Here is a 173,365-nt window from a genome sequence, read left to right as displayed (position 1 = left end):
CCGCCACCCGGCAATACCGTCATGTGGCGCGGGCTGTCACGCCTCACCGACATAGCGCTAGGTGTCATGGTCGGAGGAGAATTTGTGGGTAATTGAAAGTCGGCGGATGCGCCGAGGTCGACACGGTGAAGGCGTCGGCCTCCCAATGGCCGGTGATGACGAGGACGGCCCTCGGCCTTTCCGGCAACACTTGCGGTAATCGGCCGAACTCCGCGGCGGTCTTCGCATATTGCACCCGTCTGTCCTCCATGAACGGCCAGGGGCCGCCACCATGCGACAGGAACAGGGTCGGAAATCGCGTCATCAGGTCGTCTCGCTGGCAACAGGCGCGTGCGAGCTGCCCGCGCAGTTCGCGGCGAGCATAGGCAAACCGGGATGGTTAGCAAGCCGTTAACGATTTGCCTTCCAAAATCCCGCCGTGGCCGAAGCAGTCGGCCTGAAGACAAGTGAGACGTGAGATGAGGAAGTTTGCGCTGGGGGACGTCGTCAACAGTGACAAGGGCCGCCGCGGCGTCGTTCGCGCCGCCTACAAGTCGCGGGACGGCCAGCAGTTCTATGCCGTCGAGAAGGACGGCGCGATGGACTATCTGGAGGAAGACCGACTGAGCCCGGCGCCGCGCGTCGAGCTCGCGGCATAAATCCCACTCATTTCCTGCCCTCACCTGCGAGCCGATCGAGACGCTCCGCGAAGGGATCGTCTCCGCTCGCGATGCGATCGTCCGCGATCAGCAGCAGGCGATCACGGTCGGCGGCCGCGTCCCAATGGGGCAAACCGGGCCCATTGGGATCGCCGCTTTTCGCAAAATTGATCCAATAGCCGCGGATGCGGCTCGCGACCTCGCGGTCTGCGCGCGAGAAGATTCCTGCACCGGGCACGCCTTCGACACCGAAGATGACCTGCAACTCGCGTCCGTGCCCATGATCAGGATTTGCGCGCTGCGCTTCAGGCACATAGCTAAAACGATAGCGGAAGGTCGGCGCGCCGCTTGCGGCATGCAGGCGCGCAAGCAGCCTCACGGGCTCGGAGAAGGCCTTGTCGGTGAAGAATCTTGCCGCGCGATCCGATGACCTCGCAAGATCCGGATAAAGACTGCGCAGGTCATCGCTTGTGACGCCTGCTGACGCCAGCTCCTCCTCAATACTGAGCGCGCTGTCGAAACCCGTCTCGTCGTCGTTCGAGCCGATGATCAGGGGAATGCGGCTTTGATGTCCCGCTGCAAAGCCCGCGGCGACGTCCTCAGTCACCAGGCTTCCATCCAGCATCGGCGCAAAGCTGCGCGGTGATTTGTCCAGCAGCTGTTTTCCGGCGCCAAGCAGGCGGCTCGGCGCAACGTCGCGCAAGTCCGTCCGCTCTCCTAGCGCCGCGACGAGCTGACGACCGACAGCCTCCGCCTCTTGCGCCAAGCGAAGGCGCGCACGACCGGGTAGCGATTGCAGAATGGCTTTGTGGAATAACCCGCGCGTCTGCCGGCACAGCATCAGCAGCGCGATCGACGTCGCGCCTGCGCCGTTGCCGAACAGGGTGACGTTGTTTGGATCGCCGCCGAACGCCGCGATATTGTCGTGAACCCAATGCAGCGCCGCGATCTGGTCCATCAGACCGTAATTGCCGGTGCCGCTTTCCGACAGCGCGGGATGCGTAAGCCAGCCGAGCACACCGAGGCGATAATTCACGGTGACGACGATGAGGCCGGCCTGCGCCAGCCTGGCGCCGTCGAACAGCGGATCGTTCGCGGTCCCCGTGACGAAGGCGCCGCCATGGATGAACATCATCACGGGCAACGGACCATCGACTCCGAAGGGACGAAACACGTTCAGCGTGAGGCAATCCTCGCTCGCGGCAGGCAGCGACGGTTGAAGACAAGGCGCGCCGTAGTCGTAGGCGGTGCGCATCTCTGAGCTCTCGGCCGTCGGCTGCGGCGGGCGCCAGCGCAGCGGACCGACCGGCGGCGCCGCGTAGGCAAGCCCCTTGAAGGAGGCTACCTCACCTTCGACGGCGCCAAGCATCTGTCCTTCGCGCGTCAGCGCGAACGGAAACTGTCCGACCGGCTGGGCCAAGGCCAGGCCGGCGCAGCCCAGAACTGCGGAAGCCGCAACAAGCGCGAGCAAGGACCGCATCTTCTAGATATCTCGATGCGAGAAAGGGTTCCCGGCAGGTTATGTCCCTGGCCGTCAGCGAGGCAAGTCTCTCGCCGCGCCTAATTCCCCTTGGCCAGGAGCTCCGCCAGCGCGCGGCGGGCGACGATGCCGAGCTCGCCAAGCGTGGAATGTCCCGACTGCGCCGCCTCGATCAGGCGCTCGGCGATGAACCTGCGGCTGTCGTGATCGCCGCCATGCGGCAGTTGGCGGCACGTCTCCTCCAGGACGACGTCCATGTTCGCTTTGGTTCGCTCACTCAACTCTGTCATGACGCCCTGGGTACGCGTCGTGGCTAGTAAGCGCAAGCATACACAGAAGGATGTAGTCTGATTAGCCCGGACAATCCCGGCGATTGTGCATCGCGATGCGTGTATCGCAACAAGCTTCGCGCGGCCACGATGACGCCGCAAACGACTACCGAAGATTGCACTTGTCCTGATGACAAGCCGAACCTGCAGCGATAGTCTGCCGGCAAAACAAAATACACGGGAGGAATGCCATGCCTGACGCAAGGGTGGCCGCACGTGAATCCAGGGCGGCGAGTGGAGCAGCCCAACAGGTCGATGTCGCCGTGGTCGGCGCCGGGTTTGCCGGCCTCTATCTCCTTCATCGCCTGCGCAAGGCCGGCTTCAAGGCGATCGCCATTGATGAGGCCGGCGACGTCGGCGGCACCTGGTACTGGAACCGCTACCCGGGCGCCCGCTGCGACATCCAAACCATCGATTACAGCTACACCTTCGATCCGGAGCTCGAGACGGCCTGGACCTGGTCCGAGAAATACGCGACCCAGCCCGAGATCCTGCGCTATCTCGGCTTCGTCGCCGACCGCTATGACCTTAGGCGCGACATCCGCTTCAACACCAAGGTCAGCGCAGCCACATGGGACGAAGCGACGGGGCGCTGGCAGCTCACCACCGATAACGGCGCGCCGGTCTCCTGCCGCCACTACATCATGGCCACCGGCTGCCTTTCGGCGCCAAAGCCACCCGAGATCGACGGCGTCAAGGATTTTGAGGGCAAGGTCTATTTCACCGGACGCTGGCCGCATGACGGGGTCGATCTCGCCGGCAAGCGCGTTGCCGTGATCGGCACGGGGTCGTCGGCCATCCAATCGATCCCGCTGATCGCCGAACAGGCCGCGCATCTGACCGTGTTCCAGCGCACGCCAAATTTCGCGCTGCCCGCGCATAACGGCCCGGCGCCCTCGGACCGCATGAGCCTGCTGCAAAGCGACCGCGCGGCCTATCGCGAGCAGGCACGCCAATCGATGGCCGGTGTGCCTTATCCTCAGCAGACCGCGGTGAGCTGGCAGCTCAGCGACGCCGAGCGTCGCGCGCGCTTTGAAGAGGCATGGGGCAAGGGCGACCTCGTCTATATCCTGACCCAGCTCTGGGCCGACCAGGCCGTCGATGTCGACGGCAACAAGATCGTCCAGGACCTGATCCGTGAAAAGATCAGCGCCGCGGTCAAGGACCCCGAGACCGCGGCGGCCCTGATGCCGCACGATCATCCGTTCGGCGCCAAGCGTCCCTGCCTCGATACCAATTACTACGCGACCTTCAACCGGCCGAACGTCACGCTGATCAATCTGCGCCAGGAGCCGATCAAGGCGATCACCGCAACCGGCATCACGACTGCCAAGCGCAGCGTCGACCTCGACGTCATCGTGTTCGCGACCGGTTTCGACGCCATGACCGGCGCGATCCGTGCCGTGCATCCGATCACGGGACGGGGCGGCCGATCGCTCTCGGACGTCTGGGCGCAGGGCCCGCAGACCTATCTCGGCCTCACGGTCGAGGGCTTCCCGAACTTCTTCATGATCACCGGCCCCGGCAGCCCGTCGGTGCTGTCGAACATGGCGGTGTCGATCGAGCAGCATGTCGACTGGGTCGTCGATCGCCTTGCGGAGCTGCGCGATGCCGGCTTCACCACGATCGAGCCGACCGAAACGGCGCAGGCCGCCTGGGGCCGGCACATGGCCGATTGTTCGATGCTGACGCTGCATCGCCTCGCCAACACCTGGTACACGGGCGCCAACGTGCCCGGCAAGGTCCAGGCCCTGATGCCTTATACCGGCGGCGTCGGCCCCTATCGCAGCATCTGCGACGAGGTGGTCAGCCGCGGCATGCTCGGCTTCAGGCTGACCGGCCCCAACGTCGCGACGCAGTGCAATGACGGCGAGGTGGTGCGCCTGCAGCCGGACGTGCGGCTGGTGCTGAACCTGCTGACGTCGCTGAACCTGCCGCCGATCGAGTCGATGGGCGCGTTTGGCGCCCGCGCCTTCGTCAACGAGTTCAACAAGGGCCGGCCTGCGGGGCGGCCGATCGGCGACATCGTCGACGGCACCCTCCCAGTTACCGACGGCGCGCTGGCTTACCGTGTCTACAAGCCGGCAACCCCGGGTCCGCATCCGGTCGTGGTCTACTTCCACGGCGGCGGCTGGGTGCTCGGCGACGAGCAGTCGGACGAGCCGTTCTGCCGCGACATGGTGCGGCGGACCGGCATGATCTTCGTCAGCGTCGGCTATCGCCATGCGCCGGAGCACCGCTTCCCCACCGCGGCCGAGGACGGCTATGCGGCGACGCGCTGGATCGCCGAGCATGCCGCCGAGTTCGGCGGCATGCCGGGGCCGGTGCTGGTTGCAGGCTGGAGCGCCGGCGGCAACATCGCCGCCGTCACCTGCCAGCTCGCACGCGACCGTGGCGGACCCGAGATCGCCGGCCAGCTCCTGGTCTGCCCGGTCACCGACTGCACCTTCGATCGGCCCTCTTACAACGACAATGCGACCGGCTACTTCCTGACGCGCTCGCTGATGTACTGGTTCTGGGACCTCTATTGCTCGCCGGCCGACCGCACCGACCCGCGCGTCTCGCCGCTCCGCGGCAAGCTCGAGGGATTACCGCCGGCCTTCGTCGTCACCTGCGAGTTCGACCCGTTGCGCGACGAGGGCGTCGCCTATGCCGAGGCGATGGCCGCCGCGGGCGTCCCGGTCGAGCAGCTTCGGGCGCGCGGCCATTTCCACTCGTCGTTCGCGATGGTCGATGTGGTGATCACCGGCGTGCCCGGCCGGGTGCAAATGGCCGGAGCCTTGCGGCGCTTCGCGGGACTTCCGCCGGAGGTCAGCCGCGGCGACGAGAGCAGCCGGGGCCAGGACAGCCCGGGGCACAAAATCGCGGCCGCCGCGAGCTGAATAGGGACAGGCCGCCGGGAACCTTTTCCCGGTTGCCGCGTTGGTTGTTCGTGGCATTGAGATGCAGCGACAAGTGTGTAGGCCCCGGCACGCGACCCCGTGTGCTGGGGTCGTCTTTTGCGTGAGGCAGGACGATGGGGGACGTGGTCGGGGATTCAAAGGTCGATTTCGGCGCGCTTGCGGTGCTGTATAAATGGCCGTCGCTTGCAAACCAGCGAAGGCTGGACAGAGAATCCTACCAGGTGAGTGAAGGCACGCTCGACGAGTGCATCTCGGCCTTCATGCAGAAGCCGGCGACGACTCGGCACCTCTATGAGATTCGCACCGTGGCGCAACCACCGCTCGTCACTGAAATCCTTTCGCCCGAGCACGTCATCGAGCTCTCGCGCTTAAGGGAATTTCTCTGAGGCCTTCCCAAGCACGCGAGCAGGAACCTTCTTCCGGTTTTTCCCGTTGTTAGGGATCGGAAGCAAAGACATGAGCGCCTCAAGATGCTTGACGCCGGCGTGTCATCTCTCGTCGTGCCCTACGGCGCAGACCAGACCCTGTTCGTGGTGATCGATCGCCGCGACGAGGCGACTGAAATCCGCATCGAGCGCAGCGATCTCGAAGCCACCATCGGCGAGCTTGTCGCCGGATGCTTCAACGACCCGATCAAGGTGATTTCATTCAACACGCTCGAGCATTGGATGAAGGACATTTCGACCGATGTCGCCGGCGAGATCCGCGCGCGCTGCGACATCGACGGTGTAGAGCTGCCCGATTATCTCAGCGACTTCGTCGAAAGCCATTCCTGAGCCCGCTTCTCCGATTGCGCGGCCAAAAAAAGCGCCGCTTGCGCGGCGCTTTTCGTGTGACACGCTTATCGGCGTGACACGCTTAGTGGTGCCAGAACAATGCCAGCAGCAGAACGATCGGCAGCGGTACGCCAAGCAACCAAAGCAAAGCACCTCGTCCAAAACCCATGATCTCCTCCTCCTCTTGCATCACCGAGATGACGTCGGGAAAAAGCAGAAGTTCCGCGCCTCGCAGCGACGGCGGATGCAATCAGAGCATGGAACGGGGGATGCTAAACGCGCCGGTGCTTGCCGCCGATCACCTCGATCTCGCGGCGGCGCTCGCCCGCGAAGGTCAGGAGTTTTTCGATCGTCAGCGCATCCGTGATCCGTTTGGCCAGCCGCTCAGCGCGCGCGGCCTGATCTTCGAGATACTGGATCGTGTTCAAGCGCCGCCTCCCCCAAAGCCCCGGATTGCTGGACAGGTATGGTGCGACAGAGCAACTAACAGCCGGTTAAGCACTGCGAGCGGCTTGAGGCTCATTGCACGACGTCGAGGCGGACATTGGTGATGCCTTTGTCGACCATGCCGAGCGCCTCGGCCGCGGAAGGGGAGATATCGACCACGCGTCCGCGAACATAGGGCCCGCGATCGTTGACCCTGACGGTCACGAAGCGGCCGGAGGAGGTGTCGGTCACCCGCAGCTTGGTGCCGAACGGCAGGCTCGGATGCGCCGCGGTCAATTCGTTCTTGTCGAACTTCTCGCCGCTCGCGGTCTCCGTATCCGAATAGAAGCTGGCAACGCCATGCGAGGCGGTCTGCTTTGCGTCACCGTCGGAGCCGCGCGCCCTTATGATCGGCCTTGGATGCAGCGCCGCCACCCTGTGCGGGCGCTCCACCGCGGCCTGCCGGCTGGTGCCGGCGAGATCGGCCTTCTGGCGGCTGACCGGCGATTGCGCGCAAGCGGCGAGCGAGGCGGCGCCGCCGATCGCGAGCAGCAGCCGGCACGAGGTTGCGAAGGAAATCCGGGCAGTTTCGGCACGTGCAATGCGAGACATGGTACGCCCTCCGAACGGCCTCGATTTTCGGTGGGCAATGAGGGCAGAACCTTGTCGGAACAAAAGCAGGCCTGCGGCCGCCGCCGTTTCGCGCCAGCTGTGACGATTCCACCACACTGGCCTTGTCCTGAATCGAACAGGCGCGGGTTAGCGGCACGCCGGTGCGTAAACCTCCGGCGCTACGCTAAATGTGGCAGGCACCCAGTGTTTTGGGTCCGCGCGCGGATATGCCGCCGACCTTAGTAACGCGGCTCGTACATCTGCGACTGGACCAGGGCCTTCACGTCGTTGGGCGCAGGTCCGTCGGCGAGGCCGCGCTGATAGGCGACATCTGCGACGGCGGCGGCGATGCGGACCGAAACCTCGCGGATGCGCGGCAGCGCCGGATAAAGGCTGCCGTGCGCGAGGTCGTCCTTGCCGACGCAATCGGCGAGCGTGTGGGCGGCCGCCATGAACATTTCGTCGGTGACGAGGCGCGAGCGGCTGGCGACGACACCGAGGCCGACGCCGGGGAAGATGTAGGAATTGTTGCCCTGGCGCGGCACGAAGGTGCGGCCGTTGAGCGTCACCGGATCGTACGGGCTGCCGCAGGCGAACAGCGCGCGGCCCCCGGTGTAGCGGTAGGCATCCTCCGCCGCGCACTCGGCCTTCGAGGTGGGATTGGAGAGCGCAAACACGATCGGCTGCTCGTTGAGTTCGGCCATCGCCTTGAGCACCTCGGGCGTGAAGGCGCCGCCGACAGCGGCGACACCGATGATCGCCGTCGGCTTCAGCGTCTTGATCGCAGTCAGGAAATCGGCGATCGGCGCCTGGCCGGCATGGGCATAGCGCAGCTTGTGGCCGGACAGGCCATCGCGGCCGCTGACGACGAGGCCGCGGGAATCCACCAGCCAGTTGCGCCGGAGCGCTTCGGCCTCCGCCAGCCCTTCCGCCATCATGGCGGAAACCACGAGATCGGCGATGCCGGTCGCCGCCTCGCCAGCGCCGAGGAACAGGATGCGCTGATCCCTGAGCTTGCCGGCGGAGACGCGGAGAGCCGAGAACAGGCCGGCGAGCGCCACCGCCGCGGTGCCCTGGATGTCGTCGTTGAAGACGCAGGCCTCATCCCGGTATTTGTGCAGCAGCTTGAACGCCGAATGGTTGGCGAAATCCTCGAACTGGATCAGCACGCCCGGGAATGTCTTGCGCGCGGCCTGCATGAATTCGTCGACGAAGCTGTCATAGGCCTCGCCCGTCAGCCGCCGCTCGCGCAGGCCGAGATAATAGGGATCGTTCAAGAGCTCTTCGTTGTTGGTGCCGACGTCGAGCAAGATCGGCAGGCACAGCTCGGGATGCACGCCGGCGCAGGCCGAATAGAGCGAGAGCTTGCCGACCGGAATCCCCATGCCGTTGGCGCCGAGATCGCCGAGGCCCAGGATGCGCTCGCCGTCGGTGACGACGATCAGCCTGGCCGGATAAGGCCAGTTCTTCAGGATCTCGGCGATCTGGCCGCGATCGCGCGAGGAGATGAACATGCCGCGCGGCCGCTGGAAGATCAGGCCGTATTTCTGGCAGGCGAGCCCGACGGTCGGGGTGTAGATGATCGGCTGGATCTCGTCGATGTTGTCGACGACGACGCGGAAGAACAGCGCCTCGTTGCGGTCATGCAGCGCGTTCAGAGCGACGTATTTCTCCAGATCGGTCGGCAGCGTGCGCAGATTGGTCAGCACGCGCTGAGCTTGCGTCTCCATTGTCAGCACGCAAGGCGGCAGCAGGCCGCGCAGGCCCAGCGCGTCGCGCTCGGATTCGGTGAAGGCGGTGCCCTTGTTGAGCAGGGGATCGCGCAGCAGCGTCATGCCGTGTGATTGATCGGACGATGTCGGTTGGGCAGCGACCCGGCCAGGTCTATTCACGAATTCCCCCAAGGAGTTTCTTATTGAACTGCGGACATTGTCGGCCAGCGCTCCCCCGAGATCAAGGACGTTGGGACTGAGGCATCTATTGTGATCTCGCACCGCAGCGAGATTGTCGCGCGAGATCGCAGGTCGCGCGCGACGCAAAGGTTAACACCGCAAGCTCTTGCTCCTCATGATGAGGATTGAGAGCCTGCTCTCTCCCCTCGTCATTCCCGGGCGCGCGTCGGCGCGAACCCGGAATCCATTCCGCGGCCGTCTCTGCGGCCCAATGGATTCCGGGCTCGCGACTTCGTCGCGCCCCGGAATGACGAGAATACCTCACGATCTGTCAAGATGAGGAAGTGTTATGAGGCGGCAGCACTACTCAACCCTGATGTCGGCGGACTTTACGATCGGCCACCATTTCTCGGTCTCGGCCTTCTGGACGGCCGCGAGCGCCGCGGGCATCCACCCTTTTGTCGCCCGCTTGTCGTCAGCGGGCTGATGCCGGAGTGAACGCTGCCGGGCGAGCGGAGGCAAGCCGGAAGATGATAGAGCCGCTATCCGGCCGCCCGTCTCGGCGTCAGATTGGCGGCGCTGTCGGCCGGCGGCGCGATCTGCATCAAGATGGTCTGGGTCGCCGAGGCGACCTCGATGCCGCTCTGCTGGAAGCGCAGCTTCATGCGGCGGTTGAATTCGCGCTGGACCGGCCAGCGGCCGGCCTCGGTGCAGCGGATCTGGCCGACGATCGACACCATTGCTCCATCGACCTTGTCGATGCCCCAGAGCTCGAGATCGCCGCGGATCAGCGCACGGAACTCCGGCTCGCGCCGCATCTCCTCAACGATGTCCTTGAGAATCTGACCGGCGCGGTCGGTGTCTTCCTTGTAGGCGACGTTGACGCTGACGGAAGCGTTGCCGGCGCCACGGCTGGCATTGGTGATGGTCGTGACCGCGCTGAACGGCACGATGTGCACGGCGCCATCGCCGGCGCGCAGGCGGATGGTGCGGATCGAGACGTTCTCCACCACGCCTGACAGCCCGGACACGCTGACATTGTCGCCGACCTGCACCGTGTTCTCCAGGAGCAGGAACAGGCCCGTGATGAGGTCCTGCACCAGCTTCTGCGAACCGAAGCCGATGGCAATGCCGACGATGCCGGCGCCCGCGAGCAGTGGGGCGACGTTGACGCCGATTTCGCTCAGCGCGGTGAGGCCGACGACGGCGGCGATCAGGCAGAGCAGCGCCGTCCGCAGCATCGGCTGGAAGGTACGTAGACGCGCGGCGCGGGCATAATGTCCGTCCCGGGACAGCGTATTGATCTGCCGGTCGAGCAGCGCGTTGCTGGCTTCCCAGATCGCGGCCGCGATGAACACTGCGACGCCGATCGTCATCACGGCCGAGATCAGCCGGCTGCCGATCTGGCCGCCGTAGAACCAGACGATCGCGTCCACGCCCCAGACTTCGAGCACCGCCACGAAGCCGATGAAGGCGATCACGCCAGATACGATCTTGCGCAGCAGCGGTAGATAGCGGTTGGCACGGATCTCGAGGCCGGGAAAGCGCTGAAGGATTTCCGGCCTGATCCGGAAGCCGCGGTCGATCAGGCTCAGCGTCAGCATGATGGCGACGCGAGTCATCAGCGCCACCACGACCGTCCCGACGAAATACTGCAAGAGCAGCGAATAGCCGTTGCGGATGTTGAGCGCCCACACGGCCCACAGCGCAAGATCGAGCCCGATGGCAAGATAGTGCCAGCCGCCGGCGATGCGATTGCGCAGACGGGCCGCGATCCCCTGCCGGTCGGCCGGCGCACGGATCGCTTCGGCGACCTGGCGGCGGCATTGCAGGATGATGACGACGATGAAGAGGTGCACGACCAGCATCACCATGCGCAGCAGCGCGGCATAGCCGGCTCGATGCAGGCCGAGCAGCAGGGCCACATTGGCAAAGGCGATGCCGGATACGCCGACGCCGACGATGCGGCGCGCCCAGATCTCGATGTAGGCTGCGGTCTCGGCCCGAACCGGGAACAGGCCGAACGGTCCCGCCAGCGCCCGGATCGCGCAGATGAGGCCGCGGGAGAACGCATAGGCGTTGACGACCGCGAGGATCACGAGGCGAACAGTCGTGGGCTCGCCGATCTCGGTCCCGAGCAGCGCGGTGGCGATGCCCACGAAGACGACCACCGGCAGCAGTTCGAGCACGAGGCGTCCCAGCACGAAGGGCAGCCGCAGCAGGATCTGCCAGACCCGCGCCAGACTGTGGCGGCGCCTGTGCAGTTCGGGCGCGGGGGTGACATCGGCCACCGATGACGGCGGATCGGCAATCGGCAGCGCCTGTGCTGGCAGGCGCGCGGACTGCGGCACGCGTCCTTCCAGGAACGCAACCGGACGCCGGATCAGGCGGAACATCACCCATTCGGCCGAAAGGGCGCAGCCGAGCACCAGCGCCAGCTTCCAGGCGGTCTCGATCAAAAGATTGTAGGCGGCGGGATCGTTCGCGGTCCGCATGATCCAGTAATAGAACGCCGGAAAATGCGTGAGCGTCCGCGCCATGCTGGCGATCTCGCTCGATATCGAACCGATCTCCTCCGACACGGTGAGCAGGAGCTGTGCACCGAGGCCATCAGCCGAGAGCGGGATCGGCGATTTCTGCTCAGGCGCGGCCGGTGCCGGCTGCAGACCAGATGCATTCGCGATCGCGCGCAGCGTGTCGATCATGTGCGCACGCTTCTTGTCGTCCTGCAGTGTCTCCAGCGCGCGCTTGGCTTCCTCAGGCGACAGCGCGGCCGTACTGCTCGCAGCCGGCGTCTCGGCGCGGGCGCCGCAGAGAGATGAGATCGCGAGGAAGAGAGCAGCGAGGAGCGCCGGGGCGAACTTATGCGACACGAAGATTCCTTGGATAAAACAGATGCGCCGGCGGAGTCGGAATCGTCACCACCGAAGCACATGCGTCATGTCGGATGACCGTTATTCGCCCCGGACCTGTGTCGGAAGTTGGCCTTCGAGGCGACATTCTCTTGGCATTTGCCGCAATGCAGGATCGAAGATGGCGCGGGCTCAGCGCAGCTGAGACGTCATGAGAACACTGCGCGCGCAAGAGCTCTCCCGCTGTTCCGCAAGGCTATCGCATCTGGGAAGCGGAATCCCTGCGGCCGATCCTTCGAGACGCCCGCTTTGGCGGGGACTCGAGGCCAATTAGCCTCATCCTGAGGAGACCGCGGAGCGGTCGTCTCGAAGGACGAGGCGCTTGCTCAGGCCGGTCCAAGAGATCGCATGCGACTGTCCTGCGCCATTCCGGGAATTGGCCCGGAATGACGACAGGGAGGGAGGAGGGACAAGGCAGGACTTCAATACGTACGCCGCGGCGGCCTCGGCGCGGCCAGCCAATGATCGACGTGATGCAAAATACAGCGCCGGGAAGGTAGGGGCTTTGCCTCACTGATGCAGCCCGCTAAACCTTGACCCGGCGTGCCGTTCGCGGTTTCGCCGCTATGCGATAGTCCGAACGAGCTCCATCGCACTTAGCGGCTGGATCTGCGGAGGTGGTGTCATAGACCTCCCCTTGCTCATGAGGTGGACGTTGCGCGTCGCTTGTTTGCGACCACTGCGATGCTCCTCCCGAGACACAAAACTGTCAAGCGGGATCGATGATCTGAAGGATCACATTTGAAGGCGCGAGTTCCCTGAACGGGGCATGGTGACATCATGCTCCTGTTTTGCCCGACGTGTCAAACCGACTTCGTAAAATCCGCAAGCGCGCGACGTGACCGGCAAGCCATTGATTCCACTATCCCCGGCTACTGTGCATGGGGTTGTTTTCGCAGTTTTTGTCCATGGCCGGCTTGCCTAGAGAAACATATCTGCCAGATCGACCGACGAGGACTTCCCGACCCGGTCGAAGTTTTGCGCCAGCCAGCTTTGCGCCGCCGCGCGGCCCTCGTCGCGCAGGCGGCACAACAGGCTCCATTCCGGGTGGAATTGCGTGGCCGTGCCGAGCTGCGACATCAGCTGGTCGTTGCCGATCCAGTGCATGTACATGCGGCTATGCCTGTCGCTGTCGAGCTCGCCGTCGTCGATAAGCCGCGTGGCGAAGGCGATCGCGCGCATTTCTCGCATCAACGACGAATTGAAGCTGATCTCGTTGATGCGGTGGAGGACGTCAGCCGCACTGGTCGGCAGCGCGTCGCGCCGGATCGCCGTGACCTGCACGATGATGACGTCGTGGCTGCCCTTGCGGTAGATGAGCGGGTAGATCGCGGGATTGCCGAGATAGCCGCCATCCCAATAATGCTCGCCCTCGATCTCGACGGCCTGAAAATAGGGCGGCAGGCAGGCCGAGGCGAGCACGGTTTCTGCGGTGAGAAACGGGCTCTGGAATACCTTGATCTTGCCGGTGCGGACGTTGGTGGCGTTGAGAAAAAGCTGCGGCGCCTCGGGCGAGGAATTGAGCCTGTCGAAATCGACCACGCGCTGCAGCAGCGAGCGGAGCGGATTGAAGTGGAACGGATTGAGCAGGTTCGGCGGCAGCGTGTGCGTCAGCGTGTGGATGACGGCGTGGACCGGATGATATTCCGGCGGCAGCTTCAGGGCCTGGATCCACTGGTTGAGCGGCGAGAGCAAATCGTACGCCCTGTCCATGCGCGAGACTTCGTACCAGAATGCGTGCAGGCTCTGCCGCGCCGCCTCCGCGCCCCCGTTTGCCATGCCGGAGGCCAGCGCCACCGCATTCATCGCGCCGGCGCTGGTGGCGCTGATCGCTTCGATCGCGAGCCTGCCGTCCTCGAGCACCTGGTCGAGCACGCCCCAGACGAAGGCGCCGTGCGCGCCGCCGCCCTGGAGCGCGAAGTTGACGTTCTTGCGATCCGCGGTGCCGGTGGCTGTCACTTTGCCCGCTTCTTGCCTCCCTTTCGTTCTTTCTCCAGCTCCTTGCGTATCTCGTCGAACTCCTGCAGCGAGGCCTTGTCGACACGAGGAAATTTCAGGTCCAATCTTTCGAGCGCAGCATTGATCACGGAGCCGATCACGACGCGGGCGAACCATTTGTGGTCGGCGGGCACCACGTACCACGGCGCATGAGGTGTCGAGGTGTGCCGCACAATGTCCTGATAGACGGCCTGGTAGCGCGGCCACAGCGCGCGCTCCTTGATATCGTCCATTGAGAACTTCCACTGCTTGGCCGGCTCTTCCAGCCGGTCGAGGAAGCGCTCGCGCTGCTCCTCCTTGGAGACATTGAGGAAGAACTTCAGCACCACGGTGCCGTTGCGGCAGAGATAGCGCTCGAAGGCGGAGATGTCCTCGAACCGCTCCTTCCAGATGTTCTTGGTGACGAGCTTTGCCGGCAGCTTCTCCTTGGCGAGGATCTCCGGATGCACCCGCGTCACCAGGCATTCCTCGTAATGGGAGCGGTTGAAGATGCCGATACGGCCGCGCTCCGGCAGCGCGACCACGTGGCGCCACAGGAAGTCGTGATCGAGCTCCTTGCTGCTCGGCGCCTTGAAAGAATGGACCTCGCAGCCCTGCGGATTGATGCCGTCGAAGATCGCCTTGATCGCACTGTCCTTGCCGCCGGCGTCCATGGCCTGGAATACGATCAGGAGCGACCAGCGGTCCTGGGCGTAGAGCGTCTCCTGAAACGCGATCAGCCGCGTCTTGTTGGCCTCCAGGATCTCCTGCGCCTTCTCCTTGTCGAGATCGCCCTTCTCGTCGGTCTTGTGGTCCTTGAGGCGAAACTTGCCGGATCCATCATAACGGAACGGCGTAATGTAACGGTCGAGCTCCTGGGCGATCGATCTGGACGGCTTCTTGTTCATGAGTTCGGGGACACCTTGCGTTGCGGCTTCAGTCGGTCGAGCACGCTACCAAGAATGCCCTTGGGAAGGAATATGATGAAAAGCACGAGCAGCACGCCATAGACGAGATTGTCCCAGCCGACCGCCTTTGTGCCGAAGCCGATGCGCAAGGTCTCCGCAAGCAGGATGGTGATGATGGCGCCGACAGTCGGGCCGAGCGAGACGAACAAGCCGCCGACGATGGCCGCGAACACCATCTGGAGCGACACGGCGATGCCGCTGACGGTATCGGGCGTGATGAACATCTGGTACTGGCAGTAGATCGCGCCGGCGAGCGCCGTCATCAGCGCGCTGAGCAGCGTGATCTTCAATTTCTCCGCGGTGACGTCGACGCCGGCCGCGGCGGCGGCATCCTCGTCCTCTGAGATCGCCTCCAGCGCATGGCGAGCCATGCTGCGGTCGACCCAGTGCCAGACCACGATGCCAGAAAGCCAGATCGCGAGCGCGATCAGGTACCAGGTGGTCTTGTCGTCGAATTGCAGTGCCAGCAGCCTGTTGCCCGACGCCCGGTTCGGCGTGTAGCCGAGCGAGCCGCCAGTATAATCGCGCGTCGCGGTGATCACCTGGAGCACGATGCCTGATAGCGCCAGCGTCACCAGCACGAAATAATGCCCGGTGATGCGGAAGCGGAAGCAGGGATAGCCGACGATCAGCGCCAGCGCACCGGCCGCGGCCATGCTGACGGGAATGCCGATCCATGGCGAAAGGCCGAGGTGATTCCACAACAGCGCGGTGACATAGGCGCCGATCCCCATGAAGCCGCCGTGCCCGAGCGAAACGAGGCCGAACCGCCCCATCATCGACCAGGACGTGTAGGCGAACGACCAAATCAGGATCAGCACCAAGATGTGCAGGTGATAGGGATCGCGATAGACGAAAGGGAGCGCGACCAGCGCCGCCAGACCGATCCCCCAGGCTGCAAGTCGCCCCTGCCCCATCATCGGCGCCTCGCCAGGAGGCCTGCGGGCCGGATGAACATCATGACGATGAAGAAGGCGAAGGCGAGCACGTAGCCCCATTCGAGATCGGAGAACAGGCCGCCGAGCGAGATGATCTCGGCGAACACGAAGGACGCGATGAAGCCGCCGATGAAATTGCCTAAGCCGCCGAGCACGCAGATCAGGAACGTGATCGGCCCGAAGGAGAGGCCGACGAAGGGATGCACGTCATATTGCAGCACCAGAAGGCAGGCAGCGAGCCCGGCCAGCGCACCTCCAAGAGCCGAGGTGATGAGATAGATCCGCTTGGTGTCGACCCCCATCAGCGCCATGATCTGCCGGTCCTGCGAGATGGCGCGGATCGCGGTGCCGGTGAAGGTGCGCGTCATGAACAGGTAGACCGCAACCATGCCGACCAGTGCCGCCACGAAGGACAGCAGCCGTGCGTAGCTGAAATTCATGTCGCCGAAGGCGAGCACCGGCAGGCGGATGCCGAGATTGCGGAAGTCGATGCCGAAGGCGACGGTTGCAAAGCTCTGGAGCACGAACAGCACGCCGCCGGTCGCGAGCAGTTGATTGATCGGCGGCGCCGTGAGCAGCGGCGCGATCACGAGGTAGTGGAGCGCCGCGCCGAGGAGCGCAACCAGCAGGATAGTGAAGGGCGCAGCGATGAAATAGCTGACGCCGTAATACTGCACCATGAAATACATGGCGTACATGCCTATCATCACGAGCTCGGCATAGCAGATCCAGGTCACGTCGATGACGCCGAAGATCAGGTTGAGGCCGAGCGCGAGCAGCGCCAGCACGCCGCCGAGCAGGATGCCGTTGATCACGGCCTCCAGCAGATAAATGTCGAAGACGTCCAGAAATGCCTGCATGCCCCCTCACACCCCGAGATACGCTTCCTTGACCGTGTCGCTCGCCAGCATCTCGGCCGAGGTGCCGGAGGCGCGGATCGTGCCCGCCTCGATCAGATAGGCGCGATCGACCACTTTCAGCACCTGCTGCACGTTCTGCTCGACGATCAGCACGGTCAGGCCGCCGGCACGGATCCGCTTCACCAGCTCGAACACCTGCTGCACTACGACTGGCGCGAGGCCCGCCGACGGCTCGTCGAGCAGCAGAAGCTTCGGATTGGACATCATCGCGCGGCCGATCGCGCACATCTGCTGCTCGCCGCCGGACATGGTGCCGGCCAGTTGGTGGCGGCGCTCCTTCAGGCGCGGAAACAGCTCGAACACGACGTCGAGCCGCTGGGCATAGTGCGCGCGCGCCTCCCTCATGAACGCGCCCATCTTGAGATTGTCGTCCACCGTGAGCTGCGGAAATAGCCGCCGGTTCTCCGGCACATGCGCAATGCCGAGGCTGACGATCTTGTGCGACGGCGTCGCCACGACATCAACACCTTCCATCTTGATCGAGCCGCGCGAGGGCCGGATCAAGCCGGAGATGACGCGCATCAAGGTGGTCTTGCCGGCGCCGTTGGGGCCGATGACGCCGACGGCTTCGCCGGCCTTGACGTCGAGATTGACATCGAACAGCGCCTGGAACGTGCCATAGCCGGCATTGACGCCGCGGAGCTCCAGCATCATTGCCCTCCCGCGCGACGGCGCGCTTCGGCGGCCGCGGCCTGCGTGGTCTCGGCATCAGTCCCGAGATAGACCTCGATCACCCGCGGGTCGCTCGCAACCGCGCTCGGCAAGCCTTCCGAGATCTTCTCGCCGTGATCGAGTACCATGACGCGATCGACCACGCGCATCAAGACGCCCATGATGTGCTCGACCCAGATGATGGTGATGCCGAGCTCGTCGCGGATGTTGCGCAGCATGTCGGCGGCCTGGTCCATCTCGGTCTCGTCGAGGCCGCCGAGGCTTTCGTCCGCCAGCAACAGCTTTGGCGCGGTGGCGAGCGCCTTCGCAAGCTCGAGCTTCTTCAGGCCGGCTGCGCCAAGTCCATCGACACTGGCATGGCGATCAATCGGCAGGCCGACCATCGCCAGCGACCGCTCGGCCGCTTCCTCGGCCTTGACTCGACTTTGGCGGCCCTGGCCGTAGAAGCCGGCGAGCGCGACATTCTCGAAGATGGTCAGTCGACGGAAGGGCCGCGGAATCTGGAAGGTGCGGCCGATGCCGCGGTTGATAATCCGGTGCGGCGCAAGGCCTGCGATCTCATTCCCGGCGAACAAGATCGAACCGGAGGTCGGCGCCAGCGTGCCCGAGAGCATGTTGAAGATCGTGCTCTTGCCCGAGCCGTTGGGTCCGATCAGGCCGAGGATCTCGCCCTGTTCGACCCTGAACGAGACGTTGTTGACGGCTGTGAAGCCGCCAAACCGCTTCACCAGCCCGCTGACTTCCAACACCGAAGCACTCCGCCGCTACTGGTTGCTGTACGTGGTGCCTTTCGGCAGCGGCAGCACCGCCTCGCGCTGCGCCTGGCTCTTGGGCCACACCACGGAGGACTTGTCGTCGATGTACTGGATCACCACGGGAAACGAGCGTTCGTTCTGCCCGGCCATCGGCGTGCCCTCACCGTAGAACTTCACGCCGAAGCCGAGCATGGTGCCGCCCTCGGGAATGTCGGTGTCGAGCGCCGCCTTGCGCAGCGCGTCGGGATCGACACCGCCATACTTCTTGATCGCTCGCGGCAGCACGTCGCTCATGAATACATACGTGTTGGACGCGCCGATGCCGACATGGGCCGAGCGGATGGCGACGCCCGGCCTGATCTTGTCGAATTCGTCGCCGACCATCTTGATCACGGGCGGGAGCTTCGGATCCATGGTCTTCTGGTTGGCGAGCCATATCGATATCGGGTCGGTGTTGAAGATGTAAGCGGCGTCCGCGCCCATGCCTTCCTTCAGCTTCTCGTAGACGCCATAACCGGCGCCATGCCCCATCAACGCGCCGAACTTCAGGCCCTGCTCGCGGGCCTGGCGCAGCAGCAGCGTAATGTCGGGATTGTAGCCCGTGTGGAAGATCACGTCGGGCTTGGCGCGCTTGAGCTTGGTCACCAGCGCGGAGAGGTCCGGCGCGGTCGCCGAATAGCCCTCCTTCAGCACGACGTTGAAGCCGGCCTTCTTCGCACCGGCCTCGTTGCCCTTGGAGACATCGACCCCATAGGCCCCGTCCTCGTGAATGATGGCGACGCGCAGGTCCTTCGGCTCCTTGCCGAACTTCTCCTTGGCGTTCTGCGCGATGAAATCCATCGTCATCATGCCGAACTGGTCGCCGCTCGCCTGCGGACGGAACACGTATTTGTAACGCTTGTCGTTGAACACGGCCGACGAGATGCAGGTCGTGATCCACATGAACTTCTTGAGCTGCTCGACGCGGGCGGCGACCGGTACGCATTGCGCCGAGGAGAAGAAGCCGAGCACCATGTCGACCTTCTCCTGCTCGAGCAGGCGGACAGATTCGTTGATGGCGATGTCAGGCTTGCTTTGCGCGTCGGCGTAGACCGCCTCGACCTTGTAACCTTCGACCCCGGTCTTGGCGAAATGGTCGAGGATGATCTTTGCGCCGATATAGCCGAGCTCGGAGCCGCCGCCGGCGAGAGGTCCAGTCAAATCGAAGACGACGCCGATCTTGATCTTCTTCTCCTGAGCCTGGGCGGACACCGCCAAGCCCGCCGCGGCAATCGCGACCAACAGCCCACGTACCAAACGGGTAGCCATGCGCAGGCGCATCAGAACCTCCCTGGACGATTGTGCATCGCATTCTTGTTGCTCTTGCTTTTTCGCCCATCACATGGGCTGAGCGAAGCGATGTCAAGCCTCGCGCGTCAGCGAGAGGCGAGCCGCTGCGCTATAAAGGCCGTGACAAATCGCGGCATGGACGGCGTGAGATCGCTCATCTCGCGCACGAGATGAATGGCCGACAGCTCGGGCTCGGCCTCGCGCGCGAGATTGGCTTCGATCCGGGCGCGGGCCACCTCGCCCGGCATGTCCAGGTTGAGGACTTGAATCATCGCAATCACACGGCCGGAGACCACGCAGTGCCAGTCCGCCTCCGCCGCGTAGTCGTCGGCGGTCAGCCCCGTCTCCTCCGCGACCTCGCGGACGACGCTGCCGGGAATGTCGAGAGCCCCGTCCTTGATGTCGTCGAGGTCGGGCGTGCCCGAAGGGAAATAGATGCGGCCCGAATTGGCGGTGTGCTGCGCCATCTCACCCAGTACGAAGGCGCCGTCGGAGGTGCGCAGCGCGCCCATGCCAAAACCGTTGAACACGGCCGGATCAGGAAAGCCCCAGTCGCGCCAGGCGAGGAAGCTGGCGAAATCGGTCTCGAAATAGGTCGCGGCGAAATGGCCGTCCGTGAAAACGGCGTCGCGCCCGAGCAGCACGCGACCGTTCCAGATCTTCGGCCGCTCGCGCTGCTTCTCGGCAAAATGCGCCGCGATCTCGGCGCGACGCTCCTCGGCGAACGGCCACACGACCGGCCGCACCGCAAGATCAAGCGCCGTGACGCGATGAATGACCGGTGACGTCATGACGCCTGACCACTACGCCTTCGCGTCACTTATTTGGCATTCCCCGTCGTCTTCTTGGCCTGATCGACGAATTTGTTGGTGAAGGTCTTGCTGACGTCGATCTTGGCGTTCGCCACCTCGGGCGAACCGACGCTGAACACCGCAAGCACGGCCTCCGCGCCCTTCGGGTCCATCTTGCCGGTTTCGGAAAACATCGGGATCGTGTTCTTCAGCGCAGCAAGATAAAGATCCTTGTTCTTGCCGACCGTCTCCTCCGGCATCTTCGCCATGATCTCCTCGGGCGAATGCGAATGGATCCAGGCTAGCGTTGCCAGGATCGCATTGGTAAGCGCCTGTGTCTCCTTCTCATGACCGTTGACCCAGGCTGCCGTCGAGTACAACGCGCCGCCCGGATATTCGCCGCCGAACGTCTCGAGCGTGTCCTTCTGGGTGCGGGTGTCCGAAAGAATGCGTAAATCCTTGTGGTTGCCCTGAAGCACGGTGACGGAAGGATCGAGCATCACGGCCGCGTCGATCTGGCCCTGCTCCATTGCTGCGACCGCGGTGGCGCCAAGACCGACGCCGATCACGGCGGTGCCGGCGGGATCGAGGCCGTTCTTTTTGAGCATGTATTTCAGGAAGAAGTCGGTGGAGGAGCCAGGGGCGCTCACGCCGACCTTCTTGCCGGCGAGATCCTTGACCGATTTGATGTCGTTGGTCCGAGAGGGCGCGACCACCAGCACGAGGCCGGGATAGCGGTCATAGACCACGAAGGCCTGAAGCTCCTGCTTCTTGGCGGCGAGATTGACGCAATGGTCGAAGTAACCGGAGACGACGTCGGCGCTGCCGCCGAGCACGGCTTTGAGTGCGTCCGACCCGCCCTTGAGATCGACCAGTTCGACACTGACGCCGGCCTTCTCGTATTCGCCGAGCTGCTTGGCCAGCACGGTGGGCAGGTAGCACAGGCAAGAGCCGCCGCCGACCGCGATGGTCACCTTGCTTTGCGCCGCGGCAAGACCGATGGTGAGCGTCAGCGCGAGCAGCGCGCCGGCGAGCCTGGCAATCGTCTTCTTCATTGGTTTCCTCCGTTCGGCCGGCGGCACCATAGAGCAGCGGGGCCGGCTTGAGAAGCACCGCCTAAGTGGGCTGGCCATCGGCCTTTCGGGCGCAATAGCATGTCCAAACAAGAACAATTCTTGATGGGGAGGATCATCCATGAATCGCCTTGCTGCCGGCCTGTCGATCGCCGCCGCCTTTGCCGCCGGATGCGGCGCCACCCACCTGCTCCGGCCGGCGCTCGCCGCCGAAAACATCACCGCGCAGATCATCCATACCGGCGAGATGGAGGGCGATGCGCTCGGGCCCGCAAACGCTGCCGGCTACCGCTCCAAGATGTTCGCGAGCGCGGACGGTGCCACCGTCTCGATCCAGGTCGGCAACGTGCCCAAGCACATGCATCCCAACACCAACGAGATCCAGTACATCCTGGACGGCACCGGGACGATCTGGCTCGGCGACAAGGAGGTGACGGTGAAGCCCGGCGATCTCGTGATCATCCCGAAGGGCACGCCGCATGGCGGCACCAAGCCGATCAGCGGCCAAGTCAAGGCGATCGCGATCAAGACGCCGCCGCAGGCACCCGACGACACCAAGCTGCTGGATTGAACGTTCGCGATCGGGGCTCGCGCCGACGTTCGGCCCCTCGCGCCCTAGCCGCGACCGTCCGACGCCGTCGGCCGCCAAACCAGTAGCCGCCGCTCCACCAGCGTGACGCCAAAGTCGATCAGGATCACGAAGGCCGACAGCACGAACATGCCGGCGAACACGCCGGCGACGTCAAAGATGCCTTCGGCCTGCTGAATGAGATAGCCGAGCCCGGCCGCCGATCCGAGATATTCGCCGACGACCGCGCCGACCACGGCGAAGCCGACCGACGTATGCAGCGAGGAGAACATCCAGGACAGCGCCGACGGCCAATAGACGTGCTGCATCAATTGGCGCTCGCTCATGCCGAGCATGCGGCCATTGTCCAGTACGGTGCGGCTGACTTCCTTCACGCCCTGATAGACGTTGAAGAAGACGATGAAGAAGACCAGCGTCACACCGAGCGCGACCTTGGACCAGATGCCGAGGCCGAGCCACAGCGCGAAGATCGGCGCCAGCACGACGCGCGGCAGCGCGTTGACCATCTTGACGTAAGGGTCGAACACGGCTGCGACCAGTGGCTGGCGCGCAAACCAGAAGCCGACCAGCACGCCCCCGGTCGAGCCGATCACGAAAGCCAGGATCGATTCCGCAAGCGTGATTCCGAGATGTTTCCAGATCACGCCGGACGCGAACCACTTCACGATCTGGCTGAATACGTCGAACGGATTGGAGAAGAAGAACGGCGGCAGCAGGATCTTGCCGAAGACGGGGACGGTCGATAGCACTTGCCACAGCACAATGCAGACGACCGCGACCAGGACTTGCAGCGCAAGCAGCATCGGGCGCGACATCAGACCGCCTCCGCCGCCTGCGTGGATTGCATATAACCCTTCATCACCTCGTCCTTGAGCACGCCCCAGATCTCGCGATGCAGTGAATGAAACTCCTTATCGAGCCGTACCTCAAAAATGTCGCGCGGGCGCGGCAAGCGCACGCGCCAGTCACCGATGATGCGCGAGGACGGCCCCGCCGACATGATCACGACGCGATCGGCGAGTGCGATCGCCTCTTCGAGATCGTGGGTGACGAACAGCACAGCCTTGCGGTCGGCGTTCCAGAGATCGAGCAGCAGATTGCCCATGACCTGGCGCGTCTGCGCATCGAGCGGCCCGAACGGCTCGTCCATCAGCAGGATTTTTGGATCGCGGATCAGCACCTGCGCCAGCGCCACGCGCTTGCGCTGGCCGCCCGAGAGCATGTGTGGATAGCGGCCTGCGAACGCACCGAGGCCGACGGAGGTCAGCCATTGCTGCGCCCGCGGCAACGCTTCGGAGCGCGGCGTGCCCTTGATCTCGAGCCCGATCGCGACATTGTCGAGCGCGGTCTTCCACGGGAACAGTGCATCGGATTGGAACAGGTAGCCGGCATCCCGGTTCAGCCCCGCGAGCGGCTGGTCGAATATCCTGACGCTGCCGGCTGCCGGCTTGAGCAGCCCGGCGGCGACGTTGAGCAGCGTGGATTTCCCGCAGCCGGTCGGGCCGACAATGGCGACGAACTCGCCCTGCGCCACCGTGAGATGGGCTTTCTCCACCGCCGTATAGACCCGTCCGTCCCGGAGGTGGAACGCGACCTTGGCATCTTCCAGCGCCACTGCCGTGGGCGTCGTCATGTGCTTCCTCCAAACCTGGACCGATGCCTTAGCCGCTCGCGCGACCAAGTTCAATCAAGGCGCCAAGCGTGCTACGCATGCAGCTCTTTATCCCCTTCACCCTCCCCTGCAGGGGAAGGTAAGAACGAGCTTACCCGCGATGCCCTCCAAGCTGGCGATCAGCTATGCACGTGTCACCAAGAGCTTCGGGCTGCTCAAAGCCGTCGACGACGTGTCGCTCGATATCGCCGAGGGCGAGTTTCTGGCCATCGTGGGTGGCTCGGGCTCCGGCAAGACCACCCTGCTGCGGCTCGCCAACCGGTTGATCGAGGCGGACAGCGGCACGATCACGGTGGAGAACGAGGACGTGCAGAATGTCGATCCGGTCGCGCTGCGGCGGCGGATCGGCTACGTGTTCCAGGCCGGTGGGCTGTTTCCGCATTTGAGCGTTGCCGACAATATCGGTGTCACGCCAAAGCTGCTGGGCGTCTCGGCTGCCGATATTGCCGCGCGCGTCGACGAGCTGCTGGAGCTCGTGCAGCTCGACCGCGCCGCGCATCGCGACCGGCTGCCGGAGGCGCTCTCCGGCGGCCAGCGCCAGCGCGTCGGCGTGGCGCGGGCGCTCGCGGCAAAACCTCGGATCGTGCTGATGGACGAGCCGTTCGGCGCGCTCGATCCCCTCACCCGCGATGCGCTCGGCGAGGATTTTCGCGACCTGCACCGCAAGCTCGGCCTGACCTCTGTCATGATTACGCATGACATGACGGAGGCCATTCTGCTCGCCGACCGCATTGCGGTGATGCGCGCTGGAAAGCTGCTCGCACAGGGCACGCCGGCAGAGCTGTCGAAAAGCGGCGACGCCTACGTGCTGGAATTGTTGCGCACGCCGCGGCGCCAGGTCGAGCGATTGAATGCGCGGCTGCCAACGAGCGGTGCGGCATGAGCCTCTTCACCGATCCGCGCTGGGGCGAGGCGCTGTCGCATTTGCCCGACTATCTCGGCAACCATGTGCGGGTGAGTCTCGCCGCGCTTGCGCTGGGCCTGATTGCGAGCCTGCCGTTGGCACTCCTCACACGCAACCACCCGGCGCCCCGGGGCATCCTGCTTGCGCTTGCCAGCATCGTGCAGACAGTCCCTGGACTTGCGCTTCTTGCGCTGTTCTATCCGCTCCTGCTGCTGCTGGCCTCCGTTACGCTCGCCTGGTTCGGCTTTTCCTTTTCCGCTTTCGGCTTCCTGCCGGCCGTGCTGGCGCTCGCGCTCTATTCGATGCTGCCGGTGCTGCGCAACGGCATCACCGGCCTCAACGGCATCGATCCCGCGTTGATCGAAGCCGCCAAAGGTGTCGGCATGACCGCGCGACAATCGCTGGTGATGGTCGAGCTGCCGCTGGCGCTGCCGGTGATGATGGCGGGGATCCGCACCGCCGCGGTGTGGGTGATCGGCACCGCGACGCTATCGACACCGATCGGCCAGACCAGCCTCGGTAACTACATCTTCGCAGGGCTTCAGACCCAGAACTGGGTGTTCGTGCTGTTCGGCTGCCTGGCCTCGGCCCTGCTCGCGCTTGCCGTCGACCAACTGCTCGGCCTGCTCGAGACCGGCCTGCGCCAGCGCAGCCGCATGCGCACCGGGCTCGGCGCGATCGGGATCGCGGCACTGGTCGCCGCAACGCTGGTGCCGACGATGGGGCGTTCGTCCCAGAGCTACGTCGTCGGCGCCAAGACTTTCACCGAGCAATATGTGTTGTCGGCCCTGCTCAGGGACCGCCTCCAGGCGGCTGACCTGTCGGCGACGGCGCGATCCGGCCTCGGCTCCAGCGTGATCTTCGAGGCACTGAAGGCCGGCGACATTGATCTCTATGTCGATTATTCCGGTACACTCTGGGCCAATCAGTTGCATCGCACCGACATTAAGCCGCGCGCGGAATTGCTCGCAGAGCTGAAGACAGCCCTCGCGAAAGAGAACATCACCTTGCTCGGCGAGCTCGGCTTCGAGAATGCGTATGCGCTGGTGATGCCGCGCAAGCGCGCCGAGGCGCTTGGCATCCGCAGCATCGCCGATCTCGCCGCGCACGCATCGACCATGTCGATCGCCGGCGACTACGAGTTCTTCTCGCGCCCCGAATGGGCCGCGCTGCAAAAGGCCTATGGGCTTTCGTTCCGCACCCAACGCCAGATGCAGCCGGACTTCATGTACGCGGCGGTCGCGAGCGGCGAGGTCGACGTGATCGCCGGCTACACCAGCGACGGCCTGATCGCGAAATACGATCTCGTCGCGCTCGATGATCCCAGGCACGCCATCCCGCCTTACGATGCGATCCTGCTGCTCGCGCCCATGCGAGCCGGTGACGAGCGGTTGCAGGCTGCGCTGAGGCCGCTGCTCGGCAGGATCGACATCGCGACCATGCGCGAAGCCAATCTGCGCGCGAGCGGCAACGATGCGAATTCATCGCCCGACGCAGTGGCGAAGTGGCTGTGGGAGAAGGTGAGCAATAGGTAGGCTGGCGCGACTGGTTCAGCGTCGTCATGGCTTTCGCCCATGGGCCTTCGCCAGGACGACGTTGGAGGGGCATGTGTGCTCCACCGGCGCTCTCCTCGCAAAGAGCTGAGAGACACTACAGCCCCCGGATCATCCCCGCGTTGATCAGCAGCCGGTTCAGCCGCCGCGCCTCGGCGCCATCCCTGCAGCCATAGAAGATGCCCTTGCAGCGGAGCATGATCTCCTTCTGCTCGGCGAAGGACGGATCGAGCGGGATGCCGGCGGCTTCCTGGATCACTAGCGGCAGATAGGGACCGTCGATCGTGTCCATCACGGCATCGCTCTTCACCGGCTCGAAATTGACGGCGTCGATCGCATAATAGGTTGCGTAGAGACGCGGATCGTAAGCGTCGAGCTTCTTGCCGAGGGCGCCCTCGTCGAGGCCGGGCTCAAGCAGGTTCGGCGCGAATTCCGGCTGGTGATCGCCGTAGCGCACGATCAGGAAAGGCTCGCCGGGAAAGTTCTTCTTCAGACCGGCGACGAAAGCTTTGTACTGCTCGGCGCTCATCACCTGGCGGCGCAGATATTCGTCGATGGACGGCAAGTTGCCCGGCGCGCGCCAGTTCGGCAGCAGATCAGGACGGAAGCGCGTCTCCCAGGGGAAATGATTGGCGCCGAGATAGATGAAGGTGAACAGCGGCTTGTTCGGCGGTTGTTGCCCCATCAGCTGAAGCGCCTTGTCGTAGAAGAAGGAGTCCGGCTCGACGTCCTTGGCGCCCAGATCCTCCGAATCGAGGAAACGTTCGATGCCGGTCGTCATCTGGAAGCTGCGCGCGCCCATGAAGCCGCCATGGGCGGGGTAAAGCGACAGGGTGTCGTAGCCGCAACGGCGCAGTGCCAATGGCAGGCCGCGTTCGACGCGGTTCGAGGCGATGCGCGTCACGAAATAGGCGAAGCGGCCGAACGAACGCGACGAGAGCCCCGCAAGCACGTTGTATTCGGTGAACCAGCTCGGCCCGCCATTGCTCTCGGCCAGGAACGTGCGCTGCTTGCCGTCCCAAGACGTGAAATGGTCGCCGTAACGCAGCGGCACTTTGATGCCCTGCGCGGCGCGGATGTCGAAGCTCGATTCATCATGGATCATGATGATGTTAGGGCGGCGGCCCGCAGGATGGCAGGCGTCCACCAGCGGCACGTTGAGCCGCTCGTTGGTTGAGGCTGCGGATTCCATGAAACCGTACTGCACGAAGTCGGCGACCGCGGTGACGCCGGAGCGGAAGAATTTCGAGAGATAGCCGTCGTCGTAATAGCCGCGCCAGGCCTGGTCAGGATGATAAAGCGAATAGCCGACCAGTGCGGCAACGCACGCGAGCTTGCAGGCGAGCGCCGGCAGCCGGCGGATCCGGAACGGATCAAGCCACCACAGCGCATACATCAGCGGCAACGTGACGAGGCCGGCCAGGATCACCGACCAGCGCAGATTCGGGAAGATCGTGAACAGGAACGCGACGCTGTCGCGGTCGATCATCATCAGATCGATGAAGTTGACCGTCATCTGCACGACTTCGTGCTTGAGCCGGGACAGCAGCACCAGCACGACGACCATGGTCAGGGACAGCGCGCCCGACAGCGCCGGGCGCCGCAGCAGCGTGATCCAGAAGAAGTTGAGGATGCCCCAGGCCAGGGCGAAGGAGAGGCGCGAGCCGAAATCGGTCTCGGTCTCGTACATCAGCGCCAGCGCTGCGAAATGTGGCGCCGTGACCGCGAGCAGCCGCCAGATGCCGAGCGCGGCGACGCTCGCAAGCACGGCGGTGGTGGCAGAAGGACCTGGATTGGGCGCGGACGCCATCGACGACACGCAACTTTGGTCCGGCGCGGTGATGCCAAGCCGCTTGGCCGGCATCGAGACAGCTGGCGGCGCCCGGCGCAGCCGGAAGCCTGCGCCGTGTCATAAAACTGTAACGGAACGGTCAACGTCAGGCAACGCGTCCGGCGATCCGACATCGCTTATTGTTGGCGAAAGACGGGTTGGGCCGCAGCCGGCAGGCAGCTGCTCAACGTCAGGGTTGGGCGATCCCCGCGATGAACAGGTCGATCACCCCCTCCGCCATCCGCTCGATCTCGCCGTCCTCGATGCCCCAGCGCGGAAAGTGGCCATCGAGATTCATGCGGGCAAAACCGTAGACCAACGCGCGACTGGCGATCTGGATGCGCTTCAGATCCGCCGACCTCAGCAGGCCCTGCTCGGCCGCATCAGTCAGCATCCGTTCCGACAGCGCGATCAGCTCGGCATTGTCGCGGGTCAGCTCCGCCGAACTGCCATGGGCGAAGTAGCGCCCGGTGGAGATGATCTCGAAATGGGCCGGATTGCGCATGGCCCAGCGCAGGTAAGCGAGGCCAAAGGCGCGAAAACGCTCCAGTGGACCCTTGGGCGCTTCCTCGCCCAGCGCCGCTTCGATCTCGGCGCGGAAGCGCCGCTGCGCCTCCTCGGCCACCGCCGCCATCAAGGCATCGCGGTTCGGAAAGTGCCGGAATGGCGCGCCCGGCGACACCGCGGCCCGGCGCGCCGCCTCGCGGACGGAGACCTCCGCACCTTCGGCCGCCAATTGCAGCGCAGCGTCAATCAGCACGCGGCGAAGGTCGCCGTGGTGATACGGCCGGGCTTCGGGTGTTCGGCGGGCACGCGGCTTGGACGTCTGACGGACGGGCATGGCGTCTTCTAGCATCACCCGAACGTGAATGTAAGCAGCGATTACACTATTGACGATTTTGTTGCTCTATATGTAAGCATTGATTACATCCTTGAGGAGATCGTCATGTCACAACGTCAAATCTGGCTCGAAGGCTGGCGGCTGCTTGCCGTCCTAACGCTCAGTCTGATCGCCCTGAGCCTGTGGATCGCCTCGATGCGGCTGTTCGAGGTTGAGGGCGTTCGTATGGTGATCCGCTTCACGGCGCGAAGTTCGCTGCTGCTGTTCTGCCTCGCCTTCAGTGCCGCGGCGCTGGCGCGGCTCTCGCCCAATGCCTGGACGCGCTGGCAGCACCGTAACCGCCGCTATCTCGGCTTGAGCTTCGCGGCCTCCCACGCAATCCACGCGGCGGCGATCGTCGCGTTCGCCAGGATGGATCCGGCCGGCTTTGCCCAGGCGACCTCCGCCGCCTCCTACATCTTCGGCGGCATCGGCTATGGCTTCATCATCGCGATGAGTGCGACCTCGTTCGACCGCACCGCCGCGCTGCTCGGATTGCGCACCTGGCGCATACTGCACGTTGCGGGCGGCTACTATCTCTGGTTCCAGTTCATGGTGTCGTTCGGCAAGCGCGTGCCGGCAATGCCGCTCTACGCCGCATTCCTCGTTCCGCTGCTGATCGTGCTGACGTTGCGCATGATAGCGATGGCCCGCCACCCGCGCAGGCAAACCGTCGCCGCGGGCTGAAAACGCCCAAACTCACTGCGGCAGCAATCCGAGCCGCTTGGCGATGATGCGGTCGAGCGTCCGTTTCGGTAGCACGGCCGCAATCAGGTGGCGGAGCGGGTCCGGCGTGATCTGGTAGCGCACCTTCGGGCTTGGCGCCGTCAGCGCCTCGAACACGATCTCGGCGATCTGCTCGGCGGGCAGGCCCTTGGCGCCGATGTCCATCATGAACGCCATCACCTTGTTCAGCGCCGGCAGATAGGGCGAGTTCTGGTAGACGGAAAGGTCGATCTCTTCGGCCTTGCTCCAGATCGGCGTCTTCACCGCGCCGGGGGCGACGATGATGACGTCGATGCCAAACAGCATCAGCTCGCGGCGCAGGCTCTCCGACAGGCCCTCGATGGCGTGCTTGGAGGTGCTGTAAGGCGCCGACAGCGGATTGCCGCTCTTGCCAGCGACCGAGCTGATCATCACGATCCGGCCCTTCGGCCCCTTCAGCAAGGGGTCTGCGCCGAGCAGCGGCCCGAACGCCTGCGTCGCGATGACAGGGCCAATGACGTTGACGTCCATCTGGCGGCGGAAATCATCGGCCGACAATTCGAGCACGGGACCGGCAACCGCGATGGCGGCATTGTTGACGAGACCGGCCAGCGTCTCGCCGCCCAACGCTCCGCGAACTTTTCGCCCGGCGGCGAGGACTGCTGCCTCGTCGGTGACGTCGAACAGCAGCGGGGTAAAGTTCGCACCGAACTCGCCTTGCAGCCGGTCGGCGTCGGCCTGCTTGCGGACACTGCCGAACACGCGATAGCCGCGCCCGATCAGGAATTTCGCAACGGCCCAGCCGATGCCCGTAGACGCCCCGGTAACGACGACAGATCGCATGGTCTTTCCACCTCGGGTTGCCGTGATCATGCAGGAGGAAGGTGCCTGTGTGCAAATGGCGCCCAGCGCGCAAGTCCGCGCAGCAGGTGTCGGTTGTTAAGATGAAGCGGCGCGCGAACGTTGCGACATGAGGTCGAAGGCACCTTGAAAAGGCGGATGAAGAGCCGAATCTTTCACTCTGACGACGCAGCCCTTTTCACGATCAGGGAGTTCTAGAAATTTTTGAAAAGGGACGCGAGATCAAGAATGTGGTTTAAGCGTCAGTTCTTGGCGTTCAAGCAGCGCATCAACTCGCGAAGAATTTGAATGAAGCAACTATGCTTCGCGCGAGAAGGAAGAGAAAGATCGCGTTTGCGATCTCGCTCGAACATAGTCGCGAAGGCTTAAAGATTTGTTTGGCGAGCGAAGCTTTCGCTCGCGTGTCCCGGACAAGGCGCAGCGCATAAGCAATGCGTCGCGGAGCCGGGATCCAGAGGCCGCTTGGCCCCGGATCAGCAGGGCATCACCAAGGTGCTGCGCTGCGTCGGGGGCACAACGGCTTAGTTCTTGCTCTTGTCGACCAGCGCACCCTTCTTGATCCAGGGCATCATGTCGCGCAGTTTCGCGCCGACCTCTTCGATCGGGTGTGCGGCGAGCTTGGCGCGGGTCGCCTTGAAGGAGGTCTGGTTGACCTTGTTCTCGAGCATCCAGTCGCGCGCGAACTTGCCGCCCTGGATGTCGGCGAGAACCTTCCGCATCTCCTTCTTGGTCTCGTCGGTAATGATGCGCGGACCGGTGACATACTCCCCGTACTCGGCGGTGTTGGAGATCGAGTAGTTCATGTTGGCGATGCCGCCTTCATAGATCAGGTCGACGATCAGCTTCACTTCGTGCAGGCACTCGAAATAGGCCATCTCCGGGGCGTAGCCGGCTTCGACCAGGGTCTCGTAGCCGCCCTTGATCAACTCGACCAGGCCGCCGCAGAGCACCACCTGCTCGCCGAACAGGTCGGTCTCGCACTCTTCCTTGAAGGTGGTCTCGATGATGCCGGCGCGGCCGCCGCCGATCGCGGAGGCATAGGACAGGCCGAGATCATGGGCGTTGCCCGAGACGTCCTTGGCGATCGCAATCAGGCAGGGCACGCCGCCGCCGCGCTGGTACTCCGAGCGCACGGTGTGGCCGGGGCCCTTCGGCGCGATCATCAGCACGTCGAGGTCGGCGCGCGGATCGAGCAAATTGAAGTGGACGTTGAGGCCGTGCGCGAACACGAGGGCGGCGCCCTTCTTCATGTTGTCGTGCAGGTGCTCGCGATAGATGTCGCCCTGAAGCTCGTCCGGGGTCAGCATCATGACGAGGTCGGCCCATTTGGCGGCTTCGGCGACTTCCATCACCTTGAAGCCGGCGTTCTCCGCCTTCTTGGCCGAGGCCGACCCTTTGCGCAGCGCAATCGCCACCTCCTTGACGCCGGAGTCCTTCAGGTTCAGCGCATGGGCGTGGCCCTGGCTGCCATAGCCGACGATGGCGACCTTCTTGCCCTTGATCAGGTTCAGGTCGGCGTCGCGATCGTAATAAACACGCATAGTTCGTTTCCTCGTTCGGGGCCGGAAATCGGCCGATGGTCAGATCTTTCGAAGGTGAATTGACGGATTTCGGGGGCTGTCTAGAGCATTTTAGGGCCGCTGGGAAACCCGTTTCTGCATGGAAATCTGCGGCATCATGCATCCATGAAGACGGGGTAGAGGGAAGCGAGCAGCAGGACCGCCATCAGCACATTGAAGGCACGGACCAGCCGCTCTGAGGTCAGGACCGGCCGCAATGCGGAGCCGAACAGAGCCCAGACCACGGTCGAGACCGTGCCTACGAGCAGGCTGATCAGGGTCTGGATTGCGATGTTGAGCGGGAATTGGGCGATCGCCGCGTAGGCGGTAATGGTGCCGATCACGATCACCCAGCCTTTAGCGTTGATCCATTGGAACATCGCCGCGCCCCAGAAGGTCATCGGGCCGCGGGCGCTCCCCTCGCCCGGCTTGGTCGGGCCGGACATGGCGATCGCGGCGGCGAGATAGATCAGGTAGGCGGCACCGGCATATTTCAAGATGGTCTGAAGGACCGGATAGGCCAGGAACACGGAGCCGAGCCCGAGGCCGACCGCGGCGACCATGAAGGCGAAGCCGATGACGATGCCGATGATGTGGGGGATGGTGCGCCGGAAGCCGTAGGTCAGGCCCGAGGACAGCAGCATGATGTTGTTCGGCCCAGGCGTGAAGTACATCACGACCATGAAGGTGAGGAAGGCATAGAACAGCGACTGGGACATGTTCGCCTCAAGCGACTTTCGGCAGCGGCTCTTTGGGCGATGCCTTGGGCCGCTGCGCCAGCACCATCACCGCGATACCGCCGATCACGGTCAGCATGCCGGCGAGGCGCAGGGGTCCGAACCGCTCGCCGAACACGATGCTGGAGGCGGCCGATCCCACGAACGGCACCAGCAGCGCGAACGGCACCACCTGCGCCGCCGGATAATCACGCAGCAATCGTCCCCACAGCCAGTAGGCGATGCTGGTGGAGACGGCGCCGATCACCAGCAGGCAGATCAGGCCTGTGAGAGACATGTGGATCAGCGACTGCCAGGTCGGCGTTGGCCCGTTGACGACCAGCGCAAGCGCGAACAACGGCACCGCGGCAGTAAGGCACAGCCAGGCGAACAGGTCGAACATCGGCGCACCACGCGCGCCCCGCAGCAGGAGATTGCCGACGGCAAAGCAGACCGGCGCGATCATCAGCACCGCGAAAGCGCCGACGCTGAAATCATAGCCGACGGTCCCGCAGATCATCAAAAGGCCGGCTGCTGCGATGACGATGCCGAGCGTCTGCATCGGCGTCGGGCGTTCGCCGAATGCGACAGCGGCGAAGCCGATCGTGAACAGCGCCTGGCTCTGCACGACGACGCTGGCCAGGCCGACCGGCACGCCGTGGGCGATGCCATAGGCCTGGCTTAGGAACTGGCCGAGGAACAGCGTGACGCTGATCGCGATCAGGAGCGGCCAGACGACCTTCGGCCTGGGAATGAAAAGACACGGTACTGCAGCAATGGTGAAGCGCATTGCCGTCATCAGCTCCGGCGAGAACTCGTCGAGCGCGATCCGGCTCGCCACGAAGGCAAGCCCCCAGATGATCGCCACCAGGACGGCGATGAGGATGTCGGCCGGCTTCATTGTTGTTCCCGGTCCTGCCCCGTCGTGCAGTTCCTGTTATTGTTCTGATCTAGCCTTGCTCGCCGGCTTTCGGTTTCCGCAGCAGATAGGTGCCGTGCATCGGGGCGTGATAGTCGGCCGAGACCAGCCTGAAGCCGACGTCGGTCAGCATCCGTTCCATCACCCAGCCGAAGGTGGAATATTCGTCGCGCATGTGCGCGACGACACCTTCACGCGAAAAGTCGTGGTTCTTGATCTGGAAGTCGGCCCATTGCTCGACGTCGCGCTCAATGGCGTCCGGCATTGAAGTGTAGACGATGTCGCGCAGGTAGAAGCTCGCGCCCGGCTTCAGCGCGCGATAGATCCGCGACATCGCCACCGCCTTCCAGAAGTCCGGCAGATGGTGCAGCGTGAACTCGCTGACGATCAAATCGTAGGATTCCGGACGGTAGGAGAAGCTCAGCAGGCCGGCCGATTGGGTGCGGACCGGCGCCTTGCGGTCACGTGCATAGATTTCGGCGAGCGCCAGCATCGCGGGCGAGATGTCGATAGCATCGACCTCGGCGCCCATTAGCGCCGCTTCGGTGGCCAGCACGCCGTTACCGCAGCCGATATCGGCGATGCGCCAGCCGCGCTGGACCCCGAGCATTTTCAGCGCGGCGCGCGCCCGCAGGTCGGCATCGTCATGGCTGTCATAGATCGACGCCACTGCGGGCTCGATCCCCATCCGGTTCCGCTCATTATAGTACCAGTCGCGCGCCAGCATGGTTCACATCCCTTCAGGCCCGCGACCAATCGCGGCAACGCCGGTGCGCGACACCTCGACGAGGCCGAGCGGGCGCATCAGGTCGATATACTGATTGATCTTGTCCGTATTGCCTGTGATCTCGAACACGAAGCTCTCGGTGGTGGCGTCGATCACGCGGGCGCGGAACGCATCCGCAAGCCTCAGCGCCTCGACCCGGTGCTCGCCCTGCCCGCGCACCTTCACCATCGCGAGCTCCCGCTCGATCGAGCGCTTGGTCTGCGTCATGTCGACGACGCGATAGACCGGAATCATGCGATCGAGCTGGTGCTTGATCTGCTCGATCACCATTGGCGTGCCCGTGGTGACGATGGTGATGCGCGAGAGGTGCTTCTGGCTCTCGGTCTCCGAGACCGTGAGGCTCTCGATGTTGTAGCCGCGGCCCGAGAACAGACCGATGACGCGCGCAAGCACGCCGGGCTCGTTCTGCACGAGCACGGCGAGCGTGTGCGTCTCGTTGGGATCGTGACGGTCCTCGATGAAGTAGGCGGATGCCGGCTGGTTCATTGTCGTCCCCTCAAATCCTTTTCGTCATATCCGCGAAGGCGGGCCGCCAGTAATTGCCACGGCCTGAGATCCCTACACAGGGAGCGGCGTACTGGATCGCCCGGTCGAGCCGGGCGATGGCAGCGGAGCTTGTGACCATTGCGCTCACACCAGCGCCTTGCCGCCGGCGAATGCCTTTGCGGTGGCCGCGTCGTTGGCCTGCTCCGGCAACAGCATTTCGTTGTGCGCCTTGCCGGAGGGGATCATCGGGAAGCAGTTTTCGAGCGCAGCGACGCGGCAGTCGAACAGCACCGGGCGCTTGACCGCGATCATCTCCTTGATGGCGCCCTCGAGATCGCCAGGCTTGTGCACCTGGAGGCCAATGCCGCCATAGGCTTCGGCGAGCTTGACGAAATCCGGCAGCGCCTCCGAGTAGGAATGCGACAGGCGGTTGCCATGCAGCAGCTGCTGCCACTGCCGCACCATGCCCATGTACTGGTTGTTCAGGATGAAGATCTTGATCGGCAGCTCGTACTGCACGGCCGTCGACATCTCCTGCATCGTCATCTGCACCGAGGCATCGCCCGCGATGTCGATGACGAGGCTGTCCGGGTGGGCAACCTGCACGCCGATCGCGGCCGGCAGGCCGTAGCCCATGGTGCCGAGGCCGCCCGACGTCATCCAGCGATGCGGCTCCTCGAAGCCGTAGAACTGGGCCGCCCACATCTGGTGCTGGCCGACCTCGGTCGTGATGTAGGTATCCTTGCCGCGCGTCGCTTCGAACAGGCTCTGGATCGCATGCTGCGGCAGGATGACGTCGTTGCTCTTCTTGTAATACAGCGAATTACGGGCACGCCACTGCGCGATCTGCTGCCACCACGACTTGATGTCGGGCTTCTTCGCCTCTGCCTTGAACACCTGGAGGATGTCGCCGAGGATGTTGCCGCAATCGCCGATGATCGGCACGTCAACCCGGATGTTCTTGTTGATCGAGGATGGGTCGATGTCGATATGGATCTTCTTCGAGCCCGGCGAGAACGCATCGACGCGACCGGTGATGCGGTCGTCGAAGCGCGCGCCGACGCACAGCATGACGTCGCAATCATGCATCGTCATGTTAGCTTCATAAGTGCCGTGCATGCCGAGCATGCCGAGCCAGTTCTTGCCCGAAGCCGGATAGGCGCCGAGGCCCATCAGCGTGGAGGTGATCGGGAAACCAGTGACCTCGACCAGCTCGCGCAAGAGCTTGGTCGCCTCGGGACCGGAATTGATGACGCCACCGCCGCTGTAGATCACCGGACGCTTGGCGTTGGCGAGCAGCGCCACCGCCTTGCGGATCTGCGTGGCATCGCCCTTCACGCGCGGCGCATAGGAGCGGTGCACGTCGGACTTGCGCGGCGGATGATAGGTACCGGTCGCGAACTGCACGTCTTTGGGAACGTCGACCAGCACCGGACCCGGACGGCCGGAGGTCGCGACGTAGAAAGCCTCGTGCAGCACCTTGGCGAGATCGTTGACGTCGCGCACCAGCCAGTTGTGCTTGGTGCAGGGGCGCGTGATGCCGACGGTGTCGCATTCCTGGAAGGCGTCGTTGCCAATCAGATGCGTCGGCACCTGGCCGGAGATGCACACCAGCGGGATCGAATCCATCAGCGCGTCGGTCAGCGGCGTCACCATGTTCGTGGCGCCGGGACCGGAGGTCACCAGCGCGACGCCCGGCTTGCCGGTCGAGCGCGCATAGCCCTCGGCGGCATGGCCGGCGCCCTGCTCGTGGCGGACCAGGATGTGCTGGACCTCGCTCTGCTGGAAGATCTCGTCATAGATGGGAAGCACCGCGCCGCCGGGATAGCCAAAAATGTCGGTCACGCCATGATCGATGAGCGCGCGGACGATCATCGCGGCGCCGGTCATCTGGTTCGGATCGTGGCTCTTCTCGCTCATTGGCTTGCTCCGGATGCGCTGTTGTCAGCGGCTTCGTTCGTGTCGGGTTCGGGAAATAAAAAAGGCCCCGAAGAGGGCCCACGCACACCGCCTGTCTTGTGGATGGCAGCTAGCCACCCCCGGCGGTGTGCCTGGGTACGACGGCGATAAGGAGTTTGGTAATAATGTTACGCATGGCAGGCGCTCGGCTTCCCAAAGGTTGCGCGAAACATAGCGGCCAAAGCCCGGATGTCAAGGCAATGTGACCGTTCCCGCGCGATTTTGGCAGTGTAGCGGTGTTCCCCGGGTTCGGCGAGCGGTAAATTCGGGAACCGGGTACAAAAGCTCGTCAGTTCGCATCCCATGTCGCGTCCACGATCGCGGCGAGCCATCCCCTCGCCTCCTCCGGCTTCACCCATTCGAATTCAGGCAATTGATGCCGGAACCAGGTGAACTGGCGTTTGGCGTAGTGGCGGGTGTCGGCGCGGCCGATTGTGGCAGCTTCTTCCAGGCTGAGCTCGCCGCGCAGATGCCGGATCAGCGCCGGCACGCCGTGGGCCTTCATGGCCGGCAACAGCGGATCGAGGTGTCTGGCGGCAAGCCGCTCGACCTCCCTGAGCGCGCCGGCGCTCAACATGGCATCGAAGCGCGCATCGATGCGGGCATAGAGTTCGTCGCGCGCTGGGGCGAGAAACACCGCGCGAAAATTGTCCTTCGGCAGCAACGGCGGCTGGCCCTCGCCGTGCCAATCGAGCAGCGAACGGCCGGTCGCTTCGACCACTTCCAGCGCGCGCGCGATCCGGGTGCGGTCGCGCAGATTCAATCGTTCGGCCGCACGCGGATCGCGGTGCGCGAGTTCCGCGTGTAGCGCTTCGACGCCGTTCTGCTGCAGCCGCGCGCGCACATCCTCGCGCACCTCGGCAGGAATTGGCGGCACTACGGAGAGGCCCGCCGTCAGTGCCTTGAAATAGAGCCCGGTGCCGCCGACGAAGATCGGCAGGCGGCGTTCGGCCATCGCCGCTTCGAGCGCCTTCGCCGCGTCGCTCACCCAGGCACCGGCCGAGAAATTCACGGCCGCATCGACATGGCCATAGAGACGATGCGGCACGAGCGCCTCATCAGCCCCTGTCGGCCGTGCCGTGATGATGCGCAGATCGCGGTAAACCTGCATGGAATCGGCGTTGATGATGATGCCGCCGGTGGCGAGCGCAAGCTCGAGCGCCAGCGCCGACTTGCCGCTGGCGGTCGGGCCTGCGATAAGCACGGCCTTGCCAACACGCCTTCCGCTGACTTGCCCCTCGCTCACGAAAACCTCAAATGTCCCTCGTCGCCACGCTGATCTGCAATCCCGACAATCCTGCGCTCGACTCGACCATCGTCGACGGCGCCCGCGCGGTGCTGCCACAAGCAGCTCCCGCGCACTGGTTGTTCGAAGGGGTTGCGGTCGACATTCCCTTCGGCGCCGAAAGTAACCTCGAAGGCGACCGCCACGCCATCGAACAGCGGCTCCGCGAGCTTCGCGGCGACCTGCCCATCGACATCGTCGTGCAGCCAGTCGGCTTCCGGCGCAAGAAGCTTTTTCTCGCCGACATGGATTCCACCATGATCGGCCAGGAATGCATCGACGAACTCGCCGACTTGGTCGGGGTGAAGGCGCATGTGGCCGCCATCACCGAACGCGCGATGCGCGGCGAGATCGAGTTCGAGCCGGCGCTGCGCGAGCGCGTTGCGCTGCTCAAGGATCTGCCCGCCAGCGCGGTCGACGAAGTACTGGCCAAACGCATCACGCTGACCCCCGGCGGCCGTGAGCTGGTCGCGACCATGCGCGCGCACGGCGCCTACACCTGCCTCGTCTCGGGCGGCTTCACGCTGTTCACGAACGCGGTCGCCGCCAAGATCGGCTTCCAGGAAAACCGCGCCAACGAACTCGTCGTGCGCGACGGCAAGTTCACCGGCGAGGTGAAGGAACCGATCCTGGGCCGCGCCGCGAAACTCGCGACACTGTTGGATCTGATGGAATCGTTTGATCTCGACGACCTCGACTCGGTCGTGGTCGGTGACGGCGCCAATGACCTTGGGATGATCCAGGCGGCGGGGCTCGGTGTGGCGTATCACGCCAAGCCGGCGGTCGCCGCGGCCGCGGCAGCGCGGATTGATCACGGCGATCTCACCGCGCTGCTGTATGCGCAAGGGTATCGGCGCGAGGAGTTCGTGGAGGGGTAACGTTCTCTGCGTCATTCCGGGTGATGCGAAGCATCGAACCCGGAATGACAATGAATGGTAGGACGACCAGCCCTTCCTATTGCACGCTCAACGCCACGAAGCGCAGCTCGCCGTCGGCATTGGAGACGAGCAGCAGCACCGACTTCTTGCCGTCCTTCTTGAGCTGATCGACCCGCTTCTGGATGTCGGCGCCGCTCGACACCGCCTCCTGCGCCACCTCGACGATGACATCACCGGCGGAGAGCCGTTTCTCGGCGGCGTCGGAATTGGCATCGACATTGGTGACGACCACGCCCTTGACGGTGTCCTTGATCTTGTAGCGCGTGCGTAGATCCTTGCTCAGCGTTGCCAGATCGAGACCCAGCGCCTTCTGCGTCACCGGCTTCTCGGGTGCGGGCTCGTCGGTTTTCACCGCGGCCTGCACCTTCTCGGGATCCTGGAGCCGGCCGAGCGTGACCTTCTTGGCCTGCTCCTGGCCTTTGCGGATGATGATCACGTCGACCTCCTTGCCAACCGCCGTGTCGGCGACGACGCGGGACAGGTCCTTCGGATCCTTGACGTCCTTGCCATCGAATTTGACGACGACGTCACCAGGCTCGATGCCGGCGGGCTTCGCCGGACCCTTGTCGTCCACGCCGGCGACCAGCGCGCCGCGCGCCGGCTTGATGTTGAGGCTCTCGGCAATCTCGTCGGTGACGCTCTGGATGCGCACCCCTAACCAGCCGCGGCGCAGCTCGCCGAACTGCCGGAGCTGGTCGACGACGCCAACGACCGTCTTCGACGGCACGGCGAAGCCGATACCGATGGAGCCGCCGGAGGGCGAGATGATCAGCGTGTTGACGCCGATCACGTCGCCGTCGAGGTTGAACAGCGGCCCGCCGGAATTGCCGCGGTTGATGGAGGCGTCGGTCTGGATATAGCTGTCATATGGCCCTGAGGAGATGTCGCGGTTCTTGGCCGAGACGATACCGGCCGTGACCGTGCCACCGAGACTGAAGGGGTTGCCGATCGCAACCACCCAGTCGCCGAGCCGGAGCTTGTCGGAGTCGCCGAACTTCACCGCGACCAGCGGCTTCGGAGGCTTGATCTTGAGCACGGCGAGGTCGGTCTTCTTGTCGACGCCGACCAGCTCGGCCTTGATCTTGGTGCCGTCGTTGAGGATGACATGGATCTCGTCGGCATCGGCAATGACATGGTTGTTGGTAACGACCACGCCTGCTGTGTCGATGATGAAGCCGGAGCCGAGCGAATTGGTCTTGCGCGGCGGGTTGTTGTCGCCGCCCTTGCTGCCACCGCCGGGACCCCTGCGGTTCTTGAAGAAGTCGTCGAAGAACTCCTCGAACGGCGAACCTGGCGGCAGTTGCGGCATGGTATTGCTGCCGCCGCCCTTGGCCTCGACGGTCTGCGACGTAGAGATGTTGACGACCGCGTCGATCACCTTCTCGGCGACGTCGGCGATGCCGTCCGGTCCACGCGCATGAGCCGGCGTGCCGAACGCGGCAAAAGCACCGATGGCGAGCGCGGCCAGCCCAGTTCGCACCCAATGGCGCAAGCGGGACGGGGCAATGGTGGCAGCGGTCATTGTGATCTCCAGAGAATAGCGTTCGGCGCCAGCCTGCGCTCGAACGGGGGGACGGCGCAAGCGCAGAGCTTAACGGGTCTCAACACCCCGACAATACGGCGAAAACCAGTCGATTGCCTTCACTTTGGCGTTGGCATGATGCCTAAACCGGGCGCCGCATCACCCAGATCAGGATCAGGCCGGCCACGGCCGAACCGATCCCGATAGCCCGCAGGATGTTGTCCGGCGTGGCGATAGCACTCTTCATGGCCTTGCGCATCCAGTTGGGACTGGCCGCGAACATCAAGCCTTCCAGCACGAACAGGATGCCTAGGCCGATGAGGAAGTCGGCAAACGCAATGGACCTCATCGGAATGGAACCTCCCGTTATGCTGTTCTTGTCTGGGCAAGGGCGGCCAAGCCGGCCGCCCTTGTCTAGCTTAGGGCTTCGCCGGCGTCTCGGTTGCCATCTTGCCGGACGGGTTACTGAAGTACCGGAAGAAATCCGTGTCCGGCCGCAGCAGGAAACGGGTATCGTTCGAACGCAGCCCATTCTCATAGGCCGTCATCGATCGGTAGAAGGCGAAGAAATCCGCGTCCTTGCTGTAGGCTTCCGCAAATAGGCGGTTGCGCTCGGCATCGCCTGCACCGCGGGTCTGCTCAGCCTGCGAATTGGCCTCCGCGACGATGATGGTCGCCTCGCGATCGGCCTTGGACTTGATCTCCTGAGCCTTCTGGCCACCCTGTGCACGGAACTCAGCGGCCTCTCGCTCGCGCTCGGTCTTCATGCGCTGGTAGACCGCCTGGCTGTTCTGCTCCGGCAGGTCGGCACGGCGGATCCGGACGTCGACGACCTGAATGCCGTAGCCATCGGCCTCGCGGTCGAGCTGGTCGCGGATGCGCTGCATCAGCTTCTCGCGATCGTCGCGAACCACGTTGATGAAGGTGACCTCGCCGAGCACGCGGCGCAGCGCCGCGTTGAGGAGCGTGGTCAGCTGAATGTTGGCGGCCTGGATCGAGCCGACGCTCTGATAGAAGCGCAACGCATCCTTGATGCGGTAACGCGCGAAGGCGTCGACCACCAGCCGCTTCTGGTCGGAGGCGATCGCTTCCTGAGACGGGTTCTCCAGGTCGAGAATCCGCTTGTCGATGTTGATCACCGAATTCCACGGCGCTTTGAAATGCAGGCCGGGTGCGGTGACGACGTCGACGGGCTTGCCGAACTGGAGCACGATGGTTTGCTCGGTCTGCTGCACCGTGAACAGCGACATGTAGCCGACGATCACGACCAGCAGGAGTCCGAGCAGCGAGACGAAACCTGTAACCGGAGACCTCATCGGTTGCCCCCGCTCGACTGCGGACCGGTCGTAGGCTGCCGCTTGGGCGTCAACTCGGGAAGCGGCAGATAGGGCACGACACCCTGACCCGCAGGGCCGCCGTCATAGACCAGCTTCTCGGCGCCGCCGAGCACGCGCTCCATCGTCTCCAGATAAATCCGCTCACGCGTCACGTCGGGCGCCTTCTTGTATTCGTCGTACACTTTCAGGAAGCGCGCGCTCTGGCCCTTGGCCTCGGCGACCGCCTGCTCCTTGTAGCCTTCGGCGGCCTGCAGGATCTGCGCTGCACGTCCGCGCGCCTGCGGCACCACCTGGTTGGCGTAGGTCTGCGCTTCGTTTTGCAGCTGCTCCAGATTGGCGCGCGCCGCCTGCACGTCACGGAAGGCGTCGATCACCTGCGCTGGCGGATCGACCTTCTGCATCTGCACCTGGGTGATGAGAATGCCCGCGCCATAGCTGTCGAGGGTCTTCTGGATCAGCTCCTGCACACCCTGCTCGATCGTATTGCGGGCACCGGTCAGGATCGGCTGGATCTGCGAACGGCCAATCATCTCACGCATCGCGCTCTCGGCGACCGCTTTCACGGTGCCTTCGGGGTTCTGGATGTTGAACAGAAAATCGCCCACGCCGCCGGCGTCGGGCTTGATGCGCCAGAGCACGGTGAAGTCGACGTCGACGATGTTCTCGTCACCGGTCAGCATCAGGCTCTCTTCCGGCACGTCGCGAATGGAGCGGCCGCGCCGCGCCGGATCCTCGATCACCGTCATGCCGATGGAAGTCGTGGAGACGCGCAGCGCCTTCGGCAGCAGCACGGTCTCGATCGGATAGGGCAGGTGGTAATTCAGGCCCGGATCGACGGTGCGGACATGCTTGCCGAAGCGCAGCACGACGCCGCGCTCTTCGGACTGCACGCGGAAGAAGCCCGACAGCAGCCAGAACGCGACGATGAGCAGGATGATCAGCGTGATGCCGACGCCGGAAAAATAGCCGCCCGGCATGATCTGCTGGAGGCGGTCCTGGCCGCGCCGCAGGAGGTCTTCCAGATCCGGCGGCCTCGGCCCGACCGGTTGCGGGCCGGAGCCCCATGGTCCCTTTGGACCCGAGCCCCATGGGCCACCGCCCTGATTCTTCCACGGCATTCGACGCTCTCCTCGGCAGGGTGGCATTGCCCCCGCCCGCTTTGTCCGGTCCGGCTTTATAGGGGACAGGCAGGTCCCTTACAACGCAGCCCTGACCGTCCTCCGAGCTATGCTCGGGCGCGAAAAAGTCAATGTAAACATTGGCGAATGCGGTTAATGGCCCGCCCGCCGACGATATGTCACATAGGAGAAGTCGGCGCTGTCGTGGGGGCCGGCAGGATGACGGATGCGCGCCACCTCGTCCCACTCGGCCTTGTCGATGTCGAAATACGTGTCGCCTTGGGGCCGCGCATGCACTTCGGTGATTTCGAGCCGATCGGCGCGATCGATCCATTGCCGAAAGATCTCGGCGCCGCCGATCACCGCGATCTCAGTGACCGAACGCCGCAGGGCGTCGCCCCGCGCAACCGCGTCCGCATCAGCCGCCGATGTCGTGACGATGGCTCCGATGGCGCGATAACCCGCATCGCGCGTGATCACGATGTTGGTGCGGTTCGGCAGCGGCCGGGGCAGGGATTCGAAGGTCTTGCGGCCCATGATCACGGGCTTGCCGATCGTGAGCGCCTTAAAGCGCGCCATGTCGGATTTCAGTCGCCACGGCATGGTGTTGCCCGCGCCGATGATTCCGTTCTCGGCGATCGCGACGACGAAGACGATCTCCATCAGGTCGCGCTCCCGGCAAGCCGTGTCAACGCTGGCCCGGTGACGCGACACAGCGTCCAGTCGTCCATCATGACGGCACCGAGCGATTTGTAGAACGCGATCGACGGCGCATTCCAGTCGAGCACCGCCCATTGCAGGCGCGACCAGCCGTTGTCGACGCATTCCTTCGCGAGATAGACCAGCAGCGCCTTGCCGAGGCCCCTGCCCCGATGCGACGGCCGCACATAGAGGTCTTCGAGATAGATGCCGTGGCGGCCGCTGAAAGTGGAGAAATTCGCAAACCACACCGCAAAACCGGCCGCCTCGCCGTTCCATTCGGCGATCGCGCAATGGAGCTGCGGCCGCTCGCCGAACAGCGCGTCCGCAATCATCGCCTCTGTTGCCTCGACCTCGTGCGAGAGCTTTTCGTATTCGGCGAGTTCGCGGATGAAAGCAAGAACGAGCCCGGCTTCGCCCGGGCGCACGCGGCGGATGTTGAGCGACATAGGCGCTAAACCGCGACTTCCGCCTTGATGTGCGGATGCGGATCGTAGCCGACGAGCTCGAAATCCTCGAAGCGGAACGAGAAGATGTCCTTCACGTCGGGGTTGATCCGCATCACCGGCAGCGCGCGGGGCGCGCGGGTGAGCTGGAGCTTCGCTTGCTCCAGATGGTTGGAATAGAGATGGGTATCGCCGAACGAATGCACGAAGTCGCCGGGCTTGAGGCCGGTGACCTGCGCGACCATCATCGTCAGCAGCGAATAGGAGGCAATGTTGAAGGGCACGCCGAGGAACACGTCGGCAGAGCGCTGATAGAGCTGGCAAGACAATTTGCCGTTGGCGACGTAGAACTGGAACAGGCAGTGGCACGGCGGCAGCGCCATCTTGTCGACCTCGGCCGGATTCCAGGCCGAGACGATCAGGCGGCGCGAGTCCGGATTGCGCTTGATCATGTCGACCACGTTCGCGATCTGGTCGATGCTGCGGCCATCAGGCGCGGGCCAGGAGCGCCACTGATGCCCGTAAACCGGGCCGAGATCGCCATTGGCATCGGCCCATTCGTCCCAGATGGTGACGCCGTTGTCGCGCAGATATTTGATGTTGGTATCGCCCTTCAGGAACCAGAGCAGCTCATGCACAATCGCCTTCAGCGGCAGCCGCTTGGTGGTCAGCATCGGGAAACCGGCGGACAGATTGAAGCGCATCTGGTGGCCGAACACCGACAGCGTACCGGTACCGGTCCGGTCGGTCTTCTCGGCGCCGTCTGAAAGAATCCGCTCGAGCAGGTCCTGATACTGGTGCATGTGTCGTGCGCCTTTGGGGAGGCTGGAAACTTAGCGGCCGCCTCCGCGCTGCGACAGCGGCGATTCGCTGTTAGCGCCGATTATACCCGGAAAAGTGAGCGTTCCCGGCGCAAGCGACAAGGGGCGGAACCCAGCGTCCCGCCCCTCATCTATCAGCCTGATCCCGCTGGCTAAGTTGCCGGCTTGAGCACCGGGCTCCATTTCGCGATCTCGTTCTTGACGAGGGTCGCCAGCGCCTCCGGCGTACGGTCCTTGGGGCCGGGAATGACGCTGCCGAGCTCGAGCAGGCGCTTCCGGACGGTCTCGTCGTCGAGCGCCTTGATGGCCGCGGCGTTCAGGCTCGCAACGATTGCCGGCGAGGTTCCCTTCGGTGCGAACATCGCATTCCAGGCCTGGGCCTGGAATGCGGGTAGGCCGGCTTCCGCCGTCGTCGGCACGTTCGGCAGCGACGGATTGCGCTCCGCCGTCGCGATCGCATAGGCCTTGATGGTGCCGGCATTGATCTGCGGCACGGCGTTGACGATCTGGTCACACATGTAGTCGACCTGGCCGGCCACCAGCGCGTTCATCGCGGGGCCCGTGCCATTGAAGGGCACACCGACCGGCTTGATGTCGAGGATGGAGTGCAGAAGCTCGCACGAGACGTGCGAGACCGAGCCGACGCCGGCATGCGCGGCATTCACCTTCTCGGCGTTGGCCTTCACGTAGGCGACGAACTCCTTGAGGTCCTTCGGCGGAAGATCCTTGCGCGCCAAGATCAGGATCGGCGTGCCCGCGAGCAGCGCGACCGGCTCGAAGTCCTTTTCGGGATGATAGGCAAGCTTTGGATAAAGCGGCACGGAGGCGGCATGCGTGCCCATATGCCCGGTGATGAGCGTATAGCCGTCGTTGGCCGCACGCGCGGCGCGCGTTGTGGCGGTGGTGCCGCCGGCGCCCACTACATTCTCGATGATGATGCTTTGCCCCAGCGTCTGCGCCATGTGCGCGGTGACGATGCGCGCGACGACGTCGGTCGGTCCGCCGGCCGCGAACGGCACGATCATGGTGATGCTGCGCGTCGGATAGGTCTGTGCCTCAGCGGGTGCGGCAAGGACGCACAATGATGCGAACGCCGCGGCACATGCGCCCGCAAGCGCGCGAATGACAGTCATCTCGATCTCCCCGGAGACAAACAAAAATGCCGGCCACAAGGGCCGGCATTTTCATTCCACGAAGCCGTCATACAAGTCGATTCGACTTCCGAATGCGGCGCGCCGACGCAGGGCGCGGCGCCGTCGCAGAGCGCAACCCCTCAGTTCTCAGACTCGGTGAACACCTCGTCGCGCTTGGCACGCAACACCGGCAGCACCGTAAGAACGAGGAGGCCCGCCGCGACCGCCAGCAGCACCGCCGACAACGGACGCGTCAGGAACACGCTCCAGTCGCCGCGCGAGATCAGCAGCGCACGGCGCAGGTTCTCTTCCATCAGCGGCCCCAGCACCATGCCGAGCAGCAACGGCGCGGGCTCGAAATCGTGCTTGATCAGCCAGTAACCGACGAGGCCGAACACGCCTGCGAGGATGACGTCGACCGGTGCGTTGTTCACCGAATAGATGCCGATCGCACAGAAGATCACGATCGAGGGGAACATCAGCCGGTACGGCACGCGCAGCAGCCGCACCCAGATTCCGACCAGCGGCAGGTTGATGATGATCAGCATCAGATTGCCGATCCACATCGAGGCGATCATGCCCCAGACGAGATCCGGCTGCTTCTGCATCACTTGCGGGCCCGGCACGATGCCGTGGATGGTCATCGCGCCCACCATCAGCGCCATCACCGCGTTGGGGGGGATGCCGAGCGTCAGCAGCGGGATGAAGGAGGTCTGCGCGGCGGCATTGTTGGCGCTCTCCGGCCCCGCCACGCCCTCGATCGCACCGCGGCCAAAGCGCGACGGATTCTTGGCAAGCTTCTTCTCGAGCGTATAGGCGCCAAACGATGCGATCGTCGCACCGCCGCCGGGCAGGATACCGAGGATCGAGCCGAGCACGGTGCCGCGCAGGATGGCAGGCGTCGAGTCGATCAGATCCTTTCTGGTCGGCATCAGGCCGGTGATCTTCTGCTGCACGAGATCGCGGCTCATCTCGGCGCCGGCGTCGAGATTGCGGATGATCTCGGCAAAGCCGAATACGCCCATCGCCACCGTCGCAAAGCCGAGACCGTCGGCGAGCTCCGGAATGTTGAAGGCCATGCGCGAGGCGCCGGTCTCGATGTCCGAGCCGACCATCGAGAGCAACAGGCCGAACACGATCATTGCGATCGCCTTCAGCACCGAGCCCTTGGCCAGGACCACCGCGAAGATCAGGCCAAGCACCATCAGCGAGAAATATTCGGCCGGGCCGAACGCCAGCGCGAGCTTCGTAAGCGGCGCGCCGAGGACGGCAATCAAGACGGTCGCGACGCAGCCGGCGAAGAACGAGCCGATCGCGGCGATCGCCAACGCGGGGCCAGCGCGGCCCTGCTTAGCCATCTGATGGCCATCGATGGCGGTAACGACCGATGTCGCCTCACCGGGTATGTTGACCAAGATCGAGGTGGTCGAGCCGCCGTACTGGGCGCCGTAATAGATGCCGGCGAGCATGATCAGCGCGCCGACCGGCGGCAGTCCGAAGGTGATCGGCAGCAGCATCGCGACGGTCGCGATGGTGCCGATGCCCGGGAGCACGCCCACCAGCGTCCCGACCAGAGCGCCGATCAGGCACATCAGAAGGTTGATCGGAGAGAGCGCGACGGCGAAGCCGTGAGCGAGGTTGGCAAAGATATCCATCACGCCCTCACTGGATCAGGAAACGCGGAAACATCGGCATCGGCAGCCCGAGCACGTACGGAAACAGGATTGCGCAACCGAACGTCAGGCAGGCGCCGACGATCGCAGCTTCCAGCCAGCGCGTCTCGTGCGAGCCCGTCGCCGCAATCATGAAGCTGACGAAGGCTGTGACAACGAGGCCGAGAGGCCGGATCGCCAGTGCGAAAAAGACGATCGCCGCCACCACGAACAGCGGCCCGCGCCAGGCGTAATGGGCGAGCGGGGCTCCCTCCGTCAGGAGCCCGGTCAGGGCGATACCGGCGGACAAGGCGACCAGCAGGCCGCCGAACATGCGCGGCGCGGTGCCTGCGCCGAAGGAGAAGCCCCGCATGCCCTGCAAATCACTCGATGCCCACAACGCGAACAGGGCCAGCGCCATCAGGACGACGCCGCCGACATAGTCCTGCGCCGATCGGATCGTCATGAACAGCGTGAGAATCGCCACCACGAACAGCGGATAGGAATAGATGAGCGCCAGCAGCACCTCGGATGACGCCTTCTTGGCACCGCCACCGAACGATCCGAGGATGGCGCTGGGCGCGCCGGCGAGCAGCGCCGTCGCGTGGTTGGTGACGACCGTCGCCGGGCCGCGCCCGGCGCCCCAGCCGAAGATCGTCCCGATCGACCAGATCAATTCGAAAATCTGCGGCGCAAGCGCCAGCAGGCAAAAACCGAGCGCCACCTTTGTGTTTCGGGTGGCGGTCGCTGAGTGGCCCATCGTGTCGGCCATGGCTGTCTCCTCCGCGACCCGTAAGTCACGAGCACTGTTGTTCTAAATCGGCTGGAACTGGATCCCCCGCCCGGATCACTGCCTAGCGATTTTCATCACACAATGCCAGCAAAACCCAACAGGCTCCGGCGAGCACGAGCCAGAGTGGATTGATGCGCGAACGAAGGTGATCACCGCAACCATCGCGCTCTTGAAGCGGCAGCGGGATACGTCAACGCCGATGAAACGTGCCAAGATTGCCGACGATCACCCGGAACCCGCGGACGGAAACCGCTGGATCGCTGCTTGAAACCCCTGTTTTTCGAAACGTTTGCCCCCTATATTGGGGATGCCGGTTCGCCGGCTATGGAAATAAACGGTCGTCGCAATAAACCATTCGGACCCGGGGGCGGTACCCGGCGCCTCCACCAAAGCCCACCAACGGGCTGGCCCACGAAGCGGGCTTTGGCGGGGGCGAAATAGGATCGACGAGGGCGTAAAGGGCGTACTTTTTCCCGGTATTGTTCCGCCGTTATCGGGCTACTGCAATAGTTGCCAACGACAACTTTGCTCCGGTTGCTCAGGCTGCGTAACGCAGTTTGAAAGACCACTCTAAAGTCCTAGCGGGTTAAGCTCCGCTAGGCGGGGTTCGGAGGCACCTGGCAACAGAAGCCTCCACTTTACTCTTTGATTTCTTCCCCGGCAGGGACTCCTGCTGACCCGTCAGGCGCGGTACTATTGCGGCTTGGCGAGTCGGGCCGGCAGGGCCCGGCTTCGGGGATGCAACAGGACCACCATGGCGACCGATCATATCCGATACGATGTGCTGGCCCGCGACGCGCTGCGCGGCGTGCTGCGCAAGGTGCTGACCGATGCGGCGACCCATGGATTGCCGGGCGAGCACCATTTCTTCATCACCTTCGTATCGAAGGCCGAGGGCGTGAAGCTGTCGCCGCGGTTGCTCGCGCAATATCCGGAAGAGATGACGATCATCCTCCAGCACCAGTTCTGGGACCTGACCGTGCTTGAGGACCGTTTCGAGGTTGGCCTGTCCTTCGGCGGCATTCCGGAGCGGCTGGTGGTGCCGTTCAGCGCCATCAAGAGCTTCCTCGATCCGTCCGTAAAATTCGGCCTCCAGTTCGACACCTCCGACATCGCCGAGGTGGTGCCCGAGAGTTTGCCGGCAGCACCCGCACCGTCGGCCGTCGCGGTACCCGCGCCCGCCGCTGAGCCGGGGGAAAGCACGGAAGCGCCGGCGGCCCCGAACCAGGGCGGTGCCGAAGTCGTACGGCTCGATCGTTTCCGCAAGAAATGATCTAGGCTGGGCCCGCCCCCGTCGCGCGCGGCCGGACTCCCTATATATCCGACTCCCTATATAGAAGAGCATACCAAGGGGCCGCGCGGCATTCCGCACGGCGAAATGGATATGCTCATGGCCAAAACTGCCCGCTCAGAGACTGCCCACTCAGAGACTGCCCGCTCGAAGACCGACCGCCCCGCGACCCGCACCGAGACCGATAGTTTTGGCCCCATCGAGGTCGCCGCCGACCGCTATTGGGGGGCGCAGACCGAACGCTCGCGCCAGAATTTTCGCATCGGCACGGATCGCATGCCGATCTCGCTGGTGCATGCGCTCGGCATCGTCAAGCTCGCCGCGGCACAGTCCAACCGCGAACTCGGCCTGCTCGACCAGCGCCGCGCCAACGCCATCATCCGCGCCGCGCGCGAGGTGATCGAGGGCAAGCTCGACGATCATTTCCCGCTGGTGGTGTGGCAGACCGGCTCCGGCACGCAGACCAACATGAACCTCAACGAGGTCATCGCCAACCGTGCCAACGAGCTGCTCGGCGGCGAGCTCGGCGCCAAGAAGCCGGTGCATCCCAACGACCACGTCAACATGAGCCAGTCATCGAACGACTCTTTTCCCACCGCGATGCACATCGCCGCCGCGAGCCGCATCAATGCCGATCTCATCCCTGCGCTCGATGAGCTGCTCCGCGCGCTGCGCAAGAAGGAGAAGGAGTTTTCCAAGATCGTGAAGATCGGCCGAACCCACACCCAGGATGCGACGCCGCTGACGCTCGGCCAGGAGTTTTCGGGCTATGCCGCGCAGGTCGAGAGCGGCATCGCCCGGCTCAAGGTCGCGGTGAAGGAGCTCTATCCGCTGGCGCAGGGCGGCACCGCCGTCGGCACCGGCCTCAACTCCAAGCCGCGCTTTGCAAAGCTGTTCGCAAAGCACGTTGCCGGGATCACGAAGCTGCCCTTCACCAGCGCCGCCAACAAATTCGAGGCGCTGGCCTCGAACGATGCCTATGTGCTGGCGCACGGCGCCATCAATTCGGTGGCGACGGGCCTGTTCAAGATCGCCAACGACATCCGCCTGCTCGGATCCGGCCCGCGCTCGGGCCTCGGTGAGCTGATCCTGCCGGAGAACGAGCCGGGCTCCTCGATCATGCCGGGCAAGGTCAATCCGACGCAGTGCGAGGCGATGACCATGGTGTGCTGCCAGGTGTTCGGCAATCACACCGCGATCACGGTCGCCGGCAGCCAGGGCCATTTCGAGCTCAACGTCTACAAGCCGGTGCTGGCCTACAACATGCTGCACTCGATCCGCTTGCTGGCGGACGCCGCGCGCTCCTTCACCGAACATTGCGTCAGCGGCATCCGCGCGGACGAGACGCGCATCAAGGAGCTGATGCAGCGCTCGCTGATGCTGGTGACGGCGCTCGCGCCGAAAATCGGCTACGACAATGCGGCCAAGGTGGCCAAGACCGCGCATGCCAACGGCACCACGCTGAAGGAAGAGGCGCTGCGGCTCGGCTTCGTTTCGGCCGATGAATTCGACCGCCTGGTCCGCCCTGAGAAGATGACCAGCCCGGGATAAATTCCGAATTCCGATAGCCATCCGTAGTGATACGGACGCCAGACCCGCAGAAATATGCGGCTTTGGGGACGGGATTTGATTACCGTCAATGGCGCTGCGGGGCGGCGTGCTGCGCAGCCCTTCTGCCCTCGACGGGGCGAAATTCATCGTTTGATGGCCGAGTGGCCGATTGACGAGGACGAGCGAATGGCAATCAAGTCTTTGGGGGCGCAATGCAGCGCCCGGTTTCTGAACGTTTCAACCTGCCTGAAGAGGATCGGGTGATGGAGACGCGGCATGGGGAACGTCATCAACCTGAATCGTTTCAGGAAGCGCGCCGAGCGGGAAGCCTCGGCGAAGCAGGCGGACGCCAACCGGGCGAAGTTCGGTCGCACGAAAGCGGAGCGGTCGGCGGAGGAGAAGCGGGCGGACCGGGCGAAGGAGCATCTGGATCAGCACCAGATCGATCGCGAGGAGCAGCCATGAAGTCGCCCGTCGTGAAACGGTCGATCGTCGTCGCCGGCCACAAGACCAGCGTCAGCCTGGAAGAGGCGTTCTGGAACGGCATGAAGGAGATCTCGGGCCTGCGCAACATGACGCTGTCCGAGCTGGTCGGCGAGATCGACAGTAACCGCCAGCAGGGTAATCTGTCGTCGGCGATCCGCCTGTTCGTCCTGGACTACTTCAAGAGCCGCGCCATGGCCGTCCAGCCGGAAAAGGTCTCCGCCCAGTAGCCGCGGGGACTTTCCCGGTCGACCTGCTCTGCACTTTAAAATCACTCTAAGGTGCAGCTTCGGCGAGCAAGCGCGCTTGACCTCAATGCCCTGGGTTGAAAATACAGGGCATGACCGACACCAACGATACGCGTTCGCAGATGCCGCTGGGCCTGGCGCAGCGCGGCTATACCGGCGTCATCCAGCATCTGTCTGCCCGCGAGGCGGGCTCGGCGCTGTCGGACATCGAGCTCGAGAGCCGGCTGATCGAACTCGGCTTCGTCGAGGGCGCCCGGGTCGAGGTGCTGCATGAGGGGCTGGTCGGACGCGACCCGATCGCCGTGCGGGTCGACAGTATCACCATCGCGGTCCGTCGTCGCGAAGCCATGGCCATCATCGTCGCTTAGATAGCGGCCGGATATTTGCTCCCATGGAATTACCCCTGCTGCATCTCGCCCTGGTCGGCACACCAAACAGCGGCAAGACCTCGCTGTTCAATGCCCTGACCGGCAGCCGGCAGAAGGTGGCGAACTATCCGGGCGTCACGGTCGAGCGCAAGGAAGGCTTTTTCGTCACGCCGCTCGGCCGCCAGGTCTCCGTGGTCGACCTGCCCGGCACCTATTCGCTGCGCGGCCGCAGCCCGGACGAGGAGATCACCCGCGACTTCGTGCTCGGCAAGGCCTCCGGCGAGACGATGCCCGATCTCGTGCTGTGCGTAGCCGACGCGACCAATCTGCGCCTGACGATCCGCCTGCTGCTCGAGCTCAAGCGCACGGGACGGCCGATGATCCTCGTGCTCAACATGTTCGACATCGCCACGCGCCGCGGCATCAATGTCGACGTGGAACGGCTCGCCAAGGAGCTCGACGTGCCCGTGGTCACCTCAATCGCGGTGCGCAAGGGCGGCACGGCCGATCTGTTGCAGCTGACCGACGAGATCTCGGCCAAGCTCGCCGCCGAGCTGCGCGAGAACAGCTGGCGCGCGCTCAGCGTCTCCGAGCTGCGCGCAACCCAGCGCGAGGCCGACCGCATCATCGCCGATTGCGTCAGCCTGCCTGCTAGACCCGACACCTTGACCGCCCGGATCGACGCGATCGTGCTGCATCCCGTCGGCGGCCTCATCGTGCTCGCGCTGATCCTGTTCGTGATGTTCCAGGCGGTGTTCGCCTGGGCGCAGCCGCTGATGGAGCTGCTCAACTCCGGCTTCGATGCGCTGGGCGAGCTCGTCCACAACACCCTCCCCGCCGGCCTGCTCCAGAGCTTCCTTCAGAACGGTGTGATCTCGGGCGTCGGCAGCGTCATCGTGTTCCTGCCGCAGATCATCATCATTTTCTTGTTCATCCTGCTCCTGGAAGATTTCGGCTACATGGCGCGCGCTGCGTTCCTGATGGACCGCATCATGGGCGGCGCCGGCTTGCACGGCCGCGCCTTCATTCCGCTGTTGTCGAGCTTTGCCTGCGCCATTCCAGGCATCATGGCAACGCGCGTCATCGACAACAAGCGCGACCGGCTGACCACGATCCTGATCGCGCCGCTGATGACCTGCTCGGCGCGCATTCCGGTCTACACGCTGATCATCTCCGCCTTCATTCCGGCCAGGGACGTCTGGGGCTTCATCAACTTGCAAGGCCTCGTGATGTTCGGCCTCTATGCCACCGGCATCGCCAGCGCGCTGCTGGTCTCGTTCGTGATCAAGTTCTTCATGCTGCGCGACTATGCCCCGGCGCCGTTCATGCTGGAGCTGCCGGACTACAAAGTGCCGCAGCTGAAATCGATCGCGATCGGCATCTACACCCGAGCGAAGATGTTTTTGCAGCGCGCCGGCACCACGATCTTCTCGATGATGGTGCTGATCTGGTTCCTGGCTTCTTTCCCGCAGCCGCCTGCGGGCGCCACGGAGCCGGCGATCGATTTCAGCCTGGCTGCGATCATCGGCAAGGCGCTCGAGCCGCTGCTCGCGCCGGTCGGCTTCAACTGGCAGATCGCGGTCGCCCTGATCCCCGGCATGGCGGCGCGCGAGGTCGCGGTCGCAGCCCTCGGCACCGTCTATGCGATCGAGGGCGGCAAGGAGGCGGCCGAGCAGATCGGTCAGGTGCTGGCGACGAAATGGTCGCTCGCGACCGCCCTGTCGATGCTGGCCTGGTACATCTTCGCCCCGCAATGCGCCTCCACGCTGGCGGTGATCCGGCGCGAGACCGGAAGCTGGGCCTGGATGGCCGTGACCTTCACCTACATGCTGCTGCTGGCCTATGCGGCGAGCCTCGTCACCTACAATGTCGCGGTCGCGCTAGGGGCGGGCTAAAGCCCCTCCCAAGACAAAAGCTGCGAAAACAACCCCATGCACAGTAGACAGGGGTCATGAAATCAATGGCTTACGCGTGTGCGAAAGTCATCCGACCATAGACGGGATAACCGGCCGAAATTCGGAAAATCAGTTGACCCGTCGGGCAAAACACCGGCATGATGGCATCGTCACCTTCAACGCCATCAAGATCGCGGCCAGTCCGAAATCGCCATCGGCTTCATGGATCACTTCAGCACCGACAGACTGACCGCCGAGAGGTTGCACGAAAACCACCTCGCCGACCTCGTCGCACTCCATCTCGATCCCGATGTCTCGCGCTATATCGGCGGCGTACGCTCGGCCGAAACGACGACGAAATATCTCGCCACCAACATGGCGCATTGGGACGAGCATGGCTTCGGGCTGTGGACGCTGCGATCGAAAGACGGGACGTTCGCCGGGCGGGCGGGAATCCGGCACATCCTCGTCGACGACGTCACGGAGATCGAGATTGCCTACGCGTTCAAGCGCGATCTCTGGGGCCAGGGACTTGCGAGCGAGATCGCGAGCGCGCTGACGGATATTGGGCTGTCGCAGCTCGCGCTGCCATCCCTCATCGGCATCGTCTATGTCGCGAATGGCGCATCGCGCCGCGTGCTGGAGAAGTCGCACTATCTGCTCGAGCGGCGCACGAACCGTCACGGCGAGGACGTCGCGATCTACCGCAAACGGCGGTGAGAGACTGATCCGGGACGTCTCGCCATCTGCCGGTAGACTAGTCGGCTCGCGCAGCTGCGGAACGTATCGGGCTACCTCAGCATTCTCCCGCCATGCCCAGGTACTTCTTCCACGTCCACGACGTCGAACCGAGCTCCGATCAGCACGGCGAGGACCTGCCAGATGACGAAGCCGCCTGGCGCGAAGCCACGAGCTTTGCGGGGCAGCTCTTCAAGGACATCGACGGCAGGTTTCGGCCCGGCCAAGCATGGAGCCTGGAAGTCACCGATGAAGCCGGCAAGCCAATTTATAGGATCCAAATAACCTCAAAGGGCCAGATAAGCTCATAGGGGAACGGCGGCCTCAGGCCGACAGGCGGCGGGCCCCCCGATCACCTTCCGCTAAGAGCGCGGGCCGTCCGGCCCGGTGGAACCCGGCGGCGCCGCGAGAGTTCCTTACCGATCTTACAGTGCAAATGCGGCTGCTCGCCTCGGGGCCCTTGGGGCAAGCAGCTGCGCTCCAGTAAACAAGTGCAACGGGGGTTCAATGACCGGTACGTCGAGGCCTGTGTCGGACAGTCATCTCAAAGATCTGCCGAGAGTTTCGACGGGCAGCGACGGCTTGGATGACATCCTGGGCGGCGGCTTGGACGCCAACCGGATGTATCTTTATGAGGGACGGCCCGGCACCGGCAAGACCACCATCGCCCTCCAATTCCTTCTCAGGGGCGTGCGCGATGGCGAACGCGTGCTTTATATTTCGCTATCTGAAACGAGGCGGGAGCTGGAGCTTGTCGCGCATCGGCACGGCTGGTCTTTGCAAGGCGTGGACATCTTTGAACTGGTCCCGCCGGAGACAACGCTCGATCCCGAACGCGAGCTCACGGTGTTCCATCCCGCAGAGATGGAGCTGAGCGAAACCACCAATTTGATTTTCAAGGAGGTCGAACGCGTTGATCCCACTCGCGTGGTGCTCGACAGCCTGTCCGAACTGCGCCTGCTGGCTCAAAACCCGCTGCGATACAGACGCCAGGTTTTGGCTCTGAAGCATTATTTCACCAATCGAAATTGCACGGTGGTCCTCCTCGACGATCTCTCATCGTCCCAGGACGACCTGCAGCTTCATTCCATCGCACACGGCGTCGTCATGCTCGAACAGCTGGCAATCGAGTACGGGGCCGAGCGGCGACGGCTTCGCGTGATCAAGATGCGCGGCATAAAGTTTCGCGGCGGCTACCACGATTTCACGATCTCGGAGGGCGGCTTGCGGATATTCCCCAGGCTGGTCGCGGCCGAACATCACAAGCCCTTTTCCGGCGAGTTCACGCCCAGCGGCAGCGCCGAGCTCGACCAATTGCTGGGAGGCGGCCTCGAGCGCGGCACCAACGCACTTCTCATTGGCGCTGCCGGGGTCGGCAAATCGTCGCTAGCGCTGACCTATGCGATAGCGGCGGCGGAACGTGGCGAGCACGCCGTGTTCTTCGCCTTCGATGAAGGCCGGGGCACCGTGGAGGCGCGAGCCCGCACGCTCGGCCTGCCTCTCCAGGAGCACATTGACTCGGGGCGAATTCGGTTTCAGCAGATAGATCCCGCCGAATTGTCGCCCGGCGAGTTCACGGCGAGCCTGCGCCGGAGCGTCGAGGTCGACAATGCGCGCGTGGTGATCATCGACAGTCTGAACGGTTACTTGAATGCGATGCCGGATGAGCGGTTTCTCATCCTGCAGATGCATGAACTCCTGAGCTACCTGGCACAGCAGGGCGTGCTGACCATCCTTATCCTCGCTCAGCATGGACTGGTCGGCCCGATGGATACGCCGCTCGACATCAGCTACTTGAGCGATTCGGTCTTGATGCTGCGCTATTTCGAATTCGGCGGACGAGTGCGGCGCGCCTTGTCTGTCGTCAAGAAGCGCAGCGGCAATCACGAGCATAGTATCCGCGAGTTTCGGCTCGGCAGCACCGGGATCAAACTGGGCCCACCCCTCAACGAATTCAGCGGCATCTTTTCCGGCAATCCGCGTTATACCGGCTCGGAACTCCCGGAAGGACTGGCCGAATGAGCGCCCGCCGGGACAACCGTGTTCTCGTATATGCGCCGATCGGCCGGGACGGACCGGCATCGGCTGAGCTTTTCCGCGGCGCGGATCTGGACGCGGTCAACTGCCGAAGCCTGCTCCAACTCGTCAGCGAGATGGCCGCTGGCGTGGGCACCGTGTTTCTGGCCGAAGAGGGATTGTTCGGGAAAGACACGGCGCCGCTGGCACAATGGATCGCGAACCAACCGCCATGGTCCGACCTCCCATTTGTCGTTCTCACCAGCCATCGAGAGCAGCCGGCGGTCGTCGCCTGGCGCCGCAGCATCGTCGAGCTTTTGCGTAACGTTTCGCTGCTCGAGCGGCCGGTGCAGCCGATTACGCTGACCAGCGCGGTGCAATCCGCGATGCGGGCACGGCGGCGTCAATACGAGATCCGGGCTCTGCTTGAGGCGCGCGAGCAGACGGCGCAGGAGCTCGAGAAGCTGGTGATCGAGCGGACGCGAGAGCTGAAGGAGGCCAACGAGCAGCTTCGCCTCGAAATGAACGAGCGCGCTCGCGTGGAGGAAACGTTACGCCAGGCCCAGAAAATCGAAGCCATCGGCCAGCTCACCGGCGGCGTGGCTCACGACTTCAACAATCTGCTGATGGTGATTTCCGGCGGGCTCGACATGCTCGACCGCCAGACAGATCCAAACCGGCGCCGGCGTCTGATGGACGGGATGATCCAGGCGGCGCAGCGCGGCGCCAGCCTGACGAAGCAGCTTCTGGCGTTTTCCCGCCGGCAGACGCTTCGGCCGGAGCCCGTCGACGTCGCCGCGCAGATCGGCGGCATGCGCGAACTGCTCGATCGCAGCCTGAGGGGCGATGTTCATGTCGAGTTCGATTTTCCGGATTCGCTGTGGCCGGTAGAGGTCGATCCCGGTGAGCTCGAGCTGGTCATTCTCAATCTGGCCGTCAACGCACGCGACGCCATGCCCAACGGCGGCACGATCGTCGTGCGCGGGGAAAATCTACCTGACCTGAAGGACCAAGAGATCTCCGGCGATTATGTGCGTCTCTCGGTTATCGACACCGGTATTGGGATGGCTCCGGGCGTCTTGTCCCGCGTCTTCGAGCCGTTCTTCACGACCAAGGACGTCGGAAAGGGCTCGGGCCTTGGGCTGGCGCAGGTTCATGGATTTGCGACGCAGTCGCGGGGCACGGTGCGCATCCAATCGGAGGTCGGCCGCGGCACCAGCATCGAGCTGTACCTGCCGAGATCGTTGGACGTTCCTTCCAGGGAGCGACACCTCATCGACCTCACCAGGGTGCGGCCGAAGAAGAAGAACCACGGTCGGATCCTGCTGGTCGAAGACGATGACGAGGTGGCTGCATTGGTCAGCGAGATGCTCGGCCAACTCGGCTATGACGTCACGCACGCCTCCAGCGCTGCGGCGGCGCTTGGCGCCTTGGCTGACGGGCGCTCCATCGATCTAATCTTTTCCGACATCATGATGCCGGGCGGTATGAACGGGGTCGAGCTCGCGCGAGAGATCAAGAAAAGACGCAGTGACGTACCCGTCTTGCTGACCAGTGGATACGCCGAAGCGGCCGTCCATGAAGCCGAAGCCGAGGACGTTCAGATCCTGGCAAAGCCCTATCATATCGACGAACTGGCCGCCGCCCTTCACGCGGTCAAGTCAAAGCTTCGGCTCGACACGGACTCAAGGCGCTCGAATTGCCGCTGAGCTGGGCGGAGGCACGCGAAAGCGAAATCAGACCGATGGGCGCTGATGCAGGTAGATCTTTTCGAACTGCCCTACCTCCTCCACCTTGGCCTTGTCGAGCAAGTGGAAGGTTCTGCGCTCGGTTGCGACGAGACCATCGTGACGAAGCTGCTGCAGGATCCGGTTGACGTGAACGACCGATAATCCAAGGCAGTCCGCCAGTTCGATTTGAGTAATTGGGAGCTCAAAGGACCCCTTTGTCGTGCGCCCGATCAGTTCAAGCCGCTCGTAAAGCTCTACCAACAAGTGCGCCATTCGAACACGCGCCGGCCTGCGTCCGACATTGACGATCCATTCCCTGAAGATTGCGGAGTCGATCAGCGTTTCGCGCCAGAGCGCAGCCGCTACGTTAGGTCGCCTTTGATTTAGCTCACGCAAGGTGTCGTGCTTGATGAAACCGAGGGTACATTCTGTGAGCGTCGTCAGGTCATGATCCATGACGTGCAAGTGCAGGCTCTGGAGGTCCGGGATTTCTCCCGGCATATGGAGCGAGAGAATTTGCCTCTGTCCATCCGACGTAAGCTTGGAGCGGAATGCAAACCCATCAACGATCAGGCAGGATTCCGAGGGGCGGTCACCGTCACGCACGAAACGGTGCTGGGCCGCGACGCGCTTGCTATGGATAGAAAGTTGTTCAAGTGCCAGGACATCGTCTTGGTCGAGCCGATTGGCCTTACTGAGCTTTTGAACGAGCGCAGCCGTTAACGTTCCGGGCATCGCACACCTCTCCGCGCTTGAGGACGTTTGAGCCGGAGAGGAACTCGCCGCTCCGGCCTATAAGGCGGGAGCACAAAACTCTCAGCCACCAGCGCCCAAGAGTCGCGGCCGGTGATCGGGGACAATCACAGGTTAAGGGGAAGGTTCCAACCGAGGGCCTAAGTTAGTTTCTGGGCTGATACCCGCTCGATCTCGAAGCGCAACGAAACCAGCAAAACCGGGCCGAAATCATCGCGAACTTCGATTGCCAGCGCCCGAAACGCCGAACCGGGCAGCACGTCCTTGGCGAAATCGGCCATCGCAGCCGAGACCATAGTCCTCACCTCCTCCAAGGAGGCGATATCGACGCCGATCTCGTCGGCGATGAAGGTCTCATTGTCCCGGGTGTCGAAGTAATAGCGTGGCATGCACGCAAACCGACTGCCAACGCGTCCGTTCCTCGGTCCCAGCCGTTTGTGCGCTTACCGGAAATACCCCAGCACCAGATCGATGTCCGAGCTGCCGGCCAGCGTGCCGTTCAGCTCGGCGTCGATGACGCGGCGGCAGGCTTCGATCGCGGCGTGGTCACCGAGGTCGTTGGCGGCTTCCAGCACGAGCCAGGCGGCGTCAACCGACGCCTTGTCCGGCGCACCGCCGCCGAGATCGGCGGCCGGTGCCTTGTTGATCTTCTTGCGAACTGCGGTGCCGAATTGAGGCAACATTGCTGATACTCCTCAGTGTATCTGGAGCTCGGGCTGACGGCCCGCGTCGGCACCCGCGCTGTTCTTGCGCGACTGGTAGAACTTCAGGATGCTGCGCGAGGTCTCGATCTTGAGCCGGCCGTACTCGTGCTCATTGTCGTGGAGTTCGCGCGCCGTGATCAGATGATCCTTGGCGCCGAGGAACAGCAGCGACATGGTCGTGTCCCAGGAGAAGTCGAGTGCCTTGCACAGCACCAGGATCATCTCCCGATTGCGGTCCATCAGCGCACGCTCGATCACGTCGACCGGCAGCGCCGACAGCAGCGACAAGCCGATCTGCACTTCGTCGAAGCGGTGCTGGCGCGCATAGTTCGAGATCGAGTCCTGGTTGAGATTGCCCTGGCGGTACTGCGTCGTTACCACGCGCTTGGCGACGAAATAGCTGCGCGAGGACGGACCGAACTTGGACTGAAGATCGCCGGTGACCTCGGTCACCGAGCTCTGGATCTGCGTCATCATTTCGGGTCGTTCAGTCTCGAGCCGGCGGCGGACGTCTTCCGAGGCCTTGGAGATCAGCTGCTGGAAGATGTGGCGCGGCACGTCCTTGCGCAGGCCAAGCTGTTCGGCAAGGATCGAATCTCCCTCGGCGCGGCGCACCATGTGCAGCAGGCCTGAGCCGGAGAAGCGTGCGCCCTCGTTCTTCGCAACGGACGTCACCACCTCCTGGTTGCCGCGCTTGACCAGCACGTCGGTCACGGCCTCGCCGATCGACTTGCGCTGGGCGATCGCCAGCAGATGCGACTGGCTCTTGGTCATGGCGCTCTCGACCAGCATCGTCTCGTCGATACGATTGGACTCGCGCAGCACGGGACCTGCGACGTCGATCTCGTCGTCGAGCGCGAGCTTCTCGATGACATTGAAGGGAGCATGGTCGCACGCCGACATCACCTCCGAGAGCTGCACCCGCGCCGCGACCTCGATCTCGTCGGCAAGCCGCCCGATGACCTCGCCGAACATGCTGATCTCGTCGTCGCTGTAGCGGCCGGTGATCAGGATGTCGGTCGCATGCCACAACGCCTTCGCACGGCTTTCGTCGGTGCCGCGCGCGATCGCGTCGTCCAGATCCTGTAGAAGCGTTTTCGCCCCGTTCATCTCGATAACCCCCAGTTCTTGGCGAGCAGTTCTTGCCGAGCAGTTCTTGACGAGCAGCTTGGCGAGCCGTCCCGGCGCTCGTGGCAGGACACCGGATTCCTCAGGAACCGACGCTAGAGATCAAACGCGAGAATTCAGTAAAACCGGCAAATCAGTTTTGCCGACCAAAATTCATTCAAATGCGCAGGAATGGGTTTACCGGCGCGGAAGGTCTCGCTTCACCTCTCCGGAAGGGAAGGTGAAGACCGGACCTGCGGCGAGCACCGCCTCACGGATTCTGTGGCGTCAGCACCAGCGGCGGCTTCGGCTTGGGCTTGGCGGGCGGCGGGCCCGGAGCGGGCTTCACGTCGATCGGCGGCGGCAAAGGGGCAAGTTGCTGGCTTGCCAGCGGTGGGCTCGGCATAGCGGGGGCCGCGTGCGGAGCTTTCGGCGTCGGCGCAACCTTCGCCTTTACCGGTGCGCGCCGCGGATCCTGGCCAGGCAGGGGCACATTCGCAGGCGCCTGCTCCGGCGCGCCATCGGGAGAGACCAGGGTCGGCAGAGCGGCCGTGGCGGGCGGCGGCTCGCCGCGCTCGATCGCATCGAGCCGGCGCGTCTCGCGGTCGATGGTGCGCACCGCGAGCCAGGAAGACAGCGGCGCGAGATCGACGGTGCGATTGAGCTTGTCCGGAGGGCCTGCCGCGAACAGCAGGATCTCCGGCGGCGCGCCGGAGAGCCCGGTCATGATCGGCGTCAGGCTGGCGCGGATGTCGGCCTGGTCGGCGGGAATGTCGTAGCCGCCGGAGACGATGGCGCGGGCGTTCTTCGCTTCCAGCGGCGTCGCGCCGACGCGCAGGCGCCCATCGCGGATCGTGAACGGGATCTGCGCCGAAGCGACCGCGATCGGGCCTGCCGACAGCGCGGGCTCGACCAGCTGCCGCAGCCGGTTGTCGTCGCTGACCTGGCCGCCGTCACTGGCACGGATTGCGATCTCGAAGGCGCGCGGATTGAGGCCGGCAATCTCGGCGGAATCGAGCGTCACCGTGCCGTTGCCGGCGAGCGCGCCGGTGAGGGCCGCGACGCTGCGGCCCTGGCTGGTCAGCGCCATCTGCACCGAGGCGCGTCCCTTGGGCAGCGCGAGATTGCGGTAGCGCAGCGCCGCCGCATCGACATTGCCGAGTTCGATACGCGCGTTCAGGGCCAAGCCATTTGCGCTATTGCGCGCGTCGAGACTTGCCGACATCTCGCCGCCGCCGATGCCGCCCTTGAGCGCATCGAGCGCGAGCGACTGGCCGTCGCCGCGGACCGTGCCGGCGAAGGGGCGCAGCTCGATGCCACCGGGCAATGTGCCGCGCAATGCCTGGAAGGCGATGCGGCCGCGCCAGCCACCGATGAGCCCCGCACTCAACGGTTCGCCGGACTCATGTCCGGCGGCGCCGATTGCCATCGCGAGCGCCGGCGCAAGATCGAGCGTATCGAGGCCCACCTCGCCATCGACACTCTTGTCCTGATCGAGCGTCACCGTCAGATGGCCGCGCAGATGCGAGCCGGCTGCGGTGCTGTCGAGATCATCGAAGGTCAGGCGATTGCCGGACAGGCTGACGCGCGAGGACAGGCTGACTTTCTGCGCTGGCTTGTCGGTCGCGCTGGTCCCGAACAGCGGCGCCAGATTGGCGTTGCGCACGCGCAGGCTCGCGCTGCCCTTGGATGCCGGCCAGTCAAAATTGCCTTGCGCATCCGCATCCAGCCCGCCCGAGAGCTTTGCGTTCACTTGCAGCGGCCGGCCCCAGGCGCCGGTCACCTTGCCCTCGAACTGCGAAGCGCCCTCGCCTGCGGCCACGACGCGATCGAGGCCGAGCAGCGCCAGCAGCGCCCCGGCCTGCGGCGCCGATAGTTTCGTATCGAGTGTGAAGTCGCTGTTGCGCAGGCGGTCGATGTCGAAGCCGCTGACGGCGGCCACCGGCGTCTGCGCGGCCAGCGTCGCGGTCGCCTTGAGCTGCGGCGCGTCGAGATCGAACACGGCGCGGGCGTTGCTGCGATCGGCATGCTCGGGATTCTTGTCGAGGCTGAGATCGAGCTTCAGGCGCGTCGCGCCGGGCAATGCCGGCATGGCATCGAAGCGCGCCCGCACCGCGGGCGCAAACGGCTCGATCAGCGCCGTGAGCTCGTGCAACGAATTGCCGGAGGATTTCAGCGCGAGCCTGCCGGTGAGCTGGGTGCGATCGAAGCTGCCGCTCGCTTCGGTAGTCACGCCGCCAGCCTGTCCGAACCGCAATTGCTCCAGCGATAGCGCCGCCGGGCCGTAGCCGAGCTTTGCCGCAAAGGGCCGCAGCTCCTGTCCTGCGGAGATGGCGCGGCCGATATCGAGCGAGAGCTTTGCCTCCTCCGGCCATTCGCCCTGCGGCCCGGCAAGCGCGCGCACAAAACTTGCCGCGGCATCGAGGTCGAGACGATCGGCCTTGAGCTCGGCATCAATCCGGGAGCCCTTGCTGGCGCCGGTCTGGACGAAGGCGATGCGGCCCTCCACCGCACCGCCCTCGATCTCGGCCTTCAGCCTGTCGATGGCGAGATGGTTGGCGGCAATCGTCACGTCGCCGGCAAGGCGCAGCGGCCGCGTGCTGCGCCGGTTGATCTCACTGCGGCCCTGCAGCCAAGCCAGCAGCGTATCGGGATCGGACGACTCGACGCTGAGGCGGCCGCTGAAGCTGTCGGCGCCGGGAGTCGCGCCATTGAGCGAGAGCTGCGTCATGCCGGGAGCGCGCAGCTCGAGCCGCTGGAAGGTCCAGGATCGTCCGTCGGTCTGAAGCTCGGCCGTGATGTTCTGGAGCGGACGGGCCCCGAGCATGATCTGGTCGGAGTTGAATTCGATCTGCGCCGGGATCGGCGCCTGCGGGATCGCGGCCAGCCCTGCGCGCAGCGCCGGCAGGACGCGCTGCGGATCGGCATCGTCCTTGGCAGCATCCTTGGCCGCCAGCTTGTCGGCATCGACCTGCCGCGCCGAGAGCACCGCGCGCAGCAGCGGCGAGGCGCCGAACTTGAGGTCGCCGACGCCGCCGAGCTTCAGTGCGGCGTCCTCAGTACCGAAGCTGACGTCGATGTGGTCGAACTTTGCGCCGGCCGGATCGGCCTTCAGCTTCGTCGTGAGCTTCCAGGGCGTCGGCCCTACCTCGCCCGCCTTCTTCGTCGCGGGCACGGCGAGCGTCAGTGCGCCGTCGAATTTCGGCAGGCGGTTGTCGAAGGCGAGCACGCCTTCGAGATCGGCGAGGATGGCGCGCTCGCCCGGATCGATGTTGAGGTGGAGGCGGGTGGCGTTGCCGTCGGCGCTTGGGCCGGAGGAGATGCGAAACGGATAGCGCACGCCGTTGGCGGAGAAACGGCCGTCGCCGCGCAGGGAGCCGGCGAGCGAGCGCACGTCACCGAAAAAGGCGATGTCGCTCAGCTCCAGCGTCGAGCGGCTGGCGGCATCGTGCAGGGCGATGCGGCCGGTGAGATTGAGCCGCTCGATAGCGAGCGACGCGAGATTGAAGGCACCGCTCGCAGTAGACGGCAAATCGACCCGCCCGCGCGCGTCCAGGCCGAGGTCGACCGCCATGCCGCCGACCGAAAGCTCGGTGGCGCGCCATTCGCCGCGCATGAGGGAGCCAAGACTGAACTCGACGTCGAGCTTGTCGGCGCGCAGGCGGCCGAGATCGTTGTTGCCGCCGAAGGTGACCGCGCGCAGCCGCAGCGTCGGCGCCGGCAACAGCCGCGCGTCGAGCTCGCCCGCCACCCGCACCGGCACGCCGATGATTCGGCTCGCCTCCGCCTCGAACTGGGGCCGAAACTGGTTCCAGTCGACGAAGTGAGGCCCGATCAGCGCGGCCAGCAGCGCAATGATGAAGGCAATCGCCAATCCGAGCAGCGTCGTCTGCACGGGTCTCCCCTCGGCCAAAACGGCGCCCGGACCAGACCTTGCCCTCGGAAGGCTTCAGGCGGGCCGGAACAGCCCCTTATATAGGGGGAAGTATGGCGAAGTCACAGCGACCGTTGCGCGCGGAGGTTAACGCCGGCGAGAGGCCCTCATGGCGAGGAGGCGCAAAGCGCCGTCCCGCACCATAGAGGCCCCGCTTCCGCCGGCGGCCATCCTTCGAGACGCCCGCTTCGCGGGCTCCTCGGGATGAGGACCTGCGCTCGCAAAACCAGGGCTGACGCCTTTACCAGCTTGCCGGCAACCGCTTCAGGCCGCGCAGCACGAAGGTGGGCCGCCATTCCGGGGTTTCGACATCGTCGATGCGCAAATCGGGCAGCCGCCGTAGCAGCGTCGCGATGGCGATCTCGGCCTCGATGCGCGCCAATTGGGCCCCCAGGCAGAAATGGATGCCGCCGCCGAATGACAGCGGCTTCACGTTCTGGCGGGTGACGTCCAACCGGTCGGGCCGGTCGGGATAGACCGCCGGATCGCGGTTGGCCGAGCCGAGCAGGCAGAGCACGGTCTCGCCCTTGGGGATCTTCACCCCGCCGAGATCGTCGATGTCCTCCAGCGCGACGCGCCCGGTCATCTGCACCGAGGAATCGTAGCGCAGGAATTCCTCGATCGCGCCCACCATCAGCTCGGGACGTGCCTTCAAAAGCGCGAGCTGGTCCGGATTGCGGTGGAGCGCCAGCAGGCCGTTGCCGATCAGATTGACGGTGGTCTCGTGACCGGCGCCGAACAAAAGGATGATGTTGGCGGTCAATTCCTCGTTGGTGAGCTTGTTGCCGTCCTCCTCGGCCTGCACGAGCTGGGTGATGAGATCGTCGCTGGGACTGCGGCGGCGCAGCTCGAACAGCTGCTGGAAGTACATCTGGGCCATCAGGTTGCCGGCGTTGCCCTGCTTGATCTCTTCCGGCGACAGCGGCACCGGGTCGAGCAGCCGCCCGCCGTCGCGCGAGCTCTTGTAGAAGACCTCGCGGTGCTCCTCGGGGATGCCGAGCATGTCGCAGATGATGGTGACAGGCAGGCGGAAGGCGAAATCCTCGATCAGGTCCATGTGGCCGCCGTCGATCACCGCATCGATGGTCTGGTCGACGATCTCCTGGATGCGCGGGCGCATGTCCTCGACGCGGCGGGCGGTGAAGGCCTTCACGACCAGGCCGCGCAGGCGGGTATGGTCGGGCGGATCGGCTTGCAGCATCCAGTGGCTCATGCTGCGGAACACCGGCTCGTCCATGATCTTTTCGCTATAGCGGCGCTTGGTGCGCTCGACGAAATCCTTGCCGAAGCGCTTGTCGCGCAGCACCAGGCTGACATCGGCGTGTCGGCTGGTGACGAATTGGCCGAACGGCGTCACATGGATCGGATCGATCGTGCGCAGCCGATCATAATGCGGATAGGGATCGCGGATGAAGTCCGGCGACAGCGGGTTGAACAGCGGATCGCTGTTCGGGCCTTGATTCGCGCCTTGCACTTGCTCGTTCATGGTGACCTCAGATCGGTTGCCGCATGACACGAATACGCAAGGCTGTCCCAAAGCCCGGCGTAACCATCCCTTCGAATTATCAACTCGATACATTGTTGTATCGAGTTGCATTCTGCCCTAAGCTGCCGGGATGTCAAGGGTGAGAACCAGGCCGACCAGGGACGATACGCGCGACAGATTGTTCGAGGCGGCCGCGCGCGTGTTCGAGCAAGACGGCATTGGCGGCGCCAGCATCGAGGCGATCGCGGCCGCGGCGGGTTTTACCCGCGGCGCGTTCTATTCCAACTTCAAGAGCAAGGACGAGCTGATCATCGCCATGCTCGAGGACCATGTCGAGCAGTCGATCCGGCGCAACATGGACATCCTCGCGCAGCACGACAATCTCGACGATTTCATCGCGGCGCTGAAGACGATGGACCGCAGCAAGCAGGATCCACTCGGCCGCTCGCCGCTGCTGCACATGGAGATGATCCTGTTCGTCGCGCGCGCCGAGAAGCGCCGCCCGGAACTTGCAAAACGCCTGCGCGCGCGGCGCAAGCTGGTCGCCGACATCGTCGAGGCGACGTTGAAGAGCAACGGGCGGAATGACAGCCTGAACCCGCCCTGGATGGCCTCCGTCGTGCTCGCACTGGAAGACGGCTTCCGCCTGCACCGGTTGATCGACCCCGAGACGACGCCGGCCGACAGCTTTTTGCGCGCGATCACGGATCTGCGGCGGAGGACCGGGTTGGCGTCGGAATAGGATGTGGCTTCGCAGGATCGTCGCGTTTCCACGTCCCGCCGAGACGCGGCGCTTAATGTGCCGCCAGGGCGAGAGCGACAATGCGGTGCATGCGGAACCTATTGTGCAGCTTCGCTCTGCAGCGCGTGCAGCCGGCCGGCCACCACCCGCACCTTGCGCGGCGCGGCCCGCCAGATCGACAGCGCCGACAATGCGCTCACGATCACGGCAATGCCGAAGGCGAGCGTGTAATCGCCGGCGCGATCATAGAGAAAGCCGGTCACCCAGGGACCGGCGGCACCGCCCGCCAGCGCGGCCAGCATGATCGTGCCAAAAATGCTGCCCTGGTGCCGGCCCTGGAAGATCTCGAACACCACGGCGCCCATGATCGAGGTGAGGCCGTAGCCGAGCGCGCCTTGCGTGAACACCATGAGATAGACCAGCCACAATGATGGCTGGAACTTCAGCGCCATCAGCGCCGCGAAGCAGATGGCAAAACCCGCGCAGCTGATCGCCCACACCCATTCCCTCCCGATCCGGTCGGAGACATGGCCGAGCAGGATCTGGCCGGGAATGCCGAGCAGGCTGACGATGCCGAGCGCCCACACCGCGACGCCAGGGCTGAAGCCGATATCGAGCAGGAATTTGGTCTGGTGCACCTGCACCGCGTACCAGATGTACAGGCCGCAGAAATAACCGAGCGCGATCCACCAGAATCGTGCAGTTGCAACGGCACGCTTCAGAGTCCATTCGGTGCCGGCCCAGACCGGATCGACGACATTGGAGACGGGCTTTGCCGCTCCCGCGAGCGGGGTGGCATCGCCGTCCGGCTCAAGGCCGATGTCCTCGGGGCGCTTGCGCAGCAGCAGATTGATCGGCGCCAGAACGATCAGGACCAGCAGCCCCATCGAGGTGCAGGCGGTGCGCCAGCCGGTCTGTTCGATCATGTGCTGCACCCATGGCAGCAGCGTCACGGAGCCGATGCCGACGCCGGCGAACGCAATGCCGATGGCGAATCCGCGCTTGCGGATGAACCAGTTCGGCAGGAACAGCGACTGGCCGGAATAGCCGAGACAGACCGAGCCGGCACCGACCATCACGCCGATGGTGACGTAGAGGTGCCAGGGCGCGCCGGTGAGCGGCGCGAGCAGCAGGCCGCCGCCCATCAGCACGACGCCGAGCTCCATCACGGCGCGCGGGCCGGCGCGGTCCATGAGGCGGCCGATCAGCGGGCTGACCACGCCCGACACCACGAAGCCGAAGGAGAACGCCCCCGCGGTGACGCCACGCTCCCAGCCGAACTCGGAGATGATGGGAGGAAAGAACAATGAAAAGGCGGTGCGCGCGTTGACGCCAATGGCCATGGTGACGAAGGTCACGGCGACTACGACCCAGCCGTAGAAGAACGGAAACCGCATGTTTGTGTTTCATCCCTGGACGATCCTTCCGACCATCCGGAGATGCCCGGGTCAAGCGCTTTTCGTGCATGCCTCTTGAGCGGCAGCGCAATTTGCGCGCACCGCCGAGATCATCTCGAACGCCCAAGGAGGGACGCTCAAAGCGGTGGATCGTCTTTAAGGCCGCCGCGTCCAGTGGTCGGCATTGACGGCGCCTTGCGGGATCTCTCCCTTCACGATCGCTTCGACCTGACGCACCGTTTCCAGCGACTGATATTCGATTGCCTGCGGGGTCAGGCCACCGACATGCGGCGTGGCGATCACGTTCGGCAGTTTCGCCAGCTCGGGCGTCGGCATCTGGTCGGGCGCGCGGCCGACATCCATGGCCGCGCCGGCGATGCGATCCTCGATCAATGCCCGCGCCAGCGCCGCCTCGTCGACGAGATTGCCGCGCGACAGATTGATGAAGACGGCATGCTTCTGCATGCGCGCCAGTGCCGCTTCCCCAATCAGGTTCTCGGTCTGCTCGTTGGCCACCGCGAGGCAGACGACGTAGTCCGACACGGCGAGCAGCTCATCAAGACCGACCTGCCGGATCGCAGCATCGCTGACGCTCGCGAAGGGATCGGCGACCAGCACCTCCATGCGCAGCACTTTTGCCACCTCGGCGAGATAGCGCCCGATGCTGCCATAGCCGATGATGCCGATCCGGCTGCCCGCGAGCTGGCGGCCCATCCGTGCTTCCGCCTTGCGGCCGGCCTGGTAGTCGGCGGTGGTTCGCGAGACGCCGCGGGAGAGATCGACCATGAAGCCGAGGGCGAGCTCGGCCACCGCCTGCACGAACCCCGGGCCGGCACGGGTCACGAGCACGCCCGCCCTTGATGCCGCGTCGACATTGACGTTGCGGATGTCGACGGCGCAGCGGACGAATGCACACAGGCGCGGCAGCTGCGCAAAGATCTCGCCGCGCCCCTCCGTCATGCGATCGGCAACGATGACGTCAACGTCCTTGGCCACACGCACGAGCCCGGCAGCGTCGAGCGGCTCGTCGCCATCATGCAGCATCACCTCGGCGGTCGCGCGCAGGCCGTTCAGGCTGCGATCGCCGTAGTAGTTCCGCCGCATCTCCGGCGTGTGGGCGAGCAGGACTTTCACGACAAGACTCCTTCAATAGCCGAACGCGCGCGGCAGCGCCGTCGAGAGCCACGGCACGAAGGCGATGACGAGCAGGCAGAGGAACAAGAGGCCGAGATAGCCCATGATCGGCTTCACCGTCTGCTCGATCGGCACGTTACCGATCAGGCAGGCGCCATAGAGCCCGAGCCCGAGCGGCGGCGCGAACAGGCCGATCCCCATCGCGATGACAAGCACGACCCCGAAATGCAGGGGATCTATTCCGAGCTGCACGGCGACCGGCAGCAGCAGCGGTCCGAAGATGATGAGGGCGGCGGCGCCTTCCAGCACCGAGCCCATCACGATCAGCACGGCAATCGCCAAGAGGATGAACAACCAGACGCCTGAGGTCTTGGACAGTCCGAGCATGAAGTCGCCGACCACATGCGGCACCTGCTGCAAGGTCAGCGTAAAGGCCAGCGATTGCGCGGCGGCGACGATGAACAGCACGAGACCCGCGCGCGTCGCCGCCTGCACGAAGCTGTGCGCGGCGGACTTAAAGCCGAGCTCGCGGAAGACCACGCTGCCGACGACCAGCGCATAGGCGACGGCGAAGGCCGAGATCTCGGTCGCGGTGGCAAAGCCGGTCTTGAAGCCGAAGAAGATCATAAAGATCAGGCCGAACGAGGCGATCGCGCCGCTCCACAGGCCCGACACCGGCATCTGCGGCTCGACCTCCTCTATCTTGCCCGGCCGCTTGCCGAAGATGATGGACACCGCGATCAGCACCAGCGCCATCAGCGCCGACGGCAGAAGGCCTGCGACGAACAGGCCGCCGATCGACAGGTTCGCGACGAAGCCGAGGATGATCAAATTGATGCAGGGCGGAATGGTCTCCGCCATCACCGCGGACGCTGCAAGCAGCGCCACCGCGCCGCCCGGATTCTGCTTCGAGCGGCGCGCCGCCGGGATCAAGACGGAGCCGACCGCGGCGACGTCCGCCATCTTCGAGCCGGAGATGCCGGAGAACAGCACCATCGAGGCCACCATCACGACGTTCAATCCGCCGCGCATCCGCCCCACCGCGCGCTGCAACAGCTCAATCAGGCGCACCGACATGCCGTTGGCTTCCATGAGATAGCCGACGAGGATGAAGAAGGGGATCGCGAGCAACACGAAATTGTCGATGCCCCGCGCCATCTGCTGGGCGAAGATGACGCCGGGCAGCGCGCCCTCGACCCAGATGAAGATCAGCGCGGCAAGTGCCAGCGCAAAGCCGATCGGCAATCCGCCGAACAGGGCGGCGAAGAAGCCGATCAGCATCAAGATGCCCGCCGACGGCACCGATGACGGCGAGAGATAATCCCAGGCAAGATAAAGGCCGGTGACGACCAGGATCGCAACGAGGCCCCTGACGATTTCAGGGAGCGGCCGCATGCAGAGATGGTTGATCGCGAACACCGTCATGAACAGCGCGCCGACACCCATCGGATAGAAGGTCAGCTCCAGTGGCAGGCCGGATCCGGTGGTCTGTCCCGCCGTCAGCGCACCCAGCTTGATGGCGTTGTAGGCGACATAGCCGGAGATCAGCACGACCAGGAGCGCGCTGGCGGCATCGACAAGCACCTGCAATCGCTGTGACAGCAGATCCCGGAAGAACGACACGCCGACATTCTCGCCGCGCGCGAGCGCACTCGCCGCGCCGAAGAAGGCCGAGCCGACCATCAGTCCGCGCGCGACGTCGTCGGACCATTCGACCGGCGCGTTGAAGAAGAAGCGCAGCAGCACGGAGGCGCAGACCACCACGAGATCGGCGGCCAAGAGAATGGCTGCGATCGCGTCGCTGAGGCGAAGCAGCATGGTGATGCTCCCGTGGCCCGAGAGAGGCACGGCAGCTGTCATCGCCAGCTCAGATTTGGCCATCTCAGGCTTGCGTCGCGCGGATGATATCGATAACGGCCTTGGATTCCGGCCGCGCCTTGATGAAGTTCTCGGTTTGCGGGGCCACGCGTTTCCTGAAGGCTTCGCGGTCGCATTCGGCCACCGTCACGCCCTTCTCCGTCAACGCCGCCAGCGCCTCCTTCTCGACCGCAAGCCCATGGGTGCGCGTGTCGGCCGCGGCCTTCTTCGCGGCATCGAGGAAGCCCTCGCGCAGCTTCGGATCCATGCGGTTGTAGGTCATGTCGCTGAAATAGATCGCGAGCGGCGAGAAATTGTGCTGCGTCAGCGCATAGAACTTCGCCGTTTCGAAGAACTTGCTGGCCAGGATGGTCGGCGGATCATGCTCCAGCCCATCCAGCACGCCGGCTTGCAACGCCGTGTAGATTTCGCCGAATGCCAGCGGCGTCGCCGCGGCACCCATCAGGCGCAGGCATTCGGTGATGACCGGGTTGGGCAGCGTTCTGATCTTCAGCCCCGCGAGATCTTCGGGCGTCTTGACCGGCTTCCTCGCCAGCACGCTGCGCGAGCCGAAATTATAGGCCCAGGCGATGATGCGGATGTTGCCACCCTTGAGCAGCGCATCCTCGATCGGCTTGGCGGCGCCGGCGTCGAACGCCTTGGTCTGCTGCGGAAAACTCGAGAAGAGAAAGCCGAGGTCGAAGGTGCCGACCAGCGGCACGAGATTGGCCGAGATCGACGAGCCCGACACCATGAGGTCGATGACGCCGAGCTTCACCGAATTGATGACGTCGATCTCCTGGCCGAGCTGGTTGTCCGGAAAGAAGGCGACCTCGATCTGCTCACCGAGGCCGTTCGCCTTCAGGCTCTTGACCAGATTGTCGTAGTAGACGCGGCCGTTGGCGTATTTGGGATCGTTCGGCAGCGAGGACGAACATTTCAGTTTCAGCGTGGCAGCTTCGGCACGGCCGACGATCGCGGGAGAGAGCACGAGGCCGGCGGTGACCGCCACCGATGACTTGATGAACGCGCGACGGTTCACGGGCACGATGGTCATGGTGCGGCTTCTCCCCGATTATTCTTGTTCGCCGCGGTCGTTGCCGCAGCCTGTTACGCAGACTGTATGGCCAAAGCGACGAAGCAGGCAAGGCTAGCGCCAGTCGCGGCAGGGCGGCGCGCGATGACTGGCGGCAGCATGGGCGGATCGTGAAAACGTCGAGGTTATCCGGGATTATCGATGAGGATCGGCTTGCGCCCGATGTGCGAGGACGAGGGTTTCGCGGGGTGCCACGGATTGATCTAATTGGCGCATCGATCAATGCGCAATTCACATGGATTGCGCTCGAACGATGCTCCCCTCCCGGCAGGTCCCCTGCCCCATTTTGCCGCGGCCCGCTGCGTGATCCAGCGCACAGACAGCGTGATGGCGCAAACGTACAAAAGGTGACATCGTCGCGCCGATGGAGGTGACGCCATGCGCCGTCCAGTCTTTTCCAATTTGCTTCTAGCATCCGGTTTTTTTGCGCTCGCACAGTTGATGACGCCGACCGGCGCCGCCGCCGAGGCACGGCTCGCGCTGGTGATCGGCCAATCCGCCTATCGCACCGTGCCGGAACTGCCCAACGCCGCCAACGACGCCAAGGGCATGACGGAGCTGCTCGGCAATGCCGGCTTCACCGTCACCACGGCGGCCAATCTGGCGCAGAGCGAAATGCGTGCGGCGATCTCGGATTTCGCCGGCAAGGTCAGCGCCAGCGGCGCCGACACCGTGGCTCTGGTGTTCTATGCCGGCCATGGCCTGCAAATCGACGGCGAGAACTATCTGGTGCCGGTCGATCTCGACCCCAAGCGCGAGGCCGACATTCCGCTCCAGGGCGTGCGGCTGAACGACCTGCTCAACACGCTCGGCGCGCTGCCGACGCGGGCGCGCATCTTCATGCTCGACGCCTGCCGCAACAATCCGTTCCCCGCGCTCAGCGGCGCCGGTCATGGGCTTGCGATCGTCGACACCAAGGCCGGCGCGCCCGGCTCCTTCATCTCCTATTCGACCTCGCCCGGCGCCGAAGCCGAGGACGGCAACGGCATCGACAGCCCCTATACCACCGCCGCACTGACCATCGCCAAGCAGCCCAATCTGCCGATCGAAGAGGTGTTCAAGCGCATCCGCGTCGCCGTGGCGCAATCGACCGACGGGCGGCAGATCCCCTGGGAAAGCTCGTCGTTGACCACTGATTTCAAGTTCTTCGGCGAGAGCAGCGACCAGCCGCCTGCCCTTCCAGGCGCAAATTCGATGGCGCTCGCCAGCGCCACGCGCAGCGTCGAGGACTGGCGCAAGGATTTGCAGGGCAAGCCCGCCAAGGTCGCGTATGAGCTCGTGATCACTGAGGATACGGTGCCGGCCTATCAGGCCTATATCGAGCTGTACGCACAGGACGCTCAGACGCCGCGCCTGCGCACGGTGCTGGAGCGGCGGCGGCAGATGCTGGCCTGGGAGCGCGCGGTCTCAATCAATACCCGCGCCTCGTTCGAAGCTTATCTTGCGAACTGGGACAACAGCGACTTAGCTGCGACCGCGCGCAGGCTGCTGCTTCGCGTCCAGAACCGCAATTATGGCCAGCCCGTTGCCGCCGCTGCGGCGCCAGCCCCGGTCGCCGTCGCAATGGCGCCGACCTGCCCGTGCTCGACACCCTCGCCGCCGGCAACGCCGGTCAATCCGAGCGTCGCGCCCAAGAAGCGCGTCGACGACACGCCGCCGAAGCGCAAGGTGGTCGAGACGCCGCCGAAGCGCCGGCCGCCGCCCGAAGAGATCGTCTACGAGCGTGCGCCGCCCCCGGGGCCGCCGCCCGGCGCCGTGATGCAGGGCATCGGCATCGGTATCGGGATCGGCATGGGAATGGGCGGCCGCGGCGGAGATCATTATCGCGGCGATTACCGCAGATACTGAGCCGGCCCGGCACAAACAGAGATCCGGCTCGCGCCGATGGCGCAAGCCTGATCTACCGCAACAGTACCGGACGATGCGGCGCACGGCGTCGTCGCGTTCAGGATATGCGGCGCGGGCCGATGGCCTCGAACTGCGCCTTCTGCTCGTCATTGAGCGTGGCGTAGAAATCATCGAGCGCCGCGCGCACCGACTTGATCCCGTCCAGCATCACGCCGAGGCGCTGGCGGATTGCGGACATGCGTGCCGGCGGTGTCATCACGTCATTGGGCTCGCAGGCTGCCTTGAGCGATGCACTGACCTTGGCGCTGGTATCCTGGAGCACCTGGAGGGCCGCGCGCTGGGTATCGTTCGGACGAATCCTCTCCTCGATCGTGGCGCCGGGCCAATCGAAGGCGGAGGACACGCTGCAATTCTGCACCGACGATCCACTCGCATCGTTCGATGCGGTCGCGCGCCGCTGGTCGCCAGCCAGCGCATTGAAGCGCGCCTTCTGCTCGTCAGTCAGCGAACCATAGAACTTGTCGAGCGCAGGCTGGACCAGATCGACGGCCTTCTGCATGGCTTCGACACGCTGCTGCATCGCCGCGAGCCGGCCGGGCGCCGTCGCTGCGGCCTGCGTCGGACAGGATGTGCGGATCAGCGCTGCAGCGTCCATCGAGGCATTGCCGAGCGCATCGAGATCGGCGCCTTGCGCATCGCTCGGCTGCACCGCCGCCGCAATCTGATCGATCGGCAGACCGACGATGGCACGCCGGTCGCTGCCGCAGAGCTGATCGAGCGGCGCGCTGCCCGCCCGCCGTCGTCCCTGCGGCTGCTGCGGCAGATAGGCCGACAACCGATCATAACCGTAGGGGCCGAAAATGCCGGCATAGATGTCCGGATAACCGTAGCCCCAGAAGCCGAGACCGTCGCCCCAGATCGTGTAGTCGTAGAGATCATTGTAGGCGAACGGCCAGAACAGTGGTCCCACCCAGCCATAGCCGCCACCCGCATGTTGCCACCATCCGCTGCTTGCGCCGCTCCAGCCGGCCAGTGCGGCCGCGGTCGCGATCTGCGCACGCGCCATTGGATTGCTGATCAGCCGGCCGTTCCGAAATGTGCTTGAGTTGAGCGCATTGCGGAAGTTCGCGGGCCGTATCGCCGCGTTGCGGATGTGACCGAAATTGGGGCTGCCGCGCCGGGCGCCTGTTGCGAACCGCATTCCGCGATGATGCCCGCCGCCGTGCGCGTGCCCGCCGCCGTGGCCGCGGAAATGGCCGCCACCATGATGACCACCGCCGTGCCCGCCTCCGTGCCCGCCACCATGGCCACCGCCATGTCCGCCCTTCGCCAGCGCCGCGCCTGCCAGCATGCAGGCAAACGCCACCGCGGCAATTCCAATGACCGGTCGCATCATCACGCCCTCCCGCGCAAAGCCCTGCCCGTTGAGGCATCGGAACTTGGCGGGAATGGAACCGGCAACGTTGCCAAAAGTTCCCGGTTCTTGGCTGCGCGGGGCCCTAGGCCTCCGGCACGATCTTGCCGGGATTGAAAATATTGAGCGGATCGAGCGCCTTTTTCAGCGCCCGCATCGCATCCAGCGCTTCGGGACCGAGCTCGGCCTTGAGATATTTCTGCTTGCCTTGGCCGATGCCGTGCTCGCCGGTGCAGGTGCCGTCCATCGCCTGCGCGCGCTCGACCAGGCGATGCATGAACTCCTCGCCGCGCGCCATCTCGTCGGGATCGTTGACGTCGCAGACCAGTGAGCAATGGAAATTGCCGTCGCCGACATGGCCGACGATCGGCGACAGCAGGTTGAGCCGCTTGAGATCCTCCTCGGTCTCGCTGACGCAGTCGGCGAGGCGCGAGATCGGCACGCAGACGTCGGTCGCGACGACGCCGATGCTGTCGCCGGGCCGCAGCGCCTTCACCGACCAATAGGCATCGTGCCGCGCCTGCCACAGTTTGGTGCGGTCCTCCGGCTTTGTGGTCCAGGAGAACTCGCCGCCGCCGCACTCCTTCGCAATCTCGCCGAAGGCCTTGGACTGCTCGGCGACCTCGATTTCGCTGCCGTGGAATTCCATCAGCAAGAGCGGCGTCTCCGGCAGCGTCAGCTTCGAATAGGCATTGCAGGCCTTGACCTGCGCGGCATTGAGCAACTCGATGCGCGCCACGGGAATGCCGGTCTGGATCGCCAGGATCACGGCCTGACAGGCGCCGTGCACGGTTTCGAATGACACCGCACCCGCCGCGATCGTCTCGGGGATACCGCGCAGGCGAATGGTCAATTCCGAGATGATGCCGAGCGTGCCTTCGGCGCCGACAAACAGATGGGTGAGGTCGTAGCCGGCGGATGATTTCTTGGCGCGCGTGCCTGTGGTGATGATCTCGCCGTCGCCGCGCACCACCTTCAAGGACAGCACGCTGTCGCGCATGGTGCCGTAGCGCACCGCATTGGTGCCTGAAGCGCGCGTCGAGGCCATGCCACCGAGCGAAGCATCCGCGCCGGGGTCGATCGGGAAGAACAGGCCCTGGTCGCGCAGATGCTCGTTGAGCGCCTTGCGGGTGACGCCCGGCTGGATCACGCAGTCGAGGTCCTCGGCATGCACCGCGAGCACCTTGTTCATGTCGCGCAGGTCGATCGAGATGCCGCCGGCCGGTGCGTTGACCTGGCCCTCGAGCGAGGTGCCGGTGCCAAAGGGAATGACAGGGACGCGATTTTTGGCGCAGATCCGCACCACGTCCTGGATGTCGGCGGTCTCCTGCGCCATCACCACGCCGTCAGGCGGCTGGTTGGGAATCCACGTCGTGGTATGGCCGTGCTGTTCGCGAACGGCCTGCGAGGTGATGAGGCGGTTGCCGAAGCGTGCGGCAAGCTGTTCCAGCGCGCTTGTGAGGGCTTTCGGCTCCGGCCGCGGCGGATTATTGGTGATGGTCGTGCCCACGGAATTCCTCCCGACAGAAGGACCGTGGCAAAGGACATAAAATCGGTCAAGTCAAGGGACCGGACACATGGCTAGGGAAGGACATATGCCGGAGACTGCCGCCTCAGCGCCACAAGCCGAGCCGTTCCGCGCCTCGATCATGCAGATCGAGCCGCAATGGATCGACTACAACGGCCATCTCAACATGGCCTATTACAATGTGATTTTCGACCGCGCGATCGACCAGCTCTGGCTCGAGCTCGGGATCGGGCCGGCTTACATGAAGGAGCGAGGCGGCTCGACTTTCACCGCCGAATGCCATGTGCGGTATCTGCGCGAGATCCACCTCGGCGATCCCGTGCAGATCTTCGTCTGGCTGCTGGAGGCCGACGACAAGCGGCTGCACACCTTTGAGGAGATGCGTCATGCTAGCGAAGGCTGGCTGTCGGCAACTTCCGAGAACATGTCGCTGCACATGGACATGAAGGCGCGGCGCGTTGCGCCATTTCCGCCCGATATCCAGGCGCGCATCGCCGCGGTCACAAAGGCGCACAGCACCCTGCCCCGCCCCGTGGGCATCGGCCGCAGCGTGGCGATGCCCTCGAAGCGGTAGCCGCTATATCCTGTTGCGGCCGCGCGCCAAGCCGACCACGGCCGAGACCAGGAACAGGACGACCGCGATGAAGAAGATGATCTTGGCGATCTCGATCGAGGCGCCGGCGATGCCGCCGAAGCCCAGGATACCCGCGATCAGTGCGATAACCAGAAACGTCACAACCCAGCCAAGCATGGTCAAACCCTCGTCTTGATGTCCGTCTTGCGTCCGGCGCTGACCGCGCCGCCTGCCCAGACAATCTCGACGCGAGAATGATGGTTCCGGCCGACGCAGGAGCGAAATTCGCTGCCTTCGCAGGAACAAATCGGCCCGCCGCGCACGTGGAAAACCCTGTCCATCGCCCCATATAGGGACTAATCCCTGTTAAGAAGGCTCCCTTCCACCACCCCGCGGTGCGATCGTGGGGCAATGATTCGCATGACCGAGCCGAGCAAGATCACCAACGTTCCCGACCACCAGCCCGCAGCCGGCGGCATTGCCGCGCGTGCGCGGGCCTCCGTGGGTCCGAAATATCTGTCCGGGCTCAATCCGGAGCAGCGCGAGGCGGTCGAGACCCTGAACGGCCCGGTTCTGGTGCTGGCCGGTGCCGGCACCGGCAAGACGCGCGTCCTGACCACGCGCATCGCCCACATCCTGAGCCAGGGCCGCGCCCGCCCCGCCGAGATTCTGTCGGTGACCTTCACCAACAAGGCCGCGCGCGAGATGAAGCACCGGCTCGGCCAAATGCTGGGCCACGCGGTCGAGGGCATGCCGTGGCTCGGCACCTTCCACTCGATCGGCGGCCGCATCCTGCGCGTCCATGCCGAGCTGGCGCAGCTCAAGTCGAACTTCACCGTGCTCGACGTCGACGACCAGGTCCGGCTGCTCAAGCAGCTCCTGCAAGCCGAGAACATCGACGACAAGCGCTGGCCGGCGCGCATGCTCGCCGGGCTGATCGACGGTTGGAAGAACCGTGGCCTGATGCCGTCGCAGGTGCCCTCGGGCGAGGCCGCTGTCTTTGCCAACGGCAAAGGCGGCAAGCTCTATGCGAGCTACCAGGAGCGGCTGAAGATATTGAACGCCGCTGATTTCGGCGACCTGCTGTTGGAAAACATCCGCATCTTCCGCGAGCAGCCGGACATCCTGCGGCAGTACCAGCAGCGCTTCAAATTCATCCTGGTCGACGAGTACCAAGACACCAACGTCGCGCAATATCTGTGGCTGCGGCTGCTGTCGCAGGCGCCGGCATCAACCAAAGCCGTCATTCCGGGGCGCGTCGAAGACGCGAACCCGGAATCTGGAGATGAGTCCTCAGCTCGAGATTCCGGGTCTGCGCCTTCGGCGCATCCCGGAATGACGGTGGCGGCTGCAGGCCCCACCAAAAACATCTGCTGCGTCGGCGACGACGACCAGTCGATCTATGGCTGGCGCGGCGCCGAGGTCGACAACATCCTGCGCTTCGAGCACGATTTTCCGGGCGCCAAGGTGATCCGCCTCGAGCGCAATTACCGCTCGACCGGCCACATCCTCGCCGCCGCCTCGCATTTGATCGCGCATAACGAAGGCCGACTCGGCAAGACGCTGCGCACCGAGGATCAGGACGGCGAAAAAGTCACGGTGACGGGCTCGTGGGATTCCGAAGAGGAAGCGCGCGGCATCGGCGAGGAGATCGAGCAGCTCCAGCGCCAGGGCGAGAAGCTGAACGAGATCGCAATCCTGGTGCGCGCCTCATACCAGATGCGCGAGTTCGAAGACCGCTTCGTCACGCTCGGCCTGCCCTATCGCGTCATCGGCGGGCCGCGCTTCTACGAGCGCGCCGAAATCCGCGACGCGCTGGCTTACTTGCGCGTCATCAATTCACCGGCCGACGATCTCGCCTTCGAGCGCATCGTCAATACGCCCAAGCGCGGCCTTGGCGATGCCACCGTGCAGATGCTGCACGATCACGCCCGCAAGCGCCGCATCCCGCTGTTCGAAGCGGCCCGCGCGGTGGTCGAGACCGACGAGCTGAAGCCGAAAGCGCGCGGCTCGCTTCGTGATCTCATCACGCAGTTCGACCGCTGGCGCGCCCAGCGCGAGGTCACCGCGCATACGGACCTCGCCCAGATCGTGCTCGACGAGAGCGGCTACACCGAGATGTGGCAGAAGGACCGTTCGGCCGATGCCGCGGGCCGGCTGGAGAACCTGAAAGAACTGGTGCGCTCGATGGAGGAGTTCGAGAACCTGCAAGGATTCCTCGAGCATATCTCGCTGGTGATGGACCGCGACGGCGGCGCCGAGGACGACGCCGTGTCGCTGATGACGCTGCATTCGGCCAAAGGGCTCGAATTTGATAACGTCTTCCTGCCCGGCTGGGAGGAAGGCCTGTTCCCGAGCCAGCGCACGCTCGACGAACAGGGCCGCGCCGGCCTCGAGGAAGAACGCCGGCTCGGCCATGTCGGCCTGACCCGCGCCCGCCGCCGTGCCATGATCTATTTTGCGACCAACCGGCGCATCCATGGCACCTGGTCGACCACGATCCCGTCGCGCTTCCTCGACGAACTGCCGGCGGCCAATGTTGAGATCACGGAATCCAAGGGCGGCTCGGCCTGGGGCGGCACCGGCGGCTATGGCGCCTCGCGCTTCGACGACATGGAGGCGTTCGGCTCCAGCTATTCGACGCCGGGCTGGCAGCGGGCGCAGGCCAACCGCAACCGCGGCGGTCAAGGCCGCAATGGCGGTGGCCGCGGCGGATTCGAGGAAGAGACCGCCTCGTTCTCGTCTTCCTCCTCGCCCGATTTCGGCAGCTTCTCCTCGCGCCGCCGCGGCCCCCTGACCATCGAGGGCGAGCTGGTCGCCAAATCCACCGGCACGACGTCCGAATTCTCGCTGGAAGACCGCGTCTTCCACCAGAAATTCGGCTACGGCCGCGTCACCAAGATCGACGGCAACAAGCTCACGATCGCCTTCGACAAGGCCGGCGAGAAGAAGGTCGTGGACAGCTTTGTGCAGCGGGCGTGAGCGCCCGTCCCTGTTGCAGCGGTGTTACGCCGCCGCGTTTCTTCCGCTCGCCCCTTGACCATCACGAACTTCCCCGTATCAGATGAAGCCCATGGTCCGGGGCTCCATCACATTGATCGTGCTTGCATTGGGAATGCCGCCGCTCGCAGCGGCGGAGACCATGAGCTTTGGCGATGCGATCGGCAAGCTGGCGGCGAGTTGCGGCGCGGAAATCGTCGCCAATTGCCGCGGCGTCAATCCCGACTCGACCCGCCTGAAGGAGTGCCTGTCGCGCAACCGCGACGTGCTGTCGCCGCAGTGCCAGAGCGAATATCTCGGCGTCTTCGACGCCATCCAGAAACGCGTTGCGGCGCGCGTCACGGTGGCGAACGCCTGCCAGCGCGAGATCGTCAAGGTCTGCGGCGGCTCGACCAGGGAGACCAGCAAGTCGATCCCCTGCCTGGTCTCGACCCCCAAGGGCATCAGCAACAATTGTCTGAAGGCCATCGACGACGCGGGGTATCGCTGATGCGCGCGAAGGGGCTCTCCACCGCCGGACTAGGCATCGCGCTGAGCTTCGTCCTGCTCGCGAGCGCGGCCGGCGCGCAGACCGCGGCACCGACCCGCGACGACATCGTCGGCAAGCTCAACCATTTCGAGGAAGCCGCCGAGGTCGATCTTCCCGCGCTGAAGCAGCAGGTGATGGAGCGCGCCAAGGCCAGGATCAAGAATGATCCCGGTCCGGTGAACCGGCCACTGATCGCGCCCGATCTTGCCAAGCTGCCCGCCTTCAACGCACAGATTCAGTTCGACGCCGACACGCCGATCATCCAGCCGGCGTCTTACCAGACGGTGGGCCGCATCGCGGACGCATTGGTGCATTCCTCGCTGCTCCCCTACACTTTCCTGATCGTCGGCCATGTCGAGTCCAATTCGAAGACGCGCGAGGCCAACGCGATCCTGAGCCAGCGCCGGGCAGATGCGATCCGCGACGTGCTGGTGAACACGTTCAAGATCTCGACCAAACGGCTGCATCCGATCGGCCTCGGCGAAGAGCAGTTTCTCGACCGGGCCAAGCCGACGTCCGCCGTCAACGGCCAGTTGCAGATCCTGACCTATGCCAAGTTGCCGGAGGAGCCTGCGCACCCTGCTGCGGCACCTGCGCCTGCGGCGAAAAAGCCCGCCAAGAAGCGCTGAGCGCGTGCATCCCGGCGTCCAACGGAACCCTTTGAAGTTTTGACCATTTTGTGACCTGTCTCACAGCGCAACAGCACGGTTTCGCGCGACAATAGGGCCGGTTTGTGCACCGCCCGGTCAGGTGCTATAGGCTTTTTTCGTCCTTCCCCGACCCTGTGCTGAACGAGAGCGAGATGGCTGGCTATTTTCAACGCCAACTGGCCGACTACGTCGAATATCATCGCGATCCCTGGAACTGCGCGATGCACGTGGTCGGCATCCTGCTGCTGTTCACCGGCGCCGTGCTGCCGCTGACCCTCGTGCATGTCTCCGTCTTCGGGATCGAGGTCAGCCTGGCGGTGATCATGGCGCTGCCCGTGCTGGTCTACTGGCTGATGCTGGACGCCGGGATCGGGTTCGCCATCCTGGTCGCGATGATCGTGCTGCTTTCAGTCGCAACCGCAATCGGCAATCAGGTCTCGGTCGCCATGATGTGGTCGATTTTTGCCGTGCTGATCGGCATTGGCGTCGCAGCGCAGATCGTCGGTCACAAGGTTTTCGAGGAACGGCAGCCGTCGATGGTCGATCACCCCACGCATTTCCTGCTTGGACCGATGTTTGTCATGGCGAAATTATTCATTGCATTGGGCTTCCGTCGCGACCTTGCCGCGATTCTGGCGCCTCTTCCGGCCAATTCCCTTTCGACCCGATAACTTCCAGAAGCGAAACAGCAAACCGTCTTCATGGCTCTCGTACTGGTTACCGGTGGCAGCGGCTTCATCGGACAACATCTCGTAGAAGCGCTCCGCGCCCGCGGGCAGCAGGTGCGTGTCCTCGATGTCCGGCCGACGGCCGCGGCGCACGCGGACGTTGAATATGCCCATGGCTCGGTGCTGGACCGCGATGCGGTCGATGCCGCGCTGGCCGGCGTCGATCAGGTCTATCACCTCGCCGGCCTTCCCGGCATGTGGGTCGCCAACAAGCAGGACTTTCACGAGGTCAATTGCCGCGGCACCGAAATCGTGCTCGCGGCCGCGATGAAGCGCAGCGTGTCGCGCTTCCTGCACTGCTCGACCGAATCGATCCTGTTCCCCTATTCCGACCTCAACGGTGTTCCCGCCGAAGAGGCTCTGCAGCCTGCCGAAGCGATGCCCGGCGCCTATACGCGCTCGAAGTCGCTCGCCGAGCATTGCGCCGCGAAGGCCGCAGCAAGTGGCTTTCCGCTCGTGATCGGCACGCCGACCATGCCGATCGGTGCCGCCGACCACAATCTGACGCCGCCGACGGCGATGCTGTGGTACTTCCTCCAGAAGAAGGTGCAGCCGCATCTCAACTTCCTGGTCAACCTCGTCGACGTCCGCGACGTCGCCATGGGCCTCGTGCTGAGCATGGAACGCGGCCGGGTTGGCCAGCGCTACATTCTGGGCGGCGACTGCGTCCCGCTCGGCAACATCCTGCGGATGATGTCGGCGATGAGTGGCCGGCGGCAGTTTCCAATCGTCGTGCCCGGCAGGATCGCCGAGCTCTCCGCGGTCATGCTCGAATACATCGCCGATCGCATCACGCGCCGGCCGCCCAACGGCACTGCCGAGGGCGTGCGCATTGCGTTGGCTGCGAGCGACCTCTCGATCGGCAAGGCGCGCACCGAGCTCGGCTATTCGCCGCGTCCGATCGAGCCTGTGCTGCGCGAAACCATCACCCATCTTCTCGCCCGCAACGGTCAGTCGGCCTCCGGCTCGCTCGAGCATCACGCGCTCTCCTCGCGCGCGAGCTGAGCTCTCCGCCCAACGCAAAGAACCTTCATGTCCTTCGATTTCAGCAAGCTTCTCTCTGTCGCCTGGGGTGGTTGGACCACGACCTGGCCGACGCAACTGCTCGCCCTGATCTGGCTCGCCTGGCTCGTAAGCTGGGTCGGCGCCTCGTTCTGGCAGGGCCGCACCCAGAAGCAGGTGATGACGCTGGAATCCGGCCGTTATCGGATCCCGATCCTGGTCGGCGGCATCCTGTTCACGCCGTGGACGGCCGAAGTGCTGAACGAGAAGCCGCTCTGGGTGTTCAGCAACACCGGCGTCTACATCACGGCCCTGATCGTGCTCGCCGGCATCTCCTTCACCTGGTGGGGACGGCTGCATCTCGGCAAGTTCTGGTCCAACACCATCACCCATAAGGAAGATCATCGCGTCGTCGACACCGGCCCCTACGGCATCGTGCGCCACCCGATCTACACCGGCCTGATCGCGGGCATGCTGGCGACCGGCATCGCGGTCGGCACCGTCACCGCAATCCTCGGCGCCATCCTGATCTCGCTCGGCATGTGGCAGAAGGGCCGGATGGAAGAGGTGTTCCTGTCGAAGGAACTGGGCGAAGACGCCTATGGCGCCTATTGCCGCCGCGTGCCGATGATTATTCCGTTCCTGTCGCCGCGGTGACGTAACCAGCCGCCATATCCGCCGTTGTCATCTTGGCGAAAGCTTGGCTTTCTCCAGGACGACGCTGGGGAAGCAGTGCGTGGGACCGCATCAACCCTGCCTGTTATGAGGAACCACCGCTCCCTGCCCCCGTTACCCACGACGCCTGCAACTAGCCGCAGAGCATCGCCATGTCTGATGCCTACGATTATTTTCGCGAGCACGCGATTGCCGCCGTCCGTAAGGCGCGGGCGTTGCCGCCCGGGCGGCCGAAGCGAAAGCAGCGCACGGTGGCGCGGGTCTATCATCTCCTGTCCAAGGAGGCCGCGATTGCGCCGAACATCCATCATCTCGATGATTTTCGCGCGGCACGGCTGGAGCGGCAGATCGGCCGCTGATCTCCGCGCACAGCCCGTCGGCGCTCGTCCCATGCAAATTCGATCGGCTGCCATTCCAATGGAATAGACCCTGACGACGCCCCGCACAGGTTGACGTCCGAGCCGCCAGCCAGTTGGATGCGCGCAAACAGGGGCTTCTCATGACGTTTTCAGGCATCTTTGCGCAGTTCGTTGCGCTCCTCGGCGGCATCGCGCTGCAATGGCGGAAGCTATCGGGCACCGAACCCGCACCCGCCTGGGGAGAGAAGCCAGCGATCCCCGAAGCCAAGCCGCAAGGCACGATCCCGACGCTCAAGATGCCGACTGCGCGCGGCTGGAGCGCGGGCCAGAAGCCGTCCGTCGCGCCCGGGCTCCAGGTCAATGCGTTTGCGACCGGCCTCGATCATCCGCGCTGGATCGAGGTGCTGCCCAATGGCGATGTGCTGATCGCGGAAGCGACGCAGATCGCCAGCCCTCCGCGCACCGTGTTTCACTACGCGATGCAAGCGACGATGCGGCGCGCCGCCGCCCTCGGCGTTTCCGCCAACCGCATCACGCTGCTGCGCGACAGGGACGGTGACGGCGTTGCGGAGGTTCGCGGCGCCTTCATGGAAAACCTCAGCCAGCCGTTCGGCATGGCGCTGGTCGGCGACACCTTCTATGTCGGCAACACCGACGGCGTGATGGCGTTTCCCTATGTCGCGGGCGCCGATCGCATCACTGCGCCGGGCAAAAGGCTCACCAATTTCAAGCCGGGCGGCCACTGGACCCGTAGCCTGCTTGCGAGCCCCGACGGCAAGAAGCTCTATGCCGGCGTCGGCTCACTCAGCAACATCGCCGAGATGGGGATGGAGGTCGAACAAGGCCGCGCCGCGATCTATGAGCTCGACCTCGCCGCCGGCACGCATCGCATTTTTGCGGCCGGCCTGCGCAATCCGGTTGGCCTGGCTTGGGAGCCCACGACGGGCGTGCTCTGGACTGTCGTCAACGAGCGCGATGGGCTCGGCGACGAGACACCGCCGGACTATCTGACCTCGGTGCGCGACGGCGGTTTCTATGGTTGGCCCTATTGCTACTGGGGCAAGACGGTGGACGACCGCGTGCCGCAGGATCCGGCGATGGTCGCCAAGGCACTTCAACCGGACTACGCGCTCGGCGGCCACACCGCTTCGCTCGGCCTGTGCTGGATGCCCGCGGGCACCCTGCCCGGCTTCCCCGACGGCATGGTAATCGGCCAGCACGGCTCGTGGAATCGCAGCAAGCTGTCCGGCTACAAGGTGGTGTTCATCCCGTTCGAGAACGGTCGTCCCTCCGGCCCCGCGCGCGACATCCTGTCGGGCTTCCTTGCGCCCGATGAGAAGGAATCCTACGGCCGCCCGGTCGGCGTCGCGATCGGCCCCGACAAGTCGCTATTGATGGCCGACGACGTCGGCAACGTGATCTGGCGCGTGACGGGCGCTTAGAGGATCACGTCCCAACGCAGAGCGTAGCGCGCTGCTTGCGCAGCAGCGCGACCACCGACAGCGCCGTGATCAACCCCGTCTTGGGATTTTCGGACGGGATGTTCTCGATTCCCATCGAGAAGCGTGCGGAATCTGCCTCGACCTCGATGCGGTGAACGTTGCGCGTCACGGTCGGGTCGGCCCAGATCTGCACTTGGGTGCGATCCGGCCCGACGCCGGCAAGCGACAGCGCGACCGCGACGTTGAGATTGGCCGGGAAACCCTTTGCGGCCTCGCGCGCGCTGCCTTCGAACAGCTTGAGCGGCTCGCGCAGCTTGTCGATATCGATGCTGTTCTCGAGGATGAACGGCGCGCCCTTCAAGCCGTCGATCGGCTTGCGCGTCACCATCTTCACCGAATGAATGGTGCCGATTGCGGCCGCGTTGACGGCGTCGAGCCCGATCAGCGCGCCGGTCGGCACGATGATGCGGCCGCCATTGGCGCGGGCGACATCGACGAGATCGAAATTGTCGAGCAGCCCGCCGACGCTGACCACGAGCGCGGCCTTGCCGCGCCTGACCGCGGGCTCGACGATCTCGCGCAGATGCCGGCTCGGTGCACATTCCACCACGATGTCGGCGGCATCGCCGAGCGCATCAATCGACAGCACGGATGGCGCCCGGCGCAGGCCGCTGAGAAACGCCCGATGCTTGACGGGATCGCGCACCGCCACCGCCGACAGTGTCAGTCCCTCGATGCCTTGATCCAACGCAGATGCGATCTTGGTGCCGATCGAGCCCAATCCCGCGATGGCAATCCGCAAATCGCTCGAAGCCTTATGTTCGGTCATCGCATCCCACTTTCTGGCTGGATTGATGTCATAGCGTATCGTTTTCTGTATAAGCCAGTGCGAATTGAGCTCGCCTTACCGATCCCCGGCATGGCGTGGACTGTGATCCGCCGCCGCAATCCCACTGATACGGAGTATTCTCATGCGCACCCATTCGATCGCAGCCATCCCCGCGGACGGGATCGGTCCCGAGGTCATCTCGGCCGGAATCCGCGTGCTGGAGGCTCTGGCAAAACGCAGCGGCGACCTCGCCTTCAACGTCAAAACGTTCGACTGGGGCTCGGACTATTACAAGAAGCACGGCGTTATGATGCCGGCCGATGGGCTTACCGAGCTGAAAAAATTCGATGCGATCTATTTCGGCGCGGTCGGTGCGCCTGACGTGCCTGACCACATCACGCTGTGGGGGCTGCGCCTGCCGATCTGCCAGGGCTTTGACCAATACGCCAACGTGCGGCCGACAAAAATCCTGCCGGGCGTCGCCTCGCCGCTGCGCAATGTCGGCGTCGGCGATCTCGACTGGGTGATCGTGCGCGAGAATTCGGAAGGCGAATATGCCGGCATGGGGGGCCGCGCCCACAAGGGCCTGCCGGAAGAGGTCGGCACCGAAGTCGCGGTCTTCACCCGCGTCGGCGTCACGCGGATCATGCGCTATGCGTTTGAGCTCGCGCGATCGCGCCCGCGCAAGCTGCTCACGGTCGTGACCAAGTCGAACGCGCAGCGCCATGGCATGGTGATGTGGGACGAGATCGCGGCCGAGGTCGCCGCTGATTTTCCCGACGTCAGCTGGGACAAGATGCTGGTCGATGCCATGACGGTGCGCATGACGCTGCATCCGAAGAGCCTCGACACGATCGTGGCGACCAATCTCCATGCCGACATCCTCTCGGATCTCGCCGGCGCACTGGCGGGCAGCCTCGGCGTGGCGCCGACCGGCAACATCGATCCGCAGCGCCGCTTCCCCTCGATGTTCGAGCCGATCCACGGCTCGGCCTTCGACATCACCGGCAAGGGCATCGCCAATCCGGTCGCAACGTTCTGGACCGGCGCGCAGATGCTCGAGCATCTCGGCGAGAAGGATGCGGCGAGCCGACTGATGGCCGCCGTCGAGCGCGTCTGCGCAGCCGGCGTGCTGACGCCCGATGTCGGCGGCAAGGCGACGACGAAGGAAGTGACGGATGCCGTGATCGACGCGATCCACGGGTCGAACGTCTGATCGCCACTCTCCGTGATGGCCGAGCTTGTCCCCGGCCATCCACGACCTTTTCGTGCGGCACCAAGAACGTGGATGCCCGGGACGAGCCCGGGCGTGACGAATTTGCGGAACAGCCGGACGCTCAATGAATGCTGCTTTCGCAGCGATGATGCGCTCTACCTCCGCCCCGCGGGAGCCGCCGGCGGCGTCGCCATCGCGGCGGCCGGCGCCGGAGGGGTGAGGTGGCGCGGAACGATGATGGTCTGGCCCGGGACGAGCTGCGCGTTCTCCGGCAATGAATTGCTCTGCGCGAGCGACCACAGCGGCACGCGGTTGGCAGCGGCGATGCTCTCCATGGTGTCGCCGCGACGAACCGGCAGCCGAACTCCGCTATCCCACAACTCGACCAGTGCATCGCCGGGCACGAGATAGCGCAGCGGCACGGCATCAGCCTGGGCCTGCGGTGGGATGCGCGGCAACTGCGTCACCATCTCGACGATCTGGCGATGGATGTCGTCGGACTTCTCGATGTTGATGTGCGAGACGCGCGCGTTTTCCTTCAGATCATAGCTCGCGTAATGGCCGCGAAAACCGGGCACCGCCACGACATCGCCGCCGCCCAGCACGCTGTCGGACAGGAAGATGTTGATGAAGCGCTCGACATTGAGCGGGACGTCGCCGGTCGCATGCGCGGGATCGATGGCGATGACGAGGCTGATCGGGACGTTCTCCTTGGCCGCCATCTCGGAGATGACGATCGAGCACAGCCCGCCCATGGAATGGCCGACCAGCACGATCGGTGCCGCCTTCTCCTTGTAGCTGGCGATGACACGGTTGCCGATCAGCCGGCACAGGGTGAATTCATAGACATCGGCCGAGAAGCCGGCCTGGGTCAGTTTCTCGCCGAGCCGGTCCATGCCGGTCGAGAAGATCGGGCCCATGGCACCACGGAACAGGTAGACCTTCGGCGGCGGCAATGGCTCGAACGGCGGCGGCGGCGGAGCGGCGAGGACGGCCGCGGGGGCCTTGGACTTGGCCGGTGAGGCCGCGGCCACGCCGCTGCTCATGGCGAGCAGCGCAACCGCGGCCAGCGCGACTAGTCGCCTCAAATGAATCATCAGTCCACCAGTCCCAGCACGGAAGGCAACAACCTCCCTGCCGGGCTTACTGACCACCGATTGGGTGGATTTTGGGGCATGGGAACCGGCTGCCGCCCCTTGCAAATCCATCGAGCCGCCGCGTATCCGCGGGCGATAACAGGCTTTGGGACGATCGGCCTCAGGCCGGCATCGCGAGAGGCTAAAGCGGCAGAATCCGGTTCAAGAGGTCGAGCAGCGTGCGCTGCTCCGCCTCGCTGAGCGGCGCCAGCATCCTTTCATTGTAGGGCTGCGCCAGCCTTGCCCCCTCCTGAATGAGCTTTGCGCCCTTTGGCGTCAGCATCAACTCGACGGCGCGGCGATCCGACTTCGAGCGGTTGCGCTTGATGAAGCCGGATGACTCAAGCTCGTTCAGGATCTTGATCAAGTTCGGCAGACGCAGGCGGAGCAGGCTGGCAAGGCTGCTGGGGGGAACGCCGGGATTATCGCGAATGACGACGAAGATCGCATAGGTCGCCGGCGTCAGGCCCAACGCGGCGAACTCCTCGTAGAAGCCTTCGAAGAACTTCAGCTGCGCCAGGCGCAGCATGAAGCCGGGTGTCCGCTGCAGCGCCTGGAGATCCAGCGATGTCTCCAATTGCTGAGCGGACTTCGCTCCGGGTTTTAGCGCTTTCGAGCTCATGATCCTCGATCCAAAGCCAGCCGAATTGACACCCTCAAAAATAGCTATAAAATATAACTATTATTGAGCGGCACCAAGACCGCACATGGGAGGGAGACAATGAACAGCAAATTCCTGCATAAACTATGCATGTTGGCGGCGATGCTGATGGCCGCACCGGCATTCGCCCAGGATGCCGTGAGAATCGGCATCCTGAACGACCAATCGGGTCCGTTCGCCAGCTATCAGGGAATCGGCTCCGTCGTCGCCGCCAAAATGGCGGCCGAAGACTATGGCGGAAAGGCCGCCGGCAAACCGGTCGAGGTCGTCGCAGCCGATCATCAGAACAAGACCGACATCGGGATCGGCATCGCCCGGCGCTGGTACGAGAATGAGGGCGTGGATGCGATCTTCGACATTCCGAACTCGTCGATCGCGCTCGCGGTAGCCGGCATGAGCGCCGAGAAGAACAAGGCCTTCGTCGGATCGGGCGCCGGAACGGTGCTGCTGACCGGCGAGAAGTGTGCGCCGAACACCGTGCACTGGACCTACGACACCTATGCCTATGGGCGCGGCCTCGGCAAGGCGATCGTCCAGCAGGGCGGCAAGAAGTGGTTCTTCATCACTGCCGACTACGCCTTCGGCCATGACCTGGAGAAGCAAGCCGCGGAGGCTGTAAAGGCCTCCGGCGGCGAGGTGCTCGGCAGCGTGCGGCATCCACTCGGAACGGCCGACTACGCCTCATTCCTGCTCCAGGCCCAGGCGTCGGGCGCGAACGTCATCGGCTTCGCCAATGCCGGCGACGATACCATCACGTCGATGAAGCAGGCCGCCGAGTTCGGGCTGACCAAGGACCACAAGCTGGTCGGATTGATTCTCGGCATGAACGGCCTGCCCTCGCTCGGCCTGAAATTCGCGCAAGGCGCGCAGATCATGAATCCGTTCTATTGGGATCTGAACGACGACACGCGCGCTTTCGCCAAACGGTTCGCCGAACGCATTCCCTCGAAGGCCTATCCGAACGACATGCAGGCCGGCGTCTATGCCTCGGTCATTCATTATCTCAAGGCGGTCAACAAGGCCGGTGGCGCCAAGGACGGCAAGGCGGTCGTCGCGGCGATGAAGGAAATGCCGACCGACGATCCGCTGTTCGGCAAGGGCTACATCCGCAAGGACGGACGCAAGATCCATCCGCTCTACCTCTTGCAGGTCAAGGCTCCCGACGAGTCGACCTCCTCCTGGGATCTGCTGAAGGTGGTCGCCACGATCAAGGGCGAGGACGCGTTCCGCTCCGAGAGCGACGGTCAGTGCCCGCTGGCGAAGCAATAGCGGTTCGGAGCTGACCATGAGCGGCATTGCATCGAGTCCGGTCGACCCGTTTGCGCCCGACTTCCTGATCGACCCCTACCCCTCCTATGAGGCGCTGCGCGCGCTCGGGCCTGCGTTCGCACTGGAGCGTTACAGCGTGTGGGCCATGGCAGGCTATGCCGAGGTCGAACCAGCCCTGAAGGACTGGAAGACGTTCATCAGTGGCGAGGGCGTCGGGCTCCACGGCATGAACCCGGCACTCCCGAAGCCGCTGACGCTCCAGATCGATCCTCCCGACCACGATAAAGGCCGGCGGGTTCTCGGCCGTACGCTATCTCCGGGTGTCGCAAGAAAGCTGCGCGAGACGTTTCAGCGGGAAGCAGAGAAGAAGGCGTCGGAGCTGATCGACAAAGGCACATTCGATGCCGTAACCGATCTCGCCGAAGCCTATCCCATGAAGGTGTTTCCGGATGCGATCGGCATCAGGCCGGATGGCCGTGACAAGCTGCTGGCCTGGAGCACGTTCGTGTTCGACAGCTTTGGCCCTGATAACGAGATGCTGGCCGCATCGCGGAAGGAAGGTCTCGCCGCCCAAAGCTGGATCATGGAATGCTGCGCGCGAGATGCGCTACGGCCCGACGGGCTCGGCATGATGATCTACCAAGCGGCCGACGAGGGCGAGATCAGCGAGCACGAGGCAACGCATTTGGTGCGGCCGTTCCTTACCGCGGGGATCGACACCACCGTCAACGGAATCGGCAACACCCTGCTTGCGCTAGCCACCCATCCGGATGAATATCGCAAGCTGCATCACAAACCGGAGTTGGCGCGCAATGCTTTCGAGGAAGGACTGCGCTACGATTCACCGGTGCAGACGTTCTTCCGCACCACCTCGCGCGATGTCGAGATCGGCGGCGGCGTGATCCCGGCGCATCGCAAGGTGCTGCTGTTCATGGCTTCCGCCAACCGCGATCCCGCACGCTGGGACAGAGCCGACCGCTTCGACGTCGAGCGGGTTGCGACGGGCCATGTCGGCTTCGGCGCCGGCATCCACGCCTGCGTCGGCCAGATGATCGCGCGCCTGGAAGGCGAATTGATCTTCAGCGAGCTCGCAAGGCGCGTGAAGACCATCGAGCTCACGGCAGAGCCGAGGCGCAGGCTCAACAATGCGCTGCGCGGCCTTGCGAGCATGCCGGTGCGGGTGACGGCGGCCTAGTTCCTGGCCGGAGCCGTTGCCGCCGCCGAGCGCGCTGACCGCGGCACACCGGGCTCCGCAACCGGCACAGCCGGGGCGCGCGAGCGCATGATCGCGGCGTTGATTTCCGCGATGACGCGGCGCTGGATCGCCTCGTTCTTGTCGATCGAGATGTGGCCAACACCGGTGCCGCGAACATCGACATTGTCAAGCTTGCCCCGCAGGCCAGCCGCGGCCCGCACCGGCTCGCCGGGACCATCGCCGATAAAGATGTTGATGTAGCGCTCGGCGCCGGTCGAGAGCTTGGTCTTGAACACGGAGTCGAGGCCTATCGCGAGCTTCACGGGAACACCGAGCTGGTTCAGCTTGGCGATCATGTCCGGCAGCGCGGTCGCGCCCGAGGAATGGCCGACCAGGATGATGGTCTTGAGGCGGCCGGCCTTGTAGGCGATCGCCGCTTCATCGGCGAGCGAGGACCACGAGACGAAGTTGGCGACGGTCACCGGGACGCCCTGCGCCTGGAGCCGGGCGCCAATCGTGTCGAGCCCGAGCGAGAAGATGTTGAGCACGCCACGAAGCAGGTAGACATGCGTGGTCGCTGCCGCTGCCTGGCTCGGCGCGGCCTTGGCGCCGGTCGGGCTTATGGCAACAGCTGACAGCAGAAGCAGGCCCATCGCCCATGTGCGGAGGGCGGACAACTGGCTGGCGCCAGCGGTGTGACGGCCGTTCGGTCTCATCGATGTTTTCCCTGGGGACGATACGCTTCGCGATTGGTCGGAATCGTAGCCACGGCCTGCTCGCAGACGCAACAAAGAGCCGCGTGAGCGACAATCTTAGCCGCGCTCCGTGACCATCGCGCAACACTCGCCTGAAACCTGCCACCGAAGGGCCTGTTTTGAGACCATTTTTCTCTGAGCAATTGCGACCCGGCAACGGCGTTCCTATCTCATGGCTCCGCTGACCCGCCCTCCCGGGACGGGTTCCAGCCTCTCTCCCCAGCCTTTGCCCCTTAGCCTTGCGGCCATCATGTCCCCTATCATTTCCCTCGCCAATCTGTCGAAAACCTATGGGTCCGGCTTCAAGGCGCTCAAGAACGTCAGTCTCGACATCAAGCGTGGCGAGATCTTTGCGCTGCTCGGCCCCAACGGCGCCGGCAAGACCACGCTGATCTCCATCATCTGCGGCATCGCCAACCCGAGCGACGGCCGCGTCCTCGTCGCCGGCGAGGACATCCAGACCTCCTACCGCAAGGCGCGCTCTCTGATCGGCCTTGTGCCACAGGAGCTGCACACCGATGCCTTCGAGAGCGTGTGGGCGACCGTGAGCTTCTCCCGCGGCCTGTTCGGCAAGCCGAAGAATCCTGATCACATCGAGAAGGTCCTCAAGGACCTCTCGCTATGGGACAAGAAGGACAACAAGATCATCACGCTCTCCGGCGGCATGAAGCGCCGCGTGATGATCGCAAAAGCACTGTCGCACGAGCCGCAGATTCTGTTCCTGGACGAGCCCACCGCCGGCGTCGACGTCGAGCTGCGCAAGGGCATGTGGGAGGTCGTGCGCGGCCTTCAGCAGTCCGGCGTCACCATCATCCTCACCACGCACTACATCGAGGAAGCCGAGGAGATGGCCGACCGCATCGGCGTCATCAACAAGGGCGAGATCGTGCTGGTCGAGGACAAGACGACCTTGATGCAGAAGCTCGGCAAGAAGCGGCTGACGCTGCATTTGCAGGGCAAGCTCGACGCGCTGCCGCAGAGCCTCAGCCATTATAAGCTCGACCTGTGCGATTCCGGCGCGACGCTGGTCTACGACTACGACACCAAGGGTGATCGCACCGGCATCACCAGCCTGCTCAGCGATCTCCGCACCGCGGGCATCCGCTTCAACGATCTCGACACGACGCAATCGTCGCTCGAGGACATCTTCGTCGATCTCGTGAGGACGTCATGAATCACCGCGCCATCCGCGCCATCTACCTGTTCGAAATGGCGCGCACCTGGCGCACGCTGCTGCAAAGCATCGTCTCGCCGGTGGTCTCGACCTCGCTCTATTTCGTGGTGTTCGGCGCCGCGATCGGCTCGCGCATCAGTCAGGTCGAGGGCGTCAGCTACGGCACCTTCATCGTGCCGGGCCTGATCATGCTCTCGGTGTTGACGCAGAGCATCGCGAATGCCTCATTCGGCATCTACTTCCCGAAATTTACCGGAACGATCTACGAAATCCTGTCGGCGCCGATCTCCTATTTCGAGATCGTGCTCGGCTATGTCGGCGCCGCCGCGACCAAGTCGATCATCCTCGGCCTGATCATCCTCGCCACCGCCGGGCTGTTCGTTCCATTGCATATTCACCATCCGGTCTGGATGCTGGCCTTCCTGGTGCTGACGGCGGTGACGTTCAGCCTGTTCGGCTTCATCATCGGCATCTGGGCCGACGGCTTCGAAAAGCTGCAGATGATCCCGATGCTGGTGGTGACGCCGCTGACCTTCCTCGGCGGCAGCTTCTATTCCATCGACATGCTCCCGGCCGGCTGGCGCACGGTGGCGCTGCTCAACCCAGTCGTCTATCTGATCTCGGGCTTCCGCTGGAGCTTCTACGAGATCGCTGATGTCAGCGTCTCCGTCAGCATCGGCATGACGCTGGCATTCCTGGTGGCCTGCCTGATCGTGATCTGGTGGATTTTCCACACGGGGTATCGGCTGAAGAATTGAGCCTGCCGTCATTCCAGGCGTGCGAAGCACGACCCGGAATCATCGTGCAGCAGAGTTGGTCGATGAATAGATTCCGGGCTCGCCACTGCGTGGCGCCCCCGAATGACGAGGGTGGGGTTACCAATTGCCCCTTTGCCGGCGTTGTGAATGCACGTCCGGCTCGCGAAAATGTCAGCGCTGCCGGGCGCCGTGCGGCACAAAGTGGCCTTGCTTACATCAGGCATGACGTTAACGATGGACAGGCAGGCAACTGGAACCAACGCCGAATGACAGGCATAATGCATGCCGGGGACGGAGAGCCGCGGCGCGTAGCGTGAACAGGCCGGAGGCCGGAAGTCAGATGCGTACATTTTTGATTGCTTTCACATCCCTGATGCTTTTGAGCGCGGGCGCCGCGCACGCCAAGGTCGAGATCACCATCGACAAGGACAATCAGCAGATGACCGTCGCCGTCGACGGCGTCGCGCGCTATCACTGGCCGGTGTCGACCGGCATCCCCTCGCGCGAGACGCCGAACGGCGCGTTCCGCGCCTTCCGCATGGAAGAGGATCACTACTCCAAGGAATTCGACGACGCGCCGATGCCGCACGCGATCTTCTTCACCAAAGTGGGGCACGCCATCCACGGCACCGACTCCGTCGGCCGGCTCGGCTCGCCGGCTTCGCATGGCTGTGTGCGGCTGTCGCGTCAGAATGCCTCGACGCTCTATGCCTTGGTGCAGCAACAGGGCGTGCTCAACACCACGGTGACGTTGACCGGCTCGGCGCAGGTGGCGCTGGCGCGCAATCCGCGCGGCCGTAATCCCACCGCGGTCGCCCGCGCTCCGCAGCCCGAAGAACAATACAGTGCCGCAGGCGATCCCGTGAACTTGACGCCGGCGACGCAGCCCGCCCGCCGCTACATGCCGCAGGACGACAATTACATCTATCCGGCCGACGGCAGCGACACCGGCGCACGCTATCCGGCGCCGCGCTCGGCCAGCCGCCCGCTCTATGACGCGCAGGTCTATCAGCAACAGCAGCCGCGCCCCTATTACGACCAGGGTTATGGCCAGCAGGGCTACTCCTATCAGCCACAGCCCCGGCAGGTTTATCAGCCGCGGAGCTATTATTATCAGAACTGACGCTCGCAAGCTTTCCGCCAACCGCGCTCGGCGATCAGCACGACCAACAAGATTGCCATTCGAGGCACCATGCCGTCACGTGCCACGACGATTCTGCCTGTGCTCTGGACTTTGCTAGCGGGACCGGCCATGGGATTCGACCTCGAGGCGCATCGCGGCGGGCGGGCGCTGCTGCCGGAAAATACCCTGCCGGCCTTCGCCAACGCGCTGTCGATCGGCGTGGACACGCTCGAGCTCGACGTCGGCGTGACTGCCGACGGCGAAGTCGTCGTCTCGCATGAACGCAGGCTCAATCCGGATCTCACGCGCGGCCCCGACGGGGCCTACATCACTCCGCCCGGCATGCCGTTCGTGAAACTGCGGCTCGACGAGGTCAGGACCTACGACGTCGGCCGGATCCGGCCGGACAGTGCGTACGCAAAGCAATTCCCCGATCAGCGCGCCATACCGGGGACACACATTCCCACCTTGAGCGAGCTGTTCGCGCTGGTGCGCAAGTCCGGCAACATGCGCGTGCGCTTCAACATCGAAACCAAGATCGATCCGAACCATCCGGACGAAACGCTCGACCCGCAGGCTTTCGTCACCAGGCTGCTCAGCCTGATCGAGGCCGAACAGTTTTCCGAGCGTGTCATGATCCAGTCGTTCGACTGGAGAACGTTGCTGCTCGTGCAGCAGCAAGCACCGAAAATACCAACCGTGTACCTCACGCTCCAGCGCGGGTCAGGCCAGACGGTGACGCTCGACAAAGCCACCAACTGGACGGCGGGCTTCAGTCCTGCGGATCACGGCGGCTCGCTGCCGCGGACGATCAAGGCCGCCGGTGGCGCGGTCTGGTCGCCTTATTTCGGCGATGTGACCGGGGCGCTCATCTCGGAGGCCCGCGGACTTGGGTTGCGCGTCGTAGTGTGGACGGTCAACAAGCCCGACGACATGGCGCGGATGATCGAGCTCGGCGTCGATGGCATCATCTCCGACAGGCCGGACCTGTTGCGGCAGATCGCCGGCGAGAAGGGAATTGCGTTGCCGGCGGGGACGCCGGTGGCGCCGTAAGGTTTATCCGTCTTCATGGCCGGGCCTGTCCCGGCCATTCACGCGTTCCGTCGTCGTCCGAAGAACGTGGATGCCCGGCACAAGCCCGGGCATGACGACCTCTTGTGGATCTGCGCGCCATACCTTCGCCTGCCCTACTCCCCGTCCCGCAAGCGCCGATACAGCGCACCCAGAATATTGGAATAGTCGTCGGTCCAGACCCGCATCCTGTCGTCAGCTTCGGTCTGCTCCCATGACTTCGAGGAAGCGAGCCTGCCGATGTCCGCCTCCTCCCGCGCGGAGATGACGACGTCGGTCGAGAAGATGTAATCGGAATCGCGCCCGGAATCCTCGTTGAAGACCCAGCTCGTGAGATCGTTGGCATCGGCAATGCCGACCACGACGGTCTCGAGATCGAGATGCCGGTTGGAGACGTGCATCACCACGGCGCCATGCGGGGCGAGCTTGTCCTTGTAGATCTTCATCGCCTCCTTGGTCGCAAGGTGAATCGGGATCGCATCGGACGAATAGGCGTCGACAATGATGAGGTCGTAGGCGCCGTCGGGCTCCTTTGCGAAGGTGAGCCGCGCATCGCCGATCACCGGCTTCATATCCGGCAGGCAGCTCGAGATGTAGCGGAAATTCCTTGGGTCGCGCGCTGCGTCGACCATGGATTGGTCGATCTCGAAGAATTTCCAACTCTCGCCGGGTTCAGCAGCACAGGCAAGCGTGCCGGAGCCGACACCGATCGCAGCAACCTTCAGCGGCGCGCCCTTGCGCTCGCGGATCGCGCTGACCGCCTGACCGATGCCGCCGTCCTTGTGATAGTAGGTGATCGGCTCGGGCCGGCCGACGACCGGCGTGCCATCATTGTTGCGGAAGCGCTCCGCGCCGTGGATCGTGGTGCCGTGCATCAGCACGTGGAAATAGCCGCCGGGCGTCACCACGATCTTGTGCACGCCGAAGAAGCTGCGCACCGTCGTGACGCGTCCCTCGTCTGCGGGATAGACCCGGATCAACGCCAACGCGAGGGCGACGGTCGCAAAAATCTTCCAGCGGCCGGCATTGAGCGTCAGCGCCAGAAGAGCTGCCAGCCCGCCGACGGCACCGGCGATCCAGACGCGATGGTCCTCGAACCAGGTCGAGAGGTCGCCCGTCGTAGTGGAGGGCGCGACGAGCGCCACCGCGAGCGCGGCGAGCGCCGGCCAGTACCATTTGACGATGCCCGCCAGCCGCTCGTTCGCCGACGGCCGGCATAGCGCGGCGAGCGCAATCAGGATCGGGTATTCGGCGATCCACGAGAAGGTGAACGGCGCGACGAGCCCTGCGAACAGGCCGCCGACCATGCCGCCGAACGACAGCGCGACATAGAAGCCGGTGAGATATTTGGCTGCCGGCCGCGTCCGCGCCAGTTCGCCGTGGCAGGCCATGGCGATGAGGAAGAAGCACAATTGATGACCGCCGAGCGTGAGCAGCAGGTTCTGCTCCCCGCCGAAAGCCAGCAGGACAACCACGCCCGCGATCGCGACCGGCTGGAGCATCAGCATCCATTTGTGCGGCAGCAGCGGACGCGACTGGAACACGACGACCCAGGTGAGCAGATACAGGGACAGCGGCAGCACCCACAGAAGCGGTGCCGCCGCGACATCGGTGGAGATGTGCGCGGTCACCGCGATGAGCAGACCCGACGGCACCGCGGCCAGGAAGATCCAGCGCAGCCGCGTCACCAGACCAGGCGCCGGCGCATTGACCTCCTCCGCTCGCGCATCGACCACCGTCAGCTGCGGCGAGCGCAACAGCAGCACGCCGCAGGCAGCGATCAGCAGGATCAGGAGGCCACAGCCGGCGGTCCACAACCGGTTCTGCGTGTGCAGCGTGAACATCGGCTCCAGCAGAAACGGATAGGACAAAAGCGCGAGGAAGCTGCCGATGTTGGAGGAGGCATAGAGGAAATAGGGATCGTGCCCGGCGGGATGGCCGGTGCGGACGAACCAGGCTTGCAACAGCGGATTGTTGGCGGCGAGCGCGAAGAACGGCAGGCCGATCGAGACCACGAAGAGACCGAGCAGCCATACCGCATAGCCCGAAGCGGGCGGCTCGCCATAGGCGGAGGCGATGCCGAGCGGCAGGGTCGCCAACGCCGCGATCAGCAGCACCAGATGCACTGCGACCGGAACGATGCGGCTTTTGACCTGCATCAACAGATGCGCATAGGCGTAACCCGCCAGCAGCAGGGACTGGAAGAACACCATCGCGACCGACCACACCGCCGGCGAGCCGCCGAGCCGCGGCAGCACCATCTTGGTGAACAGCGGCTGCACCGAGAACAGCAAGAGCGCGCTGACGAAGATCGCGGCGGTGTAGACCGTCAGCAACAGCCGGTTGCGCGATGAGGACGGCTGCTCCGTGGCGGCGGGTTGCACGATCGAATCCATGGAAGCTCCGGCAAAAGCGTTTTCCAGCGAAGTGAGCACCGGTTCGCGCGACAGAACGCGTCGGACGATGCCCCCCGGCGGGCGCCGGACGGCCGCAATGGAGCACAAGGCGCCTGAACGGGCAATAAAGGCGCTCCTGATGTTGCGGCGAGGAATGCTTGATATACAGATGCGTACGGGGCGATGCGAAGCATCGAACCTGGAACCTCGAAATTCCGGGTTGCGCTCCGCGCGCCCGGAATGACGGTGGATTGGACTTGAACACTTCATGACAGAAACCGACGTCGTCATCATCGGCGCTGGCCATAACGGCCTCACCTGCGCAGCTTATCTCGCGACGGCAGGTCTGCGCGTGCGCGTGGTCGAGCGCCGCAAGGTGATCGGCGGAGCGGCGGTCACAGAGGAATTTCACCCCGGCTTCCGAAATTCAGTCGCGGCCTACACCGTGAGCCTGCTCAATCCGCAGGTGATCCGCGACTTGAATCTTGCGGAACAAGGCTTGCGCATCGTCGAACGGCGCGCGCAGAATTTTCTACCCGCACCCGACGGCAGCTATCTCCTCACCGGCGAGGGGCGGACGAAGGATTCCGTGGCGCGGCTGAACGCACGTGACGCCGATGCGCTCGACGGTTTCGCGCGCGAGCTGGAAGAGATTGCCGACGTGCTCAGGCAGTTCGTGCTGCGCGCGCCGCCGAACCTGCTTGACGGCTTTGGCACGAGCGCGATCCGCGAGGCCGTGAATGCGTTAAAGACGGCCAACATTCTGCGCGGGCTGACGCTGGAGCAGAGCCGCAGCCTGCTCGACCTCTTCACCCGCTCCGCCGGCGAGATGCTGGACGAGCGTTTCGAGCATGATCTTGTCAAGGCGCTGTTCGGCTTCGATGCCATCGTCGGCAATTATGCCAGTCCCTACGCGGCGGGTTCGGCCTATGTGATGCTGCATCACGCCTTCGGCGAGGTGAACGGCAAGAAGGGCGTCTGGGGCCACGCCATCGGCGGCATGGGCGCGATCACGCAGGCGATGGCGCGCACTGCGCGCGATCGGGGCGTCGCGATCGATACCGACGCGGGCGTGCGCGAGATCATGGTCGAGCGCGACCGCGCGGTCGGCGTGGTGCTGGAGAACGGCACCGCCATCCGCGCCAAATATGTCGCAGCCAACGTCAACCCAAAACTGCTCTATACGCGGCTGGTTGCGGCCGACGCCCTGCCCCAAGACTTCCTCGCCCGCATCCGGCACTGGAAGAACGGCTCCGGCACCTTCCGCATGAACGTGGCGCTGGACCGCCTGCCCTCATTCACGGCGCTCCACGGTCAGGGCGATCATCTCACCTCGGGCATTATCCTGGCACCGAGCCTCGGCTACATGGACCGCGCGTATCACGATGCGCGCGCGCAGGGCTGGAGCCGTGAACCTGTCGTCGAGATGCTGATCCCCTCGACGCTGGACGGCACGCTGGCGCCCGAAGGCAAACATGTCGCGAGCCTATTCTGCCAGCACGTCGCGCCGGAGCTTCCCGATGGAAAGTCCTGGGACGACCATCGTGACGAGGTCGCCGATCTCATGATCGCGACGGTGGACAAATATGCCCCGGGCTTTGCGGCGAGCGTGCTCGGCCGCCAGATCCTCTCGCCGCTCGATCTTGAGCGGCAGTTCGGCCTGTTGGGTGGAGACATCTTCCACGGCGCGCTGACGCTGAACCAGCTGTTCTCGGCGCGGCCGATGCTGGGCCATGCCGATTATCGCGGCCCGCTGAAAGGCCTCTACCATTGCGGCTCCGGCGCCCATCCTGGTGGCGGTGTCACCGGCGCTCCCGGCCACAACGCCGCACAGGTGATCTTGAGGGATCACCGGTCGCTGTTCGGAAGCCGTGGATAGGTCTGTGGACGAGCTGTGGATCGCCTGTCGAGATGCCTGCGCACGGCGGAGCGCCACAGGCTGGTCGATAGGCGGTGGAGAACTACGGGGCCACTGCCGGAAAAGTCCGTGGATAGGCGTCGTACAAGGTGCGGATAACCTGTGGAAACCGCTCGATAGCCACATGTCGCAAAACGACCTCGCCCGCCAGGAGGTAATCCCCCTCGCGGGCGCTGGGTCAAAAACAGCCAATGAAGAAAAGTAGCCCCCGCTGGGAAATGGGAGGCGGAAATTACTTCAAAGAGGTGCTAATCGAACCGAACTTCTCGTTCAGGCTGGTGCCCAGGCTGTTCACCACGGTGATGATCGCGAGGGCAATACCGGCTGCGATCAAGCCGTATTCGATCGCAGTTGCACCGGACTCGTCCGACCAGAACTTCTGAACCATGCGCTTCAAGATTTGCCTCCGTTTCCATTTCAAGCTGTGTTGGCGCCGCCAAACATCCGGAAATTTACGGCATGCGACCTACGGTCCGGTTAATCTGAGAGCTGCAACTTGTGCTGAAAATTGGGACTAAAAACTGCAAAAATTGAACCCGACGGAACCTAGGATGCAGCCCTCCCCTACCCATCGCGCCAGCTTCTCGATCGACAGCGAGGCCGCCGCCAGGCGTGTCGTCGACCTGCTCACCGAGGTGTTTTTCGAGGGAGATGCGGCGGTCGCTGCTTTCGAGCGGCCCGACGGCCAATGGGACGTCACCCTGCATTTTGCCGCCGCGCCGGACCAAGCATGGCTGCGCGAACTCGTTGCAACTTCAGCAGGAAATGAGATCGCACAGACGCTAGCCTTCGATATCGTCGAAGCCAAGGACTGGGTCAAAGCGAGCCTGGAAGACCTCGTCCCCGTCCCGGCCGGCCGTTTCGTCGTGCACGGCAGCCATGACCGCGACCGCGTGGCGGCGAACAAGCTCGCCATCGAGATCGAGGCGGCGCTCGCCTTCGGCACCGGTCACCACGGCACAACGCGCGGCTGTTTACTGCTGCTTGACCATATCCTGAAGAGTTCCCGGCCGCGCAACTTGCTCGACCTCGGTACCGGAACCGGCGTGCTGGCGATCGCAGCCGCGAAGGCGCTGCATCGCGCGGTGCTCGCCTCGGACATCGACCCGCCCTCGGTGCGGGTGGCGGCCGAGAACGCGGTGCTGAATGAAGTTGGCAACCGTGTGCGGGTGATCCGCGCCACCGGCTTCGCCGCGGCGGATTTCGGCAAATGGGGTCCGTTCGACCTGGTGCTGGCCAACATCCTTGCCAATCCATTGCGGCAATTGGCGAGTCCGATGGCGCGGCATCTCGCAGCCGGCGCCTACGTCATCCTCTCCGGCCTGTTAACGCATCAGGCCACCGCCGTGATCGCCGCCTACCGCGCGCGCGGCCTCGTGCCGCTGCGGCACCTGCGCATCGAGGGATGGAGCAGTCTGTTGCTGCGGAAGATGGGGTGACTGGTCGAAGCTGCGGTAGGTTGGGCAAAGCGCAGCGTGTCCACCAACCTCATTCGCGAACGCCCCACTACTCCCCAGGCTTCTCGTCCTGGCGCATCGCGCGCTCGTCCTGCAACGCCCGCCTCGCGCGGCGTTCGGCGAAACGATCGATCATCTGGCTGATGAGGCCGCGCGGCTTCTTCGGTGTCGCCGCAGCCGGCGCGCGGCGCACCGGCGGCGAAATCTTCTCAAACGTGAATGATGGCATCGTGTGTCCCCTCGCCGTTGAGATGAACCACCTGCTCGAATTTCCCTGTTATCCGGACGAAGCGCAACTGCCGCACCCTTTACTCCACTCAATTCGAATGGAACCATTTCAAGCACAGTCCATGCCAGATGCGACGCAAATGCGTCTAGATTGCGGACTGATCCCCATCATCCTAAAGTGATCCACCATGTTCGAAGCGCACTTCCAAACATTCGAGGAGCCCGAGGCCGGCGTCGCATTGGCGGCGCGCCTCGCTGCGCTCCGCGAAGAACTCGCCCGCCGCAAGCTGACAGGGTTCGTGATCCCACGCGCCGACCAGCAGCAGAATGAATATGTGCCGCCGTCGGAAGAGCGGCTCGCCTGGCTGACCGGCTTCACTGGATCGGCTGGATTGGCGGTGGTGCTGACCCAGGAGGCCGCGATTTTCGTCGATGGCCGCTATACGCTCCAAGCCGCCAAGCAGGCCGATGCCAGGGCTTGGGCGGTGGAATCGCTGATCGATCCGCCGCCGGAGAGCTGGGTGTCGGCGCACTTGAAGCCCGGCGAGCGCCTCGGATTTGATCCATGGCTGCACACTTCTTCAGCAGCCGAGCGCCTGTCCGCCGCCTGCGCCAAGGCCGGTGCCGAGCTGGTTGCGGTCGACAGCAATCCCGTCGACGCGATCTGGCAGGACCGACCGCAACCTCCCCTCGCGCCGGTGACCGTGCACGGAATGCAACATGCCGGCCTGACTGAAGCCGACAAGCTGACCCAGATCAGAGCCGAGATCGACAAGCTCGGCGTCGACGCGCTGGTGGTGTCGGACAGCCATGCCGTGGCCTGGACCTTCAACATCCGTGGCGCCGACGTTGCGCATACGCCGCTGCCGCTGTCCTACGCGCTGGTGCCGAAGGACACACGGCCGACGATCTTCATCGACCAGCGCAAGCTCTCCAACAGCACGCGCGACCATCTCGAGCAGTCCGCCGACGTCCGTGAGCCCAATGCGATGGCGCCGACGCTGATGGCGCTGGCCAAGAGCGGCGCCGCAATCGCGCTCGACAATGCCACCGCAGCCGACGCGCTCAGCCGGCTGATTGCAAGCGCCGGCGGCAAGCCGGTGCGCGGCAGCGACCCGATCGCGCTGCTCAAGGCGGTGAAGAACGCAACCGAGATCAAGGGCACGAAGACGGCACATGTGCGCGACGCCGTGGCGCTGGCGCGCTTCCTCGCGTGGATCGATCGCGAGGCACCGAGCGGCAAGCTCACCGAGATCGACGCGGTCGAGGCGCTGGAGACATTCCGCCGCGACACCGGTGCGCTGAAGGACGTCTCGTTCCCGACCATCTCGGGCACTGGCCCGAACGGCGCGATCGTGCACTACCGCGTCACCCGCAAGAGCAACCGCCGGATCGCCCCCGGCGACCTGCTGCTGATCGATTCCGGCGCGCAGTATGAAGACGGCACCACCGACGTCACCCGCACGATGGCCGTGGGCGAACCGACGGCGGAGATGCGCGACCGCTTCACCCGCGTCCTGCGCGGCCATATCGCGATTGCGCGCGCGGTCTTTCCCGACGGCACCACGGGCGCGCAGCTCGATACGCTCGCGCGGCAATATCTCTGGGCCGCCGGCGTCGATTTCGAGCATGGCACCGGACACGGCGTCGGCAGCTATCTCTCGGTGCACGAGGGGCCGGCGCGGATCTCGAAGCTCGGCACCACGCCGCTGAAGCGCGGCATGATCCTGTCCAACGAGCCGGGCTACTACAAGACCGACGGTTTCGGCATCCGCATCGAGAACCTCGAACTGGTGGTCGCCGCCGACATCAAGGGTGCCGAGAAGCCGATGAATGCATTCGAGACGCTGACGCTGGCGCCGATCGACCGCCGACTGATAGATGTGGCGATGCTGGCCAAAGACGAGCTCGATTGGCTCAATGCCTACCACGGCCGCGTCCGGGCCGAGGTGCGGCCGGGGCTGGACGAAGCGACGAAGACCTGGCTCGATCAGGCGACGGCGGAGTTGATGGCGTAAGATCGCCGCTCCGGGCGCATGGCCCTAGGCGTTATGCGCAACGCTGCCTGCTCCATTCGAGCCGGCATGCCTGGCAAAGGCGGGGCATCCAGTACGCCGCAGCTTTTCCGCATACGACATCTGCCTCCGGAATACTGGATGCCGCGTTTCGCGGGGAATGACGGCGCAGGCAGGGTGGCGATCGCGCCGTGTTCCTAACCATCCCGGAATCCGTATAGCCGCATTCCGAAACACTGATATCCGCCTTGCGCGAGCAAGCTACAGTCCGACTCGCATTTTGAAGAGACGGATACGCATGCACGGCATGATCAGCAAGCCGCCGGGAGCGGCGACCCTCGCGACGTCGCGCTTGGTGCTGCTGCTCTTGGTGGTCATGACCGGGATCGCGCCGATCTCGCTCTACATGCTAGTTCCGGCACTCCCGGTGCTGGCGAGCAATTTCGGCAGCGACATCTCGATCGCGCAGATGACAGTGTCGCTCTACATGGTCGGCATCGCGCTGTCGCAGCTCATCATGGGGCCGCTGTCGGACAGGTTCGGCCGGCGCCCGGTGCTGCTTGGAGGGCTGGCGCTGATGATCGCGGCGAGCGTCGCCTGCATCTTCGCGCAAAATCTGCCGCAGCTGATCGCCGCGCGCTTCTTCCAGGCACTGGGCGGAGCCGCCGGCATGGTGGTGAGCCGCGCCATCATCCGCGACATCTATGAGCGCGACCGCGTCGCCTCGATGATCAGTCTCGTGGTCGCTGCTCTGATGATCGGACAGATGGTCTCCCCGCTCACCGGCGGCTTGATCGAGACCGCGTTCGGCTGGCGCGCGATCTTCTACGCCATCACGATCGCCGCGATCATCGTCGCCGTCGGCATCGCCGTCGCACTGCCCGAGACGCGCCGCACCCGTGCCGCCGGCAGCGGCTTTCGCCGCGACGTCGGCATCCTGATCCGCAACCGCGCCTTCGTGGGTTACGTGATGTGCCAGGTGCTGGCCTCGCAGATCATCTTCACCTTCGCCGGCGGCGGCCCCTATATCGTGGTGACGCAGATGGGCCGCAGCAGCGCGGAATACGGCGCATGGTTTGCGACCACGGGTTTCGCGTATCTCGTCGGCAATCTGCTTTGCGTGCGCTTTGCGCCGCGGCACTCGCTGGAGAAGCTGATCTGGTTCGGGCTTGCCCTCCAGCTCTGCGGCAGCCTGCTGAACCTATTATGGAGCTTCGCCGGCTGGAACGAGGCGCCCGGCTGGCTGTTCGGCACCCAGATGATCGTGATGGTCGGCAATGCCTTCGTGATGGCGAATTCGGCCGCCGGCGCCATCAGCATCCGTCCCGAAGCCGCCGGCACCGCCTCGGGCGCGATGGGCTTCCTTCAACAGGGTATCGGCGCACTGATGTCGCAATTCGGCGCCTATCTCGGCGGCCACTCCGCCACCACGCTGCCGCTGACCTCCGCGGTCCTCGCGATCTCGCTGCTCTGCGCCTGCATGATGATATTCGTCGTGCCCCGCCGGGAGATGGTGGTGAGCGAGACCCTGATCGGGCAAGCGGAAGAGGAAGAGAGCGGGATGATGTGAGGGACGGCTTGCCGCCTCGCCGTCATCGCGAGCCGACGGTTCCGCGCGAAGCGCGGCCCGATGACGGGCTCCGCGAAGCAATCCAGACCGTCGCCGCGGAAAGACTCTGGATTGCTTCGCTGCGCTCGCAATGACGAAGAAAACCTCATTCGCCGATCAGCTTCAGCCACTCGTCCTCGGTCAGCACCTTGACGCCGTGCTTGTTGGCTTCTGCGAGCTTCGAGCCTGCGCCGGGACCGGCGACCACGAGATCGGTCTTCTTCGACACCGATCCCGACACCTTTGCACCCAGCCGCTCCGCGGTTGCCTTGGCCTCGTCACGCGTCATCTTTTCCAGCGAGCCGGTGAACACCACGGTCTTGCCGGCGACGGCCGAATTGCTCTTCGGCTTCTCGGCGTCGACGATCTCGACTTCCTTGGTCAGCCGCTCGACGATGCCGCGATTGTGGCTCTCGCCGAAATAGTCGGCGATGCTCTTGATCACGGTGTCGCCGATCTGGTCGAGCGCGTCCATGTCCGCCATCGCCTCCTCGTCGCCCTTGGCGACCTTGAGGCAGGCGTCGTGAAAGGCGTCCCAGGAGCCGTAGCCGCGTGCGAGGGCCAGCGCCGTGGTCTCACCGACATGGCGCATGCCGAGCGCATAGACGAAGCGCTCCAGCGCGATTTTCCGGCGGCTCTCGATGGCGCCGAACAGATTTCGCACCGACGTCGCGCCGTAACCCTCGATCTCTTCAAGCTTGAGCTTTGAGTTGCGCTTCTCCAGCGTGAATATGTCGGCAGGCTCCTTCACCCATCCCTGGTCGAAGAAATACTGGAGCTGCTTCTCGCCGAGACCGTCAATGTCGAAGGCGCGGCGGGAGACGAACAGCTTGAGATGCTCGATCTTCTGATAGGGGCAGGCGAACTCGCCGGTGCAGCGGGCGCGCGAGCCCTCCTCGCCGGTCGCCGTCTCCTCACGCACGACGTCGGTATGCAGCGGACACGGGCACTTCTTCGGGAAGTGAAATTCCTTGGCGGTCTTCGGCCGCTTGTCGAGGACGACGTCGACCACCTGCGGGATGACGTCGCCGGCGCGTTGAATCACGACCGTATCGCCGATGCGGATGTCGCGGCCCTCGCGCAGCACCTCGCCCTTGTTGCCGATGCCCTTGATGTAATCCTCATTGTGCAGCGAGACGTTCTGCACGATCACGCCCCCGACACCTACCGGTTCGAGCTTGCCGACCGGCGTAAACGAGCCGGTGCGGCCGACCTGGATCTCGATGTCGCGCAGCACGGTCATGGCACGTTCGGCCGGGAATTTGTGCGCGATGCCCCAGCGCGGCGTGCGCGAGACGAAGCCGAGCCGTTCCTGCCAATCGATACGGTCGACCTTATAGACGACGCCGTCGATGTCGTAGTCGAGTTTTGCGCGCTGCTCCTCGATTGCGTGATGGAACGCCAGCAGCTCCTCGACGGAGTGACACAGCTTGGTCAGCGGATTGGTCTTGAAGCCGCAACGCTCGAACCAGGCGATCATGCCGCTCTGCGTGCCCTCGGGCATCGCGCTCATCTGCCCCCATGCATAGGCGAAGAAACCAAGCGGACGCGAGGCGGTGATGGTGGGGTCCTTCTGCCGCAAGGAGCCTGCGGCCGAGTTGCGCGGATTGGCGAAGACGGTGCCGCCCTCCGCCTTCTGCCGCTCGTTGAGCGCCAGGAACGCCATTTTAGTCATATAGACCTCGCCGCGCACCTCACAGATGTCGGGGACGTTGCGGCCCTTCAGCTTCTGCGGCACGTCTTCGAGCGTGCGGATGTTGGCGGTGACGTCCTCGCCCACCGCACCGTCGCCGCGGGTTGCGGCGGTGACGAGCTCGCCGCCCTCATAACGTAGTGACATCGAGAGACCGTCAATCTTCGGCTCGGCGGAGAAATTGACCTGATCGTCGTCGAGCTTCAGGAAGCGCACGATGCGGCCGACGAAGTCGCGCACGTCCTCTTCGGCAAAGGCGTTGTCGAGCGACAACATCGGGACGGCATGCCGCACCTTCCTGAAGCGGCCCGACGGCGCCGCGCCGATCTTCTGTGACGGCGATTCCGCGCTGACGAACTCCGGAAAGCGCTTTTCGATGGCATTGAGGCGCTGGCGCAGCGCGTCATATTCGGCGTCGCTGACGGTGGGCGCGTCCTCTTGATAGTAGCGCCTGTCGTGCTCGCCGAGCTCAAGCGCGAGCCGCATGTGCTCGACCTTGGCCTGCGCCTTGGTGAGCTCGGCGACGTCACGAAGCGGTGTTGCTTTGGATTTTGCTCTGACCATTATACTTAAGGTTGCGTCTCGTCGTTCCGGGATGGTCCGGAGGACCAGACCCGGAACCTCGAGATTCCGGGTTCGCACGTCGTGCGCCCCGGAATGACAGTGGGAGGGGCTCGTGGCTTATTACGTCTATATTCTAGCAAGCCGACGGGATGGGGCAATCTACGTCGGCATCACCAATGACCTTGTGCGTCGCGTCTATGAGCATCGAATCAAGGCCGTGCCGGGCTTCACGACCAAGTACAACATCACACGGCTGGTCTGGTTTGAGACTTATGATGATCCAATAGCTGCAATCTCACGCGAGAAAGAACTCAAAAAGTGGAAGCGGGCTTGGAAAACCGATCTCATCGAGAAGGACAATCCAAACTGGGATGATCTGTACGAGTCGATCTGCAACTGAGAGAGTCGTTCCGGGGCGGCTCGAAGAGCCGAACCCGGAATCTCGAGATTCCGGGTTCGATGCTTTGCATCGCCCCGGAATGACGACGGATAACTAAGCCGTCGCCGCCTTGAGCAGCCGTTCCGCGGCCGCCCTCGCTTCGGCCGTGATTTCCGCACCCGCCAGCATCCGCGCGATCTCCTCGCGGCGGTGATCGGCGGCCAGCGCGTTGACGCGGGTGGCGACGCGCTTGCCCTTGTCGAGGGCGTCCTTGGATATCAAGAGGTGCTGGTCGGCGCGGGCGGCGACCTGTGGGGCGTGGGTCACGGCCATCACCTGGACCTTGCCGGCAAGCCGCGCCAGACGGCCGCCGATGGCGTCGGCGACCGCACCGCCAACGCCGGTGTCGATTTCGTCGAACACCAGGGTCGGCGCCGAGCCGCGATCTGACAGCACGACCTTGAGCGCCAGCAGGAAGCGCGAGAGCTCGCCGCCGGAGGCGACCTTCATCAGCGGACCCGGCTTGGTACCCGGATTGGTCTGCACCCAGAACTCGACGCGGTCGAAACCCTGCGGTCCCGGCGCGGCCTCGTCGGTCTCGACCTGAGTCATGAATTTTGCGCGTTCGAGCTTGAGCGGCGCGAGCTCGGCATTGACCGCCTTGTTGAGCTTCTCCGCCGATTTCTGCCGCGCCAGCGACAATTTCTTGGCGGCGGCCGCATAGCGCGCATCTGCCTCGATCGCGGCCTGCTCCAGCTTCTTCAGCTGCGAGGCACCGGCATCGATCAGCGCGACGTCGGCGGCATATTTTGCGGCAAGCGCGGCGAGCCCATCGACCGGCGTCGAATATTTGCGCGACGCCGCACGCAAGGCAAAGAGCCGCTCCTCGATGCGCTCGAGCTCGGCGGGATCGAAATCGGTTGCAGCCAAGGCCGCCTGAAGGTGCTGGTCGGCTTCCTCCAGCGCGTTGATCGCAGCGTCGATCGCTTTCACCGCGGGCTCGACCAGCGCCGGCGAGTTGACACCGCGGCGCTCCAGCCGTCGCACCGCGGCGGACAGCGCCGCGACCGGCGAATGATTGCCGCCGACCGCCTCCTGCGCCTCGCGCAAATCGGAGGCGATCTTCTCGCCCTGCATCATGGTGGTGCGGCGCGAAGCCAGCGAGGTCTCTTCGCCGTCCTTGGGCGCGAGTTGCTTCAGCTCCGCGGAGGCATGGCGCAGATAATCTGCCTCGCGGGCGGCGCGCTCCATACTGGCGCGGTGCTCCTCAAGCTCGGTGTTGGCGGTGCGGCGCGCGTCCCATAGCATCTCGACCGCGGCGACGTCCTTTTCGAGGCCGGCGAAAGCGTCGAGCAGCCGACGATGGGTGGCGGCATCGACCAGCGCACGCTCATCGTGCTGGCCATGGATCTCGACCAGGGCGGCGCCCACCGCCTTCAGTGTCTGCACGCTGATCGACTGGTCGTTGATGAAGGCGCGGGTGCGGCCATCGGCGAGCTGCACGCGGCGGAGAATCATCTCACCGGTATCGTCCAAGCCGTTCTCGGCCAGGATCTTCGTCGCGGGGTGATTTTTGGGGACATCGAACACGGCGGTGACCTGCCCCTGCTCCGCACCGTGGCGCACGAGGCCGGCGTCGCCGCGGCCGCCGAGCGCCAGCGCAAAGGCATCGAGCAGGATGGATTTGCCCGCACCGGTCTCGCCGGTCAAAACCGCAAGGCCGGTGGCGAATTCGATATCGAGCCGTTCGATCAGGACGATGTCACGGATCGACAGACGCGCCAGCATGGAACCAAATTTCCTAGCCGAGACCCATCTTCTTGAAGGTCCGGCTGATCCAAGACCCCTGATTCTCGCTCGGTTCGAGACCGCCGGATTTTACAAGATTATAGGCGTCCTTGTACCAGCGGCTATCAGGAAAATTGTGCCCGAGCACGGCCGCCGCGGTCTGCGCCTCGCCGACGATGCCGATCGCCATATAGGCCTCGGTGAGCCGGAACAACGCCTCCTCGACGTGGCGGGTGGTCTGGTACTGCGTGACGACGGTTTTGTAGCGGTTGATCGCAGCCGTGTAGTCGCGCTTCTGCGCGTAATAGCGGCCGACATTCATTTCCTTGCCGGCGAGCTGGTCGCGCGCGCCCTCGATCTTGGCCTTGGCCGAGGTGGCGTATTCCGAGTTCGGATATTTGCGCACCACCTCTTCCAGCGCGGCAATGGCCTTCTCGGTGCGGGCTTGGTCGCGGCTGATGTCCGGGATCTGGTCGTAATGCGAGGCGGCGATCAGGTATTGTGCATAGGCCGCGTCCGGGCTGCCGGGATGCAGCGTGACATAGCGGGTGGCGGCGCCGATGCAGCCGTCATAGTCGCCGCCCTGGTAGGACGCGTAGGCCGACATCAGCAGCGATTTGCGGGCCCATTCGGAATAAGGATGCTGGCGGTCGACCTCTTCGAACTTCTTGGTCGCCGCCTTCATGTCCTTCTTCTCGTTCATGAGGTACAGGCCCTCATTGTAGATCTTGTCGGCGGGCTCCTCGACGAAGGTGTCGTCCTTGGCGGTGAACTTGTCCCAGAGTGCGCCGGTGCCGCAGCCGGCCAGCGGCAGCGCGAGCAGGATGAAGGTGACGGCGTGAAGCAGGCCGCGGGCTCGAGACGAGACCGGGAGATATCCGCGCGTCATACGCTGTGCCGACATGAGTTTTGCCTTGACGCCCTGTGATGCGGTGCCCGCCAGCCCATGATCCCCGTCATGGGCGCGAAATGTGACCGTGGTGCCTGCCATACGACCACGCCGATCTATCCGAAAAACGATCGTTACCAACCGGATAGGCAGGCATTTCGCCCGGATTAAGGCGAACGTGCCGCAATGCTAGTCGATCATGGTTACCAGGAATTTCCCGGGGTCGGTCGCAAGCCGTGGCTGCGACAACAGGTCTGTCAGGACACGTCCGGCCCGTAGGCTGCGGCGATCCGGCCGCCGACGATACCGCGACCAACTTCGCCCTGCGGACGCGTGGTGCGGCGGGCCGTTTCGCCTTCGACCACCCGCCAGGCGGTACGGTCGGCCAGCAGCGCGGTCAGGACGGCATGGTTGAGCTTGTGGCCGCCACGCACCGAGCGGTAGGCGCCAAGCAGCGGCAGCCCGGCCAGCGCGAGGTCGCCGATCACATCCAGCACCTTGTGGCGGGCACATTCGTCGGCATAGCGCAGGCCCTCGGTATTGAGCAGCCGCTCGTCGTCGAACACGACGGTATTGTCGAAGGAGGCGCCGAGGGCATAACCCGCGCTCCAGAGCCGCGCGACATCGCCCATCAGCCCGAAAGTCCGGGCCCGGCCGACTTCGCGGCGGAAACGTTCGGGGCTGAGGTCGAAGGCGTAGCTCTGCTGGCCGATGACGGGGTTGGTGAAGTCGATCTCGACCTCGGTGCGGAACCCATTGGCGTAGGGCCTGATCTCGCCGAAGGAGTCACCAATCTTCACCGAGATCGGCTTCAAAACCTGAATGAAGCGGCGCTGGGCCGATTGGGTGACGATGCTGGCCTGGTCGATCGCGGCAATGAAGGCGGCGGCACTGCCGTCCATGATCGGCACTTCGGGCCCGTCGATCTCGATCGTGGCATTGTCGACACCCATCCCGCGCAGTGCAGCAAGCACATGCTCGGCGGTGGAGACCAGCGGGCCGTCGCGATCGCCGAGGACGGTGGCGAAGTCGGTCGCGATCACCTGCTCGGCGGTCGCTTGAACTTCGCGGTCACTTCCCTCGAGCCCGGTGCGGACAAAAACAAAGCCCGCGTCGACAGGCGCAGGCCCAAGCGTGAGAGTGACGGGAAGACCGGAATGAACGCCCACGCCTGCCACCGAGGCTTGCGCACGAAGCGTTGTTTGCCGGCTAAATTTCATCAGGAACCCGCCCCACTACGACCACCGCGACTTATACGAGACCCGCCCGGCCGGCCAGTGCCGACGTCCCGCGAATCCGTATCCCCAAGTCACGGGCAAACCATAGTCACTGCCCCAAACAGCGCCAACTCACGCTTTTTTACCGATTGTTACCCCAAACCCGCCGTATTCGCGCCAAGGCTTAACCAAATTGCACCGAGGTCTGGGGGCCGTCATAGGCAGTTTCCCTGAACCACCAACTGCGTAATTAATGATTTAAAATCAGCTTCTTAGTCGCGCAATCCGGGCATGGACGGGACAAAAGAAAAGGTCCCGGCAAGCGGGTTGCCGGGACCTTTTTTCGTCTGGCTCGGTGTAACAATCCTCAGGTCGCCTGCCGCCGCAGGAAGGCCGGGATATCAAGATGGTCGTCTCCCTGTGGCGCCGGCGCAACAGGCGCGGGACGACCATGCATGTCCAAGCCCTGCGGCGCCGGACGGCGGGCATACTCGGATACCGGCTCGCTCGCCGCGATCTGCTGCGCGACGGTCTTCTGCGGCCGGCGCTCGGGCAGCGGTGGCATCGCAGGACCAGCGGTGCGGGCGGCGATCGGCGCTTCGCTCTCCTCATCGCGACGGCCGAGGCCGACATTGGCGAGACGCTGGAGCAGCGACAGACGGCTCTTCTGGGGGGTCTCTTCCTCGACCTCGCCGCGGGCTTGGCGAATCTCGGCCTGGGCGGGCATCGGCAGTTCCTCAAGGCGCGGCATCCGCGGCGCGCGAACCGGCGGGCGCTCGGCCTGTGGCGGGATGAAGTTTTCGGGCGTCATCGGCTCCTGCATCGCGATCGGGGCCTGCTCCGGCTCCGGGAACAGGGTCGGCTTCTGCGCGATCGGGCGCACGGTGACATCGCCGTAGGTCTGCACCGGCGCGGGCGCCTGCGGGACGTCCGCGACGGCGGCGGCGATGGCGGCGAGCGCAGCGCGCTCGACGTTCTGACGGGGCGCGGCACCGGCCGGAGCCGGCGCGGCCGCCGGGGCCTGCGCGTCGAGCTTCTGGGCGCGTTCAGCAAGACGCTGATTGTCGGCACGGAGCCGCGCGGTCAAATCGGCAAGACGGCTCTCGGCAGCGACGGCCGGAGCAGCGGCGGCCTGCTGTGCCTGCGGAGCCGGGTTCGCGACAGGAGCGGAGGTCGCCTGGCTGTTGCGGGCGATCGCGGCCTGCTCGATGCCGGTGGCAACGACCGAGACGCGGATCAGACCATCGAGCGCTTCGTCGAAGGTCGCGCCGACGATGATGTTGGCGTCCTGGTCGACCTCCTCGCGGATGCGGGTCGCGGCCTCGTCGACCTCGAACAGAGTGAGGTCCTTGCCGCCGGTGATGGAGATGAGGAGGCCCTTGGCGCCCTTCATCGAGCTATCGTCGATCAGCGGATTGGCGATCGCAGCTTCTGCGGCGGTCAGCGCGCGCTTGTCGCCGGAGGCCTCGCCGGTGCCCATCATCGCCTTGCCCATCTCGCGCATGACGGCGCGGACGTCGGCGAAGTCGAGATTGATCAGGCCTTCCTTGACCATCAGGTCGGTGATGCAGGCAACGCCGGAATAGAGCACCTGATCGGCCATCGCGAAGGCGTCGGCGAAGGTGGTCTTCTCGTTGGCAACCCGAAACAGGTTCTGGTTCGGGATGATCAGGAGCGTGTCCACGACCTTGTGCAGCTCGTTAATGCCCGCCTCGGCGGTGCGCATGCGGCGGCCGCCCTCGAAGTGGAACGGCTTGGTCACGACGCCGACGGTGAGAATGCCCATGTCGCGCGCGGTCTTGGCGATCACGGGTGCAGCGCCGGTGCCGGTGCCGCCGCCCATGCCAGCAGTGACGAACACCATGTTGGCGCCCGAGAGATGGTCGCGCAGTTCGTCGATCACCTCTTCCGCCGCCGCGGCGCCGACGTTCGGCTGCGAGCCGGCGCCGAGGCCTTGGGTGACCGCCGTGCCCATTTGCACGATGCGCTGCGCTTTCGACATCGTCAGCGCCTGCGCGTCGGTGTTGGCGACCACGAAGTCGACGCCCTGAAGGCCCGCCGTGATCATGTTGTTGACGGCATTGCCGCCGGCGCCGCCGACGCCGAACACGGTGATCCGGGGCTTCAGTTCGTGAATATCAGGAACATTGATGCTGATGGTCATGGTTGCTGCCTCTCGATCACGCGCGCGTGGGTTCGCCCCGGCCGGCGGCCGCGGGAGTTGGTGAAAATCGACAATTGCGGAAAGCAGTCATCAGAAGCCCTCGCGTAGCCATCGTCCGACCTTTCCGAAGTATCCGCCGGTCCCTGTCTTGACCTGCTGCCGCGTATGCCGCGGTTCGACATGTTCGAGGTGAACATATTGCGGGTAGACGAGAAGTCCGGCCGGCACCGCGAACGCGGCGTTCTTCGCCTCGTTGGGCAGCCGACCGAAGCCGAGCGGACGTCCGACCCGCACGGGCCGGCCGAGAATTTGGGTGCCGAGCTCGACGAGGCCGGTCAGCTGCGAGGCGCCGCCCGAGAGCACGACGCGGCCGTTGGGCTCTGAGGCGAAAGGCGAATCCTTCAGCTTGTCCCGAACCATTTCGAAGACTTCCTCGGCACGGTGCTTGACGATGTTGGCGATCGTGGCGCGGGAGACGATCTGCGGCAGATCCTGCTCGTCACCGGCTGTCGGCACAGACATCAGCTCACGCGAGTCCGATCCGCCGGTGATAACGGTCCCGTATAACGTCTTGATTCGCTCGGCATCGGCAATGGTCGCGGAGAGTCCGCGCGCAAGATCCATCGTGATGTGTTGCCCGCCGACCGCAAAACCGGCCGCATGCACGAAACGGCCGCCGGAATAGACGGCGATCGTGGTGGTGCCTGCGCCCATCTCGACCACGGCAGCGCCGAGATCGGCCTCGTCATCGGTCAGCACCGACAGGCCGGCGACATAGGGGCTTGCCGCCATGGCTTCGACATTGATGTGGCAGCGCTCCACTGCCAGCATCAGGTTCCGCGCCACGGTGGCGTCGCAGGTGACGACATTCATGTCGACGCCGAACTGGTGCGCGACCATGCCACGGGGATCGCGGATGCCCTTGACGCCGTCGAGGGTGTAGCCGACCGGGAGCGCGTGCAGCACGGTGCGGCCTTCGCCCGTGGCATGGCGCATGCCGGTCGAGGTGACGCGGCTGACATCGGCCGGGGTCACAGCGCCGCCTCGGATGTCGGCGGCAGCCTCGACCAGCTGGCCGGAGAGCCGGCCGCCGGAGACCGACAGCAGCACGGACTCGACCCGCACCTTGGCCATCGTCTCCGCGAGCCCGACGGCCTGTCGCACCGCCTGCTCGCATTCGGTCAGGTCGATCACCGCGCCGGCCTTCATGCCGCGCGACTGGATCTGGCTGTAGCCGATCAATTCCACGGCATGGGTGCGGCCGCGCAACGCCTCGCTCGGCGGCGACGGCTTCAGCCGCGCGATCATGCAGGCGATCTTGCTGGTGCCGATATCGAGGCAGGCGACGATGCCGCCGCGTTTGTGCGGCATCGGGCGTGTCTTCGGCGTCTGGGTGCGATCGAGACCGGTCATGCGGAATCCCCGGCCTTCTTTTTCTTCTTGTCCTTGAACTGCTCCTCGCGCGCCTTGGCGGCGTCGTCGGACAGCTGCACCACCAGACGATCAGGCAGGCGCATGTCGACAGCGACGATGTCGCGGGAGAACAGCCTGTCCTCCTTGTCGAGCTTGGACAGCATCGCGAGCGCGTTGCCGACGTCCTGCTCGGGCAGGCGGATGTCGAGACCGTCCTTGAGCCTCAGATTCCAGCGCCGCTCGCCGACATAGATCGCGGCTTTCGTCACCGAATTGACCTGCGGATAACGCGCCAGCAGGGCGAGGAAATCGCGAGCCTGCGCCTCGGCGCCCTTGCCGACCACGAGCGGCAGCGACAGGAAGCGGCGCGAGACATAGGGTTCGAGCACGGCGCCGTCATCGGCGATTACGGAGAGCCGGCCGGCCTCCTGCCACAGCGCGAACGGCTTACGTTCGGTGAGCTCGATCATGAGCTGGCCCGGATAGAGCTTCAGTACGGTCGCGTCCGCAATCCAGGGATTGGCCTTGAGCTTGTCGCGCACCGCCTCGGCGTCGAGGAACAGCAGCGAGGAGCGACCACTGACGCCGCCAATCGCGAGGATCTCGTCCTGGGTCAGCTGCTTGCGGCCGTTGATCACGACGGAGGTGATGCGGAAGCCGGCGGAATTGGCTAGCGCGTTGCGGGCATCGTTCACCGCGGTGATGAAATCCTGGAGATGGCCGCCCTTGACGATGCCGAAGCCGCAGCTTCCGATCAGGAGCAGCACGGTCATGCTGATCCCGACCCGGCGCGGCAGATAGCGCTCGACGAGCGCGACCACACGCGGCGGCGGCTCGCGCTCGACGACGGCCTTCACCCTGGCCTTGGTCTTGATCTTGTCCTTGGCGGCGGCGCGCGCCTCGGCGTGCTTGTCCTGCACCCACTCGCGCAGAAGCACGACCGCTCCGATAGCGGCCGCTTTCAGGTCAGCTTGGGGCCTCAGCGATCTCAGAAGCGACCGGGTGAGGCTTCCTGCACCATCCATTGCACGAGCTCAACAGTTTGCCCGCGACATCGCGCGGATCCTGGCGAACATGACGTCTCGGGCCTGCCGGACCGGGAGGCTGGTCTTCAGAAGAAAACCTCTCCCCTTCAAAGCGTTCGCTGGAGGTGACATCACCCGCAACAGCTCACGCGCCGGCAACCAAAGCGCCATATGCGCCGCCAGCGTTAACCTTCGGACGTCCTGGTAAACAAAAGGTAAAATTCGTTAACGCGGGATGCTTTTTGCCTCGCGATGTGAGGCATTTATGCCGCGATGTCCGGCATTTTGCCGGCTTTCGGCCCCAAATCGGGTCGTTTCGGCGGTTCGGCCGTTAACCAGTCCTAATTATTTCCGGGCCCGCCGCTCGGCGAGCTCGATCAGGCCGCGCAGGAAGTCGACGAACGCGATGCCCTCGGCCTTCAACGCCTTGGGGTAGAGTGAAGAGTTGGTCAACCCGGGGAGCGTGTTGGTTTCGAGATAGACGAGGCCCTTGTCCGAGACGATGAAGTCCGAGCGGGAATAGCCATCACAGGACATCGCCCGATGCGCCAGCATCGCCTGCTCCCTCAGCGCAGCGGTGATCTCGGGTGCAAAACGGCCCGGGCAGATCTCCTGGGTCGACTTCAAAAGATATTTCGCGGCGTAGTCGAAATTGCCCTCGCCCGGAATGATCTCGATCGGCGGCAGCGCGATGATCGAGCCATCGGTGCGCTCCAGCACGCCGCAGGTCGCCTCGACGCCGGCGACGTAGGGCTCGATGACGTACTCTTCGTGCTTCGCCGCGTTGCGGACCGCGACGAGATCCTGCTTGGCGTTGACGAAGATCAGGCCGTAGCTCGATCCGTCGCGCGCCGGCTTTGCGATCAGCCGGCCGTATTCGGCGAAAGCCTCGTCGATGTTGTCGAGCGCAACGTTGGCCGGCGGCGTCACGCCGCCGAGCGCAGCAAACCGCTTGGCCGCGATCTTGTCGAAAGCGAGATGCGAGGAGGCCGAGCCCGATCCGGTGAAGGCCACGCCGCGCGCCTCGCACATCAGCTGCAATTCGCCGTTCTCGGCACGCCCGCCATGCAGGCCGAGCACCAGCACCCGGCCTTCCGCCTTGGCCTGGTCGAGCGCCTGCGCCAGCGGAATGCCGCGCGTACCGGGCTTGAACTCGTCCTCGAACGGACGGGCATGGTCGAGCAACTGCTTCGACTGCACGACATGCACCTTGTCCTCGACGTCCCACCACCACAGATCGGCCTCGGGCAGCGCCTGGTGCAGCGCCTGGGCCGAGGCGACCGAAACCAGACGTTCGCGGTTGGAGCCGCCGAAGAGGATGGTGATGCGCATGGTGTCTCGTCGCCTCTGTCTTTTTGTCATTCCGGGGCGCGCAAAGCGCGAACCCGGAATCTCGAGGTTCCGGGTTCGGCGCCGCGCACCGCCCCGGAACGACAATTATACGGAAACCCCGATCCGCTTGATTTCCCAGTGTAGCTCAATTCCGGAATTCGCCTTCACGCGTTCGCGCACGGTCTCGCCCAGAGTCTCGATATCGTGCGCGGTGGCCTCGCCGGTGTTGATTAGGAAATTGCAGTGCATCTCCGAGACCTGCGCTCCGCCGACGCGCAAGCCCCGGCAGCCGGCCGCGTCGATCAGCTTCCAGGCGGAATGGCCGGGCGGATTCTGGAAGGTCGAGCCGCCGGTCTTCTCGCGGATCGGCTGCGCGGTCTCGCGATGGCTCTGCACCTCCGCCATGCGCGCGCGGATCGCATCGGTATCCCTGATCTCGCCGCCAAATCGCGCGGAGGTGAAGATGATGGACGGATCGACCCCGCTGTTGCGGTAGGCGAATTTCATCTCGGCATTGGAGAAGACATGCTTCGTGCCGTCGCGGCCGACGCCTCGCGCCTCGATCAGCACGTCCTTGGTCTCTCCGCCATTGGCTCCCGCATTCATGCGCAGCGCGCCGCCGATGGTGCCAGGAATGCCGAAATAGAATTCGAGGCCGCCGATATTGGCGGCGGCCGCGACTTCCGCCACGCGCTTGTCGAGTGTCGCCGCACCCGCGGTGACGACATCGCCGCTCGCGCTCGTCTCGCCGAAGGCGCGCGGTGCAAGACGAATCACCACGCCCGCAATACCGCCATCGCGCACAATAAGGTTGGAGCCGACGCCGACGACATAGACCGGAATGTCGGTAGCGAGATGCGCAAGAAAGTAAGCGAGGTCGTCTTCATCCGCCGGCGTGAACAGCACCTGCGCGGGACCGCCGACGCGAAACCAGGTGAGTTCGGCCAGCGACTGATTGGCGAGCAGCCGACCGCGCAGTTGCGGCATCGCGGCTCTGAGTGAGGGCGTGATGTCGGGAAATTCCACCGCCCTACCCCAGCGCCTTCAACTCATCCGGCAAGGAATATGCCCACTGTGTGATGTTGCCGGCGCCAAGGCACACGACGAGATCGCCTGATTTCGCCAATCCCTTGACGATGCCGGCGAGTTCCGACGCCGCCGGCAGCGGAATCGCCTCGCGGTGGCCGTGGGCGCGCAGGCCTTCGACGAAATGGTCGCGATCGATGCCTTCGATCGGCGCCTCGCCGGCGGCATAGACGTCGGCGACGATCACCGCATCCGCATCGTTGAAGCAGGTGCAGAATTCCTCGAACAACGATTGCAGGCGGGTGTAGCGATGCGGCTGCACCACGGCGATTACCTTGCCGGTGTAGGAATCGCGCGCCGCTTTCAGCACGGCGGCAATCTCGACCGGGTGATGGCCGTAATCGTCGATGACGGTGACGCCGTTCCACTCGCCGGTCTTGGTGAAGCGCCGCTTAACGCCGCCAAAGGCTGCGATGGCACTGCGGATCTTGTCATCGGGAACACCGAGCGTGTGCGCGACCGCAATTGCCGCCGCCGCATTCGAGGCGTTGTGCCGGCCCGGCATCGGCAGCGCGAGGTCGGCGATCTCGTGCACAGCCCCGCTCTTGCGGTCGCGGATCACGACCTTGAATTTCGAGCCGCCGCCGCCCGCCGTGAGGCCGACCAGCCGCACGTCGGCTTGCGGATTCTCGCCGTAAGTGATGATGCGACGATCCTCGATCCTGCCGACGAGGCTCTGCACCACGGGATGATCGATGCACATCACGGCAAAGCCATAAAACGGCAGGTTCTCGACGAAATGACGGAACGCATCCTGCACGGCATCGAAGGTCTTGAAGTGATCAAGATGCTCGGGGTCGACATTGGTGACGATGGCGACATCGGTCGGCAGCTTCAGGAACGTGCCGTCGCTCTCGTCGGCTTCCACCACCATCCAGTCGCCGGCGCCAAGACGTGCGTTGGATCCGTAAGCATTGATGATGCCGCCGTTGATCACGGTCGGATCGAGCCCGCCGGCATCGAGCAGCGCTGCGACCATCGTGGTCGTCGTGGTCTTGCCGTGGGTGCCGGCAATCGCGACGCAGCTCTTCAGCCGCATCAGCTCGGCCAGCATCTCGGCGCGACGCACCACGGGAATGCGCCGCTCGCGCGCAGCCATCAGCTCCGGATTGTCGCGCTTGATCGCGGTGGAGACCACAACGACCTCGGCGCCGTCGACGTTCTCGGCCTTGTGGCCGACCGAGACTTTCGCGCCCTTCTTGCGCAGACGGTCGAGATTGTAATTGTCGGCGGCGTCGGAACCCTGCACGGCATAGCCGAGATTGATCAGCACCTCGGCGATGCCGCTCATGCCGATCCCGCCAATCCCGACGAAGTGGATGGGTCCGATCTCGCGCGGCAGTCTCATGCTCTGTTCCCTGACCTCGCCGCCCGCGAAGGCGGCATCTGGCGAAGGTCACGGCCAAATCAGCCGCGCGCCTTTCCTACTGGATGCCCCGCTTTGGAAGGCGATGACAAGGGCTTTTTCGCGTCAGATTCCCGCGACTTTGACCACCAGATCGGCGAGCCGCTCAGCCGCATCGAGCCGGCCCGCGCTGCGGGCCGCTTCGGCCATGGCAGCAAGACGCCCCGGCTCGGCGGCGAAGGCGGAGATTTCGGCGGCAAGGCGATCCGAGCTGAACTCGGTCTGCGGGATGCGGATGGCGCCATCGACCTTCGCCAGCACGCCGGCATTGGCGAACTGGTCCTGGTCGATCGAGCCGGGGAGCGGCACCAGGATCGAGGGCCGCCCGATCGCGGCAAGCTCGGCGACCGTACCCGCGCCGGAACGCGACACCACCAGATGGTTGGAGGCGAGCCGTGCCGGCAGATCCGTGAAGAAGGGTGCGAGCTCGGCCTTGATCTTGAGCTTGTCGTAAACCGCGCGAACGCGATTCATGTCCTCCTCGCGCACCTGCTGGGTGAGGACGAGGCGGCTCCACAGCGCAGGCTCGAGCCGCTCGATCGCGCCCGGCACGATGTCGGCCATGATGCGCGCGCCCTGGCTGCCGCCGACGACGAGCAGGCGCAGCGGGCCGCTCACTTCAGGCGCGACATATTTCACCGCTGCAGCCGCGAGGATCGCGGGCCGCATCGGCGTGCCGACCGTCGTGGTCTTGCCCGATAGCGCCGGATCGCGGTCGAGCACGCCGGGCAAGGACGTCGCGATGGCGCGGACGCGGCTCGACAGGAACCGGTTGGCGCGGCCGAGCACAGCGTTGGCGTCGTGGATGATGCCGGGCACGCCGGCGAATTTTGCCGCAACCAACGGCGGCAACGTCGGATAGCCACCAAAGCCGACGACGGCAACGGGCTTCAATCGCTTGATCAGAGTGTAGGCGGAAAGCGTGCCGGCGGCGAGCGTGAGGCCGGCATAGGCAAGCTGGAACGGATTGCGACCGCGCGCAGTCTCGCTGCTCACCACGTCGATCATGTCCTTGCTGAAGAGGCCGCTATAGCGCAGTGCGCGCTCGTCAGTGACGAGGCGGACGCGAAAGCCGCGCCGGATCAATTCGACGCCGAGCGCCTCGGCCGGGAACAGATGGCCGCCGGTGCCGCCCGCGGCGAGAAGAATCAGGGGGGACGTGTCCATAACTGCCCTTTTACAAGTCCTCCGCTGTCATTGCGAGCGCAGTCGGCCGGACTACCAGTTCCTCATCCTGAGGAGCGCGGAACGCGCGTCTCGAAGGATGAAGGCCCGACCGGTGGCCGCGCCCTTCGAGACGCTGCGCGAAGCGCGGCTCCTCGGGCTGAGGATCACGCGTAGCTGCGCATGGCCTCGGCGTGGCCGCTTGCCTCAACCTCGGTGCGCGGACGCAGCCGCGTCAGCGCCAGCATCATGCCGACGCCATACGCCAGCGACACGATCGAGGAGCCGCCATAGGAGATGAACGGCAGCGTCATGCCCTTGGCAGGGATGAGCTGGAGATTGACGGACATGTTGATCGCCGCCTGCACGCCGAACAGGATGGCAAGGCCAGAGGCCGCAAAGCGCGAGAACATGTCCTCATTGGCATAGGCGCGCGACAGCGTGCGGATGACGACGAAAGCGAACAGCGCCAGCATGGCCAGGCACAGAATGATGCCGAACTCTTCGGCGGCGACCGCGAACACGAAATCGGTATGGCTGTCCGGCAGGCTGCGTTTTGCTATGCCCTCGCCCGGTCCGAGCCCGAACCAGCCACCATTGTAGAAGGCTTCCATGGCAGTATCGACCTGGAAGGTGTCGCCAGAGGCCGGGTTCATGAAGCGCCTGATGCGACCCGCTACATGGGGAACAAAAAGGTAGGCGCTGAACAGGCCGGCCGCGCCCAGGCCTGCAAGCCCGAACACCCAGACCATGCGCATGCCGGCGATGAAGAACAGCGAGCCCCACACCATCAGGATCAGCATGGTCTGGCCGAAATCCGGCTCCATCACCAGCAGCGCGACCAGCATCAAGAGCAGCACCAGCGCCATCGAGGTCGCCGGCATCTCCGGCCGCCTGGTCGATTCCGCGAACAGCCAGGCGGCGATGACGACGAACGACGGCTTTGCGATCTCGGAGGCCTGGATGTTGACGCCGAGCAGCGTGATCCAGCGCCGCGAGCCCTTCACCTCCGGGCCGATAGCGAGCGTGAGCACGATCAGGATGATGCTCGCTGCGAAGATGATCAGGGCCGAGCGGCGGATCGCCCGCGGCGAGAGGAAGGAGACGCCGACCAGCACCAGGCAGGACGGCGCCAGGAACAACACATGACGGCCGAAGAAATGGAAGGGATCGAGGCCGATGCGGGTCGCAACCGGCGGACTCGCCGCCAGCGACAGGATCACCCCGGTCAGCATCAGCGCCAGGATGGCGCCCATCAGCGGCTTGTCGACGGTCCACCACCACTCGGAAAAGGGGGTGCGTTCTTCACGGGAGAGCATGGGCGGCCGCTTTCGGACAGAGATAGTCCATTGGTCGCCGAGGTTGGTTACCGGGGGGTTAATGGAAGTGGATGAAGTTGTGAACAGTCTCGTGCCCCGGACGCAGCGCAGCGCGCCGCCTCTTCGCGGCGTGGTGCGCTGCTGAGCCGGGGCCCAGCGGCTTGTGGGTCCCGGCTCTGCGGAGCGTCACTTCGTGCCGCACCGCGTCCGGGACACGATAGCGCTACTCGTAATTGATCGTGATGTCCCCCGCGCGCTGATCGCGCTTGTAGACCTGGTTTGGACCGGGAATGAAACCGATCCTGACAGCCCGCTCATTACTCCAGGCGACGACGGGATCAAGGTGCCCGCGCACACTAAGAAACGTCGGCGTACTCTCAGGCGAGAACGTCCGACCGCGAGCCACGATGCTGGCCTGCGTGCTGTCGGGTACCGTGGCTCCGCACTCCTTCCAGACCACGACAACCAGCTTACTGCCGCTGGGGGAAGCGAACGACGCGGCACGCGCCGAATCCGCTCATGACGTTGTCAATGAGGACAGCAAAGAAGAAACCCGCGGCGACCGGGACAGCAAGAGCAGCGACGATAATTCCAGTCCAGCGTCGCCGCGACATCCTCACACCACCGGCTTCACGCCCGGCAGCGCCTGCACCAGTTCGCGGAACTTGGTGCCGCGGATCTCGAAATTGCGGTACTGGTCGAAGGAAGCGCAGGCGGGCGACAGCAGCACGACTGCGTCGGTGAGCCCTGAGGCTTCCGCATCGCGCGCGGCATGCTCGACCGCGACGTCCAGCGTCTGGCTGATCTCGTGCGCAACCTCGCGGCCGAGCGTGCCGGAGAATTCCTGCGCGGCCTCGCCGATCAGATAGGCCTTGCGGATACGCGGGAAGAAGGAGGTCAGGCTGGTGATGCCACCCGCCTTCGGCTTGCCGCCGGCGATCCAGAAGATGTCGGCGAAGGACGACAACGCGTGCGCGGTGGCGTCGGCGTTCGTTCCTTTGGAGTCGTTGACGAACAGCACGTTACCGCGGCGACCGACCTGCTCCATGCGGTGCGCAAGGCCGGGAAAGCTGCGCAGGCCGTTCTGGAGCACATCAAGATTGATGCCCATCGCGAGCGCAGCGGCCGCGGCGCAGGCCGCGTTCTGCGCATTGTGCTGGCCACGCAGCGACCCGATACCGCCGAGCGCAGCGACTTCGCTGCGGGCGCCACCCGAGGTGCGCACGATGTTCCCGTGCTCGACATGGATGCCGCTCGCCAGCGGGTTCTTGACGGAGATACGCACTACGTTCTTGCCGGCGCGGTCGAGCCGGTCGGCGATGTCGCGGCAAAACCCATCGTCGACGCCGACGATCGCGGTGCCGCCCGCCTGCACACCGGCGACGAGACGCTCCTTCACCGCGGCGTAATGCGCAATCGTGCCGTGGCGGTCGATGTGGTCCTCGCTGACATTGAGCAGGATGCCGACGGAAGGATCGAGCGAGGGCGCGAGGTCGATCTGGTAGGAGGACATCTCGATGACGTGGACGCGGCCCATGCGCGGCGGCTGCAGCGACAGGATCGCGGTGCCGATATTGCCGCCCATCTGGGTGTCGTAGCCGGCCACTTTCGTCAGGTGCGCGATCAGCGCCGTCGTGGTCGACTTGCCATTGGTGCCGGTGATGGCGACGAACGGGGCATCCGGCGCGTGGCGGCGCCGCTCGCGGCAGAACAGCTCGATGTCGCCGATCACCTCAATGCCGGCCTCGCGCGCCTTCAAGACGCTCCAATGCGGCACCGGATGGGTCAGCGGCACGCCGGGCGCGAGCACCAATGCGGCAAAACTCGCCCACGAGATGTTGCGCAAATCCGCGGTGACGAAGCCGGCTTGCGCCGCCTTGGCGATGTTCTCGGCATTGTCGTCGGCGGCGATCACCTCGGCGCCACCGGCTTTCAACGCATGGCAGGAGGCGAGCCCCGAACCGCCGAGGCCGAACACAGCGACAGTCTTGCCGGCAAAGGACGTGACCGGAATCATCGATCCATCACCGCAGCTTCAGCGTCGACAGGCCGGCGAGCGCCAGCATCACCGAGATGATCCAGAAGCGGATCACGATCTGCGGCTCGGTCCAGCCGAGCTGCTCGAAATGGTGATGGATCGGCGCCATCCTGAAGATGCGTTTTCCCGTGAGCTTGAACGACACCACCTGCACGATGACGGAGACCGCCTCCAGCACGAACAGGCCACCGATCACCGCGAGCACGATCTCGTGCTTCACCGCCACCGCGATGGCGCCGAGCATGCCGCCGAGCGCGAGCGAGCCGGTGTCGCCCATGAAGATCGAGGCTGGCGGTGCGTTGAACCAGAGGAAGCCGAGACCGGCGCCCAGCAATGCGCCGCAGAGCACCGCGAGCTCGCCGGTACCGGCGACATATTTGATCTGGAGATAGTCGGCGAACACGGCGTTGCCGGCGAGATAGGCGATCATCGCAAAGCTCGCCGTCGCGATCATCACCGGCACGATGGCAAGCCCGTCGAGGCCGTCGGTGAGGTTCACGGCGTTGCCGGCACCGACAATGACGAAGGCGCCGAACACGACGAAGAACCAGCCGAAATGCAGCACGGTGTCTTTCAGGAACGGAATCGTCAGCGCGGTCGACGCCGGATCGCGATTCAGCCGCACCAGCGCGTAGCAGGCAACCAGCGCGATCACCGCCTCGATCAATAGGCGAAGCTTGCTGCCGAACCCGGTCGTGGTCTGCTTGGTCACCTTGAGGTAATCGTCATAGAAACCGACGAAGCCGAAACCGAGCGTCACCGCCAGCACGATCCAGACATAGGGGTTGAGCGGATTGGCCCACAGCACGGTACCGACGGTCAGGCCGGACAGGATCATCAGCCCGCCCATGGTGGGCGTGCCCTTCTTGGCGAGGTGCGATTGCGGACCGTCGGTGCGGATCGGCTGGCCCTTGCCCTGACGGATGCGCAAATGATCGATGATCCAGGGACCGAACAGGAACACGAACAGCGCGCCGGTGACGATGGCGCCGCCGGTGCGGAAGGTGATATAGCGGAAGACGTTCAGGAAGGTGCGAAACGCACCGAATCCCGGAAATGTGTTGGAGAGCTCGATCAGCCAGTAAAACATTCAGACGGTCCTATGACGCCTTTGCACACGCGGCCTTGGCTTTGTTGTTGGCCTCAACGTGCTCACGCGCATTCGCTGGTTTTCATCATCGGATCGGTCGCGACCTCAGGGAAAACGGACGGTTTTGCGCCGCAAAGGGCGGGATTCGGGAGCAGCGCCTTCCAAGCAGTTTACGCCTTTGCCTGCAAGGCGGCCACCAGGCCCGGCACAAACTTGTTGACCCAGAACATCTTCTTGCTGCCCTTGACAACCACGACGTCGCCTGCCTTCAGCAGGCTCGCAACCTCGTCCGGCTTCAGCGTGGCGGGATCGTCGTGCCAGCCGAGGCCCTTGCCTGATGGCAGCACGTCGAAGAGGTGGCGCATCAAGGGGCCGACACAATAGACGCCATCGATACCTTCGAGATGCTTGGCAAGGCCGGTGTGGTAGGTTGGCGCGTCAGCGCCCAGCTCCAGCATGTCGCCGAGCACCGCAATGCGACGGCCGCCGGTCACGTTGCGCGCCTGCAAGCTTTGCAGCGCAGCTGCGATGCTGGCCGGATTGCCGTTGAAACTGTCGTCGATCACGGTGATACCGCCGACCGCCTGCTCGACGCCGCGGCCGGTCATGATGCCGACCCGATCGAGCTTGATCGCGAGCGTCGCCGCATCGAGGTTCGCTGCGCGGATCGCGGCGAGCGCGGCCAACGCATTCTGCACGCGGTGCGGCGCGCCCGGCGTCAGGCTGAAGGCGATCTCCTTCTTGCCGAGCCTGGCCACGACCTGCCAGCTCTCGCCGTGCGGGGCGTGCGCGACTTCATGCACCTCGGCATGCTCACCAAAGCGCACCACCTTGCCCTTCCATTCCGGCGCCTTGATCCCGGCGGGCAACACCAGCACGCCGTCCTCGGGCAGGCCACGTACAATCGACACCTTTTCGCGCGTGATGGCTTCGAGCGAGCCGAGCTTTTCCAGATGCACCGGCTGGACATTGACGACGAGCGCGACCGTCGGCCGGGTCAACTCGCTGAGCCGCGCGATCTCGCCGGGCTGGTTCATGCCCATCTCGACGACCCACACGCTGGCATCTAGCCTCGCATTGCACAGCGTCAGCGGCACGCCCCAGAAATTGTTGAAGCTCGAGGGGCTGGCATAGGCGTTGGGATAAGCGGCCAGAAACTCCTTGGTGCTGGTCTTGCCGGCGCTGCCGGTCAGCCCGATCACCGCACCACGAAAGCGCGTGCGTGCGGCGCGCGCGAGGCCCCAGAGGCCGTCGATCAATGTGTCCTTCACGACGATCTGGGGAATGCGGATGCCCGCGATCTCGTGCGGCACGATCATCGCGACCGCTCCGGAAGCTTCCGCCTTGTCCGCGAACTCCCAGCCGTCACGCGCGCTGGCGAAGGCGGAGACGAAGCCGCCGCTCGGTGTTCCGCTCAGCGCGACGAACAGGCTGCCCGGCTTCACCAGGCGGCTGTCCTGGGTGACGAAATCGATCGGCGTATCCGGGAACGATCCGCCGACGCCCAGCGCACGCGCCACCTCGGCAACCGTCCATATCGGCGCGCTCATGCAACCCTCGATGCTAATGCGGCGGCGACCGCCTCGTGATCACTGAAGGGCAGCACCTCGCCACCGACGATCTGTCCGGTCTCGTGGCCCTTGCCGGCGATGAGCAGCGCGTCGCCCTCCTGCAAGTCCTCGATCGCCGCGCGGATCGCAGCAGTGCGGTCGCCGATTTCGCGGGCGCCCTTCGCGGTGGCGAGGATCGCCGCGCGGATCGCTTCCGGCTTCTCGCTGCGCGGATTGTCATCGGTGATGATGATGCCGTCGGCGTTCTCGGCCGCGATTTCGCCCATGATCGGCCGCTTGCCGGCATCGCGATCGCCACCGGCGCCGAACACGACGACCAGCTTGCGCCTGGCGTAGGGACGGAGCGCCTGCAAAGCTTTCGCCAGCGCATCGGGCTTGTGCGCATAGTCGACGAAGATCGGTGCGCCGTTGCGCTCGCCGACCCGTTCGAGACGTCCCTTGGCGCCTTCGAGATGTTCGAGGCTCGCGAACACATCGGCTGCATCGCTGCCTGTGCCGATGGCAAGGCCGGCCGACACCAGCGCGTTCTCGATCTGGAACTCGCCGACCAGCGGGAGACGGACCGCGTAACACTTGCCGCGATGCTCGATCGCGAGCGCTTGCGAAAAGCCCTCGACCTCGGCGCCGGCGAGACGAATGCCCTCGCTTGCCCCGTCCCCATTGCGGCCGACCGCCATCACGCGCAGGCCGCGCGCCTTCGCTGCGTCGAGGACGTCCGCCGAGCAATCATGATCGGCCGAGATCACAGCCGCGCCGTCAGGGGCGACCAGCTCGCGGAACAGCCTGAGCTTGGCCGCAAGGTAATGCGCGACGGTCGGATGGTAATCCATGTGGTCGCGCGAGAGATTGGTGAAGCCGGCGGCCGAGACGCGCACGCCGTCGAGGCGGTACTGGTCGAGCCCGTGCGAGGACGCCTCGAAGGCGAGATGCGTGACGCCGTCGCGCGCGATGTCGTCGATCTGCCGGTGCAGCGCGATCGGATCCGGCGTCGTCAGCGAGCCGTAGACGGTGTGCTTGGGCGAGACGAGACCGATGGTGCCGATGCTGGCGGAGGCATGCCCCAGCCGCTCCCAGATCTGGCGCGTGAACGCCGCAACCGAGGTCTTGCCGCTGGTACCGGTGACCGCGGCAATCGTCGAAGGCTGCGCAGGGAAGAATTTTGCCGCCGCCAGCGCCAGCGCACGACGGGGGTTGGCGACCGTCACGAACGGCACCTTGCGGCCATCAGGCGCATGATCGCCGACGACGGCCGCCGCGCCGGCCGCGACCGCAGCATCGACGAAGCGCGCACCGTCCGTCTTGCTGCCCGCAAGGGCGAAGAAGAGATCGCCCGGCCTGACCTGCCGGCTGTCGAGGGCAAGGCCGGTCACATCGAGCGCCGCGGCAGCGGGCTCGATTACGACATCATTGCCTAGCAGTTCGCGCAGCTTCATGGTCTTCCAGCCGACACGCCGTGCCGGAAAGCCGAATCTTCGGAAAAGCCCGACTCAGCAGCGGCAATGGCCTACCCGGTTGATTACTGGGTTGTTCTGGATGCTGCAAGAATAAGGCGGTCCGCAGGCGGCAGATCGAACCGGGGCTCGACGCCCAGAAGCGGCGCGATCCGCTCGATCACCTTGCCGCCGGTCGGCACCGCGTTCCAGCCCGAGGTGATGAAACCCTTCGTTTCAGGAATGGCCTGCGGCTCGTCGAGCATGATCAGGACGTGATATTTCGGATCGTCGCAGGGCAGGATGGCGGTGAACGAGTTGAGCACACGCTTCTTGGCGTAGCGGCCGTTGATGACCTTCTCGGACGTGCCGGTCTTGCCGCCGACGTAATAGCCCTTGATGTCGGCGGTCTTGGCGGTACCGATCTCGGCATTGAGCCGCATCAGATACCGCATCTTGTCGCTGGTGTCCTGCTTGATCACGCGCTTGGCCAGCGCCGCCGCTTCGGCTTCGCTGCGCTTCATGAAGGTCGGCGGAATGAGGTAACCGCCGTTCACCAATGCATTGATGCCCATCACCGCCTGGAGCGGCGCCACCGAGAGGCCCTGGCCGAACGCAGCCGTGACCGTGTTCAGCTCACTCCAGCGGCGCGGGATCAGCGGCGCCGCGCTCTCCGGCAGCTCGGTACGCAGCCGCGTCAACTGGCCCATCTTGGCGAGAAACGCCTTATGCGCCTCGACGCCCTGGTTAAGCGCGATCCGTGCCGCGCCGATGTTGGACGAATAGGTGAACACTTCCTTGGTGTTGATGAAGCGCCCGAGCGGGTGGCTGTCGTGGATGGTGAACTTGCCGTAGTGCAGGTTCCCGCGCGCATCCCACGACGAGTTCAGATTGATCTTGCCGGAATCGAGCGCCATCGCCAGCGTGAACGCCTTGAAGGTCGAGCCCATCTCGTAGACGCCGGTGGTCAGGCGATTGATGCGGTCGGGGTCGTGCGCTTCCTTCGGATTGTTGGGATCGAAGTCCGGCAGGGACACCATCGCCACGATCTCGCCGGTCTTGACGTTGGAGACGATACCGGAGGCGGCCTTGGCGTGAAACTTGTCCTTGGCCTTCAACAGTTCGTCGCGGAGCGCATGCTCGACGCGCAGATCGACCGAGAGCTCGATCGGCTTTTGCAGCCGGTCGGTGGCAAAGCCGGCGCGGTGGAGATCGGCGAGCCCCTGGTTGTCGAGCCACTTCTCGAGACCAGCGATGCCCTGGTTATCGATATTGACGAGACCGATCAGGTGGGCGACCTCGTTGCCGGTCGGGTAGACGCGCTTGTTCTCGCGCAGGAAGCCGATGCCGGGAATGCCGAGCTTGTGGATGTCCTGCTGCTGCTTCGGCGTGACCTCGCGTTTGAGCCAAACGAAGCCCTTGCGCGTCTTCAGGCGCTCGCGCACCTCGGCCTCGTCAAGATCGGGGATGGTGGCGGTCAGAAGCTCGATCGCCTCGTCCTTGTCGATGATGCGGCGCGGCTCGCCGAACAGGCTCGCCGCCTTGACGTCGGTTGCCAGGATCGCGCCGTTACGGTCGACGATGTCGGGCCGCGCGGTTGCGACCACCTCCTGCGCCGCGGCGCGGCGGGCACCGTGAGCGTCGGCCCCGATCGCGAACATCACGAGGCGGCCGCCGATCAGGGCGTAGACCGAGGCGAAGGCGAGCATCGCCAGGCCAACGCGCGCGCGCGCCTTCGCGGCGCGATCGACGTTGCGCCCGTAGAGCAGGCTGCGGATCAGCCGCTGCCGCCAGGGCTCGGTGGGCTTTTCTGTGGGTTTTGCCGGGATCGGAGCGCTCATTGATTGTCCTCCGGCTGAGGCACGGAGCCCGTCACAGTGTCGGGATCGCTCGCGGCTTCGATAGTATTGAGCATCGCTCCGATCGGGTCGGGCTCGCCCGGCCTGAACATCCGCGGCGGGCGCTCCGGCAGGTTCTTCAGCGAGTCATATTGCGTGCCGTTGACCGGCTTCAGCGATAGATGCCGGTCGGACAGTCCTTGCAGGCGCAGGGGCGCATCGAGCTTGGCCCATTCAGCGCGCAGCGAGGCGATCGCATCGCGCTGCTCCCGGATCTCCGCATGCAGGCGCAGCACCTTCTCGGTGCGCGCGGTGGAGTCCATCTTGATCCGGTAGACATGGGCTGCCGCGAAGATCAGCGCGCCGATGACGAGGAGGTGGATGAAGCGCATGCGCTAGCCGCCCCTCATGACGTCGGAGAGTCTTGGCCAGGACGATGGCTCGCCATCATGATGCGCGGGCGCCGAGGTACGCTCGGCGGCGCGCAGCTTTGCGGAGCGCGCACGTGGATTGAGCGCAACTTCGTCCTCACCGGCGACGATCGGCCGCCGCGTCAGCAGCTGGAAGCTCGGCGCGGCTTGCGCCACCTCTGGCAGATGCCGCGAACCGCCGCCGCTCTTGGAACGTGAGGCGAGAAAATTCTTGACGATGCGGTCTTCCAGCGAATGGAACGAGACCACGACGAGGCGGCCGCCGGGCTCGAGCACGCGCTCGGCCGCAGCGAGCGCCGTCTGAAGTTCCTCCAGCTCTTCGTTGACGAAGATGCGCAGCGCCTGGAACGTCCGCGTCGCCGGGTGAATGTCCCCGGGCTTCGAGCGCACGACCCTGCCGACGAGATCAGCGAGTGCGCGCGTGGTCGTGAACGGCGTCTCCTGCCGGTCTGCCACGATGGCGCGGGCGATGCGCCGCGAATGCCGCTCTTCGCCGAAGAGATAGATGATGTCGGCTAGATCGCCTTCGGAAGCGCGGGCGACGACGTCTGCCGCGGTCGGCCCCGTCTGCCCCATCCGCATGTCGACCGGTCCGTCGAGACGGAAGGAGAAGCCGCGGCCGGCCTGATCGAGCTGCATCGAGGACACGCCGACATCCATCACGACTCCGTCGATCGCCTCGACGCCCTGCCCCGCGCAGACTTCGGCGAGGTTCGAGAAGCGATCTTCGACCAGCGTGAGCCGGCCCGCGGAGCGTTCGACGAGTTCGGCACCGCCAGCGATCGCAGTGCGGTCACGGTCAATGGCAATGAGCCGGGTTCCCGGCACGTCGAGAATGGCACGGCTGTAGCCGCCGGCGCCGAAGGTGGCGTCGACATAGATGCCGCCCGCGCGCGGGGCGAGATGGTCAACGGCCTCGCGGCCGAGAACGGGAATGTGCGGAGCCGAGCTCATGCGCCACGCCTGCCGAACACCCAGCCCGGCGTCGATGCCAGATTGGGGACGAAGCAGCCCATGACGCCTCGAATGATTCTGCGTCGCGGCGGTTCCACGACAAAGCCCTCGTCTAGCACGGTTCCCAAGCCCGGCTGTCCCGGGCCGCAAACCCAGTGTTCCCAGTGGAATTTGTCGGGCAGCCATGGGATTTCGAGCCAAAATACGCTTTGGCCGCCTCCGGACGCGGGTCGGCTCTTCATCTCTGAGTAACGGCCCTTAGCGTTAAGAAAGCGTTGATCGGCTCGCGACAAGTCGAAAAGGTGACGCCGTGGTGATGCTTCATCCACACACATGCGCCAAAATGCATCCGTTAACCGCGCCGCGCGATTGCGCGCGGCCGAAGGGTAAAGGAATAGTAAAGAGAAGGGCTTGGCCCACACTCTCGTCCAACTCGAGCTGTTCATGCCGTCCGGTTCGTCCACGCCGTCTGGAGCTGATTCGAAGCGTCAACGCGTTCTCCCGGTTCCCAAAGCCGCGGCGGGCATGCGAACGTTCGATCCCGATTCCTCGATCGTCTCCGACATCATCCCCTCGCCGAACCATGGCGAGCGCGCCAAGGGACGGCAGCCCGACATGATCGTGCTGCACTACACCGGCATGCCCGATGTCGAGGGCGCGCTGGCGCGGCTGTGCACGGCGGGGACCGACGTGTCGGCGCACTACGTCGTGCTGGAGGACGGCCGCATCGTGCAATGCGTGCCCGAGGCCAGGCGCGCCTGGCACGCCGGCGTCTCGTCCTGGGCCGGCGAGGATGACATCAACTCCTGCTCGATCGGCATCGAGATCATCAATCGCGGCCATGACTGGGGCTATCCGGAGTATCCGCTGCGCCAGATCGCCGCCGTGATCGCGCTATGCCGCGGCATCATGCTCCGCCGCAAGGTGCCGCCGCACCGGGTGCTTGGCCATTCCGACGTCGCACCCGCGCGCAAGAAGGATCCCGGCGAAAAATTTCCGTGGCATTCGCTGGCCAATTCCGGCGTTGGCCATTGGGTGACGCCCGCCCCGGTCGTGCGCGGCGAGAGCCTGATGCTTGGCACCATCAGCGACGCCGTGCTGAGCATGCAGCAGGCGCTCGCCCGGTACGGCTATGGCGTGCCGCTGACCGGCAAATACGACGCCGCGACAATGGAAGTCGTCACCGCCTTCCAGCGCCACTTCCGCCCGGCGCGGCTGGATGGTATCGCCGATCATTCGACGCTGTCGACATTGCAGGCGCTGCTGGCGAGCTTGCCCGCGGAAGGGACGGCGGTCGCGTCGAAGTGATGGCATAGCCGTCATTCCGGGGCGCACGACGTGCGGACCCAAAATCTCGAGATTCCGGGTTCGATGCTTCGCATCGCCCCGGAACGACGGTGCTAGTTACCCATCTCCTTGATCCTTCGCGCGTACAGCCGCCGCAGCGGCTCCAGCTGCGTCGCCTCCGTCGCCGCGCGATAAGCTTCGCGCGCCTCGTCCTTGCGGCCAAGCCGCCGCAACAGATCCGCGCGTACGGCGGGCAACAGCTCGTAGCCAGCGAGCCCGCCGCGGGCGGTGATCGCATCGACGAGAGCGAGCGCACGTGAAGGACCATCGACCATCGACACCGCCGCGGCATGGTTCAGCTCGATCACCGGTGACGGGTTGACGCGCAGCAGGACCTCATAGAGCCCCGCAATCTGCGGCCAATCGGTCTGCGCAAAGCTGGTCGCGCGAGCATGCAACGCCGCGATCGCGGCTTGCACGGCATAGGGATGCGGCCGGCCCGGCACGCGCAGGGCGTCATCCACCAACCGCAGGCCTACCTCGATCTGCGCGCGGTCCCACAGCCCGCGATCCTGCTCTTCGAGCAGCACAATATCGCCGGCCGCTGTCTCGCGCCCGGCGCGGCGCGCGTCGTGCAGCAGCATCAAGGCCAGCACGCCCTTCGTGCCGGCGCGATCGGGCATCAACCGGTCCAGCAGGCGGCCAAGCCGGATGGCCTCGGCGGCGAAATTGGGCCGCATCAGGTCCGCACCCGACGTCGCGACGTAGCCTTCGGTGAAGACGAGATAGATCACGGCGAGCACGCCGTCGAGCCGCAGCGCCAGCGCGTCGCGCTCGGGCACTTCGTAAGGAATACCGGCAAGGCGGATCTTCTGCTTGGCGCGAACGAGCCGCTGCGCCATTGCCTCCTCGCTGACGAGAAAGGCGCGCGCGACCTGCGCGGTGGAGAGCCCGCAGACGGTGCGTAGCGTCAGCGCAACCTGGACTTCGGCTGCGAACGCGGGATGGCAGCAGGTGAAGATCAACCTGAGCATGTCGTCGTCGAGCATGGCCGGCGGCTCGTCAGGCGCTTGCGCATTCAGCTCGAGCTCATGCACCAGCGCTTGCTGCTTGCCGCGAAAGACGGCCTGACGGCGAATGCGGTCGATCGCCTTGTTGCGCGCGACATTGACCAGCCAGGCGCGCGGATTGTCGGGGATCTCGCATGCCGGCCAGCGTTCCAGCGCGACGGCAAAGGCATCCTGGAGCGCATCCTCAGCGAGATCGAAATCGCCGACGAGGCGGATCAGCGTGGCCAGCGCCCGCCCCGCCTCGTCACGAAAGATGGCTTCGATCTCGGAAGGGGTCATGCGATCACCACCTCCAACGTCATTGCGGGGCGTTGCGCCAGCGACGAGCCCGGAATCCATAATCCGGATCGTGGTCATGGATTCCGGGCCTGCGCCTTGCGGCGCATCCCGGAACGACGAGGGTGCGATCATTCACTTGTCATAGACCCAGATCGGCCGCACCTCGATCGATCCGATGCGCGCGGAGGGAATCCGCGCCGCAATCTCGATCGCGGCATTCAAATCCTTGGCTTCGACCAGATAGTAACCGCCGAGCTGCTCGCGCGTCTCCGCGAACGGGCCGTCAGTCGTCAGCGTTTTGCCATCGCGCACGCGCACGGTCGTCGCCGTCGTCGTCGGCTGCAAGCGGTCGCCGGCCTTGAAGTTGCCGCTCTGGATGATGGATTGCGTGAAGGCCTGATATTCCGCCAGCATCTTCTGGCTGGTCGCCGCATCGTTCTTGGCGTACTCGACCTCGTTCTGGTAGATCATCAGCAGATACTGCATTGCTTTACTCCTGTGGTTCGGCTGTGTTGCCGACATCCAGTCGAACGGGGCACGCACCAAACGACATCTTCAGGATAAATTATTTGAAGCCCGCACGCGCGGCGATATCGGCTTGACGGAACCGTCACAAATGCTCCATGCGTAAGCCGTCAGTCGGCCGGACGGCCGCTCCGGCAGGGGCCGAAAGGCCGCCGGGGAGGAAAGTCCGGGCTCCCTTGACATGCGGTGCCGGATAACGTCCGGCGGGGGTAACCCCAGGGAAAGTGCCACAGAGAACGAACCGCCCGCCTTCGCCCCTTCGGGGCTTCGGCGAGGTAAGGGTGAAAAGGTGCGGTAAGAGCGCACCGCGGATCCGGCAACGGAGCCGGCATGGCAAACCCCACCGGGAGCAAAACCGAATAGGGACGGCACAGCGGGCCGTTCGCGCAAGCGATAACGCCGCGGGGCAATGTCAGGCCCGCCGTCCGGGTAGGTTGCTCGAGGCCATGTGCAAACATGACCCCAGAGGAATGGCCGTCACGTACCGTTCGCGCAAGCGGGCGGTGCCTTACAGAACCCGGCTTACAGGCCGGCTGATATCTTGCAACGAGGGGTTCGGCGTGAATGCGCCGAGCCCCTCACCATTTTAGAGGTGTCATTCCGGGGCGATGCGCAGCATCGAGCCCGGAATCCATCGGGCAGCAAATTCAGGCGATCGATGGATTCCGGGCTCTCGCTTCGCGAGCCCCGGAATGACGAAGACACTAACCGACGATCTCTTGCAACACCGCCATCAGCGCCTCCGGTGCAGTCACATTCGGCGCGTGGCTGGCGTCGAGCTCGACATAGCGCCAGCCATCCTCGCTCTTGGTACGCCTCGCAAACTGCCCGAATACATCGCCGGGCGGAATGCGCGTGCAATAAATGTAGCTGCGCGGCACTGTCGCATCGCCGTGCGCGAGCTTCAGCCGCGCCTCGAAGCACTTGATCGGCATTGGGACGCGGCGCGCATTGAGCCAGTCGAGATCGGCCTGCGGCGTGTCAGGCGGCGGTGGGTTTGGCGGGATGCGGTAGCCGTCACCGCCGGCGGCCGCCCTTCGCATCGGCTCGCGCCCGCCTTCGTTGAGGTCGAACAGCGACTGGCCGTCACGGGGCACGAAGGCATCGAGATAGATCAATTGTGTCACGCGCTCGCGTGCGCGGTCGGCGACGCCGGTGGCGACCATGCCGCCATAGCTGTGGCCGAGCAGAACGATGTCGCTGAGGTCCTCGAAAGCGATGACGTTAAGGATGTCCTGGATATGCGTGTCGAGATCGATCGAACGACTTGCCAGATGCGCGCGCTCGCCGAGACCCGTGTAGGTCGGCGCGACCAGCCGGTGGCCGGCCTGCGCCATCAGCGGGTGCATGTTCTTCCAGGCCCAGCCACCGGACCATGCGCCATGACAGAGCAGAAAAGTCTTCGAGCGTGCGGACATCGGCGTTTCCATCGTTCTTGTTTGTCCGACGGAGTGTAACGGCCGAACGCGCGATGTAAAACGCTGCGGCCGCTTTAGGCCCCGCGCGTGTCCGCCCTCACCAACACCGGTGCAAGCGCATTGCCTTCGCGCCGCAGCTTCTTCGCCTCGAAACCGTGCATGCCGAGTTGCCATTGCAGCCCGACGATGGCCCCCTTGGTCGGTTGCAGTAATGCGAGCGACGCGAACAGCGTCACCGGCAGCCACACCGCGAGTTGCAGCCACTCCGGCGGCGCATAGGCGGTCTCAACCGCAAGGATCGCCGGCACCACGAGATGACCGACCACGACCATCACGAGATAGGCCGGAAAGTCGTCTGCGCGCTGGTGCAACAGCTCCTCGCCGCAATGATCGCAAGCGTCAGCCACTTTCAGGAAGCGGCCGAACATGTGCCCTTCCCCGCAATTCGGACATTTGCCGGTGAAACCGCGCCACATCGCCTTCGCCAGAGAGACCGTCGCCATGACCACACCTCTTCCTTTTCCACGATCCATACAATAATGTATTGCATCCATACATTCAAAGGATATGGAGCCAAATTGCATGGATTGGACCCCGACAATCTCCGAGCTTTCCGGCCCGCGCTACCAGCGTATCGTCGAGGCCATGGAGGCCGACATCGCCGCGGGCCGACTGGTGCGCGGCCAGCAATTGCCGACGCAGCGCGCGCTCGCAAAAGCGCTCGGCATCGACCTCACCACGGTGACGCGCGCCTACACCGAGGCGCGGCGCCGCGGCATCATAGAGGCCCGGGTCGGACAGGGCTCGTTCGTGTCGGAGACCAGCGCGCGCCGTGCGGTCGACCTGCCCCACCCAGTCGCGATCGACCTCTCGATGAACGTGCCGCCACAGCCGCTGGAGGCACAGCTCGACGAGCGCATCATCGCCGGAATGGGAGCCATCCGCGCGCAATCGGGCCTGACGGCGCATCTCAACTACCAGCCGCCCGGCGGCAGCGCACATGAGCGCGAGGTTGCGGCACGCTGGATGCGCGCCCGCGTTGCGCATGCGCATGCCGACAAGCTCGTGATCTTTCCCGGCGCGCAGACGATCCTGTTCAACCTGCTCAGCCATCTCGCACGGCCCGGCGACATCGTTCTGACCGAAGCGCTCACCTTTCCCGGCATCAAGGCCGCCGCGGCGCGGCTTGGTATCAAGCTCGTCGGCGTCGCCATGGATGACGGCGGGATCCTGCCCGACGCGCTGGCAGACGCTTGCCGCACCCACAGGCCGAAAGCCGTCTATCTCATTCCGACGCTGCACAATCCGACCACGGCGACGCTATCCCCCGAGCGGCGCAGCGCGATCGCAAAGATCATCTGCGATGCCGGTACGACACTGATCGAGGACGACGCCTACGGGCTGCTCGACCGTTCGGCATCGCCGATCGCGAACCTCATTCCCGAACGGACCTATCTCGCCACCACGCTGTCAAAATGCATCGCGCCGGCGCTTCGCGTCGCCTATCTGCTGACGCCCGACAACGATGCACAGCAGACGATGCGCAGCCATTTGCAGGCCACCGTGCAGATGCCGGCACCGCTGATGGTGGCGCTGGTGACGCATTGGATCGAGACCGGCATTGCCGATCGCATCATCGCCGCCATCCGCAACGAAGCGGTTGGCCGCCAGCAGCTCGCGCAGCGCGCGCTGAAAGGATTTCAGTTCCTGGCCAGGCCCGCCGCCCATCATCTCTGGCTGAGGCTGCCGGAGGGCCGGTCCGATGTCGCGGGGCATCTCTTGCGGAATGGACTCGCACTGGTCGCCGGCGAAGCCTTCACCGTCGATGGGATGCCGCCGCATGCGGCGCGAGTCTCGCTGGGCGCAGCGCGCAACAGGGCGGAATTGACCGAGGCGCTGCGCATCCTGGTCAGCGCGCTGCACAAGCCGGCCGACACCAGGCAGATCGTCTAGCGAAAACCTATCGATGCTGACGGCGATGGCGCGCGCGAAGCGCAGGCACAGCGGGTGACGGATAGGCCTGCGATGCATAGGCGTCGCGCGGGATGCCCTGCTGGCCGAGCGCGGCGCGCGCTGCCGGCGTGAGCTGTCCGCCATTCAGCACGTCGCGGTCGGGATGGGCGGCCTGATAGGCCGCAGGTTCGGAAAGCTGCGCCTGCGCTATTGTCGGCATCAAGGCCGCCGCCGACATCAGCGCGGCCGCAACGGCAATGTTCATGCGGGTCACCGTCATTCTCCATCATCTTGTGCGGGACTGACCGAACGGAGCGCACGATGGCGTCGGACGGGCCGCAGGATTGAAGTACTGAAGTACGACCGTCATGTAGGCGTGTCTTTCGCGAAAGCCCGAACCCCGTAGATCACGCTTGCGTGCAGCACGGATTGACCGGCACGGCAGCAAGCGTGCTATGCGGGCGCTGGTGATCAACAGTTCGGGATCGCCATTGCAACAAGGATGATCCGTTGGAAACGCTCACCTACGTCCTGCTGTTGTTCGGCGCGCTGGCCGGCGGCTTCGTCTCGGGACTGGCCGGCTTCGGCACGGCGCTGATGGCGCTCGGCATCTGGCTCTACGTCCTGCCGCCATCGCTTGCGGTGCCGTTGGTGCTGATCTGCTCGGTAATCGCCCAGACCTCGACGCTGCCGTCGATGTGGAAGAGTTTTGACCTCTCGCTGGTCTGGCCGTTCCTGATCGGCGGGCTGGTCGGCGTGCCGCTGGGAACGATGATGGTCGCCTCGGCCGACCCAAAAGTTTTCAAGCTGAGCGTCGGTGTGCTGCTTCTGATCTTCTCGAGCGCGCTGTATCTGAACAAGAGGTCGCTCGCGATCAAATTCGGCGGCAGGATCGCAGACGGCGCGATCGGCTTTGCCGGCGGCATTCTTGGCGGCCTCGCCGGATTGTCGGGGCCGCTGCCGATCCTGTGGGCCAACATCCGCGGCTGGAACAAGCACGAGCGGCGCGGCATCTTCCAGCTCTTCAATTTCACGGTGCTCGCGACCGCGCTGGCGTTGCAGACCGCGTCGGGCCTCGTCGCTTTCAAGGTGGTCTGGCTCGCGCTGGTCGCCTTTCCGGGCACGCTGATCGGCGCATGGGCCGGCGCACGCGTCTATCACGCGTTGAGCGACAAGCATTTTGGCGATGTCGTGCTCGGCCTTCTGTTCCTGTCCGGCCTCGGCCTCGTCTCGAACAGTGTTGGTGCATATTAGCCCCACGGCGCCGCAAATTATCCGGCGCCGCTGGGGAGGTGACTGCCGCTACGCAGGCGCACGCGCGGGAGGTGCAAGAGAGTCAGCTTCGACCTGCCCAGGAGCCCCGACCTGCCGGAGCGGCGCCAGGCGCCTTTCGAACTCGCGGCGTAACAACCACAAGCTCAGCGCAGCCTGGAGCGTCGTCGCTGCGATCGACAAGTACCACACGTGCTCCATGCGGAAGCCGGGCCGCGTTGACAGCCAGATTGCCGGCAAGGAATAGGTGAACACGCGCGTCGCCGAGCTCAAGAGCACCGGCTTGGTATTGCCGAGGCCCTGGAACATGCTCGAGCAGGTGAAGATCAGGCCCTGCGCCACCATGTTGAGCGAGATGATCCGCAGGAACAGGAAGGCGATCTCCATCGTCTCCCGGTCGTTGGAGAATCCGGCGAGCAGCAACTCCGGCTTCGCTTGCGCAAGGATCATGAAGCCGATCATCACGGCTGTGGTGATTAGCGCCGCCTTGACGAAGGTCTCCCGCACGCGCGCGCCGTTTGCGGCGCCGACGTTCTGGCCGGCGATCGGCCCGGCCGCGAGTGCGACCGCAAGCGCCGGCATCTGGATCAGGCCGAGCACCCGCTGCCCGATGCCGAATCCCGCCTGCGCCGCCGCACCGAAATCGCGCAGCACGTAATAGACCACGGCCATGAAGATGAACATCATCGCGAACTCGCCGCCGGCCGGCAGACCGACATTGAGAATGCGCTTCAAATGGCGCGGCTGCGGGCGCCACTGCGCCGCGTTGAACGCGACGTAGCGCTCGACCTGGCGGAAGTACGCGAGCAGCATCAGAACGCCGATCGCTACCGCGATCGAGCTCGCCAGCCCGGCGCCGGCAACGCCGAGCGGATAGCCCGTGCCCCAGCCTGCGATCAGCACCGGCGCCAGCGCGATGTTGATGACCACCGCGAGCGCCTGCACCAGCATGGCGGGACGGACAATGCCGGTCGCGCGCAGCGCAGACGCCATCACCTGAGTGGCAAACTGCAGCGCGAGCGCGGGCATGAACCACAATAGATAGATGGTCCCCGCCTCGATCGTGGGCTGATCCGCGGCGATCGAACGCATGTAGAGACGCGACAAAGCTGCGCCCGCGGCCAGGGTCAGCAGGCCGAACAGCACCGACAGCGCGATCGCCTGGTTGAAGATCAGATTGGCATCCTGCCGATCCTTGCGTCCCACGGCGTGCGCGATCAGCGCCACCGTGCCGACGCCGAGCACCTGCATCAACGCGTTGACGAGAAATCCGGCATTGCCGGCCGTGGCGACACCCGCGACGGCAGCATCGCCCAATCCCGAGACGAAGTAGAGATCGACCAGCTGGCAGACCATAATCGTGATCATGCCCACCATGATCGGCGGTGCCATGGCCAGGATGTGTCTCACGATGGGGCCGTTCGTCAGGTCTTTCATGTCATTCACCTCCGGCGGCGTGGCGTCGGGACTTCGCCCCGCCGCCGCGCGCCTCATTCCGCTGCTGCGATACGTCCGAGCTCCACCACCTGCCGTTCGAACAGGCCGCGATAGATGCCCCCTCGCTTGCCCGCGAGCACGGCATGCGTGCCCTGCTCGACAATCTCGCCGCGATCGAACACCAGGATGCGATCGAGGCTCTTCACGGTGGACAGCCGGTGCGCAATCACGATCGAGGTGCGGCCTTTCATCAGCCGCTCCATCGCCTCTTGGATCAGCGCCTCCGACTCCGAATCGAGGCTCGAGGTCGCCTCGTCCAGGATCAGCACCGGCGCATCCGCCAGGAAGGCGCGCGCCAGCGCCACGCGCTGCCGCTCGCCGCCCGACAACTTCACGCCGCGCTCGCCGACCAGCGTGCCGTAGCCCTTGGGCAGGCGCAGAATGAAGTCGTGCGCGTTCGCAAGCCGCGCCGCCTGCTCGATCGCCTCCAGGCTGGCGCCCGGCCGGCCATAGGCGATGTTTTCGGCGAGCGAGCGGTGGAACAGGATCGGCTCCTGCTGCACGATCGCGATCTGGCTGCGCAGCGATTGCTGCGTGGCGCGCGCGATGTCCTGCCCGTCGATCAGCACGCAGCCACTGGTGACGTCGTAAAGCCGCTGCACCAGCTTGACGAAGGTCGTCTTGCCGGAGCCGGAGCGGCCGACGAGGCCGACACGCTCGCCGGCGCGGATCGTCACCGACAGCCCGTCATAGAGCGGCGCGCGGTGGCCGCCATAATGGAACGTGACGTCGTCGAACACGATCTCGCCGCCCTCGATCGCGATCGGACGCGCATCGGAAGCATCCGCAATGCCGATCGGCTCGTCGTGGATCGCCACCAGCTCGTCCATGTCGTTGACCGAGCGCTGGAGATTGTTTATGTGCATGCCGACGTCGCGCAAATAAGCGTGGATGACGTAATAGCTCGTCAGCACATACGTGACGTCGCCGGGCGAGGCATGACCTGACATCCACAGCAGCACCGAGCCGCCGATCACGGAGGCGCGCAGGCACAGCAGCAAGGAAAGCTGCGACATCGCCGTGTAATTGTAGCGAAACCAGGTCCGCCGCACGCGCACGCGCCAACGGTTGATGACGCGCGCGAGCCGCGCATCCTCGCGCGCTTCGGCACCGAACGACTTCACCACGGCGTTGCAGGTCAGCGCGTCCGCCAGCGTGCCTCCGACCTTGGTGTCCCAGGCATTGGAGACGCGGGCTGCCGGCGCGATGTAGCGGGTCGAGAACACCACCGTGATGGTGACGTAGACGACCGCCCCGAGCGCGATCACCAGGCCGAGCGAGGCCCAGTGCACGCCGAGCAGGACCATCGACCCGATCAGCACGACCAGCGAAGGCAGAAGCGCGAGCAGAATGGTGTCGTTGAGCAGGTCGAGCGCCCACATGCCGCGGGTGATCTTGCGCACCGTGGAGCCGGCAAAGGAGTTCGCGTGCCAGTCGGTCGAGAAGCGCTGCACGCGCGTGAACGCGTCCTGCGCGACGTCGGACATGGTCGTCAGCGTGAACGGCACGATCGCCTGGAGGCCGACGAGCCGCAACACCATCGAGGCCGCGCCCAGCGCCACGATGGCGCCGAACGCCGTGAGCGCCGCGTGGCGCGCGTCCGGGTCGGACGGGCCGCGCGTCAGCGCATCGACCAGATGCCCTGAGAACACCGGCATGAACAGGTCGGCGAGAGTCGCGCCCAAGACGCCGCCGGCCACAACGAGGCCGCGCCCCGGCTGCTTCAGCCAGTGGCGGAACACGAAGGGCAGCACCACGCGAATTGCGGCGGGCTTTTTAGACAGAGCGGTCATGACATCATCCGGCCGCACGCGCGGGCCGGCTCCATCGATGGACACAGACCGGCCACGAGGGCCGAGACGGCGTCACTCAAAACTGACTTTGACTTGGGAAGCGGAGCGATCGGGGCGCTTGGTCGAAACCTTGGCCCAATCGAAGCTGGCGGAAAGGGCCTCTATGAGGCCGAGCACATACCGAGCCAGAACATCGAGCGCGGGCGTGCGATCTGCGAATGCGTCGAAATCATGCAAATCCCTCCCGGCTCGATTGAATGAGGTGCGCTTTATAGATGTGTCGCAAGCGCTTTGCAACGGGGCTCGCGCGAGATCACGCACGAGTGTTGCAATTTGGTACGCGACGCCGTCCGCATCGCTGGTTGCGCGCTGCCACCCCAATCTTCGCCGTCATGCCCCGGCTTGACGGGGCATCCAGTACGCCGCGGCGAATGTGGTGCGAGAGCGAGCTCTCCAACGCCTGCCTCTGGAATACTGGATCGTCCGGTCCCGGCTCCGCCAACGGCTTCGCCGGGCATTCGGTGTTGGGCCGGCGAAGCTTCAGCGAAGACGGCAAGCCGGCGATGACACCGAACACGCGGAGTTGCGTCAATGCGCGTCGCCGCCGGCACCAAACGGCGAAGGCGGCTTCTTCAGCAGCGCGACCAGGAGGCTGAGCGCGAGATAGAACAGCGTCAGCACGAAGAAGGCGTCGCCAAAGCTCATCACCACGGCCTGGCGATGAACCAGCTGGGAGAGCTGCTTCATGGCCATCAGCGTGGCATCGCCAAGCCCCTGAAACTTCTGCATGAACATGGTCAGCGTTTCGGTCGCGGTCGCATTGCCCCACGTCACGCGCTCCTGGAGGCGGGTGATGTGGAGGTCGGTGCGATCGTTGAGTACGGTGTTGATGACGGCGAGGCCGAGCGCGCCGCCGAGATTGCGCATCAGGTTGAACACGCCGCTCGCGTTCTTCACCTTCTCGGGTGCCAGCGTACCGAGGGCGACGTTGTTGGTCGGCACCATCGCGAACATCATGCCGATGCCGCGCAGGATCTGCGGCACCAGTAGTTCATAGAAATCATAGTCTCGCGTCATCCAGGTCATCTGGTAGGAGCCGAGCGCGAACACGACAAGACCGAACGCGATCATGTAGCGCATGTCGACCTTCGCCATGAGCCGGCCGACCAGCGGCGCGACCAGGAACATGGTGATGCCGGAGACGAACATGGTGTCGCCGATCATCAACGCGCTGTAGCCGCGCACTTCGGCGAGATAGCGCGGATAGATATAGGTCAGGCCATAGAGCCCGATCCCGATGCAGAACTGCAGCGTGCAGCCGACGGCGAAATTGCGGTCCGAGAAGGTGCGCAAGTTCACGATCGGCTCGGCCGCGGTGAAGACGCGCCAGAAGAAGGCGATTCCCGAGATTGCACAGATCCAGGCGCAGATCGCGACCGAGGTGTCCTGCATCCATTCATATTGCGGCCCCTCCTCCAGCACATATTCGAGCGTGCCGAGAAAGCCGGCCATGAACAACAGGCCCCACCAGTCGAAGCGGTCGAGCAGTTCGAGATGCGGCTCGTCGAAATCGACCAGCGCCAGCACGCCGACGGTGATGCCGATGCCAGGCAGAACGTTGATGTAGAACAGCCAGTGCCAGGACATCGCGTCGGTGATGTAGCCGCCGACCGTCGGCCCGATCGTGGGTGCGAGGGTCGCAACAAGCCCGATGATGGGGCCGACGATGTGGAATTTCGAGCGCGGAAACACGGTATAGGCCGAGGCGAATACCGTCGGGATCATGCCGGCGCCGAGGAATCCCTGGAGCGCGCGCCAAAGGATCATCTCCTCGATGGTGCTGGCAAAGCCGCAGAGCAGGCTCGAGGCGGTGAAGCCGGCCGCCGAGATCGCGAACAACAGCCGCGTGCCAAAGGCGCGCGACAGGAATCCCGAGAGCGGAATGGCGATGACCTCGGCTATCAGATAGGCGGTCTGGACCCAGGAGACTTCGCTGGAGCTCGCCGACAATCCGGCCTGAATCTCACTCAAGGAGGCCGAGACGATCTGGATGTCCAGGATCGACATGAACATCCCGAACACCATGATGATGAAGGCAAACAGCCGCTTCGGCGCGATCCGCTCGGAAGCCGGGGCCGCCATCATGGCAGGTGAAGCAGTGGTGGTGTCGGCCATTCTCTTACCCGGCTCGCGCGAGAGTGCGCGGTCCACCTCTCCCCATCGGGGAGAGGTCGATTTGCGCAGCAAATCGGGTGAGGGGCCGCAGCTCCCACGAGAGAGCGTAAGCCCTCACCCGGATCGCATCTTGCGATGCGATCCGACCTCTCCCTTCGGGAGAGGTGAAGGACGAAGCGGCGCTCGTCTTGAACATGATTCGCCTACCGGCACTACTGCGGGTGAACCGCGATGGGATCGTCGAGATCGACCTCGCTGTCGGCGTCGGCGGCACCCTTGTTGGTGTCGACGGTCGCGTAGACCGACATACCGGCGCGGAGCAGGTTCTGCTTCGCCACCGATTTCGGCACGCGGATGCGCACCGGCACGCGCTGCACGATCTTGGTGAAGTTGCCGGTGGCATTGTCAGGCGGCAGCAGCGTGAACACCGAGCCCGCGCCCGCCGCGATGCTATCGACGACGCCGGAGAACTTGCGCATGCCATAGGCATCGACCTTGATCGTCACCGGCTGGCCGGGGCGAATGCGCTTGAGTTGCGTTTCCTTGAAATTGGCGTCGATATAAACGTCGTCGAGCGGCACGATGTTGCCGAGGCGCTGGCCGACCGCGACGAAGTCGCCCGTATTGACCAGGCGATTCGAGAACGTGCCGTTGACCGGCGCGCGCACCGCGGTGAATCCGAGATCGCGCTCAGCCTTGGCGAGCGTGGTCTTGAGCTCGGCGAGCTGCGCCTGCGCCTCGGCCTGCTGCGCCTTGGCGACGTCGACATTGCTGACCGCGACGTCGTAGGCGGCCTGCGCGGCCTTGACCGCGGCCGCGCCCTGGTCGCGTCCGGCTTCCGAGCTCTCGAAGGTGGCGCGCGAGGCAAAGCCCTTGCTGCTCAGCGCCTGCTGGCGCTCATAGTCGAGATCGGCACGCTTGAGGCCCGCTTCAGCCGAGACGAGCTGCGCCTTTGCTTGCGCGACCTGGCTATCGAGTGCTGCGACCTGACGGCTGATGCGGTCAATCGTGGCCTGCTGGGTCGCGATCTTGGTCGCGGCGGCATCGACTGCGATCTTGTAGTCGCCGTCGTCGATGCGGAAGACGACGTCGCCCGCGCGCACCGGCGAGTTGTCGCCGGCCAGGACCGCGGAGATGTGACCGGCGACGCGCGCACCGAGCATGGTGTTGTTGGCACGGACATAGGCATCGTCGGTGGAGATGTAGAAGCGGCCGACCAGCGTGTAGTAACCGGCATAGCTCGCGACCGCGAGCGCCAGCAGCAAGCCAACCCCCATCAGGACGAATTTGCGTTTGCCGGATTTGGGCGCGGCGGCAGCAGCGCTATGGGCAGGGGCAGCCCTGTCGGTCGCGGGCTTCTCGGCCACCTCGACGCTGCGGTGCTCGTTTTCCTCGACCACATGAGAGCGCAATTTCTCAGCCAGGACGGCGGATTTCTCGGGCGCAGCGTCACCGCTCACCTGCTCCGGCGTCGTCTCCACCGCTTCCTGGCGAAGGACGCGCGCAGCCTGGTCTCTCGATACGGCCATAAAGGCCTCCCCAAAAGCGCGAGCAGGGATGGCCGCCACGGCACGCCCCTTTTTCGCTCGTCCTAAATACCTTGACCGAACGGTTCGGTCAATCTACATAATATTCCCGGTGTCATCTTAATAGCCCGAATCCTTTATTCGGGTTTCATAGCCCCAGACGCGGATCCAAAAACCTTCCGAGACCCTAAACCAATGGTTGTAGCTGCCAGCGAACGTCTTCACATCGTCCCGGAGGAGGACAGCTCCAAGCGACGTCAAATCCTGGACGGTGCTCGCAAAGTGTTCATGGCTCTCGGTTTCGACGGCGCCAGCATGGGCGAGATCGCGCGCGCGGCACAGGTTTCCAAGGGCACGCTCTACGTCTATTTCGCCGACAAATCCGCGCTGTTCGAAGCCATTCTCGAAGAGGAGGCGCTCCAGCACGGCCAGGTCGTGTTCAATTTCGATCCCGCGCGCGATGCCGAGACCACGCTAAAGGATTTCGGCCAGGCCTATATCCATTTACTCTGCCGGCCCGGCGGCGGATCGGCAATCCGCACCGTGATGGCAATCGCCGAGCGCATGCCCGACGTCGGCCGCCGTTACTATGCGCGGGTGCTGGACAAGACCATCCACCGGTTGTCCGATTATCTCAAAGCCCATGTCGCTTCCGGCGATCTCGATATCGACGATTGCGATCTTGCCGCCTCGCAATTCATGGAACTGTGCAAGGCCTCGCTGTTCCTGCCGTTCGTCTTCCAGGCTGCTCCCGCACCGTCGCAAGAGCGCATGACCGAAGTCGTCGATAGCGCGACGCGGATGTTCCTCGCGACGTATCGGGCGAAGTAACCGCAAGCGGGCTACGCGTTGCGCAGGCGCGTCGCGGGCGGTTATATTTGCGTCCATGCCTCGTGATCTTCGCCCCCCTGTCGATATTCTCCATTATGAGATCGTCCAGGAGCAGGCCTCGGCGCTTGGACGAATGGGCCGCGCGCTGGAACAGAGCCTCACGCGTTTGCGCGAGTTCGACGCCGCCCACGCGGCCTCGGGGGTACCGGCCTCACTGCAACCGGCCAGACGTAGGCTGGTGCATGAAGCCGGCCATGCGCTGTGGATGTTCGTAGTGCAACGCGAGGCGTCCGGTCTTCGCGACAGCCGCCACATCATGCGAACCTACAACGTCCCTGGCGAGGTGCAGCGGTGCATGGGCCTCCCGCCGTCGAAGCCGGTCTCGAAATGACTTGCTGGCGGGCTACGACCCCATCGTAGCCACGGGTTTTGCGCAAGCCTCAATCGTCGGCGTACTCGTCTTCTTCGCGCTTGTGCGCGGCGCTCTTGCGGCCGAGCGAACCAGTCACGGAAGGATCGCGTGCATTCGCATAGGGGCTGCGTGACTGCGCACGCGCGGCGACCTCATCGCCGGAGACGGCGGCGGGCTGGCAGATCAGGCGACGGCTGGCGCGGCGCATCAGATCGACGTGGATGTGATCGTAATGATAGACGTTGGAGCCGGGCGCGAGCACCGTCGTGAAATGCGCGCAGGCACCGGACTGCACGTCGCGCAAAAATCCCTGCTCTTCCGGCATGCCGCGCCAGCCGTCCTTCACAGTGACGCGGCGGCCGTCGGCGAGCACGAAGGCGGAAATATCGAGCGCATTGCCGAAGGCGTGCTCGGAAATGTGGGCGCGCGAGTTGCCGTTCATGCCACGGCAGGAATAGGCGGAGATCTGCTTGATCTCGGCGACGCGGACGCCGAACCAGCGCATGGCCGAGGGCTGCACGGTGTCGGCGAGCCAGCGGTCGAGCTCGGACACGATCGGACAGGCCAGCGTCGCGGTCGGCTTGATCGCAACGGGACCAACGGCGGTAACGGGATTGCCCTGCGCCGGGCCAAGACGCGGCAGCGGCTGCTGCGCGGGCGGTTGCCCGTAGGGTGCCGCACCGGCCGGCCGCGCCGGATAGCTCGGCGCGTTCATGTAGCGCGCGGCCCCCGCGGCATCGGTGCCCTCGGGCGGCAGATCGATCTCGTCTTCCTGCGGCACCACGCCGGGCGCGTTCAGCGACATCGGTCCGGTTGAAGTGCCATAGCCGGAAGGCTGCTGCACCGCGCTCTCCGGATAGTTCGATCGCGGCGGGTGGGAGGGTGCCGGATAATTCTGGCTCTGCGGATAGTTCGATCGCGGCTGCGTGACCGGCCAGCGCGGCTGGTTGCCGATGCTCACCGGCGGACGCAGCTCCTCGTCGGCAAAGCCATAGCTGCTGGAGGCTTCGCCGATGGCGGCGACCTTCAGCGGAAATTCGGCGCCACATTGGCCAGGGCCGGAGATCGGATCGATGCGGACGATGTCCGCACTCTCCTTGACCGCTCCCGATTTCAGGCACGCCGCTTCCGCCTCGGCCCGCCACGGTTCGCGTTCGGCCTGGAAGAAGCCGCGTCCGCAACCCGCAAGCGAAACAAGGACGAAGGAGCCGACGAGATACAAACGAACTCCGCGCGTCATGAACGCACGTTCGGTGAATTTACTTAAAGACTCTTCAACGTGTCGTTTCAGCCTTCTTTAACCATGCCGGCCCGCGTGCGCCGAAATGCTGCCAGACTGAGCGACAGGACGACTGACTTTTTCGGAAGGAGACTCTCTGTTAACCATAAAGCTCGCGCAACGCGGCGCGACAGCGGGAGCGATCTCATGACGTTCGCCGGCAGACTAAGCATTATCACCGCGTACCTCGCCATGGCCTTCGTCGGCGCCATCGTGCTCGGCATCATATAGGGCCGCGCTCCATCTCATGGATCGTTACCGACATTAGGCCAAGATAGCCGAATGTGCGCCGGCTCACGCAGGCGACGGCCAGATGTAGTGATGTCCATCACGGAAGAAGGGACAGCCGGGGCGTAGGGTCGAACTACGCTCAGTCCACCAGCGACATCAGTCCATACGGGGACACGGAGGTTATCATGAACAAGCTCACCATCGCCGCCACGGCGCTCTTCCTTGCTTCGACCGCCGCCGCGCATGCCGGCAATTCGATCTCGTTCCAGATCGAAGGCCAGCACATCCGCATCGAGACGCCGCGCAATTGTACCTCGCTCAATTGCGTGACCATCGTGGCGCCGGGCCTGTCGGACAAGCCGATCAAGCTGAACAACATCAACCTCAAGGGCCTGGGCGGCTCCAAGGATGATGACGTCGACACCACGCCGGCTCCGGCGACCACGAATGCGCAGCCCGCGCCGGCTCCGGTGCAGCAGCAGCCAGTGCCACAGGCGCCGGTCCAGGCAGCTGCGCCCGCCGCAACGGACCCGACGGCTCCCGGCACCCCGTCCGCCGGCCTCGACACCACGCAGCCTGCACCTGTTGCGGCGCCTGCTCCCGTCGCCGCACCCGCTCCCGTTGCTGCTGCTCCCGCGCCGGCCTCGGCTCCGGTTGCCGCGGCGGCCGTGCCGGCACCAAACTCGCCGATCGGCGTGTGGGCGACCGAGGAGAACAAAGGCAATGTCCGTGTCGAGCAGTGCGGCGCCAATCTCTGCGGTTATGCCGTGAAGACCAACGAGCGCATCCTGATCAACATGAAGCCCGACGGCTCGAAGTGGAGCGGCCGCATCCACGATCCCAACTCTGGCCGCAATTACGACTCGACCATCGCGATGAAAGGTCCGAATGCAATGCGCGTGCAGGGCTGCGCCTTCGGCGGCATGTTCTGCGGCGGCCAGACCTGGAAGCGCGTGAGCTGACACCGAAGGTGTCATCCTCGATTGCGCAATGCCAGCTTAGCTGCTTGCGGCGTACAGCCGGGCAGCATCCAGCTTCAAGGCGGATTCCCGCTGTCGCAAGGAGCTGGCGTTACTCGCGACCGCACTAACTTGCGGATGCCGTCTCGACCAGCGTGCGGCGCGCTCACGCCTCGCCGCGCAGCCACGCCCTCACCTTCTGCAACAGGCCGTGCCGCAATTCGTCGACCGAGGCGGCTTCGGCTGGTGTCAGTGTCTGCAAGGCCGCATCGATATGATCGGCCGGCGCCGTCGGCTCGGGCGAAGGCGCAACACCGGCAGCGGCGAGCGCAATCGGACCGATCTGTGCCAGGAACGCGCGCTCATATTCGCGCGACAGCCGCGCGATTGCGTCGTCCAACGTCAGCCAGTCCACCGCCTTGATGTCGTTCATCGGTTTGCGGACCGGCCCGCCATCGGCCTCCATACGCCAGAAATGCACGACCTTGGTGCGCCCGCCCGATTGATAGCCCAGCGTGCCCAGAAATTCGTGCACCGCGATCTCGTGCCCGGTCTCTTCTAGCACCTCGCGATGCGCGGCCTCCTTCGGCGTCTCGCCGTCGTCGAGCTTACCCTTAGGCAAGACCCATTCGTTGCGCTTGCGCTGGCGCACCACGGCGATCAGCGGCGTCGAACCTCGCCGCAGCACAATACCACCCGCCGCCATCACCGGCACCCGCGCCATCACTCACATCCAGTTGTCCCCGCGGACGATATAGGCGGCGGGCGCGGCGGATTGAAGGCTACTCTCTCTTCAGCAGCGCTTGACCGGCGCGGATGCGCGTGCCCTCCGTGATGCCGTCGCAGAACGTGAAATCGCCGGGCGCCAGGATGATGATGGTCGAGCCGTGCTCGAACCAGCCGAGCTCCTCGCCTTTAATCACGTTGACGTCGCAGGGAAAATTGACGGGGCCACGGGTCTGCCCGTTCAGCACCATGTCGAGAAAGTGCAGGCGGATGCTCGCGACCAGGATGGCGGCGACCGGCACCAGCGTCACCGCCTCGCCGGTCGGCAAATGCGTGCGAATGACCGCGCGCTCGTTCTTGCAGAACAGCCGCTCGACGCGCTTCAGCGCGATGGGGTTAACGTTCCAGACGTCGCCATGGATCAGCGTGACGCGCTCGATATGCGCATCATAAGGCGCGTGGAAACGGTGATACATGCTCGAGGTCAGCCGCAGCGTGACGAAGCTTCCATTGCGGTGCTGGTCGACCAGAGCGGAATCGCCGACGAGATCGAGCAGCGAATAGGGCGCGCCTTTGACCTGAAACAGTTCGGTGTCGACGATCCGGCCATGGGCGCCAACAATGCCGTCGGAGGGGCTCGCGACCACCGCCGGGTCCGGATCGAACGGCCGCAGACCCGGCTTGAGCTCCCGGGTGAAGCAGTCATGCAGACTCTTGAAATGGGCCTTGCGCGCCTCCGACAGGTCGAGGTCGGAGAACAGCTTCCACAGCGCGATCGAGAAGTCCCGCACAAACGGGTTCTCGATCTTGGAGAACCAGCCCATGAAGCGGGTCAGGGCCGCGCGCGGGATGCGGTTGGTCAACAAGAAGTTGAGGTCTTCCTGCTGGGTGAAAGAGGCGATGAGGGCTTTGACTGTCATGAATCTGTCAGCTCGCGGGGTTAGCGCTTGTTGTCATGGAAACGACACTCCCGATTCTCTCGATGTCCGTGGCCGCCGCAGCGTCCGCTGCCGCCGCCTTCCCGAAGCTCAAGGCGCGCATCGAGCTCTCCCGCGCCAAGCACCGCTCGCTCTCCGGGCATTCCAAGATGTCGCGCCGCGTGGCGCGGCTGATCCCGTTCTACGAGTTCGGAAACGACGACTACTTCTCCTGCGATGGCGCGCCGGCGAACATCGCGGCTCAGCGCAAGGAGGGCTTCTTCCGCCTCGCCGGCCTCTACGCCGAGCGCTATCCCAGGGGACGCGCGATGACGAAGGAGGCCGCGGAGAGGATCTCCGATCTGAACTTCACCGAGAGCTACCGCGTGCCGTTCCAATTCTCGCGACTGGTCCGCGAGCATCTGGGCACCTCGACCTTCATGGAATCCTCGCGCGGCGTCACCGTCACGGATGTCGACGGCAACAGCTTCTACGACCTCACCGGCTCCTACGGCGTCAACATCTTCGGCAACGACTTCTACAAGGACTGCATCGAGGGCGCCGAGAAGCGCGCGCACGCGCTCGGCCCCGTGCTCGGCCCCTACCATCCCGTCATCCTCGACAACGTGCAGCGGCTCTGCCGAATCTCGGGCCTCGACGAGGTCTCGTTCCACATGTCCGGCACCGAAGCCGTGATGCAGGCGGTGCGGCTCGCGCGCTACCACACCAAGCGCACGCATCTCGTCCGCTTCGCCGGCGCCTATCACGGCTGGTGGGGCGACGTGCAGCCCGGCGTCGGCAATCCGATTCCCGCGCACGAGACCTACACCCTCGCCGAGATGTCGGAGAAGACCCTGCACGTGCTGCGGACCCGCAAGGACATCGCCTGCGTGCTGGTCAACCCGCTGCAGGGCCTGCATCCGAACGCCAATGCCCCCGGCGATTCCTCGCTGGTCGATTCCTCCCGTGGCGGCAATTTCGACCGCGCGGCGTACACCGAGTGGCTCAAGAAGCTGCGCGAGGTCTGCGACCAACGCGGCATCGTGCTGATCTTCGACGAGGTGTTCGTCGGCTTCCGTCTCGCCGCCGGGGGAGCCCAGGAATATTTCGGCGTGCGCGCCGACATGGTGACTTACGGCAAGAGCCTCGCCGGCGGCCTGCCGGTCGGCGTCGTCTGCGGCAGACGCGAATTGATGCGCCGCTTCCGCGACGACCGTCCCGCCGACATCTGCTTCGCCCGCGGCACCTTCAACTCGCATCCCTACGTCATGATGGCGATGGACGAGTTCTTGAGCCGCCTCGCCAGCCCCAATTTCCGCGCCGTCTATGACGGGCTGGAGGCGACCTGGAACGGCCGCGTCCAGAAGCTCAACCACATGATGACCGATGCCGACCTGCCGGTGCGGTTCGCCAACTTCTCCTCGATCTGGACAGTGAAATACACCACCCCGTCCCGCTACAACTGGATGCTGCAATATTATCTGCGCGCCGAGGGCCTGGCGCTGAGCTGGGTCGGCACCGGACGGCTGATCTTCAGCCTCAACTACACCGACGCCGATTTCACCGAGGTCGCCGAGCGCTTCGTCCGCGCGGCCGAAAAGATGAAGGCCGACGGTTTCTGGTGGCACGACGGCGCGCTCACCAACAAGAGCATCAAGCGGCAGATCCTGAAAGAGATGCTGGCCACGCGGTTCGGGCGTTGAGGCCGATTCTTTCCACATAACCACCGTCATTCCATGCGCAGCATCGAACCCCGAATCCTGGGATTCCCGGTTCGGTCCTGCGGACCGTCCCCCGCACGCGGGAAGAGGCGAAGACGCCCCCAAGACGTGGATGCCCGGGACGAGCCCGGGCGGCATGACGCAAGCATCAGACATCAGAGTATTGGATATGCGCAGCGCGCTCAGGCGTGCTGCTCTTCGAGCGTCGGCTCGCCGATGAGGCCCAGCGTGTGCTCGGGGTTGAGGTGCAGGCCGGGGTCCATCAGCTCGCCACGCATCAGCGCGAGCGGAGCCTTGCGATAGAGCATCAAATCATGGAACGGATCGGTCAGGATCTTGGTCATCCAGACGAGACCGGTCTCGACGTCGCGGATGAAGAACAGGTGCACGGTACGGAACAACAGACCGCCGCCACCGACCACGAGCCAGATCTTCGCGACCTGCCGCATGAAGTCGGCCGCGCTCGCCCAGGGCGTGAACAGGCCGAACAGCGTGGGATCGACGAACAGCACCAGCGGCGAGAGCGCCCAGATCGCCATCAGCACCACCTTGCGCTGAAGGTTGTAGCCGACCTTGATCTCTTCCTTGTGCTCGTGCGTCGCCTGGTTGATGTGGTCGTAACCGTGCGGCTCGAAGAAGAAGTGACCGGCCTGGCGCGAGGTCATCGAGACCAGCCAGCCGACCAGCGCGGACACTACGGGGTCGATGAACAGCCAGACATAGGCAAAGAGAAAGCTCAGCGCGCTGACGAAGTGCAGGCTCTGATTGATGCGGCTGTGGTGATAGTAGCGATGGTCGTCCCAGCGCTGGATGCGCAGCTGCTCGAGATAATTCTTGATCATGCTCTTCCCCAAGATGCTTTCGGGTACGGGATTTAAACGGATTCGATGTAGGCCGTGTGACATCATCATCTTGTCATGTGACGATGTGCAGCGGCGCGATGACGCACGGTCACTCTCTCCCCTCACCCTGAGGCGCTTGCCTAGCAAGCGTCTCGAAGGGGCGAGGCCCGTCTGCAGCAGGCGGGCCTTCATGGTTCGAGACGGCGCTTGCGCGCCTCCTCACCATGAGGGGCAACAGCAATGCTACGCCGCCTTGGCGACGTCGACCTTCCGGAAGCGCACCAGCGAGAAGTGGCCGAGCGGCGGAATCAGACGGCGCTCGGCGAGCTCGATGCCGCGTGCGCCGGCCAGCCACTTCGCATAGCGCGACCAGGCGAACTCGGCGGTGCGGAAGCCGAGCGGACGCACCACTGGCTGCAGCTTCTGCTCGATGAAGCGGCGCATGCCGGTATCGGCGCTGACGCGGGTGAGGATGATCAGCTCGCCGCCCGGGCGCAGCACGCGGACGAATTCGTCGAGCGCCTTCTCCGGATTGGGCACTGCGGTGACGACGTATTGCGCCATGACGACGTCGAAGGAGTTGTCGGGGAATTCGAGCTTCTCGGCGTCCATCACCGCGAGGCCCTCGACGTTCTTCAGCTTCTGCTCGCTCACGCGGCGGCGCGCCTTATCGAGCATCGCCTCCGAGATGTCGGTGCCGAAGATGCGCAAGTTCGGCGCGTAGAGCGGCAGCGAGATGCCGGTGCCGACGCCGACCTCGAGCACCCGCCCGCCGATCTTGTTGGTGGCCGCGATCGCCGCCTGCCGGCCCTTGGCGAAGACGCCGCCGAACACGAGGTCGTAGACCGGCGCCCAGCGGTCATAGGCCTGCTCGACCGTGCCGCGGGTGAGGTCGAGCTGCTGCGTGCCGTCAAGGTTCATGATCTTAGCCATCGATGAGGTTCTCGCTGTGGTTCAAATGGACGATCAACCGCGCACCGGCCGCCGCGCCATGCGAGGCGAGGCGCGCAAGGTGCGGCTGGGCTGAAGTGAGGTGAGATTGCCGACGAACTGGCGCGCGCTGTTTTCCCAGGAACGCTCCAGCGCGAAGTTGCGGCAGGTCTGGCGCGACATCGTGAGCGCGCGCAGGCACGCGGTGCGCAGATCATGGTCGATCGCGCCGATCGGATGATCGGCGATGACGTCCTTGGGGCCCGTCACCGGGAACGCCGCAACCGGCGTGCCGCAGGCGAGCGCCTCGAGCTGCACCACGCCGAAGGTGTCGGTCAGGCTGGGAAACACGAAGACGTCGGCGGCGGCGAGGTGCGCGGTGAGATCCGCCGCCTTCTTCTCGCCGAGGAAGACGGCGCCGGGATATTTCTTTTCCAGCGCAGGCTTCTGCGGGCCGTCGCCGACGACGACCTTGGTGCCGGGCAGGTCGAGCGCGAGGAACGCTTCGAGATTCTTCTCCACCGCGACCCGGCCCATCGTCATGAAGATCGGCCGTGGCAGGTCGAGAGCTGCTGGGCTGTCGGGATGGAACAGCTCGGTGTTGACGCCGCGCGTCCAGAAGCCGAGCCGCTTGAAGCCACGTTCAGACAGCTCCTGCCGCAGCGAGGGCGTCGCCACCATGGTCATCGCGGCGGCATCGTGAAAGTGGCGCAGCACGGCATAACCGATGTTCGCGGGGATGCCGGTCCGCACCGAAACATATTCGGGAAAGCGCGTTGTATAGGATGTGGTGAAGGCGAGCCGGTTGCGCCGGCAATAGGCCCGCGCGGCCCAGCCGATCGGGCCTTCGGTCGCGATGTGCAGCGCCTCGGGAGCGGCCTTCTCGATCCGCCGTGCGATTTCCCTGAAACTCGGCAACGCGATGCGCAGGCCCGGATAGGTCGGCAGCGGCCATGACGGAAAACCGTCCGGGGTCAGGAAGTCGATCTCGACATCGAGGGCCTTGGCCGCGCTCGCCAGCGAGGTCAGCGTCCGCACCACGCCGTTGACCTGCGGATGCCAGGCGTCGGTCGCGATTAATACCCGCATGGGACAATCCCGAGAGTTTGATGATTCTCGGTTTCCGACCATCAACGAAGGATATTTCAGGCGTATGACGTCACAGAAGTGTCGGCGCTCTGTTTTGTTCGTTAACGGGCCCGCGCGGCCACGAAACTGTCATGAAACAATTCTTGCCGCCACGAAGCCGTTTTCGGTTTTCCACGCAAATGTCCCGAAATGTTTTGCCGTTAGTGATCACCCCAACGGAGCACCGAAACGGTGCCGCGGTGATCAACAACACCGAGCAAACAGGGGCGATCAATGATCAATCTGGACACGTTCAAGAACTATTCGCGCGCCGTTGCGATCAGTGCAGTCGCGATCTCTGCAATCGCGTTCGCAGGTACAGCCAACGCTGCGCCGGTGCAGCTCTTCCCCTTCTTTCAACCGCTGCCGCCGATGACGGCGCCGCAGCCGCTCCAGCCGTACCAGCCCTACCAGACGATGCCTTATCAGGCCGCGCCGTCCGAGGATCAGGACGCGGTCGAGATGCCGGCCCGCTTCCGCCGCCAGACCGTTTCCTACGCAACGCGGGAGGCGCCAGGCACGATCATCATCGACACGCCCAACACCTATCTCTACTACGTGCTCGGCAACGGCCAGGCGCTGCGCTACGGCATCGGCGTCGGCCGCGACGGCTTCACCTGGTCCGGCATCCAATCGGTGAGCCGGAAGGCCGAATGGCCGGCCTGGACTCCGCCGCCGGAAATGATCGCCCGCCAGCCCTATCTGCCGCGCCACATGGCCGGCGGCCCCGGCAATCCGTTGGGGGCCCGCGCCATGTATCTCGGCAGCACCATCTACCGCATTCACGGCACCAACGCGCCCGAGACCATTGGCAAGCACGTCTCGTCCGGCTGCATCCGCATGACCAATGACGACGTCACCGACCTCTACGCCCGCGTCAATGTCGGCACCAAGGTCATCGTGCTGCCGATGACGGAGCGGCGAGCCGAGCTTGGAGCTGCGACGCGCTGAGCGACAGGACATTGTGACGCAAACGGCCCCGGAACCCACCGGGCGCCGTGTTCGTTTGCCCTCGACATCCCGAAGCGCGCTTGCTGCAGCGCGATCCCTGATGGAGGCGCAGATGCAAGCACGCCGGCAACGTTCGTCAAGGGCATGGCTGCGCGCGATCGGCACCGGGGCATTGACGTTGCTCTTGTCACTGCCCCTCTCGCTCGCGCAGCAGCCGGCGAGCGACGACGCAGCCCAGCAGGCCTTCAACAATTCCTGCCGCACCTGCCACTCCATGAAAGAGGGCGACAATCGTCTCGGTCCCAATCTTAACAAGATCGTCGGACGCAAGGCCGGCGCGCTGCCGAACTACAATTACTCGTCGTCGATGAAGGAAGCCGGCTTCATCTGGGACCAAGACAAGCTCACCCGCTTCATGGTCAAGCCGGACGAGGTCGTGTCCGGCCACAAGATGCAGCCCTATGGCGGCATCTCGGCGGAGGAGGCGGCCAAGGTGGTTGCGTATCTGCAGGCGGCTTCGCAGTAACGACCTAGGCTAAGCGGGTCATTTTTGCTTGGTGTCGGTGATCGTGGCCATCCTTCGAGACGCCGCCTGCGGCGGGCTCTCAGGATGAGGTCGGACTACGCGGCCGCAAATCCATACGGAGCCCTTGCACCAAACTGCAGATGCCCGTTAGCCTCATCCTGAGGAGCGCGCCCTTGCGCGCGTCTCGAAGGACGAGGCGTTCACGATGACCGAAGTAGCGTACCTCTACATTCTCAGATGCGCCGACGGCAGCTACTACATCGGCACAACGCGCACCGCGCTCGATATCAGGGTCGCGCAGCACAACGCCGGCACGTTCGAAGGCTATACAAAGGCGCGTCGTCCCGTGACCTTGGTTTTCTCACAATGGTTCGATCGCATCACCGACGCGATCGAATGCGAACGCAAGCTCAAGAAATGGAGCCGCGTCAAGAAAGAAGCCTTCATGCGCGGCGACCTCGCCGAGCTGCACGAGTTGGCGAAGCGCGGATCACATCATCCTTCGAGACTCCCGCCTGCGGCGGGCCCTCAGGATGAGGAGCGGAGTTCGCGGCAGCGCTCTAGTCCCGACTCCGATGCCGATTAGCCTCATCCTCAGGATGAGGGCGCAGGTGTGGCAGCAGTTTCAACGGGCCCGATGCCAATTAGCCTCATCCTGAGGAGCGCGCTTGCGCGCGTCTCGAAGGACGAGGCGTTCACACCGGGCGGTGCGTTACCGCTCGCCGCCGCGCCTTCGCTCCGCAATCAATCTCAGCCACGCCGCGGAATGAAACGCGCTCATCAACAGATACATCGGAAGCATGCCAACGAGCACGGATCCTTGTCCCGCGGAGCAGAGCATGTCCGCCGCACCGCCGCCGAGCGCGGCGGTCAGCAAGGCCATGATCGCGAAGGTGGGCGTGGCCGCCAGCCCCAGCCATCGGGCGAGGTGACGCGCGGCCGCGACGCTGTCGCGGTTGACGCTGGCGGCCGCGCTTGCGGAAGCGGTCATTTCCGTTCTCCCGCAGCCTCCTCGCGAAAAGCCTTCTCGCCGGCGGTCGAGATCTCGACCCACTTCTCGTCGGGCGCCGCACCTTCCGTGTAGCTGTCGTGCCAATTCCACCATTTGTAGGTCGGGGTCTGCGGATAGCCTTTCGGCGAATCCTCCCAGACCTCCTGGCGGCCGAGCGGCGTGATGTCGAGATAGTTCCAGGTACCGCCCATCTGCTCATCGCCCCGGCTCTTGACGAAATAGGTCCGGAAGACACGGTCGCCGTCACGGTAGAACACGTTGGTCCCGTGCCATTCGTCAACGCCGAAATCAGCATCGAAGCTGTCAGTGATGGTGACCCAGGGCATGATCCAGCCCATCCGCTGCTTCAGCCGCGCGATATCGGCCTGCGGCGCGCGCGAGGCGAAGACAAGGGTGGTGTCGCGGGCATTGAGGTGCGCGACATGGGCGACCTGGTCGGCAACCATGGAGCAGCCCCGGCACGCATGGTCGGGCCAGCCGAACACCCCCGGCTCGAAGAAGGCACGGTAGACGATCAATTGCCGCCGGCCCTGGAATAGGTCAATCAGACTGAGCTTGCCGCCGGGGCCCTCGAACGCATAGGTTTTGTCCACCGCCATCCAGGGCATGCGCCGCCGCTCGGCGGCCAGGGCATCGCGGGCACGGGTATGCGCTTTTTCCTTTACGAGCAGTTGCTGACGGGCTGCCTCCCAGTCCTGCGGCGACACCACAGGCGGTGTCTGCATGGCGGAATGTGCGTTCGTCCCTGCGTTCTCAACTGATGTCATCATGGCTCTCCAAACCTCTTGCCTGGGCGATCATTCCGCATCGCGTTATGACAGACGCGGAACCCCTGGCCCTTCACCGCACATCGTCGGTCGTAAACTGTTTCTGGCATCTCGCGGTTGCGGAGTGGGAGTAACAAGTGTGGCGGGATTAGAATGGAGTCGCTGATCACGGCCGCGGCGCGCGCGCTCGAGGCGGGCGATCCGCTCGGTGCGCTGAACCGCGTTGCGCTGCGCAACGACGCACCGTCGCTGGCGCTGCGCGGCATCGCGATGGCGCAGCTCGGCGATTTCGCCAAGGCCAAGACGCTGCTGCGGAGCGCCGCACGCGCCTTCGGTCCGAGAGAGGCGGTGGCGCGCGCAAGGTGCGTCGTGGCCGAGGCCGAGATCGCGCTGGTCTCGCGCGACCTGAGCTGGCCGGCGAAGACGCTCGCAGCGGCGCGCGCGACACTCGCAAGGCACGGCGATCTCGCCAATGCCGCCCATGCCGGTCACATCGAGGCCCGCCGCCTTCTTCTGCTCGGGCGCCTCGACGAGGCCGAGCGCACGCTGGCGGAGCTCGGCGCAGGCCCCCTTCCGCCGGCGTCTCAGGTCGTCCGTGAACTCGTGGTCGCCGGCATCGCAATCCGGCGGCTCAAAACCAAAGATGCGCGCACGGCGCTTGACCGCGCCGCCGACGCGGCACGGTCGGCCGGGATTCCAGCGCTCACGGCCGAGGTCGAAAGCACAAACCTCGTGCTCGACACGCCCGCGGCGCGCCTGATCGCACGCGGCAAGGAGCATCCGTTGTTGCTCGGACAGGTCGAAGCGCTGGCGGCGTCTCAAGCGCTCGTCGTGGACACGTTCCATCACACCGTTCGCAAAGGAGGCATCGTCGTGTCGCTGGGAACGCGGCCGGTGCTGTTCGCGCTCGCCCGCCCCCTGGCGCAGGCGTGGCCCGCGGACGTGTCCCGAGAGGCTCTGATGACCGCCGCGTTTCGCGCTAGGCACGTCGATGAATCGCATCGCGCCCGGCTACGGGTCGAGATCGGTCGGCTCCGCGCCAAGCTCAAGCCTCTTGCCGATGTGAGCGCGACCAAACACGGCTTTGCGCTGACACCGCGCAAAACGCGACAGGTTCTTGTGCTGGCGCGTCCGGTCGAGGAGCACGCCGCAGTGCTCGCCTTCCTGTCCGACGGCGAGCCCTGGTCGAGCTCGGCGCTCGCGCTGGCGCTCGGAACGAGCGCCCGCACCGTGCAGCGGGCCCTCGACGATCTGGCGCGATCACACAAGGTGCAGTCCTTCGGACATGGCCGGGCGAAGCGTTGGATGACCCCGCCCGTCCCGGGTTTCCCGACAGGCTTGTTACTCCCCACGCCGCTCCTGAAGACGTAGGGTGAGGTCACATCACAGGGATCGAGCACATGAAGCGTACAGCCGCCGAGATCATCAAGGAGTATGGGCCTTTCGCGGGCGTCGAAGCCGTGCATGGCGTCACCTATGACGGCAAACATGTCTGGTTCGCGTCCGGCGACAAGCTGAACGCGGTCGATCCGGCCGACGGCAAGATTGCACGCTCCATCGATGTCGCCGCGCATGCGGGAACGGCGTTCGACGGCCGACACCTGTTCCAGATCGCCGAAGATCGCATCCAGAAGATCGACGCCGCCACCGGCAGGGTGCTCAGCACCATTCCGGCGCCCGGCGGCGGTGGCGATTCCGGATTGGCCTGGGCCGAAGGTTCGCTCTGGGTCGGGCAATATCGCGAGCGCAAGATTCATCAGGTCGATCCCGAAACGGGAAAGGTCCTCCGCACCATCGAGAGCAAGCGCTTCGTGACCGGCGTGACCTGGGTCGATGGCGAGCTCTGGCATGGCACCTGGGAGAACGAAGAAAGTGACGTGCGGCGGATCGACCCCGATACGGGCAAGGTTCTCGAGCAGCTCGACCTGCCCGCCGGGACGATGGTCTCAGGTTTGGAGTCGGACGGCGGCGATCGCTTCTTCTGCGGCGGTGGCAGTCGCGGCAATGTGAGGGCGATCCGCCGTCCCCGACGCAGCTAGCCTCGCGATAACGATTTGAACGCGCGGCAACGGGGCGTTCGCAGCCGTTAACCTGTTCGCCCCAATTCCACCCCACCTGTGCGCTCTAGCGCCCTCCGCGCCAGCCCTGTAAAACCCCCGTCGGGGCGGCTTGGGGGATTGATGCGACTGACGTTGAATCTGAAGACGATCCTGATCGCCGTCGCAGTGCTCGCGGCGTCGTTCTTCATCAGCCTGAAGGCAATGGACTTGCTGTCGCCGCGCGTGACCAATTCGGCGCCGACGGTCGCGCAACTGCCGCCGTTGCCGCCGGCCTCGAAGAGTTCCATCGTGATCGCGCCGGTCGCGATCGCGCTGTCGGTGATCCGCGAGCAGGCCGAGAAGGCTTCGCCGCGCAATTTCGCAGGAAAGGCCGACAACCCGATCTCGCAGATCCTGGAGAACGCCGACATCGGATGGACGGCGGCGCGCGGACCGATGGCGGCAACAGGCGACAAGGACGTGCTGACGCTGTCGACGCCGCTCACCGGCAGGCTGAACGTGACGGGATCGCTGTCCTCGAAGGCCACCGGCGCGCTTGGCGACGCGCTCGGCAGTGTGCTCGGCGGCGACGCCGCGAAACGGATCGGCGCGGTCAACATCAAGAACCTGAACGCCAGCGCCGAGATCAAGGGCAACGTGGTCGTCACCTCGCGCCCGAAGCTCGCGGCCAACTGGTATCTCGAGCCCAATCTCGGCGCCCAGGTCAACCTCGGCGACACCAACGTTGCCGTCGCGGGCGCCAAGGTCAACGTGCCGGCGCAGGTGAAGCCATTGATCGACAAGAATGTCGGCGAGCAGATCAACGCCGTCTCCGAGCGCATCCGCAACGATCCCTCGCTGCGGGAGAATGCCAGGGTGCAATGGGCCAAGGCGTGCCGCTCGATCTCGCTGCAAGGCTCGGGCTCATCGGCCGCACTGCCGCCGCTCTGGCTCGAGATGAAGCCGGTGCGCGCAATCGCGGCGCAGCCGCGCGTCGATGCACAGGCCGTGACGCTGCTGCTCGGCCTCGAGGCCGAGACACGCGTGACCTCGACGCCGACCAAGCCGGAGTGTCCGTTTCCCGACAAGATCTCGATCGTGCCGCCGACCGGCACGGGCGTGAACATCGGCGTGCCGATCGACGTGCCCTTCACCGAGATCAACAAGCTGATCGCGGCGCAGATGGTCGGCCATACCTATCCCGAGGACGGCTCCGGCCCGGTCGACGTCACTGTCAAGACCGTCAACGTGACCCCCTCGGGCGACCGCCTGCTGATCTCGCTGCTGGTGCGCGCCAAGGAGAAGAAGAGCTGGTTCGGCCTCGGCGCCGAGGCGACCGTGCACATCTGGGGCCGGCCGATGCTCGACCAGGCGCAGCAAACGCTGCGGCTCGCCGACATCCAGCTCGCGGTGGAATCCGAGGCGGCGTTCGGTCTGTTAGGAGCCGCGGCGCGTGCCGTGGTGCCGCAGATGCAACAGGCCCTGCTGCAGAAGGCGACGCTCGACCTGAAGCCGATCGCCGCCAACGCCCGCGAGAAGATCGCAGCCGCGATCGCCGACTACCAGAAGAGCGAGGATGGCCTCAAGGTCGAAGCCAAGATCGACAGCCTGACGCTTGCCGACATCGCCTTCGATTCCAAGACCCTGCGCGTCGTCGCCGAAGCCGGCGGCTCGCTGAAGGTGGTTGTGACGAAGCTGTCGGGGATGTAGCCCGCCTTCGCTCACCGGGTCCGTGCGCGTCTTCGCTTGCACCGCTGGCATTCTCATCGGAGGATGCTAAGCTGTTCCTCGCAAGCTCGAACGAGGCGCTGACAGCATCGTAGCTGATAACGCGAGGACGACATGGAAGCCGGCATGGTCACGCCTGCGCCGGCACTGGTACGCTTTTCAGGCATTCAGAAGACCTACGATGGCGAGCACCTCGTGGTGAAGAACCTCGACCTCGAGATCAAGAAGGGCGAGTTCATTACCCTGCTCGGCCCGTCGGGCTCGGGCAAGACGACCACGCTGATGATGCTCGCTGGCTTCGAGGTTCCGACCCATGGCGAGATCTACCTCGCTGACCGGCCGATCAAGAACGTGCCGCCGCATAAGCGCGACATCGGCATGGTATTCCAGAACTATGCCTTGTTTCCGCATCTGACGATTGCGGAGAATATCGCCTTCCCGCTATCCGTTCGCAAAATCAACATGGCGGAAGCGCAGGAGCGCGTCAGCGCGGCGTTGCGCATGATCAAGATGGAAAGCCTGGCGCACCGACGGCCCGGGCAGTTGTCCGGCGGTCAGCAGCAACGCGTCGCACTGGCCCGTGCGCTGGTCTTCAATCCGCAACTCGTGCTGATGGACGAGCCCTTGGGCGCGCTGGACAAGCGCCTGCGGGAACAGATGCAGCTGGAGATCAAGCAACTTCACGAGACAATGGGCATCACGATCGTCTACGTGACCCACGATCAGAGTGAAGCGCTCACGATGTCGGATCGTATCGCCGTATTCAACGACGGCATTGTGCAGCAGATCGATACGCCCGACTCGCTTTACGAGAATCCGGTGAACAGCTTCGTCGCCCACTTCATCGGCGAGAACAATGTGCTGGCCGGCACTGTCGAAACGATCGAAAATGAATATTGCCGCGTCGCGTTGGCCGGTGGCGGCGCCGTGACCGCGCGGGCGGTCAATGTATCACGCGCAGGCGCATCGACTTCCCTGTCGGTGCGGCCGGAGCGGATCTCCATTGTCCCGGATGGCACCTCCAGTGGCGGACCGAACCGCCTGCCGGCCAAGGTGCAGAGCACCATCTATCTCGGCGATCACGCGCTGGCTGTGCTCGATGTCGCCGGCAATTCGGAATTCATGGTCAAGCTTCAGCCCGTGGCGCATCACAGTCTGAGACAAGGCGAAAGTGTGTCGATCACCTTTCGGCCGGAGGACTGCCTGGCCCTCGATCCCGTCTGATCCACCCTGCAGCCTTCATCCAAAACAAGCGGTCGGGCATCTCAACGCAACTCACATGAAGAAGGAACAAGGACCATGCTGAACCGCAAGATTGGCAAGATTGCCTTGGGTTTCGCCGCGGCGCTCACCGCCAGCGCCGCGCTGACGACAATGTCGCAGGCGCGTGACCTCACCGTCGTGTCGTGGGGTGGCGCATATCAGGATGCCCAGAAGAAAGTCTATTTCGAGCCTTTCAAGAAGGCGGCCGGGATTGCGATGAACGACGAGTCCTGGGACGGCGGCATCGGGGTGCTGCGCGCCAAGGTGCAGGGGGGCGCCGCCACATGGGATGTGGTCCAGGTCGAAAGCGACGAACTGGCGGTCGGCTGCGAGGAAGGTCTGTTCGAGAAGTTGGATTATTCCAGGATCGGCGGCGAGTCCGCCTACATCGCACCGGCGGTCAATCCCTGCGGCGTCGGCGCGATCCTTTATGATTTCGTTCTCGGCTACGACAAGGACAAGCTGAAGGAGGCGCCGAAAGGCTGGGCCGACTTCTTCGATACCAAGAAGATTCCCGGCAAGCGCGCCTTGCGCCAAGGCCCGAAGACCACGCTGGAGATCGCTCTCATGGCCGACGGCGTCGCACCGAAGGACGTCTACAAGGTGCTGGCGACCGACGAGGGCATCGATCGCGCCTTCAAGAAGCTGGACACGATCAAGGGCGACCTCGTCTGGTGGAAAGCCGGCGCCCAGCCGCCGCAATTGCTCGCGTCCGGCGAGGTGGCGATGACCTCGGTCTACAATGGCCGCATCGACACCGCGAACAAGAACGAGAAGAAGAACTTTGGCATGGTGTGGGACGGAGCGCTCTTCACTCTCGACAGCTGGGTCATCCTGAAGGGGAGCCCGAACAAGGACGCCGCCTACAAGTTCCTGGACTTCGTCGGCAAGGCGGAGAACCAATCAAAATTGTCGGAGAACATTGCTTACGGCACCTCGAACAAGGACGCAGCCGCGCGGCTACAGCCCGCCGTTCTGAAGGACCTGCCGACGGCGTCTGACAACATCAAGAACGCGGTCGAGATCAACGTTGCCTTCTGGCTCGAGAACATCGACCGCCTGACCGAGCGCTTCAACAAATGGGCGGCGAAGTAGCGCGCGGCGGCAACCGACTTACGCAGCAGGTAGAGGGTGCGTGGCGGACAACTCGCCCGTGGCGCATCCTTCGAGACGCCCGCCTACGGCGGGCCCTCAGGATGAGGTCTGAGTCTGTGGCAGCGACCTTACAGGCACCTATGTCAATAAGCCTCATCCTGAGGAGACCGCGAAGCGGTCGTCTCGAAGGACAAGGCGCTTGCACCGGCCGCTCCAAAAGGCCACATGCGATTGACCTACCCAAATTAGCGAGGGATATCGGTTCAAAGGGGCTCTTGCCGTGACGGATGCGCTCCTGACCGGCGCCAATGCGTCGACCGAGGTGCCGCTCAAGCGCCGGCTGAGGCGTGCTGAGCGGACACGGCAGGTCAAGGCATTGGCGCTGGTGGCACCGCTTCTCGTCTTCCTGCTCTTCACGTTCGCCGGGCCCATCGTCGGCATGTTGTGGCGCTCGGTCGAGGACAGGGAGGTGCGCCAGGTCTTCCCTCACACGGTAGCTGCTCTCGCCAGTTGGGATGGCAGGGACCTGCCAGACGAAATGGCTTATGCGGCGCTGGCCAGCGACATCCTGGCGGCGCGCGCCTCCGGCACCATCGCCATTGCGGCCAAGCGGCTGAACTACGCATTGAATGGCTTCCGCACGATCCTGACCAGCACGGCACGCAATCTGAAGGCGGTGCCGGAGCCCGGCACGGCCAAGGAGACGCTGGGCAAGATCAATCCGGCCTGGCGCGAACGCGCCACCTGGACGACGATCAAGGACGCCAGCGGTCCGGTGACCGGCTTCTACCTTCTGGCGGCGCTCGACCTGACGCGAAACGCGGACGGCGCGATCGTCGCGGCCCCGCCGGATCAGGCCATTTACCGCGATGTTTTCGCCCGCACCTTCCTCATCAGCATCAGCGTCACGGCACTCTGCCTGATCCTCGGCTTCCCGGTCGCCTACCTGCTGGCGACGCTGCCGCCCGGCCGGTCGAACCTGCTGATGATCTTCGTCCTGCTACCGTTCTGGACTTCGCTTCTGGTCCGCACCTGCGCCTGGATCGTGCTGTTGCAGAGCAAGGGCGTCGTGAACGACAGCCTGCACTGGCTTGGCATCATCGACGAGCCGTTGCGCCTGATCTACAACCGCTTCGGTGTCTGCGTGGCGATGACCCACGTTCTCCTGCCGTTCATGATCCTGCCGCTGTACAGCAGCATGAAGGCGATCTCGCCTGCTTACATGCGTGCCGCCGCTTCGCTTGGTGCGCCACCGCTGACCGCTTTCCTGCGCATCTACCTGCCGCAGACCCTGCCCGGCATCGGCGCGGGAAGCCTGCTCGTCTTCATCCTGGCGCTCGGCTATTACATCACGCCGGCCCTCGTCGGCGGCGCCGCCGATCAGATGATCAGCTACTTCATCGCGCTCTACACGACCGAGACGGCCAATTGGGGCCTTGCCTCGGCGTTGGGCGCGGTGCTGCTGCTGGTCACTCTTCTGCTCGCTCTCGTCTACGGAAAGCTGGTGCATGGCCAGCAGGTTACGGGAGGAATGAAGAATTGAGCGACAATTCCCTCCTCCGCACGCCCAGCCAGCGCATCGCGTGGACCGCGACAATCATTGTCTCCACGCTGGTGTTCATCTTCCTGATCGCGCCAATCCTGGCGATCATGCCGCTGTCCTTCAGCTCAGGCTCCTACTTGACCTATCCGCTGCCCGGCCTCTCCTTGCGCTGGTACGACGATTTCATCAATTCGCCGCGCTGGATGAATTCGCTGAAGAACAGCATGATCATAGGCGTCGCTTCGACCGTGCTATCCATGGTGCTCGGCACATTGGCCGCCCTGGGACTGGCGCAGTGGAGGAGCCGGTTCAAGCCGCTCGTGCTGGCCTTCGTGCTGTCGCCGGTCGTGGTACCCGGCGTCATCACCGCGGTCGGCCTGTATTTCTTCTTCGCGCCGATCGGACTGACCGGCAGCTATCTCGGCTTGATCCTGGCCCATACGGCGCTGGCGACGCCGTTTGTGGTGATCACGGTCGGCGCGACGCTGCAAAGCTTCGACACCAACCTGGCGCGCGCCGCCGCCTCACTCGGCGCCTCGCCGCTTCAAGCGTTTCGCCGCGTGATCCTGCCGCTGATCCTGCCCGGCCTGGCGTCGGGTGCGCTGTTCGCCTTCGCGACCAGCTTTGATGAGGTGGTGATCGTGCTGTTCATGGCAGGTCCCGAGCAGCGCACCCTGCCGCGCGAGATGTTCGCCGGCATCCGCGAGAACATCAGCCCGACGATCACGGCAGCGGCGGTGGTGCTGACGACGGTATCGGTCATCCTCCTCGCTACCCTGGAAGGCTTGCGTCGGCGCAACGAACGGCTCAAGAGCAGCAGCGCCTGACCGGCGTCGCCAAGCGATCTCGAAGAATTCCCTATTCCCCGCTCAGCCCCCGCCTTTTTGCATTCCGCTACGGCGCTCCTGGCTTAGCCGGCGGCGCCGATTGCGGCTAGAACAGGCGCGCAACAAAACCCAAGCAACAACACACAGGGAGAAAGAACGTGCAAAAACTCATCGCCGCGGTCGCAGCGGGCTTCACGCTTGCCGCAACATGCAGCACCGCACAGGCCCAGATTTCCGATGACATCGTCAAGATCGGCGTGCTCACGGACATGTCGAGCCTCTATGCGGACGCGACCGGCAAGGGCTCGCTCGCCGCGGTCGAGATGGCGGTCGCTGATTACGGCGGCAAGGTTGCGGGCAAGCCGGTTCAGGTCGTCGCCGCCGATCACCAGAACAAGCCCGACGTCGGCGTCAACATCGCCCGCAACTGGTACGACAACGACAAGGTCGACGCGATCTTCGACGTGCCGACGTCCTCGGTGGCGCTGCCGGTCTCGGCGCTGACACGCGAGAAGAACAAGATCCACATCAATTCCGGCGGCGGCTCGTCCGACATCACCGGCACCGCCTGCTCGCCCAACACGGTGCACTGGACCTACGACACCTATGCGCTGTCGAACGTCGCCGGCAAGGCGATGGTCAAGCGCGGCGAGGACAGCTGGTTCTTCGTCACCGCCGACTACGCCTTCGGCATGGCGCTCCAGCGCGACGCCGCCAACGTGGTGAAGGAGAGCGGCGGCAAGGTGCTCGGCGAGGTCCGCCATCCGCTCAACTCGTCGGACTTCTCCTCCTTCCTGCTCCAGGCCCAGGCCTCCAAGGCCAAGGTGGTCGCGCTGGCGAATGCCGGCGGCGACACCACCAACGCCTTGAAGCAGGCTTCCGAGTTCGGCCTGACCCAGGGCGGCCAGAAAATGATCGCGCTGTTGCAGGAGATCACCGACACGCATTCGCTCGGCATCAAGGCGACCCAAGGCCTGATCGTCACCGACGCCTTCTACTGGGACATGAACGAGGAGACGCGCGCCTTCTCCAAGCGCTTCAACGAGAAGGTCGGCCACATGCCGACGATGATCCAGGCCGGCCTCTACTCGGCAGCCATGCACTATTTGAAGGCGATCGACGCCATCAAGTCCGACGAGGCGCCGAAGGTGATGGAGGAGATGCGCAAGACACCGATCAACGACTTCTTCGCCAAAGGTGGCAAGATCCGCATCGACGGCCGCATGGTCCACGACATGTATCTGTTCGAGGTCAAGAAGCCCGAGGAATCCAAGGGCGAGTGGGACCTCTACAAGCTGATCGCCACCGTGCCCGGCGACGAGGCTTTCCGTCCGCTCGACAAGGGCGGCTGCCCTCTGGTGAAGGGGCATTGAACTGCGTCGTCATACGCAAGTTCGCCGCAATGACGAAAAGACACGACAGCGCGCCCGGGGAAAACCGGGCGCGCTTCGTTGAGGCGTTTAGAAGTTCATTACTCCGTGTACTTGAACTCCGGCATGTTCTTCAGCTCGTCCTTGCTGGCGTTGAACACGGCGTGGTCCGGATACCATTTCGACGCCGACGAGGTCGTGGTCGTCGCGGTCTTGTCGGTGCCGGTGGCTGCGCCAGTCGTCGTGGTCGCAGCCGGCCGGCCGGGCGGGTTGGTGGCTCCTGTGCCGGAGTAGGCGACGGCCTCGTTGACGAACTTCAGCTTCTCATAGGGCACCGCGACCAGATGCTCGCCCATGCCGAGGAAGCCGCCGACGCCGATCACGGCGATCTTGATGTTACCGCTCTTGTCCATCAAGAGGTCGTTGATCGAGCCGATGTTCTCGTTAGCCTCGTTATAGACCTTGACGCCCGACATTTTCGACACGCGCCACTGGTCGGACGCGCTCGTCGTCGTGGCGGTGGCCGCGGTCGGCGCCTTGTCGGTGGTGGCGGGCGGCGTTTGCGCGAACGCAGCGGTCGCGAGCAGTGCTGTGCCGGCAAGACCGGCGACGATCGACTTCATCATGTTGTCCTCTCCTTCGACAGAAACCTTGTGCGGAGAAAACAGCGCTGATCACGCCCAGTTCCGTGCGGGCGGCAATTTCGTCGCGCGATGCGCGAGCCGAAAAGCGCCCAGGGCATGTTCCTGCGTCACCCAGGAACATATTGCGGCGCACCGTTCCGACAATCATGCGCGCCGATCAACGTGCTGCTGGTCGAATCCGTCGTCGACGACGATCCGAAGAAGCATCCTCCGGCGGCCAAGATGCTGGAGCCGTTCGTGCGCGGCGACGACGCCTCCACCATGGACGCGCCACCGGCTTCGGGCTCGGCCCGTCGATCGCGCTCGCCCATGGCCGCGAGTTGTCACTGCACGACCGCGAGCCGCATGGCTTGATCGTGCGGATCCAATTGCCGGTGTGGCAGGAGCCGCTGCT

Annotated in this window: 154 protein-coding genes, 2 other RNA genes and 3 pseudogenes (1 of these 159 running past the window's edge); 63 read left to right on the top strand and 96 right to left on the bottom strand. The window is 64.6% G+C overall.

Annotation, left to right across the window (positions count from 1 at the left end; translation table 11 throughout):
- Nucleotides 1-88 precede the first annotated feature (88 nt).
- Nucleotides 89-304: pseudogene (locus IVA78_RS16305) on the bottom strand (dioxygenase); the annotation flags it as partial.
- Nucleotides 305-458: 154 nt separating this feature from the next.
- On the opposite strand from IVA78_RS16305, the gene IVA78_RS16300 reads away from it, so the two are divergent.
- Nucleotides 459-638, top strand: coding sequence for a hypothetical protein (locus IVA78_RS16300; protein WP_247278567.1), 180 nt, complete (start codon nucleotides 459-461; stop codon nucleotides 636-638).
- 7 nt (nucleotides 639-645) lie between these two features.
- Here IVA78_RS16300 and IVA78_RS16295 read toward each other — a convergent pair whose 3' ends face one another.
- Together IVA78_RS16295 and IVA78_RS16290 are read right to left on the bottom strand one after the other, a co-directional pair.
- Nucleotides 646-2,118: a carboxylesterase family protein gene (locus IVA78_RS16295; RefSeq protein ID WP_247466481.1), complete on the bottom strand. Its 1,473-nt coding sequence runs from the start codon at nucleotides 2,116-2,118 to the stop codon at nucleotides 646-648.
- 80 nt (nucleotides 2,119-2,198) lie between these two features.
- Entirely contained in the window at nucleotides 2,199-2,375 is a 177-nt protein-coding gene (locus tag IVA78_RS16290) for a hypothetical protein (RefSeq protein ID WP_247449987.1), read from the bottom strand.
- Between the two features lie 263 nt (nucleotides 2,376-2,638).
- Here IVA78_RS16290 and IVA78_RS16285 point away from each other — a divergent pair, with 263 nt between their 5' ends.
- The 3 genes from IVA78_RS16285 (at nucleotide 2,639) to IVA78_RS16275 (ending at nucleotide 6,126) form a co-directional block, all read left to right on the top strand.
- A complete protein-coding gene (locus IVA78_RS16285) occupies nucleotides 2,639-5,329 on the top strand; it encodes an alpha/beta hydrolase fold domain-containing protein (protein WP_247466479.1) in 2,691 nt (896 codons plus the stop codon).
- A gap of 134 nt (nucleotides 5,330-5,463) precedes the next feature.
- Nucleotides 5,464-5,736 (top strand): hypothetical protein, encoded by a 273-nt coding sequence (locus tag IVA78_RS16280; RefSeq protein ID WP_247449982.1) that lies wholly within the window; start codon nucleotides 5,464-5,466, stop codon nucleotides 5,734-5,736.
- Between the two features lie 84 nt (nucleotides 5,737-5,820).
- The gene (locus IVA78_RS16275; protein WP_247466477.1) at nucleotides 5,821-6,126 is read left to right on the top strand and encodes a hypothetical protein; all 306 of its coding nucleotides are present in this window, start codon (nucleotides 5,821-5,823) and stop codon (nucleotides 6,124-6,126) included.
- 272 nt (nucleotides 6,127-6,398) lie between these two features.
- On the opposite strand, the gene IVA78_RS16270 is transcribed toward IVA78_RS16275, so the two are convergent.
- From IVA78_RS16270 to IVA78_RS16210, 13 genes and pseudogenes are all read right to left on the bottom strand, one after another.
- Nucleotides 6,399-6,554 carry a hypothetical protein gene (locus tag IVA78_RS16270; RefSeq protein WP_247278561.1) on the bottom strand — a complete coding sequence of 52 codons (156 nt, stop codon included), beginning with the start codon at nucleotides 6,552-6,554 and terminating at the stop codon, nucleotides 6,399-6,401.
- 91 nt (nucleotides 6,555-6,645) lie between these two features.
- A complete protein-coding gene (locus IVA78_RS16265; RefSeq protein WP_247466474.1) occupies nucleotides 6,646-7,164 on the bottom strand; it encodes a septal ring lytic transglycosylase RlpA family protein in 519 nt (172 codons plus the stop codon).
- A 239-nt stretch (nucleotides 7,165-7,403) separates the two neighbouring features.
- Nucleotides 7,404-9,056: an NAD-dependent malic enzyme gene (locus IVA78_RS16260; protein WP_346275302.1), complete on the bottom strand. Its 1,653-nt coding sequence runs from the start codon at nucleotides 9,054-9,056 to the stop codon at nucleotides 7,404-7,406.
- A 542-nt stretch (nucleotides 9,057-9,598) separates the two neighbouring features.
- On the bottom strand, nucleotides 9,599-11,929 hold the full coding sequence (locus IVA78_RS16255; protein WP_247466472.1) for a mechanosensitive ion channel domain-containing protein: 2,331 nt from the start codon (nucleotides 11,927-11,929) through the stop codon (nucleotides 9,599-9,601).
- 960 nt (nucleotides 11,930-12,889) lie between these two features.
- Complete coding sequence (locus IVA78_RS16250) at nucleotides 12,890-13,927, bottom strand: patatin-like phospholipase family protein (RefSeq protein ID WP_247466469.1); 1,038 nt, start codon at nucleotides 13,925-13,927, stop codon at nucleotides 12,890-12,892.
- The gene (locus IVA78_RS16245; RefSeq protein ID WP_247466466.1) at nucleotides 13,924-14,853 is read right to left on the bottom strand and encodes a polyphosphate kinase 2 family protein; all 930 of its coding nucleotides are present in this window, start codon (nucleotides 14,851-14,853) and stop codon (nucleotides 13,924-13,926) included. The genes IVA78_RS16250 and IVA78_RS16245 overlap by 4 nt, the downstream gene beginning before the upstream one ends.
- Nucleotides 14,786-15,833 (bottom strand): annotated as a pseudogene (locus tag IVA78_RS16240) (branched-chain amino acid ABC transporter permease). The gene IVA78_RS16245 and the pseudogene IVA78_RS16240 overlap by 68 nt, the downstream one beginning before the upstream one ends.
- Complete coding sequence (locus IVA78_RS16235; RefSeq protein ID WP_247278555.1) at nucleotides 15,830-16,711, bottom strand: branched-chain amino acid ABC transporter permease; 882 nt, start codon at nucleotides 16,709-16,711, stop codon at nucleotides 15,830-15,832. The pseudogene IVA78_RS16240 and the gene IVA78_RS16235 overlap by 4 nt, the downstream one beginning before the upstream one ends.
- A gap of 6 nt (nucleotides 16,712-16,717) precedes the next feature.
- Nucleotides 16,718-17,422 carry an ABC transporter ATP-binding protein gene (locus tag IVA78_RS16230; RefSeq protein ID WP_247466505.1) on the bottom strand — a complete coding sequence of 235 codons (705 nt, stop codon included), beginning with the start codon at nucleotides 17,420-17,422 and terminating at the stop codon, nucleotides 16,718-16,720.
- Entirely contained in the window at nucleotides 17,422-18,192 is a 771-nt protein-coding gene (locus IVA78_RS16225; RefSeq protein ID WP_247466461.1) for an ABC transporter ATP-binding protein, read from the bottom strand. Before IVA78_RS16225 ends, IVA78_RS16230 begins: the two co-directional genes overlap by 1 nt.
- A gap of 15 nt (nucleotides 18,193-18,207) precedes the next feature.
- Nucleotides 18,208-19,518 (bottom strand): ABC transporter substrate-binding protein, encoded by a 1,311-nt coding sequence (locus IVA78_RS16220; protein WP_247466459.1) that lies wholly within the window; start codon nucleotides 19,516-19,518, stop codon nucleotides 18,208-18,210.
- Nucleotides 19,519-19,613: 95 nt separating this feature from the next.
- Nucleotides 19,614-20,318 carry an NUDIX hydrolase gene (locus IVA78_RS16215; RefSeq protein ID WP_247466456.1) on the bottom strand — a complete coding sequence of 235 codons (705 nt, stop codon included), beginning with the start codon at nucleotides 20,316-20,318 and terminating at the stop codon, nucleotides 19,614-19,616.
- Nucleotides 20,319-20,347: 29 nt separating this feature from the next.
- On the bottom strand, nucleotides 20,348-21,373 hold the full coding sequence (locus IVA78_RS16210; protein ID WP_247466452.1) for an ABC transporter substrate-binding protein: 1,026 nt from the start codon (nucleotides 21,371-21,373) through the stop codon (nucleotides 20,348-20,350).
- 139 nt (nucleotides 21,374-21,512) lie between these two features.
- Between IVA78_RS16210 and IVA78_RS16205 the strand changes: the two genes are divergently transcribed.
- Nucleotides 21,513-21,962 (top strand): cupin domain-containing protein, encoded by a 450-nt coding sequence (locus IVA78_RS16205; RefSeq protein ID WP_247466450.1) that lies wholly within the window; start codon nucleotides 21,513-21,515, stop codon nucleotides 21,960-21,962.
- A 44-nt stretch (nucleotides 21,963-22,006) separates the two neighbouring features.
- Here the strand turns inward: IVA78_RS16205 and IVA78_RS16200 are convergent, their stop codons facing one another.
- Both IVA78_RS16200 and IVA78_RS16195 read right to left on the bottom strand, forming a co-directional pair.
- Nucleotides 22,007-22,795, bottom strand: coding sequence for an ABC transporter permease (locus IVA78_RS16200; RefSeq protein ID WP_247278549.1), 789 nt, complete (start codon nucleotides 22,793-22,795; stop codon nucleotides 22,007-22,009).
- Nucleotides 22,795-23,613 carry an ABC transporter ATP-binding protein gene (locus tag IVA78_RS16195; RefSeq protein ID WP_247278548.1) on the bottom strand — a complete coding sequence of 273 codons (819 nt, stop codon included), beginning with the start codon at nucleotides 23,611-23,613 and terminating at the stop codon, nucleotides 22,795-22,797. Before IVA78_RS16195 ends, IVA78_RS16200 begins: the two co-directional genes overlap by 1 nt.
- 139 nt (nucleotides 23,614-23,752) lie before the next feature.
- On the opposite strand from IVA78_RS16195, the gene IVA78_RS16190 reads away from it, so the two are divergent.
- Nucleotides 23,753-24,535 carry an ABC transporter ATP-binding protein gene (locus IVA78_RS16190; RefSeq protein ID WP_247466448.1) on the top strand — a complete coding sequence of 261 codons (783 nt, stop codon included), beginning with the start codon at nucleotides 23,753-23,755 and terminating at the stop codon, nucleotides 24,533-24,535.
- Nucleotides 24,532-26,091 carry a glycine betaine ABC transporter substrate-binding protein gene (locus tag IVA78_RS16185; protein ID WP_247466445.1) on the top strand — a complete coding sequence of 520 codons (1,560 nt, stop codon included), beginning with the start codon at nucleotides 24,532-24,534 and terminating at the stop codon, nucleotides 26,089-26,091. Before IVA78_RS16190 ends, IVA78_RS16185 begins: the two co-directional genes overlap by 4 nt.
- A 115-nt stretch (nucleotides 26,092-26,206) precedes the next feature.
- On the opposite strand, the gene IVA78_RS16180 is transcribed toward IVA78_RS16185, so the two are convergent.
- Nucleotides 26,207-27,919 carry a sulfatase-like hydrolase/transferase gene (locus tag IVA78_RS16180; RefSeq protein ID WP_247466442.1) on the bottom strand — a complete coding sequence of 571 codons (1,713 nt, stop codon included), beginning with the start codon at nucleotides 27,917-27,919 and terminating at the stop codon, nucleotides 26,207-26,209.
- Between the two features lie 211 nt (nucleotides 27,920-28,130).
- Nucleotides 28,131-28,781: a TetR/AcrR family transcriptional regulator gene (locus IVA78_RS16175; RefSeq protein WP_247466439.1), complete on the bottom strand. Its 651-nt coding sequence runs from the start codon at nucleotides 28,779-28,781 to the stop codon at nucleotides 28,131-28,133.
- Between the two features lie 105 nt (nucleotides 28,782-28,886).
- Here IVA78_RS16175 and IVA78_RS16170 point away from each other — a divergent pair, with 105 nt between their 5' ends.
- Nucleotides 28,887-29,507, top strand: coding sequence for a hypothetical protein (locus IVA78_RS16170; protein ID WP_247466436.1), 621 nt, complete (start codon nucleotides 28,887-28,889; stop codon nucleotides 29,505-29,507).
- 12 nt (nucleotides 29,508-29,519) lie between these two features.
- Here the strand turns inward: IVA78_RS16170 and IVA78_RS16165 are convergent, their stop codons facing one another.
- The 8 genes from IVA78_RS16165 to miaA all read right to left on the bottom strand — a co-directional run bounded on the left by IVA78_RS16165 (nucleotide 29,520) and on the right by miaA (nucleotide 38,058).
- Nucleotides 29,520-30,368, bottom strand: a complete 849-nt coding sequence (locus IVA78_RS16165) for an SDR family oxidoreductase (RefSeq protein ID WP_247466433.1) — start codon at nucleotides 30,366-30,368, stop codon at nucleotides 29,520-29,522.
- A gap of 539 nt (nucleotides 30,369-30,907) precedes the next feature.
- Nucleotides 30,908-31,927, bottom strand: coding sequence for a ketol-acid reductoisomerase (ilvC, locus tag IVA78_RS16160; protein ID WP_035700280.1), 1,020 nt, complete (start codon nucleotides 31,925-31,927; stop codon nucleotides 30,908-30,910).
- Between the two features lie 134 nt (nucleotides 31,928-32,061).
- Nucleotides 32,062-32,664: a LysE family translocator gene (locus IVA78_RS16155; RefSeq protein WP_247466430.1), complete on the bottom strand. Its 603-nt coding sequence runs from the start codon at nucleotides 32,662-32,664 to the stop codon at nucleotides 32,062-32,064.
- A 7-nt stretch (nucleotides 32,665-32,671) separates the two neighbouring features.
- Nucleotides 32,672-33,562, bottom strand: a complete 891-nt coding sequence (locus tag IVA78_RS16150) for an EamA family transporter (RefSeq protein ID WP_247466427.1) — start codon at nucleotides 33,560-33,562, stop codon at nucleotides 32,672-32,674.
- Nucleotides 33,563-33,611: 49 nt separating this feature from the next.
- Nucleotides 33,612-34,307, bottom strand: coding sequence for a class I SAM-dependent methyltransferase (locus tag IVA78_RS16145; RefSeq protein ID WP_247466424.1), 696 nt, complete (start codon nucleotides 34,305-34,307; stop codon nucleotides 33,612-33,614).
- A 3-nt stretch (nucleotides 34,308-34,310) separates the two neighbouring features.
- On the bottom strand, nucleotides 34,311-34,853 hold the full coding sequence (gene ilvN, locus IVA78_RS16140) for an acetolactate synthase small subunit (RefSeq protein ID WP_247278538.1): 543 nt from the start codon (nucleotides 34,851-34,853) through the stop codon (nucleotides 34,311-34,313).
- Nucleotides 34,854-34,997: 144 nt separating this feature from the next.
- Nucleotides 34,998-36,773: an acetolactate synthase 3 large subunit gene (locus tag IVA78_RS16135; protein ID WP_247466420.1), complete on the bottom strand. Its 1,776-nt coding sequence runs from the start codon at nucleotides 36,771-36,773 to the stop codon at nucleotides 34,998-35,000.
- Nucleotides 36,774-37,101: 328 nt separating this feature from the next.
- Nucleotides 37,102-38,058, bottom strand: a complete 957-nt coding sequence (miaA, locus tag IVA78_RS16130) for a tRNA (adenosine(37)-N6)-dimethylallyltransferase MiaA (RefSeq protein ID WP_247466416.1) — start codon at nucleotides 38,056-38,058, stop codon at nucleotides 37,102-37,104.
- Nucleotides 38,059-38,069: 11 nt separating this feature from the next.
- Between miaA and serB the strand changes: the two genes are divergently transcribed.
- Nucleotides 38,070-38,975, top strand: a complete 906-nt coding sequence (gene serB, locus IVA78_RS16125) for a phosphoserine phosphatase SerB (RefSeq protein ID WP_247449936.1) — start codon at nucleotides 38,070-38,072, stop codon at nucleotides 38,973-38,975.
- 76 nt (nucleotides 38,976-39,051) lie between these two features.
- Here serB and IVA78_RS16120 read toward each other — a convergent pair whose 3' ends face one another.
- The 10 genes from IVA78_RS16120 to IVA78_RS16075 form a co-directional block, all read right to left on the bottom strand.
- Nucleotides 39,052-40,557: a Do family serine endopeptidase gene (locus IVA78_RS16120; RefSeq protein ID WP_247466413.1), complete on the bottom strand. Its 1,506-nt coding sequence runs from the start codon at nucleotides 40,555-40,557 to the stop codon at nucleotides 39,052-39,054.
- 142 nt (nucleotides 40,558-40,699) lie between these two features.
- Nucleotides 40,700-40,906, bottom strand: a complete 207-nt coding sequence (locus IVA78_RS16115) for a DUF2065 domain-containing protein (RefSeq protein WP_247466410.1) — start codon at nucleotides 40,904-40,906, stop codon at nucleotides 40,700-40,702.
- Between the two features lie 70 nt (nucleotides 40,907-40,976).
- A complete protein-coding gene (locus IVA78_RS16110) occupies nucleotides 40,977-41,873 on the bottom strand; it encodes a protease modulator HflC (RefSeq protein WP_247466407.1) in 897 nt (298 codons plus the stop codon).
- Entirely contained in the window at nucleotides 41,870-43,012 is a 1,143-nt protein-coding gene (gene hflK, locus IVA78_RS16105; RefSeq protein WP_247466405.1) for an FtsH protease activity modulator HflK, read from the bottom strand. The genes IVA78_RS16110 and hflK overlap by 4 nt, the downstream gene beginning before the upstream one ends.
- Before the next feature lie 153 nt (nucleotides 43,013-43,165).
- Nucleotides 43,166-43,675 carry a dihydrofolate reductase gene (locus tag IVA78_RS16100; protein WP_247466402.1) on the bottom strand — a complete coding sequence of 170 codons (510 nt, stop codon included), beginning with the start codon at nucleotides 43,673-43,675 and terminating at the stop codon, nucleotides 43,166-43,168.
- On the bottom strand, nucleotides 43,675-44,160 hold the full coding sequence (locus tag IVA78_RS16095; RefSeq protein WP_247278530.1) for a GNAT family N-acetyltransferase: 486 nt from the start codon (nucleotides 44,158-44,160) through the stop codon (nucleotides 43,675-43,677). The genes IVA78_RS16100 and IVA78_RS16095 overlap by 1 nt, the downstream gene beginning before the upstream one ends.
- A gap of 5 nt (nucleotides 44,161-44,165) precedes the next feature.
- On the bottom strand, nucleotides 44,166-44,960 hold the full coding sequence (locus tag IVA78_RS16090; protein ID WP_247278529.1) for a thymidylate synthase: 795 nt from the start codon (nucleotides 44,958-44,960) through the stop codon (nucleotides 44,166-44,168).
- Nucleotides 44,961-45,130: 170 nt separating this feature from the next.
- A complete protein-coding gene (locus IVA78_RS16085) occupies nucleotides 45,131-46,111 on the bottom strand; it encodes a tripartite tricarboxylate transporter substrate binding protein BugD (protein WP_247466400.1) in 981 nt (326 codons plus the stop codon).
- A 140-nt stretch (nucleotides 46,112-46,251) separates the two neighbouring features.
- Nucleotides 46,252-47,769 carry a tripartite tricarboxylate transporter permease gene (locus tag IVA78_RS16080; protein ID WP_247278527.1) on the bottom strand — a complete coding sequence of 506 codons (1,518 nt, stop codon included), beginning with the start codon at nucleotides 47,767-47,769 and terminating at the stop codon, nucleotides 46,252-46,254.
- Nucleotides 47,770-47,773: 4 nt separating this feature from the next.
- On the bottom strand, nucleotides 47,774-48,535 hold the full coding sequence (locus tag IVA78_RS16075; RefSeq protein WP_247278526.1) for a tripartite tricarboxylate transporter TctB family protein: 762 nt from the start codon (nucleotides 48,533-48,535) through the stop codon (nucleotides 47,774-47,776).
- A 291-nt stretch (nucleotides 48,536-48,826) separates the two neighbouring features.
- Between IVA78_RS16075 and ssrA the strand changes: the two genes are divergently transcribed.
- The 11 genes from ssrA (at nucleotide 48,827) to IVA78_RS16020 (ending at nucleotide 58,855) form a co-directional block, all read left to right on the top strand.
- Nucleotides 48,827-49,194: a transfer-messenger RNA gene (gene ssrA, locus IVA78_RS16070) on the top strand.
- A gap of 116 nt (nucleotides 49,195-49,310) precedes the next feature.
- Complete coding sequence (locus IVA78_RS16065; protein WP_247306571.1) at nucleotides 49,311-49,829, top strand: ClpXP protease specificity-enhancing factor SspB; 519 nt, start codon at nucleotides 49,311-49,313, stop codon at nucleotides 49,827-49,829.
- A 105-nt stretch (nucleotides 49,830-49,934) separates the two neighbouring features.
- On the top strand, nucleotides 49,935-51,398 hold the full coding sequence (gene fumC, locus IVA78_RS16060; RefSeq protein ID WP_247466395.1) for a class II fumarate hydratase: 1,464 nt from the start codon (nucleotides 49,935-49,937) through the stop codon (nucleotides 51,396-51,398).
- Nucleotides 51,399-51,674: 276 nt separating this feature from the next.
- Nucleotides 51,675-51,863 (top strand): DUF4169 family protein, encoded by a 189-nt coding sequence (locus tag IVA78_RS16055; protein WP_247278522.1) that lies wholly within the window; start codon nucleotides 51,675-51,677, stop codon nucleotides 51,861-51,863.
- Nucleotides 51,860-52,111, top strand: coding sequence for a ribbon-helix-helix domain-containing protein (locus tag IVA78_RS16050; RefSeq protein ID WP_247306579.1), 252 nt, complete (start codon nucleotides 51,860-51,862; stop codon nucleotides 52,109-52,111). Before IVA78_RS16055 ends, IVA78_RS16050 begins: the two co-directional genes overlap by 4 nt.
- Nucleotides 52,112-52,221: 110 nt before the next feature.
- Nucleotides 52,222-52,497, top strand: a complete 276-nt coding sequence (locus IVA78_RS16045; RefSeq protein ID WP_247466392.1) for a FeoA family protein — start codon at nucleotides 52,222-52,224, stop codon at nucleotides 52,495-52,497.
- Nucleotides 52,498-52,520: 23 nt separating this feature from the next.
- The gene (locus tag IVA78_RS16040; protein ID WP_247466389.1) at nucleotides 52,521-54,392 is read left to right on the top strand and encodes a ferrous iron transporter B; all 1,872 of its coding nucleotides are present in this window, start codon (nucleotides 52,521-52,523) and stop codon (nucleotides 54,390-54,392) included.
- A 222-nt stretch (nucleotides 54,393-54,614) separates the two neighbouring features.
- Nucleotides 54,615-55,112: a GNAT family N-acetyltransferase gene (locus IVA78_RS16035; protein ID WP_247466386.1), complete on the top strand. Its 498-nt coding sequence runs from the start codon at nucleotides 54,615-54,617 to the stop codon at nucleotides 55,110-55,112.
- Between the two features lie 92 nt (nucleotides 55,113-55,204).
- Nucleotides 55,205-55,441 (top strand): hypothetical protein, encoded by a 237-nt coding sequence (locus tag IVA78_RS16030; protein WP_247278517.1) that lies wholly within the window; start codon nucleotides 55,205-55,207, stop codon nucleotides 55,439-55,441.
- A gap of 196 nt (nucleotides 55,442-55,637) precedes the next feature.
- Entirely contained in the window at nucleotides 55,638-57,152 is a 1,515-nt protein-coding gene (locus tag IVA78_RS16025) for an ATPase domain-containing protein (protein ID WP_247278516.1), read from the top strand.
- A complete protein-coding gene (locus IVA78_RS16020; RefSeq protein ID WP_247278515.1) occupies nucleotides 57,149-58,855 on the top strand; it encodes a response regulator in 1,707 nt (568 codons plus the stop codon). Before IVA78_RS16025 ends, IVA78_RS16020 begins: the two co-directional genes overlap by 4 nt.
- Nucleotides 58,856-58,882: 27 nt before the next feature.
- Here the strand turns inward: IVA78_RS16020 and IVA78_RS16015 are convergent, their stop codons facing one another.
- The 6 genes from IVA78_RS16015 to IVA78_RS15990 all read right to left on the bottom strand — a co-directional run bounded on the left by IVA78_RS16015 (nucleotide 58,883) and on the right by IVA78_RS15990 (nucleotide 66,860).
- A complete protein-coding gene (locus IVA78_RS16015; protein WP_247466384.1) occupies nucleotides 58,883-59,611 on the bottom strand; it encodes a Crp/Fnr family transcriptional regulator in 729 nt (242 codons plus the stop codon).
- Nucleotides 59,612-59,769: 158 nt separating this feature from the next.
- A complete protein-coding gene (locus IVA78_RS16010; protein WP_247278513.1) occupies nucleotides 59,770-60,018 on the bottom strand; it encodes a hypothetical protein in 249 nt (82 codons plus the stop codon).
- A 54-nt stretch (nucleotides 60,019-60,072) separates the two neighbouring features.
- Complete coding sequence (locus IVA78_RS16005; protein WP_247306609.1) at nucleotides 60,073-60,312, bottom strand: hypothetical protein; 240 nt, start codon at nucleotides 60,310-60,312, stop codon at nucleotides 60,073-60,075.
- A gap of 12 nt (nucleotides 60,313-60,324) precedes the next feature.
- Complete coding sequence (locus IVA78_RS16000; RefSeq protein WP_247466381.1) at nucleotides 60,325-61,443, bottom strand: DUF2336 domain-containing protein; 1,119 nt, start codon at nucleotides 61,441-61,443, stop codon at nucleotides 60,325-60,327.
- A gap of 268 nt (nucleotides 61,444-61,711) precedes the next feature.
- Nucleotides 61,712-65,335, bottom strand: a complete 3,624-nt coding sequence (locus tag IVA78_RS15995; RefSeq protein WP_247466379.1) for an AsmA-like C-terminal region-containing protein — start codon at nucleotides 65,333-65,335, stop codon at nucleotides 61,712-61,714.
- Nucleotides 65,336-65,615: 280 nt separating this feature from the next.
- Complete coding sequence (locus IVA78_RS15990) at nucleotides 65,616-66,860, bottom strand: cytochrome P450 (protein ID WP_247466376.1); 1,245 nt, start codon at nucleotides 66,858-66,860, stop codon at nucleotides 65,616-65,618.
- Between the two features lie 130 nt (nucleotides 66,861-66,990).
- Between IVA78_RS15990 and IVA78_RS15985 the strand changes: the two genes are divergently transcribed.
- Nucleotides 66,991-67,602: a TetR/AcrR family transcriptional regulator gene (locus IVA78_RS15985; RefSeq protein ID WP_247278508.1), complete on the top strand. Its 612-nt coding sequence runs from the start codon at nucleotides 66,991-66,993 to the stop codon at nucleotides 67,600-67,602.
- Between the two features lie 98 nt (nucleotides 67,603-67,700).
- Here the strand turns inward: IVA78_RS15985 and IVA78_RS15980 are convergent, their stop codons facing one another.
- The 4 genes from IVA78_RS15980 to IVA78_RS15965 all read right to left on the bottom strand — a co-directional run bounded on the left by IVA78_RS15980 (nucleotide 67,701) and on the right by IVA78_RS15965 (nucleotide 73,047).
- Nucleotides 67,701-68,999: an MFS transporter gene (locus tag IVA78_RS15980; RefSeq protein WP_247466373.1), complete on the bottom strand. Its 1,299-nt coding sequence runs from the start codon at nucleotides 68,997-68,999 to the stop codon at nucleotides 67,701-67,703.
- A 156-nt stretch (nucleotides 69,000-69,155) separates the two neighbouring features.
- Nucleotides 69,156-70,133 carry an NAD(P)-dependent oxidoreductase gene (locus IVA78_RS15975; RefSeq protein ID WP_247466370.1) on the bottom strand — a complete coding sequence of 326 codons (978 nt, stop codon included), beginning with the start codon at nucleotides 70,131-70,133 and terminating at the stop codon, nucleotides 69,156-69,158.
- Between the two features lie 12 nt (nucleotides 70,134-70,145).
- On the bottom strand, nucleotides 70,146-71,993 hold the full coding sequence (locus IVA78_RS15970; protein ID WP_247466368.1) for a TRAP transporter large permease subunit: 1,848 nt from the start codon (nucleotides 71,991-71,993) through the stop codon (nucleotides 70,146-70,148).
- 22 nt (nucleotides 71,994-72,015) lie between these two features.
- Complete coding sequence (locus tag IVA78_RS15965) at nucleotides 72,016-73,047, bottom strand: TRAP transporter substrate-binding protein (protein WP_247466365.1); 1,032 nt, start codon at nucleotides 73,045-73,047, stop codon at nucleotides 72,016-72,018.
- A 417-nt stretch (nucleotides 73,048-73,464) separates the two neighbouring features.
- Between IVA78_RS15965 and IVA78_RS15960 the strand changes: the two genes are divergently transcribed.
- The gene (locus IVA78_RS15960; protein WP_247466362.1) at nucleotides 73,465-74,934 is read left to right on the top strand and encodes a caspase family protein; all 1,470 of its coding nucleotides are present in this window, start codon (nucleotides 73,465-73,467) and stop codon (nucleotides 74,932-74,934) included.
- Nucleotides 74,935-75,031: 97 nt separating this feature from the next.
- Here the strand turns inward: IVA78_RS15960 and IVA78_RS15955 are convergent, their stop codons facing one another.
- Both IVA78_RS15955 and IVA78_RS15950 read right to left on the bottom strand, forming a co-directional pair.
- Nucleotides 75,032-76,330: a Spy/CpxP family protein refolding chaperone gene (locus tag IVA78_RS15955; protein ID WP_256468120.1), complete on the bottom strand. Its 1,299-nt coding sequence runs from the start codon at nucleotides 76,328-76,330 to the stop codon at nucleotides 75,032-75,034.
- A gap of 103 nt (nucleotides 76,331-76,433) precedes the next feature.
- On the bottom strand, nucleotides 76,434-77,858 hold the full coding sequence (locus tag IVA78_RS15950; protein WP_247466356.1) for an FAD-linked oxidase C-terminal domain-containing protein: 1,425 nt from the start codon (nucleotides 77,856-77,858) through the stop codon (nucleotides 76,434-76,436).
- 85 nt (nucleotides 77,859-77,943) lie between these two features.
- Here IVA78_RS15950 and IVA78_RS15945 point away from each other — a divergent pair, with 85 nt between their 5' ends.
- Complete coding sequence (locus IVA78_RS15945; RefSeq protein WP_247466354.1) at nucleotides 77,944-78,450, top strand: thioesterase family protein; 507 nt, start codon at nucleotides 77,944-77,946, stop codon at nucleotides 78,448-78,450.
- A gap of 3 nt (nucleotides 78,451-78,453) precedes the next feature.
- On the opposite strand, the gene IVA78_RS15940 is transcribed toward IVA78_RS15945, so the two are convergent.
- A complete protein-coding gene (locus tag IVA78_RS15940; RefSeq protein ID WP_008556598.1) occupies nucleotides 78,454-78,627 on the bottom strand; it encodes a DUF1328 domain-containing protein in 174 nt (57 codons plus the stop codon).
- A gap of 234 nt (nucleotides 78,628-78,861) precedes the next feature.
- Here IVA78_RS15940 and IVA78_RS15935 point away from each other — a divergent pair, with 234 nt between their 5' ends.
- The 8 genes from IVA78_RS15935 (at nucleotide 78,862) to IVA78_RS15900 (ending at nucleotide 86,835) form a co-directional block, all read left to right on the top strand.
- Nucleotides 78,862-81,432 carry a UvrD-helicase domain-containing protein gene (locus IVA78_RS15935; RefSeq protein ID WP_247466352.1) on the top strand — a complete coding sequence of 857 codons (2,571 nt, stop codon included), beginning with the start codon at nucleotides 78,862-78,864 and terminating at the stop codon, nucleotides 81,430-81,432.
- 91 nt (nucleotides 81,433-81,523) lie between these two features.
- The gene (locus tag IVA78_RS15930) at nucleotides 81,524-81,940 is read left to right on the top strand and encodes a hypothetical protein (protein ID WP_247466350.1); all 417 of its coding nucleotides are present in this window, start codon (nucleotides 81,524-81,526) and stop codon (nucleotides 81,938-81,940) included.
- The gene (locus IVA78_RS15925) at nucleotides 81,940-82,608 is read left to right on the top strand and encodes an OmpA family protein (RefSeq protein ID WP_247278497.1); all 669 of its coding nucleotides are present in this window, start codon (nucleotides 81,940-81,942) and stop codon (nucleotides 82,606-82,608) included. The genes IVA78_RS15930 and IVA78_RS15925 overlap by 1 nt, the downstream gene beginning before the upstream one ends.
- A 173-nt stretch (nucleotides 82,609-82,781) precedes the next feature.
- Entirely contained in the window at nucleotides 82,782-83,300 is a 519-nt protein-coding gene (locus tag IVA78_RS15920; RefSeq protein WP_247466348.1) for an Mpo1-like protein, read from the top strand.
- Between the two features lie 30 nt (nucleotides 83,301-83,330).
- Nucleotides 83,331-84,362: an NAD-dependent epimerase/dehydratase family protein gene (locus tag IVA78_RS15915; RefSeq protein WP_247466346.1), complete on the top strand. Its 1,032-nt coding sequence runs from the start codon at nucleotides 83,331-83,333 to the stop codon at nucleotides 84,360-84,362.
- A gap of 27 nt (nucleotides 84,363-84,389) precedes the next feature.
- Nucleotides 84,390-85,016, top strand: coding sequence for an isoprenylcysteine carboxylmethyltransferase family protein (locus IVA78_RS15910; protein ID WP_247278494.1), 627 nt, complete (start codon nucleotides 84,390-84,392; stop codon nucleotides 85,014-85,016).
- Nucleotides 85,017-85,186: 170 nt separating this feature from the next.
- A complete protein-coding gene (locus tag IVA78_RS15905; protein ID WP_247466344.1) occupies nucleotides 85,187-85,393 on the top strand; it encodes a hypothetical protein in 207 nt (68 codons plus the stop codon).
- A 140-nt stretch (nucleotides 85,394-85,533) separates the two neighbouring features.
- Nucleotides 85,534-86,835 (top strand): sorbosone dehydrogenase family protein, encoded by a 1,302-nt coding sequence (locus IVA78_RS15900; protein WP_247466343.1) that lies wholly within the window; start codon nucleotides 85,534-85,536, stop codon nucleotides 86,833-86,835.
- A gap of 4 nt (nucleotides 86,836-86,839) precedes the next feature.
- Here IVA78_RS15900 and IVA78_RS15895 read toward each other — a convergent pair whose 3' ends face one another.
- The gene (locus IVA78_RS15895) at nucleotides 86,840-87,664 is read right to left on the bottom strand and encodes an aspartate dehydrogenase (protein ID WP_247466341.1); all 825 of its coding nucleotides are present in this window, start codon (nucleotides 87,662-87,664) and stop codon (nucleotides 86,840-86,842) included.
- A gap of 142 nt (nucleotides 87,665-87,806) precedes the next feature.
- On the opposite strand from IVA78_RS15895, the gene IVA78_RS15890 reads away from it, so the two are divergent.
- Nucleotides 87,807-88,880 (top strand): tartrate dehydrogenase, encoded by a 1,074-nt coding sequence (locus IVA78_RS15890; protein ID WP_247466339.1) that lies wholly within the window; start codon nucleotides 87,807-87,809, stop codon nucleotides 88,878-88,880.
- 155 nt (nucleotides 88,881-89,035) lie between these two features.
- On the opposite strand, the gene IVA78_RS15885 is transcribed toward IVA78_RS15890, so the two are convergent.
- Nucleotides 89,036-89,977, bottom strand: coding sequence for a LysM peptidoglycan-binding domain-containing protein (locus tag IVA78_RS15885; RefSeq protein WP_247466336.1), 942 nt, complete (start codon nucleotides 89,975-89,977; stop codon nucleotides 89,036-89,038).
- A gap of 181 nt (nucleotides 89,978-90,158) precedes the next feature.
- A complete protein-coding gene (locus tag IVA78_RS15880) occupies nucleotides 90,159-90,638 on the bottom strand; it encodes a MarR family transcriptional regulator (RefSeq protein WP_247466332.1) in 480 nt (159 codons plus the stop codon).
- A 99-nt stretch (nucleotides 90,639-90,737) separates the two neighbouring features.
- On the opposite strand from IVA78_RS15880, the gene IVA78_RS15875 reads away from it, so the two are divergent.
- A complete protein-coding gene (locus IVA78_RS15875; RefSeq protein ID WP_247466329.1) occupies nucleotides 90,738-91,946 on the top strand; it encodes an ABC transporter substrate-binding protein in 1,209 nt (402 codons plus the stop codon).
- 16 nt (nucleotides 91,947-91,962) lie between these two features.
- The gene (locus IVA78_RS15870; protein ID WP_247466327.1) at nucleotides 91,963-93,141 is read left to right on the top strand and encodes a cytochrome P450; all 1,179 of its coding nucleotides are present in this window, start codon (nucleotides 91,963-91,965) and stop codon (nucleotides 93,139-93,141) included.
- Here IVA78_RS15870 and IVA78_RS15865 read toward each other — a convergent pair.
- A complete protein-coding gene (locus tag IVA78_RS15865) occupies nucleotides 93,138-93,857 on the bottom strand; it encodes a hypothetical protein (protein WP_247466324.1) in 720 nt (239 codons plus the stop codon). The two genes, IVA78_RS15870 and IVA78_RS15865, sit on opposite strands and share 4 nt — an antisense overlap.
- 289 nt (nucleotides 93,858-94,146) lie before the next feature.
- Here IVA78_RS15865 and IVA78_RS15860 point away from each other — a divergent pair, with 289 nt between their 5' ends.
- The 4 genes from IVA78_RS15860 (at nucleotide 94,147) to IVA78_RS15845 (ending at nucleotide 98,004) form a co-directional block, all read left to right on the top strand.
- Complete coding sequence (locus IVA78_RS15860) at nucleotides 94,147-95,070, top strand: ABC transporter ATP-binding protein (RefSeq protein WP_247466320.1); 924 nt, start codon at nucleotides 94,147-94,149, stop codon at nucleotides 95,068-95,070.
- Nucleotides 95,067-95,828, top strand: coding sequence for an ABC transporter permease (locus IVA78_RS15855; RefSeq protein WP_247466319.1), 762 nt, complete (start codon nucleotides 95,067-95,069; stop codon nucleotides 95,826-95,828). The genes IVA78_RS15860 and IVA78_RS15855 overlap by 4 nt, the downstream gene beginning before the upstream one ends.
- Before the next feature lie 340 nt (nucleotides 95,829-96,168).
- A complete protein-coding gene (locus tag IVA78_RS15850) occupies nucleotides 96,169-96,951 on the top strand; it encodes a L,D-transpeptidase (RefSeq protein WP_247466316.1) in 783 nt (260 codons plus the stop codon).
- 129 nt (nucleotides 96,952-97,080) lie between these two features.
- Nucleotides 97,081-98,004 (top strand): glycerophosphodiester phosphodiesterase, encoded by a 924-nt coding sequence (locus IVA78_RS15845; protein WP_247466313.1) that lies wholly within the window; start codon nucleotides 97,081-97,083, stop codon nucleotides 98,002-98,004.
- A gap of 134 nt (nucleotides 98,005-98,138) precedes the next feature.
- Here the strand turns inward: IVA78_RS15845 and IVA78_RS15840 are convergent, their stop codons facing one another.
- Nucleotides 98,139-100,418, bottom strand: a complete 2,280-nt coding sequence (locus IVA78_RS15840; RefSeq protein WP_247466310.1) for a fused MFS/spermidine synthase — start codon at nucleotides 100,416-100,418, stop codon at nucleotides 98,139-98,141.
- A gap of 268 nt (nucleotides 100,419-100,686) precedes the next feature.
- Between IVA78_RS15840 and IVA78_RS15835 the strand changes: the two genes are divergently transcribed.
- The gene (locus IVA78_RS15835) at nucleotides 100,687-102,297 is read left to right on the top strand and encodes an NAD(P)/FAD-dependent oxidoreductase (protein WP_247466307.1); all 1,611 of its coding nucleotides are present in this window, start codon (nucleotides 100,687-100,689) and stop codon (nucleotides 102,295-102,297) included.
- A 271-nt stretch (nucleotides 102,298-102,568) separates the two neighbouring features.
- Here the strand turns inward: IVA78_RS15835 and IVA78_RS15830 are convergent, their stop codons facing one another.
- Entirely contained in the window at nucleotides 102,569-102,733 is a 165-nt protein-coding gene (locus tag IVA78_RS15830) for a Flp family type IVb pilin (RefSeq protein WP_247278481.1), read from the bottom strand.
- A 154-nt stretch (nucleotides 102,734-102,887) separates the two neighbouring features.
- Between IVA78_RS15830 and IVA78_RS15825 the strand changes: the two genes are divergently transcribed.
- Complete coding sequence (locus tag IVA78_RS15825; RefSeq protein ID WP_247466304.1) at nucleotides 102,888-103,775, top strand: 50S ribosomal protein L11 methyltransferase; 888 nt, start codon at nucleotides 102,888-102,890, stop codon at nucleotides 103,773-103,775.
- Nucleotides 103,776-103,842: 67 nt separating this feature from the next.
- On the opposite strand, the gene IVA78_RS15820 is transcribed toward IVA78_RS15825, so the two are convergent.
- Complete coding sequence (locus tag IVA78_RS15820; protein WP_247449882.1) at nucleotides 103,843-104,022, bottom strand: hypothetical protein; 180 nt, start codon at nucleotides 104,020-104,022, stop codon at nucleotides 103,843-103,845.
- Between the two features lie 187 nt (nucleotides 104,023-104,209).
- Here IVA78_RS15820 and IVA78_RS15815 point away from each other — a divergent pair, with 187 nt between their 5' ends.
- Nucleotides 104,210-106,039: an aminopeptidase P family protein gene (locus IVA78_RS15815; RefSeq protein ID WP_247449880.1), complete on the top strand. Its 1,830-nt coding sequence runs from the start codon at nucleotides 104,210-104,212 to the stop codon at nucleotides 106,037-106,039.
- Between the two features lie 295 nt (nucleotides 106,040-106,334).
- Nucleotides 106,335-107,606 carry a multidrug effflux MFS transporter gene (locus tag IVA78_RS15810; RefSeq protein WP_247466301.1) on the top strand — a complete coding sequence of 424 codons (1,272 nt, stop codon included), beginning with the start codon at nucleotides 106,335-106,337 and terminating at the stop codon, nucleotides 107,604-107,606.
- A 145-nt stretch (nucleotides 107,607-107,751) separates the two neighbouring features.
- Here the strand turns inward: IVA78_RS15810 and ligA are convergent, their stop codons facing one another.
- A complete protein-coding gene (gene ligA, locus IVA78_RS15805; protein ID WP_247466298.1) occupies nucleotides 107,752-109,902 on the bottom strand; it encodes an NAD-dependent DNA ligase LigA in 2,151 nt (716 codons plus the stop codon).
- A gap of 112 nt (nucleotides 109,903-110,014) precedes the next feature.
- Between ligA and IVA78_RS15800 the strand changes: the two genes are divergently transcribed.
- Nucleotides 110,015-110,302: a GIY-YIG nuclease family protein gene (locus tag IVA78_RS15800; protein ID WP_247466296.1), complete on the top strand. Its 288-nt coding sequence runs from the start codon at nucleotides 110,015-110,017 to the stop codon at nucleotides 110,300-110,302.
- Nucleotides 110,303-110,395: 93 nt separating this feature from the next.
- Here the strand turns inward: IVA78_RS15800 and recN are convergent, their stop codons facing one another.
- From recN to rsmH, 18 genes are all read right to left on the bottom strand, one after another.
- Nucleotides 110,396-112,069, bottom strand: coding sequence for a DNA repair protein RecN (recN, locus tag IVA78_RS15795; protein WP_247466293.1), 1,674 nt, complete (start codon nucleotides 112,067-112,069; stop codon nucleotides 110,396-110,398).
- Nucleotides 112,070-112,082: 13 nt separating this feature from the next.
- Entirely contained in the window at nucleotides 112,083-112,973 is an 891-nt protein-coding gene (locus IVA78_RS15790; RefSeq protein WP_247278474.1) for an outer membrane protein assembly factor BamD, read from the bottom strand.
- A gap of 242 nt (nucleotides 112,974-113,215) precedes the next feature.
- Entirely contained in the window at nucleotides 113,216-114,178 is a 963-nt protein-coding gene (lpxC, locus tag IVA78_RS15785) for a UDP-3-O-acyl-N-acetylglucosamine deacetylase (protein ID WP_247420297.1), read from the bottom strand.
- A 364-nt stretch (nucleotides 114,179-114,542) separates the two neighbouring features.
- Nucleotides 114,543-116,339 (bottom strand): cell division protein FtsZ, encoded by a 1,797-nt coding sequence (gene ftsZ, locus IVA78_RS15780; protein ID WP_247466290.1) that lies wholly within the window; start codon nucleotides 116,337-116,339, stop codon nucleotides 114,543-114,545.
- Nucleotides 116,340-116,429: 90 nt separating this feature from the next.
- Nucleotides 116,430-117,752 carry a cell division protein FtsA gene (ftsA, locus tag IVA78_RS15775; protein ID WP_247278471.1) on the bottom strand — a complete coding sequence of 441 codons (1,323 nt, stop codon included), beginning with the start codon at nucleotides 117,750-117,752 and terminating at the stop codon, nucleotides 116,430-116,432.
- Nucleotides 117,749-118,777, bottom strand: a complete 1,029-nt coding sequence (locus IVA78_RS15770; protein ID WP_247278470.1) for a cell division protein FtsQ/DivIB — start codon at nucleotides 118,775-118,777, stop codon at nucleotides 117,749-117,751. Before IVA78_RS15770 ends, ftsA begins: the two co-directional genes overlap by 4 nt.
- Before the next feature lie 345 nt (nucleotides 118,778-119,122).
- Nucleotides 119,123-120,109: a D-alanine--D-alanine ligase gene (locus IVA78_RS15765; protein WP_247466287.1), complete on the bottom strand. Its 987-nt coding sequence runs from the start codon at nucleotides 120,107-120,109 to the stop codon at nucleotides 119,123-119,125.
- A 105-nt stretch (nucleotides 120,110-120,214) separates the two neighbouring features.
- Nucleotides 120,215-121,135: a UDP-N-acetylmuramate dehydrogenase gene (gene murB / locus IVA78_RS15760; protein ID WP_247278468.1), complete on the bottom strand. Its 921-nt coding sequence runs from the start codon at nucleotides 121,133-121,135 to the stop codon at nucleotides 120,215-120,217.
- 4 nt (nucleotides 121,136-121,139) lie between these two features.
- On the bottom strand, nucleotides 121,140-122,543 hold the full coding sequence (gene murC, locus IVA78_RS15755) for a UDP-N-acetylmuramate--L-alanine ligase (protein WP_247278467.1): 1,404 nt from the start codon (nucleotides 122,541-122,543) through the stop codon (nucleotides 121,140-121,142).
- Between the two features lie 123 nt (nucleotides 122,544-122,666).
- The gene (murG, locus tag IVA78_RS15750) at nucleotides 122,667-123,767 is read right to left on the bottom strand and encodes an undecaprenyldiphospho-muramoylpentapeptide beta-N-acetylglucosaminyltransferase (protein ID WP_247278466.1); all 1,101 of its coding nucleotides are present in this window, start codon (nucleotides 123,765-123,767) and stop codon (nucleotides 122,667-122,669) included.
- A gap of 164 nt (nucleotides 123,768-123,931) precedes the next feature.
- On the bottom strand, nucleotides 123,932-125,083 hold the full coding sequence (ftsW, locus tag IVA78_RS15745; protein ID WP_247278465.1) for a putative lipid II flippase FtsW: 1,152 nt from the start codon (nucleotides 125,081-125,083) through the stop codon (nucleotides 123,932-123,934).
- 616 nt (nucleotides 125,084-125,699) lie between these two features.
- The gene (gene murD / locus IVA78_RS15740; protein WP_247278464.1) at nucleotides 125,700-127,100 is read right to left on the bottom strand and encodes a UDP-N-acetylmuramoyl-L-alanine--D-glutamate ligase; all 1,401 of its coding nucleotides are present in this window, start codon (nucleotides 127,098-127,100) and stop codon (nucleotides 125,700-125,702) included.
- A 7-nt stretch (nucleotides 127,101-127,107) separates the two neighbouring features.
- Entirely contained in the window at nucleotides 127,108-128,211 is a 1,104-nt protein-coding gene (mraY, locus tag IVA78_RS15735; RefSeq protein ID WP_247278463.1) for a phospho-N-acetylmuramoyl-pentapeptide-transferase, read from the bottom strand.
- A 170-nt stretch (nucleotides 128,212-128,381) separates the two neighbouring features.
- The gene (gene murF, locus IVA78_RS15730; protein ID WP_247278462.1) at nucleotides 128,382-129,761 is read right to left on the bottom strand and encodes a UDP-N-acetylmuramoyl-tripeptide--D-alanyl-D-alanine ligase; all 1,380 of its coding nucleotides are present in this window, start codon (nucleotides 129,759-129,761) and stop codon (nucleotides 128,382-128,384) included.
- Nucleotides 129,758-131,215: a UDP-N-acetylmuramoyl-L-alanyl-D-glutamate--2,6-diaminopimelate ligase gene (locus IVA78_RS15725; RefSeq protein WP_247278461.1), complete on the bottom strand. Its 1,458-nt coding sequence runs from the start codon at nucleotides 131,213-131,215 to the stop codon at nucleotides 129,758-129,760. Before IVA78_RS15725 ends, murF begins: the two co-directional genes overlap by 4 nt.
- An 83-nt stretch (nucleotides 131,216-131,298) precedes the next feature.
- Nucleotides 131,299-133,053 (bottom strand): penicillin-binding protein 2, encoded by a 1,755-nt coding sequence (locus IVA78_RS15720; RefSeq protein ID WP_247278460.1) that lies wholly within the window; start codon nucleotides 133,051-133,053, stop codon nucleotides 131,299-131,301.
- Nucleotides 133,050-133,442, bottom strand: a complete 393-nt coding sequence (locus tag IVA78_RS15715; RefSeq protein WP_247278459.1) for a hypothetical protein — start codon at nucleotides 133,440-133,442, stop codon at nucleotides 133,050-133,052. The genes IVA78_RS15720 and IVA78_RS15715 overlap by 4 nt, the downstream gene beginning before the upstream one ends.
- Before the next feature lie 3 nt (nucleotides 133,443-133,445).
- Entirely contained in the window at nucleotides 133,446-134,435 is a 990-nt protein-coding gene (gene rsmH, locus IVA78_RS15710; RefSeq protein ID WP_247466283.1) for a 16S rRNA (cytosine(1402)-N(4))-methyltransferase RsmH, read from the bottom strand.
- Between the two features lie 444 nt (nucleotides 134,436-134,879).
- Here rsmH and IVA78_RS15705 point away from each other — a divergent pair, with 444 nt between their 5' ends.
- Nucleotides 134,880-135,743 carry an N-acetylmuramoyl-L-alanine amidase gene (locus tag IVA78_RS15705; RefSeq protein ID WP_247278607.1) on the top strand — a complete coding sequence of 288 codons (864 nt, stop codon included), beginning with the start codon at nucleotides 134,880-134,882 and terminating at the stop codon, nucleotides 135,741-135,743.
- A 92-nt stretch (nucleotides 135,744-135,835) separates the two neighbouring features.
- Here IVA78_RS15705 and IVA78_RS15700 read toward each other — a convergent pair whose 3' ends face one another.
- Entirely contained in the window at nucleotides 135,836-137,071 is a 1,236-nt protein-coding gene (locus IVA78_RS15700; protein ID WP_247278606.1) for an RNA polymerase sigma factor, read from the bottom strand.
- A 132-nt stretch (nucleotides 137,072-137,203) separates the two neighbouring features.
- A complete protein-coding gene (locus IVA78_RS15695; protein ID WP_247459037.1) occupies nucleotides 137,204-137,557 on the bottom strand; it encodes a YciI family protein in 354 nt (117 codons plus the stop codon).
- Between the two features lie 149 nt (nucleotides 137,558-137,706).
- Here IVA78_RS15695 and rnpB point away from each other — a divergent pair.
- Nucleotides 137,707-138,137, top strand: an RNA gene (rnpB, locus tag IVA78_RS15690) — RNase P RNA component class A.
- Between the two features lie 163 nt (nucleotides 138,138-138,300).
- Here rnpB and IVA78_RS15685 read toward each other — a convergent pair.
- Nucleotides 138,301-139,014 (bottom strand): alpha/beta hydrolase, encoded by a 714-nt coding sequence (locus IVA78_RS15685; RefSeq protein WP_247278456.1) that lies wholly within the window; start codon nucleotides 139,012-139,014, stop codon nucleotides 138,301-138,303.
- 74 nt (nucleotides 139,015-139,088) lie between these two features.
- Complete coding sequence (locus IVA78_RS15680) at nucleotides 139,089-139,517, bottom strand: DUF983 domain-containing protein (RefSeq protein WP_247278455.1); 429 nt, start codon at nucleotides 139,515-139,517, stop codon at nucleotides 139,089-139,091.
- Between the two features lie 79 nt (nucleotides 139,518-139,596).
- Here IVA78_RS15680 and IVA78_RS15675 point away from each other — a divergent pair, with 79 nt between their 5' ends.
- Nucleotides 139,597-140,967, top strand: a complete 1,371-nt coding sequence (locus IVA78_RS15675) for a PLP-dependent aminotransferase family protein (protein ID WP_247466280.1) — start codon at nucleotides 139,597-139,599, stop codon at nucleotides 140,965-140,967.
- Between the two features lie 7 nt (nucleotides 140,968-140,974).
- On the opposite strand, the gene IVA78_RS15670 is transcribed toward IVA78_RS15675, so the two are convergent.
- Nucleotides 140,975-141,247 (bottom strand): hypothetical protein, encoded by a 273-nt coding sequence (locus tag IVA78_RS15670; protein ID WP_247278453.1) that lies wholly within the window; start codon nucleotides 141,245-141,247, stop codon nucleotides 140,975-140,977.
- 230 nt (nucleotides 141,248-141,477) lie between these two features.
- Here IVA78_RS15670 and IVA78_RS15665 point away from each other — a divergent pair, with 230 nt between their 5' ends.
- The gene (locus IVA78_RS15665) at nucleotides 141,478-142,221 is read left to right on the top strand and encodes a sulfite exporter TauE/SafE family protein (RefSeq protein WP_247278452.1); all 744 of its coding nucleotides are present in this window, start codon (nucleotides 141,478-141,480) and stop codon (nucleotides 142,219-142,221) included.
- 48 nt (nucleotides 142,222-142,269) lie between these two features.
- On the opposite strand, the gene IVA78_RS15660 is transcribed toward IVA78_RS15665, so the two are convergent.
- From IVA78_RS15660 to IVA78_RS15640, 5 genes are all read right to left on the bottom strand, one after another.
- Entirely contained in the window at nucleotides 142,270-143,676 is a 1,407-nt protein-coding gene (locus tag IVA78_RS15660; protein WP_247459038.1) for an MATE family efflux transporter, read from the bottom strand.
- A 53-nt stretch (nucleotides 143,677-143,729) separates the two neighbouring features.
- Nucleotides 143,730-145,529: an ABC transporter ATP-binding protein gene (locus IVA78_RS15655; RefSeq protein ID WP_247278451.1), complete on the bottom strand. Its 1,800-nt coding sequence runs from the start codon at nucleotides 145,527-145,529 to the stop codon at nucleotides 143,730-143,732.
- Between the two features lie 72 nt (nucleotides 145,530-145,601).
- The gene (locus IVA78_RS15650) at nucleotides 145,602-145,766 is read right to left on the bottom strand and encodes a hypothetical protein (RefSeq protein WP_247420348.1); all 165 of its coding nucleotides are present in this window, start codon (nucleotides 145,764-145,766) and stop codon (nucleotides 145,602-145,604) included.
- Nucleotides 145,767-146,117: 351 nt separating this feature from the next.
- On the bottom strand, nucleotides 146,118-147,704 hold the full coding sequence (locus IVA78_RS15645; protein WP_247420351.1) for a DHA2 family efflux MFS transporter permease subunit: 1,587 nt from the start codon (nucleotides 147,702-147,704) through the stop codon (nucleotides 146,118-146,120).
- 212 nt (nucleotides 147,705-147,916) lie between these two features.
- Nucleotides 147,917-149,233, bottom strand: coding sequence for an HlyD family secretion protein (locus IVA78_RS15640; RefSeq protein ID WP_247278450.1), 1,317 nt, complete (start codon nucleotides 149,231-149,233; stop codon nucleotides 147,917-147,919).
- 192 nt (nucleotides 149,234-149,425) lie between these two features.
- Here IVA78_RS15640 and IVA78_RS15635 point away from each other — a divergent pair, with 192 nt between their 5' ends.
- Nucleotides 149,426-150,061 carry a TetR/AcrR family transcriptional regulator gene (locus tag IVA78_RS15635; RefSeq protein ID WP_247278449.1) on the top strand — a complete coding sequence of 212 codons (636 nt, stop codon included), beginning with the start codon at nucleotides 149,426-149,428 and terminating at the stop codon, nucleotides 150,059-150,061.
- A gap of 55 nt (nucleotides 150,062-150,116) precedes the next feature.
- Nucleotides 150,117-150,452 (top strand): DUF6665 family protein, encoded by a 336-nt coding sequence (locus tag IVA78_RS15630; RefSeq protein ID WP_247278448.1) that lies wholly within the window; start codon nucleotides 150,117-150,119, stop codon nucleotides 150,450-150,452.
- A gap of 49 nt (nucleotides 150,453-150,501) precedes the next feature.
- On the opposite strand, the gene IVA78_RS15625 is transcribed toward IVA78_RS15630, so the two are convergent.
- Nucleotides 150,502-151,713: an extensin family protein gene (locus IVA78_RS15625; RefSeq protein ID WP_247466277.1), complete on the bottom strand. Its 1,212-nt coding sequence runs from the start codon at nucleotides 151,711-151,713 to the stop codon at nucleotides 150,502-150,504.
- 455 nt (nucleotides 151,714-152,168) lie between these two features.
- Here IVA78_RS15625 and IVA78_RS15620 point away from each other — a divergent pair, with 455 nt between their 5' ends.
- Nucleotides 152,169-152,945, top strand: coding sequence for a DUF2147 domain-containing protein (locus tag IVA78_RS15620; RefSeq protein WP_247278446.1), 777 nt, complete (start codon nucleotides 152,169-152,171; stop codon nucleotides 152,943-152,945).
- Nucleotides 152,946-153,108: 163 nt separating this feature from the next.
- Here the strand turns inward: IVA78_RS15620 and IVA78_RS15615 are convergent, their stop codons facing one another.
- The gene (locus tag IVA78_RS15615; protein WP_247278445.1) at nucleotides 153,109-153,666 is read right to left on the bottom strand and encodes an NUDIX hydrolase; all 558 of its coding nucleotides are present in this window, start codon (nucleotides 153,664-153,666) and stop codon (nucleotides 153,109-153,111) included.
- Nucleotides 153,667-153,724: 58 nt separating this feature from the next.
- Nucleotides 153,725-154,588, bottom strand: coding sequence for an archaetidylserine decarboxylase (gene asd / locus IVA78_RS15610; protein WP_247278444.1), 864 nt, complete (start codon nucleotides 154,586-154,588; stop codon nucleotides 153,725-153,727).
- Between the two features lie 35 nt (nucleotides 154,589-154,623).
- Here asd and IVA78_RS15605 point away from each other — a divergent pair, with 35 nt between their 5' ends.
- Nucleotides 154,624-156,288: an aminotransferase class III-fold pyridoxal phosphate-dependent enzyme gene (locus IVA78_RS15605; RefSeq protein WP_247278443.1), complete on the top strand. Its 1,665-nt coding sequence runs from the start codon at nucleotides 154,624-154,626 to the stop codon at nucleotides 156,286-156,288.
- A 200-nt stretch (nucleotides 156,289-156,488) separates the two neighbouring features.
- On the opposite strand, the gene IVA78_RS15600 is transcribed toward IVA78_RS15605, so the two are convergent.
- The 3 genes from IVA78_RS15600 to IVA78_RS15590 all read right to left on the bottom strand — a co-directional run bounded on the left by IVA78_RS15600 (nucleotide 156,489) and on the right by IVA78_RS15590 (nucleotide 159,167).
- A complete protein-coding gene (locus tag IVA78_RS15600; RefSeq protein ID WP_247278442.1) occupies nucleotides 156,489-157,148 on the bottom strand; it encodes a hypothetical protein in 660 nt (219 codons plus the stop codon).
- 243 nt (nucleotides 157,149-157,391) lie between these two features.
- The gene (locus tag IVA78_RS15595; protein WP_247278441.1) at nucleotides 157,392-158,081 is read right to left on the bottom strand and encodes a methyltransferase domain-containing protein; all 690 of its coding nucleotides are present in this window, start codon (nucleotides 158,079-158,081) and stop codon (nucleotides 157,392-157,394) included.
- Between the two features lie 33 nt (nucleotides 158,082-158,114).
- Nucleotides 158,115-159,167: a glycosyltransferase family 1 protein gene (locus tag IVA78_RS15590; RefSeq protein ID WP_247278440.1), complete on the bottom strand. Its 1,053-nt coding sequence runs from the start codon at nucleotides 159,165-159,167 to the stop codon at nucleotides 158,115-158,117.
- Between the two features lie 273 nt (nucleotides 159,168-159,440).
- Between IVA78_RS15590 and IVA78_RS15585 the strand changes: the two genes are divergently transcribed.
- The 3 genes from IVA78_RS15585 (at nucleotide 159,441) to IVA78_RS15575 (ending at nucleotide 161,269) form a co-directional block, all read left to right on the top strand.
- Complete coding sequence (locus tag IVA78_RS15585) at nucleotides 159,441-160,157, top strand: L,D-transpeptidase (protein ID WP_247466273.1); 717 nt, start codon at nucleotides 159,441-159,443, stop codon at nucleotides 160,155-160,157.
- Nucleotides 160,158-160,257: 100 nt separating this feature from the next.
- The gene (locus IVA78_RS15580; protein ID WP_247420377.1) at nucleotides 160,258-160,683 is read left to right on the top strand and encodes a c-type cytochrome; all 426 of its coding nucleotides are present in this window, start codon (nucleotides 160,258-160,260) and stop codon (nucleotides 160,681-160,683) included.
- A 205-nt stretch (nucleotides 160,684-160,888) separates the two neighbouring features.
- Nucleotides 160,889-161,269 (top strand): GIY-YIG nuclease family protein, encoded by a 381-nt coding sequence (locus IVA78_RS15575; protein WP_247466271.1) that lies wholly within the window; start codon nucleotides 160,889-160,891, stop codon nucleotides 161,267-161,269.
- A gap of 126 nt (nucleotides 161,270-161,395) precedes the next feature.
- On the opposite strand, the gene IVA78_RS15570 is transcribed toward IVA78_RS15575, so the two are convergent.
- Both IVA78_RS15570 and IVA78_RS15565 read right to left on the bottom strand, forming a co-directional pair.
- Nucleotides 161,396-161,674 (bottom strand): hypothetical protein, encoded by a 279-nt coding sequence (locus IVA78_RS15570; protein ID WP_247466268.1) that lies wholly within the window; start codon nucleotides 161,672-161,674, stop codon nucleotides 161,396-161,398.
- A complete protein-coding gene (locus tag IVA78_RS15565) occupies nucleotides 161,671-162,465 on the bottom strand; it encodes a DUF899 domain-containing protein (RefSeq protein ID WP_247449839.1) in 795 nt (264 codons plus the stop codon). Before IVA78_RS15565 ends, IVA78_RS15570 begins: the two co-directional genes overlap by 4 nt.
- Before the next feature lie 150 nt (nucleotides 162,466-162,615).
- Here IVA78_RS15565 and IVA78_RS15560 point away from each other — a divergent pair, with 150 nt between their 5' ends.
- From IVA78_RS15560 to IVA78_RS15525, 8 genes are all read left to right on the top strand, one after another.
- Complete coding sequence (locus IVA78_RS15560) at nucleotides 162,616-163,833, top strand: helix-turn-helix domain-containing protein (protein ID WP_247466265.1); 1,218 nt, start codon at nucleotides 162,616-162,618, stop codon at nucleotides 163,831-163,833.
- A 29-nt stretch (nucleotides 163,834-163,862) separates the two neighbouring features.
- The gene (locus tag IVA78_RS15555; RefSeq protein WP_247466261.1) at nucleotides 163,863-164,501 is read left to right on the top strand and encodes a PQQ-binding-like beta-propeller repeat protein; all 639 of its coding nucleotides are present in this window, start codon (nucleotides 163,863-163,865) and stop codon (nucleotides 164,499-164,501) included.
- 141 nt (nucleotides 164,502-164,642) lie between these two features.
- Entirely contained in the window at nucleotides 164,643-166,211 is a 1,569-nt protein-coding gene (locus IVA78_RS15550) for a DUF4403 family protein (RefSeq protein ID WP_247278433.1), read from the top strand.
- 132 nt (nucleotides 166,212-166,343) lie between these two features.
- Nucleotides 166,344-167,453 carry an ABC transporter ATP-binding protein gene (locus IVA78_RS15545; protein ID WP_247466259.1) on the top strand — a complete coding sequence of 370 codons (1,110 nt, stop codon included), beginning with the start codon at nucleotides 166,344-166,346 and terminating at the stop codon, nucleotides 167,451-167,453.
- Nucleotides 167,454-167,528: 75 nt separating this feature from the next.
- Nucleotides 167,529-168,587: an ABC transporter substrate-binding protein gene (locus IVA78_RS15540; RefSeq protein WP_247466256.1), complete on the top strand. Its 1,059-nt coding sequence runs from the start codon at nucleotides 167,529-167,531 to the stop codon at nucleotides 168,585-168,587.
- 280 nt (nucleotides 168,588-168,867) lie between these two features.
- A complete protein-coding gene (locus IVA78_RS15535) occupies nucleotides 168,868-170,130 on the top strand; it encodes an ABC transporter permease (RefSeq protein ID WP_247466253.1) in 1,263 nt (420 codons plus the stop codon).
- A complete protein-coding gene (locus tag IVA78_RS15530; protein ID WP_247466250.1) occupies nucleotides 170,127-170,957 on the top strand; it encodes an ABC transporter permease in 831 nt (276 codons plus the stop codon). The genes IVA78_RS15535 and IVA78_RS15530 overlap by 4 nt, the downstream gene beginning before the upstream one ends.
- Nucleotides 170,958-171,115: 158 nt before the next feature.
- Nucleotides 171,116-172,330 (top strand): ABC transporter substrate-binding protein, encoded by a 1,215-nt coding sequence (locus IVA78_RS15525; protein ID WP_247278428.1) that lies wholly within the window; start codon nucleotides 171,116-171,118, stop codon nucleotides 172,328-172,330.
- A 98-nt stretch (nucleotides 172,331-172,428) separates the two neighbouring features.
- On the opposite strand, the gene IVA78_RS15520 is transcribed toward IVA78_RS15525, so the two are convergent.
- The gene (locus IVA78_RS15520) at nucleotides 172,429-172,953 is read right to left on the bottom strand and encodes a PRC-barrel domain-containing protein (RefSeq protein ID WP_247420394.1); all 525 of its coding nucleotides are present in this window, start codon (nucleotides 172,951-172,953) and stop codon (nucleotides 172,429-172,431) included.
- Nucleotides 172,954-173,190: 237 nt separating this feature from the next.
- On the opposite strand from IVA78_RS15520, the pseudogene IVA78_RS15515 reads away from it, so the two are divergent.
- Nucleotides 173,191-173,365 (top strand): annotated as a pseudogene (locus IVA78_RS15515) (two-component sensor histidine kinase) (its annotated part continues 10 nt past the right edge of the window); the annotation flags it as partial.

Source organism: Bradyrhizobium sp. 137 (assembly GCF_023074095.1).
Classification (GTDB): Bacteria; Pseudomonadota; Alphaproteobacteria; order Rhizobiales; family Xanthobacteraceae; genus Bradyrhizobium.
Note: the sequence above shows the minus strand (reverse complement) of the source record. Positions and strands in the feature narration are given on the sequence as shown.

Bases quoted from the DNA above. Each gene is read 5' to 3' on its own strand.
- IVA78_RS16300 (WP_247278567.1), top strand. From the start codon at position 459: ATGAGGAAGTTTGCGCTGGGGGACGTCGTCAACAGTGACAAGGGCCGC.
- IVA78_RS16295 (WP_247466481.1), bottom strand. From the start codon at position 2,118: ATGCGGTCCTTGCTCGCGCTTGTTGCGGCTTCCGCAGTTCTGGGCTGC.
- IVA78_RS16290 (WP_247449987.1), bottom strand. From the start codon at position 2,375: ATGGACGTCGTCCTGGAGGAGACGTGCCGCCAACTGCCGCATGGCGGC.
- IVA78_RS16285 (WP_247466479.1), top strand. From the start codon at position 2,639: ATGCCTGACGCAAGGGTGGCCGCACGTGAATCCAGGGCGGCGAGTGGA.
- IVA78_RS16280 (WP_247449982.1), top strand. From the start codon at position 5,464: ATGGGGGACGTGGTCGGGGATTCAAAGGTCGATTTCGGCGCGCTTGCG.
- IVA78_RS16275 (WP_247466477.1), top strand. From the start codon at position 5,821: ATGCTTGACGCCGGCGTGTCATCTCTCGTCGTGCCCTACGGCGCAGAC.
- IVA78_RS16265 (WP_247466474.1), bottom strand. From the start codon at position 7,164: ATGTCTCGCATTGCACGTGCCGAAACTGCCCGGATTTCCTTCGCAACC.
- IVA78_RS16245 (WP_247466466.1), bottom strand. From the start codon at position 14,853: ATGAACAAGAAGCCGTCCAGATCGATCGCCCAGGAGCTCGACCGTTAC.
- IVA78_RS16235 (WP_247278555.1), bottom strand. From the start codon at position 16,711: ATGCAGGCATTTCTGGACGTCTTCGACATTTATCTGCTGGAGGCCGTG.
- IVA78_RS16230 (WP_247466505.1), bottom strand. From the start codon at position 17,422: ATGCTGGAGCTCCGCGGCGTCAATGCCGGCTATGGCACGTTCCAGGCG.
- IVA78_RS16220 (WP_247466459.1), bottom strand. From the start codon at position 19,518: ATGCGCCTGCGCATGGCTACCCGTTTGGTACGTGGGCTGTTGGTCGCG.
- IVA78_RS16215 (WP_247466456.1), bottom strand. From the start codon at position 20,318: ATGACGTCACCGGTCATTCATCGCGTCACGGCGCTTGATCTTGCGGTG.
- IVA78_RS16210 (WP_247466452.1), bottom strand. From the start codon at position 21,373: ATGAAGAAGACGATTGCCAGGCTCGCCGGCGCGCTGCTCGCGCTGACG.
- IVA78_RS16205 (WP_247466450.1), top strand. From the start codon at position 21,513: ATGAATCGCCTTGCTGCCGGCCTGTCGATCGCCGCCGCCTTTGCCGCC.
- IVA78_RS16200 (WP_247278549.1), bottom strand. From the start codon at position 22,795: ATGTCGCGCCCGATGCTGCTTGCGCTGCAAGTCCTGGTCGCGGTCGTC.
- IVA78_RS16195 (WP_247278548.1), bottom strand. From the start codon at position 23,613: ATGACGACGCCCACGGCAGTGGCGCTGGAAGATGCCAAGGTCGCGTTC.
- IVA78_RS16190 (WP_247466448.1), top strand. From the start codon at position 23,753: ATGCCCTCCAAGCTGGCGATCAGCTATGCACGTGTCACCAAGAGCTTC.
- IVA78_RS16185 (WP_247466445.1), top strand. From the start codon at position 24,532: ATGAGCCTCTTCACCGATCCGCGCTGGGGCGAGGCGCTGTCGCATTTG.
- IVA78_RS16180 (WP_247466442.1), bottom strand. From the start codon at position 27,919: ATGGCGTCCGCGCCCAATCCAGGTCCTTCTGCCACCACCGCCGTGCTT.
- IVA78_RS16175 (WP_247466439.1), bottom strand. From the start codon at position 28,781: ATGCCCGTCCGTCAGACGTCCAAGCCGCGTGCCCGCCGAACACCCGAA.
- IVA78_RS16170 (WP_247466436.1), top strand. From the start codon at position 28,887: ATGTCACAACGTCAAATCTGGCTCGAAGGCTGGCGGCTGCTTGCCGTC.
- IVA78_RS16165 (WP_247466433.1), bottom strand. From the start codon at position 30,368: ATGCGATCTGTCGTCGTTACCGGGGCGTCTACGGGCATCGGCTGGGCC.
- ilvC (WP_035700280.1), bottom strand. From the start codon at position 31,927: ATGCGTGTTTATTACGATCGCGACGCCGACCTGAACCTGATCAAGGGC.
- IVA78_RS16155 (WP_247466430.1), bottom strand. From the start codon at position 32,664: ATGTCCCAGTCGCTGTTCTATGCCTTCCTCACCTTCATGGTCGTGATG.
- IVA78_RS16150 (WP_247466427.1), bottom strand. From the start codon at position 33,562: ATGAAGCCGGCCGACATCCTCATCGCCGTCCTGGTGGCGATCATCTGG.
- IVA78_RS16145 (WP_247466424.1), bottom strand. From the start codon at position 34,307: ATGCTGGCGCGCGACTGGTACTATAATGAGCGGAACCGGATGGGGATC.
- ilvN (WP_247278538.1), bottom strand. From the start codon at position 34,853: ATGAACCAGCCGGCATCCGCCTACTTCATCGAGGACCGTCACGATCCC.
- IVA78_RS16135 (WP_247466420.1), bottom strand. From the start codon at position 36,773: ATGAGCGAGAAGAGCCACGATCCGAACCAGATGACCGGCGCCGCGATG.
- serB (WP_247449936.1), top strand. From the start codon at position 38,070: ATGTCCCTCGTCGCCACGCTGATCTGCAATCCCGACAATCCTGCGCTC.
- IVA78_RS16120 (WP_247466413.1), bottom strand. From the start codon at position 40,557: ATGACCGCTGCCACCATTGCCCCGTCCCGCTTGCGCCATTGGGTGCGA.
- IVA78_RS16115 (WP_247466410.1), bottom strand. From the start codon at position 40,906: ATGAGGTCCATTGCGTTTGCCGACTTCCTCATCGGCCTAGGCATCCTG.
- IVA78_RS16110 (WP_247466407.1), bottom strand. From the start codon at position 41,873: ATGAGGTCTCCGGTTACAGGTTTCGTCTCGCTGCTCGGACTCCTGCTG.
- hflK (WP_247466405.1), bottom strand. From the start codon at position 43,012: ATGCCGTGGAAGAATCAGGGCGGTGGCCCATGGGGCTCGGGTCCAAAG.
- IVA78_RS16100 (WP_247466402.1), bottom strand. From the start codon at position 43,675: ATGGAGATCGTCTTCGTCGTCGCGATCGCCGAGAACGGAATCATCGGC.
- IVA78_RS16095 (WP_247278530.1), bottom strand. From the start codon at position 44,160: ATGTCGCTCAACATCCGCCGCGTGCGCCCGGGCGAAGCCGGGCTCGTT.
- IVA78_RS16090 (WP_247278529.1), bottom strand. From the start codon at position 44,960: ATGCACCAGTATCAGGACCTGCTCGAGCGGATTCTTTCAGACGGCGCC.
- IVA78_RS16085 (WP_247466400.1), bottom strand. From the start codon at position 46,111: ATGACTGTCATTCGCGCGCTTGCGGGCGCATGTGCCGCGGCGTTCGCA.
- IVA78_RS16075 (WP_247278526.1), bottom strand. From the start codon at position 48,535: ATGGCCGACACGATGGGCCACTCAGCGACCGCCACCCGAAACACAAAG.
- IVA78_RS16065 (WP_247306571.1), top strand. From the start codon at position 49,311: ATGGCGACCGATCATATCCGATACGATGTGCTGGCCCGCGACGCGCTG.
- fumC (WP_247466395.1), top strand. From the start codon at position 49,935: ATGGATATGCTCATGGCCAAAACTGCCCGCTCAGAGACTGCCCACTCA.
- IVA78_RS16055 (WP_247278522.1), top strand. From the start codon at position 51,675: ATGGGGAACGTCATCAACCTGAATCGTTTCAGGAAGCGCGCCGAGCGG.
- IVA78_RS16050 (WP_247306579.1), top strand. From the start codon at position 51,860: ATGAAGTCGCCCGTCGTGAAACGGTCGATCGTCGTCGCCGGCCACAAG.
- IVA78_RS16045 (WP_247466392.1), top strand. From the start codon at position 52,222: ATGACCGACACCAACGATACGCGTTCGCAGATGCCGCTGGGCCTGGCG.
- IVA78_RS16040 (WP_247466389.1), top strand. From the start codon at position 52,521: ATGGAATTACCCCTGCTGCATCTCGCCCTGGTCGGCACACCAAACAGC.
- IVA78_RS16035 (WP_247466386.1), top strand. From the start codon at position 54,615: ATGGATCACTTCAGCACCGACAGACTGACCGCCGAGAGGTTGCACGAA.
- IVA78_RS16030 (WP_247278517.1), top strand. From the start codon at position 55,205: ATGCCCAGGTACTTCTTCCACGTCCACGACGTCGAACCGAGCTCCGAT.
- IVA78_RS16025 (WP_247278516.1), top strand. From the start codon at position 55,638: ATGACCGGTACGTCGAGGCCTGTGTCGGACAGTCATCTCAAAGATCTG.
- IVA78_RS16020 (WP_247278515.1), top strand. From the start codon at position 57,149: ATGAGCGCCCGCCGGGACAACCGTGTTCTCGTATATGCGCCGATCGGC.
- IVA78_RS16015 (WP_247466384.1), bottom strand. From the start codon at position 59,611: ATGCCCGGAACGTTAACGGCTGCGCTCGTTCAAAAGCTCAGTAAGGCC.
- IVA78_RS16010 (WP_247278513.1), bottom strand. From the start codon at position 60,018: ATGCCACGCTATTACTTCGACACCCGGGACAATGAGACCTTCATCGCC.
- IVA78_RS16005 (WP_247306609.1), bottom strand. From the start codon at position 60,312: ATGTTGCCTCAATTCGGCACCGCAGTTCGCAAGAAGATCAACAAGGCA.
- IVA78_RS16000 (WP_247466381.1), bottom strand. From the start codon at position 61,443: ATGAACGGGGCGAAAACGCTTCTACAGGATCTGGACGACGCGATCGCG.
- IVA78_RS15990 (WP_247466376.1), bottom strand. From the start codon at position 66,860: ATGAACGAGCAAGTGCAAGGCGCGAATCAAGGCCCGAACAGCGATCCG.
- IVA78_RS15985 (WP_247278508.1), top strand. From the start codon at position 66,991: ATGTCAAGGGTGAGAACCAGGCCGACCAGGGACGATACGCGCGACAGA.
- IVA78_RS15980 (WP_247466373.1), bottom strand. From the start codon at position 68,999: ATGCGGTTTCCGTTCTTCTACGGCTGGGTCGTAGTCGCCGTGACCTTC.
- IVA78_RS15970 (WP_247466368.1), bottom strand. From the start codon at position 71,993: ATGACAGCTGCCGTGCCTCTCTCGGGCCACGGGAGCATCACCATGCTG.
- IVA78_RS15965 (WP_247466365.1), bottom strand. From the start codon at position 73,047: ATGACCATCGTGCCCGTGAACCGTCGCGCGTTCATCAAGTCATCGGTG.
- IVA78_RS15960 (WP_247466362.1), top strand. From the start codon at position 73,465: ATGCGCCGTCCAGTCTTTTCCAATTTGCTTCTAGCATCCGGTTTTTTT.
- IVA78_RS15955 (WP_256468120.1), bottom strand. From the start codon at position 76,330: ATGATGCGACCGGTCATTGGAATTGCCGCGGTGGCGTTTGCCTGCATG.
- IVA78_RS15945 (WP_247466354.1), top strand. From the start codon at position 77,944: ATGCCGGAGACTGCCGCCTCAGCGCCACAAGCCGAGCCGTTCCGCGCC.
- IVA78_RS15940 (WP_008556598.1), bottom strand. From the start codon at position 78,627: ATGCTTGGCTGGGTTGTGACGTTTCTGGTTATCGCACTGATCGCGGGT.
- IVA78_RS15935 (WP_247466352.1), top strand. From the start codon at position 78,862: ATGATTCGCATGACCGAGCCGAGCAAGATCACCAACGTTCCCGACCAC.
- IVA78_RS15930 (WP_247466350.1), top strand. From the start codon at position 81,524: ATGGTCCGGGGCTCCATCACATTGATCGTGCTTGCATTGGGAATGCCG.
- IVA78_RS15925 (WP_247278497.1), top strand. From the start codon at position 81,940: ATGCGCGCGAAGGGGCTCTCCACCGCCGGACTAGGCATCGCGCTGAGC.
- IVA78_RS15920 (WP_247466348.1), top strand. From the start codon at position 82,782: ATGGCTGGCTATTTTCAACGCCAACTGGCCGACTACGTCGAATATCAT.
- IVA78_RS15915 (WP_247466346.1), top strand. From the start codon at position 83,331: ATGGCTCTCGTACTGGTTACCGGTGGCAGCGGCTTCATCGGACAACAT.
- IVA78_RS15910 (WP_247278494.1), top strand. From the start codon at position 84,390: ATGTCCTTCGATTTCAGCAAGCTTCTCTCTGTCGCCTGGGGTGGTTGG.
- IVA78_RS15905 (WP_247466344.1), top strand. From the start codon at position 85,187: ATGTCTGATGCCTACGATTATTTTCGCGAGCACGCGATTGCCGCCGTC.
- IVA78_RS15900 (WP_247466343.1), top strand. From the start codon at position 85,534: ATGACGTTTTCAGGCATCTTTGCGCAGTTCGTTGCGCTCCTCGGCGGC.
- IVA78_RS15895 (WP_247466341.1), bottom strand. From the start codon at position 87,664: ATGACCGAACATAAGGCTTCGAGCGATTTGCGGATTGCCATCGCGGGA.
- IVA78_RS15890 (WP_247466339.1), top strand. From the start codon at position 87,807: ATGCGCACCCATTCGATCGCAGCCATCCCCGCGGACGGGATCGGTCCC.
- IVA78_RS15885 (WP_247466336.1), bottom strand. From the start codon at position 89,977: ATGATTCATTTGAGGCGACTAGTCGCGCTGGCCGCGGTTGCGCTGCTC.
- IVA78_RS15880 (WP_247466332.1), bottom strand. From the start codon at position 90,638: ATGAGCTCGAAAGCGCTAAAACCCGGAGCGAAGTCCGCTCAGCAATTG.
- IVA78_RS15875 (WP_247466329.1), top strand. From the start codon at position 90,738: ATGAACAGCAAATTCCTGCATAAACTATGCATGTTGGCGGCGATGCTG.
- IVA78_RS15870 (WP_247466327.1), top strand. From the start codon at position 91,963: ATGAGCGGCATTGCATCGAGTCCGGTCGACCCGTTTGCGCCCGACTTC.
- IVA78_RS15865 (WP_247466324.1), bottom strand. From the start codon at position 93,857: ATGAGACCGAACGGCCGTCACACCGCTGGCGCCAGCCAGTTGTCCGCC.
- IVA78_RS15860 (WP_247466320.1), top strand. From the start codon at position 94,147: ATGTCCCCTATCATTTCCCTCGCCAATCTGTCGAAAACCTATGGGTCC.
- IVA78_RS15855 (WP_247466319.1), top strand. From the start codon at position 95,067: ATGAATCACCGCGCCATCCGCGCCATCTACCTGTTCGAAATGGCGCGC.
- IVA78_RS15850 (WP_247466316.1), top strand. From the start codon at position 96,169: ATGCGTACATTTTTGATTGCTTTCACATCCCTGATGCTTTTGAGCGCG.
- IVA78_RS15845 (WP_247466313.1), top strand. From the start codon at position 97,081: ATGGGATTCGACCTCGAGGCGCATCGCGGCGGGCGGGCGCTGCTGCCG.
- IVA78_RS15840 (WP_247466310.1), bottom strand. From the start codon at position 100,418: ATGGATTCGATCGTGCAACCCGCCGCCACGGAGCAGCCGTCCTCATCG.
- IVA78_RS15835 (WP_247466307.1), top strand. From the start codon at position 100,687: ATGACAGAAACCGACGTCGTCATCATCGGCGCTGGCCATAACGGCCTC.
- IVA78_RS15825 (WP_247466304.1), top strand. From the start codon at position 102,888: ATGCAGCCCTCCCCTACCCATCGCGCCAGCTTCTCGATCGACAGCGAG.
- IVA78_RS15820 (WP_247449882.1), bottom strand. From the start codon at position 104,022: ATGCCATCATTCACGTTTGAGAAGATTTCGCCGCCGGTGCGCCGCGCG.
- IVA78_RS15815 (WP_247449880.1), top strand. From the start codon at position 104,210: ATGTTCGAAGCGCACTTCCAAACATTCGAGGAGCCCGAGGCCGGCGTC.
- IVA78_RS15810 (WP_247466301.1), top strand. From the start codon at position 106,335: ATGCACGGCATGATCAGCAAGCCGCCGGGAGCGGCGACCCTCGCGACG.
- ligA (WP_247466298.1), bottom strand. From the start codon at position 109,902: ATGGTCAGAGCAAAATCCAAAGCAACACCGCTTCGTGACGTCGCCGAG.
- recN (WP_247466293.1), bottom strand. From the start codon at position 112,069: ATGCTGGCGCGTCTGTCGATCCGTGACATCGTCCTGATCGAACGGCTC.
- IVA78_RS15790 (WP_247278474.1), bottom strand. From the start codon at position 112,973: ATGTCGGCACAGCGTATGACGCGCGGATATCTCCCGGTCTCGTCTCGA.
- lpxC (WP_247420297.1), bottom strand. From the start codon at position 114,178: ATGAAATTTAGCCGGCAAACAACGCTTCGTGCGCAAGCCTCGGTGGCA.
- ftsZ (WP_247466290.1), bottom strand. From the start codon at position 116,339: ATGACCATCAGCATCAATGTTCCTGATATTCACGAACTGAAGCCCCGG.
- ftsA (WP_247278471.1), bottom strand. From the start codon at position 117,752: ATGACCGGTCTCGATCGCACCCAGACGCCGAAGACACGCCCGATGCCG.
- IVA78_RS15770 (WP_247278470.1), bottom strand. From the start codon at position 118,777: ATGGATGGTGCAGGAAGCCTCACCCGGTCGCTTCTGAGATCGCTGAGG.
- IVA78_RS15765 (WP_247466287.1), bottom strand. From the start codon at position 120,109: ATGCGCATCACCATCCTCTTCGGCGGCTCCAACCGCGAACGTCTGGTT.
- murC (WP_247278467.1), bottom strand. From the start codon at position 122,543: ATGAGACTGCCGCGCGAGATCGGACCCATCCACTTCGTCGGGATTGGC.
- murG (WP_247278466.1), bottom strand. From the start codon at position 123,767: ATGGACACGTCCCCCCTGATTCTTCTCGCCGCGGGCGGCACCGGCGGC.
- ftsW (WP_247278465.1), bottom strand. From the start codon at position 125,083: ATGCTCTCCCGTGAAGAACGCACCCCCTTTTCCGAGTGGTGGTGGACC.
- murD (WP_247278464.1), bottom strand. From the start codon at position 127,100: ATGATTCCGGTCACGTCCTTTGCCGGCAAGACTGTCGCTGTGTTCGGC.
- mraY (WP_247278463.1), bottom strand. From the start codon at position 128,211: ATGTTTTACTGGCTGATCGAGCTCTCCAACACATTTCCGGGATTCGGT.
- murF (WP_247278462.1), bottom strand. From the start codon at position 129,761: ATGAGCGCGCCGATATGGACGGTTGCCGAGGTGGCGCGTGCGCTGGGC.
- IVA78_RS15725 (WP_247278461.1), bottom strand. From the start codon at position 131,215: ATGAAGCTGCGCGAACTGCTAGGCAATGATGTCGTAATCGAGCCCGCT.
- IVA78_RS15720 (WP_247278460.1), bottom strand. From the start codon at position 133,053: ATGAGCGCTCCGATCCCGGCAAAACCCACAGAAAAGCCCACCGAGCCC.
- IVA78_RS15715 (WP_247278459.1), bottom strand. From the start codon at position 133,442: ATGCGCTTCATCCACCTCCTCGTCATCGGCGCGCTGATCTTCGCGGCA.
- rsmH (WP_247466283.1), bottom strand. From the start codon at position 134,435: ATGAGCTCGGCTCCGCACATTCCCGTTCTCGGCCGCGAGGCCGTTGAC.
- IVA78_RS15705 (WP_247278607.1), top strand. From the start codon at position 134,880: ATGCCGTCCGGTTCGTCCACGCCGTCTGGAGCTGATTCGAAGCGTCAA.
- IVA78_RS15700 (WP_247278606.1), bottom strand. From the start codon at position 137,071: ATGACCCCTTCCGAGATCGAAGCCATCTTTCGTGACGAGGCGGGGCGG.
- IVA78_RS15695 (WP_247459037.1), bottom strand. From the start codon at position 137,557: ATGCAGTATCTGCTGATGATCTACCAGAACGAGGTCGAGTACGCCAAG.
- IVA78_RS15685 (WP_247278456.1), bottom strand. From the start codon at position 139,014: ATGTCCGCACGCTCGAAGACTTTTCTGCTCTGTCATGGCGCATGGTCC.
- IVA78_RS15680 (WP_247278455.1), bottom strand. From the start codon at position 139,517: ATGGCGACGGTCTCTCTGGCGAAGGCGATGTGGCGCGGTTTCACCGGC.
- IVA78_RS15675 (WP_247466280.1), top strand. From the start codon at position 139,597: ATGGATTGGACCCCGACAATCTCCGAGCTTTCCGGCCCGCGCTACCAG.
- IVA78_RS15670 (WP_247278453.1), bottom strand. From the start codon at position 141,247: ATGACGGTGACCCGCATGAACATTGCCGTTGCGGCCGCGCTGATGTCG.
- IVA78_RS15660 (WP_247459038.1), bottom strand. From the start codon at position 143,676: ATGAAAGACCTGACGAACGGCCCCATCGTGAGACACATCCTGGCCATG.
- IVA78_RS15655 (WP_247278451.1), bottom strand. From the start codon at position 145,529: ATGACCGCTCTGTCTAAAAAGCCCGCCGCAATTCGCGTGGTGCTGCCC.
- IVA78_RS15645 (WP_247420351.1), bottom strand. From the start codon at position 147,704: ATGGCCGACACCACCACTGCTTCACCTGCCATGATGGCGGCCCCGGCT.
- IVA78_RS15640 (WP_247278450.1), bottom strand. From the start codon at position 149,233: ATGGCCGTATCGAGAGACCAGGCTGCGCGCGTCCTTCGCCAGGAAGCG.
- IVA78_RS15635 (WP_247278449.1), top strand. From the start codon at position 149,426: ATGGTTGTAGCTGCCAGCGAACGTCTTCACATCGTCCCGGAGGAGGAC.
- IVA78_RS15630 (WP_247278448.1), top strand. From the start codon at position 150,117: ATGCCTCGTGATCTTCGCCCCCCTGTCGATATTCTCCATTATGAGATC.
- IVA78_RS15625 (WP_247466277.1), bottom strand. From the start codon at position 151,713: ATGACGCGCGGAGTTCGTTTGTATCTCGTCGGCTCCTTCGTCCTTGTT.
- IVA78_RS15620 (WP_247278446.1), top strand. From the start codon at position 152,169: ATGAACAAGCTCACCATCGCCGCCACGGCGCTCTTCCTTGCTTCGACC.
- IVA78_RS15615 (WP_247278445.1), bottom strand. From the start codon at position 153,666: ATGGCGCGGGTGCCGGTGATGGCGGCGGGTGGTATTGTGCTGCGGCGA.
- asd (WP_247278444.1), bottom strand. From the start codon at position 154,588: ATGACAGTCAAAGCCCTCATCGCCTCTTTCACCCAGCAGGAAGACCTC.
- IVA78_RS15605 (WP_247278443.1), top strand. From the start codon at position 154,624: ATGGAAACGACACTCCCGATTCTCTCGATGTCCGTGGCCGCCGCAGCG.
- IVA78_RS15600 (WP_247278442.1), bottom strand. From the start codon at position 157,148: ATGATCAAGAATTATCTCGAGCAGCTGCGCATCCAGCGCTGGGACGAC.
- IVA78_RS15595 (WP_247278441.1), bottom strand. From the start codon at position 158,081: ATGGCTAAGATCATGAACCTTGACGGCACGCAGCAGCTCGACCTCACC.
- IVA78_RS15590 (WP_247278440.1), bottom strand. From the start codon at position 159,167: ATGCGGGTATTAATCGCGACCGACGCCTGGCATCCGCAGGTCAACGGC.
- IVA78_RS15585 (WP_247466273.1), top strand. From the start codon at position 159,441: ATGATCAATCTGGACACGTTCAAGAACTATTCGCGCGCCGTTGCGATC.
- IVA78_RS15580 (WP_247420377.1), top strand. From the start codon at position 160,258: ATGGAGGCGCAGATGCAAGCACGCCGGCAACGTTCGTCAAGGGCATGG.
- IVA78_RS15575 (WP_247466271.1), top strand. From the start codon at position 160,889: ATGACCGAAGTAGCGTACCTCTACATTCTCAGATGCGCCGACGGCAGC.
- IVA78_RS15570 (WP_247466268.1), bottom strand. From the start codon at position 161,674: ATGACCGCTTCCGCAAGCGCGGCCGCCAGCGTCAACCGCGACAGCGTC.
- IVA78_RS15565 (WP_247449839.1), bottom strand. From the start codon at position 162,465: ATGATGACATCAGTTGAGAACGCAGGGACGAACGCACATTCCGCCATG.
- IVA78_RS15560 (WP_247466265.1), top strand. From the start codon at position 162,616: ATGGAGTCGCTGATCACGGCCGCGGCGCGCGCGCTCGAGGCGGGCGAT.
- IVA78_RS15555 (WP_247466261.1), top strand. From the start codon at position 163,863: ATGAAGCGTACAGCCGCCGAGATCATCAAGGAGTATGGGCCTTTCGCG.
- IVA78_RS15550 (WP_247278433.1), top strand. From the start codon at position 164,643: ATGCGACTGACGTTGAATCTGAAGACGATCCTGATCGCCGTCGCAGTG.
- IVA78_RS15545 (WP_247466259.1), top strand. From the start codon at position 166,344: ATGGAAGCCGGCATGGTCACGCCTGCGCCGGCACTGGTACGCTTTTCA.
- IVA78_RS15540 (WP_247466256.1), top strand. From the start codon at position 167,529: ATGCTGAACCGCAAGATTGGCAAGATTGCCTTGGGTTTCGCCGCGGCG.
- IVA78_RS15520 (WP_247420394.1), bottom strand. From the start codon at position 172,953: ATGATGAAGTCGATCGTCGCCGGTCTTGCCGGCACAGCACTGCTCGCG.